The 230,686-nt window shown below is 49.9% G+C and carries 209 protein-coding genes, 1 other RNA gene and 3 pseudogenes (1 of these 213 only partly in view); 144 read left to right on the top strand and 69 right to left on the bottom strand.

The annotated features are described in order from the left end of the window. The 8 genes from IEX98_RS01895 to IEX98_RS01930 all read left to right on the top strand — a co-directional run. Positions 1–763: the 3' end of an extracellular solute-binding protein gene (locus IEX98_RS01895; protein ID WP_188887239.1), read on the top strand. The gene continues 905 nt to the left of window position 1, outside the view; the window shows 763 of its 1,668 coding nt (coding positions 906–1,668); the start codon falls outside the window, past its left edge; the stop codon is at positions 761–763. A gap of 253 nt (positions 764–1,016) precedes the next feature. Further along, positions 1,017–1,946: an ABC transporter permease gene (locus IEX98_RS01900; RefSeq protein WP_188887240.1), complete on the top strand. Its 930-nt coding sequence runs from the start codon at positions 1,017–1,019 to the stop codon at positions 1,944–1,946. Positions 1,947–1,961: 15 nt separating this feature from the next. Continuing rightward, entirely contained in the window at positions 1,962–2,858 is an 897-nt protein-coding gene (locus tag IEX98_RS01905) for a carbohydrate ABC transporter permease (RefSeq protein ID WP_188887241.1), read from the top strand. Positions 2,859–2,973: 115 nt separating this feature from the next. Then, on the top strand, positions 2,974–4,638 hold the full coding sequence (locus IEX98_RS01910; RefSeq protein WP_188887242.1) for an ABC transporter substrate-binding protein: 1,665 nt from the start codon (positions 2,974–2,976) through the stop codon (positions 4,636–4,638). An 84-nt stretch (positions 4,639–4,722) separates the two neighbouring features. Further along, on the top strand, positions 4,723–8,697 hold the full coding sequence (locus IEX98_RS01915) for a X2-like carbohydrate binding domain-containing protein (RefSeq protein WP_229691935.1): 3,975 nt from the start codon (positions 4,723–4,725) through the stop codon (positions 8,695–8,697). A 252-nt stretch (positions 8,698–8,949) separates the two neighbouring features. Continuing rightward, positions 8,950–9,396 carry a CcdC protein domain-containing protein gene (locus tag IEX98_RS01920; RefSeq protein WP_188887244.1) on the top strand — a complete coding sequence of 149 codons (447 nt, stop codon included), beginning with the start codon at positions 8,950–8,952 and terminating at the stop codon, positions 9,394–9,396. A 137-nt stretch (positions 9,397–9,533) separates the two neighbouring features. Next, positions 9,534–10,724 carry a sensor histidine kinase gene (locus IEX98_RS01925; protein WP_188887245.1) on the top strand — a complete coding sequence of 397 codons (1,191 nt, stop codon included), beginning with the start codon at positions 9,534–9,536 and terminating at the stop codon, positions 10,722–10,724. Next, positions 10,717–11,406: a response regulator transcription factor gene (locus IEX98_RS01930; RefSeq protein ID WP_188887246.1), complete on the top strand. Its 690-nt coding sequence runs from the start codon at positions 10,717–10,719 to the stop codon at positions 11,404–11,406. The genes IEX98_RS01925 and IEX98_RS01930 overlap by 8 nt, the downstream gene beginning before the upstream one ends. A gap of 524 nt (positions 11,407–11,930) precedes the next feature. Here IEX98_RS01930 and IEX98_RS01935 read toward each other — a convergent pair. Beyond that, positions 11,931–12,713, bottom strand: coding sequence for an arylamine N-acetyltransferase family protein (locus tag IEX98_RS01935; RefSeq protein ID WP_188887247.1), 783 nt, complete (start codon positions 12,711–12,713; stop codon positions 11,931–11,933). 147 nt (positions 12,714–12,860) lie between these two features. Here IEX98_RS01935 and IEX98_RS01940 point away from each other — a divergent pair, with 147 nt between their 5' ends. The 5 genes from IEX98_RS01940 (at position 12,861) to IEX98_RS01960 (ending at position 19,343) form a co-directional block, all read left to right on the top strand. After that, the gene (locus IEX98_RS01940) at positions 12,861–14,201 is read left to right on the top strand and encodes an aminotransferase-like domain-containing protein (protein WP_188887248.1); all 1,341 of its coding nucleotides are present in this window, start codon (positions 12,861–12,863) and stop codon (positions 14,199–14,201) included. Between the two features lie 48 nt (positions 14,202–14,249). Then, on the top strand, positions 14,250–14,711 hold the full coding sequence (locus tag IEX98_RS01945) for an SRPBCC domain-containing protein (protein ID WP_188887249.1): 462 nt from the start codon (positions 14,250–14,252) through the stop codon (positions 14,709–14,711). A gap of 74 nt (positions 14,712–14,785) precedes the next feature. After that, entirely contained in the window at positions 14,786–14,929 is a 144-nt protein-coding gene (locus IEX98_RS01950; RefSeq protein WP_188887250.1) for a hypothetical protein, read from the top strand. 100 nt (positions 14,930–15,029) lie between these two features. Beyond that, positions 15,030–16,979: an ABC-F family ATP-binding cassette domain-containing protein gene (locus tag IEX98_RS01955; protein WP_188887251.1), complete on the top strand. Its 1,950-nt coding sequence runs from the start codon at positions 15,030–15,032 to the stop codon at positions 16,977–16,979. 273 nt (positions 16,980–17,252) lie between these two features. After that, positions 17,253–19,343 (top strand): alpha-galactosidase, encoded by a 2,091-nt coding sequence (locus tag IEX98_RS01960; protein ID WP_188887252.1) that lies wholly within the window; start codon positions 17,253–17,255, stop codon positions 19,341–19,343. Positions 19,344–19,445: 102 nt separating this feature from the next. On the opposite strand, the gene IEX98_RS01965 is transcribed toward IEX98_RS01960, so the two are convergent. After that, positions 19,446–20,267: an SDR family oxidoreductase gene (locus IEX98_RS01965; RefSeq protein WP_188887253.1), complete on the bottom strand. Its 822-nt coding sequence runs from the start codon at positions 20,265–20,267 to the stop codon at positions 19,446–19,448. 153 nt (positions 20,268–20,420) lie between these two features. On the opposite strand from IEX98_RS01965, the gene IEX98_RS01970 reads away from it, so the two are divergent. Continuing rightward, entirely contained in the window at positions 20,421–21,029 is a 609-nt protein-coding gene (locus IEX98_RS01970) for a TetR/AcrR family transcriptional regulator (protein WP_188887254.1), read from the top strand. 43 nt (positions 21,030–21,072) lie between these two features. Here IEX98_RS01970 and IEX98_RS01975 read toward each other — a convergent pair whose 3' ends face one another. Continuing rightward, positions 21,073–21,948, bottom strand: coding sequence for an oxidoreductase (locus tag IEX98_RS01975; RefSeq protein WP_188887255.1), 876 nt, complete (start codon positions 21,946–21,948; stop codon positions 21,073–21,075). Between the two features lie 166 nt (positions 21,949–22,114). Here IEX98_RS01975 and IEX98_RS01980 point away from each other — a divergent pair, with 166 nt between their 5' ends. From IEX98_RS01980 to vanT, 6 genes are all read left to right on the top strand, one after another. Continuing rightward, positions 22,115–22,672 carry a TetR/AcrR family transcriptional regulator gene (locus IEX98_RS01980; protein ID WP_188887256.1) on the top strand — a complete coding sequence of 186 codons (558 nt, stop codon included), beginning with the start codon at positions 22,115–22,117 and terminating at the stop codon, positions 22,670–22,672. 57 nt (positions 22,673–22,729) lie between these two features. Beyond that, on the top strand, positions 22,730–23,302 hold the full coding sequence (locus IEX98_RS01985; RefSeq protein WP_188887257.1) for a DUF1697 domain-containing protein: 573 nt from the start codon (positions 22,730–22,732) through the stop codon (positions 23,300–23,302). 391 nt (positions 23,303–23,693) lie between these two features. Beyond that, positions 23,694–24,173, top strand: a complete 480-nt coding sequence (locus IEX98_RS01990; protein ID WP_188887258.1) for a hypothetical protein — start codon at positions 23,694–23,696, stop codon at positions 24,171–24,173. Positions 24,174–24,456: 283 nt separating this feature from the next. Beyond that, on the top strand, positions 24,457–25,521 hold the full coding sequence (gene vanG / locus IEX98_RS01995) for a D-alanine--D-serine ligase VanG (RefSeq protein WP_188887259.1): 1,065 nt from the start codon (positions 24,457–24,459) through the stop codon (positions 25,519–25,521). Next, positions 25,518–26,360 (top strand): D-alanyl-D-alanine carboxypeptidase family protein, encoded by an 843-nt coding sequence (locus IEX98_RS02000; RefSeq protein WP_188887260.1) that lies wholly within the window; start codon positions 25,518–25,520, stop codon positions 26,358–26,360. The genes vanG and IEX98_RS02000 overlap by 4 nt, the downstream gene beginning before the upstream one ends. Beyond that, complete coding sequence (gene vanT / locus IEX98_RS02005) at positions 26,353–28,515, top strand: serine racemase VanT catalytic subunit (protein WP_229691936.1); 2,163 nt, start codon at positions 26,353–26,355, stop codon at positions 28,513–28,515. The genes IEX98_RS02000 and vanT overlap by 8 nt, the downstream gene beginning before the upstream one ends. 539 nt (positions 28,516–29,054) lie before the next feature. Here vanT and IEX98_RS02010 read toward each other — a convergent pair. Both IEX98_RS02010 and IEX98_RS02015 read right to left on the bottom strand, forming a co-directional pair. After that, on the bottom strand, positions 29,055–29,954 hold the full coding sequence (locus IEX98_RS02010) for an SDR family oxidoreductase (protein WP_188887262.1): 900 nt from the start codon (positions 29,952–29,954) through the stop codon (positions 29,055–29,057). A 119-nt stretch (positions 29,955–30,073) separates the two neighbouring features. Continuing rightward, complete coding sequence (locus IEX98_RS02015) at positions 30,074–30,526, bottom strand: DinB family protein (protein WP_188887263.1); 453 nt, start codon at positions 30,524–30,526, stop codon at positions 30,074–30,076. A gap of 179 nt (positions 30,527–30,705) precedes the next feature. Between IEX98_RS02015 and IEX98_RS02020 the strand changes: the two genes are divergently transcribed. The 5 genes and pseudogenes from IEX98_RS02020 (at position 30,706) to IEX98_RS02035 (ending at position 32,819) form a co-directional block, all read left to right on the top strand. Then, complete coding sequence (locus tag IEX98_RS02020) at positions 30,706–31,041, top strand: zinc ribbon domain-containing protein YjdM (protein ID WP_188887264.1); 336 nt, start codon at positions 30,706–30,708, stop codon at positions 31,039–31,041. A gap of 238 nt (positions 31,042–31,279) precedes the next feature. Further along, positions 31,280–31,627 (top strand): annotated as a pseudogene (locus IEX98_RS29030) (VOC family protein); the annotation flags it as partial. 90 nt (positions 31,628–31,717) lie between these two features. Further along, positions 31,718–32,056: pseudogene (locus IEX98_RS29035) on the top strand (SRPBCC domain-containing protein); the annotation flags it as partial. Positions 32,057–32,166: 110 nt separating this feature from the next. Beyond that, positions 32,167–32,343 (top strand): YjfB family protein, encoded by a 177-nt coding sequence (locus tag IEX98_RS02030; RefSeq protein WP_188887266.1) that lies wholly within the window; start codon positions 32,167–32,169, stop codon positions 32,341–32,343. A gap of 173 nt (positions 32,344–32,516) precedes the next feature. Next, positions 32,517–32,819 carry a hypothetical protein gene (locus IEX98_RS02035; protein ID WP_188887267.1) on the top strand — a complete coding sequence of 101 codons (303 nt, stop codon included), beginning with the start codon at positions 32,517–32,519 and terminating at the stop codon, positions 32,817–32,819. A 33-nt stretch (positions 32,820–32,852) separates the two neighbouring features. On the opposite strand, the gene IEX98_RS02040 is transcribed toward IEX98_RS02035, so the two are convergent. Then, a complete protein-coding gene (locus IEX98_RS02040; RefSeq protein ID WP_188887268.1) occupies positions 32,853–33,347 on the bottom strand; it encodes a hypothetical protein in 495 nt (164 codons plus the stop codon). Positions 33,348–33,521: 174 nt separating this feature from the next. Here IEX98_RS02040 and IEX98_RS02045 point away from each other — a divergent pair, with 174 nt between their 5' ends. Together IEX98_RS02045 and IEX98_RS02050 are read left to right on the top strand one after the other, a co-directional pair. Then, on the top strand, positions 33,522–35,399 hold the full coding sequence (locus tag IEX98_RS02045; RefSeq protein ID WP_229691937.1) for a prenyltransferase/squalene oxidase repeat-containing protein: 1,878 nt from the start codon (positions 33,522–33,524) through the stop codon (positions 35,397–35,399). 84 nt (positions 35,400–35,483) lie between these two features. Beyond that, the gene (locus tag IEX98_RS02050) at positions 35,484–36,494 is read left to right on the top strand and encodes an HD domain-containing phosphohydrolase (RefSeq protein WP_188887269.1); all 1,011 of its coding nucleotides are present in this window, start codon (positions 35,484–35,486) and stop codon (positions 36,492–36,494) included. A 58-nt stretch (positions 36,495–36,552) separates the two neighbouring features. Here IEX98_RS02050 and IEX98_RS02055 read toward each other — a convergent pair whose 3' ends face one another. Beyond that, positions 36,553–37,479 (bottom strand): aldo/keto reductase, encoded by a 927-nt coding sequence (locus tag IEX98_RS02055; protein ID WP_188887270.1) that lies wholly within the window; start codon positions 37,477–37,479, stop codon positions 36,553–36,555. Between the two features lie 152 nt (positions 37,480–37,631). On the opposite strand from IEX98_RS02055, the gene IEX98_RS02060 reads away from it, so the two are divergent. Then, positions 37,632–38,051 carry a MerR family transcriptional regulator gene (locus IEX98_RS02060; protein WP_188887271.1) on the top strand — a complete coding sequence of 140 codons (420 nt, stop codon included), beginning with the start codon at positions 37,632–37,634 and terminating at the stop codon, positions 38,049–38,051. A gap of 962 nt (positions 38,052–39,013) precedes the next feature. Here IEX98_RS02060 and IEX98_RS02065 read toward each other — a convergent pair. After that, a complete protein-coding gene (locus IEX98_RS02065; protein WP_188887272.1) occupies positions 39,014–42,172 on the bottom strand; it encodes an alpha-mannosidase in 3,159 nt (1,052 codons plus the stop codon). Positions 42,173–42,414: 242 nt separating this feature from the next. Between IEX98_RS02065 and IEX98_RS02070 the strand changes: the two genes are divergently transcribed. From IEX98_RS02070 to IEX98_RS02080, 3 genes are all read left to right on the top strand, one after another. Further along, complete coding sequence (locus IEX98_RS02070) at positions 42,415–44,046, top strand: response regulator (protein ID WP_188887273.1); 1,632 nt, start codon at positions 42,415–42,417, stop codon at positions 44,044–44,046. Positions 44,047–44,051: 5 nt separating this feature from the next. Further along, complete coding sequence (locus tag IEX98_RS02075) at positions 44,052–45,971, top strand: sensor histidine kinase (protein ID WP_229691938.1); 1,920 nt, start codon at positions 44,052–44,054, stop codon at positions 45,969–45,971. 70 nt (positions 45,972–46,041) lie between these two features. Beyond that, complete coding sequence (locus IEX98_RS02080; protein WP_188887274.1) at positions 46,042–47,571, top strand: extracellular solute-binding protein; 1,530 nt, start codon at positions 46,042–46,044, stop codon at positions 47,569–47,571. Between the two features lie 668 nt (positions 47,572–48,239). Here IEX98_RS02080 and IEX98_RS02085 read toward each other — a convergent pair. Beyond that, positions 48,240–50,882 (bottom strand): glycoside hydrolase family 3 protein, encoded by a 2,643-nt coding sequence (locus tag IEX98_RS02085; RefSeq protein ID WP_188887275.1) that lies wholly within the window; start codon positions 50,880–50,882, stop codon positions 48,240–48,242. A 127-nt stretch (positions 50,883–51,009) separates the two neighbouring features. Then, positions 51,010–51,876, bottom strand: coding sequence for a helix-turn-helix transcriptional regulator (locus IEX98_RS02090; RefSeq protein ID WP_188887276.1), 867 nt, complete (start codon positions 51,874–51,876; stop codon positions 51,010–51,012). A gap of 237 nt (positions 51,877–52,113) precedes the next feature. On the opposite strand from IEX98_RS02090, the gene IEX98_RS02095 reads away from it, so the two are divergent. The 11 genes from IEX98_RS02095 to IEX98_RS02145 all read left to right on the top strand — a co-directional run bounded on the left by IEX98_RS02095 (position 52,114) and on the right by IEX98_RS02145 (position 67,702). Continuing rightward, complete coding sequence (locus IEX98_RS02095) at positions 52,114–52,971, top strand: NAD-dependent epimerase/dehydratase family protein (RefSeq protein ID WP_188887277.1); 858 nt, start codon at positions 52,114–52,116, stop codon at positions 52,969–52,971. Between the two features lie 4 nt (positions 52,972–52,975). Then, positions 52,976–53,935, top strand: coding sequence for an acetylxylan esterase (locus IEX98_RS02100; RefSeq protein ID WP_188887278.1), 960 nt, complete (start codon positions 52,976–52,978; stop codon positions 53,933–53,935). Between the two features lie 153 nt (positions 53,936–54,088). After that, on the top strand, positions 54,089–55,219 hold the full coding sequence (locus IEX98_RS02105) for an ABC transporter ATP-binding protein (RefSeq protein WP_188887279.1): 1,131 nt from the start codon (positions 54,089–54,091) through the stop codon (positions 55,217–55,219). Beyond that, a complete protein-coding gene (locus IEX98_RS02110) occupies positions 55,216–58,167 on the top strand; it encodes an extracellular solute-binding protein (RefSeq protein WP_188887280.1) in 2,952 nt (983 codons plus the stop codon). Before IEX98_RS02105 ends, IEX98_RS02110 begins: the two co-directional genes overlap by 4 nt. After that, complete coding sequence (locus IEX98_RS02115; RefSeq protein ID WP_188887281.1) at positions 58,164–59,135, top strand: carbohydrate ABC transporter permease; 972 nt, start codon at positions 58,164–58,166, stop codon at positions 59,133–59,135. The genes IEX98_RS02110 and IEX98_RS02115 overlap by 4 nt, the downstream gene beginning before the upstream one ends. A gap of 3 nt (positions 59,136–59,138) precedes the next feature. Next, positions 59,139–59,999, top strand: coding sequence for a carbohydrate ABC transporter permease (locus IEX98_RS02120; protein WP_188887282.1), 861 nt, complete (start codon positions 59,139–59,141; stop codon positions 59,997–59,999). Positions 60,000–60,025: 26 nt separating this feature from the next. Next, positions 60,026–62,041, top strand: a complete 2,016-nt coding sequence (locus tag IEX98_RS02125; RefSeq protein WP_188887283.1) for a YIP1 family protein — start codon at positions 60,026–60,028, stop codon at positions 62,039–62,041. Then, the gene (locus tag IEX98_RS02130) at positions 62,034–64,268 is read left to right on the top strand and encodes a DUF5696 domain-containing protein (protein ID WP_188887284.1); all 2,235 of its coding nucleotides are present in this window, start codon (positions 62,034–62,036) and stop codon (positions 64,266–64,268) included. The genes IEX98_RS02125 and IEX98_RS02130 overlap by 8 nt, the downstream gene beginning before the upstream one ends. Further along, entirely contained in the window at positions 64,268–65,161 is an 894-nt protein-coding gene (locus tag IEX98_RS02135) for a carbohydrate ABC transporter permease (RefSeq protein WP_188887285.1), read from the top strand. Before IEX98_RS02130 ends, IEX98_RS02135 begins: the two co-directional genes overlap by 1 nt. Further along, complete coding sequence (locus IEX98_RS02140) at positions 65,158–66,141, top strand: carbohydrate ABC transporter permease (protein WP_042163050.1); 984 nt, start codon at positions 65,158–65,160, stop codon at positions 66,139–66,141. Before IEX98_RS02135 ends, IEX98_RS02140 begins: the two co-directional genes overlap by 4 nt. A gap of 196 nt (positions 66,142–66,337) precedes the next feature. After that, positions 66,338–67,702, top strand: a complete 1,365-nt coding sequence (locus IEX98_RS02145) for an ABC transporter substrate-binding protein (protein ID WP_188887286.1) — start codon at positions 66,338–66,340, stop codon at positions 67,700–67,702. Between the two features lie 55 nt (positions 67,703–67,757). Here the strand turns inward: IEX98_RS02145 and IEX98_RS02150 are convergent, their stop codons facing one another. Continuing rightward, the gene (locus IEX98_RS02150) at positions 67,758–68,969 is read right to left on the bottom strand and encodes an oxalate decarboxylase family bicupin (protein WP_188887287.1); all 1,212 of its coding nucleotides are present in this window, start codon (positions 68,967–68,969) and stop codon (positions 67,758–67,760) included. 179 nt (positions 68,970–69,148) lie between these two features. Next, positions 69,149–69,838: a cupin domain-containing protein gene (locus IEX98_RS02155; protein WP_188887288.1), complete on the bottom strand. Its 690-nt coding sequence runs from the start codon at positions 69,836–69,838 to the stop codon at positions 69,149–69,151. A gap of 152 nt (positions 69,839–69,990) precedes the next feature. Here IEX98_RS02155 and IEX98_RS02160 point away from each other — a divergent pair, with 152 nt between their 5' ends. From IEX98_RS02160 to cysI, 4 genes are all read left to right on the top strand, one after another. Beyond that, positions 69,991–70,440, top strand: coding sequence for an Rrf2 family transcriptional regulator (locus IEX98_RS02160; protein WP_188887289.1), 450 nt, complete (start codon positions 69,991–69,993; stop codon positions 70,438–70,440). Positions 70,441–70,503: 63 nt separating this feature from the next. After that, positions 70,504–71,775: an MFS transporter gene (locus tag IEX98_RS02165; RefSeq protein ID WP_188887290.1), complete on the top strand. Its 1,272-nt coding sequence runs from the start codon at positions 70,504–70,506 to the stop codon at positions 71,773–71,775. 407 nt (positions 71,776–72,182) lie between these two features. Then, complete coding sequence (locus IEX98_RS02170) at positions 72,183–74,042, top strand: assimilatory sulfite reductase (NADPH) flavoprotein subunit (protein WP_188887291.1); 1,860 nt, start codon at positions 72,183–72,185, stop codon at positions 74,040–74,042. 68 nt (positions 74,043–74,110) lie between these two features. Continuing rightward, positions 74,111–75,847, top strand: a complete 1,737-nt coding sequence (cysI, locus tag IEX98_RS02175; RefSeq protein ID WP_188887292.1) for an assimilatory sulfite reductase (NADPH) hemoprotein subunit — start codon at positions 74,111–74,113, stop codon at positions 75,845–75,847. A gap of 98 nt (positions 75,848–75,945) precedes the next feature. Here cysI and IEX98_RS02180 read toward each other — a convergent pair whose 3' ends face one another. Continuing rightward, a complete protein-coding gene (locus tag IEX98_RS02180) occupies positions 75,946–76,269 on the bottom strand; it encodes a hypothetical protein (protein ID WP_188887293.1) in 324 nt (107 codons plus the stop codon). A gap of 182 nt (positions 76,270–76,451) precedes the next feature. Here IEX98_RS02180 and IEX98_RS02185 point away from each other — a divergent pair, with 182 nt between their 5' ends. Both IEX98_RS02185 and IEX98_RS02190 read left to right on the top strand, forming a co-directional pair. Continuing rightward, complete coding sequence (locus IEX98_RS02185; RefSeq protein WP_188887294.1) at positions 76,452–76,973, top strand: TetR/AcrR family transcriptional regulator; 522 nt, start codon at positions 76,452–76,454, stop codon at positions 76,971–76,973. Between the two features lie 411 nt (positions 76,974–77,384). Then, on the top strand, positions 77,385–78,242 hold the full coding sequence (locus tag IEX98_RS02190) for a TolB family protein (RefSeq protein WP_188887295.1): 858 nt from the start codon (positions 77,385–77,387) through the stop codon (positions 78,240–78,242). A 621-nt stretch (positions 78,243–78,863) separates the two neighbouring features. Here the strand turns inward: IEX98_RS02190 and IEX98_RS02195 are convergent. After that, complete coding sequence (locus tag IEX98_RS02195) at positions 78,864–79,823, bottom strand: LysR family transcriptional regulator (protein ID WP_308421744.1); 960 nt, start codon at positions 79,821–79,823, stop codon at positions 78,864–78,866. 97 nt (positions 79,824–79,920) lie between these two features. Between IEX98_RS02195 and IEX98_RS02200 the strand changes: the two genes are divergently transcribed. Genes IEX98_RS02200 through IEX98_RS02215 form a run of 4 tightly spaced genes read left to right on the top strand, consistent with a single transcriptional unit; the run spans position 79,921 to position 84,471 of the window. Beyond that, the gene (locus tag IEX98_RS02200) at positions 79,921–81,024 is read left to right on the top strand and encodes an ABC transporter substrate-binding protein (RefSeq protein WP_188887296.1); all 1,104 of its coding nucleotides are present in this window, start codon (positions 79,921–79,923) and stop codon (positions 81,022–81,024) included. 3 nt (positions 81,025–81,027) lie between these two features. Then, on the top strand, positions 81,028–82,728 hold the full coding sequence (locus IEX98_RS02205; protein WP_188887297.1) for an ABC transporter permease: 1,701 nt from the start codon (positions 81,028–81,030) through the stop codon (positions 82,726–82,728). Next, the gene (locus IEX98_RS02210) at positions 82,725–83,804 is read left to right on the top strand and encodes an ABC transporter ATP-binding protein (protein WP_188887298.1); all 1,080 of its coding nucleotides are present in this window, start codon (positions 82,725–82,727) and stop codon (positions 83,802–83,804) included. Before IEX98_RS02205 ends, IEX98_RS02210 begins: the two co-directional genes overlap by 4 nt. 7 nt (positions 83,805–83,811) lie before the next feature. Further along, positions 83,812–84,471, top strand: a complete 660-nt coding sequence (locus IEX98_RS02215; RefSeq protein ID WP_188887299.1) for a metallophosphoesterase — start codon at positions 83,812–83,814, stop codon at positions 84,469–84,471. 64 nt (positions 84,472–84,535) lie between these two features. Here IEX98_RS02215 and IEX98_RS02220 read toward each other — a convergent pair whose 3' ends face one another. The 4 genes from IEX98_RS02220 to IEX98_RS02235 form a co-directional block, all read right to left on the bottom strand. After that, entirely contained in the window at positions 84,536–85,177 is a 642-nt protein-coding gene (locus tag IEX98_RS02220) for a ThuA domain-containing protein (RefSeq protein WP_188887300.1), read from the bottom strand. Positions 85,178–85,223: 46 nt separating this feature from the next. After that, entirely contained in the window at positions 85,224–85,565 is a 342-nt protein-coding gene (locus IEX98_RS02225; protein ID WP_188887301.1) for an ArsR/SmtB family transcription factor, read from the bottom strand. A 50-nt stretch (positions 85,566–85,615) separates the two neighbouring features. Beyond that, the gene (locus tag IEX98_RS02230; protein ID WP_188887302.1) at positions 85,616–85,960 is read right to left on the bottom strand and encodes a DUF1801 domain-containing protein; all 345 of its coding nucleotides are present in this window, start codon (positions 85,958–85,960) and stop codon (positions 85,616–85,618) included. A gap of 234 nt (positions 85,961–86,194) precedes the next feature. Next, positions 86,195–87,085 carry a LysR family transcriptional regulator gene (locus tag IEX98_RS02235; protein ID WP_188887303.1) on the bottom strand — a complete coding sequence of 297 codons (891 nt, stop codon included), beginning with the start codon at positions 87,083–87,085 and terminating at the stop codon, positions 86,195–86,197. 180 nt (positions 87,086–87,265) lie between these two features. Here IEX98_RS02235 and IEX98_RS29040 point away from each other — a divergent pair. The 7 genes and pseudogenes from IEX98_RS29040 to IEX98_RS02270 all read left to right on the top strand — a co-directional run. Next, a pseudogene (locus tag IEX98_RS29040) lies at positions 87,266–87,544 on the top strand (tautomerase family protein); the annotation flags it as partial. 87 nt (positions 87,545–87,631) lie between these two features. Beyond that, a complete protein-coding gene (locus IEX98_RS02245) occupies positions 87,632–87,985 on the top strand; it encodes a carboxymuconolactone decarboxylase family protein (protein WP_188887938.1) in 354 nt (117 codons plus the stop codon). Between the two features lie 125 nt (positions 87,986–88,110). Then, complete coding sequence (locus IEX98_RS02250) at positions 88,111–89,550, top strand: MDR family MFS transporter (protein ID WP_374705317.1); 1,440 nt, start codon at positions 88,111–88,113, stop codon at positions 89,548–89,550. Between the two features lie 167 nt (positions 89,551–89,717). Further along, on the top strand, positions 89,718–89,957 hold the full coding sequence (locus tag IEX98_RS02255) for a spore coat associated protein CotJA (RefSeq protein WP_188887305.1): 240 nt from the start codon (positions 89,718–89,720) through the stop codon (positions 89,955–89,957). Continuing rightward, the gene (locus IEX98_RS02260) at positions 89,957–90,220 is read left to right on the top strand and encodes a spore coat protein CotJB (RefSeq protein ID WP_188887306.1); all 264 of its coding nucleotides are present in this window, start codon (positions 89,957–89,959) and stop codon (positions 90,218–90,220) included. The genes IEX98_RS02255 and IEX98_RS02260 overlap by 1 nt, the downstream gene beginning before the upstream one ends. Positions 90,221–90,269: 49 nt before the next feature. Further along, a complete protein-coding gene (locus IEX98_RS02265) occupies positions 90,270–90,839 on the top strand; it encodes a manganese catalase family protein (protein ID WP_042162984.1) in 570 nt (189 codons plus the stop codon). Between the two features lie 119 nt (positions 90,840–90,958). After that, positions 90,959–91,768 carry a hypothetical protein gene (locus IEX98_RS02270; protein ID WP_188887307.1) on the top strand — a complete coding sequence of 270 codons (810 nt, stop codon included), beginning with the start codon at positions 90,959–90,961 and terminating at the stop codon, positions 91,766–91,768. Positions 91,769–92,413: 645 nt separating this feature from the next. On the opposite strand, the gene IEX98_RS02275 is transcribed toward IEX98_RS02270, so the two are convergent. Both IEX98_RS02275 and IEX98_RS02280 read right to left on the bottom strand, forming a co-directional pair. Further along, positions 92,414–93,343, bottom strand: a complete 930-nt coding sequence (locus IEX98_RS02275; RefSeq protein WP_188887308.1) for a phosphotransferase family protein — start codon at positions 93,341–93,343, stop codon at positions 92,414–92,416. A gap of 1 nt (position 93,344) precedes the next feature. Next, complete coding sequence (locus tag IEX98_RS02280) at positions 93,345–93,923, bottom strand: NUDIX hydrolase (RefSeq protein WP_188887309.1); 579 nt, start codon at positions 93,921–93,923, stop codon at positions 93,345–93,347. Between the two features lie 178 nt (positions 93,924–94,101). Between IEX98_RS02280 and IEX98_RS02285 the strand changes: the two genes are divergently transcribed. Further along, positions 94,102–94,995: a DMT family transporter gene (locus IEX98_RS02285; protein ID WP_188887310.1), complete on the top strand. Its 894-nt coding sequence runs from the start codon at positions 94,102–94,104 to the stop codon at positions 94,993–94,995. 55 nt (positions 94,996–95,050) lie between these two features. Here IEX98_RS02285 and IEX98_RS02290 read toward each other — a convergent pair whose 3' ends face one another. After that, positions 95,051–95,938, bottom strand: coding sequence for a DUF4358 domain-containing protein (locus tag IEX98_RS02290; RefSeq protein WP_188887311.1), 888 nt, complete (start codon positions 95,936–95,938; stop codon positions 95,051–95,053). Between the two features lie 199 nt (positions 95,939–96,137). Between IEX98_RS02290 and IEX98_RS02295 the strand changes: the two genes are divergently transcribed. Further along, entirely contained in the window at positions 96,138–96,359 is a 222-nt protein-coding gene (locus IEX98_RS02295) for a hypothetical protein (protein WP_188887312.1), read from the top strand. Positions 96,360–96,407: 48 nt separating this feature from the next. Here the strand turns inward: IEX98_RS02295 and IEX98_RS02300 are convergent, their stop codons facing one another. Next, positions 96,408–97,334, bottom strand: a complete 927-nt coding sequence (locus IEX98_RS02300) for an AraC family transcriptional regulator (protein WP_188887313.1) — start codon at positions 97,332–97,334, stop codon at positions 96,408–96,410. Between the two features lie 150 nt (positions 97,335–97,484). Here IEX98_RS02300 and IEX98_RS02305 point away from each other — a divergent pair, with 150 nt between their 5' ends. Next, positions 97,485–98,216, top strand: a complete 732-nt coding sequence (locus tag IEX98_RS02305; protein WP_188887314.1) for a ThuA domain-containing protein — start codon at positions 97,485–97,487, stop codon at positions 98,214–98,216. A gap of 738 nt (positions 98,217–98,954) precedes the next feature. On the opposite strand, the gene IEX98_RS02310 is transcribed toward IEX98_RS02305, so the two are convergent. Then, on the bottom strand, positions 98,955–99,434 hold the full coding sequence (locus IEX98_RS02310; RefSeq protein ID WP_188887315.1) for a hypothetical protein: 480 nt from the start codon (positions 99,432–99,434) through the stop codon (positions 98,955–98,957). 304 nt (positions 99,435–99,738) lie between these two features. On the opposite strand from IEX98_RS02310, the gene IEX98_RS02315 reads away from it, so the two are divergent. Genes IEX98_RS02315 through IEX98_RS02330 form a run of 4 tightly spaced genes read left to right on the top strand, consistent with a single transcriptional unit; the run spans position 99,739 to position 102,956 of the window. After that, complete coding sequence (locus IEX98_RS02315; RefSeq protein WP_188887316.1) at positions 99,739–100,110, top strand: GntR family transcriptional regulator; 372 nt, start codon at positions 99,739–99,741, stop codon at positions 100,108–100,110. Between the two features lie 50 nt (positions 100,111–100,160). Continuing rightward, a complete protein-coding gene (locus IEX98_RS02320) occupies positions 100,161–100,934 on the top strand; it encodes a hypothetical protein (protein WP_188887317.1) in 774 nt (257 codons plus the stop codon). A 31-nt stretch (positions 100,935–100,965) separates the two neighbouring features. Continuing rightward, positions 100,966–102,216 carry a hypothetical protein gene (locus IEX98_RS02325; protein WP_188887318.1) on the top strand — a complete coding sequence of 417 codons (1,251 nt, stop codon included), beginning with the start codon at positions 100,966–100,968 and terminating at the stop codon, positions 102,214–102,216. A gap of 20 nt (positions 102,217–102,236) precedes the next feature. Continuing rightward, on the top strand, positions 102,237–102,956 hold the full coding sequence (locus tag IEX98_RS02330) for an ATP-binding cassette domain-containing protein (RefSeq protein WP_188887319.1): 720 nt from the start codon (positions 102,237–102,239) through the stop codon (positions 102,954–102,956). Between the two features lie 132 nt (positions 102,957–103,088). Here the strand turns inward: IEX98_RS02330 and IEX98_RS02335 are convergent, their stop codons facing one another. Further along, positions 103,089–103,559, bottom strand: coding sequence for a CBS domain-containing protein (locus IEX98_RS02335; RefSeq protein ID WP_188887320.1), 471 nt, complete (start codon positions 103,557–103,559; stop codon positions 103,089–103,091). A 240-nt stretch (positions 103,560–103,799) separates the two neighbouring features. Between IEX98_RS02335 and IEX98_RS02340 the strand changes: the two genes are divergently transcribed. Beyond that, complete coding sequence (locus tag IEX98_RS02340) at positions 103,800–105,416, top strand: MDR family MFS transporter (protein WP_188887321.1); 1,617 nt, start codon at positions 103,800–103,802, stop codon at positions 105,414–105,416. A gap of 58 nt (positions 105,417–105,474) precedes the next feature. Here IEX98_RS02340 and IEX98_RS02345 read toward each other — a convergent pair whose 3' ends face one another. From IEX98_RS02345 to IEX98_RS02355, 3 genes are all read right to left on the bottom strand, one after another. After that, entirely contained in the window at positions 105,475–105,942 is a 468-nt protein-coding gene (locus IEX98_RS02345; protein ID WP_188887322.1) for a MarR family winged helix-turn-helix transcriptional regulator, read from the bottom strand. 90 nt (positions 105,943–106,032) lie between these two features. After that, a complete protein-coding gene (locus IEX98_RS02350) occupies positions 106,033–107,688 on the bottom strand; it encodes an AraC family transcriptional regulator (RefSeq protein WP_188887323.1) in 1,656 nt (551 codons plus the stop codon). A gap of 111 nt (positions 107,689–107,799) precedes the next feature. After that, positions 107,800–108,789: an ABC transporter substrate-binding protein gene (locus tag IEX98_RS02355; RefSeq protein ID WP_229691939.1), complete on the bottom strand. Its 990-nt coding sequence runs from the start codon at positions 108,787–108,789 to the stop codon at positions 107,800–107,802. A gap of 214 nt (positions 108,790–109,003) precedes the next feature. Here IEX98_RS02355 and IEX98_RS02360 point away from each other — a divergent pair, with 214 nt between their 5' ends. The 6 genes from IEX98_RS02360 (at position 109,004) to IEX98_RS02385 (ending at position 115,614) form a co-directional block, all read left to right on the top strand. After that, positions 109,004–109,921: an aldo/keto reductase gene (locus IEX98_RS02360; RefSeq protein ID WP_188887325.1), complete on the top strand. Its 918-nt coding sequence runs from the start codon at positions 109,004–109,006 to the stop codon at positions 109,919–109,921. 139 nt (positions 109,922–110,060) lie between these two features. After that, positions 110,061–112,094 (top strand): Na+/H+ antiporter, encoded by a 2,034-nt coding sequence (locus IEX98_RS02365; RefSeq protein ID WP_188887326.1) that lies wholly within the window; start codon positions 110,061–110,063, stop codon positions 112,092–112,094. Between the two features lie 93 nt (positions 112,095–112,187). Further along, positions 112,188–112,715 (top strand): GrpB family protein, encoded by a 528-nt coding sequence (locus IEX98_RS02370; protein ID WP_188887327.1) that lies wholly within the window; start codon positions 112,188–112,190, stop codon positions 112,713–112,715. Positions 112,716–112,791: 76 nt separating this feature from the next. Further along, positions 112,792–113,250 carry a GNAT family N-acetyltransferase gene (locus tag IEX98_RS02375; protein WP_188887328.1) on the top strand — a complete coding sequence of 153 codons (459 nt, stop codon included), beginning with the start codon at positions 112,792–112,794 and terminating at the stop codon, positions 113,248–113,250. Positions 113,251–113,360: 110 nt separating this feature from the next. Next, positions 113,361–113,786: a PH domain-containing protein gene (locus IEX98_RS02380; RefSeq protein WP_188887329.1), complete on the top strand. Its 426-nt coding sequence runs from the start codon at positions 113,361–113,363 to the stop codon at positions 113,784–113,786. 448 nt (positions 113,787–114,234) lie between these two features. Beyond that, positions 114,235–115,614 (top strand): Glu/Leu/Phe/Val family dehydrogenase, encoded by a 1,380-nt coding sequence (locus IEX98_RS02385; protein ID WP_188887330.1) that lies wholly within the window; start codon positions 114,235–114,237, stop codon positions 115,612–115,614. Between the two features lie 89 nt (positions 115,615–115,703). On the opposite strand, the gene IEX98_RS02390 is transcribed toward IEX98_RS02385, so the two are convergent. Further along, positions 115,704–116,762, bottom strand: coding sequence for a hypothetical protein (locus IEX98_RS02390; RefSeq protein WP_188887331.1), 1,059 nt, complete (start codon positions 116,760–116,762; stop codon positions 115,704–115,706). Positions 116,763–116,949: 187 nt separating this feature from the next. Further along, positions 116,950–117,573 (bottom strand): TetR/AcrR family transcriptional regulator, encoded by a 624-nt coding sequence (locus IEX98_RS02395; RefSeq protein WP_188887332.1) that lies wholly within the window; start codon positions 117,571–117,573, stop codon positions 116,950–116,952. Between the two features lie 224 nt (positions 117,574–117,797). Here IEX98_RS02395 and IEX98_RS02400 point away from each other — a divergent pair, with 224 nt between their 5' ends. From IEX98_RS02400 to IEX98_RS02410, 3 genes are all read left to right on the top strand, one after another. Next, positions 117,798–118,556: an SDR family oxidoreductase gene (locus tag IEX98_RS02400; RefSeq protein ID WP_188887333.1), complete on the top strand. Its 759-nt coding sequence runs from the start codon at positions 117,798–117,800 to the stop codon at positions 118,554–118,556. 281 nt (positions 118,557–118,837) lie between these two features. Further along, complete coding sequence (locus tag IEX98_RS02405) at positions 118,838–119,953, top strand: LLM class flavin-dependent oxidoreductase (RefSeq protein ID WP_188887939.1); 1,116 nt, start codon at positions 118,838–118,840, stop codon at positions 119,951–119,953. Positions 119,954–120,100: 147 nt separating this feature from the next. Then, the gene (locus IEX98_RS02410) at positions 120,101–121,282 is read left to right on the top strand and encodes a M20 metallopeptidase family protein (RefSeq protein ID WP_188887334.1); all 1,182 of its coding nucleotides are present in this window, start codon (positions 120,101–120,103) and stop codon (positions 121,280–121,282) included. A 49-nt stretch (positions 121,283–121,331) separates the two neighbouring features. On the opposite strand, the gene IEX98_RS02415 is transcribed toward IEX98_RS02410, so the two are convergent. Further along, positions 121,332–122,222 (bottom strand): helix-turn-helix transcriptional regulator, encoded by an 891-nt coding sequence (locus IEX98_RS02415; RefSeq protein WP_188887335.1) that lies wholly within the window; start codon positions 122,220–122,222, stop codon positions 121,332–121,334. Between the two features lie 121 nt (positions 122,223–122,343). On the opposite strand from IEX98_RS02415, the gene IEX98_RS02420 reads away from it, so the two are divergent. Both IEX98_RS02420 and IEX98_RS02425 read left to right on the top strand, forming a co-directional pair. Beyond that, positions 122,344–123,234, top strand: coding sequence for a sugar phosphate isomerase/epimerase family protein (locus tag IEX98_RS02420; RefSeq protein ID WP_188887336.1), 891 nt, complete (start codon positions 122,344–122,346; stop codon positions 123,232–123,234). An 18-nt stretch (positions 123,235–123,252) separates the two neighbouring features. Continuing rightward, entirely contained in the window at positions 123,253–124,296 is a 1,044-nt protein-coding gene (locus IEX98_RS02425) for a Gfo/Idh/MocA family protein (RefSeq protein WP_188887337.1), read from the top strand. A 510-nt stretch (positions 124,297–124,806) separates the two neighbouring features. Here the strand turns inward: IEX98_RS02425 and IEX98_RS02430 are convergent. The 4 genes from IEX98_RS02430 to IEX98_RS02445 form a co-directional block, all read right to left on the bottom strand. Further along, positions 124,807–125,748 carry a ribose-phosphate diphosphokinase gene (locus IEX98_RS02430; protein ID WP_188887338.1) on the bottom strand — a complete coding sequence of 314 codons (942 nt, stop codon included), beginning with the start codon at positions 125,746–125,748 and terminating at the stop codon, positions 124,807–124,809. A 146-nt stretch (positions 125,749–125,894) separates the two neighbouring features. Continuing rightward, a complete protein-coding gene (locus IEX98_RS02435; protein WP_188887339.1) occupies positions 125,895–127,196 on the bottom strand; it encodes an ABC transporter substrate-binding protein in 1,302 nt (433 codons plus the stop codon). Between the two features lie 122 nt (positions 127,197–127,318). Further along, a complete protein-coding gene (locus tag IEX98_RS02440; protein ID WP_188887340.1) occupies positions 127,319–128,149 on the bottom strand; it encodes a carbohydrate ABC transporter permease in 831 nt (276 codons plus the stop codon). Continuing rightward, a complete protein-coding gene (locus IEX98_RS02445; RefSeq protein WP_188887341.1) occupies positions 128,149–129,036 on the bottom strand; it encodes a carbohydrate ABC transporter permease in 888 nt (295 codons plus the stop codon). The genes IEX98_RS02440 and IEX98_RS02445 overlap by 1 nt, the downstream gene beginning before the upstream one ends. A gap of 111 nt (positions 129,037–129,147) precedes the next feature. Between IEX98_RS02445 and IEX98_RS02450 the strand changes: the two genes are divergently transcribed. Further along, entirely contained in the window at positions 129,148–130,965 is a 1,818-nt protein-coding gene (locus IEX98_RS02450) for a cache domain-containing sensor histidine kinase (RefSeq protein ID WP_229691940.1), read from the top strand. Beyond that, the gene (locus tag IEX98_RS02455; protein WP_188887342.1) at positions 130,962–132,587 is read left to right on the top strand and encodes a response regulator transcription factor; all 1,626 of its coding nucleotides are present in this window, start codon (positions 130,962–130,964) and stop codon (positions 132,585–132,587) included. The genes IEX98_RS02450 and IEX98_RS02455 overlap by 4 nt, the downstream gene beginning before the upstream one ends. A 334-nt stretch (positions 132,588–132,921) precedes the next feature. Here the strand turns inward: IEX98_RS02455 and IEX98_RS02460 are convergent, their stop codons facing one another. From IEX98_RS02460 to IEX98_RS02480, 5 genes are all read right to left on the bottom strand, one after another. Then, positions 132,922–133,515 carry a hypothetical protein gene (locus IEX98_RS02460; RefSeq protein WP_188887343.1) on the bottom strand — a complete coding sequence of 198 codons (594 nt, stop codon included), beginning with the start codon at positions 133,513–133,515 and terminating at the stop codon, positions 132,922–132,924. 131 nt (positions 133,516–133,646) lie between these two features. Continuing rightward, positions 133,647–133,898, bottom strand: a complete 252-nt coding sequence (locus IEX98_RS02465) for a DUF1450 domain-containing protein (RefSeq protein ID WP_188887344.1) — start codon at positions 133,896–133,898, stop codon at positions 133,647–133,649. A 15-nt stretch (positions 133,899–133,913) separates the two neighbouring features. Continuing rightward, positions 133,914–134,852 (bottom strand): oxygen-dependent tRNA uridine(34) hydroxylase TrhO, encoded by a 939-nt coding sequence (trhO, locus tag IEX98_RS02470; protein WP_188887345.1) that lies wholly within the window; start codon positions 134,850–134,852, stop codon positions 133,914–133,916. 83 nt (positions 134,853–134,935) lie between these two features. Then, the gene (locus IEX98_RS02475; RefSeq protein WP_188887346.1) at positions 134,936–135,568 is read right to left on the bottom strand and encodes a helix-turn-helix transcriptional regulator; all 633 of its coding nucleotides are present in this window, start codon (positions 135,566–135,568) and stop codon (positions 134,936–134,938) included. Between the two features lie 137 nt (positions 135,569–135,705). Continuing rightward, positions 135,706–136,587 carry a LysR family transcriptional regulator gene (locus IEX98_RS02480; protein ID WP_188887347.1) on the bottom strand — a complete coding sequence of 294 codons (882 nt, stop codon included), beginning with the start codon at positions 136,585–136,587 and terminating at the stop codon, positions 135,706–135,708. Between the two features lie 116 nt (positions 136,588–136,703). Between IEX98_RS02480 and aroC the strand changes: the two genes are divergently transcribed. The 3 genes from aroC to IEX98_RS02495 all read left to right on the top strand — a co-directional run bounded on the left by aroC (position 136,704) and on the right by IEX98_RS02495 (position 139,290). Next, positions 136,704–137,762 carry a chorismate synthase gene (gene aroC, locus IEX98_RS02485; protein WP_188887348.1) on the top strand — a complete coding sequence of 353 codons (1,059 nt, stop codon included), beginning with the start codon at positions 136,704–136,706 and terminating at the stop codon, positions 137,760–137,762. Between the two features lie 196 nt (positions 137,763–137,958). Then, complete coding sequence (locus IEX98_RS02490) at positions 137,959–138,654, top strand: TerC family protein (RefSeq protein ID WP_188887941.1); 696 nt, start codon at positions 137,959–137,961, stop codon at positions 138,652–138,654. Positions 138,655–138,735: 81 nt separating this feature from the next. Continuing rightward, complete coding sequence (locus IEX98_RS02495; RefSeq protein WP_188887349.1) at positions 138,736–139,290, top strand: hypothetical protein; 555 nt, start codon at positions 138,736–138,738, stop codon at positions 139,288–139,290. A gap of 114 nt (positions 139,291–139,404) precedes the next feature. Here the strand turns inward: IEX98_RS02495 and acnA are convergent, their stop codons facing one another. Then, on the bottom strand, positions 139,405–142,113 hold the full coding sequence (gene acnA / locus IEX98_RS02500) for an aconitate hydratase AcnA (RefSeq protein ID WP_188887350.1): 2,709 nt from the start codon (positions 142,111–142,113) through the stop codon (positions 139,405–139,407). A gap of 154 nt (positions 142,114–142,267) precedes the next feature. Further along, positions 142,268–142,630: a globin domain-containing protein gene (locus IEX98_RS02505; protein WP_188887351.1), complete on the bottom strand. Its 363-nt coding sequence runs from the start codon at positions 142,628–142,630 to the stop codon at positions 142,268–142,270. Positions 142,631–142,854: 224 nt separating this feature from the next. On the opposite strand from IEX98_RS02505, the gene IEX98_RS02510 reads away from it, so the two are divergent. The 4 genes from IEX98_RS02510 to IEX98_RS02525 all read left to right on the top strand — a co-directional run bounded on the left by IEX98_RS02510 (position 142,855) and on the right by IEX98_RS02525 (position 148,014). Next, the gene (locus IEX98_RS02510) at positions 142,855–143,694 is read left to right on the top strand and encodes a pirin family protein (protein WP_188887352.1); all 840 of its coding nucleotides are present in this window, start codon (positions 142,855–142,857) and stop codon (positions 143,692–143,694) included. Between the two features lie 155 nt (positions 143,695–143,849). Then, entirely contained in the window at positions 143,850–145,676 is a 1,827-nt protein-coding gene (locus IEX98_RS02515; protein WP_188887353.1) for a stalk domain-containing protein, read from the top strand. Between the two features lie 877 nt (positions 145,677–146,553). Beyond that, a complete protein-coding gene (locus IEX98_RS02520; RefSeq protein ID WP_188887354.1) occupies positions 146,554–146,874 on the top strand; it encodes an ArsR/SmtB family transcription factor in 321 nt (106 codons plus the stop codon). A 129-nt stretch (positions 146,875–147,003) separates the two neighbouring features. After that, positions 147,004–148,014 (top strand): LLM class flavin-dependent oxidoreductase, encoded by a 1,011-nt coding sequence (locus tag IEX98_RS02525; protein WP_188887355.1) that lies wholly within the window; start codon positions 147,004–147,006, stop codon positions 148,012–148,014. Between the two features lie 162 nt (positions 148,015–148,176). Here the strand turns inward: IEX98_RS02525 and IEX98_RS02530 are convergent, their stop codons facing one another. Beyond that, a complete protein-coding gene (locus IEX98_RS02530; RefSeq protein ID WP_188887356.1) occupies positions 148,177–149,019 on the bottom strand; it encodes an AraC family transcriptional regulator in 843 nt (280 codons plus the stop codon). Between the two features lie 109 nt (positions 149,020–149,128). Between IEX98_RS02530 and IEX98_RS02535 the strand changes: the two genes are divergently transcribed. Together IEX98_RS02535 and IEX98_RS02540 are read left to right on the top strand one after the other, a co-directional pair. Next, on the top strand, positions 149,129–151,444 hold the full coding sequence (locus tag IEX98_RS02535; protein WP_188887357.1) for a glycoside hydrolase family 95 protein: 2,316 nt from the start codon (positions 149,129–149,131) through the stop codon (positions 151,442–151,444). 118 nt (positions 151,445–151,562) lie between these two features. Then, on the top strand, positions 151,563–152,330 hold the full coding sequence (locus tag IEX98_RS02540; protein WP_188887358.1) for a DUF3891 family protein: 768 nt from the start codon (positions 151,563–151,565) through the stop codon (positions 152,328–152,330). 69 nt (positions 152,331–152,399) lie between these two features. On the opposite strand, the gene fabV is transcribed toward IEX98_RS02540, so the two are convergent. Beyond that, positions 152,400–153,590 carry an enoyl-ACP reductase FabV gene (gene fabV / locus IEX98_RS02545; protein WP_188887359.1) on the bottom strand — a complete coding sequence of 397 codons (1,191 nt, stop codon included), beginning with the start codon at positions 153,588–153,590 and terminating at the stop codon, positions 152,400–152,402. Positions 153,591–153,781: 191 nt separating this feature from the next. Beyond that, positions 153,782–153,991 (bottom strand): alpha/beta-type small acid-soluble spore protein, encoded by a 210-nt coding sequence (locus tag IEX98_RS02550; protein WP_188887360.1) that lies wholly within the window; start codon positions 153,989–153,991, stop codon positions 153,782–153,784. A gap of 134 nt (positions 153,992–154,125) precedes the next feature. On the opposite strand from IEX98_RS02550, the gene IEX98_RS02555 reads away from it, so the two are divergent. The 4 genes from IEX98_RS02555 to IEX98_RS02570 all read left to right on the top strand — a co-directional run bounded on the left by IEX98_RS02555 (position 154,126) and on the right by IEX98_RS02570 (position 157,846). Beyond that, entirely contained in the window at positions 154,126–155,034 is a 909-nt protein-coding gene (locus tag IEX98_RS02555; RefSeq protein WP_188887361.1) for an ATP-dependent DNA ligase, read from the top strand. Between the two features lie 104 nt (positions 155,035–155,138). Next, entirely contained in the window at positions 155,139–155,435 is a 297-nt protein-coding gene (locus IEX98_RS02560) for a phasin family protein (RefSeq protein WP_188887362.1), read from the top strand. 8 nt (positions 155,436–155,443) lie between these two features. After that, the gene (locus tag IEX98_RS02565; protein ID WP_188887363.1) at positions 155,444–157,117 is read left to right on the top strand and encodes an ABC1 kinase family protein; all 1,674 of its coding nucleotides are present in this window, start codon (positions 155,444–155,446) and stop codon (positions 157,115–157,117) included. Positions 157,118–157,204: 87 nt separating this feature from the next. Then, on the top strand, positions 157,205–157,846 hold the full coding sequence (locus IEX98_RS02570; protein WP_188887364.1) for an NAD(P)-dependent oxidoreductase: 642 nt from the start codon (positions 157,205–157,207) through the stop codon (positions 157,844–157,846). A gap of 84 nt (positions 157,847–157,930) precedes the next feature. Here IEX98_RS02570 and IEX98_RS02575 read toward each other — a convergent pair whose 3' ends face one another. After that, entirely contained in the window at positions 157,931–158,623 is a 693-nt protein-coding gene (locus IEX98_RS02575; protein ID WP_188887365.1) for a metal-dependent hydrolase, read from the bottom strand. Positions 158,624–158,650: 27 nt separating this feature from the next. After that, positions 158,651–159,517 carry a VOC family protein gene (locus IEX98_RS02580; protein WP_229691941.1) on the bottom strand — a complete coding sequence of 289 codons (867 nt, stop codon included), beginning with the start codon at positions 159,515–159,517 and terminating at the stop codon, positions 158,651–158,653. Between the two features lie 76 nt (positions 159,518–159,593). Between IEX98_RS02580 and IEX98_RS02585 the strand changes: the two genes are divergently transcribed. Then, positions 159,594–160,376, top strand: a complete 783-nt coding sequence (locus tag IEX98_RS02585) for an SDR family NAD(P)-dependent oxidoreductase (protein WP_188887366.1) — start codon at positions 159,594–159,596, stop codon at positions 160,374–160,376. Between the two features lie 5 nt (positions 160,377–160,381). Here the strand turns inward: IEX98_RS02585 and IEX98_RS02590 are convergent, their stop codons facing one another. Next, entirely contained in the window at positions 160,382–161,158 is a 777-nt protein-coding gene (locus IEX98_RS02590; protein ID WP_188887367.1) for a Cof-type HAD-IIB family hydrolase, read from the bottom strand. A 249-nt stretch (positions 161,159–161,407) separates the two neighbouring features. Between IEX98_RS02590 and IEX98_RS02595 the strand changes: the two genes are divergently transcribed. Both IEX98_RS02595 and IEX98_RS02600 read left to right on the top strand, forming a co-directional pair. Further along, on the top strand, positions 161,408–162,340 hold the full coding sequence (locus IEX98_RS02595) for a manganese-dependent inorganic pyrophosphatase (protein WP_188887943.1): 933 nt from the start codon (positions 161,408–161,410) through the stop codon (positions 162,338–162,340). A gap of 84 nt (positions 162,341–162,424) precedes the next feature. Further along, positions 162,425–162,922, top strand: coding sequence for an NUDIX hydrolase (locus IEX98_RS02600; protein ID WP_188887368.1), 498 nt, complete (start codon positions 162,425–162,427; stop codon positions 162,920–162,922). Between the two features lie 73 nt (positions 162,923–162,995). On the opposite strand, the gene IEX98_RS02605 is transcribed toward IEX98_RS02600, so the two are convergent. From IEX98_RS02605 to IEX98_RS02615, 3 genes are all read right to left on the bottom strand, one after another. Further along, positions 162,996–164,240 carry an MFS transporter gene (locus tag IEX98_RS02605; RefSeq protein ID WP_188887369.1) on the bottom strand — a complete coding sequence of 415 codons (1,245 nt, stop codon included), beginning with the start codon at positions 164,238–164,240 and terminating at the stop codon, positions 162,996–162,998. Positions 164,241–164,399: 159 nt separating this feature from the next. Further along, positions 164,400–164,873, bottom strand: coding sequence for a MarR family transcriptional regulator (locus tag IEX98_RS02610; RefSeq protein WP_188887370.1), 474 nt, complete (start codon positions 164,871–164,873; stop codon positions 164,400–164,402). Positions 164,874–165,011: 138 nt separating this feature from the next. Continuing rightward, a complete protein-coding gene (locus tag IEX98_RS02615; RefSeq protein ID WP_188887371.1) occupies positions 165,012–165,503 on the bottom strand; it encodes a C40 family peptidase in 492 nt (163 codons plus the stop codon). A 299-nt stretch (positions 165,504–165,802) separates the two neighbouring features. Here IEX98_RS02615 and IEX98_RS02620 point away from each other — a divergent pair, with 299 nt between their 5' ends. The 4 genes from IEX98_RS02620 to IEX98_RS02635 all read left to right on the top strand — a co-directional run bounded on the left by IEX98_RS02620 (position 165,803) and on the right by IEX98_RS02635 (position 170,854). After that, positions 165,803–167,533 (top strand): ABC transporter ATP-binding protein, encoded by a 1,731-nt coding sequence (locus IEX98_RS02620; RefSeq protein ID WP_188887372.1) that lies wholly within the window; start codon positions 165,803–165,805, stop codon positions 167,531–167,533. Next, a complete protein-coding gene (locus IEX98_RS02625) occupies positions 167,530–169,440 on the top strand; it encodes an ABC transporter ATP-binding protein (RefSeq protein WP_188887373.1) in 1,911 nt (636 codons plus the stop codon). The genes IEX98_RS02620 and IEX98_RS02625 overlap by 4 nt, the downstream gene beginning before the upstream one ends. A gap of 442 nt (positions 169,441–169,882) precedes the next feature. Further along, on the top strand, positions 169,883–170,275 hold the full coding sequence (locus IEX98_RS02630; RefSeq protein WP_188887374.1) for a phage holin family protein: 393 nt from the start codon (positions 169,883–169,885) through the stop codon (positions 170,273–170,275). A gap of 189 nt (positions 170,276–170,464) precedes the next feature. Further along, positions 170,465–170,854 (top strand): cytochrome C oxidase subunit II, encoded by a 390-nt coding sequence (locus IEX98_RS02635; RefSeq protein WP_188887375.1) that lies wholly within the window; start codon positions 170,465–170,467, stop codon positions 170,852–170,854. Positions 170,855–170,903: 49 nt separating this feature from the next. Here the strand turns inward: IEX98_RS02635 and IEX98_RS02640 are convergent, their stop codons facing one another. After that, positions 170,904–171,167 carry a hypothetical protein gene (locus IEX98_RS02640; RefSeq protein WP_188887376.1) on the bottom strand — a complete coding sequence of 88 codons (264 nt, stop codon included), beginning with the start codon at positions 171,165–171,167 and terminating at the stop codon, positions 170,904–170,906. Between the two features lie 120 nt (positions 171,168–171,287). Here IEX98_RS02640 and IEX98_RS02645 point away from each other — a divergent pair, with 120 nt between their 5' ends. The 10 genes from IEX98_RS02645 (at position 171,288) to IEX98_RS02690 (ending at position 177,680) form a co-directional block, all read left to right on the top strand. Then, the gene (locus IEX98_RS02645; protein WP_188887377.1) at positions 171,288–171,575 is read left to right on the top strand and encodes a Dabb family protein; all 288 of its coding nucleotides are present in this window, start codon (positions 171,288–171,290) and stop codon (positions 171,573–171,575) included. A gap of 148 nt (positions 171,576–171,723) precedes the next feature. Further along, positions 171,724–172,149, top strand: a complete 426-nt coding sequence (locus IEX98_RS02650; protein WP_188887378.1) for a DUF86 domain-containing protein — start codon at positions 171,724–171,726, stop codon at positions 172,147–172,149. A gap of 168 nt (positions 172,150–172,317) precedes the next feature. Continuing rightward, positions 172,318–172,809, top strand: coding sequence for a DUF948 domain-containing protein (locus IEX98_RS02655; protein ID WP_188887379.1), 492 nt, complete (start codon positions 172,318–172,320; stop codon positions 172,807–172,809). Position 172,810: 1 nt separating this feature from the next. After that, complete coding sequence (locus IEX98_RS02660; RefSeq protein ID WP_188887380.1) at positions 172,811–173,215, top strand: YtxH domain-containing protein; 405 nt, start codon at positions 172,811–172,813, stop codon at positions 173,213–173,215. Between the two features lie 208 nt (positions 173,216–173,423). Beyond that, on the top strand, positions 173,424–174,233 hold the full coding sequence (gene racE, locus IEX98_RS02665; protein ID WP_188887381.1) for a glutamate racemase: 810 nt from the start codon (positions 173,424–173,426) through the stop codon (positions 174,231–174,233). A 100-nt stretch (positions 174,234–174,333) separates the two neighbouring features. Then, positions 174,334–175,236 (top strand): M14 family metallopeptidase, encoded by a 903-nt coding sequence (locus tag IEX98_RS02670; protein ID WP_229691942.1) that lies wholly within the window; start codon positions 174,334–174,336, stop codon positions 175,234–175,236. Between the two features lie 73 nt (positions 175,237–175,309). Next, positions 175,310–175,546 (top strand): hypothetical protein, encoded by a 237-nt coding sequence (locus IEX98_RS02675; protein WP_188887383.1) that lies wholly within the window; start codon positions 175,310–175,312, stop codon positions 175,544–175,546. A 41-nt stretch (positions 175,547–175,587) separates the two neighbouring features. After that, positions 175,588–175,890 (top strand): iron-sulfur cluster assembly accessory protein, encoded by a 303-nt coding sequence (locus IEX98_RS02680; protein ID WP_188887384.1) that lies wholly within the window; start codon positions 175,588–175,590, stop codon positions 175,888–175,890. 71 nt (positions 175,891–175,961) lie between these two features. Continuing rightward, positions 175,962–176,183: a DUF1450 domain-containing protein gene (locus IEX98_RS02685; RefSeq protein WP_042162895.1), complete on the top strand. Its 222-nt coding sequence runs from the start codon at positions 175,962–175,964 to the stop codon at positions 176,181–176,183. Positions 176,184–176,264: 81 nt separating this feature from the next. Then, positions 176,265–177,680 (top strand): PDZ domain-containing protein, encoded by a 1,416-nt coding sequence (locus IEX98_RS02690; protein ID WP_188887385.1) that lies wholly within the window; start codon positions 176,265–176,267, stop codon positions 177,678–177,680. Positions 177,681–177,759: 79 nt separating this feature from the next. Here IEX98_RS02690 and IEX98_RS02695 read toward each other — a convergent pair whose 3' ends face one another. Both IEX98_RS02695 and IEX98_RS02700 read right to left on the bottom strand, forming a co-directional pair. Then, on the bottom strand, positions 177,760–179,808 hold the full coding sequence (locus IEX98_RS02695) for an LTA synthase family protein (protein WP_188887386.1): 2,049 nt from the start codon (positions 179,806–179,808) through the stop codon (positions 177,760–177,762). A 33-nt stretch (positions 179,809–179,841) separates the two neighbouring features. After that, entirely contained in the window at positions 179,842–180,978 is a 1,137-nt protein-coding gene (locus tag IEX98_RS02700) for a THUMP domain-containing class I SAM-dependent RNA methyltransferase (protein WP_188887387.1), read from the bottom strand. Positions 180,979–181,098: 120 nt separating this feature from the next. Here IEX98_RS02700 and IEX98_RS02705 point away from each other — a divergent pair, with 120 nt between their 5' ends. Both IEX98_RS02705 and abc-f read left to right on the top strand, forming a co-directional pair. Further along, on the top strand, positions 181,099–181,731 hold the full coding sequence (locus IEX98_RS02705; RefSeq protein WP_229691996.1) for an O-methyltransferase: 633 nt from the start codon (positions 181,099–181,101) through the stop codon (positions 181,729–181,731). A 357-nt stretch (positions 181,732–182,088) separates the two neighbouring features. Further along, positions 182,089–183,822, top strand: coding sequence for a ribosomal protection-like ABC-F family protein (gene abc-f / locus IEX98_RS02710; RefSeq protein ID WP_188887388.1), 1,734 nt, complete (start codon positions 182,089–182,091; stop codon positions 183,820–183,822). A gap of 89 nt (positions 183,823–183,911) precedes the next feature. Here abc-f and IEX98_RS02715 read toward each other — a convergent pair whose 3' ends face one another. Continuing rightward, positions 183,912–185,117 carry an MFS transporter gene (locus IEX98_RS02715; protein ID WP_188887389.1) on the bottom strand — a complete coding sequence of 402 codons (1,206 nt, stop codon included), beginning with the start codon at positions 185,115–185,117 and terminating at the stop codon, positions 183,912–183,914. A 268-nt stretch (positions 185,118–185,385) separates the two neighbouring features. Between IEX98_RS02715 and IEX98_RS02720 the strand changes: the two genes are divergently transcribed. The 5 genes from IEX98_RS02720 to IEX98_RS02740 all read left to right on the top strand — a co-directional run bounded on the left by IEX98_RS02720 (position 185,386) and on the right by IEX98_RS02740 (position 191,236). Beyond that, the gene (locus tag IEX98_RS02720) at positions 185,386–187,053 is read left to right on the top strand and encodes a GspE/PulE family protein (RefSeq protein WP_188887390.1); all 1,668 of its coding nucleotides are present in this window, start codon (positions 185,386–185,388) and stop codon (positions 187,051–187,053) included. A gap of 25 nt (positions 187,054–187,078) precedes the next feature. After that, positions 187,079–188,116 (top strand): type IV pilus twitching motility protein PilT, encoded by a 1,038-nt coding sequence (locus IEX98_RS02725; RefSeq protein WP_188887391.1) that lies wholly within the window; start codon positions 187,079–187,081, stop codon positions 188,114–188,116. 18 nt (positions 188,117–188,134) lie between these two features. Further along, complete coding sequence (locus IEX98_RS02730; RefSeq protein WP_188887392.1) at positions 188,135–189,346, top strand: type II secretion system F family protein; 1,212 nt, start codon at positions 188,135–188,137, stop codon at positions 189,344–189,346. A gap of 60 nt (positions 189,347–189,406) precedes the next feature. Continuing rightward, positions 189,407–189,763, top strand: a complete 357-nt coding sequence (locus IEX98_RS29045; protein ID WP_229691943.1) for a prepilin-type N-terminal cleavage/methylation domain-containing protein — start codon at positions 189,407–189,409, stop codon at positions 189,761–189,763. A gap of 699 nt (positions 189,764–190,462) precedes the next feature. Beyond that, the gene (locus tag IEX98_RS02740) at positions 190,463–191,236 is read left to right on the top strand and encodes a prepilin peptidase (protein WP_188887393.1); all 774 of its coding nucleotides are present in this window, start codon (positions 190,463–190,465) and stop codon (positions 191,234–191,236) included. On the opposite strand, the gene IEX98_RS02745 is transcribed toward IEX98_RS02740, so the two are convergent. Together IEX98_RS02745 and IEX98_RS02750 are read right to left on the bottom strand one after the other, a co-directional pair. After that, entirely contained in the window at positions 191,233–191,721 is a 489-nt protein-coding gene (locus tag IEX98_RS02745; RefSeq protein WP_188887394.1) for a hypothetical protein, read from the bottom strand. The genes IEX98_RS02740 and IEX98_RS02745 overlap by 4 nt on opposite strands. A 23-nt stretch (positions 191,722–191,744) precedes the next feature. Further along, positions 191,745–192,110, bottom strand: a complete 366-nt coding sequence (locus tag IEX98_RS02750; protein WP_188887395.1) for a hypothetical protein — start codon at positions 192,108–192,110, stop codon at positions 191,745–191,747. Positions 192,111–192,114: 4 nt separating this feature from the next. On the opposite strand from IEX98_RS02750, the gene IEX98_RS02755 reads away from it, so the two are divergent. The 10 genes from IEX98_RS02755 (at position 192,115) to IEX98_RS02800 (ending at position 201,994) form a co-directional block, all read left to right on the top strand. After that, positions 192,115–192,579: a hypothetical protein gene (locus IEX98_RS02755; RefSeq protein ID WP_188887396.1), complete on the top strand. Its 465-nt coding sequence runs from the start codon at positions 192,115–192,117 to the stop codon at positions 192,577–192,579. A 22-nt stretch (positions 192,580–192,601) separates the two neighbouring features. Continuing rightward, complete coding sequence (gene pilM / locus IEX98_RS02760) at positions 192,602–193,696, top strand: type IV pilus biogenesis protein PilM (RefSeq protein ID WP_188887397.1); 1,095 nt, start codon at positions 192,602–192,604, stop codon at positions 193,694–193,696. After that, entirely contained in the window at positions 193,693–194,271 is a 579-nt protein-coding gene (locus tag IEX98_RS02765; RefSeq protein WP_188887398.1) for a hypothetical protein, read from the top strand. The genes pilM and IEX98_RS02765 overlap by 4 nt, the downstream gene beginning before the upstream one ends. Continuing rightward, entirely contained in the window at positions 194,271–195,059 is a 789-nt protein-coding gene (locus tag IEX98_RS02770; protein WP_188887399.1) for a hypothetical protein, read from the top strand. The genes IEX98_RS02765 and IEX98_RS02770 overlap by 1 nt, the downstream gene beginning before the upstream one ends. A gap of 203 nt (positions 195,060–195,262) precedes the next feature. Continuing rightward, on the top strand, positions 195,263–196,333 hold the full coding sequence (gene hemE, locus IEX98_RS02775) for a uroporphyrinogen decarboxylase (protein ID WP_188887400.1): 1,071 nt from the start codon (positions 195,263–195,265) through the stop codon (positions 196,331–196,333). Next, positions 196,326–197,279, top strand: coding sequence for a ferrochelatase (hemH, locus tag IEX98_RS02780; RefSeq protein ID WP_188887401.1), 954 nt, complete (start codon positions 196,326–196,328; stop codon positions 197,277–197,279). Before hemE ends, hemH begins: the two co-directional genes overlap by 8 nt. A 67-nt stretch (positions 197,280–197,346) precedes the next feature. Next, positions 197,347–198,813, top strand: coding sequence for a protoporphyrinogen oxidase (hemG, locus tag IEX98_RS02785; RefSeq protein ID WP_188887402.1), 1,467 nt, complete (start codon positions 197,347–197,349; stop codon positions 198,811–198,813). A gap of 66 nt (positions 198,814–198,879) precedes the next feature. Then, complete coding sequence (locus tag IEX98_RS02790; protein ID WP_188887403.1) at positions 198,880–200,241, top strand: CapA family protein; 1,362 nt, start codon at positions 198,880–198,882, stop codon at positions 200,239–200,241. Positions 200,242–200,268: 27 nt separating this feature from the next. Beyond that, complete coding sequence (locus IEX98_RS02795) at positions 200,269–201,021, top strand: glycerophosphodiester phosphodiesterase (RefSeq protein ID WP_188887404.1); 753 nt, start codon at positions 200,269–200,271, stop codon at positions 201,019–201,021. Between the two features lie 115 nt (positions 201,022–201,136). Further along, positions 201,137–201,994: a DUF92 domain-containing protein gene (locus IEX98_RS02800; RefSeq protein WP_188887405.1), complete on the top strand. Its 858-nt coding sequence runs from the start codon at positions 201,137–201,139 to the stop codon at positions 201,992–201,994. A 711-nt stretch (positions 201,995–202,705) separates the two neighbouring features. Here IEX98_RS02800 and pepF read toward each other — a convergent pair. The 3 genes from pepF to IEX98_RS02815 all read right to left on the bottom strand — a co-directional run bounded on the left by pepF (position 202,706) and on the right by IEX98_RS02815 (position 205,228). After that, positions 202,706–204,496 (bottom strand): oligoendopeptidase F, encoded by a 1,791-nt coding sequence (gene pepF / locus IEX98_RS02805; protein WP_188887945.1) that lies wholly within the window; start codon positions 204,494–204,496, stop codon positions 202,706–202,708. A 195-nt stretch (positions 204,497–204,691) separates the two neighbouring features. Next, positions 204,692–204,874: a hypothetical protein gene (locus tag IEX98_RS02810; RefSeq protein WP_188887406.1), complete on the bottom strand. Its 183-nt coding sequence runs from the start codon at positions 204,872–204,874 to the stop codon at positions 204,692–204,694. A gap of 120 nt (positions 204,875–204,994) precedes the next feature. Beyond that, on the bottom strand, positions 204,995–205,228 hold the full coding sequence (locus IEX98_RS02815; RefSeq protein WP_188887407.1) for a hypothetical protein: 234 nt from the start codon (positions 205,226–205,228) through the stop codon (positions 204,995–204,997). 204 nt (positions 205,229–205,432) lie between these two features. On the opposite strand from IEX98_RS02815, the gene IEX98_RS02820 reads away from it, so the two are divergent. Further along, positions 205,433–206,140 (top strand): class I SAM-dependent methyltransferase, encoded by a 708-nt coding sequence (locus IEX98_RS02820; RefSeq protein ID WP_188887408.1) that lies wholly within the window; start codon positions 205,433–205,435, stop codon positions 206,138–206,140. A 672-nt stretch (positions 206,141–206,812) separates the two neighbouring features. On the opposite strand, the gene IEX98_RS02825 is transcribed toward IEX98_RS02820, so the two are convergent. Continuing rightward, positions 206,813–208,018, bottom strand: coding sequence for an MFS transporter (locus tag IEX98_RS02825; protein ID WP_188887409.1), 1,206 nt, complete (start codon positions 208,016–208,018; stop codon positions 206,813–206,815). A gap of 117 nt (positions 208,019–208,135) precedes the next feature. On the opposite strand from IEX98_RS02825, the gene IEX98_RS02830 reads away from it, so the two are divergent. The 6 genes from IEX98_RS02830 to IEX98_RS02855 all read left to right on the top strand — a co-directional run bounded on the left by IEX98_RS02830 (position 208,136) and on the right by IEX98_RS02855 (position 214,281). Further along, positions 208,136–208,456 (top strand): hypothetical protein, encoded by a 321-nt coding sequence (locus tag IEX98_RS02830; protein WP_188887410.1) that lies wholly within the window; start codon positions 208,136–208,138, stop codon positions 208,454–208,456. A 19-nt stretch (positions 208,457–208,475) separates the two neighbouring features. Continuing rightward, positions 208,476–209,558, top strand: a complete 1,083-nt coding sequence (locus IEX98_RS02835; RefSeq protein ID WP_188887411.1) for a tetraprenyl-beta-curcumene synthase family protein — start codon at positions 208,476–208,478, stop codon at positions 209,556–209,558. Between the two features lie 32 nt (positions 209,559–209,590). Next, on the top strand, positions 209,591–210,559 hold the full coding sequence (pfkA, locus tag IEX98_RS02840) for a 6-phosphofructokinase (protein ID WP_188887412.1): 969 nt from the start codon (positions 209,591–209,593) through the stop codon (positions 210,557–210,559). A 151-nt stretch (positions 210,560–210,710) separates the two neighbouring features. Next, positions 210,711–212,477, top strand: coding sequence for an ABC transporter ATP-binding protein (locus tag IEX98_RS02845; protein WP_188887413.1), 1,767 nt, complete (start codon positions 210,711–210,713; stop codon positions 212,475–212,477). Between the two features lie 26 nt (positions 212,478–212,503). After that, positions 212,504–213,181: a response regulator transcription factor gene (locus IEX98_RS02850; protein WP_188887414.1), complete on the top strand. Its 678-nt coding sequence runs from the start codon at positions 212,504–212,506 to the stop codon at positions 213,179–213,181. After that, complete coding sequence (locus IEX98_RS02855) at positions 213,178–214,281, top strand: sensor histidine kinase (protein ID WP_188887415.1); 1,104 nt, start codon at positions 213,178–213,180, stop codon at positions 214,279–214,281. Before IEX98_RS02850 ends, IEX98_RS02855 begins: the two co-directional genes overlap by 4 nt. 54 nt (positions 214,282–214,335) lie before the next feature. Here IEX98_RS02855 and IEX98_RS02860 read toward each other — a convergent pair whose 3' ends face one another. The 3 genes from IEX98_RS02860 to IEX98_RS02870 all read right to left on the bottom strand — a co-directional run bounded on the left by IEX98_RS02860 (position 214,336) and on the right by IEX98_RS02870 (position 216,892). Then, the gene (locus tag IEX98_RS02860) at positions 214,336–215,523 is read right to left on the bottom strand and encodes a putative glycoside hydrolase (RefSeq protein WP_188887416.1); all 1,188 of its coding nucleotides are present in this window, start codon (positions 215,521–215,523) and stop codon (positions 214,336–214,338) included. A gap of 221 nt (positions 215,524–215,744) precedes the next feature. Continuing rightward, entirely contained in the window at positions 215,745–215,933 is a 189-nt protein-coding gene (locus IEX98_RS02865; RefSeq protein ID WP_188887946.1) for a hypothetical protein, read from the bottom strand. A gap of 161 nt (positions 215,934–216,094) precedes the next feature. Next, a complete protein-coding gene (locus IEX98_RS02870) occupies positions 216,095–216,892 on the bottom strand; it encodes a YitT family protein (protein ID WP_188887947.1) in 798 nt (265 codons plus the stop codon). A 238-nt stretch (positions 216,893–217,130) separates the two neighbouring features. On the opposite strand from IEX98_RS02870, the gene IEX98_RS02875 reads away from it, so the two are divergent. Continuing rightward, positions 217,131–218,762, top strand: a complete 1,632-nt coding sequence (locus IEX98_RS02875; RefSeq protein ID WP_188887417.1) for a DEAD/DEAH box helicase — start codon at positions 217,131–217,133, stop codon at positions 218,760–218,762. 105 nt (positions 218,763–218,867) lie between these two features. On the opposite strand, the gene IEX98_RS29050 is transcribed toward IEX98_RS02875, so the two are convergent. After that, entirely contained in the window at positions 218,868–218,966 is a 99-nt protein-coding gene (locus IEX98_RS29050) for a YjcZ family sporulation protein (RefSeq protein ID WP_229691944.1), read from the bottom strand. 140 nt (positions 218,967–219,106) lie between these two features. Here IEX98_RS29050 and IEX98_RS02880 point away from each other — a divergent pair, with 140 nt between their 5' ends. The 3 genes from IEX98_RS02880 (at position 219,107) to IEX98_RS02890 (ending at position 220,580) form a co-directional block, all read left to right on the top strand. Beyond that, positions 219,107–219,889: a YesL family protein gene (locus tag IEX98_RS02880; RefSeq protein ID WP_188887418.1), complete on the top strand. Its 783-nt coding sequence runs from the start codon at positions 219,107–219,109 to the stop codon at positions 219,887–219,889. A 48-nt stretch (positions 219,890–219,937) separates the two neighbouring features. After that, a non-coding RNA gene (gene ssrS, locus IEX98_RS02885) (6S RNA) lies at positions 219,938–220,120 on the top strand. Positions 220,121–220,181: 61 nt separating this feature from the next. Then, a complete protein-coding gene (locus IEX98_RS02890; protein WP_188887419.1) occupies positions 220,182–220,580 on the top strand; it encodes a DUF1499 domain-containing protein in 399 nt (132 codons plus the stop codon). 91 nt (positions 220,581–220,671) lie between these two features. Here the strand turns inward: IEX98_RS02890 and tpx are convergent, their stop codons facing one another. Continuing rightward, positions 220,672–221,190 (bottom strand): thiol peroxidase, encoded by a 519-nt coding sequence (gene tpx, locus IEX98_RS02895; RefSeq protein ID WP_188887420.1) that lies wholly within the window; start codon positions 221,188–221,190, stop codon positions 220,672–220,674. 97 nt (positions 221,191–221,287) lie between these two features. Here tpx and IEX98_RS02900 point away from each other — a divergent pair, with 97 nt between their 5' ends. Then, positions 221,288–221,926 (top strand): rhomboid family intramembrane serine protease, encoded by a 639-nt coding sequence (locus tag IEX98_RS02900; RefSeq protein ID WP_188887421.1) that lies wholly within the window; start codon positions 221,288–221,290, stop codon positions 221,924–221,926. A 40-nt stretch (positions 221,927–221,966) separates the two neighbouring features. Beyond that, positions 221,967–222,872, top strand: a complete 906-nt coding sequence (locus IEX98_RS02905; protein WP_188887422.1) for a LysR family transcriptional regulator — start codon at positions 221,967–221,969, stop codon at positions 222,870–222,872. Between the two features lie 53 nt (positions 222,873–222,925). Here the strand turns inward: IEX98_RS02905 and IEX98_RS02910 are convergent, their stop codons facing one another. Next, positions 222,926–223,609: a zinc metallopeptidase gene (locus tag IEX98_RS02910; RefSeq protein ID WP_188887423.1), complete on the bottom strand. Its 684-nt coding sequence runs from the start codon at positions 223,607–223,609 to the stop codon at positions 222,926–222,928. Positions 223,610–223,665: 56 nt separating this feature from the next. Next, complete coding sequence (locus IEX98_RS02915) at positions 223,666–224,106, bottom strand: MerR family transcriptional regulator (RefSeq protein ID WP_188887424.1); 441 nt, start codon at positions 224,104–224,106, stop codon at positions 223,666–223,668. A 453-nt stretch (positions 224,107–224,559) separates the two neighbouring features. Here IEX98_RS02915 and IEX98_RS02920 point away from each other — a divergent pair, with 453 nt between their 5' ends. From IEX98_RS02920 to IEX98_RS02930, 3 genes are read left to right on the top strand one after another with little or no spacing between them, the layout of a single operon-like run. Further along, the gene (locus IEX98_RS02920) at positions 224,560–225,918 is read left to right on the top strand and encodes an ammonium transporter (protein ID WP_188887425.1); all 1,359 of its coding nucleotides are present in this window, start codon (positions 224,560–224,562) and stop codon (positions 225,916–225,918) included. A gap of 41 nt (positions 225,919–225,959) precedes the next feature. Then, entirely contained in the window at positions 225,960–227,027 is a 1,068-nt protein-coding gene (locus tag IEX98_RS02925) for a DUF294 nucleotidyltransferase-like domain-containing protein (protein ID WP_188887426.1), read from the top strand. Between the two features lie 17 nt (positions 227,028–227,044). Further along, positions 227,045–227,779: a 3'-5' exonuclease gene (locus IEX98_RS02930; RefSeq protein WP_188887427.1), complete on the top strand. Its 735-nt coding sequence runs from the start codon at positions 227,045–227,047 to the stop codon at positions 227,777–227,779. On the opposite strand, the gene IEX98_RS02935 is transcribed toward IEX98_RS02930, so the two are convergent. Next, entirely contained in the window at positions 227,765–228,205 is a 441-nt protein-coding gene (locus tag IEX98_RS02935) for a Mov34/MPN/PAD-1 family protein (protein WP_188887428.1), read from the bottom strand. The genes IEX98_RS02930 and IEX98_RS02935 overlap by 15 nt on opposite strands. 125 nt (positions 228,206–228,330) lie before the next feature. Here IEX98_RS02935 and IEX98_RS02940 point away from each other — a divergent pair, with 125 nt between their 5' ends. Beyond that, a complete protein-coding gene (locus IEX98_RS02940) occupies positions 228,331–228,861 on the top strand; it encodes a TlpA family protein disulfide reductase (RefSeq protein WP_188887429.1) in 531 nt (176 codons plus the stop codon). Positions 228,862–228,910: 49 nt separating this feature from the next. On the opposite strand, the gene cimA is transcribed toward IEX98_RS02940, so the two are convergent. Further along, positions 228,911–230,524, bottom strand: a complete 1,614-nt coding sequence (gene cimA, locus IEX98_RS02945) for a citramalate synthase (protein ID WP_188887430.1) — start codon at positions 230,522–230,524, stop codon at positions 228,911–228,913. Positions 230,525–230,686: the final 162 nt, after the last annotated feature.

Raw genomic sequence — 230,686 nt, forward strand, 5'->3', positions numbered from 1 at the left:
ACCAGAAGAAGCTGTTCTTGGCGCGGGAGCGGCTATGCATCCCGATATATTCGTCGATACGGCATCTGATAATCCAAGGGGCAAAGCGTACAATCCGGTACCGCCGCTTATCGGCCCCTATGCTCAGAATGCCGTCTATATTCAAGGCGGCATTACGCCGGGAGCGAAATTTGTCATTACGAATCATGCCAGCCCGGAAGCGCAAATTGCGTTAATTAAGATGGTTGATTATATGTATACGCCGGAAGGTCAGGCTTTAGCCGAAGTAGGCCAGGAAGGTGTCGATTGGAGAAGACCGGCAGCCGGAGAGAAGGGGTTAGGCTCTAACGTTACGCCTCAATTCACCCGAATTCCGCAAGCAGAAGGGGAGCCGGCACGAAATACAGGCTGGTTCGGCATGGGGCATTTCTATATGCCAAGGGAATACAGGGATAGTTGGGTGCAAGGGCAGGATATTTATGCGCCTGACGGTTATGAGCGCAGGCTTTATGAAGCGACGCAGCTGTATGAAGGCAAAGAGCCGGATGAGCTGTATCCCTTATGGGAGGTATGGATCGATACGAAGGATGCGGATGAGGCCAGTACGCTGCAAGCCAACTTGAAGCATTATATCGACCAGTATGCCCTTCGGTTTATTACTGGCGATATGGATCTCGACCGGGAATGGGGCAATTATTTGGCCGGATTGAAGCAGGTCGGCTCGGAACGTTATGTGGCCATCATGCAGAAAGCGTATGATGGAAGGGAAGCAAATCGGAAATGAAGTGCTGCTGTGAATAGGAAGCAGACTGAGGAAGAAGGCGTGCCGAATCGGCACGCCTTTTCTGTATGCCTGCAAGGGCGGGCTTTCCCGGTTGTACCCCTGATAAATGGCCACTCTGGCGGACATTTGCACCGTACAAATGGGGAGAAATGTACGCCAAATTGCCCAATTGTACCTTCCTAACAGGCTGTCAGGCCACTAATATGACGATATAGAAAGCGCTGTCATTACGAGAGGCGATCAACAAGGAGGAATGGACGTGGAAGCCTCAACAAGAAGGATAGGGGCAGTAAAGAGCTTCAAGAAGCATTGGCAGCTGTATTTAATTCTGATACCGCCAATGGTGTTTTTCGCTATCTTTAAATACTATCCCATGGCGAACATGGTGCTGGCTTTTAAAGATTACAACGTAACGAAGGGAATTTGGGGGAGCGAGTGGGTTGGCTTCAAGCACTTTGAATTGTTTTTCAACAATCCGGTCTTCTGGGATCTGTTAAGCAATACGCTGATGCTCAGCTTATATTTGCTGGCTGTCGTTTTCCCGCTTCCGATCATCCTCGCGTTAATGCTCAATGAGGTGCGGAGCAGAAAGTTCAAGAAGCTTGTGCAAATGGTCACTTTCGCACCGTACTTCATCTCTACGGTCGTTATGGTATCGATTATTATGCTGTTTCTGTCGCCGCGACTGGGCTTCGCAAACATTTTATTGAATAGTCTAGGCTTCGATTCGGTTAATTTCCTTGGGGAGCCTTCGATGTTCCGCTCTATCTATGTATGGACGGATTTATGGCAAATGGCGGGCTATTCGTCGGTTATATATCTGGCTGCACTGGCAGGAGTCGATCCGTCACTCTATGAGGCTGCCAAAGTGGATGGTGCATCGCGGCTTCAAAAAATACGCAACATCGATCTGCCAAGCATCATGCCGACACTTGTCGTTATTCTCATCCTTACAGTCGGCAACGTTATGGCACTCAGCTTCGAGAAGGTGTATTTGCTGCAAAACGACCTGAACCGTGTATCGTCGGAGGTTATCGCAACTTATGTGTACAAGGTTGGTCTCTTGAATGCAAATTACAGCTTCGCAACGGCAGTCGGAATGTTCAATTCGGTCATTAACCTTATTTTGCTGGTGATGGTCAACGGCCTCGCTAAGCGGATTTCGAAAAATAGTATTTGGTAAAGAGGGAGTGTGCATATGGCTTCAGCGAGCAGAGCAATCAAGGAATCCAAAGGTGATCGAATAGTAATGGCCGTTATTTATGCCATTCTGAGCATCGTATTAATCGTTGTTCTATATCCGCTGCTGTTTGTAGTCAGCAGTTCTATCAGCAGCCCGGCTGCGGTTTCTTCCGGTCAGGTGTGGCTCTGGCCCGTCGACATTTCCTTCAAGGGTTATGAGACGCTGTTTAAGACGCCGCTCGTTCTTCGGGGATACGGCAATTCATTGCTTTACACGGCTGCTGGCACGTTCGTTAGCGTGATGCTGACAGTTATGGTTGCGTATCCATTGTCCCGCAAGACGATATTCGGACGCAACGCGATAATGATGATTATTACATTCACGATGGTATTCTCCGGCGGTTTGATCCCCACTTATATGGTCGTGAGAGAGATGGGCCTGATCGATACAAGATGGGCGCTTATTATTCCGAACGCTATCTGGGTGTGGCAAGTCATTATCGCAAGATCGTTTTTCCATAGCTCCATTCCGGAGGAGCTGATGGAAGCAGCCGAGATTGACGGCTGCAGCGATATCCGGTTCATTTGGAGCATCGTGCTGCCTCTGTCCAAGCCGGTGCTGGCCGTATTGGTACTGATGTACGCCGTAGGTCAATGGAATGCTTACTTCGATGCTTTGATCTATTTGAAGGACGCGAAGCTGTTCCCGCTCCAACTGGTGCTTAGAAGCATCATCATTCAGAATAACAGTTCCAACATTACAGATGCCCTGAAGCAAGTAGAGCGTCAGCAGCTGGCTGAGCTGTTGAAATATTCGCTGATCGTGATCGCGACTTTGCCTGTTCTCGTTATTTATCCGTTCGTGCAGCGTCACTTCGTGCAAGGGCTGCTGGTCGGCTCTGTGAAGGGATAAGGTTGAAGAAACGAAAAACGGATGGTCATTCATTGGAAGGAGTGATGCCGATAGCAGGTGATTCCGGCATGAAGGAAATCGAACAACCGAACCATTAAAAAGGGAGCGATCGACATTGAAAAAGAACATCGCAAGTCTATTGGTACTCGTCTTGTCCATCACCTTAGTTCTGGCAGCATGCTCGTCGGGCAATGACAAAAGCAATCCCGGCAATACGCCGGCGGGGGAAGGCAACTCGTCTGAAGCTGCCAAGCCGGTTCAAGTTAGCGTCTTTGCGGTTCAAGAGCCTAACATGGATTGGGCAACGAATAAATTTACGCAATTCGCGGAAGGCAAATTCAACATCAAATTCAAATGGGAAACGACTCCGCCGGATGGCGCCAAAGAAAAACGTCAAATTTCATTGGCGAGCGGCGATTATCCTGACGTGTACATGCTGACGCATTACATTGATCAATTCTCGCAAGCGGATATCGTGAAGTTTGGCCAACAAGGCGTACTGATTCCGCTTAACGACCTGATCGATGAATATGCCCCTAATATTAAGGCGGCACTGGAAGCAAAACCGGATTTGAAAGCGCTCACGACTGCGCCGGACGGCAAAATTTACGGTCTGACTGCTTATTCGCAATGTTTCCACTGTTCGTATCCGAATAAAATGTGGGTTAACACGAAATGGCTTGAAAAGCTGAACATGGAAATGCCGAAAACAACGGATGAATTCAAAGAAATGCTGAAAGCGTTCAAAACGAAAGATCCAAACGGCAATGGCAAAGCAGACGAAGTACCGCTCAGCGGTTCGATCGAAGATTTCGGCGTACGGATCATTCCGTACTTGATGAATGCGTTCGTGTATGACGACGACCGCAACCATCTGCGTCTGAACAACGGCAAAGTAGAATCCTCGGCGGTTACAGAAGAATGGAAACAAGGTCTGGCGTACATTAAATCGTTGTACGACGAAGGCTTGATCGATCCAGGCGCCTTTACACAAAACGCCGAAGCGTTCAAAAAAATCGGCGAAAACGGCGACGTTCAATTGCTTGGCGCAGGCGCAGGCATGCACCCTGCTATCTTCATCAACATCGATGGAGGCAACAAAAACTCGAAGGATTACAACCCGCTTCCTCCGCTGACAGGACCTGGCGGCGTGGCGCTTGCGACACATGACGGCGGCGGCGTAAACCCGGGCGCGAAATTCGCAATTACGAATAAAGCAAGCAAGGAAGCGCAAATTGCATTGATTAAATTGGTTGATTATATGTACACGCCTGAGGGCCAAACAAACGGCGCCAGCGGTATGGAAGGCATTGACTGGAGAAAGCCGAAAGAAGGCGAAGTCGCGCTTGGCGAAGGCGTAACGCCGATGGTTGCTCCAATTCCTGCGGTTGAAGGCGAAGCTCCGCGCAATGCGGGCTGGAGCGGCATGGGTCACTACTACATGCCGAAAGAGTACCGCGACAGCTGGGTGCAAGGAACGGATATCTATGATTCCGCAAACTACGAGCGCAGATTGTACCAAGCCACTTTGCTCTATCAAGGACATGAGCCGAAAGAGCTGTTCCCGCTCTGGGCACTTTGGGTAGATGCGGCTGATATGGATGAATCCAGCATTCTGCAAACGAACATCCGCTCTTACATCGATCAAAGCTCGCTGCAGTTCATTACCGGCAACAAGAGCCTGGACAAAGACTGGGACGCTTACATTAAAGGGCTTGAGAGCTTGAAGCTGAACCGTTACCTTGAAATTCTGCAAAAAGCATACGATGCATCCTTCTAAACGACTAACCGACTAACGCAACAGGCGCTCATTGAAAAATAGGGCGCCTGTTCTTTATTTCAAATGTCAAAGGAGATGAATGATGTGAGAGAAAGGTCGATACTTAAGGCAGGCAGAAACCGGTTGTTGGCATTAGTTTTTGTAATGATAGTTGCACAATTAGGGATATTGGTTCCAGCTCCAGCAACGGTACAAGCAGCAGACAATGGTCTGGGGGCCAAGCCGTATATGGGGTGGAGCAGCTACAGCCTGCAGGTATATACGGGCCAGAATCATTGGATAAGCGCCGCGACAATTAAGGCGCAATCCGATGCGATGCACACCACTCTGCAGCCTTACGGCTATGAATATATCAACATTGATGCAGGCTGGAACGGGGATATGGACGGCTATGGAAGACCGATTCCGAGCACGGTGCATTACCCGAACGGTTTCCAGGAAGTCATTGATTACGTACACAACAATGGGCAAAAGATTGGCATCTACGGCATCCCGGGCCTTTCTCCGAAAGCCTACGAAGATGATCTGCCGATCTACGGCGCACCGGGCTGCTCGATGAAAGACATCGCTGCCCAGCCTCTGAGATCCGGGGATTATTGGGGACTCGGCTATAAGATTGACTTCTCTAATCCTTGTGCGCAAAGCTATATCGATTCCATTGCCGATTTATACGGAGAATGGGGCATCGATTTCCTGAAGTTTGACAGCGTGACGCCAGGCTCGGGCATTTCCGATCTGTCTCAGGATGCGCGTGATGACGTAGCGGCATGGTCGCAAGCGTTGGCCGAGCATAACATTTGGCTGGAGCTTTCATGGGCGTTGGACATCAACTACGCGGACTACTGGAAAGAATATGCCAACGGATGGCGTGTAGACTGGGATATTGAATGCTATTGCGAGGAAGGGCTGACGACGTGGAGCAGTATTGCCCGGTTGTTCCAGAAGCAGGAGCAATGGTGGCGTCATGGCGGTCCGGGCGGCTGGAATGACTTCGATTCGATGAATATCGGCAACGGCGCAATGGACGGCATTACGCAGGACGAGCGCCGCTCCGCAATGACGCTGTGGGCGATGTCAGCCGCACCGCTCTATATCGGCAATGATATGACCAACTTGGACAGCTTTGGCATCGGACTGCTTACGAATGAAGAAGTAATCGCGGTTAATCAGGCGGGCCGGCCGGTACGTCCGCTATCTACGGAAACGCCGCAGCAGGTCTGGTATGCCAACAACGGCGATGGCAGCTTCACGGTCGCTTTGTTCAATCTTGGAGACAGCGCAGCGACGGTAAATGTAAACTGGAACGAGCTTGGCATCGATGGATCGGCCTCTGTCCGCGATCTGTGGAGCCACAGCGATTTGGGCGTATTCAATAGCGGCTTCAGCTCTGTCAATCTGGCTTCACATGCTTCGCGTCTGCTGAAGGTGTATCCGAAGGGCGGAACGGTTTCGTCCAATGATGATGACCATGGCTTCAAGTACACAGGAAGCTGGAGCCGAAACGGAGGCGTGGAGGAAACAGGCGGTACGCAAAACCTGGTTGTTAATGTAAGCGATTCCACTGTGCAGAACAGCTCGGTTTATCCAGCTGCAGCGGACTTCAACAAGAAAACGGCTGCGCAAGCGGACGTAACGGTTGATTTGACGCTTAACGGCAATACCTTGAGCGGAGTTGCGAACGGTACGGCATCGTTGATCAGCGGAACCGATTATACGGTATCTGGAACTCAGCTTACGATTAAGAAAGCTTATCTGGCTGGACTGCCAACAGGACAAGCCAAGCTGAAGTTTACGTTCAGCGCCGGCAATGCGCAATACGTGGATATTGACGTAAGCGATACGACAAATGGCGTGATCATTTCGTTGAATGATGACGATTCAGGCATCGTATATACAGGTGCGTGGCAGCGCAGCTGGAATCGCGGCTATGGCGACTATAAAGACGATGTTCACTACACCGAGGCAAACAACGATTATTTCCAATATGAATTTTGGGGAACCGGTATTTCGCTAGTGACCGAAAAAGATACTTCGCAGGGTGATATCGACGTCTATGTGGACGGTGTCTTCAAACAAACGGTCAGCACCCATCATACAAGCCGTTTGGCAGGACAAACCGTCTATTCAATTTCCGGACTAACCGAAGGGCTTCATACCTTAAAGGCTGTGAAGAAATCTGGTACATTCATGCTGCTTGATCAGTTGAAGGTGACTTTGCCGGACTACATCATCCCGGCGGCTGGAACGTTTAACAAAAAGACTGCAGCACAAGCCGATGTGAAGACGACACTGACGCAGGGCGGACCTGCATTAACCGGAATCAGCAACGGCAGCGCAGCGCTTTCTTCCGGTACCGACTATACCGTATCCGGCAAAACAGTGACGATTAAGAAGGAGTATTTGGCTTCTCAACCGGCAGGAAAGACACGGTTAACCTTCTCCTTCGCAGGCGGCGCCAAACAGACGCTGTCGATCGATGTAATCGGCGTAACCGCTCAAACGGTATCGGTCAATGACAATGACAGCGGCATCGTGTATACCGGCAATTGGGGCTATAGCTGGAATCGCGGGCTTGGCGACTATAATGACGATGTTCACTACACAGAAACGAATGGCGATTACTTTGAATACGCTTTCTCAGGAACGGGTATTGATCTCATAACCGAGAAGGATGTCTCACAAGGCGATATCGACATTTATCTGGACGGTGTATTTAAGCAAACGGTCAGCACGTATAATGCGACCCGTCTGGCAGGTGTTAACGTGTACAGTGCGACTGGTCTGGCAGACGGACCACATACGTTAAAGGTTGTGAAGAAATCCGGAACCTTCATGCTTCTTGACCGGTTAATTGTAACGGGAACACCGGCGGTTCAGAACAGCAGTCTGAGTCCGAGTGCGGTCAGCTTTGATAAGAATGCATCGTCACAGGCAGACATCTCAATTACTTTAACGATGAATGGAAATGACTGGAGCGGTCTATTCAACGGCACCGTTCAACTGGCGGAGGGCACTGACTATACTCGTGCGGGCAATGTGATTACGCTCAGCAAAAACTATCTGGCTTCGCTGCCGGAAGGCATGGCCAGCTTGACGTTCGCCTTTACGGGCGGAGCGGAGCAAAAGCTTACGGTTGCGGTGAGAGACACTTCAAGAGGACGTTTTGTACCGATCAACAATGACGAGCCAGGCATTGTATATATGGGAGGCTGGCAAAACAGCCGCAACAGAGGCATCGGAGATTACAAAGACGACGCTCAATATACGGAAGCTAACGGCGATTACTTCGAATATACGTTCAAAGGGATCGGCATTGAGCTCGTAACGGAGAAGGATATGTCCCAAGGCGATATCGATATTTATATCGATGGCGTATTTCAGCAAACGGTCAGCACGCAAAGCTCTAATCGGCTCGTACAGCAAGCGGTTTTCGTTGCAGCTGGGCTTACCGACGGCACGCATACATTGAAAGCGGTGAAGAAATCGGGTCAATATATGCTGCTGGATCAATTGCGGATTCAGCAATCTAATTTATTTGGTCCGGATACGGCTAGCTTCGATAAGAAGCCGGGTCAGCAAGCCGATGTGACAGTGACACTGGCTACCGATATTGATAATTTGATTGGTGTTAAAAATGGCGCTGCGGCGCTAACGGCTGGCACAGATTATACGGTTGCTGGCAATCAGCTCACGGTGAAAAAAGAGTATCTGGCTGCTCAGCCTAAAGGAGTTACAAGTCTGGCTATTTCGTTCCGGGGTGATTATTTCAAAGATGTTCATCAAACGACAGTGAACGGTGATGCTTTCGAGTACACCTTTACTGGAACAGGTGCTGAGCTGATCGGACCTAAAGGGCCTGATCAAGGCGAAATCGATATTTATGTGGACGGTGTATTTGTACAAACCGTCAACGCTTATCATGCAACCAGACAGACGGGGCAAACGCTTTATAGTATAACCGGCCTAGCGAACGGTCTGCATACGATTAAAGGCGTCAAAAAAACCGGCAGCCGCATGCTGGTGGATCAAGTACGGTATACCGTTCCAACGACACCTTAAATTTAATGGCAAAGCATCAGGAAGCGATCGGCAATTTCGAACTAGCTGCTGGAGAATTTGTCCGGCTGCTGCCCGCCTAATTGAACAATATGCACTATGAAGCCGCTAACCATGGGGTATCCTATGGCTAGCGGTTTTTTTTGCCGCATTTAGAACGAGGATATCAACCTGTAGGTGGACTCCCGAATGCAAGCTGGTCCGTTACAATCGGTTTGTGGCATTCAATCCTATACAGAAAGAGGAATCGCAAACATGAACATGACCAGCTATATTGTAATACTCATCATTGTTGTCGTATTAAGCTTAAGGGAGAGAGAAATTCGGCCATCCCGCTTATGGATAATGCCGGTTATTTTCACTTATATGGCTTTTTCTAACGTTAAGCATCTCGACTTGTCATTCGGCAGCTTGCTCTTATATCTGCTATGCCTAATTATTGGACTTGCGCTAGGGGCATGGAGAGGCATACTGCAGAAAGTTCGTGTTAATCCGACTACCGGTAAAATCACTTCGCAGGGCTCTATCGCCGGCATTATTATCTTTATTGCTGTCCTGTTAGTGCGGGTGTTTGCTGAATACTGGGGCGCCCATCATTCCTTCTTGTCCTTTAGCACCGCTTTGCTGTTTGTTCCGCTTGGCAGTGTAATCGCTCGGCGATATTTCGTGTACCAAAAGTATCGGCAGCTGGCTGCAAAGTAATTACGCGAAGCATTCCTTGCTTCATTACTAGCGGTGATATAATGGGGTCAATATCCAACAATCAGTGAAGTAAGGGGAACGGCTATGAAACGCCTATGACAATTATGTTCAAACTAATTAAACAGCATTCGCGAAAAATGATTTTAAGCATCATCCTGCTCTGTATTATGGCGGAAACCTCTATTCCCAAGCATCCGGCTGCGGGAATCATCCCGGCAGTTGCTGCCAGTCTTATTTATTTGACTGTGCTTTGGCTGCCGGATAAGCGTTTCAGGCCACGTACTCGCAGTGTCATCGTCATTGGGACTTGGCTGTTGATGGCGTTGTATTGCATTTGGTTCGATGCTTGGGGAACGGCGATTGCTTTCTCCTTCTTTATGACAGGCTATACCGCTTTCCGGTTTCCATTCGTCATGTCCGTTGGACAGACGGCTTTGTTTATTGCCGGGAACGCAATCGTCTTCTATATGCATGATGAGACCTTCAACAATATTTTGCTTTATTCGGTAATGCATGCAGGCGTTTACCTTTTATTATGGAATGCGAGAATGAGGCGGGATACCAACCTCGCTAATAAAAGGCATTATGAGGAGCTGCAAAGTGTTTATGCTGAATTGGAACAGGCACATGCCAAACTGCAGCATACCCATCAGGAGCTTGAGGATGCGACCGTCCATTTGCTGCGTTATGCTGTTGTGGAGGAAAGAAGCCGGATTTCAAGGGATTTGCATGACAGCATCGGTCATGGATTAACCTCCGTAATCGTTCAATTGCAAGCTTTGCCTTATATGATGAAAATGGATGCCGCTGAAGCGGAGCGTTCGCTGCAAACGGTACTGGAGGTAGCACGCCGCTGTCTGCAGGATGTACGTTCTGTTGTTCGTCAAATGGCTGTCGACGAGGCGGGACTGGGCTTAGTAGCATTGGAAAGTCTAGTCAAGCAGGTGCGAGAGCAAGCTTCGCTTTCTATTGAGCTGTTTGCTGCTGAGCCGGCTGCGGAGTGGCCGGTGGAAGTATCCGAGCTGCTGTACCGGGTGTTGCAGGAGGCTCTGACCAATGTTATTCGTCATGCGGAAGCTTCTCGAGTGGACATTGCAATCTCTGATGAAGCGGGGCACTTAACCATGATCGTGACAGATAACGGAACTTGGACGGAGTCGTCTTCGTTAACGTCGGGCTTCGGCATGGCCAGCATGGAAGCCCGCTGTGAGAGAGCGGGAGGAGCGCTGCGGATTGAACAGGCTGCTTCTCATGGCATGCGCCTGATTGTACAAGTGCCGCTGGCAGGTGCAGCGGGGGAAGCTGGAGGTGAACGAGTTAATGAGTGATGCGGCAATACGGGTGATCGTAGCCGATGATCAACAACTGGTCCGGCACGGGCTGCGTTATATCATCAATGCTCAAGACGATATGGAGCTTGCAGGAGAGGCGGAGAGCGGTGCGGAGGCTTTGCAGCTGGCCGCACAAGTTTGTCCCGATGTTGTACTGATGGACGTTCGGATGCCCGGCGGGAATGGCATCGAAGCGACACGGGAGATTATGCAGCTTCAACCGGATTGTAAGGTCGTAATATTAACGACCTTCGATCAGGAGGACTATGTCTATGAAGGCATTCGCGCAGGCGCAGTCGGTTACTTGCTCAAGGACACAGCGCCAGACGAGCTGGTTCAAGCGGTTCGTGCTGCTTATCGTGGCGAGGCGATTTATCGTACGGCGATTGCGGCTAAAGTGATTGGCCGCGCGATCCGGTCGAAGAGCGGAGATGAATTTGAGCTTGATGTTACAGGGAGCAGGAATGCCAGTGCCGCCGTCTTCGAACCTTTGACGGAGCGGGAAAGCGAGGTGCTGCAGCAGATGGCATACGGACTGCGAAATGAAGAGATCGCCTCTGCGCTCTATATTGGAGAAAGCACAGTCAAGACGCATGTTCATCGCATTTTGCAAAAGCTGGGCGCGGAGGATCGGACGCAAGCAGTCGTATTTGCGATTCGCAACCGGTTGGTCAAGTAGCGCAAGGGAAGGTGGGAGCTGTACACGGATTCGCTGCGCGTTTTGGTTCATGTGGCCGTTCTTGATTCCCATTTGTTTATCGCTCTCACGATGAAAAAGAGATAGAATCTGCAAAATGTCACCCTGAACTCAAAACGCTCCGCTCACCCTATGCATTCAATCTGCCGCCAACATTCTGTTGCAGTGAATAACCGGTTCAAAATGTAAAAGTGCAGGTTGTGAGCCGCTTTTTTGACGATTTTTCGCTTCAAAATGCAAATGTGCATTTTGATTGGCCTAAAAAGCCTCTTTAGGGCGATAAAGGCCCATTTCAAATGTACTTTTACATTTTGTTTCTCTGCTGACATGTGAAAAATAACATATGGAGCCGATTTCGCACCTGGACAGGTGGTACACACACAATAGAGGTTACTCTCCGGCTTTTTTTGCCCTTATAGTCCTCAATTCAAATGAGCGGTCAGCCGAGCAATACAGCGGGGTTAATTCTGAATGTCAGGCTTATAATAATCCTCCGCCTACATCGGTCAAGTCCTTCCGAAATGCTGCTTCAGCAGCTCCTTGTATCGCGCCTCCCCGATTTCTTCCTTCGTCATCGTTCCGTTCTCCCAAGTGGTAAAAGAATGGTCCGTCAGCGTCATGCTTCCTTCTTCGGTCAGCTTCATAATCAGTGGATCTTTATTGAAGACGGACAGCTCATGCTCTGCAATTAATTGCTGCAGCTCATCTAAGTCAGTCACATCGGACAGGAGCATCCGGGAATCGAATACATAGCCTAGTTTCCAATCAGCGTCTTTATGCTTAACCTTGATCTCAAAGCGATAGTCGCCATGCTCGCTGTCCGTTTTTCGGATTCGAAATTCGCCATTAGACGTTTGTACAATTTCGCCGGTTAACGGAACAGGTGTTAAGGGTAAGTTGCCTCCAAAACCCGAATCAACTAGATATGTCTGGCCCTCATAGGTGAGAAGAATGGTGGCATGCGTTCTGCCGATGGACGTGAATTCCTTGGTCTCGTTATTAAATACAACTCCGCGCGTCATAACGACGTTAAAACCATTTTCCAGCAGGAAAAGATATAGCATCGAGTTGATCTCGTAGCAAAGGCCACCTTCTCCCTTCACGACTATTTTATCCAGCAGGTTTTGTTTGGTAATGGTTTGGGTGTTTCGTTCCATGATGCGGAAGTTTTCGAACGGTATCGTCTTCGCCGCCATCTCCAAGACAAGGGACAAATCCTCGAAATTGATCTTGTGGTCTGCGGGAAACCCGATTCTGCTGCGGAACAATTCATTTAGTTGTTCATTCATCGTTGTACCTCCGGTCTCAATCTGTTGTATTGCTTGTTACCTTAAGTTTAGAGGAGTTTGTCGGCTTGAACCATAAGGAATTGATCTGACTGTATCGGTACAGTTGAAAGTTGTTTATACTAGTGATAACGGGAGAAAGGAGCGGCTATGAAAAAATATTTGGCAATTATAACGGATATGGAACAGCAAATCGCAGACGGAGCATTCAAGCAGGGACAGAAGCTGCCTTCCGTCCGCAGCGCCGCAAAGACATATGGCTGCAGCGTCAGTACGGTCATCCGAGCTTATGAAGAGCTGGAGCGTCGTCATGCGATCTATTCGATCCCGCAAAGCGGCTACTATGTCGTGGAGAAGGCAGCGGGTAAACCGGCCGATGCAGACAGTGAGATCATTGATTTTTCATCGGCGTCTCCGGATCTGAATGTGTTTCCATACTTGGACTTTCAACATTGCCTGAACAAGGCTATCGATACCTACAAATACAACCTGTTCACCTACGGTGAATCGAAGGGACTCGATAAGCTTAGGCTGACCCTCGCCTCTCATTTGGCGAATGATCAAATATTTGCAACGGCCGATCGGATTGTTGTCACTTCCGGAGTGCAGCAAGCGCTTGAAATATTGGCGAAAATGCCCTTTCCCAACGGCAACTCGGTCATCTTGGTGGAGCAGCCAAGTTACGATATCTATTTGCATTTTCTGGAGACGGAAGGGCTCCCTGTGAGCGGGATTGCCCGTTCGGCAGAAGGCATCGATTTACAGGAGCTGGAGGAGCGATTCGGTTCGGGCGGCATCAAGTTTTTCTACACGATGTCTCGCTACCATAATCCGCTCGGTACTTCCCTTCGTGTGGAGGAAAGGAAGAAAATCGCCGAATTGGCCTCCAAATACAACGTATATATTGTGGAAGACGATTATATGGCTGACCTGGGTCAGGAGCAGACATTTGATCCTATTTATGCGTATAACGAAAGCGGACATGTCATCTATTTGAAAAGTTTTTCGAAAATTATTTTTCCAGGGCTGCGGCTTGGCGCAGCGGTGATGCCGGAGAATATGCTTGCTGTTTTTCACACTTACAAAAGCTATGCAGACACCTCGCTGCTGTCCCAAGCTGCGCTGGAGGTGTATATTAAAAACGGCATGTACGAACGGCATAAGCGTAAAATATATAGCCAATATACGCCTAAAATCGCGCAATTGATTCAGTCTCTGGACCGCTACGATGAGCGCGGAATGATTCAATTAGCCCGCGAGAGTGCAGGAATCCATACGATGTTCAAGCTTCCGAGAACTGTTAATTTGGACATTCTGGCAGGCCGGCTTGCAGCTAGAAAGATTAGCGTCGTCACCAGCCGAAAGTTTTATCTGTCCGATTATTTGGAGCGGGACAAGTTTTTGCGAATCAGCATCTCTCGGGCCCGTCTTGAGCAGATTGACGAAGGCGTGAAAGCTATCGTTGAGGAAACGAGACGAGCTGATAGTTGAAAAAGCGACGGGGTTGGACTAAGATGGATAAGAAAAGGATGTGGGCAGATGGCGAATCAGGAACAGAGTAACAACAGCTTGACTTACGAGATCCAGATTAAAGCGAAGCCAGAACACGTATGGAAGGCCATCACTACTTCGGAGGGTACGCAGGCTACGCTTTTCGGATGCAGTATTGAATCTACCTTCGAGCCGGGAGCCAGAATTGAATTCCGAGGAGCGGGACCGGACGGCGATCATACCTTGCATGTGTACGGTTTTGTCCGTTCGTTCAAACCGTTTGCTGAATTTTCTTATGAACAACATCCTGCCCCCGCCTACAATGAGAATCACGAAACGGTCTATTGTGATATGACTTTTAAATTAAACGTTGCGGATGCCGGTACAACTCGTCTGGAGCTAACTTGCATTTGGACGGACGGGAATCCCGGTTATGAACATGCAAAAGCCGATTTTCCTGCTTCTGAATATATGGATGCGATTAAAAGCTTTGCTGAATCATTAACGTAGTCTACATAAAGATTTGTCATCATCGCTGTCGCTATGTTATAGTGTACCTAATTATATTGAAGGGGGTGAGGTAGGTGAATCACGAATTGGTTAACAACCGTATAAGCCAGCTTCCAGTTGCAATGTCTGGCATTACTCATACGTTTCTTGCGAACGGGATCAGTCTGTCTATAAATGACTATACGTTTGAACCATTCGCGAGAAGACGCCTACCTTAACCACAACGGATGTTTGTATCCTAAAGGGTCGCGGGCTTGTTGCCGCGGCTCTTTTTTTGTGTACCGTGGGGTCTTCCGATCTAATAGGAGGCTCTTTACTATGATAATTGTAACGATGCAACAATTGAATAAATACCATGCCGCAAACCTGGTGCTGGACGGCATTTCACTGCAAATTCAAGAAGGCGGCAAGTATGGTTTAATTGGACAAAACGGCAGCGGAAAATCTACTTTGCTCCGTCTGATTGCCGGTCATGAACAGGCGGATGGTGGAATGCTCGCCATTCGCAAGGGACTGCAAATCGGCTATTTGCCGCAAATCCCTTCGGCGTTCGATAAACTGACGGTTTATGAAACGCTCGCCTACGGCTGCCGGGACCTTCTCGCTATAAAGCGGGAAATGACGTTGCTGGAGGAGCGTTTGTCCAGTTCTGGGGAAGCAGGCGAGGGGGAAGCGCTGGAGCGGCTGCTTCGTTCTTATGCCTCTGCGCAAGAAAGGTTTGAACGCGGCGGAGGCTATGAAATGGATGTGCGCATCGACCAAGTGGCAAGCGGTCTGCAAATCGATCGCGGCAATGACCATCGTCCGTTCACAAGTTTGTCTGGAGGAGAAAAGACCCGTATCGTCCTGGCCTCCCAATTAATTACCCGCCCGGAGCTGCTGCTGCTCGATGAGCCGACAAATCATCTGGATCTGAAAGGGCTGGAATGGCTGGAGCAGTATTTGAGCCGGTACGAAGGCACTTGCATCATCGTATCGCATGACCGCTATTTTCTGGATGCAGCGACTGATCGAACGATTGAGCTGGAGGATGGGGGAGCTCAGCTATACCCGGTCAGCTACAGCGGGTATGTCATTGAAAAAGAACAGCTGCTGCTGCAGCAATTTGCACAATATCAGGAGCAGCAGAAGCTCTTGAAAAAAATGAAGGAGTCCATTCGTCAGTTAGAGGAATGGGGACGGGTTGGGGGCAATGAAAAGTTTTTCAAACGGGCGGCCTCTATACGCAGATCGCTGGAGAAGATGGAGACGGTCAAACGGCCTCAATTAAATAGAAAAACAGCCAACTTCGAGCTGTCTCCCCTTGATCGTTCGGCCCGTATCGTCATTGCCTTTGAGGATATCCGAAAAAGCTTCGGGGAACGCGCTTTATTAAAGGGAGCGGAAGGCCGTCTGTTTTACGGGGAGCGGGTTGTGCTGCTAGGAGAAAACGGAAGCGGCAAATCGACGTTGTTCAAGCTCATTCAAGGCATGGAAGTACCGGATGAGGGGAGCGTCACGCTCGGCTCTCGCGTAGAGATTGGTTATCTGGCCCAGCAAGAGTCAGTAAGCGATAGCAAGCAGACGCTGCTCGACTACTTCCGGACAGAAGGCAAATACGAAGAGGGAGAGGCTAGAAATGTACTTGCCGGATATTTATTTTATGGCAATGACGTTTTTAAGCCGCTTTCCGCGCTTTCCGGCGGTGAATGGTCCCGGCTGCGGTTAGCACTCATTGTAAGCCGCAATCCTAATCTGCTGCTGCTCGATGAGCCGACGAATCATCTGGATATCGATTCAAGAGAGGCGCTGGAGAAGGCGCTGGACGATTTTCCCGGAACGGTGCTGGCGATATCGCATGACCGCTACTTCATTAACCGCCTGGCGGAGCGGGTATGGGAGCTGAATGCCGGCCAAGTAAGTTCCTACCTTGGCAATTATGACGCGTATAGCGAGCAGAGGGGACGGGAAGCGGCTCGAATTGCAGAGAGTGTCCCTTCTTTACCTTCGTTGCCTTCGATGAATGCAACTGCTGACAAAGGGCGAAGGTCCAGTGGGATAGGCAGCACCGGAGTGAAGTCAGACAAAGGCAATGACCGGAGCCTTTCTCAGCTTGAACTTGAAATTGCCTCCTTGGAGGCAAAGCTGGCTCAGTCGGATGAAGCATTGAATGCTATGGCGGGTGAAACCGATTCGGTGCTGCTGGAAGAAGAGTGGAGAAAGCGGGAAGCGCTGGCCTCCTCGCTGGATCAGCGGATGGAGGAATGGCTGGCGCTTTCCGGCGAATAATCGGCAGGAGCAAGAGCAAGAACAAGAGCAGGCTGGCCCCGGAAAGGGGCCGGCTTTTTATACAATTAAATCGGGGTGTTGGCCGTTAAATGAACATTAGCATTTACATCGCTAGTGTTCGTTTATTTCACTGGGAAGCAACTGCGGAATGAAAGAAGGACGAACTGTTATTTTCGGCTATGAATTGGTGAATGTTAGCATATATTGCGGCGGAAGGTTTTTATATAATTTTATTTGTAAGCGCTTGCAAAATAACGAAATGGAGGCTTGATAATGAAGAAGGCGAATAAAGTGGCTTTTCGATTTGCGATTGTGACCGCTCTGCTTTGGACGACAGTTACTGGCGGATTGCCGCCGCAAAAGGCATCAGCAGCCGTCTACACCTACAACCAGACGACGGTGGATGATGTGGCCGGGACAACGACGATTACGAACGGCGCATTAAAAATCGTTTACAACAAGTCGAACGGGCTCGCGGATTACTATTGGAGCAATGCCAAAAAGGCAGGAGGGATGTATAGCGAATTCGCTACAACGGCAACGTCCAAAAGCAAAGATTATACGAGCCATACGTTCTCGACAGCCGACGTCGCTACATTCACCGACGGTTTTGGAACAGGCACGAGAATCACGTTCGTGAACACTGCGTCCGGCAAAGCGGATATCAGGCAGAACTACTACATTTATGACGGAAAGCCGTTTTTTCTCACAGATACTCAGGTCGTGTCGGGCAGCGCGATAAGCTCTAACTACATGGCTCCTTTAAAAAGCGACAGCGGTGCAACCTCCATCAACAGCAGTGCTAACAAACGGGCCCTTAACGTACCTTTTGACAATGACAAATGGGTTCGTTACGATGCGAAGTCCGCTAACAGCTCATCCGTAAGCTATGAAGCGTTCTCCACCTATGACAATGACAGCCGGAACGGGCTGGTGCTGGGATCAATTTCTCATGATGTATGGAAGACGGGGATCTGGTATTACGGGACAAGCAATAACGTGACCGAGCTGCAAGTGTACGGAGGAGTCGCAAACAGCAATACGCGCGATGTCGATGCACATGGCAAAATAACGGGAACGAGTCTGTGGTCGCCTAAAATTTTCGTCGGCTACTATGCGGACTGGCGTACCGGCATGGAGGAGTATGGACGTGCCAATGCTACCCAGAACGGTGCGATGAGCTGGAGCGGCGGCGTGCCTTTCGGCTGGAACAGCTGGGGAAGCGTACAAACGAATTTGAATTACAATAATGCAGTTGCAACCTCCAATTGGATTAAGAACAATATTCAGAACAACAACTTCTCCAATAATAACACCGTCTATATCAATCTGGATTCCTATTGGGACAATCTCAGCGACACGGAGCTGACCAATTATGTGAACACGGTGCATGCCAACGGTCAAAAGGCCGGTATCTATTGGGCGCCTTTTGTTTATTGGGGCGATGATATGAACTTGGCCGTGGAGGGCTCGAGCTATAAGTACGGAGATATCGTACTGAAAAAATTCAACGGTACGAGATGGGATAAATCGCTCGATGGCGCTTATCCGGTGGACCCTACTCATCCCGGCAGCAAGCAGCGGATCAATTATTTTATCGATAAATTCAAGGCGAAAGGCTTCGACTACATTAAATTGGATTTTCTGACGCATGGCTCATTGGAAGGCATTCATTACGATAGTGCGGTGAATACGGGGATTCAAGCATACAATCAGGGAATGACCTATGTGCGTGACCGGATTGCCGGGTCGATGTTCATTTCCTTGTCGATCGCACCGTTGTTCCCGAGTCAGTATGGGCATGCACGCCGTATTTCCTGCGATGTGTACGGTGATTTGAACGGGGATGTGTCAACGGAGTATTTGCTCAATTCATTAAGCTATGGCTGGTGGCAGAATGGAACGGTTTACAAGTATACCGACCCGGATCATATGGTGCTGAAGAGCAATATAGAGGAAGCGAGAAGCCGGGTTAATTCCGGTGTCATCGCTGGCACGGTGTTCCTTAACGGCAATGATGTGACGAACAGCTCTCAACAGGCGATCGTTTCGCAGCTGTTGACGAATAACGCTGTGAATCAGGTAGCCCGTCTGGGCAAAGCCTTCAAAGCGGTTGAAGGCAATACCGGAACGGCCGCTGCAGACGCTTTCGTTCTTCAAGATGGCAGCACCTATTATATGGCTCTGTTTAATTTCAGCACGGGAGCCAATAAAAATATGTCCGTCAACCTGTCCCGCGCCGGATTAAACGGCAGTCAGACCTATACAGTTACCGATTTGTGGACGGGTGCAACCACTACCGCACAAGGCAATTTATCCTTCACCTTACTTCCCTATCAATCCAAGCTGGTGAAGCTGAACTAATGAAGCTGGATAGAAAGTAATGTTAGAAATAAAGAAGCCTCTATTGCAAAAAAATTGCGATTGGGGCTTCTTTATTTGATTGATTGAAATACCTGTGCAAATCTAAAAGGCGACGTCATTTCCGAGGTATACGTTAGGAGCAGTAACATACAGCTCCCGGACAACAATGTTAAGCGGCTGATTCAATGCATAAAGAACGGCTTCGGCAATATCCTCGCTGCTTAAGAACGTTTGCCCCATTGCTTCATGCAGCCGTTTCAGCAGCGCCTCGGGCAGGTGATCACCCGGATTGAATTTCAGCTCCATGCCGAGCGCTTGGGCAAGCTGCTCTACTCTGGCCGGCTCCAGCGTCCGCCCAAAATTAGTAGCGACCGCACCGGGCATAATGGTTGTAATGCGGATCGGTTCGCGGGCGAGCTCTTTCGTCAGCGCTTGGCCTAGCGCATTCACCATATGTTTAGTAGCGCTATAGAAATCACTCCCTGGCTCCTTAGCATTTCCGGAAGAAATATTGACGATATGCCCGCCTTCATTATTGAGACGCATTGCTTGGACGGCTGCTTGCGTACCTGCCAGCAAAGCTATTATATTGACGTCAATCATTTCCCGCCAGCTTTCGGGTCCCGTATCTACGATGCTGCCATGAAGATGAAGCCCGGCATTGTTGACCAGCATATCCAGACGTCCGGTTTGTGTATGAGCATCTTGAATAAAATGCTGCAGCGCGGCGGTATCCCGAATGTCGAACACTTTGGCGGAAGCTCGTCCGCCCTCCGCTTCGATTTGATGCTTGAGGTGCTCCAGCGGTTCCTCGCTTCTTCCTGTGATAAAGACATGAATACCCTCGCGGGCGAGTCTCAAAGCGACGGAACGTCCGATACCGCTGGAAGCTCCTGTAATGACTGCAGTTTTGCCTTTTAGCATAGGGAAAAACTCCTTTCTTTTGGAGAGAATTTTGAATGATACCGATCGATGAGTTTATTATAGAGAGGAGCATTTTCAGTTACAATGAGCACAATTGGTGAGAGTGTACATTTTTGCAGGACAGTCAACTAGGCTAAGAATGGGCGGGGAACGATGAGCAAACATAGCGAGCAAACGAATCGGACGAAGAAGCGAATAGAGGAGGCTTTTTTCAAAATAGCGGAGGAAAAGGGACTTGATGCGGTTAATGTAAGAAGCTTATCGCTGGAGGCGGGGATTAGCCGGGGAACCTTCTACTTACACTATTTAGACGTCTATGATTTGATGGACAAGCTGGAGGAAGAAATAATTTCAGGGCTGGAAGCTCTGCCTGTGCAGCAGAAATCGGAGCAGCTGATTTATAAGGCGGAGGAAGCGGAAGGGCAGCCTTTTCCCTCAATCGTCCAGTTTTTTCGATATATCGATGAACACCACCGGTTTTTTAAGTTGTGGCTCCATCATGACCATTCAAAGTTTGGTAATAAGCTGAGCCAATGGCTGCAGACCCGCATTGATGAGAAAATGCCTCAGAGGCGTCCTGATACAGGAGCCGCCGCCGTTCCAACCGATTTTATGATGACTTATTTTCATGGCGCTTTTTTTGATGTAATCCGGCATTGGCTCGACACGAATAGAGAGCTTCCTCTCGAAGAAGCGGCACTGGTATTAACCCGCTTGATTCGAAACGGTCCATTGCAGACGGCATTAGGGAATAGGGAGTAGAATGAAAAAACACGCCCGTAATGGACGTGTTTCTTACATGGTTTTAGTTTTGTTGTTTGAAACCGTTGGCTACCCGCTCGTTGAGCTCTTTTGTTTCAAAATCAGTAGATGCGCTGAGCTTAGCCCATTGCTCCGTCTCGGCGAGACGTTCCTGATCTACCGACCGTGCAATAGCTAGAGCATCGCTGCCCAGCAGCAGCCGCAGCGGCGGGTTTTGTTCGTTTGTAATAGCAATTATGGCTTGGGCTGCCTTCGCCGGATCGCCGTTTTCTTTACCCGTATGCTCACGGACCAATTCGAGTAATTGGCCGACTGATGACTTATACGGTTCTGCTGGTTCAATATGCTGCATGGAGGAGCCTGCCCAATCGGTCCGGAAAGCGCCTGGCTCGATAAGCGTCACTTTGATGCCAAGAGGGGATACCTCTTTAGCCAAAACCTCGGAAAATCCTTCAACGCCCCATTTCGCTGACTGATAAGCTGCCAAACCTGGCGCGCTGCTTCGTCCCCCGATAGAAGAGAATTGAATAATATGGCCGGAGCCTTGTTTTCGAAGCTGGGGCAGTGCCGCTTTCGTTACATGGATAACACCCCAAAGATTAGTATCGAGCTGGGCTCGGAAATCCTCAATTGAAGTTTCCTCAATCGATGAAATATTGCCATATCCGGCATTGTTAACAACCACATCTATACGGCCGAACGCTTCGGTTGCTGCTTGAATAGCAGCTTGAGCTTGTTCGTAGTTGGTTACATCCAATGGAATGATACGGACTTGATCGCCGTAGGTTTGGACTAAGTCTGCTAGCTGCTCGGGTTTGCGGGCCGTAGCGACCAGTTGATCTCCATGAGCGAGGACTGCTTCAGCCAGACTGCGGCCAAATCCGCGAGAGCTCCCTGTAATAAACCAAACTTTAGACATATGAAGTTCAACTCCCAAACGTATTTTTTGGAATGTTCATTCCAGTGAAATCATATTAAACCCGATCCGATATCATGTCAATAGTCCAAAATAGCAGCCAGCCAGCAATTGGGATTATTGACGCGCTTCCCCGTTCATACTAAAGTGAGAGAAATGAGGTGAATGGATGAGCAAGCGCGACGATATTATGAATACGACATTGGATTTGATTGATGAGGAAGGTCTCCAGTCCGTCACTTTCGCTAAGATCATGAAAAGGGCGAATGTTGGATCGGGAACCATATTTAATTATTTCGGCGGTAAAGAAGAACTAGTCAATGAAGTATACCGCAAAGCGAGAATTCATATGGGTGCATGTATGCTAGAGGGCTATGATCCAGAGACGGAGCTGTATGAGCGATTCAAAGGCATTCAATTGAACCGGCTACGTTTTGCGATTGATTTCCCCAAAGAATACAGGTTCATTGACAGCTATTCCTATTCCCCTTATATTTCGCCGGATATCCGCAATATGGAAGATGATTCGCGCGAAGCGATGGAGTCCATTATTACCGACGGGCAAAAGCAAGGCATTATACGGGAAATGAACGTTATGTTATGCCATCAGATCATTCATGGTATTATTACCGCAGTCGTTAGAGGTTATCAAATTAATAAATATCCATTAAATGAGCTGCAGGTGCATCAATCGTTGGAGGCTTGCTGGAAAGCGATTAAAGTTTGAAGCGATGGCGAAATTTTTGGAATAAATATTCCGAATTTTACATAAGGAGCGAGAAAAATGAACATTTATGTTGCTTTGCTGCGCGGCATCAATGTAGGCGGACACAATAAAATAAAGATGGCCGATCTACGGGAGTCGCTTAAAGAGCTAGGCTTATCCAACGTTCAAACCTATATTCAAAGCGGCAACATTATATTTGCTTCATCTGAAAGCGAAGCGTCATTGCGTGAGAGAATCGAGCAGCAGATCGAGAAGACATTTGGCTTATCTATTAGAGTCATTATTAGAAGCTATGATGAGCTAAAGCGAATTGTGGAAAACTGTCCCTTTACGGAGCAGCAAATTGCGGAGGCTGTAGCGAGCTGCGAAGGCGAATGTCTTTATGTCTCCATGCTTCTCCAACAGCCAGACGCCGAACGGATCGATAAATTGAGAGCAATGGATTTGCAAAATGATCAGTTCCAAATCGTGGACAACAACATTTATCTTTTATACGGGAAAAGCGTCCGCAATTCGAAGCTGTCTGTTCAAGTGGAAAAGCTGGGTGTACCGTCTACAGTTCGGAACTGGAAAACAATGAACAAGCTGGTCACCTTATGCGATGAAATGGCGATGAATGAAGTGGAATAGAACTCCCGCCAATCGCGGCAGGAGTTCTGGCAGTTGAGGATAAAGTATCGAATTCCAGACTGCGGAGAGACCCCCTCGTTTAGTAGAGGCAGGGTTTCTTTTTGTTTGAGCATTATGATGTAAAGCATTAGACTTGAAGGCGTTTCGCAAGTAGAAGTTTTCTTCTATTATTTCCGGGGCAATGATACAAGTAGGCATCATGTCGATATACCTAATTAGCGTGAAATGGTCTAACGGGACCTATGGAATCAGGGTATAAGGTAAATAATGTTAATTAATGGTAATTGCATTGTTTAGGCATCCCGTTATTGTTATTTCACAGGTAAGAATGAGCTAGCTCAAAATAGGGAAGGCTACTGCAGAATTGCCACAATGAGCAGGAGGAATAGTGATGAAAACATACCTATTGAGATTGGTTATTTGTGCGTTTGCATTGTTGCCTTTGACCATGATGGGTAACGATCAAGCGGAGGCAGCCGTCACGGAAGCGGCACCAGTATCCAATATTCCGATGGTGACGGGTGTAAATCAAATAGCGGCAAACCAGCTGCGAGTCACATATGATCAGCCGGTAGATCAAGTAAAAGGAATCAATCCGAACAATTATTGGATTCAAAGCACGACTGAGCAGACGCCAACCAATATTGCGACACTAGGCATGAATGACAGCGTCAACGCTAACAATGCATTGACAGCTGAGAAGGTGCAAATTCAAGCCTCCGGCAATAACGGGCAGGATTTCATATTGACCTTCAATCAGAATATCGCACGGGGCATGGCGTTTAAACTCATTATTTGTTACGTTACGAAGCCTGGTGCTCCGCCATACAGCGGGGATAACGGTTCCATTTCGTTTGTCGGGCTGCAATAGTCGAGTCGAGAAGAGTTAAGGAGCTCGGCGTTGCTTTCTTGATAGAAAGTTAAGCTTTTGAGGACCTGGTCAAAGCTTTGCCCGATGCCTATAGTGTAGCGCTTGAACGCCCTGTATAGGGCGTTTTTTTATGTCTGGATATTAAGGATGTTCAATATTTTTCCTTTTATCTTTAAGATTCAGAGCTTTAATCTTTGGACTTTCTTAAGTTTGTCTTTAATTGCTTTTAAGACCTCCCCTCTAAGCTAGAGTCAGATAGATCAACGGGGAGGCTTACTGAATAATGACAAAAACAACAGTAGCAATTGTGTTTGGAGGCTGCTCGACGGAATATGAAGTATCTTTATCTTCGGCATCGGCCGTTATCGAGCATTTAAATATAGAGGTATACGATATCGTAATGATCGGTATTTCACGGGAAGGGAACTGGTACCGCTATCGCGGAGAAACAGCGTTGATCCGAGAGGACCGCTGGCTGGATCATCCTAGCTGTGTACCTGCCGTTATTTCGCCGAGCCGGCATCATAAGGGACTGCTTGAGCTTGTGGGAACGGAGCACCGCTTTACACCGCTGGACATCGTCTTTCCTGTTCTGCATGGCAAAAACGGCGAGGACGGCACGATTCAAGGGCTGCTGGAGCTGTCCGGTATTCCGTTTGTCGGCTGCGGAACGCTATCTTCCGCGCTTTGCATGGACAAGGCTTTTGCGAAAACAGTCGCCCTAGCAGCTGGAATCGATGTACCTGATTTCGTTACGGTTATTCCAGGAATGACCGTTGCTGAAGCGGTTGCCGCAGCAAGCAAGCTTGGTTATCCGCTTTACGTAAAGCCGGCTAGATCGGGTTCTTCGATTGGTATTTCGAAGGCATACACCGAGCAGGAACTGGCGGCAGGCATTGAGGAAGCGTTGCGTCATGACAGCAAACTGGTAATCGAACGGCATGTGGATGGCATTGAGCTCGGCTGCGCGATTCTTGGACATGCCGATGCCGGTCTGATAGCTGGTGAGATCGATGAGATTGCTTTGACCGGAGAGTTTTTTGATTATGTGGAAAAATACTCCTTAAGCACGGCGGCCATTCATTTGCCATCCCGTGTTGATGCAGAGATGAAGGAGCTTGTGAAGGCAACCGCATTGCGGATTTATCGGGAGCTGGATTGCAGCGGATTCGCAAGGGTCGACCTGTTTCTGGCCAATGACGGCAGACTGTTGTTCAATGAGGTCAATACGATTCCCGGCTTTACCTCCAAGAGCCGCTACCCGAATATGATGCGGCATGCGGGCATTGATTTTCCCGATTTGCTGGATCGTTTGATCGAATCGGGGTTGAAGGAGGCGCGGGTATGATAAAAAACAGGTTAGAGACCCGTAAGCCTGACCAATTGCATGATGGTTATGTGCGTTTAAAACGATCCGATATCCACAAGGGGAAGCTGTTGCTTGTGAATCGCAGCCATCCTGTACGGTCAGAGACGAATTCAATCGTATCTTTGCCTGCAGATATTTTGCGTGCTGATCATTCCGAGGAGCCGTTCATCTCGCTAGAACTGGAATGCTCCAGTCAACTGTCGCGCCTGCTGGGTGCTTGCATGGCAAAGGAGCAAATAACGGTGGTCAGCGGCTATCGCTCTGCTGAAATGCAACAACGTATTTATGAGGAATCGGTTGCCGAGCATGGCGAGGCGTTTACGAACAGCTATGTTGCAGTGCCGGGCGCGAGCGAGCATCAGACTGGTTTGGCTGTTGACGTTGGCGTTCGCGGCGGCAAGACGGATTATATACGTCCATCATTTGCAGGGAGTGCTATTAGCGATGTTTTTCGCGAGCTGGCTCCGGAATACGGTTTTATTCAGCGTTATCAGGAGGGCAAGGAGGCGGTTACGGGTATTGCCTGTGAGCCTTGGCATTACCGTTACGTTGGCTTTCCGCATTCGGCGGTTATGGTGCAATATGGCCTATGTCTTGAGGAATATATCGCTTTTCTAAAAAGATTCCCATACGGCGTTCAACATCTTTATTTCGGTGACAATTACGAAATCTATTATGTAAAAGCAGAAGCGGGAGAGCGGTTAGAGTTGCCGATTCCGCATGGGGACAGTGGCAACTCAGAATGGTCTGGCAATAATGAAGACGGTTTTATTGTTACGGTATGCGCCCGCGGCAAAGGCGGCGATGACGTTGGCTAATATCCGATACGGCGGAATCGATACCTTCAAGCTGATCGCTGCTTTTCTAGTGATTACGATACATCTGGGTCCTTTATTGTCTGTAGATCCTTATGCGGATTTTGTGCTGACGGGCATTATCGCGCGGCTTGCGGTTCCGTTCTTTTTTATCGCATCCGGGTTTTTCTTGTTTGGAAAAATGAAGGCTGACCGGAAACGTGAGCTGGCATCGATGCGGCGCTTCACGCTTCGGGTTGGCGTATTGTACGCAGCCGGAGTGATCGCCTATTTGCCGCTCAATCTGTATGACGGCTATTTCAAACAACCTATAAGTATAGGGGGAATACTGCAAGATATCGTGTTCAACGGAACGTTCTATCATCTCTGGTATTTGCCGGCGCTCATGACGGGAGCGTGGATCGTATACGGCTTGCGAGTGTTGTTTTCGGCTAAAACAGTGCTGGCAGTGTCCGCCGCTTTGTATGGACTGGCACTGCTAGGTGACAGCTATTATGGATTAACGGCGGGCAGCCCGGCATTGACGGCTTTATACGACGGGATGTTCACGATATTTGACTATACGCGAAATGGAATCGGCTTTGCCCCTTTATATATTGCACTTGGCGCATGGGCAGCGGTTCGTCCGCTTCCTTCCCGGCCAAGACAGAAATATGTTATATGGCTTATCCTGTCTATAGCGGCTCTGCTGGTTGAAGGAATGGTGCTGCATGCCGCGGGCTGGCCCCGTCACGACAGCATGTACCTTGCGTTGGTTCCTGCAGTTTATAGCCTGTTTCGTTTGCTCCAGTCGGCAGAAGGGAGGGAGCATCCATACTTGCGGGCGCTCAGTACCTGGATTTATATGCTTCATCCTTGGGCGATTGTATTGGTGCGAGGCGGGGCGAAAGCGACAGGAAGCTTTGATTTAATTGTAGAAAATAAACCGGTGTTTTATATCGCCGTTTCCTTCGTCTCGGTTATTGTGTCGGCGGTTTGCATATGGCTCTTGCAAGCTATGAAACGTGGTCGTGGCCCAAAAAAAGGAGAGAAACATTCCCGTCATCGTGCATGGGCCGAAATCGATCTGGATCATTTGGCGCATAATCTGCAGCAGTTGAAAAACATAATTCCGCGAAGCACGGCTATTATGGCGATCGTCAAAGCCGATGCTTATGGACATGGAAGCGTTGAGGTTGCCCGACGGTTGTATAAGGAAGGTGTCCGCTCCTTTGCCGTTGCGGATGTGGAGGAAGCGATCGTTTTGCGACGCAGCGGCATCGAGGGAGAAATCTTGGTACTCGGGTATACAGCGGATCATCGTCTCGGAGATATTGTCCGCTATAGGCTGACACAGACAGTTATTAGTGCGGAGGACGCCGAGCGGCTGCAAGCCTTTGGGAAACCGATGATGGTTCACGTCAAAATCGATACCGGCATGAGGCGCCTTGGCGAAAGCTTCGAGCAGATCGAGCGAATACTCTCGATCTATCGGCATAAGTTTTTGCATATTACGGGCACATTCAGCCATTTGGCGGCCGCAGACCGTCAGGACGCAGCGGGAACCGCATTAACGCTGAAGCAATTCGAAATATTCGGAAGTGTAGTTGCTCAAATAAAAGCAGCTGGTTTCCAACCCGGCCGTATTCATTTGCAGAGCAGCTACGGCATGCTGAATTACGAAGGGGTAGGTATGGATTTGGCTCGTCCCGGCATCGCATTGTATGGTTCCTTGGGGAGCGAAAAGGATGTTGTGCGGGCGGATGTTGATCTGCGTCCGGTGCTTTCTCTGAAAGCAGCCGTCAGTTTGGTAAAGTCTGTGCAGGCTGGAGATTCGATCGGATATGGGGGAGATTATATATCCCCGGGTGACGGCCGTATTGCGACGATCTCTATCGGCTATGCCGATGGCGTTGCCAGGGCGTATGCAGAACGGGGCGGATATGTACTCATTCATGGCCAGCAGGCTAAGATTGTCGGCAAAATTTGCATGGATCAATTAATGGTCGATGTAACCGATATTGAGGGAGTCCGCCAAGGCGATACGGCGACGTTGATCGGACGGGATGGTGATCAGGCCATCACCGCCGCTGCGATTGCCGACCGGCTCGGAACGTTAACGAACGAGGTGCTTGTCTCCCTCGGAAGCAGAGTCGAGCGCGTCTATGTGTCGCGATAATACTGCCTCAAGAGGGGACCAGCCTCTTATAGCGAAGCGGCTTCGCAAACAGCGAAGTGATCTTCGCTACTAATTGAGGCGGTGGAAGGGCACCAGCCCCGTGCAGCGAAGCGGCTTCGCAAAACAGCGAAGAGTAATTCGCTAATGGAGGCGGTAGGAGGGCGCCAGCCCCACGCAGCGAAGCGGCTTCGCAAAACAGCGAAGCGAATTTCGCTAATGGAGGCGGTGGGAGGGCGCCAGCCCCGTGCAGCGAAGCAGCTTCGCAAAACAGCGAAGCGAAATTCGCTAATCGAAGTAGCCGGAAGGTCAATGCACTGCGCAGCGAACCCATTTTCGCTACTGGTGAACCTAGGTTCTCGAGTAGCGAAAATGGGTTCGCTATTTGCACGGGTCCATCAATAATCCCCGTAATCGGGCACTTGCAGCGAATGTCACTTCGTTAAATAGCGAATCAGGTTCGCTCGAGCAGTTCCACGATTGAACAGTTCAATTAGTTAGCTGCTTAGGTACACACGAGTGGGCTTCACTTTTTCTCAAACCTAAGTCTCCGTCATGACGCCTCCGTTGACATGCAGCACTTGACCAGTAACGAAAGAGGAGTCGTCAGAGGCCAAATAAATATAGGTTGGAGCTAGCTCGAATGGCTGGCCTGCGCGTTTCATTGGCGTCTCCAGACCGAAGGTTTTGACGTATTCGGCTGAGTAGCTGGAGACAATCAATGGAGTCCAGATAGGGCCAGGAGCTACGGCATTGACCCGAATGCCATATTCGACTAATTGCAAGGAAAGCGAGCGGGTAAAGGAGACGATGGCTCCTTTGGTCGATGAATAATCGACGAGAAGCGGGGCTCCCGCATAGGCCGTGACAGAAGCCGTGCTAATTATCGAACTGCCGTGAGGAAGGTAGGGAAGCGCAGCCTTGGTTAAATAGAAATGAGGAAAAATATTCGTCCGGTACGTATCTTCAAGCTGCTCATTGGTAATATCGAGGATGCTTTTTTGCGGAAATTGCACGCCCTGATTGAGTACAAGCACGTCAATTTTTCCGTAGTATTTCAATGTCAGCTTCACAATCTCCGCCGAAAAATCCGGCTGGCGCAAGTCGCCTTCGATCAACAGGCAGCGGCGGCCGTATTGCTCAACCATTTGCCGGGTTGTCTCCGCATCCTTCCTCTCATACAAATAGACGATTGCGACATCTGCACCCTCTTTGGCGAAGCCGATAGCTACAGCCCGGCCAATGCCGCTGTCTCCGCCTGTTATGATCGCTATTTTGCCATTCAGCTTGCCGCTGCCCTTGTAAGCAGGGTTATCCGATATCGGAAGCGGGTTCATCAAATATTCCAAGCCAGGCTGCCGATCCTGATGCTGCGGCGGAAACGTAATCGGCACCTGTTTGCATTTCGTTTCCTGACTGTAGTAAGGGTACATCGGTATCATGGTCGTCCTCCAACATTTTTAAGTGAATTCGTGTTGCTATCGCTACAGGATATTCACCCATCCGGCTTGAGGGACCGACCAGACCTTAAGAAATACTTTTCGTATCTTTTTAGCCGTTTTCATGACAGTTTATTTCTGATTTGCTCTAAATGGTGAATATCATGTTTTGAAAATATACTTATGTAACTGTCAATTGTGAATTGTCGTTTGCCCGATCCGATAGTGAATCGTATATCGCTCTTCATAGTTTTAATAGCCTCAAATATCCGGTTACGTGTATGTACAAACTCATCCAATAAAGCAACTACATTTTTAAAGCGGCTGATATACAGAATTCCTTCATTGTTGTGGGAGTCATGATCCGGGAAGGGAATGAGGTTTGCTCCCTGTGTCATGAGAGGGATATGCTGTTCTAAAATAAATTTATCCCAATTATACAAGTGGCCAATTAATTCCTGAATGGACCATTTCCCTTCTTTGATAGGGTCGAGCAATTTATGCTCTTCAACCTTTCTTAACATTGCTATCTCTGCAGTTGTATCCTGATAATTATTGACTGCTTTCAAACTCATTTGACTCTTTCCCCCGTTCTAGTTAAATTATAAATTCTGGTATTAATTATATTTGAAAGAGATTGAATCTGTAAAGAACATATGTTCTCAATTGGGACTACCGCATCTTTACAGGGTTGTCAGCAGCGGAAAACTATGACAGTATGGAAAGCGACTATAGATCTGGAGGAAATGAAATCATGGCTGCTTTGCCCAACTGCCCCAAATGCAACTCGGAATACACATACGAAGACGGAAACTTGTTTGTTTGCCCGGAATGCGCCCATGAGTGGGATCTGGCTGCAGATACGACAGAGGACGTTAAGCTGGTGAAGGATACGAACGGAAATCTGTTAAACGACGGCGATTCCGTGACCGTTATTAAAGACTTGAAAGTAAAAGGAAGCTCGTCCGTTCTGAAGATTGGAACTAAGGTGAAGAACATCCGCCTCGTCGATGGCGATCACAATATTGATTGTAAAATCGACGGCTTCGGCGAAATGAAGCTGAAGTCCGAATTCGTTAAAAAAGCTTAGCGTAACAAATCCAATCAACAAGTTTAATGCCCCCTGTACATCGGAATTTCCGATACGGGAGGGCATTTTTATTTGGGGCAATGGTCACGACCAACGCCGCTTTCAAAGTGTTAAACATGACCCCGAACGAACTCAACAAGATGTCCCTTTCCTCCAACGAGTAGAAAAAGGGAACTTTGATAACCCGTCGAAATTAAAGGGTATGATTCCGGAACAAGTTGATGGGAGTGATGCTCAAATGAAAGTGAAACGAATTGTCGCCAATGTAGCCGCCGATAAGATCGAAGCGGCGCAACAGTTTTACGGGGTGGTGCTTGGACTTGAATTGGTGATGGATCATGGCTGGATATCCACTTATGCTTCGGATGAATCGGCTAATGTGCAAATTAGCTTTGCCTCTCAAGGCGGGAACGGCACTCCAGTACCTGATTTGTCTATAGAGGTAGACGATGTTGACGTTGCTCTTGAGCGTATGAGAGAAGCCGGCTTCCCAATTGAGTATGGGCCGGCTGATGAAGCATGGGGAGTTAGAAGGTTTTATGTTCGTGATCCGTTTGGCAAGCTTGTCAATATTCTCGCCCATATAAGCCAAGACGAAAGCAAACCGGTAGGATTGACTGCATCTGCTGGTTTTCAGGTGGGTATTCGCAGAACGCTGCCGATTTCTAGAGAGCAGGCGTGGGCATTTATCACCTCAACGGAAGGTTTGAGCTTATGGATTGGACAGCTGCCGAAGCTGGAGCTGACAGTTGGTGAAACCTTCAAATCACATGAAGGCGTAACAGGACGGTTAAAAGTCGTCAAGCCGCTGCATCAGCTTAGGTTGACTTGGCAGCCCAAGGACTGGGAGCGTCCGTCGACTTTGCAGATTCGTCTATTGTCAAATATACCGGATAAAACAACAATCAGCTTTCATCAAGAACAATTGGATCATGCGGCAAGGCGGGAACAGATGAAGCTGCATTGGGAGAATGTATTAGCCGCTATAGTGGACCACGCAGGCAAGCAACTATAAATAGACTACATAACAATTAGCAACCGGTGCCTCCGACTAGACCTCTTTCGCTTAGAAGAGTGAAAAATAGCAAACGATCAGCCGATACTAGATAAGGAGGAGGGATTACAATGGATATAGCCGCTTTATCAGTATCGTTGAATCAATCTGCATTATCACAAGCCGTCGGTATTAAAGTGCTTAGCATGGCCAATAAACAAGCCGAGCAGCAGGGTCAGGGCATCGTCCAGTTAATGAATGCAAGCCTTAATCCGAATGTAGGCCAGAACCTGGATATCCGGGTATAGCCATTCTGCAAAATGGACTAGCTAAAGAAGAGAAAACCGTATGCGATTACACGCATACGGTTTTCTTTTTGTTTTTCAAAAAAAGTATAGTAAAAAAGTAGGATAAGGATGGTATGATAATAATTATCAGGTGTTCACTCACCCACCCATTCACAAAGAGGTGCAACTTTTACATGAAACATGCAAAAGTGAATTTATTTCTTCTTCTTTTCCAGATGGCCTATACGTTGACTTTGTTGGCTTGGATTTTGGTCGCACTTACCTCGTTCATGCTGTTCGACTCTCCAGAGGCTTTAGGTGACGCGGCAACGGTTGCTTTTTTTATTTACGTCTGGATTTATCCGCTGGCTATGATAGGAACGGTCGTGTTCAGTTGGGTGCTTTATCACAAACGGAAATTTAAAGCAGCGGTGTGGGTGAATCTCATACCATTGTTATGGATTATCCCATTGGTTATATTAATTTACGCAACTTAAACAAAGGATGGACGTCCCAGGAGGACGTCTATTTTATTTACGGAAAATACCGTTAATATATTTCGAAATTAAACTGTTAATGTTTTGTCTGGCATATTCACGCGTGACCGCAAAACCGCCGTTATTGCCGCGGCAGGTGTACCGGAACAAGATGATGCCCTCCGCCTGTTCCTCTTCGTGCACGACAATACCCGCTTGCGCGAGCGTTTGCTTAATTACCGCCAGATCCTCGCGCATTTGTGTCAAAACAATCGTTGTCGCTTTAACGAATAACGGGCGAAGCGATCTAGCACGGCTCTCAATTTCCGTTAGTTTCTTCTCTACAATGCGGTAAGCCATCGGAAGCAATACCGAATCATGCATCATTTGAAGCTCGTCGTGTGTGGCCGCAGGCGCCACAGGTGGCCAACCGTTTGAAGCGGCGATTTGATATTCCGTATGCAATGCAGGCTCGCGAAGCTCTGAAGCTGTCGGCTTCGAGCATTCCCAATATCCGTTATCCATTAGTTGCTTACTGTTCACTGTCATTCGTAAGTCACCTCTCTTCTATTATATGCGAACATACGTTCTTTAGTCAAAGACAAAAATAATCCTTTCTAAGCTGCGCTGGAAAAGGAATGTCTTTGAGCAGCCGATCATAATGTCTGCCCGTATTGCCGCATATACATAAGAAAACTATAGCTGCAAAGGATGAATGCGCTTATGGATATGGGCGATTTGCGGGAGAGGATCAAGCTGCTGACCAATGAGCTGCTGCACCGTCAGTCGGCTGACGGCGCTTGGCGGTTTTGCTTTGATTCCGGCGTTATGACAGACAATTACTTAATTATATTAATGACCGCGTTAGGAATACGGGACCCTGGATTCATTCATGCGCTGGCGGTACGGATTGCGGCTGCACAATACCAGAACGGAGCGTGGAAGCTGTATCCGGATGAGCCTGAGGGCAACTTGGAGACGACAGCCGAATCTTGTTATGCGCTGCTGTGCGCCGGGTATTATCGGCCGGGTGATCCGCGCATTTTACAGGCCAAACAGTTCATTCGCTCCAAGGGCGGATTGTCTGAGGCGCGCAGCCTGCTGACGCAAGTCATTTTTGCGGCAACCGGTCAAGCTGAGTGGCCGCGGCAGCTGCGAATTCCGCTGACCGTGTTTTTTTCCGAGCTTGGTGTCGGTTTTGATTTATTTTCGCTATCGGGTCATGCCCGTGCGCACCTAGTGCCAACGCTGGTGATGTCGAATAAGCAATTTTATGTGCGAAATGACAATATGCCGGATTTATCGGATCTGTTTCTGGATGGCTCCAAGACGTTCACGAACGATAAAACTTGGATTTCCAATCTGCACGAGCTGTTCTCGGCGCTTCCGCTGGCAAGCACCCTGGCTTCCATCGGTTCCTCGGCTGCGATGGAGCAAGCTGAAGCCTACATGCTGGAGCGGCTGGAGCCCAATGATACGCTGCTCACTTACGAGACTTCAACCGTTCTAATGATATTTTCATTGCTCGCTTTGGGGTATTCTGCGGAGGATCCTTTGATCAAGCGGATGCTGGTCGGAATCCGCTCGCTGCAATGCATGGACCGGGCACATATTCAGATCGCGACTTCGGAAGTGTGGGACACGGCACTCCTTAGCCATGCGTTGCAGGAGGCAGGTGTCTCTCCCCAATCAACAGCGCTGCAGAACGCAGCTTATTATTTGGCGGTTAGACAGCAGACCCGCAAAGGCGACTGGGCGATTCGCAGTCCGCATACCGAGCCCGGAGGCTGGGGATTTTCCGATATTAATACGCTTTATCCCGATGTCGATGACAGCGTCGCCGCGCTCCGGGCGCTGCTCCCGTACAGACAAAGCTCCAGCTTTCCGAATGGCGCTGCTAGTTGGCAAAGAGGCTTGAATTGGGTGCTGGCCATGCGCAATGATGATGCGGGCTGGCCGGCTTTCGAACGGAAGGGGAAATGGATGCCGGCCAGCCTGTTCCAGTTCGAAGGTTCGACGGATGTTGCCACTGACCCTTCGACAGTCGATTTGACGAGCCGCGTCCTCAGCTTTCTTGGCAAGGATTTGGGGATGACGATTGGTCATCGCTGGATTGACGATACGGTGCAGTGGATCTTGTCGCATCAGACGAAGGAGGGAAGCTGGTACGGACGCTGGGGAATTTGTTATATCAATGGTACCGGAGCAGCGGTGCAGGGCATGTCTGATGCAGGCATGGCCAGTGATCATCCTGCCATTAAGAAGGCGGCGAACTGGCTGCTGAGCATTCAGAATGAAGACGGAGGCTGGGGAGAGTCCTGTTTGAGCGATAAGGTGAAAAAGTATGTGCCTCTAAACGCCAGCACCCCTTCGCAAACCGCATGGGCGCTGGACGCCCTTATTGCTGCCAGCGACAAACTTACGCCGGAGCTTGAGAAAGGAGCGGAAGCGCTGCTTCGTACGTTGGAGAAGAGGGACTGGACTTATTACTATCCAACTGGGGCGATGCTGCCGGGGAGCGTCTACACTCATTATCCTAGCTACAACTATATTTGGCCGCTGCTTACCTTATCTGCGATGGTGAAAAAATACGGCTCCTAATATACGGCGGCTGGAGCAATATGGTAAGATAGATTCGACCTTATATTTCCTTTTAATGGACAGAGACAAGAAAGAGAGAATGTCATGAATCAGCAACTGAACTTGTTTTTGCAATTGGCGGATGCCGTCATCATTACGGATGCCAAGCATACGATATTGCGTGTAAATGGCGCATATGAGAACATTACAGGCTATCAGCAGGAAGAGATAATCGGGAAGCGTGCCGGCATTCTGCGCACGCCTTATACGTCCCAGTCCGTCTATGACGGTATGAAAAGAGCGATCCAGGCTGGCCGCCCATGGTCAGGTGTTTTTACGAACCGGAAGCGGGATAAGGAACTATGGCATTCCTCAATTACCATCACGCCTTTTGAGATTGAAGGGGAGCTTTATTTTGTCGGCGTATTCCGCGAGCTGGAGAAGCTGAAGCAAGGCCTCTATCTGGACGAGGACCGGGCAAGCCGGATGCAGGGCTCCTTGTTGAAGGTGCTGGCCATTTCCTGTGAAATTCGCGATCCTGGAACGGAAGCGCATCTGTCGCGGGTGCAGAATTTGACGGAGCTTCTGGTAGATAGGCATAACGAGAGGATGGAGCTGGCATTGCCGAAGGCGGAGCTGGCCCGCATTGCCAATGCAAGTATTTTGCATGATATCGGCAAGTCTGGTATTCCCGAAGGCATACTGTATAAGCCGGGATCATTGGCCGATTACGAGCGAACCATTATAGAGATGCATCCCATCATTGGCATCGATATCGTGGATAAAATTTTCGCCGAGCTCGACGACGAGTTGTTCGAGAAAGAGCTTCAAACCGCGAAAAACATTATTTTATACCATCATGAGAGATGGGACGGCACCGGCTATCCGCATGGCTTGAAGGGTGAAGCTATTCCTCTGGAAGCAAGAATCGTCAGCGTCGTCGATGTGTTCGACGCGTTGTCGACGAAGCGTTCCTACAAGGAAAAGTGGAGCCTCGATTCGACGCTCCATTACTTGCGTGATCAGCGCGGCCGGCAATTCGATCCAAGCGTCGTCGATTCTTTTCTGTCGCTGGTAGAGGATGAACTGCTTGTTCCTCATTTAGCCGCGCAATGAGCATGACTCAAACCAAAAAGCACCGAGCCCATAGGGCCGGTGCTTTTTGGTTGTTGTACTAAGGCAGCATATTGCCTGCTGCTGTGTAGATTTGGTACCACTCTTGCCGGGTCAACGGAATGTCCGAGCCTTTGCAGGAGTCTTTTAACCGTTGCAGGTTTGTCGTGCCGAGCACCACTTGGATGTTCGCCGGGTGGCGTGTAATCCAGGCAACGGCAATAGCCGTGTTGGTTACGTCATATTTGGCTGCGAGGGCGTCGATCACTTCGTTAAGCTCTGGATAGTTTTCGAGATCGCCGAGGAATGGGCCGTTGAAGAAGCCTTTTTGGAACGGCGACCATGCTTGTACAGTCATTTCTTTCAAGCGGCTGTAATCCAAAATGCTGCCGTCACGGTTAACCGATTGATCGATATTCATGTTAACGGCGATTCCAGCGTCAACTAATGGCGTATGTGCGATGCTGAATTGGAGCTGGTTAACGACGAGCTTTTGCTTCACATATTTTTGCAGCAGCTCGATTTGCGCCGGATTTTGATTGGATACGCCGAAGTAGCGTACTTTACCGCTCTTGTGCAGCTCTTCGAATGCTTCTGCCACTTCTTCCGGCTCAACAAGCGCATCCGGGCGGTGCAGCAGCAAGATATCGAGATAGTCGGTGTTCAACCGCTTCAGAATGCCGTCTGTCGATTCCAAAATATGTGCTTTGGAGAAATCGAAGTATCCTTTGCGGATGCCGCATTTGCTTTGCAAAATCATTTTTTCGCGAAGGCTTGCATTCATTTGGATCGCTTCGGCAAAATAAGACTCGCATTCCCCGTACGAAGGACCGTAAATATCGGCGTGGTCAAAAAAGTTGATTCCCTCTTCCATAGCTGTGCGGATCAGCTTCTCCGCCTCAGTCAATGACAACTGTTTGATGCGCATGAGGCCCAGAACAAGATTGGACACCTTCAGGTCGGTATTGGCAATATCAATGTATTTCATTTTTTATAATCTCCCTTCAATCGGCTTTACTTTTTCAAGATATACGATAGAGTTAACTCTAGGTCAATGCTCGATTTCAAAATTAATTAAATCTATTATTAGCGTAACCGCAAAATGACGTTTTATTACCGAGCGAAGCTGGAGGGAAAGAGATGAACTACACCATTTCGCAAGTGGCCAAAAAAACAAACTTATCGATTTATACGATTCGTTATTACGATAAAGAGGGGCTTCTGCCCTTCATAGACCGGGAGAACGGCACTAGGGTTTTCCACGAGCACGACGTCGATTGGATCGATCTGATCTGCTGTCTCAAAAATTCCGGCATGCCGATCAAAGAGATCCGCACGTTTATCAACTACTGCACCGACCATGACGCCGTTGTCGAGAAGGGGCTGGAAATTCTCATTAAGCATCGGCAAAATATAGAGCAGCAGCTCAGGGATACACAGCGTAATCTGCAAACGATCAACTACAAAATCGAGCATCTGCCGCAGATGTACAAAGAAAAATTCGCCGTCGGCGACCAGCGCAAGACTGAGCTTGGGACGAAGACAACAGAAGTGAAGTGAACAACGTGAGTGACACTGACGACTCACACATCGCACACTCTCAAGCTAGCCTCCCCCCGCTACATGATGAACAAAATGCAAAAGTGCATGCTGATGAGCCTCATAGAGTATCAAAACAGCCTTCAAAATGCAAAAGTACATTTGAAATGGCTCATATCGATTCAAACAGTGACGTTTGTCCCACTCAACCTGCACATTTACATTTTGATGCGAGAATTCATTGCTGAAATGACTTCCAACCTGTAGTTTTACATTTTGCCCAGTGAGCTGCAGCCTACAGCGAATCGGCTTCGCTATAGAACGAATCAAAATTCGCTATACGACAGCTAATTGGCGGTGAGTTCGCTGTAGCGAACTAAATTTCGCTTTTCGAGAACGCAGCTTCTCCAACAGCGAAAATCTCTTCGCTAATGCCCCAGAGCAGCTCAAATCCGCATGTTTAAACTAAAATCAGCGAATCGGTCTTCGTTAAATAGCGAAGACGCTTCGTTCCTCATTAGCATCACCAAGTTTCTGGGAGAGATCGGAAAAATCAATTGAGATAACTACCTACTACCTAGCCAATGTGCGTTACTAAAACGAATCGGTGTGGAACTAAACGAAGCGAAAGGCTCTAAGTGCCTTGTGTTTGATTTTCGCTCTGCTATGAACAGTACGAGCAGGGTGAGCGGAGCGTTTTGAGTTCAGGCTGGCATTTTGCAGATTCTATCCATTATTCATCGTGAAAGCGATGGGGCTATGGAATCAAGAACGACAGCATGAACCAAAACGCGCAGCGACCCCGGGGCATGATGCATACAAATAGCAAACGACAGCATGAACCAAAACGCGCAGCGACCCCGGGGCATGGTGCATTTGAAGAGTAGAGTGAACTCGCAGCCAGCGGCACATACGAAAATAAAAGCTGTCGAGACTCTCTCGACAGCTCCCCGAGCACAATGCCCGGCTTTTTTCCGCAACGCTTAAGCGTAAACCTTCACAGTCTTAATCTCAAAAGGACGGAAATCAAGCGCAACCGAATTTCCGTTCACCGCAAGCTCTTCCTGATCCTCTTCCAGCATGTTTGCGATGACGACGCGTTTCGGCGCTTTGTCGAACGTTAGAATAGCACCTTTCACCGCCGAACGCTCCGCTTCATAGAAACGGATCACATAGGCATCATCGTCCTCAGCAGGCTTAACCGCTTCGATAATGACATTCGGAGCGTCTACAGCGAGGAAGGAATGCTCTTGTGCAGCAGCTCTTCCCCGCACCGAAAGTGCAGGCGCATTCAGCTCATAAGCCGGACGAATGACAGTTTCCGCTGCAAAGCCGCCTTCATGCGGCAGCAGCGAATAAGTAACCTCATGTATACCTGCGTCACCGCGCGGATCCGGATGGGCGCCGCCCTTGTGGAGCGTCAGCCGAATATCGGAGCCGAATACGGATACACCGTATTTGCAATCATTCAGCAGCGCTGCACCAAAGCGGTTTTCCGACAAATCCGTCCATTTATGCGCACATACCTCGAACATCGCTTGATCGTATGGCGTATTCGTATGAGTCGGACGCTCGACGTGGCCGAACTGCACCTCGTGACGGGCTTGATGAGCGAGCAAATTGACATCGAAGCCAACCTTGAGCAGCTGATGCTTCTCGCGCCATACAATAACCGTCTCGAAATCGACTTGAGCCGAATCTGAATGGAAGACCATATGCTGCGTAATCGACGACTGCCGTCCGATCTGGTATTCGCTGCGCAGGCGGAATTGCAGCGGTCCGTCGGCAACAACCTCACGAGCGACTAAGCGGGTCTGCAATTGCAGCTTGCCGAAAATATCGCGGTCGATATCCCAGTTGTCCCAAGCGCCCGGCAAGTCTTCACCCATCAGGAAAGCGTTGAGCGGATGACCGCTGCCGCGAAGCTCACGTCCGCTTGCTTTATCAACGAAGGAATCGATATAGCCGTATTTGTCAAAACGAACCACCGCATGCGGCGCATCAAGCGTGCCCGCCGTCTCGTCATAGCGGAATGGAGAAGGCCCAGCAGTCGCTTCCGTTGCTGCGTTTGTTAACTCGAATACGCGGGAACCGATAGCCGGAATGGTTGTCTCCCCGACAAGCAGCTTGTGGCTGCCGAATACGTCCGTAATCCGCTGCGAGAGAAGCGAATCGTCGGCTAGGGTTTGATCCTGGGACAGGCCATCAATAGCAATCGTGCCGTTCCGGTCCCAGCTCAGCGTATTCCAAACCGTTACTGCATTCTCATCAACGGCTCCCGATCCAGCTCCCGTAAGCAGCTCAGTTGTCGCCTTCTCAGCATCGAGGATGACTTGGCCAACCTCTGCAATCGCCCGGTCATGAACCTCTGGAATCGAGGTGCCTGGCAAAATGTCATGGAACTGGTTAATAAGCAGCAGCTCATAAAGCGAAGCCAGACGCTCCTTATCAATACGGCCGCCTCGCGTGCCGCTGATCGATTCAACAAGCTCCAAGTTGCGGAGGGCAAATTCGGCTTTCCGGTTGTTGCGCTTAATCTGATGAATTTGCGTCAGCGTTCCGCGGTGGCCTTCGAAATAAAGCTCGCCCACATGCAGAGGAGGGTTCACCGAGTTTGCCTCCAAATCTTGCATGAAGCGGCTTGCCGTCGTATGCTCGGTTTTTGGTACGCCTTCCAGATCGGCTGAGCGTCTAGCCATTTCGATCATTTCGTATTGCGGCCCGCCGCCGCCGTCCCCGAATCCGTACGATACGAGCCGGCTGTCGTTAACGCGCTTGTGGGCAATCGCATTATGCGGAGCGTAGACGCGATCGATCAGCGTTGCGGCATCCGGCCAGCAGTGGATCGTATTAAAGTGGGTGAGCACCTTCGTGCCGTCCAATCCCTGCCAGTAGAACGTGTCGTATGGGAAATGATTTGTATCATTCCAAGAAAGCTTCGTCGTCAAGAAGTAACGGACTTCCGTTCCCGCCATAATTTGCGGAATTGCGGCGCTGTAGCCAAACGTATCGGGCAGCCAGAATACATCTGCCGTATAGTTGAAATGTTTGCGGGTATAGCGCTGTCCGACGAGAAATTGACGGATCAGCGACTCGCCGGATACGAGGTTGCAGTCGCTTTCGATCCAGACGCCGCCGTTGATTTCCCAGCGTCCTTCGGCAATCCGCTGCTTCATGCCTTCGAAAATTTCCGGATAATGACGGCGCATCAGCTCGGCGTGAAAAGCTGAGCTTTGAATGAATGTATATTCCGGATACTGCTCCATCAAGCTCAGTACATTCGCATAGGTCCGCGCGCATTTGCGTATCGTTTCGTCACGCGTCCACAACCATGCGGTATCCATATGAGAGTGGCCGATGATACCGGTTTTTGGCGCCGATTCACCTGTTTTCCGTTCCAGCAGCGGTTTCATCAATTCTCTTGCTTGACGCAACGGAGCGCGCCACACCTCTTCGGGCACCTCACTCGGTGATTGCGAGAGAATCGGGAACAGCTCCAGAAGTGTATTTTCGATTTTGGCCCGGCGGAACGGATCGACTGCTCCTGAGCCCGCCACTTGCTGAAGCGTGCGCAGATCGAAGACAAAATCCTTTACGTCCTCGCGGCAGAGCATCACATCGATAGACGTGTAGACGCGATTGTAGCGCTGTTCGCCAGAGAAGTTCGCTTCGCTGACTTGATAAGGCTGCGTTCCGACGCACGGATGTCCTGCGTAAGCCTCAAAGGCCAGTTCGAAACCGGTACCCTCTTGAGCCTCTTTCGTCAGCAGCAGCGTATGGTGATTGCCGCGGTTGGCCGCTTCTTTCGGATGCGTGAAGATGCCGCTTGGTTTGCGATTCACCCAGAAGAAGGTTTCCACGCCGTCCGTCTCTGCCCGAATATATAGCTTGCGACCGTGCAGTTCCTTGGGTACGATGTAATGGCCTTTAAACCAGGCGGAGCCCCATTCTTTGCCCCATTGCAGTCCGGCTTTGGCCGGGCGCCAGCCTTCGTTGCCCTCGGGAACCTGGTAGCGATGCTCGTCCGTTTCGAAAAATACGGTTTCGACTTCGCCGGCTTTTTCGAAAATGAGCTCGGTATAGATCTCGTCGAGCTTTTTCAATTTGCCAAGCGTTTTGTTTATGTGATTGGCATGGATCATCGTTATTAACAGCTCCTTTTGATGGCATATTTCCTTATGTTCATTTTAGAGGGGAGGACGCGGCTGATCTACGGGGAAAAAGTAAACTTTCGAGGGCATATCGACCTTTTTACGGAAACCGGTTTATACCTGCCCTATAAAATTGTGAAATAACCCCGTGCAATCTAAAACAGAGTCGGTTAGTATGGAGATAGAGTGGATGATTGGTGCAATAAAAAGATGCCGGCAGGAGAGGTGAAAGCATGCTGACAGCTCTTATAGTGGATGATGAATTCGAGATTCGCGAAGGTTTACGCAAGCGCTTTCCATGGGATAAATTCGGCATTAATCAAGTGCTTGTAGCCGATGATGGCGATTCTGCGCTGCGGCTGGCGCTCGACCAGAGGCCGGACCTGATTTTGACCGATATAAAAATGAACCGAATGTCCGGGCTAGAATTTCTGCGTTCATTGGAGCCGTATGAAGATTACAAGCCAGAGACGATTGTCGTCAGCGGTTATGACGATTTTGAACTTGCCAAGCAAGCGCTCCAAATTGGAGTGCTCGACTATATTTTAAAGCCGATTAATCTCGATGAGCTGGACGGGGTGGTCAGCCGGATTACCGATCATATTTACGAACAACGGGTGGAGCGGCAGCATGAACAGCAGTTGTTCAACCAGATGCGGTTTGCCATTCCGAAAATGCGCGAGGATCTGCTCCGGGAAATGTTCGAGCTGCCGTTCGATCCGCATCGAGAGGCCCGGCAGCGCCACCGGCTGCAGTCGCTGAATCTGGAATGGATGTCCCAGCACCAGATGATGCTGCTAGTCGTAGAAGCCGATGATTTGAAGGCGATCGAAAACCGCCGATTGAAGGATAAGGAATTGGTGCTGTTCGGCATCGGCAACGTTGTGAATCAGACGCTGGAGGAAGAATATCCGTATCCGTTCGCAATCAGCACGGACCGGTGCAGCCGCTGGGTCGTTATGCTGGGGTGCATGCGGCAGGAGCATGCCAAGCTGGCGAGCGGAATTGCACAGCTGTGCATTCAGCGGATCAACGAATTCGTTAAAGTAAAGGCGAGCGCAGGCATGCGCACAACGCCGGGCGGTCTGGAGCATTTGCATGACATGTTCGTCGCTGCATCCGACGTATTGGAGCGGAAGGCGCTGTTTGGCGGCAATCGTCTCTTTACCGAGCTGTGGCAGGATCAAGAAGGAGAATGCGACAATTTGTCGCTGCGTGAGCCCGACGAGGTGCTGGACATGGTCAAATACGGCTCCGACGAGGATATCTCGGCGGCGATGGACCATTTTATTGAAATGGTGCAGGCTTGGCGCCTCTCTCAACTGAAGGATATTCAACAGGAAATCTTTCAGTGGCTGTTCGAAATATTCCGCAAAGCGGCGTCCTCAGGCGTCCCGAATAAACGGTGGGGAAGTAATCCAATTGCCGTGTGGGAGCTTCTGGAGCAATATGATACGCTGCAATCGCTAAAGGAGCAGACCGAGCGGTTTCTGCTCGATATCGCAGCCGATTTCCGCACCGTATCGGCGATGCCGAGTCAAATTGTGTGTGAAGCGGAGAGGCTGATGCACAACAACTATGCCGACAGCTTGACGCTGCATAGCGTCGCTAGCGCGGTCCATGTTACGCCGGTATGGCTCAGCAAGCTGTTTAAGAAAGAGAAACGGATGACGTTTCTCGAATATTTGACCAATATCCGGATTGAGAAAGCGAAGGAGATGCTGGGGGACATTCAATTCAAGGTGTACCAGATTTCCTATCAGGTCGGCTACAAGGATCCCGTCCACTTCTCGAAGCTGTTTAAGAAGCAGGTGGGCTGTACGCCGAAGGAATATCGCAGGCAGAAGGGAATTGCGGAGGAATAGCAGGAATGGGAGGGCCGGTCGCTCGAGGCAGCTTACACGCTGTATTTGAGGGATTCGGCCTTTCGCGTTCCATTTATCCGTATCAATTGGCCGTTTCGGCAGTCGGAGCGTGGACGATGCAGTTGTTGAAAAGAGGTTCCTTAAGGTTGGCGACATCGTTTCGGAACCGGATGATTTTTATTTTTTTTCTCATTATAATCGTACCTTTTCTATTGTTCGCCTATTATTCGCATATTAAATCCATTGAGGGTATTTCGAACACAAATACGAAAATGACGATGGGCTATTTGCTTCAAGCGAAAAAAAGCTTCGAGCTTTATTTGTACAAACTCAACGATCAGGTCAACGATCTGATCGGCAATAAGCAACTGCAGGATTTGCTTGTAAAGGAACCGGAAAATGCCGCCGCTGAGGAGACCTTTGCCGTCAGTATGCTTGCGTTGCTGTATCAGAATACGCCTACGATCGATGCGTTCCGAGTCAAGATTTACCCGATCCGGCCAGCTGCTTATCCAACCTATTTAAGTACGATCGGCGAATCGATACAAATTGAGGAACGCTATTGGTTTCAACGATCCAGAGCAACGATCAGTCCAACCTGGTATTTGTCGATGCCAAGGCAAGGCGCTTATGAGAAGCCTCTGCTTTCTTACGTAAAGCGGTTCACCGGACTGTATGACCGCAGGCCGCGGGGCATTATCGCGACAGATTTGTCGGATGATTATTTGGCCCGGTATTTTTCCCCTTCCGCGCAATTGAAGGATCAGAAGATGCTGCTGCTTAATGAAGACGGCATGATTTATTATGACTCGTCAGCCAATGAATGGACAGGCCAGAAGTTTCCTTCTCCATCCTATATCAAATTTGTCGCATCTGCGGATCAAGGATCACAAGCGGTGACGATCGACGGGCAAACTTATCTTGCTACTTTCGTTAAGCTCGACAGCCAGCCATGGGCGATGGCAAGTCTAACGCCGCTGCAAGAGCTGACGGGAACGATTGACCAAATCAACCGGATGCTCGTCATCTTTCTCATTCTTTATCTGATTAGCTGCATCGGCGTTATTTTCTACATTACCTCCCGCTATACGCAGCCGATCGCCCATCTGGTCCGGCTGATGAGAAGGCTGGAGACGGATAATATGCAGCATTTGATCCCAAATTCCTCCAGGCAGGATGAAATCGGCTGGCTGTACAGCGGGGTTGCCAACATGGTCAAGCAAATTGAGGGGCTTGTAGAGGAGGCCTCGCAAGCGGAACGTAAGAAGAAGGTGCTGGAGTTCCAAGTGCTCAGCCATCAGATCAATCCGCATTTTCTGTACAATACGTTGGAGTCTATCCGCTGGAAAGCAGAAAATCACGGCCGCAGCGATATTAGCGAAATGGTGTCGGCGCTTGGCAATTTACTCCGGCTGAGCTTGAACCAGGGGAAAGAAATTACGACGCTCAGACGCGAGATCGAGCAGGTAAAGGCCTACGTCATGATTGAACAAGCGCGTATGGGCCAACAGGTGCGTATTCTCTACTCCTTCGATGAAGAGCTGCTTGACTTGCCGTTTTTACGGCTGCTGCTGCAGCCTTTAGTTGAAAACGCGATTCAACATAGCGTACGGGATGATTTTCAGAAGGGTAAAATTATCATTTCGGCAAAAAGGGAAGACCAGGATATCATTCTCTCTATCGCTGATAACGGTAAAGGCATACCGGCAGCCGTCGTTGAGGAGCTTCAGAAGGAGCATACGCCGGGAAGCTCCGTTGCGCCGGGCGTAAGAAGAGGAGTAGGGTTGCGCAATGTGAATGAGCGGTTGAAAATTTACTTCGGAGATGCTTATAAGCTGATGATTGAGACGGCTCCCGGCGCCGGAACGACGATTACATTGATGCATCCTGTACTGCAAGACGGTGAGGAATTAAATGCGCGTTGAGACAAGCCGGGCCATAAGCCGCAACTGCCGTCGTTTTATAATCAAATTATCCACCTGGAAGGATGGTTCTATGAACCGACTTGTCGCAAAGCTGCTTTTGCTCGCGACTGCAATGCTAGTATTGTTTAGCACTGCGGCTTGTGGAAGCGGAAATCAAGATGAATCTGCCCATAACGGTAATAAAAACGGTTCAGAGCTAGAGAAGGAAATCACGCTGAAATTTTATTTTGGCGGGGAAAAGAAGGCGGCTACCGATGAGATATGGTCGGAAGTGAGCCGATATGTCAAAAAGCAAGGGCTTAACGTTAAATTTGACATCAACTTCATCCCTTTCAGCGAATATAAGGAAAAGATGCTGGCTATGGCAGCTGCCGGTGATACCTGGGATATGAACTTCGATGCCGATTGGCTGTCTTATAAGCTGATTGCAGCGAAAGGTTCCTATATGGCGCTTAATGAGCTTCTCCCGAAATACGCGCCTAACCTGCTTCGCAAGTATAAGGAGCAGGGGACGCTTTCAGCGGCAACCGTAAACGGGCAAATCGTTGGACTGCCTTGGACGATGAAAATGAATGAGCGCAAATTCGCCGGCTGGAGAGTTGATCTCGCCGAGAAGGCGGGCCTGTCCATTGAGCCCGATTCCATTCAGACGATTGAAGACGTTGACTGGCTGCTTCGGGAGCTGAAGAAAGCCTATCCGAATGAGAAGCTTAACCGGACGCCGCCTTTGTCTTTGTTTTTTTCAAGGGAAGAATGGGTCGATATTAACTTTCACGGCTTGGGCTTCTATTTAAATGACCCTGAGATTAAGGTGCGGGCTGTTGAACAGCAGCCGTTTTATCTCGAATCCGCAAAGCTGTCGAAGGTTTGGTACGACGACAGACTTATTAACCGTGATGCTATTATTGACAAAGGAGACGCGTCGCTGCAGTGGAAAAACGGCAAATCGATGTTTACGATTACGTCTCATGAATGGGCGAATGCCGATCCCGGCTTTGTCGATCCGACCTATAAGCAAGGCATGTCGCTTCTATATCCGGACAAAAAGTTTGTCAACCGGTCATCGATTGCGAATGTGGTAGCCATTAACCGAAATTCCAAAAATCCTGATCGGGTGCTGCGGTTTCTCGATATGCTGGAAACCGACCGGACGCTGTACGATCTTGTGCTGTATGGGATTGAGGGCAAGACCTACTTGCTCAACGGAGAGGCTGCCGATTATCCCGAGGGCATGCAAACCTCATCCAGCAACTATATGGAGTGGGGAGGCCAATGGGCATTCTGGAAGCCGCAATTTATGCGCCCGACATCAACCTACGGCGAAAACTTCTGGGTGAAGGAAGAGGAATTCGCCAACGAACCGATCAATGTAACCTCGCCTCTTGACGGTTTGTTCATAGCAGAAGACGGCATGGAGGATGAACTGGCGAGGCGTGACCAGCTTGGCGAAGAGTACGGCAGGTCCATTGAGTATGGAACCGTTGTAGATGTAGAGCAGTCAGTAAAGGAATATATCGAGCTGAATAAGAACAACGGACTCTCCAAAATTTTAGCCAGAACACAAGCCATTGTTGACGAGTATCTAGCATCCAAACGCTAACACATCCAAGAGAAGTCAAAGAAATGACTCATTGCTTTGGCTTCTTTTTTTTTGCATCTTTATCTGTCTGCCGGCCAACGTTTGATAGGGATAGGGATAGGGATAGGGATCGCATACCCGTCACAGGCAGCAGACTGGATTTATTGAAACTGCATCAAAATGCAAAAATACATTTTGATATACCTCAAACGTGCTCAAAATACTACTCAAAATGTAAAAGTACATTTTAAATCCTTCATATTTCCTCAATTATGCGTTTTCGGGCCAATCAAAATGCACTTTTGCATTTTGAGGTCAAATATCACCTAAATAATGGATATCAACGTGTATAAATGCATTTTGATTTGTTCCAGCTAACAGCAAACTAAACTCGTAGAATCACATGTAGGTATAACAGAGGCTAAATGTGACTGATAGCGGTAGGGTGAGCGGAGCGTTTTGAGTTCATTCTGACATTTTGAAGATTCTATCCATTGATAATCGCGATAGTGATGGAGGAATGGAAACAAGAACGGCAGCATGAACCAAAACGCGCAGCGACCCCGGGCTTTGCTATGCACTTGCAGAAATAAAAACAAAGGGTACAACCCGCCATCGTTGGATGGAAGGCTGTACCCTTTTTCACGTTGCATTCTAGTTCAGCTTTATATGATCGCCTTTTTCTTGCATCAAATAGCGATAAAATCAACCGATAATGCAATGTTGTCCGAGCTCGGCCCGACGAGCGCTTTGAACGTGCCCGGCTCGACAACCCAATTTAATTCGCGGTTCAGAACGCTTAAATCCTTCGGCGTCAGCGTGAAGGTAATGGTCGTCGTTTCCCCAGCTTTCAAATGAACTCTGCGGAAATGCTTGAGTTCCTTCTCAGGACGGGCGACGGTGCTGAACACGTCGTTGACATACAGCTGAACGACTTCGTCGCCTGCCAGAGTGCCTGTGTTCGTCAATTGAACAGTGACGATGGCATTCTCGCCGGGAGCGATCGTTGTAGATTGGATAGCGATGCTGTCATAGCAGAAGGTCGTATAGCTTAACCCGTGGCCGAATGCGTAGAGCGGACGATTGTCGCCGCCGACATAATGCTTCTGTCCGCCGCGGCGCCGGTTGTAATAGACCGGAATTTGGCCGATCGTCTTCGGAAAGGACATCGGGAGCCGGCCAGCCGGATTGTAGTCCCCGAAGAGCACTTCAGCGATTGCTTGACCGCCGCGTTCACCCGGATACCAAGCTTCGATGATAGCCGGTACATGCTCCGATTCCCAGCCCAGCGTAATTGGTCTGCCGTTCTGCAGAACGAGCACAACAGGTGTTCCTGTTTCATGAATCGCTTTGAGCAGCTTCTGTTGATCCCCAGACAGATCCAGGCTATTCCGGTCGACACCCTCCCCGCAAGTGCGTTCTGAATCGCCAAGGCATACGACGGCGACGTCAGCTTTGCGGGCAAGCTCGACGGCTTCTTGAATACTTTCCTCTGCATGACTCCAGCCTAGTACGATCTCTACACCGTTCGTATCCTTCCAATATTCGACGCGCAGATCGTATTCCTGTCCAGCGGTCAATTCGACCGGCACGCTTTGATTGGAGCTCTTGTCCTTGCCCCAGCCGTCAATGAGCAGTTCGCCGTCTAGCCACAAGCGCATACTGTCCTGGCTTATCGTTCCAATAAAGCCCGCTACATTCATATTCGGAACAAGCTTGCCTGTCCAGCGAACGGTAAAGTTCATGCTTTCAATCGCTTGGGCAGGTTTCGTAATGACCCAATTGTAGTCGATGTAAGGATCAATACGTTCTACCACCGGCGTTCCGCTCAGCTCTGCATTGTTAAAGTATTGGGCAAGCAGGCCAGGATTGCCTTTGCCGTCCGTAAAGCTGCCGATCGGAATCGCCTCTAATTCATCTTGCAGAATGCCGGTTCCTTTGGCATACAGCACCTTTGTTTTGGAGCTGACGGCAGACTTGATCCCTTTCAGTACGGTCGTCGGCTCGAAGCCTTCGATGAACGGCGTATAGTCGCCAAGACGTGCCTGATTGGCGCTTGGTCCAATGACCGCGATCGTGGACAAGGTCTTCGCAAGCGGCAGCGTCTTGTTCTCGTTCTTCAGCAGCACAATGCCTTCTCTAGCCGTCTGCAGCGCCGTTTCGCTATGCTTGGCGCAGCGCACAACCTTCTGCGGAAGCGAAGGATCAGCATAGGGGCGTTCGAACAATCCGAGCATAAATTTGACTTTCAGCACGCGTCCGGCGGCAGTGTCGATCGTATCGATGCCAATTTCGCCCTCCTGGACCATCTCGATAATGGCTTGCTGGTATACATCATGCGGGTAGTCATAATATTGCATATCCGTGCCGGCAACCAGTGCCTGGCGGATGGCGTCTTTACCGGATTCGGCCGTGTAATGAGCGTGCTCCAGACGGGCGATTGCACCCAGATCGGAGCGGACAAAGCCTGGCATATTCCATTTGTCGCGAAGCACGCCGGTCAGCAGACTGTAGTCCGCCGAACAAGGCACTCCGTCGATAGAGTTGTAGGAGCACATGGCATTGATAGCACCAGCCTCGACGAAGGCTGCTTCAAATACCGGCATATGATAGGACCAAATGTCATTGAGGCCAATGACGACCGGCGAATGGTTCAATCCCGATTCGGGAATGCCGTGAACGGCAAAATGCTTCGGTTCCGCAATAATATTTTTACCGGAGGACAGATCGTCGCCCTGCAAGCCTTGAATCATGGCAACAGCCATCCGGCTGGCCAGATGAGTGTCTTCGCCGTACGTTTCCTCGACGCGTCCCCAGCGCGGCTCGCGGGCAAGATCGAGAACAGGGCCAAACGTTTCATGGATGCCATGGCTGCGGGTTTCGGCGGCAATGCCTTCGCCGATTTGACGGGCAAGCTCCGGGTTCCAGGTCGAAGCCGTCGTAATGGCATGCGGATAGATCGTAAAGCCGGGACGAAGCAAGCCGTGCAGCGCTTCTTCGCTGAATAGAATAGGAATGCCGAGGCGCGTTTCCTCTACAGCGTATTTTTGCAAGGCGTTGTTTGTTTCCACGGTTCCGTACAAATCATGGATGCAGCCAATGCCGTCCTCACCGATAACCGATTTGACGCGATCCCACAAAATTTCTGCATCATCGGCCATAACGGTCATCATCCGGGGATGGGCCGCGCTCATGAATGAGGCGCCAAAGTATTGGTCGAGCTGGCGAACCTTTTCCTTCAACGTCATCCGTCCGAGCAAATCTCCAACCCGGGATTCGATGTCAGCCTTCGGGTCCTTATAGACTTCGTTTGTCGTTTCCGTTTGCGTCATTCCAATCGCGCCTCCCTGAAATGAATGCGTTTTCGTCCAGGACGCCGCATTCTATATGATCTGGCTTTATAGCTTCACTATAAAAGAAAAATCCCTGACTGACTTGTCAGGGATTGATGAGTGATTGTCATATTTTGCTCCGGTAGACGGTTGGCGTACAGCCGTTCAATTTTTTGAAGACGCGATTGAACGTCTCAATGCTGTTGAAGCCGACTTTAAAGGCAATATCGGTTACGGAAGCATCTCCGTCTTTCAATTGCTGCATCGCTTCGGTAATTCGAAATTCATTGACGTAATCGACGAAATTTTTATCCGTGGCTTCTTTAAAGAAGCGGGAGAAGTAATGCACGCTGTACCCGGAAACGTCGGCAGCACTTGTTAGTGTAATGTCCGATTCATAATGCTGCTCGATATATTTCAGAACATCCTCCAGCCGGCGCTGTTTTTCCAGCCGCTTGATCGTTTCCTCTGGCGAATAGGGGGACATTGGCATATGCCTCACGATGCCGGTCAGCATATCGTTCACCCTGGCCTTGATAGCAAGATCGCAGCCGTGCCGGCGATTCTCCCACTCCTCGTAAATATCGAGGGCATTGCGCTCAAATAGCGAATGAAGCGTTTGCAATCCTTCAGCCATCAATGGGTTTTCCGAGTTCAGATGAGGGGTGTCGAACCGTTTGGTGAATACCTCGTCTGCGCAATTTTCGAAGATGGATTTCTCCAGCTGTAAAATAATTTTTTTGCAGCCTTGCGGGCTGGCAAAAAACTGATGCACATCACAGGAACCTATAAACAGCAGGTCTCTGGGCTGCATGGCAATTCTCTCATGATGAAGTCCAATTTCCATGCTGCCTTCCATAATGTAGACGATTTCCATTTCCTTGTGCCAGTGTGCGCCCGTGCCGAACTCGACAGGACTGATGATGATGTTGAGCGGGGAATTTGTTTTTCGCGTAATTTTCTCATGCCAAGCATGCATATGCTGTTCTTTCATTAGAACCGGCCGCCTTCCTGTAAAGGGACGAGTATAGTCTTAGTCTATCGTATCCCGGAGCGGTCTACAAGCGCTTTCAATCAGTCAGCATGGCGAAAAGAGGATAAAAAATCGACAGAAAGTTTTGCATCGTCTCATTTGGCGGGTTTCCAGCTTCGCGTACACTTATCCTGATAAGTCTATTCCAGCCCGATATGGGGGCAAACAGCGTTTGAAATATGGAGGTGCAACCGGAAGATGAGCAAAATCGCAGTTACAGGCGGCAGCGGCAAGCTGGGAACGAGGCTGGTAAAGGAGCTATTGCGCCAAGGCACTGAAGTCGTTTCTATTGATACGGTTCGTTCCAGCCAGCTGCATTGCAAGCAGATCAAAGCCGATCTAAGCCAGTTTGGTGAAGTGGTCGCGGCATTGCAAGGTGTCGATGCCGTTATCCATTTGGCGGCTATCCCGGCACCGATCGGCTATACGAATCCTTATATTTTCACCAATAACACGATATCCGCCTATAACATACTGGAAGCTGCAGCTGTACTTGGCATTCGTAAAGTTGTGATGGGCTCAAGCGAGTCCTCGTACGGCTTCGCGTGGGCGAAAACCCGGTTCTCACCTGACTATTTGCCGGTGGACGAGGAACATCCGCAGCAGCCGCAGGAATGTTACGGCTTGTCTAAAGTGGTCAATGAGGTGACCGCCGAAATGTTTGACCGAAGCGTCGGGATGCAGGTTATTTCGCTGCGCTTCTCACTTATTGCCGCGCCGGAGGAATACCGGCATCTGGGGATTAGCAAACCGGAGCAATTAAAACATATTTTTTGGAGCTATATTGATATTCGCGATGCGGTCCATGCATGTATCGCTTCCCTTCGTGTCGAGGATCGTGGTGCGATTTGCCTCAATATAACGAGCGACGACTGTCTGAGCGACTGGGAGACGTTGAAGCTGCTGGACAGCTTTTACCCGGATGTAGCCGATAGGCGTTCGGCATTCCAAGGCTTCGAAGCGATCGTCAGTAATGAACTCGCCAAAAAGCTGCTGCCGTGGAAACCGCTTCATTCTTGGCGAGATGAGCTCGGTAAAGCGAAAAAGGAGGACTAACAACATGGCCCAGCAAACCGATATGCCGTTGCATGAGCTGAGGGCGTACAAGCCTGAGTTAACGAAGCCGGAGGATTTTGACGAATTTTGGGATGGCTCGCTGGAAGAGCTGGCACAAACACCGATCGAATATTCGCTGGCCAGAGTCGCTTATCCGAGCCGCCGGGCAGAATTGTTCAAAGTCAGCTTTGCCGGTTTTAAAGGCGCTGCTATTGAAGGGTGGCTGGCGCTTCCTATTGGAGAAAGGAAGCTGCCCGGCATCGTTACGTATCATGGCTACAACTGGTCTCCGGATGGGGACATTCATGAAACGGTTAATTTATGTCTGCAGGGGTATGCAGTGCTGCATATGTTTACCCGCGGACAGCAGGGCGGCAGCAGCGACAACGTCATTTCGCCGCACGGCTCTATTGCAGGCTGGCTGACGAAAGGAATTCAGCATCCCGAGCATTATTATTTCCGGGGCGTCTTCATGGATGCTGTCCGTGCGATAGAGGTGTTGTCTTCGATTCCAGAGGTGGATGGCGGACGGATTGCTGTTGCGGGAGCAAGCCAAGGCGGAGGCATTGCACTGGCTGCCGCTGCATTCTCTTCCATACCGGTCGCGGCCTGCGCCGACTATCCGGGATTTACAAATTTCGAGCGGATTATTGATACGGCGGACACGATGCCTTATCAGGAGCTGAATGAATATTTCCGCCGTTATTCCGACCCTGCAATCGAACAGCAGGCGCGGAAAACACTCGCCTATCATGACGTCATGAATATAGGCACCCGAATTCGCTGTCACACGTTCATGACGGTGGGACTTGTCGACAATATTACGCCTCCTTCTACGATTTTCGCCGCTTATAACCATTTAAACTGTTCGAAGGAAATTTCGGTGCACCGCTATCACGGTCATGAGTTCATTCCTGGCGCACATAGACGGAAGCTGGAGACGCTGCTTGAGCGCCTCTATTGACGGAGAAGTACGGAGTGAGGGGAATCGAAAACAAAAATACAAGCCAATATTCGACTGTAAAAGCAAACAATCACTCATTCAGCCGGAAGGTATCGGTAAGGTAACATAAATGTCAGGAGATAGTCGCAAATACTTCACGAGAGGTGAGCGAGGGTGGGAAGCATTACGTTCAGCCATGTATACAAGCATTATAAGGGCGAGTCGCGTCCGGCGGTCGACGACTTCCACCTTTCCATAGAGGAAGGGGAGTTTCTCGTATTGGTCGGGCCATCCGGCTGCGGGAAATCGACGACGCTGCGCATGCTGGCAGGTCTGGAGGAAATTACGAAAGGCGATTTGTATATCGACGGTAAGTTTGTCAATTACACTTCGCCGAAGGACCGGGACATCGCCATGGTATTTCAGAATTATGCGTTGTACCCTAATTTATCTGTGTACGAGAATATCGCCCTCGGTTTGAAGCTGAGAAAGACGGCGAAGCATGACATTGAGCTGCGGGTAAATCGCGTAGCGAAAATATTGGAGATTTCGCATTTGCTGGAGCGCAAGCCGAGTCAGCTGTCCGGCGGTCAAAAGCAGCGTGTGGCGCTGGGCCGTGCAATTGCCCGCGAACCGCAAGTGTTTCTCATGGACGAACCGTTGTCGAACTTGGACGCCAAGCTGCGTGCCCAGACACGGGCCGAGCTGATCAAGCTGCAAGGGGAGCTTAAGCGTACGATGGTGTACGTTACCCATGACCAGGTGGAAGCGATGACGATGGGCACGAGGATCGTTGTCATGAAGGATGGTGTCATACAGCAGGTTGCGCCTCCGAGAAAACTGTACGATCAACCGGCTAATATGTTCGTCGCCGGCTTCATCGGGTCGCCCCAAATGAACTTTCTGGAAGGCAATATCATTCGTCAGGAAGGACGCTATTACTTCTCCAACAGCCGGCTGAAGCTGCCTGTATCGGAGCAGCAATACGATCAGTTCGAACAATCTGCCCGCACATTGCGGAACATCATTATGGGCGTTCGTCCCGAGTATGTCCAATTGCGGGAAGATGACGGAAGCGAGCCTGATGACGGCTTCGTGCGCGGCTTCGTTGAAATGAGCGAAATGACCGGATCGGATGCTTACGTCTATGTGAAAATCGGCGAGAAGACCGTTATTGCCAGAAGTGATCCCGAAACCGTCTATACGAAGGAACAGAAGCTGCTGGTCGGTTTCAATATGAATAAGGTTCATTTCTTCGACGAGCAGACGGGCGTGTCGCTCGCAGCCGGAGGAGATGAAAGATGAGAAAGCGGAAACTGATGGGCATCGCTCTGCGGCTCTTGATTGTCGCAGCGCTTATCTTTGGAGTCGTCCGCTGGGTCGGCGGCAGCGAGCCCGTAATTCACGCTACTTCCGTTTCGCCGGAGCAATTGCTAGGCTTCGAGAGCAAAGATGCGCTAATCCCGTACGCAAAGCTGATGCTGGACAAAGACACAACGGCGCAAAGCGGACTGCAGCCAATTGTCATTGCCCCCAAGGATTACTCGAACGCATCGCCTGACGCGATGCTGCAAACTGGCGACGGCGAGGGCGGCAACGCTGCGGCGATCCGCTGGGAGAATGAGAAGGGCTCGGTGGAATGGAAGCTGAACGCTCCGCAAGCGGGCTGGTATGAGCTCCATTTCAAGTACAAGGCGATGCCGGGAAGCAATGCTTCCATCGTACGCGGTATCCAGATTGATGGAAAGTACCCGTTTGCCGAAGCAGAGCGCATCGAGCTGGAACGGCTATGGAAAGACTCGAAATTCCCGTATGAACGCAATGAAATCGGACAGCAGGTTCGTCCTTCGCAAATGGAATTAGTCGAATGGAGAGAGAAGGCGGCCGTTCATTTCGCAGCTTCCTCCGAGCCGCTGCTGTTTCATCTGGAGAAAGGCGAGCACACCTTGAAGCTGGTTGGAGTAAGAGAGCCGGTAATCATTGCCGAACTTTCGTTTCAGCCGCCGAAAGCGATTCCGTCTTATGAAGATTACAAACGCTTACATCCTGAAGCGTCCGGTTCGGAAGAATGGTTTTCCGTACTGGAAGCGGAGCATGTGAAACAGAAATCGAGCATTGCCATTCAGACCGACTTCTGGTCAGAACCGCATATTTCTCCCGATCCGAAGGGACGTATTACTTACAACGTTCTGGGCGGGCAACGGTGGCGTCTTCCAGGAGAATGGGTGGAATGGAGCATGAACGTTCCGAAGGACGGCTGGTACGAAATCGATCTGAAGGCTTTCCAAGATTACCGCAACGGATTTGAGGCTTACCGCACGTTGTCGATAGATGGCGAGGTGCCTTTCCGGGAAATGCTCCATTATGGCCTTCCAACAAAGAAAGAATTCGTTATTAAGACGCTTTCGAGCAAGGAAGGCGAAACCTACTCGTTCTACTTGACCGAAGGCGAGCACACACTGCGCCTGACCTCGGATTCCTCTCTTGTACAGCCGGTATTTCTGGCACTGAGGGATACGCTGGCCGAGCTTGCGGACTATGATCGTCACATCCGGCTTCTTACAGGCAACTACAGCAAATCCGGCTTCGACGCTAACATCGACTCCACCCGTACATGGGATATGAGAAAACTTGATCCGCAGGTCGAGCAGACGATTGCTGGTTTAATTAAACGATTGACGGATGTTAGAAGCTATATTGACGGTTTAAATGGCGTTGACTCCGACTTGTCTCAGGCGATCAAATCTTCGATAGCACTGCTGGAGAAGATGGCTATTGACGTTAATGAAATTCCAGTAAAAGTAAATGACTTCTCTACGATTCAGAACAATATCGGCACATGGCTTGCAACGTTGACGCAGCAGCCGCTTTTGCTGGATTACATCGTTGTACGGACACCGGAAACCGATACGGGATTGAAAACCGCAAGCGCTTTATCCAGAGTGCCGTATGCGGTTACCGATTTCGCCCGTTCCTTCTACATGGATTATGATACGCGCAAGCATAACAAAGAAGAAGCACTTACCGTTTGGGTACAGCGCGGCCGGGATTACGCCGAGCTGCTCCGTGAACTGGTTGATCAGGACTTTACACCGAAGACGGGCATTGAGGTCAACATTAACCTGATGCCGAATCCGAATATGCTCATCTTGGGCAACGCGGCTGGTGAAGTACCGGATGTCGCGCTGGGGGTTGGCGAATCTACCCCTGCCGATTATGCAATGCGGGACGCAGTAGCGGATCTATCGCAATTTCCGAACTTTAAGGAAGTGTTCGACCGTTTCATTCCGGGCGTGAGCCGTTCTATGGTTTACGACGAAGGTGTCTACGGATTGCCGGAAGTGCAAAACTTCCAGGTTATGTTTTACCGGACAGACATTTTCGAGAATTTGGGTCTGACTGCACCGGATACGTGGGAGGATTTGTTCAAGCTTCTGCCAACGCTTCAGGAGAACGGGATGACGATGAGTTATCCGAAAGCGGACTTTACGACGCTGTTCTTCCAGAATGGAGCTGAGGTGTATTCCCCGGACGGTCTGCACGCACAATTGACTAGCGAAGGCGGCCAGTTCGCATTCAAGCGCTGGACCGATCTGTACAAAAAATATAACCTGCCGATTGATATTCCGGCGTTCTTCCAGCATTTCCGGGATGGCGACATTCCGATCGGGATTGCCGACTTCAACACTTATGTACAGCTTCTTGTTGCAGCTCCAGAAATTACAGGCCATTGGAAAATCGCTCCGCTTCCTGGTGTGAAGCAAGAGGATGGCACGGTGGCGAGATGGTCGCCGCAAGGTGTATCAGCAGCGGTCATTATGGAGAAAAGCGACAATAAGGATCAGGCTTGGCAGTTCTTAGACTGGTGGACCTCCACAGAGGTTCAATCGCAATACGCAAGCGACATCGAATCCTTCTACGGACTTGAGTTCCGCTGGAATACGGCTAACGTCGAAGCGATGAAATCGCTGAGCTGGCCGAGCGACGATCTGACCGCATTGCGCGAACAGTCTCGCTGGGCGAAAAACATGCCGTATGTGCCTGGCTACTATTTCCTGACTCGGGAGATGGAATTCGCTTGGAACCGTACCGTAATGGAAAATATCCCGGCGCAAGACTCGCTCGAGCAGGCGCAGCTTTCGCTGCAGCGGGAGATGAACCGGAGACAAGGAAACTTCGGGATCAAGAGCACAGACAATTTGCATATTCCGCAAGCGACCGAACCTTATGAATGGGAGGAGACTGACAAATGAATACCGAGCTGACTCCCAGTCTCGCCAAACCCGGACGGAAATCTTCCGTCCGGCTGAAATTGAAACGTTTCTTGCTGGATATTAAAAGAGATAGCTTTGCTTACTTCTTTTTGGCTCCGTTTCTAATCTGCTTCCTGCTGTTTATCGTCATTCCGGTCGTCATGGCCGCGACGCTGGGCTTTACGTCCTATGACGGCTTCGGCAAGCTGCATTTCATCGGGGTGGACAATTACATCGCTTTGTTCACGCAAGACATCATCTTTCTGACAAAAGCGATCCCGAATACGTTTCTGTTCGCTTTAATCGTTGGTCCCGGCGGCTACTTGCTGTCATTCGCCTTCGCATGGCTGATTCATCAGCTTCCGATGAAGATCCGGGATTATTACACACTGGCTTTCTACGCGCCTTCCATGGCCGGCGGGGTAGCATTGACCGTCGTCTGGATCGCTGCCTTCAGCGGCGACCGGGTTGGTTACTTTAACAATTTCCTGCTCGGCATGGGCTGGATTGACAGTCCGGTCATCTGGCTGCAGGATCCGAAATATTTGCTTAAGATCATGATCGTCGTATCGCTTTGGACCAGCTTCAGCGTTGGCTTTCTAGCGATGCTCGCCGGCCTCCAGACGGTTAACCGGGAGCTATACGAAGCCGGACGAATCGACGGTATTACGAGCCGGCTGCAAGAGGTATTCTACATTACAATTCCTTCGATGAAGCCGCAGATGCTATTCAGCGCCGTGATGTCTATCGTCGGCACACTGAAGGCAGGCGGAATCTCGACGCAATTGACGGGGATGCCGATCACGCCTTCGTATTCCGGTCACTTGATTATCAATCATATCGACGACTACGCGTTCATCCGTTTCGAGCTCGGCTACGCTTCGGCCGTATCGGTCATGCTCCTTATCTTCAGCTATTTCGCGATGAGGTTCGCTACCCGATTGTTCGGTTCAAAGGAGGAGCTTTAAACGATGCTGCTTCGCAAACTACGCAAAATCACGGCGTTTCAAGCCGTTCTGACCAGCTGCCTTACCGCACTGGCGGTATTTATGTCACTGCCGATTATTTTTATCATCAACCATGCCTTTAAGCCGCAAAATGAGCTGTTCCTGTTTCCGCCGCGTTTTTTCGTGCAAAGTCCAACGTTTCGGAATTTCGAGTCGCTTATCTTGCACGCGTCCAACGCGACGGTACCGTTCACCCGGTATTTGTTCAACAGCATTATTATCGCGGTACTAACGCTTGGCTGCGTTATCCTCGTCAGTACGATGGCGGGCTATGTACTCGCGAAATACCGGTTCCATTTCAAGGGACTCATTATGTCGATGATTACGCTGTCGCTCATGTTCGCACCGGAAACGGTCGGCATTCCGCGGTACTTGATCATTAGCGGCATTGGCATCAACGATACGTATTTCGGCCATATTTTGCCGGCGCTTGCTTCTCCTGTCGCCGTATTCATGCTCGTCGGATTTATCTCTCAAATTCCGAGCGAGCTGCTGGAGGCAGCCAAAATTGACGGCGCGAGCCATCTCGGCATTTTTGCCCGAATCGTGTTGCCTTTGTCCGTACCGGCAGTGGCCACCATCTCGATCCTGACCTTTCAGGGCGTATGGGGCGACGTCGAGACATCCACGCTGTTCATGCAAGAAGAGACGATGCGAACGCTTGCCTTCTATGTCAACAGCTTGCTGAGCGGGCTTCAAAACAGCGTTGCCGGCCAAAATATGGCGGCAGCAGCCGGCTTGCTCATGTTTCTGCCGAACCTCATTATTTTCCTACTGTTTCAAAAGAGAGTGCTTGAGACGATGGTGCATTCCGGAATCAAGTAATTCAACCAGCAAAGGAAGTCGTAACGATGAAGAAATTTGTCACATTGCTGCTTCTGGCGGCGGTCTGTTTCCTTGCCTTGCCTAAAGCGACGCATGCAGAGCTTCCTTACCGGACCAGCTATTACGATGCCAACCAGGCGACCTGGCTGCGCATTCAGCCGATCTATGAGCCGGCGGAGACGACGGGGGCACGATTTACGGAGCCTGTCGATCTTCAGGTCGGTTCGAATGGCAACGTATATGTGGCCGATAAAGGAGCGGGAAAGGTTTTCGTGCTCGATAACGACGGCTCCTCCATTCAGACAATCGGTGACGAGGAAGGACCAGGGATGCTTAGCGCCCCAGAAGGTCTGTTCGTTACGCCGGAGGGGCAAGTGTACGTCGCTGACTCTGGCAATCAGCGCATTGCGGTATTCGGGACGGATGGCAAGTTCGTGCGCGAATATAAGAAACCGGTATCGACTTTTCTGGAAACGGAGCATTTCGTGCCGACCAAGCTGGTCGTCGACCGGCGGGGCGTTATGTATATCAATCTGAACTCCTCGTACCAAGGGTTGCTGCGGATCAACAAAGAGGGTGAGTTTCTCGGCTACTTTGGCGCCAACAAAGCGCAGCAAACGGTTCTGAACTGGCTCAAGAAGCTCATTCTGAACAAAGAACAGCTTGCGAAGGAACTCGCGGCGCTGCCTCGTCCGATCTCGAACGTGTCACTGGACAATGACGGCTTTATTTACACTGCGACAGCAGGCGGATTTGGCCAAGGTGCAATTCGCAAGCTGAACGCTGGCGGCGTCGACGCGCTAAAGAACAAAACGATCCAGAATGGGCACGGTATCGTTGACACAGCGATCGATGAACGCGGATTCCTCTACGATATTGATATGTTTGAAGGGCGCGTCACGATTTATGACGACAACGCAGAAGCGCTGTTCGCCTTTGGTTTTGTAGACAACGGCACGCAGCAATACGGGGTACTTGGATATCCAACGGGTATCGGTGTCGATGCTGATCACAATATTTGGATTTCGGACAGCCGCGTAGGCACCGTCCACAAGTATAAGCTCACCGAATTTGGCAGCGATGTAATGAACGCGCTTGCTCTTTATAAGGAAGGGCGCTATAAGGACAGTGAACCCTATTGGGATCGCGTATACGCCCGCAACGACATGTACAACGGTACATTCCAAGGGCTTGGCAAAGTTTATCTGCATGACAATGAGCAGCATGAAGCGCTGTCGTATCTGAAAGCGGCATTTGATACGAAAAGCTATTCCAAGGCATACTGGCAAGTTCGTCTGACCTGGCTGCAAAATCATTTCTTGCTGGCGGCTGCCATTATCGCAGTACTCATTGCATTGTTCATGTACGGCCCGCGCTTAATCCGAAGCTTCTTTAGACGGTATCCGCTGCCTGCTTCCTGGGAGAAGCCGGTACAGGATTTGCGTAATTTCTGGTACGTCATGTTCCATCCTTACCAGGGCTTTTACCGGTTGAAAGAAGCAAGGGTTCCATCCTGGATTATTCTTTTAATTCTGGTGGGAGCTATTGCCGTCAAAATCATTTCGATGTATTACACCGGATTCCTGTTCAACCCGGTGGAGCTGTCGCAAATCAATCTGTTTGGCAGTCTCGGATTGTTCGTCGTTCCATGGGTGACATGGATCATCGCGAACTATCTCGTATGCAGCATTAAGGACGGTGAAGGGAAATTCCGGGAAGTTATTCAAGGCAGTGCGTATGCGCTAGCTCCGTATATCTTCTTCTCCATCCCGACGATTCTTTTATCGAACATTGTAACGCTCGATGAGCGGGTCATCGTCGATTCGTTGAATGCTCTTACGTTTATCTGGATGGGCGTCATGCTCATCGTAATGACGCAGGTCATTCACAACTTCGATTTCTTGGAGTCAATCAAGAACATCGCTATAACGGTCTTTACGATCGGTACGATCTGGCTGTTCGCCTTTATCGTATTCGGCTTGACCTTCAATCTGTACGATTTCTTCTACCAGCTTTACAAGGAGGTGACCTTCATTGGCTAATTTCATCAAGCGTCTTTCCCTTCGCGTAAAGCTCGTATCGTCCATCGTGCTGGCTATCGTGCTTGTGATCGTCATTGTTCAGCTGGTGAAAAAAGATGAGGTAACTCCAGCACAAGCCATGATCAAAACAGGCATCGAGAAGCTGACGCCTGACCGTGCTGCCGTGCTGGCGGGGCAAGAATGGAAGCCTTCATCGGCAGGGGCGGACGGCTTCGCCGAAGCATTGTCCAACGCCGATTATACGCTTTATGTAGATCCGGTTACGACACAAGTAGCAGTGGCCGACAAACGGTCCGGCTTCCGCTGGACCAGCAATCCGCCAAAGGAGAAGCTAGCGGAGGAGAAGGTCAAAGGCACCCTGCTCACGAACCTGCAGTCGCCTTTCGTTTTGACTTATGTCCGTACGCAGGGCAAGGATCAGACGATTCGGGAAGTGACGAATGCGCTGGATCCGAAGCTCAAGAAATCAATTTCGGCGAATGAGAACCTCGTTCAAGTGACGTATTCGCTCCCCGATAAGAACCTTAGCTTCAGCATTCAATATGAGCTGACAAAAGAAGGGTTGAAGGCGCGAATTCCAACGGACGGAATTAAGGAAGAAGGCGAATACGCCGTATTCAGCATCGAGCTGCTCCCGTATTTCGGAGCGGCATCCGCCACAGAGGACGGTTACCTGTTCGTTCCTGACGGTCCGGGCGGACTGATCAAATTTGAGAAAGAACGGGCAGGCGTCTCCCGCGGCTATAGCCATCAAGTCTATGGACTTGAACTGACGAATGCCGGCAACTGGAGCCGGTCCGGCGAACGCCGGGAAAATATCGCTTATCCCGTATTTGGAGTGAAGCGAGGCAATAACGCTTTTGTAGCTGTATTGACCAAAGGCGGCGATTCAGCCAACATTTCGGCGATGCCGCCGGGGTTGAAATCAACGTTCTACAACATTTTCTCTGGTCAAATTTACCGGGAGGAATATTTATACCGGATGAGCCGGCTGGCAGCTCCGATGAAAGCGATTCAGAAGGAGCGCCTTCAGACGGATCGCGAGGTTGAATACCGGTTCTTGAACGGCAAAGATGCCGATTATGTCGGGATGGCAAAGTCATACCGCAGCTACTTGGAGCAGGCAAGCAAGCTTGGAGAAGCGATGAAGCCGGTCGAGCATGTACCGCTGACGCTCAGGCTGATGGGCGGCAACTTCACCGAAGCGTACAGCCGGATTCAGTACGTGGCGGCAACAACGTTCCCGCAAGCGACTGAAATTGCAAATACGCTGTATGACCGCGGCGTCAAAAATATGGACATTATCTATTACGGCTGGCAGAGCAAAGGCGACTATGATCTGTACAAACGGTTCCCGATTGAACCGAAGCTTGGCGGAGAGAGTGCGGCGCGCGACTTTATCTCGGAGATGCGCAAGAAGGACGTCGACGTCATGTTCGAGGATGATTTTGTCTGGATGAATCAGGACAATTCGGAACTGTCCGGCAAAAACAACGGTATCCGTGGCATTGACGGGACTGTGTATATCGATGAAGGCTGGTTCATCAACAAGCCGGAGCGTACGGTTGCTATGGCTTATGAAACAATCGACAAGCTGAAGGATATCGGCGTTTCGGGCATTTTATACAACTGGGTCGGCGAGATGGTGTTCCACGACTATGATAAATCGTTGATCGGCACGAGGGAAAATACGATCAGCGTTTATGAAGGCTTGCTGAAGTATACGCAAAAGACGCTTGGTCATGCCGGCGTATACCGAGGCAACGACTACACGGTCGCAGGCTCCAACATCATCGTTGGCATGCCAAGCGAATCAAGCTATGACTTCATGGTCGATGAGACGGTACCGTTCTATCCGATTGCTGTACATGGGCACACCGCGTATACGTTTGGAGACGGCAACCTGCGCAACGACGTAGAAGAGGAGTTTTTGAAGGCGATTGAATACGGCGCTACGCCGTCCTTCTTCCTGACCCACGACGAGTCCAGAAAGCTGAAATACACGGCGTCGGGCTATCTGTTCAGCAGTCAGTACGACAAATGGACGGATCGGATTTTGCAGGAATACGAAGCTTTCGATTCCTTGTCCGGCCTGTACGCGCAGCGTATCGATAATCACGAGAAGCTGTCCAAGGACGTCTTTGCAACAACCTATGAAGACGGCACTCGCGTCGTTGTCGATTACGGCAGGAAAACGTTTTATGTAGAGAAAGGGGTGGGCGCTTAATGAATGCGAAGGCTAGAAGACGTGTAGAGCGCCTATACCAAGGAAAAAAATACGGCGTTGGCTTATTGTTCATGCTGCCGTGGATTATCGGGTTCTGTCTGTTTGTCGCTATACCGATCGGCTGGTCGCTGTTCATGACCTTTAATAAGGTGCAGGTGAGCGTAGGCGGCTTTAAATACGAATGGATCGGGATGCGGAATTACCGCGACGCTTTCCTGAAGGATAACGTGTTCCCGATTGAGCTGATTACGTACTTTCAGGAAATGCTGCTGATGGTGCCAATCATCGTTATCTTCGCATTACTGATCTCTCTGATGCTCAATCAGAAATTTCCCGGACGATTTATTTATCGGGCACTGTTCTTTCTGCCGGTAATCTTCGCAACGGGCCAGGTGCTCTCGGAGCTATTCCTTCAAGGAGCGGGCGATATTCCATTTCTGGAGCAGTACAATCTGCTTCCGATCGTTGAGGAATATGTAGGCGCGCAATTCGCGGGAACAGTTATGGACATTCTCGGTAAGGCTGTTCTCATTCTCTGGTATTCCGGCGTACAGATTCTGATCTTCATCGCGGGCTTCCAGACGATATCGCCAACCATCTATGAAGCGGTTCGAATCGACGGCGCGTCCCCTTGGGACAGCTTCTGGAAAATTACGCTTCCGGCATGCGTGCCGTTCATCAGCTTGAACGTCTTGTACACGATCATCGATCTGTTCACGTTCCCGCTTAATCCGGTACTTGCCCATGTCAGGGACAATATGTTCAAAGTCGACACCGGCTACGGCTACGCCAGCGCGCTGGCATGGATCTACTTCGCGTTTATCTTCGTGCTGATCGCCCTTGTACTCTGGCTATTCAACCGAAGCCTTAAGACAAGGAGGGCTCATTCATGATCACCGCAGTGAAAACGGAATTCGAGCGCATAGGCCGCAGCGTCCGCTCCGTATTCTGGGGCCGCAGAGCGCAGAAGGCTAAGCTTCTCGTCATTGGCCGGAACGTATCGGACGGACTCATCGCTAAGCTCATTATTTACTTGCTTCTGTCTATCGTAGCATATCTGTATTTGCAGCCGATTTTGTACATGGTCAGCACGATGTTCAAGACGATGTCGGATTTGCTGGACCCTACGGTCAAATGGATTCCGCGTGAAGTCACCTGGGAGAACGTAACCAAGGCGATAAAAGGGCTTCAATATCCGGAAGCTTTGCGGAATACGTCGTTGATCGCCGTCACTTGCTCGCTGGTTCAGGTTGTCGTATGCGCGATGACCGGCTATGCGCTTGCGAGACTGTCCGTACCATTTAAAGGATTGATTACGGCGCTCATTATATTGACGTTTCTCATTCCGCCGCAAGTTATCATCATTCCGCTTTACGTCATTTTCAGTAAAATGGGGCTGCTCAACTCGCTATTCGTCTTCCTCATTCCCGCTATTTTCGGGCAGGGCTTGAAGGGCGCATTGTTCATTCTCATTTTCCGCCAGTTTTTCCGGTCGCAGCCGCCAAGTCTTGAAGAGGCCGCCAAGCTGGACGGCGCTTCGACAGCAAGGTTGTTCTTCGGCATCATGCTGCCGCTGGCCCGCTCGGCTTGTCTCGTCGTATTCCTCTTTTCATTCATTTGGTACTGGAATATGTACTACGAGCCATCCATGTTTCTGGCGAAGGGCTTTACACCGCTTTCGATTCGTCTCGACATGCTGGAAGAAGTGCTCAATCCTACGCTTCTTGGCAACACCCGTACCATTACGAATCCGATTACCGAAGGCACGAAGATGGCTGCAGCTTTCTTAATCATTTTACCGCCGATTCTTATCTTCATGCTGCTGCAAAGATGGTTCGTCAGCGGCATTGAGCGGACGGGTATCGTCGAGTAATCGGCAGCTTCAGAGGGCGGCAGAAAGCCGCCCCCTACATTCCGTTAGGGAGGTGATGGCCGAACCCGGCATCAGACCAAATAGAAGGCAATTCGGCAAGTATGCTTCATTGCAGCGGCGTTCAGTCATCATCCGCAATTATGTATGCGCTTTAAGGGGAACGGTTAGGGTCAATCATTCATGAGGAGGAAGTTAAATGAAAACTAAAAAGAGCTTTGCTTGGATGCTAACGCTTGTATTTGTATTAACACTTGTATTGTCCGCGTGCTCGGGCGGTAACAGCGGCAAAAATACGCCTGGCAATGGGGGCGAAGCAACGACTGCACCTACAGCAGAGGCTGAAGCGACGAAAGCTCCTGAGAACAGAGAGCCTGTTACGCTGAAACTGATCTCCTGGTCGGATTCGTATCAAGAGCTTTATGACAAATTCCATGAAAAATACCCTTGGATTACAATTGAGCAAATTCCGGTAAACAGCCAGCCGATCATGGAAATCATCGCTTCCCTGGAAGCGGCGGGTACACCTGCCGACTTGACTTGGATCGATTCCGACTTGATCACTTATGATCAAAGCGGCCTGCTGGAAGATCTGACTCCGTACATTGAGAAAGATCCAACTTTCAATGAAGTTCAATTGCCAGAAGGCTTTTTCGATACGATGACTTGGAAAAGCAAAAAGCTTGCTGTTCCTTTCGTTGACGTTCCAATGTGGATTCTGGTCAACAAAGATCTGCTTGCGAAACATGGTGTAGAATTCCCGGCTAATGACTGGACGTATGACGATTTCCGCGAAATCGCCAAAAAAATTACCGATCCAGAAGCAGGCGAGTACGGCTTGACGACGCAGCCTGAGTTCCAAATGCGCGTATTGAGCACGAAAGCAATTGCTGACGGTCACGCAGCGAACATTCATTACCTGAACGAAGATATGACGCAAAGCTTGCTTAACACGCCAGAAGTTATGAACGATGTAAGATGGCTGTCCGAATTCGTCTGGAAAGACGGTTCGATGCAAAGCTTTGCAAAAGCAACGGAAACAGGCGATGTAACAAGAGAGTTCATCAATGGTAAAACAGGCTTTGCTATCGGCGGCGACTGGGTGCTTCCGAACTTGAAAAAAGATGCTAAATTCGAGTGGGACGTTCTTCCTTTCCCTAAAGGCAAAGTAAGCCAGCCTGGTTACACGATCTACGGTCCGCTGTCCTTGCTGAGCGGTTCGAAGCATAAAGAAGAAGCGTTCTTGTGGATCGCATTCCAATTCTCCAAAGAAGCTCAAAAATGGAAGATCGACCAAGGCGCGAACGCTTCCGTCATCGATCCTGAGTTGACGGCTTACTATGACGAAACGCCAATGTGGGAAGGCAAAAACAAAGAAGCGGTTAAAATTGCCAAAGAAAACGCTAAAATTCAACCAGGCGTTACTGTTCCTGCATGGGGCGAGTACAACTGGAATGATCTCTTGAATAAAATCGTATTTGAGGGCGCAGATATCAATCAACTGATTCCAGAAACGGAAAAATGGAATAAGCGTACGCTTGAAGTGAGAGACACGTTGAAATAGTAAGCGACGGACGAAAGCCCGGGTTCTTCATGAACCCGGGCTTTTTATTGTTTTATCATTCTTTGTGGCTGAGGAACCTCGGATAATAGGAGAAACCCGGATAACGGACGACCGGCCATTTCTCCTTGCGCAATACGTTTAGCAGTTCTGGACCCACATGGAGATTGCTTGCTACCAGTTCCTGCGGCGTCAGCGCCATCCACTGGTTCAAGGATACGTCGACAAACCGGTCGCTTTTGAACATTTCCAGAAACCAGAGCGTTTCCGTTCCCGTGTTCTGAATGTAATGGCCGAAGGCAAAGGGGACATAACCGACATCTCCAGCCCGATAATCGAAGGTGCGCGCTCTTCCGTTTCCGCCAAATACAGTCATCCTCCCTTGCCCCGAAAGATAGTATTGCCATTCGTCATTGTTAGGATGCCAATGCAGCTCCCGCATTGCGCCCGGCTCGATCTCGACAAGCGCAGCTGCAATTGTCTTGGCAATCGGGAAATTGGCGGAGTCCGCGATCCGGACGCTGCCGCCAGGTGTGCGCAGCGGAGGCTGGGCAAGCAAGCGGTGCTTGAAGCTTAGCGGTATTTTACCATAGGGGGACTGCACTTCCTGACTCTCGATCGTGCCGGGTACATGATCCTGGTAAATATACACTTGATCATCCGGGATATTCTGAAAAGCTTCCATCGGCACGCCAAAATTGGCCGACAGCACATCCTTGGGGGTATGTGCGAACCAGTCGGAAATGGATAATGTATTTAAGTCTGAGAAATTACCGTCATCAAAGACGAGCAGAAATTCACAGCCCTCAGCCAGCCCTTGGATGGAGTGGGGCAGCCCGGCCGGAAAATACCACAGATCGCCGGGGCCAAGGTCGGCAATGAAGTTGCGTCCATTCTGATCGACAGAGGTAATACGTGCTGTTCCCCAAATCATATAAGCCCACTCCGCTTGCTGATGCCAGTGCAGCTCCCGTACGCCGCCGGGCGTCAAGCTCATGTTGACGCCCGCCAGCGTCGTAGCAACCGGTAAATCACGGACCGTAATTTCCCGCGACCAGCCGCCGTGATTAAGCTGCATATGCGTGTCAGAGAAAGACATTTTCAGATTGGGCATCAAGCCGGCATCTGTAGTCGGAGGAACCAGCATGTCCGGGTTTTCCAAGTCCCGCATAATATCACGGGGGCCGAAATCCGGTCCTCCCGCACCGTCACTGCGGATTGGCTGCGGAATAGGAAAAGGGGGTCCGTTCTTGGAACGTTCATCGTTCATGTCGCATTCATTGCCTCCCGTGACCGTTAATGAAATCAAATTCATAATGAGCATGAGTCCGTGCATCTATCCATAGCTATGTAATTCCGCTTGTCTTTTATGTGCGTTAACCCCGTGAAAGGGAAAAGGGCTCCTGCTTTATCCGCAGAAGCCTCTGGAAGTTTGTCTGTGACTCAGGTTTAGTACCCGTAACCGCCATATCCGTTACGAGCCGGGTAGCTCCAGCCGTTGCCGATATGGCCGTTAAAGGAAGGCTCAGCATAGTTGTTAACCTGTGGCTGTGAAGTTTGTGAAGGGCGATAGGCCGGCTGGTCCGGATCTTGATCCGCTTCTCTATGGCAGTTGCTTGGCGGTCCAATGACGACTGTATCTGTAATTGGCGCAAGCGTGTTTTTAACTTTGGCTTCATCGAGGCAGTAGGTATGGGCGAATACGCTTGCTGGCGTAAGTCGCAGCATATCGGACGCGGGGATGAATTCAGGAACTGGCGCATCGAAGATAGCTAGCAATTGGGTATTATCGACGGTAGCCATTTCATAATGCCACCAGCCTTGAGGAATATTAGCCACTTGGCCGGGTTGAATCTGATAGTTGAGCAGCTGCTTGGTGAAGGGATTAATAAGGGAAACGAGCGCAGCGCCTGAAATGCAGAATACAAGCTCCGAAGCGTTCTGATGAATGTGAGGTTCAACGACATTGCCCGTACTGAGAAAAATATCGAGCAACGATACGTTGCCCAGCGTATTTAACTGCTGAATGCCAAGTGCGTTGATGTAATTGCGCGAATCTTTTTTGAAAAACGGATTGTTACTTAAATCATAAGTAAATTGTACGGATGGTGATGTAAAGTCCATATAGGAAACAGCCATGCCATTCCTTCCTTTCAATTGCGGTTATAGGCGTTCGCATAGACCATTGTATTCGTCTGCCCAGAAAAGGTGTGGAGACAGGAAATATGGAAATTTAATATTGACAAGAAGATCTAATGTAACTATATTAGTTCTATTAAAGGAGTGATGACATGGGAGCCAACAGCCATTTTACCGTTGCATTGCATATTTTGTCCCGCATTCGCTATGAACAGGTCAAAAAAGGCGACCTCTCCGTTTATGTAACATCACAAGCCATAGCAGAGAGTGTCAATACTCATGCTGTTTTTATAAGAAGAATTCTTGGCAGCTTGCACAAAGCCGGGCTAGTTGATGTTCGGCGGGGCAATGTGAATGGCGGCTGGAAGCTGACCCGTTCCACGCAGGATATAACGCTGCTTGATGTGTACGACGCTGTTGTCGACCAGCCTTTGCAGGAGATGCACCATAGCAAGCCTAATCAACGCTGCTCTATTGGCCGTGGCATTCAACCGACGCTGCGGAAATATTACGGTGCGGCGGAACAGGCCTTTCGGGAAGAACTGTCCCGCACGAATATGGAAACGATCTACGAGGAGACGATGGTCCTCGCGGTGGAGTAAGTTTTTTTATGAATTGTAATGCAACTGTTTCGATTACATTGATAAAGCGGAGGGAGCTTTCCCGTGACTAATTTACAGAGAACTTCACGGTTTTATTATGGATGGATTATTGTAGGCATTGTATTCGCGACGCTGCTCATTTCGGCGGCAATCAGCTCGGTGCCTAGCGTTCTCATGCTTCCTCTGGAGAAGGAATTCGGATGGGGCAGGAGCGATGTTTCTGCTGCAGCTTCGATCCGTATATTATTGTATGGTTTAATGGGGCCTTTCTCAGCAGCCTTTATGGCCCGGTTCGGCATATCAAGAATTATGCTATTATCGATTCTTTTGCTAGTCGTAAGCATTGGCTTTACACCGTTTATTACGGAAATTTGGCAGTTCATCGTCATCTGGGGCATATTGGTCGGGCTCGGAACAGGCTCGCTTGCCAATGTACTTGGCGTTACCATTGCCAATCGCTGGTTCGTTAAGCATAAAGGACTAGTTATCGGCATGCTTACGGCCAGTGCGGCTACCGGCCAGCTGCTTTTCTTGCCATTGATCGCTCAGGCAACGAGCTTATGGGGATGGCGCTTTGCAATCTATGCGATCATCGGCGCACTTCTGCTGCTTGTTCCGCTTATCGCCTTCGGCATGCGCAATCATCCTTCCGATCTCGGTGTGCCCGTGCTTGGGGAGGAGACGATTGTTAAGCCAGCTCCCTTCACCGGTAATCTGTTTATGACACCAATCCGAGCTCTTGGTTCTGCGGCCAAAAGCGGCACCTTCTGGCTGCTTGCGGGAACGTTCTTCCTTTGCGGCTTCTCGACTAACGGTTTAATCGGGACGCATCTCATCCCGGCCTGCGGAGATTTTGGCATTCCGCTTGTCATCGCAGCCGGACTTCTGTCTCTAATGGGCTTGTTTGATCTGGTAGGCACAACGTTGTCAGGCTGGTTGACCGACCGTTTCGACAGCCGCAAGCTTCTCTTCTGGTATTACGGCCTTCGCGGTCTGTCGCTTATTTTCTTGCCGTATGCGCTTGGTTCCGGCTATACGCAGCTGCTCATCTTTTCCGTCTTTTACGGGCTGGACTGGATTGCGACGGTTCCGCCGACGGCGAAGCTGTCCTCGGATGCCTTCGGCAAAGAGAAGGCCGGCATGATCTTCGGCTGGATCGTCGTTGCGCACCAGGCTGGAGCATCGACTGCCGCATACGGTGCCGGCGTCTTGCGCGACGCATTAGGCAGCTATACGGTACCGTTTGCCGTCGCGGGCTTCCTCTGCTTATTCGCCTCGGTGATGGCAATGCGCATTCGCAAGTCGAAGTCGGCTGCAGTTGGTGCGGCGGCTTAAACTTTTACAAGCAGCTTATTGGGTAAATTGAAGGGCTATCTCCGCATCTGGAGGTGGCCTTTTTGTTAGTATGTTTATATTGCTTTCCATGGCTTTAGGCCAATGCTTTATGGAAGACTGATCGGACATAGAAGGCTGAGAAAATAACGGTGATGTTAAGCGCAATGGAGCTCTAAACGCAGCAGAGAATCGTTCAAAATAGAGGATATTTCGTCTGGACGAGGGCTTATTCGCGAGTGTTGTCGTTTTATAAGAAAAACTGAATGATTTCACAATATTTCTTATAGCGAAAACTATGCGTAATTCATTGACCGTAGTGCGGTGCTGAGGTAGCATTAGGTCAGAATATAAAACAAAGCGTCCAACTTGGAATTATGCGTTTCGAAAACGATACGAGGTGAATGTAGTTGCAACTCAAAGTGACGAACAGTCCATTTACGGAAGAACAAGCTGAGCTTTTCAATCGGTTATTGCCGACCCTTTCTCCCGCGCAAATTCAATGGCTTGGCGGGTATTTGGCATTTTACAGCGCGGGGGCGTCTTCAGCCGCCGGCTCGGAAACATCGGTTGCAATTGAAGCCGTCAGTGCAGTACAGGAAGCTCCAGCTGCTGCGGTGATTGAGGCTCCGAAGGATGCGACGATTCTTTTCGGCTCTCAGACAGGCAATTCGCAGCGTTTGGCAGGCAAGCTCGCCGAGAAGCTGAAAGGGCAGGGTGTTCAAGTCACCCTCTCCTCGATGAATCAGTTCAAGACGAATAACTTGAAGAAAGCGGGTCATGTATTTGTTCTCGTTAGCACGCATGGCGAGGGCGACCCGCCGGACAATGCATTGACTTTCTATGAATTTTTGCATGGCAAACGGGCGCCTAGACTGGAAGAGACTAAGTTTTCGGTACTCTCGCTGGGCGACACGTCCTATGAATTTTTCTGCAAAACAGGACAGGACTTCGACAAGCGTCTGGAGGAGCTTGGCGCACAGCGTATCGTTGATCGGGCCGATTGCGATGTCGACTTCGACGAAACGGCATCGGCATGGATTGCCAGCGTAGCCGGCGCATTAAGCTCTTCCGCCGGAGCAACAGCCGCTCCAGCTTCTGCAGCAGCGTCTGCTGCGTCCGTCTCCCTGGACGGAGAATCGGAATATTCGCGTGTTAACCCTTTCAAAGCTGAAGTGCTGGAAAACTTGAACTTGAACGGACGCGGTTCTGACCGGGAAACGCGTCATCTGGAGCTTTCGCTTGAGGGCTCGGGATTGACGTATGAGCCAGGGGACTGTGTTGGTATTTACCCGCAGAACGATCCAGCGCTGGTCGAACGTATTATTGAAGAATTGAAATGGAACCCGGAAGAGCCAGTTGCTGCTGGAAAATCGGGTGAGACCGTTTCACTGCGGAACGCGCTGGAGCATCGTTATGAGATTACAGTGCTGACGAAGCCGCTGTTGGAGAAGGCCGTTGCTTACTCCGGCAACGAAAAACTGGCAGAGCTCGTTAAACCGGACAATAAAGAGCAGTTAAAAGCATATATCAATGGCCGCGACTTGCTTGACTTGCTCCGTGATTACGCGCCATGGACCATTGCGCCTAAGGACATTGCGGATTTGCTCCGCAAGCTTCCGCCGCGCCTCTATTCCATCGCCAGCAGCTACAGCGCGCATCCAGAGGAAGTTCATCTGACGATCCGCAAAGTGCAGTACGAGGCGCATGACAGAGAACGCAACGGGGTGTGCTCCGTGCAAGCTTCAGAACGGCTTGAGCCGGGCGACAAGCTGTCGATTTTCATTCAGCAAAATCCGAATTTCAAGCCGCCGGTTAATCCGGAAACCCCGGTCATTATGATTGGTCCTGGTACAGGTGTTGCTCCGTTCCGAGCGTTCCTTGAAGAGCGTGAAGAGCTTGGCGTGACGGGGAAAAGCTGGCTGTTCTACGGTGATCGCCACTTTGTCACTGATTTTCTATATCAGACCGACTGGCAGCGCATGCTTAAAGACGGCGTCTTGACGAACCTGGACGTAGCCTTCTCCCGCGACACGAAGGAAAAGGTGTACGTACAGCATAGAATGCTTGAGAAAGCGAAGGAGCTTTACCAATGGCTCGAAGAAGGCGCGCATGTGTATGTATGCGGGGACGAGAAGCATATGGCGCATGACGTTCATGCCGCGCTTCTGACGGTCATTCAGCAGCAGGGCGGCAAAGATTCCGAAGCAGCCGCCGCATACTTGGCGGAACTGCAAGAGCAGGGCCGTTACCAACGCGATGTCTATTAAACGTTAGCACTTATAGATGAAGATAGTTGTAACTTGTACGTCATGCAAAAGCAAAGGAGTTGGCAGCAATGGCAAAGAAACATAAAGTTGAACCGATTGGCGGACCTCCGAGCGACGTGGAATTGCTGAAAGTCGAAAGCAATTACTTGCGCGGCTCTCTGGTAGGGTCTCTGTCCAACCGTATTACAGGCGGCTTGCCGGAATTGGACAATCGGCTGTTGAAGTTTCACGGCAGTTATATGCAGGATGACCGGGATTACCGCAACGAGCGGGAAAAACAAAAGCTGGAGCCGTCTTACCAATTCATGCTTCGCGTTGTAACGCCGGGCGGTGTATCGACACCGGAGCAATGGCTGGTTATGGACGAGCTGGCTGATAAATATGGCAGCGGCAGCTTGCGTATTACGACCCGTCAGGCTTTTCAACTGCATGGCGTTCTGAAATGGAATTTGAAAGAGACGATTCAGGATATTAATCATGCGTTGTTGACGACGCTTGCAGCATGCGGAGACGTTAGCCGCAACGTCATGTGCAACCCGAATCCGTATCAATCGGAGATTCATAGTGAAATCTATCATTGGGCGCAGCAACTGACGACGCATCTGGCGCCGAAGACGCCAGCGTACCATGAAATATGGCTAGATGGGGAAAAGGTCGTCGATAGTCTGGAGCAAGAGGAAGCAGCGACAAAAGAGGTCGAGCCGATCTACGGACCGGTCTACCTGCCCCGGAAGTTCAAAATCGGCATCGCTGTTCCGCCATCCAATGACGTCGATGTTTACTCGCAAGACCTTGGCTACATTGCCATCGTCGAGAAGGGTAAGCTGGTCGGCTTCAACGTTAGTGTTGGCGGCGGTATGGGTATGACACATGGCGATAATCAAACGTACCCGCAGCTTGCCCGCGTTATTGGCTTCTGTACGCCGGATCAGATTCTCGACATTGCTGAAAAAACGGTCACCATCCAGCGTGATTACGGCAATCGTTCCGTGCGGAAATATGCACGTTTCAAATACACGATTGACCGTCATGGTCTGGACTGGTTCGTTGACGAGCTTCATGATCGTCTGGGCTGGGAGCTGGAGCCTGCTCGTGAATTCAAATTCGACCATACCGGTGACCGGTACGGCTGGATAAAAGGCAAGGATGGCAAATGGAACGTCAACCTATATATCCAAAGCGGCCGGATTGCCGATACGGATACGCTGAAGCTTAAAACAGCCTTGCGTGAAATTGCCAAGATTCATACGGGTGATTTCCGGATGACGGCGAATCAGAATCTGGTCATTGCCAACATCACGGGTCAGAAAAAAGCGAAGATTAATGCACTGTTGAAAGAGTACGGTATTTCCGAAGGTTCAAATCTATCCGCTTTGCGCCGCAGCGCTTTGTCTTGCGTGGCGTTGCCAACCTGCGGCTTGGCGATGGCGGAAGCCGAGCGCTACCTGCCAACGCTTATCGACAAGCTGGAGCCGATTCTAGAAGACGCCGGCTTGCGTGAAGAGGAAATCAATATTCGGATGACCGGCTGCCCGAATGGCTGCGCTCGCCCTGCTCTGGGTGAGATCGCTTTTATCGGCAAATCGCCGGGCAAATACAATATGTACATGGGAGCAGGCTTCTCTGGGGATCGTCTCAGCAAGCTGTACCGCGAAAATATCGGCGAAGAGGAAATTATCGACACTTTGAAGCCAATCATTAACAGGTTTGCAACGGAACGCGGGCAAGGCGAGCATTTCGGTGATTTCGTTGTACGGACGGGATATGTGAAACCAGTCCTTTCCGGAACGGATTTCCACAGCTAAGACGGGCGTTGTCCTGCATTTGTCAAAAGGAAAGGACCTCTTTACCCAATCCGGGTGTAAGAGGTCCTTTTGCTTTGAAGATTTTACTTCCGCTATGATTAATCGTAGCGGATTTTATGGGACTCCACTTTCCAGTTCTCGTCGAACTGGAGAACGAGCAGACTATCGTCAACGCCTAGTCCGGCTCTGCCCAAATAATATACGTACTGGGAAGAGGGCTCATCCAGCTTTTCTTCAGGTTTGCCCATCAAAGCTATGATTTCATTCTCCGTCTTGCCTACAAGATTATTGTTCTTATTTAATAAATCACTTAACATTTCGCTTCTTTTCTCACGGTCGCTAGCCCAGCTATCCGCGGTAAATTGGCTTTGGCAGGCACATAGCAGCAATAGTCCTAATAAAGCAATTACTGTTTTTCTCAACTTGACCCTCCTGTTGGTTGCAACGATACTTCCTAATAATTTCTAGACGCAATAGAATAAAAAGAGTTGCATGAATAAATAGGTTGCAGCAGGGGAGCGGGTCGCCTATAATGATTTCAAACATTGATTGGTTAATCAATAATGCTATTACCGTATAACGAGTATAAGAAAGGAGAATAGCTATGGCAAAAGTAACTGCGGCTTCTGCGAATCGCCGTGCTGAAATTGTAGCTGCTGCAATTGAAGTTTTTGCAGAAATCGGCTATTACCGGGCGACCACGGCACAAGTGGCCGAGCTGGCTGCGATTTCGCAGCCGTATGTATATCGCTTTTTTACCAAGGAGTCATTGCTCGTCGAGGCGTTGGAAGTATCTTGGCAGCGGATTATTGGACAATTTCAAAGCGTTATAGACTCCGCATCTCCGGAACAACTGGAGGACGGTCTGACTCGCGCCTACGAGGCGGTTATGCAGTCACACCGCCATGAAATTTTGCTGCAAATGCAAGCACAGACCATTAACGAACCAGCGGTTCGGCAATCGATAAAGCAAGGAATGGGTTCGATACAGCAGATGGTCGTTGATGCTTTCCAGCAAGCGGGGATTGATCAGGCGGAGGCGCGTACTACTAACTTTCTAGCCCGCGGGATGCTGTGTAATGTTTCGATGGCGTTAGATATGCCAGAGCTGTTTGTGAAGGGCTGATTGATGTTTTTGGAGGGAGGAGTCTGGCAATTTTGTTATTGCTGATTCCTCATCAGAAACATGGTCGTGAGAAATGAAAACTGAATTGAAAGCGTAATCAATATTGCTATAATGAGGGTATGATCACTATCTGCTCCTGTATTGCTTAGGAGCGATGCAACAATGAGCGTGAGGATGACACTCAGTAATAGATTTAATAGAAATAAAGCTAATTTTCTCAAGAGGATAGTTCTCCTTTTCATCGAATAGTTTCGCAGAAATTGTTGATTATGAATTGGTATTAATATCCACATATGAAGTATAGCATTTATTCTCTATTAGCGGGATTAGCCATTTTTATTTCAGTTATTAATAGCAAAAGATTAATGAGGAATGATACATATTCTTTTAGGAATGCGGGGAGAAATTGCGATGGAGAAGACGAGCAAATTAACTAGCATTTTGGAAACGGTTAATATTACAACGGGAGAACGAACAGTTTTGGCTCAATTCCCGTATCTGATCGAAGCGCCGAACTGGACATCGGATGGAACAACGCTAATCTATAACTGTGAAGGAAAGCTGTATGCATACGAGCTGGCTACAGGCAGCAATTCGGTCATCGATTCGGGATTTGCTGTACGTTGCAATAATGATCATGTGTTGTCCCCCGACAACACGCATGTCGCAGTGAGTCATCATACCGCCGAGGATGGCAAATCTCGTATCTATACATTCCCTTTAACCGGTGGAGCTCCTGAGCTCATTACCCCGATGGCGCCAAGCTATCTTCATGGCTGGTCGCCAGACGGCAGCACGTTGTCCTATTGTGCAGAGAGGGATGGCGAATATGACATTTATACGATACCGGCAATCGGGGGGCTTGAGGCTCGGCTGACGGACAGCCCGGGTCTAAATGACGGTCCTGAATTTTCACCGGACGGCAGTCATATTTGGTTTAACTCTGTCCGCTCCGGCTTAATGCAGGTATGGCGAATGAAGGCGGATGGCAGCGAACAGACGCAAATGACCTTCGATGAGAGCAATAATTGGTTCCCGCATATTTCACCAGATGGTCAATGGACAGCTTACTTATCCTATCGCAAGGGAGATGTCGACCCAGGCGATCATCCCGCTAATAAGCAGGTTGAGATTCGTCTGATGCCAAGCGAAGGCGGAGAGTCCCGCTTGCTGGTACAACTGTTCGGAGGACAAGGTACGATAAACGTCAATTCCTGGTCGCCGGACAGCCAACGGCTCGCTTTCGTCAGCTATCGTCTGGAGGAATAGGAACAATAGAATGGGCAAAGGAGAGCTGCAGTTGCAGCTCTCTTCTTTTTTAAGCGACTCCTCACACTAGTCCCTCGTCAACGAGGAACAAAATGTAAAAGTACATTTTGAAGAGCCTCAAAGTCCCTAAATGTACCATTCAAAATGCAAAAATACATTTGAAATCGCCCATTTCACCCTATTCCATGCTTTTAAGCCCAATCAAAATGCACATTTGCATTTTGAAGCGGTAAATCGCCGAAAAACCGGCTGACAACCTGTACTTTTACATTTTGATTCTTTTCAGCTGCTATCTTCTTGACTCGAAAAATGTGAATGACGTTACAAGAGGGCAAGTGGATCTGGATCGTGGTAGCAGATTTAACGAACTAAACTTTGTTCCACGAGAACGCAGCTTCCTTCTGCAACCGTTTTTTAGAGTAACATGCTCTGACTAAATGGCTCTATCTGCACTGCTTGAGTGGGTGAGCGGAGCGATTTGAGTTCAGGCTGACATTTTGCAGGTTCTATCCATTGTTCAGCGAGAAAGCGATGAGGCAATGGAATCAAGAACGCCAGCATGAACCAAAGCGCGCAGCGACCCCGGTGTCTTGCTAGAAGCAGCGCACAGCATTTCTCTCATTACGCTTCCGCCGCCGGAAGACACGAAAGCTTCATGAATTGAATAAAAGTGCGAACCTGATACGCCATGACTTCTTCTTTCCGGTATGCGAGACAAATTTGCCGCTGTTTCACCTGACCCGGAAGGTCACGTAATGCAATTTCCCCGGCTGCGGCTTCCTTCATGACACTGCGCCACGGGAGAATGCCGATGCCGATCCCATGCTTGACCGATTCCTTAATCGTCTCGATGGCGCCTAGCTCCATGCCAATCGTCCACTGCAAGCCATTGTCTTTCGCCCAGCTGTCTGCCAGCTCGCGGGTTGTGGAGCCGTGCTCATGAAGCAGAAAAGCTTGTCCCTTCAGATCTTCGACGGAAATGGCCGCCTGACTTGCAAGTGGATGGGTCTTCGGTAATGCCAGCTTCAGCTCGTCTTCAGCCAGCGGGATCGTCTCCAAGCCTTCGACATCGGTATGGAGCAAGGATACGACGGCGACGTCGATCTGATATTCGCGGAGCAGCGTCATAACCGCTCCGGCATGTTTGACGGTTAACAGAGGTACGACATTTTCATAGCCCGATTGAAAGGATGCCAGATATGGCGGTAAAAAATAGGTTGCCGGCGTATAACTGGCGCCGATTTTTAATTGACCCCGGCCTTGTTCACGATGTTCCTTCATCAATCGGGATGATTCGTCCATTAGGGCGCAAATTCGTTTGGCATAAGGTAAAAGCGTTTGTCCGGCGTCTGTTAATTGAAACTGACGCATTTGTTTATGAAATAGATGAAGTCCCAGATCTTCCTCTAATTTTTTCAAATGAAAGCTGACGGTCGGCTGTTTTAAATCAAGCTCGGCGGCTACTTCTGTTAGCGTTGATAAACGGGCTGCCTGGACAAAAACGCGAAGCTGTTGAATGTTGATACAGCATCCCTCCTCGAAATTAATATAGATAAAATCGATACGATTATCAATATATATAGATATATTTAATTTATTCTTATCATTGTTTTAATCCTCCATTTACAATTTGTCCTTAATCTAAGTAAGGAAGAAGAACAAAGCGGGAGGTAATGAAATGTTGAAGAAAGTTAGACAAAAGGGGATTTTACTAATTGGTTTGCTTACGGTGGCGATATCGGTTACAGCATGCGGGAATAACGGAGGGACACCGAATAGCTCAGGTTCATCGAATGCGCCAAACCTGAACGCTGCGCCTGAAGCAAGTCCGGCTGTCGACACGGGGTCCAAGGATGAGCCGCTCGTTGTGTATTTGAATGACTTTGACGAAATCATTAAACCGATGTTTGAAGAAGCAACTGGCTACAAGCTGGAACTCGTAAGCGGCAACGGAGCAGAGATCGCTTCGCGGATCGAGGCTGAGAAAGGCAATCCCCACTGGGATGTCGTCTGGATGGACGCGATGCCAACGATCGATCAAATGGGCAAAAACGGACAACTGCTTGAAGGCTGGTCGCCTAACAATGTTGACCAGCTAACGGATTTTGCTAAAGCGTTTGTACCTGAGAACAAAACTTATTATCCAACAGGTGCACATGCCGCGTCCGTCATCGTTTATAACACGAAAGCATTTGATGCGAATACTGCACCAAAAACATGGGCGGATCTGGCTGATCCTAAATTTAAAGGGGTTGTAGGAATGGCTGACCCTGCGGTAGCAGCACCTGCCTTCCCGTTCGTCGCATGGTTTTTCCAAACGCAAGGTATGGATGGCGGACAGAAATTTTTTGACAGCCTGTTGAAAAACGATCTGCATGTTTATCCGAAAAATCCGAACGTTGCGAAAGCGTTGACTGGCGGCGAGATTAAAGCGGCTGCGCTGCAAGAGAGCAATGCATATACGCTGAAAAATGCCGGCGAGCCCATTGAAATCATCTGGCCGGAAGAAGGCGCTCCTGCTTCGGTACGCGTAGCGGCTATTCAGAAGAATACGAAGCATGCCGATGCAGCTAAGGCGTTTATCGAATTTATACTGGATCCAAAAACGCAGCAGGCACTGATCGACAAAGGGGAAGAAAGCTACTTTGAGGCTTCCGCCAAAGGAGTAACCGAGAAGTCTGATCGCGCTGCGAACGCGAAACTTGTTGTGGCTGAAGCGGCATGGGCTGGCGAGCATGAAGGCGAAATTAAACAATGGTTCGCTGACAAAGCGGTGAAGTAACCGATGTTTCGATTAAAAGCGCAAGGAAACCGGACCGGCTGGCTCGTGCTAGCCGTCCTGTTTCTGCTTATTCTGCTTCCGCTTGCTGCTGTTGTGATTCAAGTGCTGCTTCCAGGTGTTTTTTTCGGCAACCTTCAAATCGGCAACTTATCTTTGCTGCTTGATGTGTTTCGCAGGCCGTTATGGTACGTCTCGCTAAAAAACTCGGTTGTACTCGGTATAGGGACCACCTTGCTCGGTACGATGCTTGGCGTGGCGCTTGCGATGATTCGTTCCAAATGGACGTTTCCATCGGCTAAACTGCTGGATCTCGCCGTCTGGATCTTGATCATTACGCCTTCGTTCATATTGGCTCAAGGTTGGGTCATGTTCGCCTCGTCCGACGGACTGGCGACGAGATGGCTGGGTTGGAGCGGTCTGCATCAGCTCGTATTTCAGCCGGCTGGACTGATCGTCGTGATGACGTTAAGCAAATTTCCGATGGCTTACTTGACGGTATTTGCCGCGTTGGAGTGGAAAGTCGAACAGCTGAGCGATGCAGCCCGTTTATCCGGCGGTTCCCGCTGGACAGTATGGCGGACAATTCAGGTGCCGCTGTTGCTTCCGGCTATTTGCTCGGGCGCTATGCTCGTCTTTATGGATACGGTAGGCGATTTCGGCATGCCGGCGTCAATTGCAACGATTTTCCGGTTCCCAACCTTGCCTTATTCGATCTATTCAGCGCTCTACACGTCGCCAATCCGGTTCGATATGGCAGGAGCGTTGTCCTTTTATCTTGTATTGCTGATTGCCCTTGCGATGAGCGTGCAGCTGTATGCAATGCGCAAATCGAGATTCGATTTTCTTTCTTCACGGGCGGTTCGTTCGGTACCGAAACGGCCAGCAAAAGGCGCGTATTGGCTGATGACAGGCAACCTGCTGTTTTTGGCGGTCGTGCTAGGTATTCCATTCGGCTCTAATCTGCTGATGTCGATTTCGTCCAATGCTTCGATAGACGCGAAATCCGGACTGACGCTGAAGCACTATAAGGCACTGTTCACCACCGACGGCAATCTGCTAAGCGGTCTTGTTCATTCGCTTGAAATTGCGGCGGTAGCTGCGATTATCGGTCTTGTTGTCGGTTTCCTTGTTGCCTATGTACTGAATTATTCGGAATTTAAGCTCCGTAAAGCGATTGATGTTATCTCGCTCGTCTCGCTTGCGGTGCCGGGCATCGTGCTGGGCATCGGATACATTTTCATATGGAATCAGGCTTGGCTGGAAAAGATCGGGCTGCTGCTGTACGGCACGCCATGGATATTGGTGCTGGCAAGCGTAGCTGGTGTTATTCCGGTCATAACGAGAGTGGTCGTAGGGGCGATGGCCAAAGTGCCGAAGCAACTGCTGTCCGCTGCCCAGATGCAAGGAGCGGGTTTCTTGTCCCGGATGGGATCTGTGCTCATACCGCTAATTAAGGGAGCGCTGCTGTATGCAGGTCTGGCAGCCTTTGGAGCAAGCGTGTTTGATCTCGCGATCTCGTCAATCCTGTATCCGCCAAACTTCATGACGCTGCCTGTTGTCATTAATAAAGCGTTCGAGGATTTGAAATTCGGCTACGCTGCTGCGGCGACGTTAACCGGCGGCGGTCTTGTTATCCTCATTATTGCCGCTATGGAACTGCTATTTAAACCTGCGCGGAAGCGTCAAAGGAGATCATCGCAATGAATACGATTCTGGAAGTCAACGGGCTTGGAAAATCATTTGGCAGCCACACTGCGCTGCGCGACATTCATTTCTCGGTGCAAAAGGGCGAAATTATTAGCGTACTGGGGCCCTCAGGCTGCGGCAAGTCAACGCTGCTGCAACTAATTGCAGGCTTGCAAAATCCCGATGCCGGCGAAATAAAGCTGCGCGGCAAAGTGGCAGCGGCGGGCTCACGATCCATTCCGCCGGAGAAGCGGGGCATCAATATGGTGTTTCAGGATTATGCCTTATGGCCTCATATGAGCGTCTATGACAACATCGCCTATGGGCTGCGACGCCAGAAGGTATCGCCGGCTGCTATTCGTGAGCAAATTACAGAATTAACAGCATTGCTGCATTTGCAAGGCTTGGAGGACCGGCTTCCACCACAGCTGTCGGGCGGACAGCAGCAGCGGGTGGCGATAGCGAGGGCACTGGCGACCAAGCCCGATCTATTGCTGCTAGACGAGCCGCTCTCCAATTTGGATATGCGGCTGCGGATCGAGATGCGGACGGAGATGGCTTATTTGTTCCGTAGGCTGGGCACGACGGTATTTCACGTTACACATGATCCTGACGAGGCATTTGCAATGGCGGACCGGCTGATGATCATGCGTGCGGGGGCCGTCGATCAGATTGATCCTCCCAAAGCTTGCTATGAGCGTCCGGCAACGCTATCGGCGGCCATGCTGCTCGGAGCAGGCAACCGGTTGAAAGGACGTGCCGCAGCAATGGCCGATGGAGAAATCGGGGTTATCGTGGGAGGCCAAGAGGTTAAGGGCACTTGGAACGCTAAAACGGCTTCTTCTGGAGATGAGGCGGAGCTGCTTTTCCGGCCGGATGCAGCGGTTTTCATGACCGATCCTGCCGCAGGAGGTTTACCCGTAACGGTTCTGCACAGTGTGTATGAAGGGAAATTTATGCGCGTTCTTGCCAAGGCCGCAGACGGGCAGCAGCTGTCTTTTCTACATGAGGAGCCTCTAGAAGCAGGAGCAGAAGGTTATTTATACATCAATCATGTTTATTTATTTCCGCGGGAGCAGCATAACGAGAGGTAGAGCATATATGTCACGACAATTCGTCATTTCGGATATACACGGTCATGCGGAAGGAATGGAAAAACTGCTGCAAGCCGCGGGCTATCAGCCCGGCAAAGACAAGCTTGCGCTGCTTGGCGACTATATCGACGCAGATCCTGCGACTTGGGAGTCGTTAACATACGTAAAGAAGCTATGCGATGAGGGTGCTGTTGCGTTAGCCGGCAATATGGAGGTTGCGCTGCTTGCGCTTATTAACGAGAAGGAATCGCGTAAAACACAGGAGGTCATCGCTGAACATGAATTTATTGAATCGCTGCCTTACTTTGTGCAGTCCGGTTCTTACTTATATGTACATGCCGGCATTCGCCCGGGAATCCGGCTGGATCGTCAAAGCCGTGATGATTTGACGACGATCCGTGAACCATTCTGGGGCAGTGACTTCGAATTTCCCGCCAATATCGTTTTTGGTCATACGCCTACGCATAAAATGGGAGCAACACCAGGCGAGCTATGGCATGCACCCGGACGACTGGGAATCGATACCGGCGCAAAACACGGACATCGGCTAACGTTAGTAGAGCTGTCCGGGCAAACGGCGTATTCATACAGTACGGCATCATCCAGTCTTTACGGGGATTACCGTGAAATCAGCTGGAAGGGACAATCGCAACTTCGCTTCTCATAATAAAAAAAGGATTTAAGCAATCACTGCTTAAATCCTTTTTTCATTCTAACCTGTATAAGTGCTTCTAACTGGCACCTGCGGCCCAGCTTGCGCTGTTTCTAATTAATTGCCGGTAAGCTTCCGGTTTGAAGCTTGGCGCGCAATGACCCGGCTGCAAGTAGACGACTCTGCCAAGACCGTAGCGGTGCTCCCAAGCTGCCGGATAACGCTTGCCTTCAAATTCGTATTCGAGAAATACGTTGCGCGGGGCAAAAGAATCGAACTCGAACATGTAGGGCTCCTCATCGACCGTAAAGTCCGGCACGCCTTGCAGCAGCGGATGCCCCGGAGCCGATCCGAAGTAGTTGAGCGTCTGGTATTCAGGATGAGTCGTGAATTTGCCGCCGATAAGCTGCGCAAGCTCATAACTGTTTTGGAGCGAGATTCCGTTATGGATGACAAGCAGACCGCCGCCTCCGGCAACGTAGCGGACAAGTCCTGCTGCTTGCTCTTGCTCGATGCCGCGGCTCCAGCAGTCCGCGTAAGACACTACCGCATCAACTTTTTTGGAAGACAAATCAGTCAGAGCGTCGTAATCTTCGGTAACTGTAAGCTGGAAGGCATCACCTAGCAGTTCTGTAAGCTGCTGCCTTGCAGGCTCCAGCGGATGCCATTCGGCTTTCTCATTATCGCCAAGCAGCAATAGATTCCGTGTAATCGTACTCATCTTTTGCAACCTCCCTTTCCGTACCTGCCGAAATAGGAACGGCCCGTTAGGGGCCATCCTCTGGCGGTTTTTGTTTTTGCTGCTGCAATTTCTGCAAATAGTCATCCAGCCGATCGAATCGGTCCTCCCAAACTTTACGGAAGGAGGCCAGCCAATCATTCATTTCCTCAAAGGAATGGGAACGAAGCTTGTAAATCCGCCGATTGGCAACCGGTTGCACTTCTACGAGCCCAACATCGCTCAACACGCGCAGATGCTTAGAAACTTGAGGCTGGTTAAGGCCAAGGCGGTCGGCGATTTCTCCGACGGTTAATGGGCCGTCACGCAGAAGTTCGACGATATGCAGCCGATTAGGCTCTGAAAGAGCATTGAACGTAGTCGAATTCATAACGTGATCCTACTCCATATTGAATATTGTAAAAGGGTACCCGCACCAGCCTATAGGGTGGAGGATGCTTGCTTGAACAACTCGGCAAGCAAGCCATAGTCGACGGTGTCTTTTTCGCGAATTTTAACGGTTCGGCGTTCCGGCGGACCCTCTTCAAACAAGCCTTCGGGAGGATTGAGCTCCGAGGCGTTAAAAATAGCAAAGCTAACCCAGCCTTTAGCTGGGGCTATAACTGCGGCATATTTGCCGTTTTTCAAAAAATGAGGCTTGCGGTATTGGATACGCTCCTCAACGGCTGGTATCTGTTCGTGAATCAACTGGCGAAGCCGATTGCACACCTCAACTTGCCAAGGCTGTTCTACGGCGCTAATGAAATCAGTAACTTCTTGGTTCATCTCACCCGATGCCTCCATTCGCTATAGGTCGCTGCGATTCGTTCACTAGTTGTAATCTGTATTGAATATATGTTATTTGGAATATTCCTGTCAAGGAATATTTAGGGAAAAATGACGGTTATACCGGTTTTTGGGTGCGCTAATAAAGAAACGACACAACTCTGGCATAGGTAATTATGATTAGGAAAAAGCTAAAGGCACCAACAAACCTCTGTTGGCTCCTATATCTTTTTATCAACCACTGGCCGTCGAACGAATGCCGATTTGCTCTCTGATGAGCTCGATGACGCTGCGCTTCGTAGCGGATAAGTAATTCGGTTCCCGCTGATACAAAATGCCGATCGAAATTTCCGGCTCTGCCAATAAGACATCCAGCCTCTGGATACCGTTAGGCAAAGGTAAAGAGGCGAGAGTCGCGCCAACCCAGTTGCACCCTTGGACAAATGAAGGAAGAAGCGACAATTGAGTAACGGTATGGGTCAAGGGGCGGGATGGCAGGAAGGACAATTCCTCATCCAGCCGGATATGGTACAGACAGTTGCTTCCGCCAGCAAGCAGCGGGTAGGGCAGCAGATCGGAAAGGGAAAGCGATGTCCGGCCGGCCAGAGGATGTGCATCGTCTGCAATGAACGAGAGCTCCTCGGCATAGAGCTGCTCGAACTGAAGTCCGTTTTTTAACGGATGATCCCCGCAAATAGCAAAATCGAGCTTACCATCCTTTACGCCTTGCAGCAAAGCATCCGTATTGGCAACCGTTACACTGCAGCTGATAGCTGGCTTACTTACGGCCAGCCGTCTTAATGCGCCGGGAAGCAGTGTGGCTGCTGCCGGTTCAACGGCCCCGATGGAAACCGTACCGATTTCCTCCTTTTCCAGCGACTTGGCCAAATCTTCCGCATAGTGCCAGTGCCGAATGAGCGATTGAACTTCCTCGGCGTAGATTTTTCCGGCAGCCGTCAGTTCAGCGTCCCAACCGCGCTGAAACAGCGCGAAGCCAAGCTGCTTCTCCAAACGTTGAATTTGATTTGTGATGGTTGATTGTGCGTAGTTCAGCTTAGCCGCCGCTTTGGAGAACGTACCTTCTTCTACAATCGTCCGGAATGCGATTAATTCCTTCAAATCCATATATCCGCCTCGCTTCATCTATGTTATTGATTAAGATGTTTACTTTAATCCATTATATAGATGAAGAATGTTGCTGTAAAATAAAGCTACTATAAAGAGGAGGGATATGGCATGCCGTTTGTACGCATCGACTATGTAGAAGGACAATATAAGGAGACGGAACTAGCCGTCGTCAGCCAAATGATTTTAACTGCTCTTATCGATCAATTCCGGGTGCCTGCTGATGATTGCTTCCAAGTATTTCATAGCCATAAGGCCGCAGAGTTTATTTATCACCCGGATTATCTGGATATGAAGAGGTCGGACCGGCTGCTGTATATTCAGATCACATGCGGGCCAGGACGAACAATTGAACAGAAGCGCAGCTTATACCGGCAGCTCTCTGACTCGATTACGAATGCCTGTGGTATTTCTGCGGATGACGTATTTGCCATATTGTCAGAGACGGAGCTGGACAATTGGACATTCGGCAAGGGTGAGGCTCAGTTGATTGACTCCAAGCCCGACTGGATATCGGCACAACAGCATAATCAAGAAAAGGCAGGAATGGGTCAGAAGCAGCAACAGCCGTCCGAAAGGCATGAGGCAATCCCGACTTCCGTCAACGCAGCTTATGGTGCGATAGCGCCAGCTTTTGTCCAATATACAGAAGAGGTGCTGTTTGGTGACGTGTGGCGCAGAAGTGAGCTTTCACTGAGGGAACGAAGCTTAATTACAGTCGCTGCTCTAATGGCGGGAGGGAATGTGAGGCAGTTAGATTATCATTTGAAGCTGGCTAAAGAAAATGGTATTTCTGAGGAGGAGCTGGCGGAGGCGATCACGCATCTGGCCTTTTATACGGGATGGCCTCGCGCAGATTCGGCACTGCAGGCGATGAAAACAGCATTCGGAATCGAATGATTAGCTCTTATGAGCTTGAAATAGTTTGAAACACCAAGACGGATATACTATAATTACCCATTATATAGATAGGAGGAAATCATGTGAATTCTGCAAGTGCAACAGCAGCTCCGTCTTCTGTTGATTTGGGTAATGTGAAGAGACTGCCGATATTAATCTCACTAATTATCGGTGCTTTTTTTTCCATACTTAATGAAACACTGTTGACGATCGCTTTTCCGGAGCTGGTTAACGAGCTTAACGTAACAGCTTCTACGCTTCAATGGCTTTCAACGGGTTATATGCTCGTCGTTGGCGTTCTCGTTCCTGCTTCGGCATTACTCGTACAATGGTTTACGACTAGGCAAATGTTTTTGGGGGCAATGATTTTATTTACTTTAGGAACGCTCGTATGCAGCATCTCGCCGGGCTTTTCCTTGCTTTTGGTGGGCCGCCTGCTTCAGGCGGGAGGTACCGGACTTATGCTTCCGGTTATGATGAATACGATCCTCGTGCTCTATCCGCCGGAAAAACGCGGAGCAGCAATGGGCAGTATCGGACTTGTCATTATGTTTGCTCCAGCTATCGGACCTACGTTGTCGGGTCTTATTCTCGACTCGCTTAGCTGGCGTTGGTTGTTCTATCTCGTATTGCCTTTTGCGGTATTTTCGATCATTTTTGCTTTCGTTTATTTGAAAAATGTATCGACGCCAACGAAACCGAAAGTGGATATTCTTTCGATTATTTTGTCCACCATCGGCTTTGGCGGTATCGTCTACGGCTTCAGCAGCTCTGGTGAAGGCGGTGGCGGCGGTGGCTGGTCGAGCCCTGAAGTTTACGGCACGCTGGCCGCAGGCATCGTCGCGCTGCTCTTATTCGTATGGAGACAGCTTCGCGTTAAAGAGCCATTGATGGATCTGCGCGCTTTCCGCTTCCCGATGTTTACCTTAACAGCGATTCTTCTCATCATTATGATGATGACGTTGTTCTCAACGATGTCGCTGCTGCCTTTCCTGTTCCAAGGAGCATTGCTGCTCAGCGTATTCGCTTCCGGACTGATCATGCTGCCAGGCAGCTTGCTGAACGGTTTGATTTCGCCGCTTACAGGCAAGCTGTTCGATAAATTTGGACCGCGTGCGCTTGTCATTCCAGGAACCATCTTACTGACTATCGTCATGTTCTTCTTCACGAGAGTGACAGTAGAGACGACGAAGCCAACCTTTATTCTGCTGCACATCTGCATTATGATCGCCATTTCCATGATTATGATGCCGACGCAGACGAACGGCCTGAACCAATTGCCAAGCCGCTATTATCCGCATGGGACGGCCATTCTCAATACGCTCCAGCAGGTAGCAGGCGCGATCGGTGTCGCTCTGTTTATCGGGATTATGTCTTCCGGACAAGAGAAGTTCCTTCTCGATTCGGGTGATCCGACGAACAAAGCCTTATGGCCGGAAGCTATGGTGGCGGGCGTACACAACGCCTTCCTGGTCGGTTTTGGTTTTGCGATTATCGCGCTCGTGTTGTCCTTCTTTATTAAACGGACGACGAGCCCGGAGCAACAAGACAACACTAATAAATAGTGGACGTATTCAAACAGCTTGACTCTTGAGGAGTCAGGCTGTTTTTTTGTTGCGGTTAAGTGCAGGTGCGGTATGGCAGTCAAAGCCGGCCGCTGTGTTTGGGTTCTTTTGGTCAAGCAACGCCTCATATACTGCACGGAAGCGTATTACGAGAGGAGGCTTTGTTCGTGTCCGAGAACGAGCAAGTCCGGTACTATAAGCCTTTTGTGGGCCCGTTTGATCCGTGTCCGCCCATTTTGGTTAAAAGCTACAGTACGCCGCCCCAGCTGTTTATTCCATTTCAGCCGCCGAACTGGCCGCAGTTCAGTCCGCATGAAGCATTGAGATACGGCACACTCTGGCCCGCATTATTCAGTCCGTACGAGTCAAAGCGAACGAAGAAAGTAGAAGGTGAGGGTGAAGCCTAGTGTCAAAAACGATGGACAGCGAATTTTACAAGCTGCTGCATGAATTGCAGGCCATCGATTTCGTATTGGTGGAATTAAATTTGTATCTGGACACACACCCGAATGATGTGAATGCCATACAGCAGTACAATCATTGCGCCCAAGTAAGACAACAGATTGCTCACCACTACGAGGCGAGATACGGACCGTTGAAAAACTTTGGGCAAAGCTATTCCGGCACGCCTTTTCAATGGGTGGACACCCCTTGGCCATGGCAGGTGTAGCCTGCCGGCTCTCTGCTTGTCAGCTTGCAACAGTGAGGAGGATTTCGGAATGTGGGTTTACGAGAAGAAGCTGCAGTACCCGGTCCGCGTCAGCAAATGCGACCCTTTGATGGCGAAATTTCTATTGGAGCAGTATGGAGGAGCGGACGGTGAGCTGGCAGCGGCTTTGCGCTATTTGAACCAGCGGTATACGATCCCGGATAAAGTGATTGGATTGTTAACGGACATAGGCACGGAGGAATTCGCCCACCTCGAGATGATTGCCACCATGGTCTATAAGCTGACCAAGGATGCAACACCGGAGCAGATGAGAGCGGTAGGGCTGGGCGATACGTACGTATCCCATGACAATGCGCTGTTCTACCAGAACGCTGCAGGCGTCCCTTGGACGGCAGCCTATATTCAAGCCAAAGGCGATCCGATCGCCGATTTGTATGAGGATATTGCGGCCGAAGAGAAGGCGAGGGCGACCTATCAATGGCTGATCGATATGACGGACGACGTCGATCTGCAGGACGGCTTGAAGTATTTGCGGGAGCGGGAAATTGTTCACTCCTTGCGCTTCCGCGAAGCGGTGGAAATATTGAAGGAGAAACGGGATGAGAAAATCTACTATTAGGTGTAAACCTCTCTGCAGTGATTGGCTGCCGGGAGGTTTTTTGTTTGTCTGCATGACAAGAATGCCAAGCAACTAAACCTATAATTGTCACGTCTGTATAGAAAAGGGGGATTGGTAACGTGGGATATCGTTTGTTCCTATCGTTGATCATTTTATCACTGACATTTGCAGCCGGCTGCGGCAAAACGACAAATCATTCTAAAGAAGAGCGTTCTAATCATGCAAGCCAAACGCCATTAGCCTCTGAGATTCCACCTTTTGCTTATGAAGGAGCTAATGTTACCAAGGCGACTATTTACTTAGACGCACCAAAGCAAATTATTGCGGAGCTTACAGACTCTGATAACTTGAATAGGCTGGGCAAAATAGTAGATCATGCGCGTCCATTTTCAGGTGCAGCGCCAGCCGACTTGTTATACACCATTGTGCTTGAATCGCGAGATGGCGTTACGCGCGCTTTGGATGTGACAGGAAACGGTAGTGTGTTTATCGATCAGACGACGAAAATCTCATACGAATTAGACCAGAAAGGCTTTCAGAAATTCGTAACGGAGTTGAAAGCTATAACAGCAAGCAATTTTGAACCGAAAATTGCTTTCGATTTTCCGCCAGGAGCTGACTCTGATGAAGAAGAGGTTATCGCTTTAGTGAAAAAGACATTGGAAGCTATGGTTAACAAAAACATGGACGAGTTTCATGCCAATTTACAACATCCTGATCAGGACTATTTGGATTTTCTGATCGACACCTCCCGGCTGTATCGATTTACTAAACTGGAGAGGATCGAACCTTACGATGCGTCCAACGGCCGCAAAAACATTGAAATTCGTTTCGAGTATGAGGAAGATGGCGCAATCGGAAATTCAGGCTACATATTTACTTCGCGCAAAAATCAGGAAGGCATTTGGAAGATTGAAAATATTGATTAACAACTGTGGAGCTGCTAGGAAGTTAAATACGAAGGTGATGCTTTGAGAAAGAAATGGTGGTTTAGATTCATCATTATTACTCTGATGATGGTTGTAATTATGGTTGTCTTGGGGATTTGGTTTTTCGGTCAGTTCATTTTACCAACCCCACTTGATTGGGATTGAATGCTAGGATGGCTAGAATTCGTGGAAGCGAGCTAATAGAGCATAAGCCCCTCGTAGGTTCTTAACCCTACGAATCGTCAAGTCTGCTGTCGCGTTTGCATGCAATTCAATATGGATAAGACCCTGAAAGGGTCTTATCTAGCTCCCGTCGCGAAACTTTTCACATCTTAAGACCCTCGCAGGGTCTTATTGCTGCGAAAAGCCGGGTCTACCCTCGCATATGTACGCATTTCATTTAGCATAAGACCCTGAAAGGGTCTTATCTAGCTCCCATCGCGAAACTTTTCACATCTTAAGACCCTCGCAGGGTCTTATTGCTGCGAAAAGTCGGGTCTGCCTCGTGTATGTACCTATTTCATTTAGAATAAGACCCCGAGAGGGTCTTATCTGATCTCCCTCGATTACGCTCGTTTGATAAGGGAGCTATATCATAACCCGCCGCTGCGTTAGCTTGCTTTCAACCTTGTGTATTGACATGATTTACCCTCGCACACGATCCAACAAACTGATTAAATAACTGTCCAGCCGCTCGGCAATCAATTGAGGCGTTAATCCCTTCATGCCTAGCGCTGTCCAGCCTTCATAGACTTCGGGTGCCGTCCCATCGTCAAAATCGGTCAGCGTAACTAAGTCCCAGTAGGGATCATAGGTAAAAGAATCGCCTCGGTACGCTTGGTACGCAGATAAGAAATCATCTGCTGTCTGTACGTCATACAATTGCGCCAGATTGGCCCGGCAATGGCCGACATCAATGCCAGCAGGCCCGAGGCAGCCATTGACCCAATCCACAACACCGCTTACTTTCCCCTCAGTCCATAGAACATTGGCCGGGTGATAGTCCCGGTGAATAAACTGCATGGAAGTAACAGGCGGGGGACCTAGAATGATACGAGCAGCTTCTCGCCACTCTTCAGGGTGCTTCGACCACAATGATGTATCCAGCTTTGATGCATCGCTATAAGGGGCGAACGTCCACGGGAATTCAGCCAAGTCGCTGCTATGCAGCTTCGCCAGCGTCTCAGCGAGTCCGTCCACCCAGTGCAGCGGATTCGCCGGTTCTAAAACAACCTCGCCGTCCAATCGGGTCATCAGCAAAGCTGGCATACCGCAACTGCTGCCTGTCTTGTCGAAGGCGATGACCTCAGGCGTTGCGACACCGCTTATAAGGGATGCCCGGCGAAGGCTTTCAGCTTCACGGAACGTTAAATCCGGCTGCTCCTGCAGCCACCCCTTATTGTCGATTTGACGGAGCACGAAATGCTGCTCTTGTCCGTTTATCGACAGAGTTAGGCTATGGACAGGGGAGGATACACCGCCGTAGAGCTTTTTAACCGCAAGAACGTTTGCATGGGGATTGACGGCATTCACAACCCACCGAAGCGCCTGATCCGATAAGAGATGGGAAGACATATTAAATAGCTCCTTTTATAGTAACGGATTGGAGGCGTGCCAGCTTATAATTTTCCAAATAGACCTGTCTCCGTTCTTCTTCATATTCGATCACCGGGTCGATCTCCGTTGAAATCTGCTCTACCATATCATCATTGTCGAAAATGCTGTGATGGTTGTAGCAGCGTTCATCTTCAAGCAGTTTCAATAGACAGGTTGGCAGATTTGAGGCGACGCCTTGATTGTCCAGATGCATGATCCACGCGATTTCCTTCCAGTCCAATATGCCTTCGTCTGTCTTGCATGGCGTCTCATAACGATAATCTTCAGGCAGTTCGGCAACGTATACATACATGCCGCCAAAATCGGTACCGCGCACCGAGGTCCAGGTAATCATCCCTTTAAAATGAAAACTGAGAAAGGATTCAGCATCGATTCCGGTCTCTTCCGCCATTTCTCTCTCCATAGAGGAACGGGCAGACTCTCCTTTATCCAGCTTTCCTCCAACACCATTCCAGCGACCCATCCAGGAGGAACGCTCCCGGTTAAGCAGTAATATTCGAGAGCCTTGGCGAACCAGGCCTAAATTGTATTTGAGCATGTTTTTCTCCCTAATATCGCATTTCTTTATTTTCTATACTTCCTATTCTACAAAAATAGCATAGTTTGGCTTCGCTTCCTATATCCAAATGATAAATTGCGGACTTTGAAAAAGAAGCGTATGATGGGTACCGGAGTAAAAAGTTTCGCGCATCACGCAGCAGGAGGAAATATTCAACATGGGTACGTTATCAAAGCTTCAAACCGCAATGCTTATTACATTTTTGGTTATCGTATGGGGAATCAACTGGCCGCTTACTAAAGAAGCGCTGCAGGATATGCCTCCGATACTGTTCTCCGGTGTCCGGACGCTGATCGGCGGTCTGCTGCTTCTGTTGGTAGCCATTCCACGATATAAACGGCTGCAACTGAGACAAAATTATTGGATTTATTTAGTTTCTACGTTGTTCAACGTCATCTTGTATTATGGCTTGCAGACCATAGGCATTCATTACTTGCCAGCGGGACTTTTTTCCGCCATCGTATTTCTGCAGCCGGTGCTTGTCGGATTATTCTCATGGCTATGGCTTGGGGAAATGATGAATGGGCTGAAAATAGTTGGCCTCATCCTCGGCTTTGCCGGTGTCGGCATCATGAGTGCTGGAGGGTTGAGCGGCCATTTGTCGATTACGGGCATCGTGCTTGCGCTTAGCTCAGGGCTCAGTTGGGCGCTCGGAACTGTTTTTGTGAAAAAGGTAAGCAGCCGGGTCGATTCGATCTGGCTCGTATCGATTCAACTGATAGCTGGCGGATTGCTGATGACCGGGGCAGGCTCATTGATTGAGAGCTGGTCGGATGTGAACTGGAGACCGCCATTTATTTTCAACTTGCTGTTTATTTCCGTGTTTGTCATTGCGATTGGCTGGATCGTCTTCTATAAGCTGATGAACTCCGGCGAAGCGAGCCGGATGTCTTCCTTTACGTTTCTAATTCCTCTCGTCGCTATTCTGATCAGCACTTTGTTTTTCAGCGAGCCGTTCACGTTCTCGTTGCTTGGCGGCTTGGTATGCATCCTCGCCAGTATCTATCTGGTTAACCGGAAAGTTGCGGCAAGAAAAGCGATGCCGGGTTAACTTTATATGTTGTAAAAAGAAAGGCGCCGATTCCAGATCGGCGCCTTTCTTTTATTTATTTTGCGAAAATGCTTTGGAATGTTTCCTTGATTTTATCTTGTTCGGTCGATACGGAGAAGAGCACATAGTCGCCGCTGCGTACAACCTGATAGTTTTTCGCCAGCTCGTATTGATCCTGTAAGTAGTTCTCAAACCCCTTTTGAATCATTTCAGCCCGTTTATCGAAGCCAGCGGCAACTGCCTTATACTCGCTGTCTGATTTCAGCTTCACAACGGAGAATTCACTTGCCTGTATCATGATCATCGCCTGATAGAAGTTGCCTTCTTCAAGCTGCTCATCGGCATCGATACCATAGAATTCTTTGATCTGATCGCCTTCAATGGCAACGAGAGAACCAAATTGAACTTCTTCTTTTATTTTGGCGACGATATCAGCTACCGTAATTTGACCGGCCGGCTTCTCGGAAGGTTTAGCAGATGGTTTAGCCGACGGCTTGCTGGATGGCTTGTCCGATGGCGCCTGTGAAGGCTTTGGCGTAGCCGATGGTTTTGAGATAGGCGTAGGTGTAGGCGTAGGTGTTGGCGTAGCTGACGGCTTCTTGGAAGCTTGCGCCTCCTCAGTAGCAGCAGGTTTTTTAGTAGCTTTTGGCGTTGCTTCAGGTTGTTCCGTTGGTTGGATAGACGTTTCTGGTGTTGCCTTGGACTCAGGTGTTGGTGCGGTAGTCGCCTCAGTTCCTGCATCATCCGAAGGTTCAGACGGTTCTATAGTTTGATTGTCATCTGTTGGAGCTGGCGGTTCTGTCGTCTCAGGAGATGCCGTAATGGCCGGTGGAGTCGATTCTGCATTAGGGCTATTGTTGCCGTTTGCGCCGCCGCAGCCGGAAGCGGTTACAGCGATGGACAGAGACAGAAGCGTCACACAGAAATATTTGAATGATGCCATTTTTTTTAATTTCCCCTTTATACGTAGTTGTCTATTAGACGGTTTTGTCGAATTAAAGGTTTCATTCTATTTAAATACCGTAGCAATAGGCAGAACAAGCGTTATATTGTCATTCTACCAGATAGATGAACGGATTAGAAGGATAGGACGATCATCTACAGGGCATTATAGATTGTATTCCAGTTATGGAGGCGATCGGATGACGAATCTAGATGACAATGCGGCAGAGCTGTTGGCCGAGTTGAATGAGTTGATTCAGCACTGCGTATCTATCGAATTGCGGATTCATAAAGCGGATGTGAACCGCATCGTAGAGGTGATGGAGAAGCATGGCTTCAAATACAAGGTATCATGGGCTTCCATGGAACTGACCGATTTTATCGTAATCGATTTTTGGAAAAAAGAGCTGCTGAAAAAGTAATACCCTGGAAGAAGTGCAGACGCGATGATCCTCATGTGTTTGCATTGCTTAGGAGGACTGGAATGGCTGGCCCAGCCTTTCCTTGAATTGTCCAGGGGAGCAGTCGTTGTAACGGCGGAACATCGTGTAGAAATGTCCCATATTAGACATGCCAACGGCAACGGCTATTTCAGCTATACTTAAGTTTTTGGTCAGCAGCAGCTGTTCGGCCCGTTTAATCCGTTTATAGGCGAGAAAGTCAGTAAAGGACATGCCGACGGCTAATTTAAATTGCTTGATAAAATAGGTATAGCTCATATTGATTCGGCTGCATAGCTCGGAAATAGCGATTTTCGCGCCCAAATGCTCATCCACGTAATCGAGTATCGGCTGCATCCGCTGCAGCATCGGATTATCGTTATAATGAAGGCAAAGCTTATGGTCATGGCGAATCAGAAGCATCAAAATTTGCTTGAACATGGCGGTAACGGCAAGATCATGGCCTTCATCTCCGCGCTCCATTTCATCGTGTATTTCTTTAATGAGGGAGCCGATACGTTTGCGGACTTCGGGATTTTCCCGGCATATATAATTAAGGGAGCTAAGCGGCCGAAGGACTTCGGAAAACCGCTTCATGCTGTTCATCGTGCTCTGGTCCCAATAGTTTTGCAGATCGACTTGAAAGACATAATGGCTGAGCTGAAGATCGGTCGGCATCGTCGTGTGTGGTTCATTGGAGCCGAAAATCGCAACATCACCCGCATTGAGAATCAGCTTTTCATCCGGGCAAAATGCCGTTTGCTGGCCTTGAACGATATAGAGTAATTCAATTTCTTTATGATAATGCCATTTGACATATTTTTTCTCCTGCCAATCCGTTTCGGTCTGCCGTTGAATTTCCTCTGGCGTTCGCTCCTCCTCGTCAATTCGCCAAATGCGCAGCGCCAGCAGAGGGTTCTGATAAATGACCTTTTCATAACGCAGCTCCGGGTACATGACAGCTCCTCTCGTACAACTCTTTTGATTCATTATACAACAGAATACCGTAATAATAAGATGCAATCTGGAATTGGTCAGGCCGCCGCAATTGTTTAGAATGTTAACTATACGGAACATTTGAACATTCGTAGGAGGAATTGACGAGCAATGGCGAAACAGTTGAACGTAACGATATGGAATGAATTCCGGCATGAGAAAACGAATCCCGAAGTAACGGAAATTTACCCGAACGGCATTCATCAGGCAATTGGTAAAGGCATTACTGGCGATGTCAACATTACGTATGCAGTGTTGGACGACCCTGAGCATGGTTTGACGGAAGAAGTGCTTAACGGTACCGACGTTCTTCTATGGTGGGGACATATGGCTCATGGCGATGTACAAGACGAGATCGTAGAACGCGTGCATAACCGTGTATTGCAAGGGATGGGGCTGATCGTGCTGCATTCCGGCCATTTCTCGAAAATTTTCAAAAAGCTGATGGGCACGAGCTGCGACTTGAAATGGCGCGAAGCCGGCGAGAAGGAACGTCTGTGGGTTGTGAATCCAGGGCATCCGATTGCGGCAGGCATCGGTGAATATATCGAACTTGAGCAAGAGGAAATGTACGGCGAACATTTCGACATCCCGCAACCGGATGAGCTGGTATTCGTCAGCTGGTTTGAGGGCGGCGAAGTATTCCGCAGCGGCTGCTGCTATACACGCGGCAACGGAAAAGTTTTCTACTTCCGTCCAGGTCATGAGACGCACCCAACCTACTACAATGCGGATGTACGCAAAGTCATCTCCAACGCAGTTCAGTGGGCGGCTCCCGTCGACCGCGAGTACCCGCGCTACGGCCACGTTCCAGTATCGATCGAGCCGATTAAAGCGAAGTAATAAGTATGTGTAAACCCCAGCGAGTCGAGAGATTACTCTTGCCTCGCTGGGGTTCTTTTTTAGTTGAGGGTGGTAGGGGGAGGACCCATGAACCCACGAGCTCGGGAACCCACGGACCACGGATCACGGATCACGGACCACGGATCACGGACCACGGACCACGGACCACGGACCACGAATCCACGAGCACAATGAACTTTAGAAATCCCCAATCCCCACTAAAATTTGATTAGCGAAGCGGGTTCGTTAAACAACGAACCAATTTGCGCTAAACTGTTGTTTTCGCACAGCCTGAACTTCTACAACGAACTAATTTTCGCTATTCGCGAACCTACGTTCATGAATAGCGAAGCTAGCTTCGCTGCGGCAAAGTTGCGACCTCGCCAGCCCACGTGTAGCGAACTTGTCTTCGCAAAAAAGCGAAGCCGGTTCGCTCCAGCCAGAAATTGAGGGAGTGAACCAAGCTTTGTTTTCGAAAACAAAGAGGTAATCGACGATTAGCGAAGCCGGTTCGTTAAACAACGAACCAATCTTCGCTATAGTGGTGGAATTGAGCAGGCAGTATGGCTGCAGCGAACTTATTTTCGCTATTCGCGAACCTACGTTCATGAATAGCGAAGCTAGCTTCGCTGCGGCAAAGTTGCGACCTCGCCAGCCCACGTGTAGCGAACTTGTCTTCGCAAAAAAGCGAAGCCGGTTCGCTCCAGCCAGAAATTGAGGGAGTGAACCAAGCTTTGTTCACGAAAACAAGAGGTAATCGACGATTAGCGAAGTTGGTTCGTTAAACAACGAGCCAATCTTCGCTATAGTGGTGGAATCGAGCAGGCAGTAAGGCTGCAGCGAACTTATTTTCGCTATTCGCGAACCTACGTTCATGAATAGCGAAGCTAGCTTCGCTGCGGCAAAGTTGCGACCTCGCCAGCCCACGTGTAGCGAACTTGTCTTCGCAAAAAAGCGAAGCCGGTTCGCTCCAGCCAAATATTGAGGGAGTGAATCTTGCTTCGTTCTCGAAAACACGAGGTAATCGACGATTAGCGAAGCCGGTTCGTTAAATAACGAACCAATCTTCGCTATAGTGGTGGAATTGAGCAGGCAGTAAGGCTGCAGCGAACTTATTTTCGCTATTCGCGAACCTACGTTCATGAATAGCGAAGCTAGCTTCGCTGCGGCAAAGTTGCGACCTCGCCAGCCCTCGCTGGAGCGAACTTGTCTTCGCAAAAAAGCGAAGCCAGTTCGCTCCAGCCAACAGCCAACAACCAACAGCCAACATTCAAGCGAGTGACCGCTGTCGCTCCTTCTCTTCAGTGAACACAGCGGTCCAACTATGAGCGAAGCCGGTTCTCGTTCCAATAAAGGAAAGAGAACCGCAGCTCTCAGTGGAAACAGGAGCTACACCCGCCCGCGAGGAAAGGGGGCATCTTAGCCTTAGTTGAAACTAAGGCTAAGATAGCACCTAACCTATTGACAAATATTGTGTATGACCACCATAATACAACTATGCGATAAGGCAGGTGATTTACGGTTGTTGAATTTTTATGAGTTGAAGCTGAATGCGAAGGATCCGGTTTACCTGCAAATGATGCTTTACGTGAAGCGGCAAATTTTTGTGAAGCAAGCGGTGTCGGGCGACAAGCTGCCCTCGCGGCGCGAGATCGCGGCCCAGCTGAACATTAACCCCAATACCGTTCAGAAAGCGTTCAAGCTGATGGAGGATGAAGGATACGTACATACTTCCGGTACAGCGGGCAGTGTCATTTATGTAGATGAAACCTTGTACAGCCGTATCGAAGAGGAGCTGACGCGGGAGATGATTCAAGCTTTTATCCATTCGGCAAAGGACGTCAATCTTTCGTTCAAAAAAGTAGTGGAGCTCATCAGTGAGATGTGGGATTAGTTTTTTTATGCATTAACTGTACTACTATAGTAATACAAGGAGGTGCTGATATGAAGGGTTTCTATCGGTTGTTGAATCATGAAACGACAATGATGCTGCGAGGGGCGGTGATCATCTCGGCAGCCGTTTTGGTGATTTCGCTTATTTTGATCCAGTCTGTGACGGGGAGCGTCCATGAGAACACTGTGCACCCCAGGTTCGAGGAGCTTTATAAGCAGTCAGGCAGTACACTAGTGTTCATCTTAGGCTTGGCCGCGACATGCGCTTGGTTTGCGAAATCCTTCTACGAAAGCTATTGGGGCAGCAAAAATATTTACACGATGCTGACTTTGCCTGTTCGCCGGGAGGCGTATTATTTAGGCAAGCTGGGTGCTTTTCTCATCTGCTTGTCCTTGCTCTTTGCTGCTCAAATGGCAACTATTTGGCTGGGGTACAGCCTTATGGACGCCAAATTCGCTGCTCATGTCGACGCTTCATATACGATGACGAACGGATTGCTGCTGGCGCTTGTTCGCTCTTCATTTTTACGATTGTTTTTCCCGCTTCATTTTGGTGATTGGCTATTGCTTGGCAGTTTGTTAATTTCTTTGGCATCTGGGCTGTATTATGGACTGATATGCGAGCGCAGCAAGCGGTTCTGGGGATTGATCTTCATCGCGGCTGCGATGATTATTGGCATTCGAGCCGTTAATCAGAAGATGGCTGATACCTTTTTTTTCAGCAGCTATACCGGTCTTTATATAGGAAGCATTTTGCTCATCGCGCTTACTGCATGGTTTGTCTGGCACAGCATTCGGCTCGTCCGCAGAGGATTCATTGCTTAGGGATAAACCAAACAGGGAGGAGGAACCTTTCATGAGGAAAATAACGAAACATGCAGCCGCGCTTCTGTTCATTGCCGCATTACTCATCTATGGCAGTGTATATGTTTCCGCCATCTCGCAAAAGAAGGATTGGCTGTTTGAGTTGAAGGATCTAGAAGGAAACCGAGAAGCGATGAGCGGTGTGACGTTTCACGGGAAAATAAGCGACGGGTATCTTCAGACGAGCTTTGCCATGCAGCCAGATGGAGCGGTGAGCAGCAAAACAGAAATTTTTCCGGTTCCGCAGCAGCCCAGTCCTTATCGATATATATCTGGGGGTTCGAAGTTAATCGATGGATTTTATTACGAAATCCATGGAAGCGGTTCGTATGAAGTAATCGAGCGCAGTCTTAAAAATTCTTATCGCAAAATCGGAAATGGCTATATATTTCCTGAGATCCGTAATATCAAACCGGAGCCGAATCAGGTGACGTATTCGAATTCACTGGAATACGGTCTAGCAAAAGTTGAAGATAAATTGTACTTCATTGTACCGACTACTGACCAATACACGGGAACGAATGCGATTTATGAACTTCGCGATGGGGAGGAGCCCCGTCCGATTGTGACCATTGATTTGGAGCAAAATAAAGATAATCATGCGCCGAGTCTGCAAGTGTTAGGTTTGGAATCGGTTGGCGATAAGCTTGTTCTTATTATAGCTGAAGGGGATCGACTCCTTGCAAAAGGCTATGACAGTAGAACGGGCAAGCCGATTGGCGAAGCATCTGTCGGCCGCTTTCATATGAACGGCTGGCACACCGACGGCACACCTGAAGAGGCGGATGTTAACGGACACAGTGAACCCTATACTGTATTTCATGATCTGAAGGAAAATAAGCTTATTTTAAACTTTAGAGCAAGCACGAATGATCCGCATGCGATGAATCGAACAATGGTTACATTCGACGTATCGGAGCAAATCACGCTAGTTGATGAGGTGCGGCATGTTTTTAAGGACGGCAATGGCAGCTATTATTTTGATCCGACTACGATAGCCTATAAGAACGGCAAACTGTATGTAGCCATGATCTTCTCGGAACAGGGAGAGCTAACCTATGACATCACATTGCCCAAGCATTTATACGTCTATGTATTTCAGTCATCTTCCCTGCTGTACAAGGGGGAATTGGCCACGAATGTTAATGACGATCTAATCCGGACGATTCATATGCCTGACAAGGAGAATAATAATTATTCGATGCAGGAGAATCGTTATTATGATCAACTTGCGTTCGAGTAGTCGGGAAGGAGAAGAAAGGGATGCTTGAATTGCAGTACGTAGAATCCAAGTTTGCAGTAAATGAGACTCCCGTATTATACGTGGATAACTTGACGATCAAGAGCGGAGAAATCGTTGGCTTGCTCGGCGCTAACGGCAGTGGAAAAACGACGCTGTTGAAGGCCATTATGGGGCTTGGTGACATTCGACATGGTGAGATTAAGCTCAATGGCAGGCCGGTCAGTGAGCAATTCGAGAGCATTGCGTTCATTACGGAGGAAGGCAGCTTCCCGCCTCGTATGACGCCTGAACGGTATGCTCGATTTTTAGCGGAATTTTACCCTTCTTTCAGTTATGAGCGTTATGTAAGAATGCTGCAATGGTACGACTTAGAACTCGACAAACCGATAAAATCTATGTCCAAAGGTCAAAAATCCAAGCTGGAGATTTGCGCAGGCTTTGCCAAAGGGGCAAAAACGCTGCTGATGGATGAACCGTTTCAAGGGAAAGACTTGTTTGCAAGACAGGACTTTTTGAAGCTGATGGTGTCCAGCCTTACGGGCGAGGAAACTTTAATTATAACGACACATCTCATCGATGAAATTGAGAATGTCATTGACCGGGCCATCATTCTTAAACAGGGCAGAGTAGCTGCCGATCGTTATATCGATGATATCAGGCAGGAAGGTAAAAGTTTATCGGATTTAATGGCCGAAGCCGCCGGTTATAAAGAGAAGCGAAGTCACTCACTATTTGACTAGCGCTATTCATACGGTAAGGAGGGTTCAAACTTGAATATTCGAACAGAAAGTCCGCATGATTATATTTAATATCCCACACCGAAAAAAACGCAAATTCCGCTTCAATAGCGGCAGGAGCGTTGTTTTTTTGCGCTAACAAAGGTTGTCTTTATTTTTCTCTTTAAAAACATTTCGGATCACGTCGCCACGGCTAATGATGCCAACAAGAACGCCATGGCGTTCGACGGGCAGCTTTTTAATATGTTTTTCACCTAGCAGGGCGGCTACATTCTCGACCTCCTCGTTCCAGGCAACGGTAATGACCTTCCGCTTGGCAATGTCCATGACATTGGACTCCAGTAATTTGGAAGCGCGTTCATCGAATTTGTCGTAATCGCCTTTGAGAACAGCCATGTAGTAGAAGTTGTTGATGACCAGATCCTTATGCTTCCCGATGAAACGCATAATATCCCCGTCACTAATATAGGCGACGATTTCATTCCGGTCATTCACGATGGGCAGACCGCTGATCTGATATTTGATGAATTTTTCAACAACATCCCTGACGAGGTCGTATTCTTTCACTTTGTAGACTTGTCTGATCATGATCTCGTGAGCCTGCATCGGTTTTCCTCCCCAGTGATTGGCCTTCATTATGAATGAAGTAATTGTAGAGTAAAATAGCACAGCCCAAAGGGCTAGTCAACTTCAATTTCGCTGTTGTCAAAGTAAGGTTAATTCCAGTTGTTTTAGTAGTAAAGTTGTTTTATAATCAAAATATAGATTGGCAACCTATCTAATTTGGCTGCATTAGATTTTTGCCAAAGGTACACTAATTAATCTTAAGGAAGAGGGGAAATCATCATGGAGCATTTAACGCAGAAGAAGAAAATTACGATTATGATTGCACTGATGGCAGCCATGCTCTTTGCGGCGATCAACCAGACGATCGTCAGCACGGCGATGCCGCGTATCATCGCGATTCTGGGAGGAATGGAGCTTTACTCCTGGGTTATTACTATTTATATGTTAACGTCAACGATCGCGACTGTGCTAGTTGGCAAGCTTTCGGATATTTACGGCCGGAAGCCGTTTCTCCTATTCGGTATCGTCGTCTTTATGATCGGCGCTTTTATGTGCGGTACCGCGAATGACATTTATCAGTTGATTACGTACCGGGGCATTCAAGGCATAGGCGGCGGTATTCTCATGTCGGCTACGGTTACGGCCGTCGGCGATTTGTTCGCTCCACGCGAGAGGGCGAAGTGGACCGGCATTATGATGGCTGTGTTTGGCTTCTCCAGCGTGCTTGGACCTACACTCGGCGGATTCATGGTCGACCATATGGACTGGAAATGGATCTTCTGGATCTTCCTGCCGCTCGGTATCGTTGCGCTCGGCATGATCTGGACGATGTTCCCGAAAGCGAAAAAAGCCGAAGCCGAATCGATCGATTTCTTGGGTATGCTTTTCCTATCGTTAGCCATTATCGCTTTATTGTTGGGCTTTTCTTGGGCGGGCAGCAAGTTCGAATGGGCGTCCTTCGAAATTATCGGCTTGCTTAGCGCAGCCGTCGTCTTTATCGGCATATTGATTCTAGTGGAATGGAAGGCGAAAAGCCCGGTGCTTCCGCTCTCCATGTTCAAAAACGGAATCGTGACCGTGTCCAATTCCATTGGTTTTCTGATGAACGCTGGGATGATGGGCGCGATGATGTATTTGCCGTTTTTCGTACAGGGGGTAAAAGGCATTTCGCCTACGACATCCGGCTTCGTTAATATGCCGATGTCCATTACGATGATTGTGCTCAGTACGCTCTCTGGACGCTGGATATCAAAATCCGGCAAGTATAAACGATATGCCCTCATCGGAATGCCATTCATGGTTGCCGGGATGTTAATGATGGCATTTATGAACAGTATCGGAGTCGCGGTCGCCAGCATGATTGTATTTGGTATTGGACTTGGCATTTCAATGCCGGTGTTTACGTTAACGGTACAGAATGCCGTAGCTCCGTCAGAGCTGGGCGTTGCAACAGCCGCATCCACATTGTTCCGTAACTTGGGCGGTACGATCGGTATCGCGGTTCTTGGAACGATTATGAATTCAACGATGAGCGGAAAGCTGAAGGATGCAGTAGCATCGGGGCAAGGTCCGGACTTGTCCAAAGTTGATCCGGAGACGGCACAGCAGTTTGCAGGATTCTTAAATCCGCAATTGCTGCTTAACCAGCCGATGCTGAAGGAACTGCAGTCGACGCTGCCGGATTCCATTCTGACGATGTTTAATCAGACGATCGAATTGCTTCGCAGCGTGCTTAGCGATACGCTAACTGTCGTTTTCTTATCTGGGATGGCGCTGCTCGTCGTTGCGTTCGTGCTTGTGTTCTTCCTGAAAGAAATTCCGCTGCGTTCCTCGAACGCTCCAAAGGTAGAGACGGCGAACGCTGAGGAGAGCGTGAAGAAGCCAGCTCTTCAATAAATTTCATGCCAAACAAAAAATGCGCTATTCGCGGACTGTGTTCCGGATAGCGCATTTTTTACAAATCATCTTTGTATTCTTTTTGTGCCTGATCGGTATATTGAAACACTTGATCAAGAATTTGAATCAGATTTTCGCTTTGTTCATGGCCCAAATGTTCGATTAATCCGGCAAAAAAGGATTGATAACGTTCCTTGAGCTTTTGAGCGATCTCGTCGCCTTTTTCCGTTAGCTTTAAGTAAAAAATGCGCCGGTCGTTCTGATCGGCTTCCCGTTCAATATATCCTTGGGCAATTAAGCTGTTTGCCATTTGGGTGACAGTAGGGGAAGTAACGAGCAGCCTTTTGCTAATTTCTGATACGGTTGCACCTGTCTTGTTCTTTCTGGCGTTGTCAATGATGCATAGCAGGACGCGAACTTCGCTCGCTTTAATGCCCCACATCGATTGCTTGCGCCATTCTGCCTTCCCGAATCTTTGGAAGGCTTCCATCATACGCGTGACAAAGTCGTAGTTCTCATCCGTCATTAGAGACCTCCACAAGAGTCTTTCTAAAAGTCATTATAGTGAAGAAATGGCAAGCGAGTCAAACAAACCATTCACGCAAATGCTGCAAAACTAAGCTTGCCGGAGCAGCTCGGGCAGATAATGCAGCAGCTTCTCAGAGGTGTATCCGTCGCCGCTGTTCCATTTGGAATCAATCAGATAGACATACCCATTGCGGACGGCTGGAATAGCGTTCCAAGCCGGGCTAGCGAGCAGTTGGTCCATCGCTGCTCTGGAATCGGACCGGTCCGGTACGAGCATAAATAGCCGGTCTCCCGCGTATTGCTGAACCTTATGCTCGGCAATTTCTTTGTAAGCCCGTCCAGCGTCCAGCATATCCTGCACTTTGGCAACAGGCTTGAAGCCTTGGGGATGGTACAGACTGACGGCAAGTCCAATGCTGCCCATAACGAATAATCGTCTGCCGCGATGATAGATAAGGACAGTAGCACTCTCGCCGGGACGAATATCCCCACAGAGCTCCCGCCACATCTGGTTTAAGCCGCTTTGATAGCTCTCCAGCCATTGTACGGCTTCTCGCTCGCGATTGAGCCATTTCCCTAAAGTTGAAAGCCGCTCGCCAAGAGGCGCCCAGCTATTATAAGAGAGGGTAGGCGCAACTGCAGACATTTTAGCATAGTCCTGGTCCCCGTTAGTGCTAATAATCAAGTCGGGATCAAGGGCAGAGGCTAACTGATCGTTGAACGGCTTGCCGACATCTGGAAGCGGGAGTTCAAGTGCCGAGATCAGCTCTTGAGATGCATCATACAAGGAGCAGCCGACAGGAGCGAGGCCAAGAGCCAACATATCGCCAAGCGCTTCCCCATAAAAGATGATGCGCTCCGGGGCGGGCGGGATGCAGACTCTATGACCCTGCCAGTCCATGACGATATCGCTTCCTTTCATGGATAAGGCATATTGCCGGGGTGCAACACCGCTTATTTGACGAAATCTTCGGCTGTAGTAGTATTCGTCCTTGAAGCCCACCCGTTCGGCGATATCACGAAGCGGCTCGTCTGATTCGATCAGCCATTTCTTGGATCGTTCAATACGCAGCTCAGCCAAGTAATCAAGCGGCCGCTTACCCGTCCTTTCTTTGAACAAAGATGTATACTGCCATGGCGGCATTTCCGCCATACTGGCCAGCGCTTTCACAGTAATCTGTTCCATGTAAAACTGATCAAGGTAACGCAACGTTTTATCAACCATCGAGGCTTTTCCAAGAGATTGCTGCTGCAGGGGCTGGGCCATTAGAAATAGGAACAGCTCCTGAAAATACAGCTGCTGCTGAAGAGCTCCAAAGTTGCCCGTTTGCCGATTGGCATCCTTAAGTTCAAAGAGCAGCTCATGGAATTCCGAGATCGGCGGAGCGGGCAACTCGATCAAGTCCTTTATTAAAGATTCGAGATAGGGAGCGGCCGCCTTGCCCTCCACCCGCTTAAAGGCTTCAAAATAAATGCAGGTGTATCGAATGCTCTGGCTGTCGCCATTATCAAATTGATAGGAGGAGCTTGGCTGAAGCAAATAGCAGTTGTCTGGCTGGAAGGTATAGTAATGATGGTTCAGGTAAATCGTACCTTCACCTTGTTCGATAATAAGCAGGCAATGGGCTGCCGTTATTTGTTCTTCACTTGTTACAGCCGGGGGGATCGTGAAGGAATCGATATGGGATAAATGCAGCATGAGGCTGCGGAACGGGGCTGGGTGGGTAGCGCTGGATGGCATCATTATTCCTCTTTTCCTATAACAAATAAATGAGAATAGTTATCATTTATTATAGAGAAATAAATACGGTCTTTCAACCGGAGTTGAAGACCGCATCAGTTTCCACCGGATAAATTATTTGAGCAATTGCTTGGGCAGCTCTTGCGTCAGCCATTCCCGGGACTTCGCGTCGCTTGTCGCTTTCATAATATCGAATTCATAGACCTTGCCTGCTTGAACGGCAGGGAGCTTCTTCCAGATTGCGCTATTCACTAGTTCATTTGATTCGTTCCGCGCATCAGAGGTTACTGGAGTCAGGATGAACAAGCGGTCACCGGCAATTTCGGGAAGAACTTCGGTCGAAATCTCTACGAATCCTTGGCCTTCCTTAATCATTTCGGCTACTTGAGTAACCGGCTTAAAGCCGTTTTTCTCATAAATAAATTGCGGAAGACCGGCTCCGGCCATAACAAACAATCTTTTTCCCGGATACATCGTCAGGACGGTAGCGGTTTCGCCCTCCTTCAAACCGTTCTCGTGGAGCTTTTTCCACATTTCGTCTGTAGCGGTATGGTGAGCGGCAATCCAGTCCTCCGCTTCTTGTTTTTTGTTCAACAGATCTCCTAATGTACGCATGCGATCGTCAAGCGAAGCAAACGTGTCGAAGGTGACGGTTGGCGCTACTTTGGCTAACTGTGCGTATTGGGCTTCGTCTGCATTGGAGAAAATAATTAAATCCGGATTAAGGGACATCGCTTTTTCCGGCTCGATTGGAAAACCTACATCAACAGCATCCGGTAAAAGGTCCTCGTACACCGCACCGGTTATATCGGTCGTCCCGATTGGTATAACACCAAGCGCTAGCAGATCGCCTGTCGTTTCACCGTGATAAATGACACGCTGAGGAGTAGTAGGAACCTGCACGGTATGTCCGGTCCAGTCGGTAAAGTCGCGGGTTGCAGATTCAGTTTCAGTTTGCGGGCCTGTAGTTTCCGCCGGAGAAGCTGTAGCAGATGGCGTTGCAGTCGCATCAGTTTTCGTATTGTTTGCACTGCAGCCCAGCAGCAAGGTTCCGGTAAAAGCAAAGGCAGCAAGCAGTGTGATGATTATTTTCGTTCTTTTCAACGTAATTCCCTCCAACAAGTTGTCCTGAATTTTTAAGATAATGATAATCATTATCGATATATGTCATCATAATAGAATGCGAATCTCAGCTCAATGGATAAATTTAAATCGTCACTTTTATTTTGTACAAATCAAGGAGGGGCGGGCTCGTTCTGATCCGCCATCCTATAGTATAATTAATCCATTACATAGGATGATTGGAGTGGTAACGTCAATGAAACGCAATCGGCTTGGCTCCTCGGAGCTGTATGTTGGAGAAATCGGGCTTGGCTGCATGTCGCTTGGTACAGAGAAGCAGAAGGCGATCGCACTTATACATGAAGCATTAGAACGGGGCGTCAATTTTCTGGATACCGCCGATCTGTATGAAGATGGGCTGAATGAAGAGATCGTTGGCGAAGCGATTCGCACCAGCGGCCGTAACCGTGATGAGATCATAATTTCCACGAAGGTTGGCAATCGTCGGATTCCGGGACAGGAAGGCTGGGTATGGGACCCATCCAAAGCCTATATTCTGTCCTCGGTGAAAGGCAGTCTTAAGCGGCTCGGCGTCGAATATATCGATTTGTATCAGCTGCATGGCGGGACGCTTGAAGATCCCATTGAAGAGACAATCGAAGCCTTTGAGCAGCTCAAGCAAGAAGGGCTTGTCCGGGAATACGGCATATCCTCGATCCGTCCCAACGTCATTCGTGAATATGCGGCTCGCTCTAGTATCGTAAGCGTGATGAGCCAATACAGCTTGCTTGACCGCAGACCGGAAGAGACGGTTCTGCCGCTTTTGGAGGACAAAGGCATCGGTTTGATCGCACGCGGTCCGGTCGCCAAAGGCATTTTATCGCCCAACGGACGTGTCCGTTCGGAAAAAGGCTATTTGGATTATTCCGCAGAAGAGCTGCCTGCGCTTCATGATGAGCTTGCGCAGTTAGCGAACGAAGGGCGAAGCTTGAGCCAGCTGGCAATCCGCTATTCGCTGTCTCATCCTGCTGTAGCTGTAGCCATCCCTGGAGCCAGCTCGCTGGAACAGCTCCTTCACAATATCGAAGCCAGCGAAGGGGAACCATTGACGACGGATGAGCTTGCGCTGTTGCGCAGCTTAACGAGAGCCAATCTCTATGAGCAGCATCGGTAAAATGTTGAGATGGAAGCCGATGACGAGATGTCATCGGCTTTTGCGTCCATCCCGTTCCCGGGAATGATTGCCGATCCGTTGGTATAAAATAAGTCGGATGAACGTCAGGCAAACAATCAGAGAGAGGAGAGGGAATGACGTGGAAATGATGCTCGCTATTTTGGGAATCATTACTCTTATCGCAGTATCGCATGTTTTGAACCGCATTGTGCCGTTCATTCCCGTTCCGATCATTCAGATCGTATTAGGTATCCTACTTGCTTTTCTGCCGACAGAGATGCATATTCCGCTTGATCCGGAGCTGTTTATGGTGCTGTTCATCGCGCCATTGTTATTTAACGACGGGAAGGTAACACCGCGGGACGAGCTATGGAAGCTGCGTGCCCCCATATTGCTGCTGGCGGTAGGCTTGGTGTTCGTAACGGTTCTTATCGGAGGGTATACGATTAACGCCTGGATTCCGACTATACCGCTTGCTGCTGCGTTCGGGCTCGCCGCCATTTTGTCGCCGACCGATGCCGTTGCGGTATCCTCCATCTCAGCAAGAGTCCATCTGCCGAAACAAATTCACCGCTTGTTAGAGGGCGAAGCGCTAATGAATGATGCATCTGGACTTGTGGCCTTCAAGTTTGCTATTGCGGCGACCGTGACAGGCGCGTTCTCCATCTGGAAAGCATCCTTCAGCTTCGTCATTATTGCGGTAGGCGGACTTTTGTTCGGAGCATTTCTGGGACTCGTCATTATTTGGATTCGGGCGCTGCTTCGCCGCTTCGGTATGGAGGATGTGACGGTACATATGATGCTCGTCATCGTCACGCCGTTCCTGATCTATATTTTAGCCGAGGAGCTGGGGCTCTCCGGCATTTTGGCAGCAGTTGCAGGAGGAGTCATTCACGCCGTCGAACGGGATAAGATTCGTCATGAAGAAGTAGAGCTGCGGGTCGTATCGGACAGCACATGGTCTGTCATTTTATTTGTTTTGAACGGTTTTGTGTTCGTATTGCTTGGCCTGCAAATCCCTGACGTGATGACGGCGATCTTCCAGGATCAAGCCCACAACAATGTACAGGTCGTAGGCTATGTTTTTCTGCTTTACATACTATTAATTGTCATTCGCTGCATCTGGGTGTATTTGTCCAATGTCTTCTCCAGAGGACAGAACAATGATCAGGAGCGTACTTCGTGGCTTTCGATTCTACTGCTGTCGGTGTCAGGCGTACGCGGAACCTTAACCTTGGCCGGAGCATTTTCTATCCCGTTATTTTTGGATAACGGACAGATTTTTCCGGAGCGGGATTTAATTATCTTTCTTGCGGCGGGCGTAATCTTGCTGTCGTTAATTACGGCCAGCATCGTTTTGCCGCTGCTTACTTCGAATGCGGAGCAGCAGCTCGAAGAGGCGGGAAGCGATCCTTCCAAAGAGGCGTTGAAGAAGTCGATCAAAGCAGCGATTGCCGCTGCTCAGCATGCTCGTACCGATGAAAATGACCATGCAGCAGCAGCCGTTATTTCCGCCTACAACCAAAAGCTTGCTTCTTTGAAATATGCTTACGGTCCGGCAGAGAACCAAATGCAGATGCGTGAAGACGAGCTGGAACTGCGCCGATTAGCGATCGAAGCCGAAAGGAAGCACTTGAACAAGCTCGTTGAGGAAGGCGAGGTGAAGCCGGAGGAGTCGAAGCGGATACAGACGTTCCTCTCCGGGGTGGAGCTGGTGCTGACGAACCGCTGGCGAATGTTCTGGATGCTGTTGAAGGGTCTGCTGCGTAAGCTGGCAGGTACGGCAAATCCGGATAAAAAGTTTCGTGATCATGCCCTGACCCCTGAAGAGAGACTGCGGTTCCGTCAAATTCGGATTCGCACATCGGAAGCCGCCATCGAAGCGCTGAAACAAAGCATTATGGATGACAATAAAGCTTCGGCTTATAAAGTAATAGCTGGTTATAATCGAAGGCTCGCAGAGCTCCGCAGACAGCAATCCGTCGATGAAGGCAATGAGCAGTTTGAGGAGCAAAAGAAGGAACTGCAGCTCGCTTGTATTCAAGCAGAGCGTAATCAGCTGCAATGCTTGTATGAGCAGTCCGAGCTGTCGCGCAAGCAGTTGAATAAGCTGCAAATGATGGTCAGCTACCGTGAAGCAGACATCATTGAAGAGAACGCCGAAGAGGCATAGCGGCGGTAAGGGAATAGACCATGGCAGAGCAGCGAGTAAGGTTCGCTGCTCTGTTGTGTTGCATAAGTATTGAAAGCGATAACAGGAGGGTTTATGCGAAAAGTTGAGGTTACTCCCTATCAGAGTCAGTGGGAAGAGAGATTCAAGGAGTCAGCTGCTAGTTTGCAAGATTTATTAGGAGCAGAGATTGTGACGATTCATCATATTGGCAGCACTTCGGTACCTGGATTGGCTGCCAAGCCGGTTATCGACGTGCTGCCAGTTGTGAAGGATATTAAGCGGATTGACGCCTATGAAGCGGTTATGCGTGCAGAAGGCTATATGCCAAAAGGCGAGAATGGTATTGCTGGCCGGCGTTATTTTGCCAAGGGCGGGGATTCTCGGACGCATCATATTCATATTTACGAACAGGGGCATGTTCAGATTGCACGGCACCTAGCTTTCCGCAATTATTTGCGCAATCATGCAGAAATGGCTCATACATATGGTCAGTTGAAAATCGAGCTGGCGTCTCGGTTTCCTCTCGATATCGATGCATATATTAAAGGGAAGGAACATCTTGCGAGTGAGCTTGACCGGCTGGCGCTGCTATGGCAACGGCTTCAACCCTCTGGAGAGTGAATTTATACATTTTCCATATATGAGATAGATTGGTATACTAGAATAGTAGAGTTGAAGAATAGGAGCGAGGGGTAAAGTGGAGTTAGTTATTAAAGAATGGCAAATCGGCAGTCGGGTTCCCTACGAATTGCTGCTGCTTGCCGATCCGTCCAAGCACATCGTCGACGATTATTTGCAGCGAGGCCGTTGTTTTGTCGCGGAGTCAGATGGGGAAACGATCGGTATTTATGTGTTGTTAAAGACGAGGCCGGAGACGGTAGAGATCGTCAATGTTGCGGTAAAGGAAGAGCGGCAAGGTGAGGGGATCGGAAAAAGGCTCGTATTGCACGCGATAGAGGCATCCAAAGAAGCAGGGGCCAAAACAGTCGAAATCGGTACGGGAAATTCAAGCTTGCAGCAGTTGGCGCTGTACCAAAAATGCGGATTTCGCATCGTGGGGGTCGATCAGGATTTTTTTGTCCGACACTATGAAGAAAAAATTGTTGAAAACGGCATTTGGTGCAGAGATATGATCCGATTAAGGTTAGAGTTTTAAGGCCGTTTGTTCGTCTTCCAGGGTAAGGAAGATGTGGAATCCGTGCAGTTGTGGTTTGATGATAAGGATCTTCGAGATCGCCAATATTAAATAAAGTATGAGGTGATTGCGTGAAGTTTGTTCCACGGCGTGATTTATGGCTTAGTATCGTGATCTGGGCAAGTGCGATCTTACTTCTGGCAAGTGGTGTGACCCCTTTATTTGTGACAGGAGCAGGCATTATTGGAGGAAGCATTATATTCCTGGTCAGTTTTGCGCTCTCCTTTTTATTGCTATGGGTATGGTACAAGATCTATTATGTCTTGGATGATAGCGGATTGTTTATCCGGAACGCACCGTTCAGCAGAAAGATACCGTATGAGAATATTGTGAATGTGAAGCCGGTCAAATCATGGTTATCCAGTGCAGCAACATCGAGCCGCAGACTTGAAGTCTATTACGGGAATTATGATTCGATTCATATTTCGCCGCTGGAAGAGGAACGGTTTCTGAACGAGCTGCTGCGGAGATGTCCGCAACTGAAGAGCCTTTATTGAACTGACGAGATGGGCGTGCTTATGCATTTCTAGCGTGTAATATCGAATAATACGCAGGTAACAGCTGGTTGGCGGCAAGGTCTGGTGGCTTTAGCTGTCCAAATGAGAATTAGCGAAGCGGGTTCGTTATATAAAGAAGCTGGCTTCACTAATTGTAGAAGCGAGAGGGCGGGCTGCAGGAATAGCGAAGTAAAATTCGTTATTGGTGAATGTAGGTTCATGAACAGCGAAATTTAGTTCGCTAATGGAAAAAGATCTTCAAAGGCAGGCGAGTGCAGCGAAAGCCGGTTCGCTAAATAGCGAAGCTGCTTCGTAAAAAGCCCAATAAGACTTCTTGCTGCCCGCACTTATTTGACTATTCAGTCATTTTATGATGAACTGGTACTATCATCCAAGATGATGCGCTACTTCTTTTTCCGCCATAACGACTAACGATGAGGTGACAGACATGACCAAGCAAACATCCCATATTATTGAGAGCTCCTTGCTGGATCTGCTGGAGGAGGAGCATTTTCTGCCGGATTTGCAGGAAGAGAAACGTGTGAAAGCTTTCAACTCGTTGAAGGCGATTCTATCGACCCCTAATAAAATACAAAAATCATTTTTGAGAGTTGCGCTCGAAAATGGAGAAGTCGTACGTATTCCGGCTTACCGGACGCAGCACAACGACACGCTTGGCCCTTATAAAGGCGGCATTCGCTTTCATGAGTCGGTTAACGAGGAGGAAGTGATCAACCTCGCGGCGCTGATGACGCTTAAGAATGCACTGCATGAGGTGCCATTTGGCGGCGGCAAAGGCGGCGTTGCGATCAATCCCCGTAACTATACGACGAAAGAGCTGTATCAAATTTGCAAAAAATACGTTCAGTATTTCAGCGATATTTTAGGGCCGGACAAGGATATTGCAGCACCTGATGTCGGTACGGGGCAGAGGGAAATGGACTGGATGATGAGCGAGTACAAAAGCATTCATCCCGGCAAGCCTTATCTCGGCAGCTTTACTGGCAAAAGCGTACTGAACGGCGGCTCTCTCGGCCGTCAGGAAGCAACGGGGAAAGGCGTTTATTTCTCGCTGCGCTACTTGCTGCATGATTATATCCGGGAAAGCCATCAATTGAACGCGGAATCCCGCTATTTTAATAGAGCGCAGCAGCTGGCGGCAGCGACGCAGCCGCTTACGATTGCTATACAAGGCTTTGGCAACGTAGGCTCTATTGCCGCGCTCGAAGCTTATCAGTGCAGCTTTATGAACAACAAAATCGTTGCCGTCAGCGATCGCAACGTCACACTATATCGGGCCGACGGCTTGAATATCCCGGCACTTATTCATTTCGCCAAGGGTAATAAAGGCGACCTTCCGCGCAATCCGGAGGAGCTTGCAGCTGCTGGCGTCGACGCGATGGTAATGGAGCGGGAAGCGGTCCTTTATCTTGATCTGGACGTTCTGATTCTCGCTGCGCTGGAGGATCAGATTCGGGACGATAATGTGGGTCAGGTGAAGGCGAAGCTGGTCGTCGAAGGCGCAAATGCTCCGATTACGGGCGAAGCCGATGCTATTTTGTCACAGATGGGCACGATCGTCATCCCTGATATTTTAGCGAATGCAGGCGGGGTTATCGTCTCTTACTTCGAGTGGCTGCAAGGCCGCGAGACGTTGTTCTATGGCGAGGACGAAGTGTTCGAGCTGCTGCTGAATAAGATGAAAAAGACGATGAACGCAGTGTTTCCTGCATTTTTCCGGACACAAAAGCCGCTTCGTCAAATTTGCTACAGCCATGCTGTCATGAAGTTGTCGACGAATTTGTATATTCAAGGAAAGCTTTACTGATAGGGAAGCAAGTTCAATCTAACGAAGAGGCTGTCGTGACGATGTATTCACGGCAGCCTTTATTTATATGGCAGAATGACTGAACACACTTAGGCCCGAGCGGCCAATCTTCCTTTGAAAAACAGCTCGGAAGGCTCGGTATGATCCATTTCGCCGCCTAAAATCCGTTTAACATCTTCAAGTGTTTCATAGAGCGTCAACCATTCGCCCGGCACGTTAGTATAGGGTTCTGAGACATAAAAAGGCTGTGCGAGATAAGCTTCAAGCCTTTCTCCTTTGTTGTAGAGCAGCAAATCCGGGGCGGAAATTTTGTCAAAGCCTTGGGCGGTTACAAGTGATCTTAGCTCTTTATACCGGCGAAGCAGCTTCCGTGCACGTTGTTGTGTGGCAAGATGCACAGCGTCTAGATAGGGGCCTTCCAGGACTGTAGAGATGGATGCGAGCGGATCGATTGCCGGGTAAATGCTGCGGCCTATTAAGTCGGCGTCAAACTTCCAGAGCGTATCGAGAGGTCCATATGCGCCTTCTTCGTCAATAACCTCGCACTTCGTATCGACAAGCGCTATCGTAATCGGCCGGGCCCCAACTTCTTTAAGGCTCTCGCGCAAGGATAATAACTCACCAGACAGTACTTTGCTGCGATCAACCCCGATTACAATATCTTTCTCCTCTCGAAGTTCCACAATTTGTTTATGAATGTCTTCTTTCGACGAGCAGATAAATTCAGATTGCTCCTGAACATGGTTAATGCCCGGGGTATCCGAATGCGGATCCCAAAAAACAGTAGCAAATCCCCGTTTCTTCAAACGCAGCATCAGCTCTGCTAACAACACCAACTGTCCCATGTTTGGCCGGGCTACAAAACCAACCGTCCCCCCGCGTACAACCGGAGCAAATAAATCCAAAGCTTTAATGCCTGTCTCGATCATCCGCAATCCACTCCCTCTAATAATGAGTTCATCAAGACTACATCCTGCCAGAGAAGCAAGGGCAACTAAAGTTTTTACTTCGGCTCTGCCGATAGGTATTTTTCCTGTACATAGGTTTGAGACAGTTGCTGCTCTCAGACCGGCTTCCCGGGCGGCCGTAGTAAGATTAGGGACGCGGCGTCGCAGAAGCGGTACATTAAGCTGTAATTCTTCATCCATTATTCAGCACCTCCTTACTTCTTATAGTAATTTATTTTACTCTATAGCGCAATCATTGTTTTGGAAAAGATAAACAAAATGCTGCTGTCGTCTGCAATCGGATTAATGTTCAGAAATCCATTGCATTCGAAATAAACATAAAGAACCCTCGCCCTTTCTAATAGGCGGGGGTTTCTGTGATACGTGTCTATTTGTCGATAGCTGAACCGCGTTTCGCTACGACTGTAGTAGGGCGTGCTCTCAGAATGAGCACAAGCTGTTCGGCCATATAGGCCGGAGTTTGCTTGAAGCCTTCTTGTATCCAGTGAAAGGTCAGCCCCAGCAATGCATGCATCTGATACACGACGAGCAGCTCATGGTCGAGCATGTGATCGCCGACTACGTGCAGCTGCGGGATGAGATCCTCGATGCTCGTTTGTTTGAGCGCGTGAAACATTTTTTCCCGGAAGCCGGGCATCACCTTCTGATCAACCATCAGGGCGTAAACCTCGGCATTGGCATAGATGTGGTCGAATAATGTGACGGCCGATGCGGGAAAACGCTCCAGCTCAAAGGACGCTACTTCTTCATAGGGCTTTCGAAAGCTTTCAATGAGTCCGCTCAGCAGATCGTGGATAATATCCTCAAGCAGAGCTTCTTTATGTTCATAATGTGCGTAAAAGGTACCGCGGTTGAAATCTGCATGCTTCACAATTTCCGTCGTGGAAATGGAAGCAAAATCCTTTTGCCGCATCAATTCCAGCAAGGATTGTTTAAGAGCCGCTTTGCTGCGGAGTATTCGTTTATCCGGTTTATGGGACGCTTCCGTCATCCTTCCATCCCTTCCATCACTTTTTTTCGTACAATTTAGTCTTTATTGTTCATTAATCGTACAGTAAGCGCTTTTTTGCTGATTGTTCGGTTTTTGGGGAATCGTTATACTTAGGGTGTACAGACGATTGTACTTTAACGTACAGTTGTTGATCTACTTCAAGTATAGCACTTTAGTACATTTAACAGGAATGAAACAATAAAAGAGACCGGGAGGCTGGACAAATGAGACTGGAATCCAAAGTAGCGGTAATTACCGGCGCAGGTTCGGGCATGGGCAAGGAAATCGCTTTGTTGTTTGCAAAAGAGGGCGCTAAGATCGTCGTTTCCGATCTGAACGAGCAGTCTGCACAAGCGACAGCAGCTGAGATTACGGAGAACAAAGGGGATGCCATCGCTGTTATATCCAACGTGGCGGTTGAAGCTGACGTTCAGAAGATGATTGATACAGCGGTAGAAAAATTCGGTACTGTTGATATATTGATTAACAATGCAGGCATTATGGACAATATGGTTCCGGTTCATGAGCTGACCGACGAGCTGTGGGAGCGCGTCATTGCTGTCAATACGACTGGCCCAATGCGTGCCATTCGTAAGACACTTCCGATTTTTATGGAAAAAGGTAAAGGGACCATCGTCAATATCGCATCGGTTGGCGGCTTGTTTGGTGCCCGTGCAGGAGCGGCCTATACTTCGGCAAAACATGGCGTTGTAGGTTTGACGAAAAACGTCGGCTACCAGTATGCAAAACTAGGCATCCGATGTAATGCGATTGCTCCGGGCGGAGTTAATACGAACATTGGTATGGGCAGCGGAGTACCTAATGAGTTTGGACTGGACAAGTCCATGGCGGGTATGGGCGTTATGCCAAGAATGGGCGAGCCTTCTGAGATCGCTAAAGTGGCACTGTTTCTTGCCTCCGACGAATCGAGCTTCGTCAATGGCACGGTCGTTACTGCCGATGCGGGCTGGACATCTTATTAATCACTGTAAAATACTGAAATAGATAGGTAATAGAGGTTGGCCGGACATTCCGGTCAGCCTTTTTTAATACAATAATTCAGAGTGATCGAATGGACTGCTTATACAAGGGCTAACAAATTTATGACTAGTATGTCCCATTCATTGTGCCGCTTGTTGTCAAGATTGACATATGCCAATTACTTAATTATAATTACTTACAATAAGTAACTGATATTCATTCTCGTGAATAGATGCATATGATAAGCTGTACAACGGCAACAGGAGGAAGTCACCACGTGAACATGGAATATGAAACCGGAAAACCGGATAATGGAACATCTAAGAAAGCAGTCATTCGTGCAGAGGAGAGTGCCCCTTTCGAGTTTGGCATTTATACGCTGGGTGATTTATCGCCGAACCCGTTAACGGGTCAGTCCGCAACTGCAAAGCAGCGCATTCGCGAAGTGATTGATGCGGCTGTATTGGCTGATGAAGCAGGAATTGATGTGTTTGGCGTAGGGGAGCATCACCGGCTGGACTTTGCACTGTCATCGCCGCCCGTGCTGCTGGCAGCTATAGCGCAAGCGACGAAACAAATACGGCTGACGAGTGCTACTACTATACTGGGCACAGCAGATCCGGTAAGAGTGTTTGAAGATTTTGCGACGCTGGATTTGATTTCGGACGGTCGCGCTGAGATGATCGCAGGCCGTGGTGCCTATATCGAATCCTTTCCGCTGTTCGGGTATGAGCTGGACAGCTACGCCCAATTGTTTCTGGAGAAAATTAAATTGTTCTTGGAGCTCAATGACAAGGAGCGCATGACATGGAGCGGCCAGTTCCGCACCCCGCTGAATGATGCGGAAATTGCACCTAGACCGGTGCAGCCGAAGCTGCCCGTATGGATTGGCGTTGGCGGTACGCCGGCAAGCGCAGCGCTCGCAGGACAGCTGGGAACTGGAATGGCGCTTGCCATACTGGGCGGTAATCCGGCGGACTTCCAGCATCTTGTCGAGGTTTACCGGCAAGCGGGCTTGGATGCCGGCCATCAGCCTGGCGGTTTAAGTGTTGGCATTACTGGACATTGTTATATTGCAGAGGACTCCAAGCAGGCTAGAGATGAATTTTATCCGCACTATTCTTATTATTTCTCGCAATTTATGGGTAAACCAAAGCCAAGCAGAGAGCAATTCGAGCAGATGACAGGCCCGCAGACCGCTCTAGCCGTCGGAAGTCCGGATGAAATCGTGGAAAAAATACTGATGCAGCATGAACTGTTCGGTCATAGCCGGTTTATGGCGCAATTTGATATCGGCGGTGTGCCTTATGCGAAGATTGCAACGGCAATCGAGCTGCTTGCCGGAAAAGTTGCCCCGGCTGTTCGAAAAGCTTTGAAGACGAGCACAAATCAAGTATAAATCGTTGTCCTATGACAGCGACGCAGTAATAGTAAGCAGAAAAGAGCTTCCGTCAATGGAATGCTCTTTTCTGCTTTTTGCTTGCATATATCCAAGCGGAATACTATGCTATTTATTAAATAGATCAAATAGGAGAGGGGCGAGTCCATGCCTTTATTAGAAAAATTGCATCCTGCATTGGAGAACGGACATCCTGACGTCGTACAATGGCGCCGATATTTGCATCAGCATCCGGAGCTATCGTTCCAGGAGCAGCATACTCCCTTATTTATTGCAGAAAAGCTTCGTTCATACGGTATCGAGGTGCGGGAAGCGGTAGGCGGAAAAGGAGTGGTCGGCACGCTGAAGGGCGGACTGCCGGGCTTGACGATCGGACTGCGCGCTGATTTCGATGCATTGCCGATTCAGGATGAGAAAGATACCGAATACCGGTCTACTGTTGACGGCGTTATGCACGCTTGTGGTCATGATGGACATACGGCGGCATTGCTCGGAACGGCGCGCGTGCTAAGCGGCATTCGTGAGCAGCTGCATGGAACCGTCGTCTTTCTGTTCCAGCATGCGGAGGAGAAGCCGCCGGGAGGCGCCAAGTTTATGATCGAGGACGGCTGCCTGGATGGCGTCGATTATGTGTACGGAGCCCACTTGGCTACAGATATGCCAGTCGGCAAAGCGGGCCTGTGCGAAGGGTATATGATGGCAGCTGTTGATGCTTTCGAGATTCGAATTATCGGCAAAGGCGGTCATGGCGCGCGACCGGAGCAGACGGTTGACGCGATCGTCATCGGCAGTGAATTGGTCGGCAAGCTGCAGCAGATCGTCAGCCGGCGGATTAGCCCGATGAAGCAGGCTGTCGTGAGCGTTGGTGTTTTTCAGGCCGGGAATGCGTTTAATGTCATTGCGAGCGAAGCGAGAATCGAAGGAACAGTGCGCTCATTCGATGCAGCCATTCGTAAGCAGATTGAGGCAGAAATCCGGTTAATCGTACAAGGGCTATGCGAAGCTTCTCATTGCCAGTATGAGCTGCATTATTTGAACGGGTACCCCGCACTGTTCAATCCGAGGGAGCAAACGGCGCTCATGCGCAAGCTGATTGAGGAAACGAATGGAGACGACGCTTTCGTTGAAGCGGAGGCGGCTATGGGGGCCGAGGATTTTGCGTATTATTTGCTGGAGCGGCCAGGCGCTTATTTTCGCGTAGGGGCACACAATGATAGCGAGCATACGAAATACCCGCATCATCATCCGAAGTTCGACTTTGACGAGCAGGCGCTGTTTGAGACGCAAAAGCTGTTTCTGGCCATTATCGGACATTATTTGATCAAATAAAAGAGAAGCTGCACCTTTCATCATTCCGATGGGGTGCAGCTTTTTTTAGCTAGCTTTGCTTTCGGTATTGGCTGGGTGTAAGGCCTTTATATTGCTTGAACAGCTTTGTGAAGTAGTTCGGGTTGTCGCAGCCGACAAGGCCGGCAATTTCCGTAACGCTCAGATCGGCTTTCTGGAGCAGCCGGGCCGCTTCACTGACACGGCAGTCATTGACGTATTCAACAAACGTCCGTCCTGTCAGCTTTTTAAATGTCTTGCAAAAATGATACGGATTCAGACTTACCCGCTGTGCCGCCTGCTCGATGGACATTGATTCTGCGAAATGCTCTTCGATATGGGCAAGCAAAGGCTTGAATCGCTCCCGGTTCAATGAATGATCTTTGACTGGGGCATTGTCCGCATTTTGCTGCCAATAGTGACGGGACAGCTTCGCAAACAGCAGATAAAGCTCGGTTTTCACAATCAACTGATAGCCGGGCTCCTTGGAACTATATTCGGCAATGATTTGATCCAGCAGAGCGTCAAATCCGGCAAATGCGGGCAAATGTTGGTCCAGCTGCACGGGAAAACGAAAACGGTTCTCCAGAAAGGGGGCTACATATTTCATATGAACAGGATCCTGAGCCCAATCTTTGAACAGCAAAGCGTTGAATACGATGGCTGCATACTTGATCTCGCCCCCGCTGGAGCAATAGCCGACATGCAGTCCCCCGGCAGGAACGAGCAGCACATCGCCCGCCGACACCTCATAGGGCACGCTGTCGATGTGGAAAATCGCCTCTCCGCGCTGCATGACGATAATTTCAAAATGCTCATGCCAATGCAAATACAATATATTTTGGCCGGGGACAGCCTGCTCGCTACCGTTCAAGAAGAGCTGGAACGGCAGGTTCTTCTCTTCCAGACGAGTAATTTCATGAAGCTCCTTCGGATAGCTCATTATTCATTCACCCCACAAGATCAGACTATTATTGCACAAGATAAGAAGAGAAAAGAAGGAACTGCCGCATTATAATGAAGTTGATCTTACTACTATAAGACAATATTGGAGTGATCGACAAGTGAATCAGCATCAGCCTTTGCGAATTGGAACGTTAGTCGGGGGCGGCGACGCCGTTCGTGTTATACCACAAATTGTTAAGCATGGTTTTGAATCGTTCAGCCTGACATTCTGGCAGACGACAGGAAATACAGATTTGGTTGAGACAGCTAAGCGTGTTCGCGAGCTTGCAGATGAACACGGTTTCATTATTTCGACGGTTGGCATCTTTGGCAATCCGTTGACCGGAGCAGGCGATAACGCCGATACGTTAGCGAGCTGGGAGCGGCTGATCGACCACGCCCATTTGTTCGGAGCAGATATCGTTTCCGGTTTCACGGGAAGGGTACCGGGTTCCATTGACGAATCGCTGCCAAGGTTTGCCGAGGTGTTCGGCGAGCTGGCGCGCCGCGCGGAGGATAAAGGCTTGCGCATCGCCTTCGAGAACTGTGATATGGGCGGAAACTGGAACGGCGGCGATTGGAATATCGCGCATAACCCGACTGCATGGGAGCGGATGTTCAATGCGGTTCCGGCAGACAATATCGGACTGGAATGGGAGCCTTGCCATCAGATGGTGTCGCTGATTGATCCGATCCCGCAGCTGCGTAAATGGGTTGATAAAGTGTTTCATGTTCATGGCAAGGACGCTACAATCGCATGGGATGTCGTTAAGGAGTACGGCATTCATGGGCCGAAGGATTTCGTCTGGCACCGGACGCCGGGCTTTGGCGATACGAACTGGTCCGACGTTATTACGATTCTGAGGCAAGCAGGCTACAAGGGGACGATTGATATCGAGGGCTGGCATGATCCGGTTTATCGGGATGAGCTGGAGATGACAGGGCAAGTACATGGTTTAAACTATTTGAAACGGTGCCGGGGTGGAGATTTTATCCCAAATCCGCAATAGAAGAGGGGGAGAATCAGTATGGAGCAGAAATACAGAGTCGTCGTCGTCGGCTGCGGAGGCATGGCCAATTCATGGGTGGAGTATGCGAAAAAACGTCCCGATACGGAGATTGTCGCCCTCGTCGATATTAAAGAAGAGTTTGCCCAAGCGATGGCGGATCGGCAGGAACTCTCCTGTCCGCTCTTCACGGATGTGGAGCAGGCCGTTCAAGCGACGAACGCCAATCTCGTGTTCGACGTGACGATACCGGCTAGTCATTATGCCGTCAGCTCTGCCGCAATGAAGTTGGGCTGCGATGTGTTTGGCGAGAAGCCGCTCGCCGAAACGATGGAACAGTGCAACCAATTGGTAGCGTTAGCCGATAGCACCGGAAGCCGGCATGCCATCATGCAAAACCGCCGCTACGATCCTGGCATTCGCGCGCTTCGCGAGCTGATCGAAGCCGGCAGCATCGGCAAGCCCGGTTATATTGGCGCAGACTTTTTCCTCGCCCCGCATTTTGGCGGCTTCCGCGACGCAATGGACAGCCCGCTTTTGCTCGATATGGCGATTCATACATTCGACCAAGCGCGGCTTATTGTCGGAGCCGACCCGGTATCGGTCTATTGTCAGGAGTTTAATCCGGCCGGTTCCTGGTATGCCGGCAACGCTGCAGCGATCTGCATTTTCGAAATGTCGGACGGCTCGGTGTTCTGTTACCGCGGTTCCTGGTGTGCAGAAGGTGCGCCAACGACATGGGAAGCATCCTGGCGAATCACCGGGGAGAAGGGCACAGCAATATGGGATGGTGCAAGCGCTCCGCATGCCGAAGTCATTGCACCGGGCGATCAGACCGGCAAGTTTATGAATTCGTATGAAGCCATCTCAACTGAACTCAAAACGTACCCCAACACCTTCCACCACGGCTGCCTGGATGAAATGTTTCTCTCACTGGAGGAGGGGCGCCCCGCTGAGACGAACAGCCGGGACAACCGCCTAAGTATGGCAATGGTGCTCGCTTCTCTAGAGAGCGCCAAGCAAGGCCGTAAAATCAGCATCGCCGATTTTATCGGCGCTGAATAGATAGCAACTGCACCGATTAGAATGAGCAAAAGGCTGCCGGGATGTTCTCGGGAGCCTTTTGGTGCATCGACATACGGACGCGTGCTGTGCTCAAAATGTAAAAGTACATTTTGATGCGCCTCAAAAGTGCCCAAAACAGCTATCAAAATGCAAAAGTGCAGTTGAAATCGTCCATTTCAGCCTTTTCGAGGCTATTTTGATCAATCAACCTGTACATTTACATTTTGAAGCGCTAAATCTCCTATAAACTGGGATACAACCTGCAGTATTACATTTTGATTTAAGCAGCTTGCCCTGCAAGGTTATTTGGAGTGTTTAAGTTCGTCGCAGTTAGGGTGAGCGGAGCGATTTGAGTTCAGGCTGCCATTTCGCAAGTTTCTATCCATTTATCATCGCGATAGTGATGGGACAATGGAATCAAGAACGGCAGCATGAACCAAAACGCGCAGCGACCCCGGGGCTTAAGGTGAACATAAAAAAGCGCTGGCAGCTAGCTGCCAACGCTTTTTCCTACGTAATGTGCTTGAACAAATGGTCAATCGAGCCGCCATTGTTAATAATCCGGATCGCATTGCCAAGCAGGCATGCCATCGGCAGCACGATAAACTTATCCGGATGCTCGTCCGGAAGGGCGATCGTATCCGTAATAACAACCTCGCGAATATTCGGATGGTTCAGCTTCTCCAGCGCGTTCTGCGAGAACAGGCCGTGCGTGGCGGCAATATAAGCGTCATTCGCTCCGCGTTTCTTCAAGGCCTCGACAACGTTGACAATGGTGCCGCCGGTATCGATCAAATCTTCAATAATAATCGGCGTCATACCTTCAACCTCGCCGATAATATGCGTAATTTCCGTCTGGTTATGGGCGGGTCTGTTTTTGATCATGATCGCAAACGGACAGTCCAGATAGTCGGCCAGCTTTTCTGCCATAGAAGCTCGTCCCGCATCGGGAGATACGACCACAGGGTTCTGGATTTTTTTGTTTTTCAAATAGTCGGTAATGATATCAAGAGCCGTGAGATGATCCACCGGAATTTGGAAAAAGCCCTGAATAGCGTCAGCGTGCAAATCGACTGCAATAATCCGGTTGGCGCCAACTGTCGTAACGATGTCGGCAACCAGCTTGGCGGAAATCGGCTCGCGAGGAGCGGATTTTCTCTCTTGCCGGGCGTAGCCGTAGTAAGGCATGACGATATTGATTGTTTTGGCCGATGCCCGTTTCGCGGCGTCGATCATGACGAGCAGCTCGACTAAATTTTCATTTACCGGATGGGACAACGATTGAACGATAAAAACATGGTAATTACGAAGCGATTCCTGATAGGCGAGATGGATTTCTCCGCTCTGCAAGCGGGTGATATCAACTTGCCCCAGCGGTACGCCTAGTTCTGCACAAAGCTGCTCAGCGAGCGGTCTGTTCGAGGAACCGGAAAAAATTTTCACCTTTTGCATAACGAGCCTCCATAAGCAGCTTCATGATGAATAACACATCCCATGAGGCTGTAATCACTCTCCATTATACCCTTAGTTGACGGATAATCAAACGGCTGCTGCCGGAAGGTGTGAAACAAACCTTCCGGCAGCAGCCGCATTGAGCGTTATTTTTGCACGATATCCGTTATCGTTTTGTTGAATTTATCCAGCAGTTGATCCTTGTTGATCTGACCGCCTTGATATTCTTGCATCGCCGCGCCCCAGCCTTGCGTCACGCCATCCGGGTAACGTCCCCAATGCCAGCCGCCAGCGGAAGCCGCTTGCTCCGATACGGCCGCGCCCATTTGGCCAACATCCTCAGTTGTTGCTTTAATGGAGGTGAGGGCAGGAATGAATTTAAATTCCTTCGTAATGTACGATTTACCTGTATCGGATGTAACCATCCAGTTGAGGAACGCTTTTGCTTCCTCGGCATTTTTCGACTTGCTGTTGACGATCCAGAAGTTAGCCGGACCTGTGTAGATGCGGGCTTTGCCGCTGTCGTCGATCGGAATCGGCAGCAGGCCAATATCCAGCTTAGCGACTTTGTCGATGTCGCCTTGAATCCAGTTGCCTTGCTGAATCATCGCGGCTTTGCCGGAAGCGAAGGTTGCCACTTGCGTCGCATAGTCTGTCGTCAATTTATCCTTTTGGCTATGGTTGAACACGAGATCAACGTACTTCGTCCATTTTTGGAAAATCTCATTGTTTTTGAACAGCTCGGTTCCGGCTTTAGTGCCTTCTACGAAAGCGACCGGATCCGGTTGCTCAGCAAGCGCTACGTTAATCGTGTGATGCCCGATCGACCACCATTCATTCGTTGTAACGAATGGCGTGATATCAGCTGCCTCCAGCTTGGCAACAACAGCTTCCAGCTCTGTCAGCGTCTTAGGAAGCTCGGTAATGCCGGCTTTGGCAAACAACTCTTTATTGTAGAAAATGCCGTAGCCTTCGATGTTCATCGGCATGCCAAGCAGCTTGCCGTCTACCTTCGCAGGAGCCGCAGCGGATTCGATAACATCCTTTGCCCAAGGCTCGCCGGACAAGTCAGTTGCCCGATCGTAGTAGGCCTCGAGAGCGGCAAAGCCTTCCGCATTGAAAATCTCTGGCTCGGAGCCTGCGGCAATTTCAGCACGCAGCAGGGCGTTGTAATCCTCGCCGCCGCCATGTGTTTCGACTTGAACCTTTACGCCGGTTTCTTTCTCATACGCTTCCGCCATCCGGTTGAGCGCGTCGGCGATTTCAACCTTGAATTGAAACACCTTGATGGTGACGTCTTTTTTCGGAGTCGCCGTTTCTTCCTTTTGACCCGTTTCCGTCGTTGGGGATGTGCCTTCTTTGCCCCCATTGTTGCCGCCGTTGCCGTTACCGCAGCCTGCTGCAAGGATAAGCAGGATAGATACCAGCAGAATCGATAATTTTTTCATGTCTTGACCTCCCTAAAGGTATGAAGATAAGAATAAAGCAGCGTTTACAATTCGATTATAGTGTCTGTATAGAATGAGCAACACTGAATTCATTGTCGACAAAAGTGCAAAATATTGATTTATTACCCTTTTAAGGAACCGGAAGAAATACCTTCCACAATATGTCTTTGCAGCATGAGAAAGACGGCTAATATTGGTGCAACGCTCATGGTGAGTCCTGCGAGCGCTAAATCCCATTGCTTCGTGTATTGTCCGAAAAAGCGTGTAACGGCTAGCGGAATGGTGGTCAAATCTTTATTCGCTCCAATAACGAGCACCGGCAGCAAATAGTCGTTCCAGATCCATAATCCGTTCAGTATGATGACCGTTACCATGATCGGACGCAGCAGCGGGAAGACGATTTTCCAAAACACGCCGTATGGGGTGCAGCCGTCGACGACTGCCGCTTCCTCTATCTCTACCGGCACACTTTTCACAAAACCATGGAACAGGAAGACGGAAAGCGATAAGCCAAAGCCTAAGTAGCAGACGAATATGCCAAGCAAATTGCCGCGCAGCTCCAGCAGGCTCGTAATCCGAACGAGCTGCAGCATGATCGATTGAAACGGAATGATCATCGCCGCGATAAAGCAAGTAAACAGCAGCTTGTTGAACGTCGTGGGCCTCCGTACGAGCCGGTAACCAGCCATCGCGCTGACGAGTACAATACCGGCGACGCTTACACCCGTAATGAGGATGGAGTTGAACAGCACCTTCGGAAAGCGGATGATCTCCCATACCTCATTATAGTTCGTCCATAAATAGATTTTTGGGAGGGAAGCGGCATCTACCATAATTTCGCCAAGCGATTTGACTGAATTGACGAGGACGAAGTAGAACGGCGACAGAAACAGCAGTGCAAGCAGCAGAACCAGCGTGATGACGCTGTAATTGCGAAAGCGGGAAGCAGCCATTAAGCTTCAACCTCCTTCCGTTTGGTCAGCCAGACTTGCGTTACCGCGATGATCGATACAGCGAAGAAGAATAACATCGCCTTGGCAGTCCCAAGTCCGTAACGGTTGTTGATTAATGCTTCCGCATAGATGTTGTAAGCCAGCGATTGCGTGGAAGTGCCTGGGCCGCCTTTCGTGAGCGAGAAGTTCAGGTCGAACATTTTGAACGCGTTGGATGTCGTAAGGAACAAGCAGACAGTGATAGCTGGCATAATAAGCGGCGCCGTTATTTTGCGAATCGACTGCCAGTAGGTTGCCCCGTCAATCGTTGCAGCTTCCATTAGATCCTTCGGCACCCCGACGATAGCGGCAATGTAGATGATCATCATATAGCCCGCCGTCTGCCAGACGAAGACAATCACGAGACCCCAGAAGCCCGTATTAGGCGTTCCGAGCCAAGGAAGCTCGAAGATTGGCCATCCGGTTAATTCTCCGATCGTTTTGAATCCTTTGGTGAAAATGAACTGCCAGATGTAGCCGAGCAAAATGCCGCCCAGCACGTTCGGCAGAAAGAAAATCGTCCGCAGCGCATTTCTGCCCTTGAGCGGACGGGTAAGCAGCAGTGCGAGCAGAAAGCCCAGCACATTGGTTGCGATAATCGTGACGAAGGTGAAGCGGAGCGTAAAGCCGAAAGCGGTCCAAAACTTGTCGTCGTTCGTAAAGATCCGAGTAATATTGTTCATGCCCGTCCATTTGGCTTTATCCAGATCAAGTCCGTTCCATTCCGTGAATGAATAATAAAAGCCGAGCAGGAAAGGGATGAGTACGATGATCGAGAAAGCGATCGTCCCGGGTCCAAGGAAAACGAGCTGTTGCAGCCATTGCCTTGAATGTTTACGTGTTTGCATCGAATGCCTCCTATCGGGGGGTTATGATGTAAATATAATCCGTTATTGTTTTTTGGAACACAGATAGATATGATGGGTTTGGTGTAATATATTGACCTAGGGGGAAGCAGGTTGTTCGCGACGAGTATACGCAGAAAGCTGATGGCACTGCTGTTAGCAGTAACGGTGATTCCAATTACGATCTCGATGATCATTTCGAACTTCTATATTAAAAATCAGGTTACCGAGCAGGCGATTCACGAAAGCCAGAAGCTTCTCTCGCTTGGGAAAAACAATATTAGCGGCTACATGGACAAAATCAATGAGTCCTCATTGGACGTCTACAACAACCTGAATGCGTCCAATTCCTTGTATGCCTTAATCGAGCGAGGGCAGTCGCTCAACATGGACGCTGCAGAATTTGATTTGAAAAACAACATGCTTGTCTATACGCATATTCTGAATATTTATCAGTCTGCTAAAGGCATTCATCAAATCTATCTGGAAATCGGCAGCGATAAATTATCTTACTTGCTCTCTCGCGGTTTTTTCCGCAGCGGTATCGGCATGCCGAGCGAATGGCCAGCAGAGCGGAAGGGGAGCCCCGTGCCGTTCGTACAAGCGACGCATAACAGCGTCAATTATAATTTGGATTGGAGCAAATCGGTTAAAAAGGTAAGCGTTTTCACTCTAAAAAGGCCTATTATACGCACACCCAGCAATGATGTGATTGGCTATCTGTCCATTGATGTACAGTCCACAGAGCTGAACAAAGTATGCAAGCAGCTTACGCTCTCCGATCAGGAGAAACTTTATATTATCGACAGGGAAAAGAATGTGATCTGCTCGGAGAACAGCAGCGGTGAAAATATGGACTGGGCCGAAAAGGTGGCTGCCGGCGGAGAAAGCGGCGTCATGAAGTGGAAGGACAGCACCTTTTCCGGCATTGTCATCTATGATACGATTAGCGCCAACTACATGGACTGGATTGTCGTCAAGCAGCTGCCTTACTCCTATTTGTACGAGAGTGCGAACGCCATCCGGACGATTAATACAACGATTATTATCTTGTTTATGGCGCTTGTCGTTGTCGCGAGCATATTCGTCTCCTACCATTTCACCAATCCGATCAAGCGGCTTATCGGCCATATCAACCAGGTTCAAGCGGGCAACTTCAACATCGTCGTTCCTGTGCAGGGACGGGATGAGGTGGCGATTCTCGCAAGGCGGTTCAATACGATGCTGCAGACGATCAAAGATTTGATTAACCGGGAGTACCGGCTGGAGATTGCAAACAAGACGAATCAGTTGAAAGCGATGCAGGCACAGATCAATCCCCATTTCTTGTACAATGCGCTGCAATCAATCGGCACACTGGCGCTTCAGGCGCAAGCGCCTAAGGTGTACTCGCTGATCACAGCCATCGCCAAAATGATGCGCTACAACATGAACACAAGCGAAGCCATCGTTCCTTTCTCGCTTGAGCTTGGCCATGCTAAGGCTTATCTGGAGCTGCAAAAGCAGCGTTTTAACGATCAGTTGACGGTCGTCTACGCTATTGATCCGAATTCGCAAGCCATTCTGGTGCCGAAAATGCTGCTGCAGCCGTTGATCGAAAATTATTTCAAGCACGGCTACGAGAAGACAGATGGCAGCGGCTTCATCCGCATTTCTGCCGATACAACGGACGGTCAGTGGCTTATCATTCAGATTGAAGATAACGGCAGCGGAGTCGACGCCGATAAGCTGCTGGAGCTAAGGAGGCTGCTCCACCGCTCGACCGCTACACTGCTGGAGGAGCAGCATCATATAGGCATCAGCAACGTATGGATGCGATTGAAGCTCTACTACGACGAAGAGCCGGAAATGAGCGTCGATTCGCCGTCATCAGGAGGGTTCATCGTTACGATTCGCATACCGCTTCACTACGGATTGGAGGAACGGACATGAATGTGCTTTTAGTAGATGATGAACAGCATGTGCGCGAGGCGATCCGGCTGCTTATTGATTGGCAGGAGCTTGGGATCGACAACATTTATGAAGCAGATAACGGAGATGCGGCGGTTGACATGATTGAACGCCTGCAGCCGGAAATCGTCGTTACCGACATGCGGATGCCGCATCGGGATGGAGTTGGACTGTTGTCTTGGCTGCATGCGGAAGGGCGGAAATGCAAAACAATTGTGGTGAGCGGCTATGATGATTTCGAGCTTGTTCGCAGCTCGATGAAATACGGCGGCCAAGATTATTTGCTGAAGCCGATTGATCCTGAACAACTGACTGAAGCACTGGAGAAAGCAAAGCAATGCTGGCAGAAGGAGGAACGGGAGCGGCAAATCAAGCAGCAGCGGAATATAGAGATGAATCAAATTAAGCCGGTTTATTGGGATAAGCTGTTTTCCGGACTTATTAGCCAGTCAGGCGGCAGATCGCAGCTGCCACCGCTGCTTCAAGACGAATTTAAGCTGGGCCGGATTGAACGGTGTAGAACAGCAGTCCTCCCGATTGACTCGATTGACGCTGGTGTGGCGCAAAAGTTCGTCTATAACCGTGATTTGCTGTTTTTTATCCTGACCAACGTGTGCAATGAATTCTTGCGGCGCGATGATCGCGGCTTTGCATTCCGGTACTGGAACAGCGAGCATGAAATCGTACTCCTGCTCTGGGGCGGGCTTGCCAATTGGGAGGAGACACTGCGCCGGATCGGGGACGGCATCCGCGAGACGATACACAGCCGAATTGATTTCGGCATCGGAACGGAGCAGCCGTTTCTCGGCGGTATTGCGGAGTCGTTTCAAGCGGCACGGACGGCGCTGAAGCAGCGCAATCTGCGAGCACATAGCGATGGTTTTCACCGCTATGCGGATGTAAACGCGATATCTTCAGCAGCCAGTATTCCATCGATGGGCGACTTTGAAGAGCGGTTCCGCGTCGCTGCAAGGGGCGGAAGAGAGAAAGATATCGAGATGGCAGTTAATAGCTGGATGGACGCCATCAGCGGACTGGCATTGATCTCGCAGTGGCAGCTGGAACAGTGGCACTCGGATTACAAGGCGATGCTGGAGCGGCTGTACAAGTCCGCGCCCGGGGGCCCCAGCCGAATCGGCAATGAGGAGTTGCTGCCGGATTGGCGCAGGCTGCTCCATGCGGATGGGAGCTTGTCGCTCGAAGCGTGGCGGGAGCAGCTGACAGCTGGTTTGTCGGAGCTGGCACGGATCTATCAGGCGGGCTCCAATCGCCAACCGGATCTGAACATCATGAAGGAAATTGCGAAATATATGGAGCAGAACTATCACCTTGAAGTGACGCTGCAGGACATTTCCGAACGGTTTTACTTGAGCCGGGAATATATTTCACGCCGCTTCAAACAAGAGATGGGTGAGAATGTGTTCGACTATCTAGCGAGGATTCGCGTCGAGAAGGCTAGGCTGCTGCTGCAAAACCAGCATCTGAAAATCGCTCAAATCGCCGAAATGGTCGGCTACGATGACGAGAAATATTTTAGCAAAGTGTTCAAAAAGGTGATGAGCGTCTCGCCGAATCAATACAGGAAGCAGGAGGGAGAGGGTTAACGATTAAAGGGCGGATTCAAGTTTATATAATAACAAGTATAATCGTCATTTTGCTCCCATTCATCCTCATAATATACGATTATTGGGATAGGCATCAGCCTAAGCTGGGGGCAGTCGGCAGCGGGGTTAGAGAGGGATTTGACGCTTATACCATTATGATGCTAATCTTTCTATTTTTAATTGGTGTTTTAAATTTGATTGTGGCACTGAAACGATATAAGGATTTCAAAAATAATCAGTCATAATACGGCTGTCATGTGATAAAACAAGGGTTTGTCTCTGCCGCAGATGTTCTACGGCAGAGACAAACCCTTGTTTTATCATGGATTATGGATTAATTCAGCTTGTATTTCTCAGCAACATCGCGGTATAAGTCCCGGTATGCCTGATCATCATCCTGAATGTCCAAATTTGCGATTGTCAGATTGTCCAGCGCTTTATTCCCGTGCTGGATTGCAAACTTCCCTTGATGGTTTCCGATGATTTCATAGGTCTCCGCTGGCTGGGTCGGACCCTTATACAGAAAGAGCAAGTAGGTTCTGCCTGGAGACAGAGGCTTATAGACCTCATTGGGCATACGTTGATAGGAGCCCCACAGGTTCGTCCACTTCCCGTAATGCTCGATGACATTCAGTCGGCTGCTCGTGCCGACATGTTCCTGTCCTTTATAGATCTTCTTAATTTTAATTTGGGAGAAGGTATTTGCTTCTATTGGATATTGATCTTGCTGATCAAGGGGGACAACGGAAGCCGTCTCTCCCGCAAATTCGGCCTCAACGATAACCGTCGCCAAGCTTTCCATTTCTCCAAGCGAATAAAGGCTGTAATCGCTATCCGAACGAATAATTTGAGGGTAGGCATGCTTATAAGTGACAAAACAGGCTATACCTAAAATGATTGTTAATCCAGCGATCGTAAGTTTTCGCATTCCGCACATCCTCCTCTGTCAATCATTAGTAAAAACGAGGAAGAAGAGACAAAGGTTGCATACGAAAAAAAAGCTGCGCCGCTCACCATTGAATGGAGAGCAGCGCAGCTTATCATTTTGAAGGAATGCTTTTATTCGAAAAACAACCGGATTACCTCACGAACCGCTTCTTCCACTTGCTCCAGACATTCCTCTGGAGTTGCCGCATGGACGCGGTTTTCATTCACCATCGCATAAGGACGTGCACGGCACATATTGCACATATTCAAACAATTGGTTCGCATGACCGCAGCTTCCGGAAACTTCTCCTCGAGCTCCTCAAGCGGCAGAAGAGCCATTGCATTGCGGTCGCATACTTCGACGACGACGAGTCCCAGGCTCATTGCTGCATCACCTTCTTATCTATGCGATTGGAGCACTTTCAACTGGCGCTTAGGCGCGTCATTGGCTTCGCACTCGTCCGAGCAGTAAGCCGCATGCTCCTCTTCGCATTCCTCGCAGCAAATATGCTGACGGTGGCAGAGGTCGTCTGCGCAATTAATGTAACGGTCCTCAGGCTTGCCGCAGTGGTAGCAGGTGCCTACCACGATATCTTCGTCGGTGTTGTTTACGCGGACTGAGATCCGCTCGTCGAATACATAGCATTTGCCGTCAAAGAGACGGCCTTGTACTTCTTCATCCTTGCCGTAAGTGACGATACCGCCATCGAGTTGGGCAACGTCGTTGAAGCCTTCTTCCAGCAGTACACCCGTCAACGTCTCGCAGCGAATGCCTCCCGTGCAATAAGTCAGAATGGTCTTATCCTTAGCATCCTTTAAGTTATTGCGAATCCACTGCGGAAACTCCCGGAACGACTCTACCGTAGGACGGATTGCGCCACGGAAATGGCCGATATCGTATTCATAATCGTTGCGGCCGTCGATAATGATGACGTCGTCACGCTGCAGTTGCTCGTGAAACTCCTTAGGCGACAAATGCTTGCCAGTACGGACATTAGGGTCAAGCGGCTTCTCATAGCGAAGCGTGACGAGCTCTTTTTTCGGACGAACGAACAGCTTCTTGAATACATGCGAATCCGACTCGTCGATTTTGTAAACCATATCGGTAAACAGCGGGTTGCTGCGCATATGAGCGATGTAGGCTTCTGTTTGCTCCACCGTACCGGACAGCGTTCCGTTGATGCCTTGATGCGCCACGAGAATCCGGCCTTTTACGCCAAGCTCCTTGCAGTATTGAAGATGCTCTGCCGCAAACAGCTCGTAGTTCTCGATAGGCACATATTTATAATAGAGCAGAATGCGGTATGGTTTGTTAGTGTGATCTTGAATATCGGTCATGTCGAATCTCACTTCTCCAGTTCATTTATTAAATGTAGCTTTGCTGCTTTATTCATGCTAAACCTGCTTGTAAAGTTCGTCAACTATACCGTTTTTTTAATCCGGTATTCACATCTGCGATCGCCTTTTGCCAAACATTCAGTCCGGCTGACATCCGCGTTAAGCAGGGAGCGGAATAGCTGCAGCTCACAGTTGCAAGCATGGCCATATGCGTTGGCGACGTCGGCGATCGGGCAGTTATGCTCCTTGAGCACGAATTCATCTTCGCTTTCCTGCTCCCACTGCACCATATAGCCATTGTCATTCTGAATTTGCGCCAGTGCGGCGACTTTGTCGGCGAGCGCTTTATTCTCCATCGCAGGAGCATACTTGCTCAGCATCGATTCCTTGCGGCGGTCAAACAGCAGATTGACCATTTCGTCGCCGGATTCTTGCCCTAGTTCGCCTAGCAGATCCAGCGTTAAGGAGTTATATTTTTTCGGAAAATAATGCTCGGCATGCTCCGTCAAGCTGTAGAGCGCCGTCGGTCTGCCCATTGCTTGCTTGATCGAGCGCTGCGTAATCCATCCGCTGCTCTCAAAGCTTTCCAAGTGGCGGCGAACGGCCATGCCGGTCAGGCCAAGCTGCTCCGTCAAGTCTTTGGCGCTGAGCTCACCGTTTGTTTTCAGCAAATGCAAAATGGTTTCGCGAGTCGAGAGCCCATTGACTTGCTTCACGATATTCACCGCCTATGGTCATATTATTTTTATCTTTTGTTTCCTTATAGGAAGAATGGCACATGAAAGCTAGTTACACTATATCATTTTTCAACAAAAATGTCTCATAAGTCAGGATGGAAACGTATAACAGCCCCTTACCCCTTCATAAGCAGGTTTAGAAAGGAGGAGGAGGCGCTTGGCAGCACCTTGTTTTTACGAGTGACGACGCCAATCATACGGGGTGGAATCGGGTCGGTCAGCTGCAGCTCGCAAAGCGATCCTTCCGCAAGCTCCCGCTGTGCGAATTGCCGTGCGACAAAGGCAGCTCCATAACCCTGCTGTGCGAATTCTACAATCATCTCTGTGCTTGTCAGCTCGATATCGGGCTCCTTATAGACGCCCCGTTCCGCAAACCAGTGCTCAACGAACAGTCTCGTACTGCTCCCGGACGTCGGCAGCAGCAGAGGAATTTGCGTCAATTGACGCACCGTCAACGGCTGCTCGGCAAGCTCTTTATAGGCTTTGCCAACGACAAAGCAATCCTGTATGGCGATAAAAGGAGTAACGTCGAGCGTCTCCTCCTCCAGCGGTAAATGGACAAGACCCAGATCAATTTGCTCTTCTTGAAGCTGACGCGTGACCTCGCTAGTCTTGATCTGCATGAGGCGGATGCGGATTTGCGGATGCTCCGCATGAAATTTGCTCAAATGCGGCAGCAGCACATGTTTAATAATCGGTCCGCTAGCCCCGATCCGAAGCTCTCCGGCATCCAGTTGAACAAGCTCGCGAAGCTTCTTCTCTCCGCGGCCGAGCAGGGAAAAGGATTGCTCCACATATTCATAAAGCGCTTTTCCTTCTTCGGTAAGCCGGACACCTTTGGACAGCCGGTCAAACAGCTTGGCGCCAAAATGTTCCTCTAATTGTTTAATCGCATAGCTGACCGATGGCTGTGTGATATGGAGCGCTTGCGCGGCTTTAGTGAAATTGCCTGTCTTGGCTGTTAATAAAAAGATACGGTAACTTTCCAAATGCACCATTATGGCATAGACCCTCTCTATCGCAACGTAATGATATTGTTATTTCCATTATATCACCAACGAAATTATAATAAATAGTACAGACAAGGTTTAAAACAGGGAAGGGTGGATGACAAATGTCGGGAAGCAGCAGCTTTGGTAAATTGTTTACGATGTCAACGTTTGGCGAATCGCATGGCGAGGCCGTTGGCGTCATTATAGATGGTGTTACACCAGGAGTCGAAATTACGGAGCAAGAGATTCAATTACAAATGGACCGCCGCAAGCCGGGCCAATCTTCGGTAACGACGCCGCGCAAGGAATCGGATACGATTCGGATTTTGTCCGGCGTATTTGAAGGAAAGACGACGGGCGCTCCGCTCGCCGTCATGCTGAACAACACGGATATGCGTCCTTCTGCATATGAGAAAAATAAACTGTTGTTCCGTCCCGGCCATGCCGATTTCACCTATGTGGAGAAATACGTGCATCGCGATCACCGCGGCAGCGGCCGTGCATCGGGCAGAGAAACGGCTGGACGTGTAGCTGCAGGCGCGGTAGCGCGCAAGCTGCTGTCGCTTCGCGGCGTGTCGGTAACGGCATACACGAAAGCCGTTGGCGGTATTCAAGGTGAGACCGTCGATGAGAGCTTCATTGAAAAAAACCCGGTTCGCGCAGCAGATCCAGTTGCAGCAGTGAAGATGATCGAGAAAATCGAACATCTGGCAAGCATCGGCGACAGCTGCGGCGGTATTGTAGAATGCGTCATTCGCGGCGTGAAGCCGGGTATCGGCGAGCCGACCTTCGACAAGCTTGACGCAGAACTGGCGAAAGCGATGCTGTCAATCGGAGCGGTGAAAGGCATTGAGTTTGGCGCAGGCTTTGACGCTGCCGAAATGCTGGGCAGTGAGCATAATGACCAAATGGATAAAGACGGCTTCCTGAGCAACAATGCAGGCGGTATTATCGGCGGCATCAGCACGGGTCAGGATATTGTTTTCCGCATTGCGGTCAAACCGACCTCTTCGATCTCGAAGCCGCAGAAGACGGTAGACCAGTCCGGCGACGAGCATACGATTGAGACGATCGGCCGTCATGATCCTTGCATTTGCCCGCGCGTGATTCCTGTAGTCGAAGCGATGGTATGCATGGTGCTGGAGGATTTGTTCAAGCGCCAAGCGGCATTGCACAACTAATGACGAGAAGCACGCAGCAGCCATTCGGACTGCTGCGTGTTTTTATGTGCGTGAATTGCATCCTGTCCAAAAATATTACTATTGCGAAAAAAAGGCGGCGGAAGTACACTGTTCTCTGACGTCCTTGTGGACATACATACCAAGCACAGGCTGCTGGCCGGCATCACCGGTTGGAGAAAAGAGGGGAACGCGTGTGATTTTGACGCTTGAATTTTGGTCGACACTGCTGTCGATTATCTTTATTGATCTAATTCTGGCCGGAGATAACGCGATCGTTATCGGCATGTCTGCGCGTAAGCTGCCGAAAGAACAGCAAAAGCAAGCGATTCTTTGGGGAACGGTGGGAGCCGTTGCGATCCGAATTTGTGCAACAGTACTGGTCGTCTACATACTTAAAGTGCCTTGGTTGCTGGCCATTGGCGGTTTACTGCTGCTGTGGATTGCCTACAGGCTGCTGTCGCAGGAAGAGGAGCATAGCGATATTAAAGCCGGCAATACGATCTGGGCATCGGTCCGTACGATTATTATCGCGGATGCGGCAATGGGACTGGACAATGTCATTGCGGTCGCAGGCGCTGCTCATGGCAATATACTGCTTGTCGCTTTAGGATTAATTATTAGCATTCCGATCGTCGTATGGGGCAGCACCTTGTTTATTAAGCTGTTGAACAAGCTTCCATGGATCGTATATGTGGGTTCTGGCGTGCTGGCTTATACAGCTGCGAAAATGATTACGCACGAGCCGTCCATCGAGCATCTATTCGACGACAGCGAAGCGATTCGCTGGGCGTTCATCGCTGTTGCGGTTATTATCGTCATTGCAGCCGGCTTGTGGAATAATATGATGAAGAAAAAAGTAGAGGCCGGGCGGGAGCACGGCGCATCTCTATAGAAACCAAAGCTGTATCAACGGTCATTGAAAGTAAGATGACGGGGTTGATACAGCTTTTTTTGTATTACGAGGTCAACCAGAATGTTTTGGTTGATTTTTTGCGTGCGCATGAAGCTGCGTTTAGCAAGCAGCCACTTTTACGCTGGAAAAATCCAACGTAGAGGCGGGAAAGCAGTAGAGAAGGCCCCCTACGTTGGATTTTTCCAGCGTAGAGGCGGGAAAGCAGCAAAGAAGGCCCCCTACGTTGGAAAAATCCAACGTAGAGGCGGGAAAGCAGCAGAGAAGGCCCCCTACGTTGGAAAAATCCAACGTAGAGGCGGGAAAGCAGCAGAGAAGGCCCCCTACGTTGGAAAAATCCAACGTAGAGACGGGAAAGCAGCAGAGAAGGCCTCCTACGTTGGAAAAATCCAACGTAGAGGCGGGAAAGCAGCAGAGAAGGCCCCCTACGTTGGAAAAATCCAACGTAGAGGCGGGAAAGCAGCAGAGAAGGCCCCCTACGTTGGAAAAATCCAACGTAGAGGCGGGAAAGCAGCAGAGAAGGTCCCCTACGTTGGAAAAATCCAACGTAGAACGGGAGCAGATAGGAAGCTGCTGAGTAATATTAGGCGAATCAGTATCCGTCTAATGGTAATGTAGTGCAGGTCAGCGCATAGTCGGCTCAAATGACGCATGCAGCGTTACGTCAGCAGATTCATCGTGGAACAAACAGAAAAAGGGAGGCTCCGAGGAGCCTCCCTTTTAATTAATCGCTTAGTTCGAGATCATTTGACGGAGAACGGTTTGCAGAATGCCGCCGTTCCGGTAGTAGTCAACATCTACGAGCGAGTCGAGACGGACGATAACTTGGAATTCAGTCGTAGTTCCGTCTTCTTTCGCAGCAACAACTTTAACTTTGTCGCCAGGTTGTACTTCGTTCGAGAGTCCAACGATGTCGAACGTCTCATAGCCTGTAAGGCCAAGCTGTTTCCAGCCTTCGCCAGGCAGGAATTGAAGCGGCAGAACGCCCATGCCCACCAGGTTGGAACGGTGGATACGCTCGAAGCTTTCTGTAATAACAGCTTTTACGCCGAGCAGGAACGTACCTTTTGCCGCCCAGTCACGGGAGGAGCCAGTACCGTACTCTTTGCCGCCAAGAACGACAAGGTTCGTACCGTCTGCTTGATATTTCATCGAAGCTTCGTATACCGACGTTACTTCGCCAGTTGGCTGGTAAGTCGAGAAGCCGCCTTCTGTACCCGGAGCGATTTGGTTCTTGATCCGGATGTTGGCGAACGTACCGCGAACCATCACTTCGTGATGACCACGACGCGAGCCGTAGGAGTTGAAGTCTTTCTTCTCAACGCCGTTGGCGATCAAGTATTTGCCGCCTGGAGCGTCAGGACGAATGCTGCCTGCTGGCGAGATGTGGTCAGTTGTAACCGAATCGCCAAGCGCAAGCAACGTTTTAGCCGCTTTGATGTCTTCTACATCGCGGATGCCGTCAGCCAATTTGTCGAAGAAAGGAGGGTTGGCGATGTAAGTGGATTTCGGATCCCACTCGTACAGCTCGCCTTCCGGTACTGGAATTTGGTTCCAGCGTTCGTTTTGCGTGTACACATTTTCGTATTTCGCACGGAACATTTCCGGCGAGAGCGAAGCGTTCATCGCATCAGCGATCTCTTGGTTCGTTGGCCAGATGTCTTTCAGGAAGACCGGTTGGCCGTTTGGATCCGTACCGATTGGCTCGCTTGCGAAATCGATGTTTACTGTACCTGCAAGAGCGTAAGCGACAACGAGCGGTGGCGATGCCAGGTAGTTCGCTTTGATTTGCGCGTGAATACGGCCTTCAAAGTTACGGTTACCGGAAAGGACAGCCGCTACTGTCATATCGTTATCTGCAATTGCTTGGCTGATGTCTTCAGGAAGCGGGCCGGAGTTGCCGATACAAGTCGCGCAGCCATAGCCTGCAACGTGGAAGCCCAGCGCTTCAAGCGATTCCAGCAGGTTTGCTTTTTTCAAGTAGTCGGTAACGACCAGGGAACCTGGTGTCAGCGAGCTTTTCACATACTCAGGTTTAACGAGACCGCGAGCTACGGCTTTTTTCGCAACGAGACCAGCACCGACCATAACGCTTGGGTTCGATGTGTTCGTACACGAAGTGATTGCCGCCAGAACGACTGCGCCATCGCGCATTTTGCTTTCTTTGCCGTTGGCATGTTTCACTTCAACGACTTCATCCAGCTTGCTGTCGGACAGGCCGTAGCCGCCTTTGTCAACCGGCTGGCGAGCAATTGCGTTCCAAGCTTCTTTCATGTTCGTCAGTTCGATACGGTCTTGCGGACGTTTAGGACCTGCAAGGCTTGGTACAACTGTCGACAGATCCAGTTCAACCACTTCTGTGAAGGTTGGATCTGGTGTAGCATCTGTACGGAACATGTCTTGTGCTTTGTAGTAAGCTTCAACCAGAGCGATTTGCTCTTCCGAACGGCCTGTTTGACGCAAGAAATCAAGCGTTGTAGCATCGACAGGGAAGAAGCCGACAGTTGCGCCGTATTCAGGAGCCATGTTGGCAACTGTAGCACGGTCAGGCAAGCTGATGTTGGACAAGCCGGAACCGAAGAATTCAACGAATTTGCCGACAACGCCTTTTTTACGAAGCAATTGAGTGATCGTCAGCGCAAGGTCAGTCGCCGTAGCGCCTTCTGCCAGGCTGCCTGTCAGTTTGAAGCCGATAACTTCAGGTGTAACGAAGTACAGCGGTTGGCCAAGCATGCCGGCTTCCGCCTCGATGCCGCCAACGCCCCAGCCTACGATGCCGAGGCCGTTGATCATTGTTGTATGGGAGTCCGTACCTACAAGGGAATCCGGGAAAACGAAAGTTTCGCCGTCGATTGTTTTTGTAGCGGCAACGGATGCCAGGTACTCCAAGTTAACTTGGTGAACGATACCCGTATCTGGCGGTACAGCGCGGAAGTTATCAAACGCTGTTTGTGCCCAGCGGAAGAAACGGTAACGTTCTGCGTTACGCTCAAATTCGATGCGTTGGTTAATTTCGAGCGCGTCCGGGGAACCGAAAGCGTCGACCATAACCGAGTGGTCGATAACGAGATCGACAGGAACGAGCGGGTTGATTTTTTTAGGATCGCCGCCTGCTTTTTTTACTGTTTCACGCATTGCTGCAAGGTCAACGACTACGGGTACGCCAGTCAAATCCTGCAGAACGATACGGGAAGGAATGAAAGGAATTTCTTTGTCGTCGCGGCTTACAGCCCAGTCAGCCAGTTGTTTAACATGCTCTTTTGTAATTGCGCGGCCGTCAAATTGACGAACAGCGCCTTCGAGCAATACTTTGATTGAGAATGGAAGTTTGGAGATTTCGCCGAGTCCTTGCTCTTGAAGTGCTTGAAGGCTGTAGTAACCGTACTGTTTGCCTCCAACTTCAAGGTTGGATCTTGAAGCGTAATGGTCTTGGTTTGCCATTTCTTGAAGCTCCCCCTTTAAAGGTAAGATTGAACGATGCATGTTTCATACCGTGAAACACTATTTCAAAATCGTTATGTCTTTATTATAGCGCGAAAAGCGGCCATTCGTAAAGCATAAACCGAGGTACAAATATGGAATTTATCAAGCGCCTCTAGGCGTTTACAAAAAAATAAGCGCTCCCGCTTAATCGTTCCATTATCATTTCCCGCAGCGCTTCATCTGCTACATTTTCCGCCAACGCTTGATCCATGCAGCGAAGCCATGCATTCGCATGATCATTCGTTATTTGCACATGCATATGGCGGGCACGCATTCTAGGATGCCCATACTGCTCCGTATATAAGGGCTCGCCGCCAAAAAATTGTGTCAGGAACAACGTCTGCTTGTCCATTACGGGATCGATGTCTTCGGGAAACAGCGGTCCGATCAGCGGGTCCTTCAATACTTTCGGATAAAAGGATTCAACAATGCGGCGCACGCCTTCGACGCCTCCGAGCGTTTCAATTAAAGTCATAATGAATAATCATCCTTTCTTTCAATAAAGGTTATATGGTTCACAGCGATAAAATTTCGGTTGTGCGATCACCTTATTATGTTCGATGAATCAGAGCGGGATGTCAACTGATAGCTAATAATTATATGCTTACAAAAATAAAGTAACTATGTTATAATTATCGATATGAACGAACTTATTCATGTTAGGACAATAGAAATTAATGAAAAGGGACGGTGAGTCTAATGAATAATAGCGGTGAAATGAAACAGCGGATCGTGGAAAAACAATGGGCTGCGCTGCCGCAGAAGCGCAGTGAGGTGCATACGGCGGCTCCGATACTGGAACCGGGGAAATGGCAGCAATTTGATCCTTTTCTGCTCTGGATGGAGGATTGGTTCGGACAAGGCGCTTTCGGGGAGCATCCGCACCGGGGCATTGAGACGGTTTCTTATGTAATAGAAGGCGCCATCGAGCATTACGACGACAAAGGTCATGAAGGCAGACTGGAGGCAGGCGATGTTCAGTGGATGACAGCCGGACGGGGAGTTGTTCATAATGAAATTCCTCCTAAAGGAGTGACCACTCACCTGCTTCAATTATGGGTGAACTTGCCGGCGGCGAATAAAATGGCAGAGCCCCGCAATCAATTGCTGAAGCGCGAAGAGATCCCGGTTCGCCGGGAGGACGGCGTTCAGATCCATGTTATATCCGGCGAGTCTGGCGGCGTAAAAGCATCTACGCTTAATTATGCGCCTGTTACGATGCTTGAAATCAACCTGGACGGGGGAGCTTCGTTTACCCAGCAGTTTGCAGAGGATCACAATGCGTTCATCTATATATTAGAAGGCAGAGGCGAGTTTGGATTGGATGGGAGCGTTGGCGAAAAGGGTCAGCTGCTCGCTTTGAGCCAGGAGACGGAAGCTAGCGAGATCCAGATCCAAGCGCTGGAAGAGCCGATGAAGCTGCTGCTCATCGCAGGCAAGCCGCTGCGTGAGCCGATTGCGGCTCACGGTCCGTTTGTAATGAACACGCCTGAACAAATCGTTCAAGCGTATGAGGATTTTCAAAGCGGCAAGTTTTGATTTGTTGCTAGCCTATCTATAAGTTCTGCTACGCAAAGCAGCTGTTGCTTAGGTAATGGCTGCTTTTTCCTGCGGTCATTTTCGCAACTTTAGGGGACGGGGTACGTTTAAATGGGTAGTCAAGCTAACTAGAATATACATAAGAGGAGAAACAAATGCTAAGAAAAGCAAGTATTGCGGCGTTGTCCGTTCTGATCGCGGCAGTGCTGGCCGGGACTGTGCATGCCGAAGGTGCGGACACCATGAATGCGGATAATAGCCCCGCAGTAGTGTCGTCGGTGAATCAGTCCGGACAATGGATCATTATGCAGCAGAGCAGCAAGATGTATGCCGAAGGGAAGCTGTTTTTGGCGTCGCAGCCAACAGTGGAAGCCAAGGGAGTAACCTTTGTAGCGGCACGCTCATTGGGGACAAGTCTGGGGCTTAAAGTAACATATTATGCTGCAACGAAGGAATATGAATTTACGAGTGCGGACGGCGTTGCGATGCGCTATAAATTGAATAGTGCTTCCTATAAAATTAATGGTGCGGCAGCTTCGGCGGGCGGGGCCGTTTATGTGAAAAACGGAACGCTGATGGTACCACTGCGCTCCTTGGTCACGCCGCTTCAGATGAAGCTTGCTGTCAATAACAGCTTGAAGCAAATTGTCGTCACGCGAAGCGGTACGACTGCACCGCCAACTACGCCAACGCCGTCTCCTACACCAACACCAACACCTGTCAATGAACCGCCGGTAGCCTCCTTTACAACCGATAAGCAGCAATATAAAATCGGTGAACGGATCATCTATACCGACCAAAGCACAGATGATAAAGGCATCGTCAAAACCGAATGGACGAATAATGAGACTGCTTTTTTTGAACCGGGTTCACAGACCGTTTCTTTGAAGGTAACGGATAAAGAGGGGCTTGTTTCTGAAATATCGCAGACGATCGTCATCTCGTCTGAGGTGCTTTATACGAAAGAACAGTATGATCGGCTTTATACGCCAATCGGCGATAAATTTGCAATACCTGCAGCCAGCGTCCTGCAAATGCCCGCCATTACTTACGCAATTGAGGAGAGCGGACAGCAAACGCTCATTCGTGCGAACAGTCCGGAGACGATCGTGGAAGAGGGCGTTTATTACAGCGACACCGTGTCGGGGAATGTGCGATTCCTTATCCATAACCAGAATAACCGTACATCACCTGTCCGGATTTACGTCATTGCGACCAATGAGAACACAGATGGCCAGCCGGTTACAGTTACTACGGGTAAAATAGGGATCGGCGGTCCGTCGACTTACGTATCCGCAACGGGCAAAATGGCATTAGCACGCTATTTGGAAGCCTCCCCGCAAGGGAAGACTACCGTCATTCCCGCTGGGGAAAGCCGGATCACGCTGACATCCGTCAGCGATCAGGTGCTGACGACGGGCAAAGTCATTACGGCTCATGCCGATGTGCAGACATCCGGTTCCGTTCGACTATCCGTCGTAGTCGTTGATGCGGACAAAGACCCGTTAGCGCTGCTGCCGTTTTTGCCGGCGCTGCCATGGGACGGCAAGCATGCAAGGGGTACATTCGAGCATGGCGACCGCACGATTACGTTATCTGCTCCGCTTGGCGGATCAGCGTCACGTATTGTGCTTGGCGATCAAACCTATGATTCCTATCAGAAAGGTTATGACGTTTTATCCGGCTTCGAACAAGTGAACAGCGGCAATTATGGCGTTAACTATAAACTGGTGCTGGAGCATGTTCAGCCGAATACACTGATTGCGCTCAATGCAAGGGGCGGCCACTATGGCGGGGCATTCCTCGTTAACGGCAAGCTGACTTATATGACGAACGAAAATATTTTGACCAGCTCGGGTGAAGCGGGTGTGCTGTATCGGACGGGCAATACCGAAGAGAATGTCACAATCGTTTTCTCCCCGGCATCGGGCAGCAATCTGCCCATTCATATGATGTTTATCCCGCTGCCTGCCGCTCAATAAGCGTACAGGTTTGGACAAAAGCGTGCGTGCAGAGATGGCAATCGTCTCTGCACGTTTTTTATGTGCGGGAGTAGGGGATGGGGAATCGGCCGAGTACAGGTAGATAGCAGGTGAGTGTGTATTGGAGCTGCACGTAGTTTGGCGGGAGTAGTGGCTGACTGTGCGGCGAATATTACTTTGATTTTAGCCAGTTTGTTCTCATGTATTTATAGAGAGCGTTAATGTGAAGTCCGCTGGGCTTTCAAGCGTTACAGCGAAGCTGCTTCGCAATATAACGAAGTCGGGTTCGCTATAGTTAGCTGTAAATGAGCAGAAATAGATGGTAGCTAGTAATTAGCGAAGTTATCTTCGCTGTTCGTGAACCTAAGTTGTCCAGTAGCGAAAAAAAGTTCGCTGCAGCACATGTGCCCAACGAATTGCTGCTGACGAGCGAAAGCAGGTTCATTATTTAGCGATCCAGCTTCGCTATCCGTTTGTTTTCAATCAAATACCTTCTTAAGTTTCCAATCATGGAACGAGATTAGATAAACTCTTCTGAAGCGAATATTAGGCTACTTACGCTAATCAAAATGCAAATGTGCATTTTGATCACTCCCGGCAGGCGGCTAAAAGGTCTTCAAAATGTAAACGTACATTTTGGAGACGTGAAAATGACTACTTTTAGCCGATTTCAACGATTCAACTTGCACTTTTGCATTTCGAGCCCCGATATTGGCGAAAAAGCGGCTAACAACCTGCACATTTACATTTTGATTAACGTTACGAGCGCACCTCGTACAATGGCAAAGCCTTATTTTCTCTAGAAAGCTGACAATGACCCAAAAAGATATAGCCATATGGGTTGCATATCTATTTTTATAGATATATAATACTCGTTATGGAACCTTTACTCATTTATAAAGCGTTATCGAATGAAACGAGGCTGCAAATACTGGAGTGGTTGCGAGACCCGCAGAAGCATCTGGGCGAATTGGCGGAAAATTTCGAGCTGCCACTCAAATGCGATCCCAACAACGGGGTATGCGTCGGTTATATTCAAGAGAAATCGGGGCTTGCGCAATCGGTTATCTCCAGCTATTTGAAGACGCTGCAAAAGGCAGGCTTGCTGGAATCTCAGCGGGTAGGGCAGTGGACGTATTATCGCAGAAACGAAGAGACAATTCGGCTATTTAGCGAATACGTCAGTCGCCAGCTGTAGAGTTGGCGGACTGCTGGCTTGTCTTTGTCCACCATCAAATCCTTACAGCTTCTCATTAATCTATATTTCTGGATATTTGTATATTCACGAATTAATATCAATAGGGAAACCTAAAGGAGTGCTCATACTATGACAGCAACGAAAAAACAACTTGGTACTATTCCACTATCGATCCTCGATCTTGCGCCAGTCGTCGTGGGAGCTACGCCCGGCGACGCGCTGCGCAACAGTCTGGAACTGGCGCAGCACGCGGAGAAGTGGGGGTATAACCGTTACTGGGTAGCGGAGCATCATAACATGCCCGGCATCGCCAGCTCGGCGACATCTATTGTTATCGGCTATATCGCTGGCGGCACGTCCAGCATACGTGTAGGTTCCGGCGGCATCATGCTTCCGAACCATTCGCCGCTCGTCATTGCCGAGCAGTTCGGTACGCTCGAGTCGCTTTACCCGGGCCGTATTGATCTTGGACTGGGACGCGCACCAGGCAGCGACCGGTTGACTGCGATGGCGCTGCGCAGAGATTTGAGCCATGGAGAGAATTTCCCCGAGCAGGTGGATGAGCTGTTCGATTATTTCAGTGAATCGACGCCTGGCAAACGGGTTAGAGCGGTTCCCGGCGAAGGTTTGGACGTTCCGGTATGGCTGCTCGGCTCCAGCGATTTTAGTGCTCGTCTGGCAGGCCAGCTCGGATTGCCGTTTGCATTTGCCAGCCATTTTTCGCCGGATTACACACTGCCTGCCTTGCATGCTTACCACCGCAGCTTCGTGCCGTCGAAATATCTTGATAAGCCATATACGATGGTTGGTGTCAATGCGATCGCGGCAGATACAGATGAACGAGCAGCTTTCCTTGCGACGACGATGCAGCAGCAATTTTTGAACATTATTCGCGGTGGAGCGCCTAGCCTCATTCAACCGCCTACCGATATGGATTTACTATGGACAGAGCAAGAGAAGGCAGCCGTCCATAAACAACTGCGAGCAGGCATTACTGGCAGTCCGGAAACGTTCCGGAACAAGCTGAACCAATTCATTGCGGATACTCAGGCCGATGAGGTCATTATTAACTCGGCTATCTATGATCATCAGGAACGGCTGCGCTCCTACGAGATTATTTCTCAGGTTGCAAAAGGCTAAACCGCAAACACAAGCAAAAAAAGCTGACGCCTAGAATTATAACGGCGTCAGCTTTTTTTTGCTTGTCTCTTACTAATAATATAAACTTCGAAACATTAACTTTTTGCACCTATTCCTTAGTTTCAGCCATCGCCGCGTTACGCTGACGCTCTTATAATCGAGTTAAGGCGCTGCGGTAAAAGCGGAACGATAGTCCGTCGGCGTAAAGGACGTTTCCTTGCGGAAAAACTTCGTGAAGTGATTCGTCTCCTTGAAGCCGGTCTGATCAGCAATTTCCTTAATGCTGAGCGGCGTTGTCGTCAGCAGCAGCTTGGCGTGCTCGGTTCGTTTGCGGTTGACGTATTTCAGCGGCGACATGCCGAAATGCTTTTTGAAGTAGGTTATAAAATAGTTCGGATGCAAATGGACGGCTTCCGCCATTTGTTCAATACTGATGCCGCTGCCAAGGCGGGATTCGACGAAATGCTGAATGATGCCCAGCCGGTTCATTTCCTCGGTACGGTGCTGCAGTACGCGCATAGGAACGAGCTCCAGGAAGGTCGCGACGATATCCAGCAGAGCCTGTTTTTCGCGGATTTTTCCAACGACGCTGCCACCGCTATGATAATAAGCGACCATATCGGCGAATTGTCGTTCGGTTCGTGCGTAATCGGCTGCATCGATGCAGAGCGGAACGCCGATCCACTGAAACAGATCAAACGGGCCAGCCATTACGTTGAAATGGCAATAATACTTGCGGTAAGGCAGCTGACCTGCAACGGTGGAAAAGGAATGCTGCGTATGAGCGGGTACCAGCAGCAATTGGCCGGGTTTGGGATGATAGGTCTCGCTGCCGATTTTCAGCCAGCCGTCACCCTCGGTAATGAAGTAAAGCTTATTATAGGGCTGCACAGCATCGGTTTCTCCCCAGTGGACGGTTACCTGCGTGACATGGGCCTCATGAAGTAAAATTTGCAGCGACTGCAACAGGTCTGAGAAAGCGCTTTTATCGTGAATCGTATTCATCCGGCTTCACCTTTAATTTCATCATGTTCATCTAATCGTACTCTTAGATTTCATATCTATCATAATGGAAATAAACTTGAATAGAAAGCATAGGAGCTGTGATACGAAAATGACATTCACTACAAAGAAGAGCCAGCTATGGTACAAGCAGCCGGCTCAAATATGGGACGAAGCGCTGCCGCTTGGGAACGGGAAGCTGGGCGCGATGGTATTCGGCGACGTTTATAATGAACGGATCGCACTGAATGAAGACAGCGTCTGGTATGGCGGGCCAACCGACCGGAACAATCCGGACGCCTTGCCTAACCTTCCAGAAATCCGCCGTTTATTGGCGGAGGGGCGGCTTAATGAAGCACAGGAGCTGTCCGTTTTGGCTTTATCCGGCATTCCCGAATCGCAGCGTCACTATATGCCGCTTGGTGATTTGCATTTATCTTTTCGCTACGAGGGCGAAGGGGTGCGTGATTATGAACGAAGACTTGATCTGATTGACGGCATCGCGTCCGTTCGCTATACGGTGGGGCAAACCCGTTATGAACGCGAGCAATTCATCAGCTTCCCGGATCAAGTCATCGTGACACGACTGTTCTCGGACAAAAACGGCGGCATTTCATTCAAAGCCCGCTTAAGCCGCGGCCGTAATCGCTATTACGACGAACTAACCAGGGATGGCGATGACACCATCATTATGCGCGGCAATTGCGGCGGAACAAACGGCTCTGATTTCCGGACGGTGCTGCGAGTGGCAGCCGAAGGCGGTACAGTACGTATTATCGGGGAACACCTGATCGTCGACAAAGCCGATCAGGTGACGCTGCTGCTTAGCGCCGCAACCTCTTATCGGCATGAGAATCCGGAAAGCTATGCGTTACAGGCTGCAAAGGATGCTTCCCATCGCTCTTATGAAGAGCTGAAGAACCGGCATCTTGAAGACTTCCATCAGCTGTCGCGCAGAGTGGAGCTGACGCTCGGAGCGAAGAGCCATCAAGCTGAGAGCGAAGCACTGCCGACAGATATACGGCTGGACCAGCTAAAGGCAGGAGGAGACGATCCCGGACTGATCGCACTGTACTATCAGTTTGGCCGTTATTTGCTTATTTCCAGCAGCCGGCCGGGCTCGCTGGCTGCCAATCTTCAAGGCATCTGGAATGAGCATATGCTGCCGCCTTGGGATAGCAAATATACGATCAACATCAACATTCAGATGAATTATTGGGCGGCGGAATCCGGCAATTTGGCAGAATGCCATGAGCCGCTCTTCGATCTGATTGAGCGGATGAGAGCGCCGGGCAGACATACGGCAAGAACGATGTATGATTGCGGCGGTTTTGTCGCCCATCACAATACCGACCTTTGGGGCGACACTGCGCCTCAGGATACATATTTGCCAGCGTCCTACTGGCAAATGGGAGCGGCCTGGTTCTGTCTGCATCTGTGGGAGCATTATGAGTACGGTTTGGATCGCAGCTTCCTGGAGCGCGTCTATCCGACGATGAAGGAAGCAGCCGCCTTTTTCATCGACTTTTTGACCGAGACGGAGGATGGCCGCGTCGTGACGACACCTTCCGTTTCTCCGGAGAATACTTACATTTTGCCAAATGGGCAGTCGGGTACGCTGTGCATTGGGCCTTCTATGGACAGTCAAATCTTGCATGAGCTGTTCAGTGCTTGTATTGATGCCGCGGCTGAACTGGAGACAGATAATGAGCTGCGCCTTATCTGGCAAAGCTTGAAGGACCGTCTGCCGCAGCCGGCTATTGGCAAGCATGGTCAGATCCAGGAGTGGATGGAGGATTATGAGGAAGCGGAGCCTGGACACCGGCATATTTCCCATCTGTTCGCGCTTCATCCCGGCAGGAGGTTCACGGTAAGAGGAACGCCGGAATGGGCCGAAGCATCTAAGGTTACGCTGGATCGCAGACTGGCGAATGGCGGGGGGCATACGGGGTGGAGCCGGGCATGGATTATCAATTTCTGGGCGCGGCTGGAAGACGGGGAGCAAGCTTATCGCAACGTGCATGCGCTGCTTACCCATTCGACACTGCCTAGTTTATTGGACAATCATCCGCCGTTCCAGATCGACGGCAATTTTGGCGGTGCAGCAGGCATCACCGAGATGCTGGTTCAAAGCCATACCGGCGAAATTCATCTATTGCCGGCCTTGCCAGAGGTTTGGCAGGAAGGCAGCTTCTCTGGCGTAAGGGCTAGAGGCGGCTTTGAGGTGAGCTTGGAATGGGCGAATGGTAAACTCGCCAGAGCAACTGTACAATCGGCGGCTAGCCGGACATGTACGATACGTTCCAAGGAGGCATTGACGATTACGGGGGCTGACGGCATCCCGGTAGAATCGTTCCAGCAGCCGGACGGAGCAGTGCAATGGCAAGCGGAAGCGGGCGGACACTATACGATTACTGCGATACAATAAATGATAGATTGAGGAATTGGGAGCGGCTGCGCTCCTGATTCCTTTCTTCATTTTTAGCGGCAAAACGGTTAAAATAGAGGTATTGGGATATTTTAACGGAGAGGATGGTAGAAAACCAATGATCGTATACGAGAAAGAGAACGCTTACATTCTGATTGCCCAGCATGAGCATGCCCGTATATCGGGGGACCTGATGTCGGCATGGGCAGCTTGGCAGGATCAAGCGGGCAACATGGACCCGCGGCTTGGCGACATCATCTTCGCGGCTTACGAGCATGACCGCAGCTGGCTGGATCTGGACAGCTGGCCGCTTTGGAATGACAAAGCGAGCGGCCCGTATTCGTTTATTGATTTTCCTCCAAAAGTCAGATTTCTTTATTATAATAAAGGGCTGGATGAAGTACAGTCGACGAATGGCTACGCGGCATTATTGTGTAGTATGCTGTATACTTCGCTGGTTGAGAAGTTTCAAGACGACGATGCTGTCCAATTCGTGAATCGCGAGTATGACAGGCAGAACCGGATCAAGCAGTTGTTCAAAGTAGATGAGCACCAGCTCCGCAAACATATCAGCGCACTCATCCTATGCGATGGACTTAGTTTATTCGCCTGCATGCGGGAGCCCGGAACGCCACGATCAGAGATTAGCTGGTTTGCCAACGGCTTTCGCTATGAGCCCCAAGGGGACAAGCAGGAGCAGCAGCTGTTCGCCGATTGGCAGGGGAAGTCTGAGATTGCACTTGATCCATTCCCGTTTGTTCAGACGGTTGAGACCGTCATTATCTACAAAGAAGTGTCCAAGGCAGAGGCGGCTGCCATCGGCCTTGAGGCGGCATATCGCAAAGCAGAGCTGCGGGAGCATGCCATTCGATTCGTATCCGCATAGCAAAAAAAAAGCTGGACCAAGGCGTTGACCGCCTCGGTCCAGCTTTTTTTGAAATCGCATAAATCGCGCTTAGCGAAGGTTTGGAATGTTCACTTCCGGATTGGCTTCCGCTTCGTAATCGACGCCTTCCGTCTCGAAGCCAAACAACTGGAAGAACTCGCGGCGGTAGCCTTCGAGATCCGACAACTCGTATACATTTTCAGTAGACAGGTCGGCCCATAGCTGCGTGACTTCCGCTTGAACCTCTGGACGCATTTCCCAATCATCGACACGGATCAGTCCGCGCTCGTCAACGGCAGTCTCGCCTTTGCCATAGAGACGATCCGAGAACAGACGGTACATCTGCTCGATGCAGCCCTCGTGAATGCCTTTTTCCTTCATCACTTTGTACAAAGCGGAAATATAAAGCGGTACGACTGGAATAGCGGAGCTCGATTGAGTAACGAGAGCTTTGTTCACGGAAACGTATGCACGGCCGCCGCTAGCCGCAAGCTGCGTATTCAAGCGTTGAGCCGTTTCTTCCAGGTCGTTTTTCGCTTTGCCGATCGTGCCTTCACGGTATACGGCATGCGTAATTTCCGGTCCGATGTAGGAGTAAGCAACGGTTGTAGCATTGTCAGACAACGCGCCTGCTTTCTGCAGCTCGTCAATCCACATTTGCCAGTCTTCGCCGCCCATTACAGCAATCGTCTGACGGATTTCATCTTCTGTTGCTGGTTCAATTACTGCCGTTGAAACTTCGCCGCTATGGAAGTTGACGGTTTTGTTGGAGTAGGTTTCGCCAATCGGCTTAATGACGGAAGCGAAAGATTCCCCTGTTTTTGGATGTGTACGGCGCGGAGAAGCTACGCTGTATACGACCAAGTCGATTTTGCCCAGCTCAGTGCGGATCAAATCGATTGTTTTCGCTTTAATTTCGTCGGAGAACGCATCGCCTACAATGCTGTACGATTTAACGCCGGCTTGCTCCGCTGCTTGTTCGAACGCCGCCGAGTTATACCAGCCTGCAGATGCAGTCCGGGCACCTTCAGCTGCCTTGTCGAAGTATACGCCAATTGTGTTAGCGCCAGCTGCGAACGAGGAGACGATACGGGAAGCCAAGCCGTAGCCGGTCGATGCGCCGATAACGAGTACGTTTTGAATGCCTTCGATTGCTGGTTGCGCCTGCACATAGTCGATTTGACGCTGTACTTGCTTCGCGCAGCCTTCGGGATGAGCCGTCGTGCAAATAAATCCGCGAGTTTTCGGTTGAATGATCATATGGGATATTCCTCTCTGATTTAAAGTTTCGTATGTAGCTGCATGATGAGGACAACTTCTATCCCATTTTACCGATTTTTAACGCTAAATGGAAGTAAAGCGCAACCAACTTCCTATAAAATAAAATAGGGCTGCTCCTGACGAACGGATTGCTCCGCTTCGGGACAGCCCTGCTGGCTAGAAATAGGTGTCTAGAATCGACCAGCGAGCTGCTGTTCGGCCATCATAACGAGCCGTTTCGTAATAGTGCCGCCGATGGAGCCCATGTCGCGAGTCGTCATATTGCCGTAGTATCCGTCTGCCGGAAGCTGAATGCCCAGCTCTTGGGCAACTTCGAATTTAAGCTGCTCCAGCGCTGCACGCGCTTGCGGCACTTGCAATTGATTGTGACTTCTTGCCATTGTGTTCAACCCCCTTCTTGCCCTTATTATGCGATTGTGAAAAAAGGATTATTCGTCAATTTCACCTAAATTTACCGACGTCCGGTCAGGTATAGCCGTGCTAAAATCGGTATAAGAGAAGAGGTGAGCGGATCATGTTTATGGAGCCGATGTTAATGACGCAGCGGGATGATGCGTTTGACGATCCGGATTATCTGTTTGAACCGCTGATTGACGGCCAGCGGCTTCAGCTTTCGTTCATAGGCAGCAGAGCCCGCTTGTTTACCCGGCACGGGAATGAAGTGACGAAGCAGTATCCCGAGCTGCTTAACGTACCTTTAAAGCTGCCTGCCGATGTTGTACTGGACGGAGAAGTTGCCTACCTAGATCCTGCCAGCAGCGAGTTTCAATTTGACCGGCTAATCGACCGGTATCAGTTGAAGAAGCAGCCTCGAATCCGGGATGCCGTCAAAGAGACGCCCCTTCGTTTTTTCGTCTTCGACATCCTTTATTACGAAGGAACGGATATGCGGAGCAGACCGCTGCGGGAAAGAAAACGTCTGTTGGAGGAAGTGCTGCTGCCAAACAGCCGCTATGGCTGCCTGCCATATATTGAAGGCGAAGGGCGCAGGATGTATGAGGTTGCGCGTCAATTGAAGCTGGAGGGCATCGCTTGCAAGCGGGCGGACAGCCTTTATTCCCCGGGAAAAAGTGAAGATTGGCACAAGGTGCTGAATTATAAAACGGAGCAAGCTGCAGTTCTGGGCTGGCGCAAGCATCGGCCTGGCTTGCTGGTCGGCTTCGCGACCGGGCAGCGCGCAGTCGTGGAAGCGGGCTGGGATGAACCGCTGAGAAGGAAGCTGGAAACTTCGGATGTACAACTGGGCGAGGATCACGATTTCGTATACGTCAAGCCTGGTTCAACGGCTTCATTGAAGTTTATTAGCCGGAGAAGGGACGGACGGCTCGTAGGCGGGGAGGTCATAGAGTTGAATTTGACCGCCAGCCATACTGGCAGCAGGAAGAAGAGAAGCATAAGCGCATTGAACGGGGCATCCGTTTGATGCGCTTTTTTGCAGCCTATACGTCCAGAGGTGAAAATTAAAAAGACTGATTTTAGCTAAATTGCGCAAACTGGTAATAAAACAACAATGAGGAGCTGGCATCGATGAAGGATCGTTTGGATAAAGCCGTGTCCCTAGGACTCGGATTGGCTGCTACCGGCAAAGAACAAGTGGAGAAGCTTGTAGACGAGTTTGTGAAAAAAGGGGAGGCGAGCAAGGCTGATTCCTCGGCCTATGTCGAGAAGCTGGTGGAGAAGGGCAATGAAACGAGAAAACAGCTGGAATCGACGGTCCGGGACAAAATCCAATCGGTCGTTCATAACCAATCCGATAAGGAAAAGCTGGAGCATTTGGAACGGCGTCTGGAAGCGCTGGAGCGCCGCGAATCCACGGATAGCTGAGCAGCGCCATGAGCATAGGGAGCAAGCTTCGCCGTTTGAAGCGATATCGGGAAATCGGACTTGCCCTGCTTCGCAACGGCTTCGGTTACATCGCCAAGGATTTGGGACTGCCTGATAGGATTGTTGCACGCGGGGATCAGGATACGCATGAAATGCGCAGACGATCGGTCGGTGAGCGGCTCCGTTCGTTTCTGGAGGAGCTTGGACCAACCTTCGTCAAGCTAGGTCAGCTTGCCAGCACAAGGGCCGACCTCATCCCGGCCAGTCTAATCGGCGAGCTGGAGCGGCTGCAGGATCAAGTGCCGCCTTTTGCCTATGAGGAAGCAGTAAGCATTATTGAGCAGGAGCTTGGCGCTCCGCTTGGTGTTCTGTATGCTTCTTTTCATAAGACGCCGCTTGCTTCTGCTTCAATCGGACAAGTTTATCAGGCGGTGTTGATTGACGGAACGGCTGTGGCCGTTAAAGTACAGCGGCCTAATATTACGAAGCAAATTGAAACGGATCTTGATATTCTCATCGAGCTGGCCAAAATGGCTGAGCATCGCCTTGAGTGGGCGCGTCAATATCAAATTCGCGATATGGTGGAGGAGCTGGCTAAAGCGATCCGCACGGAGCTGGATTATGAGAAAGAGGCTCGCAATGCGGAGCGTTTCGCGTCGTATGCCAGTAAATATAACGGCCTGCGTATTCCGGCTGTCTATGGCCAGCTTTCGTCCAAAAAAGTGCTGACGATGGAGTTTCTGGAGGGGATTAAGCTTTCAGACAAAGAAAGCTTGCAAGAAGCAGGTCATCATGCACGGAGTATTGCGGAAAGGTATGCCGAGGCCATTCTTCATCAAGTGTTGTCGGACGGACTTTTTCACGGCGATCCGCATCCCGGCAACGTACTGGTAATGGCTAGCGGAGACCTTGCTTTTCTTGATTTCGGAATGGTAGGAAGACTGGGCTCACAGCGGAAACGGCAGTTTGGCGCCCTCGTTATCGCACTCCGCAACCAGAGCACAAACGGTGTCATCCGCGCGATATCCGCAATGGGGTTTATACCTGATCAAGCCGATATGGAATTGCTCCGGACCGATGTCGACGAGCTGCGCGATAAATATTATAAGGTTCCCCTCAGTCAATTAAGTCTTGGCGAGTCCGTGAATGATCTGTTTTTGCTGGCGCGCCGCCATCAGATCCGCCTTCCTGCCGAGCTAACCTTGCTTGGCAAAACGTTTCTGACGATGGAAGGCGTCGTGACGATGCTGGACCCGGATTTCAGCGTCTTCGACGTTGCGGAGCCGATCGGCCGCCAGTTGTTTCTGGAGCAGTTCAATATCCGGGTGTTGGCTGGCCAGTGGCTGGAGGAGATTCCGGAATATGCGGCGATTGCCGCCGACGTACCGGCTGGTGTCCGCAAACTGCTCACTGCGCTGCGCAGAGGCAAGTTCGGTCTGGAAATTACGGTACCAGAGCTTGGCGAGTTTTTACGGAAAATGGATCAGATCAGCAACCGGTTATCTTTAAGCATCGTATTGTTGTCGTTCAGTATTATTATGGTTGGGTTGATTATCGGATCGTCGCTCCGCCATCAGGATAATGTATTGTGGAACATTCCGGCAATCGAGATTGGCTTCGGCGTAGCTTCCTTGCTATTTGTGTGGATTATTTACTCCATTTATCGTTCAGGGCGATTTTGAACATGTAAGGATGGGGTTGACATCAGACTAACTTGTAACTATTATTGTTACAAGTAGTACATTATATTCGCACAGGAGGCTTCCATTATGAAAATAGCAGTTATCGGAGCAGGCGGCAAAGCAGGCCGCAATATAGTCAAAGAAGCGTTGGATAGAGGACATGAGGTTACAGCGATCGTGAGGGACGCATCGAAGATTGATGCAGCCGGGGCAACGGTGCTGCAGAAAGATGTATTTGCTTTGACGGCTGACGATCTGAATCCATTCGATGCAATAGTCAATGCATTTGCTGCTCCGTTTGGGGAAGAGCATCTTCATGTAGATGCAGGAAATGTGCTGATTGAAGCAATTGAGAAGGGCAGCGGTCATCCGAGACTGATCGTCGTTGGCGGTGCGGGAAGCTTGTATGTCGATCCCGAGAAAACAACCCGGGTTGTAGACACGCCAGGATTCCCGGCTATGTTTTTCCCAACGGCCTCCAACCAAGCAAAAAACTTGGACATTCTTCGCAGCAACCGTAATGTGAAATGGACGTTTGTCAGCCCGTCCGCCGAGTTTGCGTTAGGCAAACGGACAGGCAGCTACAAGAAAGGGACGGAGTTTCTGCTCGTCAATGCACAAGGCGACAGCTATGTAAGCTATGAAGATTATGCGATCGCGATCGTAGATGAAATCGAAAATCCGCAGCATATTAACGAACGGTTCACCGTCGTGTCGGAAAGAGAATAACCGCGGGAATGAAGAAACAGGCTGCAGGAACGGGCGAATGCCCCATTCTGCAGCCTGTTTTGATGTTGGGATAGAAGGGTAAATTTAAATATCAAGCGATTCGCCCGGCTGCAGCACTTTCCCAGCCAAGCCTTTGGTCTCTAACTGGCTCACATAATGCTGCGCATCCTGACGGATAACCGGGAAGGAATTGTAGTGAACCGGAATGACCAGCTTGGCGCCGTACCATTCTGCTGCTTGCAGCGCATCATCAGGACCCATAGTGAAATGGTCGCCGATTGGAATGAAAGCGACATCGATGTCATGCCGGTCACCGATCAGCTTCATATCGCCGAACAATGCGGTGTCTCCGGCGTGGAGAATGGTTTTTCCGTCGATATGAACGACATAACCGCCCGGCATGCCGCCATAAATAATCCGCTGCTCGTCCGCCAGCGTAATGCCCGAGCTGTGGAAAGCTTGTACCATCTTCGCTTTGGCGAAGCCAAGGTCGACTGTACCGCCAAGGTTCATGCCGATCGTTTGCAGCTCTTTCCAGGACAAATAGGTAGCAAGCTCGACATTGGCAACGATTGGCGCATTGTTTGCTTTAGAGATCGGCTCTGCATCGAGAATATGATCCATGTGGGCATGCGTCAGTAAGATCGCATCGACCTGAATATCTTCGGGTTTGGCAACCGCCAGCTCGTTGCCTCGGAGAAACGGATCAATGACGAGTGATTTGCCCGCCTCTGTCGTCAGTTGAACACAAGAATGACCATGATAAGTAATTTTCATTTCCATACATCTCCTTTTCGTATCGTACTATAAGTTTGAAGTAAGCCGGATTCGAATGCCGGAGGGATCGGTAGTCAAATAACCGTCGTCAGTCTCCTGTACGGGAGCGCCGTTCTCCTGCAATCGTTTAACTGCTGCAGCCAGCGTCTCGCCATTTGGATAAATAATCGTGAAATAATCGAGCCCCGTCATATCTGCGGCGGAAGGGGGCGCACCGATCCCGGCCCATATATTTAAGCCAAGATGATGGTGATAGCCTCCTGCGGCTACGAATAGAGCACGCATCGCTTGATAATCGCCGACAATCTCGAAGCCAAGCAGGTGATGGTAGAAGGCTCGGGATTCCGGCAGCCCGATCGTATGCAGATGGACATGGCCGATTATCGTGCCGGAAGGCATTCCTTGATCCGGCAAATCTCCTGCTGCAGCAAGAAGTCCTTCCCAATCGATCGGATCGGAGGCCATCACATAGTCGCCATTGGCATCCTTCTTCCACTGACTGCGGGGCCGATCGGCATAAATCTCAATGCCGTTGTTGTCGGGATCGGAAATATAAAGCGCTTCGCTAACGAGATGATCTGCCTGCCCGATTGCGATTCCAGAGGCAATAAGACGTTTGAGTGCTTGTCCAAGTGACGGACGGTTCGGAAGCAGTATAGCAAAGTGATACAGTCCCGTCGTTCTGCGGCGGGGTGGTGTAATGACTGCATTCGGGATTTGCTCCAGCAGTACGAGAGGTTCTCCGCCTTCGATGGACAGGCTGGCTGTCGTTGCTGTTCGTTCTTTTACCTGTAAACCGACGGTTTCCTCGTAAAAAGCAATAGAACGCTGGAGATCGCTAATTTTCAGCTTGACCGCTCCTAGAACGGTATCTCCAGGAATGTGATAATCCACCTTGCAAATCCCTCCTTAATTGTTAAACCTGTTTTATGTTACTATTCTACTATAAAAACAAGGAGGCGATACATAGATGGATTTGGGGCTGAAAGGAAAGACGGCGATCATTACAGGAGGCAGCAAAGGAATCGGACTGGCAACAGCACTATTGCTTGTTAAGGAAGGCGCTAACGTAACAATTGTTGCACGGGACGAATCGCAATTGAAGGAGGCTGCCCGGCAAATTGCTGAGCAATCGGGCACGGAGCCGTTCTATGTGGCAGCTGACGTATCGGAGAAGGAACAATGCGAACGAGCTATTGCCCTGACCGTGGAACGTTTCGGCGGACTGCACATTCTAGTAAACAATGCAGGCACAGCGGCGGCAAAGCCGTTCGAACAGGTTGAAACGGAGGATTGGACGTCTGACCTGGATTTAAAGCTGTTTGGCGCCGTCCATTGCGTCCGTGCGGCACTGCCTCATTTACGCACGGCCGGCGGCGGTTCGATCGTTAATGTAACGGCTGTAGGAGGCAAGACGCCATCCGCCTCTTCGTTGCCGACATCGGTCAGCCGGGCAGCAGGCCTTGCTTTAACAAAGGCAATGAGTAAAGATTTGGCGGCCGACGGCATTCGTGTCAATGCCGTATGTATCGGCCTGATCCGCAGTGCACAAATCGAACGCGGCTGGCAAGCGTCCCGGCCGGATCTGACTTGGGAGCAATTCGCGGAGCTGCCGGAGCATGGCATTCCGCTCAACAGAATAGGCCGCGCCGAGGAAGCGGCGAATGTGATCGCCTTTCTGGTCTCGGACGCGGCCTCGTATGTGACCGGTACTTCCGTCAACATTGACGGAGGGAAAGCGGCCGTATTGTAATTGTTCTACTTGATAAGACCGGCATACTGCAAGCCTTTGCGAATACCGCCTTCATCTACATGCGAAGTAATGTAGTCCGCATAAGGCTTGAGCTCTTCATGGGAATTGCCCATCGCAATGCCAAGGCCAACAGCTTGAAGCATCTCCTTGTCGTTCAACCCATCGCCGAAAGCGACCGCTTCTTCAGGAGCGATGCCGACCAGCTTGAGCAGTGCTTCGATGCCAAGCGCCTTGGAGCCGTCGCTGGTCAATACGTCCATGGCAGATTTATGCCAGCGGATCAAACGCAGATTCGGAACGGCTCCTTCATATAAATGCTCCTCTTCCGCGGCACAATGAAGGAAGGCTTGGTAGACGTCTTCCTTTTTCCAGAAATCTGGATCATAACCGGGAAGATCGACCCGCAGCGAGCGAACGGAATCCAGCATATGAGGATGGTCCTCGGTGTTCGAATAGAATGCGCTGCTTCCTTCGAAGACGAGGGAATGTCCATTCTTGTCGGCATGGCCGACGAGCGCCTCCAGATTTTCGCGCGGAATGGGGTTATGGAAAATCGGTTTGCCTTTGTAGACGACATAAGCGCCGTTTAAGCTGACGAATGAATCGATGCCCAGTTTCTCTGCGATCGGTGCGAAGAAGTAGGGGGCTCTGCCGGTTGCGATAACGGCCTCAACGCCGGTTGCCTGCAGCTCACGGATGGCATCAACCGTGTCCTGCGGAATTTCTTTCACTTCATTAACGAGAGTGCCGTCAATATCGAAAAACGCTATTTTATAGGTCATGAAATTGCTCCTGTTCTGCATGTCTAAAGATGGTGGTTGCCGTACATGCCCGTTTTGTCGTACTATACCATCCGCTCTGCGGATTAGGCAAGGAAAAGGCCTTTTTTTCAACAACAATTTACAACAAATCTCTGTAAAGGAATAGGAATAAACCTATCAATAAGCTATAATCGTAAATGGGATTTCGATACGGAGGAGCTCCGTTCCAACAGGCCTCCCCGAATATACGAAGGTTAAGGAGAATGCATGATGGAAAAAACATTGATTTTCGGACATAAAAATCCGGATACAGATACGATCTGTTCTGCGATTGCCTATGCGGATTTGAAAACGAAGCTGGGCTTTGATGTGGAGCCGGTTCGCCTTGGCGATGTAAACGGTGAAACGCAATATGCGCTTGATTACTTTAAAACGGAAGCGCCTCGTCTGGTTGAAACCGTGTCGAACGAAGTGAACAATGTTATCCTCGTCGACCACAATGAGCGTCAGCAAAGCGTATCCGATATCGATAAAGTTCGCGTAGCGGAAGTCATCGACCATCACCGCATCGCGAATTTTGAGACGGCTCAGCCGCTCTACTTCCGTGCGGAGCCTGTTGGCTGTACAGCTACGATCCTTAATAAATTGTACAAAGAAAACGGCGTAGCGATTACGAAAGAAATCGCAGGACTGATGCTCTCCGCTATCATTTCCGATTCCTTGCTGTTCAAATCGCCGACTTGCACAGAGCAGGACGTTGCGGCAGCGAAAGAGCTTGCAGCAATCGCTGGCGTTGACGCTGAAGTATACGGTCTTGAAATGCTGAAAGCGGGCGCGGATCTTCGTGACAAAACGATCGAGCAATTGATCTCGCTGGATGCAAAAGAATTTTCGATGGGCAGCTACAAGGTGGAAATTGCTCAAGTTAACGCGGTTGACACGAATGACGTACTCGTTCGCCAAGCTGAGATTGAGCAAGCGCTGAACGGCATTATCGCGGCTAAAGGCCTCGACCTGTTCGTATTTGTTGTGACGGATATTTTGAACAGCGATTCCGTTGCCTTGTCCCTTGGCAGCAAAGCGGCTGCTGTTGAGAAAGCGTACAATGTGACGCTTGTCGACAACAAAGCGGTATTGAAAGGCGTCGTATCCCGTAAATCGCAAATCGTTCCGGTATTGACCGAGACGCTGAGCAGCCTGTAATTTATAAATCCATAAGCGTATTCATGAGAAGGCCTTCCGAATGCATAAGAGGAGGGCCTTCTTTGGCATATAGGGGGTTATCTATTGATTCACTATACCGTGCAATGGGGAGAATCCATCGTCGATTTGTCTTGGAAAGAGGGGGAGACGCTGCCGCCGCAGGAGCTTGTAACGAGCGTACACGGCTTTTGTTTTGACGAGGACCGGTTTATGCTGGTCGATCTGAAGCATCGCGGCTGGGATTTCCCCGGCGGGCATCTGGAGCATGGAGAGACGCCGGAGGCTTGTTTTAGACGGGAAGCATTAGAAGAAGGGTATGTCGAAGGTGAGCTGCAGCTGCTTGGCGCTGTAACGGTAGATCACAGCGCTAACCCGGCCTGGAACGAGGAAAGTCCCTATCCGAAAGTCGGTTATCAGGTTTTTTATGTCATGCGCATCACTAAAGTGCTGCCGTTCGGCGGGGAGTTTGAGTCTGCAAGCCGAATGTTTGTCGAACCGAAGGCTGTTCCACACTATTATCCGAACTGGCATCCCGTTTATGAGGCTATTATGGACAAGGCTCTTGCTAAGCTTCAGAAATAAATGAAAAAAGGCAGTAGACAAAAAGGGTTTCAGAACTTGGGGACATGTTCTGAAACCCTTTTATTATAGATTGTTAAGATGAAGGGGAATACGTAGTGGCCTGCTTACGCTTATACAGAACTGCTATTGCCGCTGTTATAAGGATCATGCCCATAAAAGCGGGTGCGGCATGACCAATTAATACATAGATTTGACCTCCGATAATAGGTCCAATCATTCTTGCTAAAGCCTGAATCGATTGGCTGCCTCCTTGAATCCTTCCTTGTTCACTGGAGTCGACAGACTTGGAGAGCATCCCATTAAATGAAGGCCCAAAGATCGAATCGCCAAAACCGAATATAAACATGCCCGCGATAAAAAGCGGATAGAACGAAAATAAAGCAGATAGCGCGATGAGACTATAGCCTATAATCTCTGAAACCATACCGAGAATGGCGATCTGTTTATCATGAAGCTTTTTCAAAAGCTTTGGCATGATGAAGCCTTGTGACAGGATATCTTGGATACCCATAATGGAAAACATAAGTCCGATTAAGGCAGGCTTCCAACTGAAAGTATCCATTGTAAATTGTGAAAAAACAGCCTGTAAAGAGCCGTTGGGTACCCAAAGCAAGAACGCTGAGATAAGCAGCCTTTTTAAGCTTTTCATGGAAAGCAGGCTGGCAAGCTGTGTAAATGGGTTCAGTCTTACAAAGGTAATTGCTTTCAGTCTATTCTGCTTCTCAAGACTCTCCGGCATAAAGAAGTACCCGTAAACAACATTCAACAAAGTGACTATAGCCCCGAAATACATGGGTACAGAATAACCAAACTTGGCAAGTAATCCGCCTAGAGTGGGGCCAATGACGGTGCCTGCGCCTACAACCGCACTTAACCATCCAAAGTATTTGGTTCTCTGATCTGGAGGAATGATGTCTGCAAAATAGGCGAAGATTGTACCTATGCTCCCGCCGGTTACACCCTCAATGATACGACCGGCAAACAGGACCCACAGAGCGCCTCCGATACCAAAAACGATGTACCCGATTGCAGAACCCAACAGGCATACTAGGAGCAGCGGACGACGGCCGTACTTGTCGCTTAAAGCTCCGAGTGCGGGTGCTGCAAAAAAAACGCAACATGCATAAGCAGAGGTAAGCAGCGTAACAGCTGTTGCTTGCTCTCCCGGACTGCTTGTATAAGGCTGTACTAAGAATGGGATGACAGGTGCTATGATACTGAAGCCAATACCGCATAGAAACACAGAGATAAGACCGAATAGCAAAGCGTGTGTATCTATGGATTGTTTGGTGTTCTGTTCATGATGTGATCGGGACATATAAACGCTCTCCTCATATATTGATTCCTTGGAAACATAAATATCGTATCGCGACTTTGTTTCCTTGTCAACAAAATAATGACGATAAAAAAGACAGCCTGCTCTTCATAGAGCCCGGCTGCCTGTCGTTTGATTTTGTTTATTCCTATTTATTCCCAGTTATTCCGGTTTCACATGTACACCTGTTTTTTTTATTTCTGCATCCAGATGCCGGCTGTACTTTTCCAAGAAGCTAAGCATACTGTCAAACTGCTGTTCGGTTATTTCTTCGAACACGGCTTTATCCCGTTCCTGAAACTCTTTGTGCAAATCTTCATGGATTTTGAAAATGACCTTCCCTTGCTCGGTAAGTCTAAAGTAGATTTCTTTCTTATTATCCGGCTTCTGATAGCTTTCGATAAGGCCTTTCTGTAAAAGCTTCTTCGTTAATTTGCTTATGGCACCGCGAGTCATATAAAAGGACTCTGCAAGCTTTGTCACATTGGAATCTGCATTTTTTTCAATGTATTCAATGCAATGCACTTCAGACGACTTATAGCCCTTAAGACTGTCTTCCATTTTATCTTTATTAAGCCATACGATTTTATTATATAAGTCCCTGAAACCCGCTAAGACCTGATCTTCTTTATTCATGGCCTGTCCTCCCGCCCGTTAGTGCATTGACCTTATTATATTAAATTATTATGGATACACCAACCTGCAAGCAAAAAGGGCTTTGAAACGAAATCAATCGTTTCAAAACCCTTTTGCTGCATTTCTATAAGCTAGAATCTAGCTCAATACCCGGCGTGCGGTTACATAGTACTTTTTCCAATAAGCGCTGTCCATGTTGGAGATCGTTACGCCTTGGCTGCTGGAGCTGTGCAAAATTTTGCTTGAACCGGCATAGATCGCAACGTGGCTGATCGATTTGCCATTTGTTTTAAAGAAGACAAGATCTCCGACGCTCAGATCCGTCTTAGCAACTTTGTTGCCGACAGCGGCTTGGCTGCTGGCAGTGCGGGGCAGGCTAACATCAAGACCTGCAAACATGTATTGCGTGAACGACGAGCAATCGAAAGCATATGTAATGCCAACAGGCGCACCGTATTTGTAAGGGGTACCGATAAAGTTTTTACCCGTGTCAATCAAAGCAAGAGTTTCAGGCGTAGCTGCTTCCGCGCGGTCAGTCAAAGCGCCAAGTGCCAGAGCAGATACTGCGATCGTTGTGCAAAGTGTCATTTTCCATATTTTCTTTAGGCCGTGAAGTTTAAATGTTCTCATAGGTTGTAAAGTGTCCTTTCGCCTTCTTATTTATTCGAATTTGAGGTTTCATCTCGACGAAAACAACTATAACACATTCGAAACACCCCCAAATTCCACAATTAGAGAGAAAAACCATGCTTTCACGGTTGAATTCTGCTTTATGAGAAATAAATGAGAATATACTCATCAACGCAACTTAATAATCTCATTTTGCGTTGACTCGCAGATTACAGGAGATTTATAATCAGAATGCTCATTACTTTAGAAGTAAAGTATTTAAGATTTAACGATACCGAATGCGTTGGAGATGATGGTGAATGTTGAAGCTTTTTCGGTTTCTGAAGCGTTACCGGCTATTCGTTGCGCTCGTACTTGTTTTTGTGTTTTTACAGACACTCGCTGATCTGTATTTGCCGACGCTTATGGCAGACATCGTTGACAAGGGCGTAAGCCAAGGAGATAAGTCCTACATTTGGAAAATAGGCGGGTTTATGCTGCTGGTTGCGGCAGGCGGTGGCTTGTGCTCCATAGCGGCAAGTTATTTCTCAGCGAAAGCTGCATCGGGCTTCGGCAAGCTCGTCCGCAGCAGCGTGTTCAGCCAGGTCGAAAACTATTCGCTGCAGGAGTTTGACAAACTGGGTACCGCTTCGCTAATTACACGTACTACGAACGATATTACACAGGTTCAACAAGTGCTTATTATGATTCTTCGGATGATGGTGATGGCGCCAATGATGTGTATCGGCGGTATTATAATGGCGGTATCGAAGGATGCGAAGCTGTCATTGGTGCTCGTCGTTGTGCTGCCGGTATTGGCAGGCGCAATCTTTGCGGTTGTGCGTAAAGCGACGCCATTGTTTAAAGCGATGCAGAAAAAGCTCGATAAGTTGAATCTTGTACTGCGGGAAAGCTTAACCGGCATTCGTGTTATCCGTTCGTTTGACCGGATTGAACACGAGAACCACCGGTTTGATGCAGCTAACTCAGACGTTACCGAAACCGCGGTGAAAGTGAATAAGATTATGGCGTTTATGATGCCGCTTATGATGCTGGTCATGAATTTGGCTACCGTAGCTATTCTCGCTTTCGGCGGACATCGAATTGACAATGGCGATCTCGAGGTTGGTTCGCTGATGGCATTTATTCAATATGCGATGCAAATTATGTTCTCGCTGCTCATGATGTCGATGATGTTCGTCATGATTCCGCGCGCTCAAGCTTCGGCGGTGCGAATTAATGAAGTACTGGATCTGGCACCAAGTCTGACAGACCGTAAGGATGCTGTTCAGACGAATGCCTCAAGGCAAGGTTACGTCGAGTTTAAAGATGTGGCTTTCAGCTATCCAGGAGCGGAGGAGCCCGCGATTTCAAACATATCTTTCCGCGCGGGTCCGGGAGAGGTTACCGCCATTATCGGGGGTACCGGTTCCGGCAAGTCCACGCTGCTTAGCTTAATTCCGCGTTTCTATGATGTGAATGAAGGTCAGGTTCTCGTTGACGGCGTTGACGTGAAGAGCATGACGCAGCAGCATTTGCGCGAGCGGATTGGCTTTGTGCCGCAAAAAGCGGTGCTGTTTACCGGTACGGTTGCGGATAATATTAAGTATGGCAAGGAAGATGCGACTGAGGAAGAAATAAAGCATGCCGCCGCTATCGCGCAAGCCGCTGATTTTATAGGCAGCATGGAGCAAGGCTATGACTCTGTCATCGCACAGGGAGGCAGCAACGTATCCGGCGGTCAAAAGCAGCGTCTGTCGATTGCTAGAGCACTCGTTAGAAAGCCTGAAATTTACTTGTTCGACGACAGCTTCTCGGCGCTGGACTTTAAGACGGACGCGAAGCTGCGCGCAGCGCTTCGTTCAGAGACGGGAGAGGCGACGGTGTTAATCGTTGCGCAACGCGTCAGTACCGTTATGGATGCCGACCGCATCATTGTGCTTGAAGAGGGCCGGATTGCCGGTATCGGAAATCACCGCGAACTGATGGCTGATTCCGAAGTCTATCGTGAAATCGTCGCATCACAGCTGTCCGAGGAGGAGATCGCATGAGTGAGCAGCATAAAGGGCCTCAAGGCGGCGGTCGTCCCCCAGGAGGCATGCGCGGTCCCGGCATGGGGCCTCCAGGAATGGGCGGCATGGGTATGCCTGTACAGAAGGCGAAGAACTTCAGGGGCACGCTGTTTCGGCTTGTCACGTATTTAAAGCCTCATCGCTTTAAGCTTATTTTCGTACTGCTAGCCGCTGTGCTCAGTACAATATTCAGTATTTTAAGCCCGGATATTATGGGTAAAGCCGTTACAGAGCTATCGAAGGGTGTTATAGGCAGAATACAGGGAAATCCCGATGCGCATATCGATTTCGATACCGTAAATCTGATTCTATTGAAGCTGATCGTTCTCTATGTCATCAGCTCGGTGTTCAGTTACTTGCAGCAATATTTAATGGCTGGCGTCGCACAGCGAACCGTTTATGATTTGCGCAAGCAGGTTAACGAGAAGTTCGCCCGCTTGCCGCTCAAGTTTTACGATTCGCGGACGAACGGTGAAATTTTGAGCCGGGTCGTCAACGACGTGGACAATATTAGCTCGACGCTTCAGCAGAGCTTGACGCAATTTATAACTTCGCTAGTTACATTAGTCGGCGTTATCGTTATGATGCTGACTATTAGTCCGCTCATGACGCTAATCGTATTTCTGACGATACCTGTCAGTCTTGTCGCTGCAGGCATTATCGCCAAAAAATCGCAAACGTATTTCGTTCGCCAGCAAGCAGAGCTAGGCAAGCTGAACGGGCATGTTGAAGAGATGTATACGGGCCATAAAATCGTAAAGGCTTTCGGGCATGAGAATCGCTCGATTGCAGAATTCAACGAAATGAATGAAAGGCTGTATGAGTCAGGCTGGCGCGCGCAGTTCGTCTCCGGTATCATCATGCCGATTATGAGTCTTATCGGCAATATCGGTTACGTGTTCGTCAGTATCGTTGGCGGTATTCTCGTGACGAAGCGGGCAATTGAGTTCGGTGATATTCTCGCCTTCATCCAATATACGAGACAATTCACCATGCCGATTACACAGCTTGCCAACATATCGAACGTCATTCAATCGACCATCGCTTCAGCGGAAAGAGTGTTTGAGCTGTTGGACGAGCCAGAGCAGGAGCCTGAAGCTGACAACGCCAAGTCGATTGCATCTCCTAAGGGAGCGGTGCGCTTCGACAATGTGAAATTTGGCTACAGCGCAGACACCGTATTGATCGATCACATGAATATCGACGTCAAGCCTGGACAGACAGTAGCAATTGTCGGACCGACAGGTGCAGGGAAAACGACGCTCATCAATCTATTGATGCGGTTCTACGAGCTGCATGACGGCCGTATTACGATTGATGGCGTTCCGATTGACGATATGAGAAGAAGCGGACTGCGCCGGATGTTTGGCATGGTGCTTCAGGATACATGGCTGTTCAACGGTACGATCCGCGACAATATCGCATACGGACGGGAAGGTGCGACGGAGGATGAAGTTGTCAACGCCGCGCGGGCCGCACATGCTGATCATTTCATTCGTACTCTCCCAGACGGTTATGAGACGGTACTCAACGAAGAAGCGTCCAACATCTCGCAAGGCCAGAAGCAATTGCTGACGATCGCAAGGGCTATATTGGCCGACCCGTCCATTCTGATTCTGGATGAGGCGACAAGCAGCGTCGATACACGGACAGAAGTGTATATCCAGAAAGCGATGAATGATTTGATGAAGGGAAGAACAAGCTTCGTCATCGCTCACCGTTTGTCGACGATCCGCGATGCTGATCTCATTCTCGTGATGAACAAAGGCAGCATCATCGAGCAGGGTACTCACGAGGAGTTGCTCGCTGCAGAGGGTTTTTACGCCGATCTGTACAATAGCCAGTTTACGGGGAAAGCTTCGATTTCGGAGCCAAACGCCGGTTAGAAATGGATTCGATAACAGCCATCGCCGCTTGAGCACAAGCGGCGATGGCTGTTTAAATTTGCATAATTAACGCAATTCTGTAACGATTTTCATATGTTCAGGTATTATATCGCTTATAAGAATGAACGGATTGGAAAGCCCATGGATAAGGAAGAAGCCCTTCAGAAATATGCCGAGCTGAGAGGAACTTTCAAGGATTTATGTCTATTAATCTATGATGAGAATGATAGATTACGCGGTAGAATTCCGAAACAGAGCCGGCGTTAAGAGATGTATCTATCGTCTCTTCCCTGGCGGATAATGATGACTTCATGGATGGTATACGGATTCACCGTCACCTCGTCCAATTCTAGCATGATGTGTTAGCGCATAGGACAGCCTGCACCGCTCACGCATAGAATATGGAGAACGATTAAACTTCAAGAGAGCGGGGTGGCGGGTATTGCTGTGGGTTAAGGTCTGTTCCGTAAGCGCCGTATTCGGCTCCATCATTACTTTTGCATTTGGAGGTTGGGTGGAGTCACTGACGGTATTAGTTGTGGCAATGGGAATTGATTATATTTCCGGAATATTGGCATCGATCAAAGAAGGAAGAGGATTAAATAGTTTATTCGGCGCGTGGGGATTGGCGAAAAAAGGACTGATGCTGCTCGTTATCTTGCTGGCGCATCGCGTTGATATATTGCTTGATCTGCATAATGCAACGATGGGGGCGGCGACCTATTTCTATATCGCCAACGAACTGATATCCATTACCGAAAATTATGGACGTCTGGGTTTGCCATTGCCGGATCGGATCCGAAAAATCATTGAAGTGCTTAAGGACAAAAACTAACGGCGATATTGCAGCCAAAGGAGTAAGGGGGTTGCGCCAATATTTACAAGCATCATTCCGTAATGTTCATTTTATTGTCATATTCATGAAAAAAACTTTTCCCCTTGCGTAGTTTAAGGTTGAGAACTTCGGACGATCTTATGTAATATAAGAAGTAAACACTACGTTCGAAAAGGGGAGCACGGAGTAATGCATAAGTGGATCATGTTCGTACTATTATCAGCAGCTTCTTTATTGGCAGTTTATTTGCTGACATTCGGCCTGCCCGAGAAGCCTAAGGATGAGTCGGCAGAACTTCCAGAGGGTACCGTACTCGTAAAAGTGCAAGCTAACAGCGACTTCACGTTCGACCAAGAAGAGTACAAAGTTAAAGTCGGCGACAAGGTCATTCTTAAGCTTCAAAACAAAAGCGGTATTCACGGTTTGAAAATCGATGAGCTGAACGTTGATCTCGAAGGCCAAGAGCTGGAGACGAATCTTGAATTCGACAAACCAGGCGAGTACATCATGCACTGCTCGGTTCCTTGCGGTACAGGCCACTTGGAAATGAAAACGAAGCTAATCGTCGAAGCAGCTTAATGACAGTCAAAAAAGAGGAGCCGTACAGGGCTCCTCTTTTGCGCATTATTTAGACCTTGCTTCGTCTTTCGCTTCTTCCGCGGCCGCGGGCAATGAGTGTATCGGCGATAAAGCCGAGCAGTGCCCAAGTGATTACGGTCAGGACGTACATCAGCAACACGCTTACATCATGTACATCAACAAAGAGATCGACGAACCATGCAGGGATGCTGAACATGAAGAAGACGAAATTATGCGGGTCATAGCCGGTTGAATTATATAAGCAAAGGGCAAGTCCGACCACCGTGGCGGCAATCGTAACGGGATAGCGCATAACGAACCGTCCTCTCTAAGCTTGTCTGATTGGATTGTTGCTTGAATATGGCTGCTTGGGTTATTATGTGACAAAAGGATGCATGTCATTCGACTACATACGCGAGGGGAGAAAGAACGAATGTTGACACATATCGTATTTTTCAAATTAAAGGACGGAAGCCCGGAGAGCGTGGAAAAAACGGCTGCTGTTCTGCGCAATATGGAAGGGAAGATCGAAGAGCTTAAATCCATCGAGGTCGGCATCGACGTCGTACACTCGGAACGCTCTTATGATATCGCCCTCATTACGAAATTCGAATCTTTGGACGGTTTGAACGCGTACCAGGTACATCCTGTGCATCAAAAAGTAATTGAACATATGACGCAAGTTCGTGAAGCATCCGTCAGCGTCGACTTTGTGAGCTAAGGAAAGGTTGGCGGTTACGAATGGGTGAAGATACCTATCAATTAATGACGTATCTGTTTGTCATCATTATTAGCGCCATCATCATGGTGGCTTGGCTTAAACGAAAAGCGAAATCCAAAAAGCAAGACTGAAAGCGGGAGAAGCCTCTATGTACTATGTGAATCGTGAACAAATCGGAGTCCGGCTGCAGGCAATTCCGGCAATTTCGGAAGCGCTTCGTTCACTGGCGGAACAGTGGAGCGGCACACTCATCGAGGGACTTGCACAGGAGCGCGCGCTTCATCTGGCGATCGAGACGATTACTGATGTCGGAAGCTATTTGATCGATGGCTTTATTATGCGCGATGCAAGCAGCTATGAGGATATTATTGAGATTATCGGCGAAGAGGGCGCCTTTCCGAAGGAGCTACAGGAGCCGTTTATCGCATTGGTGAAATTGCGGAAGCCGCTCGTTCAAGACTACTATGACTGGCAGCGCGCCGAGCTGCATCCGCAATCGCGGGAGCTTGCGGAGCAACTGCTCGTTTTCAAAACATCGGTCGAGCAATATATAGAACGGGAATTAATTGGATAATGGAAGTGAAGAGCCGATTGGAGAGCTGCAGGTACAGCTTTCATGCAATCGGCTCTTTTTTTTGTGTCAAGACGAGCCCATGCTGCTTATACTGTCATTACGATATGGGCATTCGCCCGATTCGGATTGCCGGAGGCAACCTGCCGGGAGCGGAGGAGGAGCAGGCATATGGACGTAATGGAATGGAGTGCTGCGATTGCGGCAGCCGCTTTTGTCGTATTGGCGGCGGGAATGCTGCTTGGCATTAAAGCGGCGCTGGATCGGCTCAAAGCTGTTCAAGCATCCGCCGAAACAATGATGGCCCATATGCAGGTGACAGCAGCGAGGTTAACCGCGCTTGCGGATCCTGCGGAGCAGACGATTCTCACCGCACAGCAGCAGTTGCAATCGGTGAACCGTCTATTCGAAGCCGCCGGACAAATCGGGGAGTCGATCGAGCATACGACAACCGCAGTAAACCGGGTATCTTCCGTACTGTCGCAGTCGGCTATTACGCATGCGGAACGGGCAGCTGAGCAGCGTCAAATCGGGGAGGCGTTCGAATGGGCGGAACTTGGTATGGCAGCTTGGCAGCTATGGCAAACTAACCGCAAGCGCCATAACGGAACCGAGTCCGATCATCCGGGTGAAGAGCGTCATAAGAATGAAGGGAGCGAATAATATGTCAACTCGTAATCAAACGAAAGGTTTTCTTCTTGGAGCATTGGCAGGCGGCGTTGTAGGTTCGATTACGGCACTGCTGCTTGCGCCGAAAGCAGGCAAGGAGCTGCGCCAGGATATTTCCGCTGGAGCGCATAAAGTACAGGAGGCAACTGTGCGGGCAGCAGGTCAAGTGGGCGATACGACCGGACGCATTGCGCGTCAATTGGGCGATCAAGCGGTACAGCTGGCAGACAGAGCGAAGCAAGCCGCAGCTGTGGCGACGGGCACAGCGAAACGCCGCGTGGAAGAAGCAATTGAGCCAGAAGCGATTCTCTCTGCTATTGATGCCGGCGACGCTGAAGTGATTGATGAAAATGAGCAGGATGCTGCTGCTGAGGATAAGCAGCTGCTTACTGTTAATTAAGCTCCAATCTCCATAGATATAGAAGGCTGATTCCGCTCAGGAGTCAGCCTTCTTTGCTTACTGCCGGCCTTTCGACCGCTGCATAAGCCGTTCCAAATGGGTGCCAATAATAAGGTACATTTTCATCCCTGTATTCATATGCTATTGGAGTCGTCGCAGGTCATAAGGCCACTATAAACAGATCATGTAGAAGGAAAGCGGTGGGTTTGTGCAGCAACCGATTGCGATACTTGACTCAGGGGTAGGCGGCTTAACTGTCGCTAAAGAGGTTATGCGCCAGCTGCCGCACGAGAAAATCGTCTATTTCGGGGATACCGCGAGGGCACCATACGGGCCTCGTTCTCCCGAAGAGGTAACGCGCTTCACGCGTGAGATCGTGGACTATTTGATTCAGTTCCGTCCGAAAATGATTATAATAGCATGCAACACAAGTACAGCTTTTGCACTGGAAGATATACGCCGCAGTGTCGCCGTTCCGGTCGTAGGGGTTATCAAGCCGGGAGCGAGGGCAGCGATAGGGCGAACGGCATCCGGCTGTGTAGGCGTCATCGGAACCGAAGGGACGATTCGCAGCGGAGCTTATGAGCAGGCGCTCAAGGAATTGTCGCCGCAAATTCATGTGATCAGCAAAGCTTGCCCGTTATTTGTTCCTCTTGTGGAAAAGGGACAATTCCGCTCCTCCGAAACGTACAAAACGATACGGAATTCCATCGGGCATTTGCGTAATACGGCAATGGACAGTTTAATACTCGGCTGTACGCATTATCCCTTCCTCTCGGAAATGATTGAAGAGGTAATGGGCCCTGACATTAGCTTGATCAGCTCTGCAGATGAGACGGCCCGCGAGGCACGGGTTATTCTGGAGAAAAGCGGAGAGCTGGCAAGCGGCCACCGAATACCGATGCATCAGTTTCTGTGCAGCGGTGAACCGGCTTTGTTCAGAGAGATTGCCCAGCAGTGGCTGGGGCAGCAGTTGGAGCTCACTCCAATCGTTTGGCTGGAGCTGCAAATCGGCTGATCCCATGGAGGTCATAATTTGTCATCAGACGGTGGTATGGCAGCCATCTCCCTCGAATAGCATGTAGAGATACCAGCTATGACGAATGAGAGGTGACGGCTTGAGCGAAATCCATCGGAACCCATCAAATTACGGCTATGACGAATTAGTCGAGGATTGCTTGCAGGTTATACGGAAGTATCCTTTTGTTGAAGGCTATGTGATTGGACATACGGTGCTGGGACGTCCGATTCTCGCGTTAAAATGCGGAAACGGCGAGCGCCGCGTCCATATGAACGGCGGCTGTCATGCCAATGAATGGATGACGTCGGCGCTTCTTATGCGTTATGTCGAAGATTGGGCATCCGCCTGCGAAGGGGATGATTGGCTCAATGGCGAGGGCGCCTGCCGGCTGTATAAAGAGGTCACGCTGTGGGCCGTGCCTATGCTCAATCCGGACGGGGTAGAGCTGGCTGTTAGGGGAGTTCGTCCGGATCATCCGTTCTACCGCCAGTTAGTGGAGTGGAATAACGGCTCGGAGCAATTCGACCAATGGAAAGCCAACGCCCGAGGCGTAGACCTCAACGATCAGTTCCCGGCCCACTGGGACGAAGAGTGCAGGCGCAGAGGCAGGTCCGGCCCTGGTCCGCGCGATTATCCAGGTCCTTATCCATTAAGCGAGCCGGAGGCTTTGGCACTGGCCAACATGACCAATGCGCTGGAGTTCGATACGGTCATTGCGCTTCATACACAAGGCGAAGAAATTTATTGGAATTACCGCAATTACGAACCGGAACAAGCGGAGAAGCTAGCCAAGCGATTGGGCCGTGCGAGCGGTTATAAGCCGGTTAAGTTGAGCGGAAGCGATGCAGGGTATAAGGATTGGTTCATTCAGCGATACCGGCGCCCAGGCTTCACGGTGGAAGCGGGACTGGGAGCCAATCCGCTGCCTGCTTCCCAGTTTGATTCGATTTACCGTACGCTGCAGCCGCTTCTTACCGAGGCGCTGCGGCTGCACCGGTAAGACGTTTGCGAAATTAGGGCATGCTTATGCTATAATGACGAAAAGTATTTCGTTAGAAAAAGGGGTGTGCCCTATGCGCAAATTGTTCTCTCTCCGGTATTGGCGGAATACGTTTGTCCGCGTGTACCGGCTGCTTCGCTCTAAGGACGTTGCGTTGCGGGACAAGCTGCTTTTCCTCATTCCCGTCATTCTTTATTGGGTATTGCCGGACGTGATGCCGTTTATGCCGATTGACGATATTGCCGTCACGATGCTGGTTGCACAATGGTTTGCTCGATTTATGGAGAACAAGTATAATAGTAAAATATAAAGTTTGCCATGGGCATCTTTTCATACAAAGGAGCGAGAGACATGAACTGCAAAATTACGCGCAATGCCGCAAAGATATTGAAACTTGAACTGGACAAGCCTGAAAACGAAGGCAAAAAGCTTCGCGTTTACGTGACTCACGCGCACGGCGATCATGCGCACTACGGTCTTGCTGTCGATGAGCCGACTGATAAAGATGTCGTCGTATCGACAGACAAAGACATCGACGTTATTTTGGAAAAGGACAATGATTTCCTCGACGGCGTTCGCATCGACTATTTCTATGTGCCAGAAGAAGGCTTCGCTGTAACAAATCCGTCCAAAGGGAATAACGGCGAACATTAATCATTTAAATAAATAAAAGCGGTGCGCCGGTTGCCCCGGCCATTCCCGCTTGCCGGATTGGAAGATTATTGATGGCAAACGACATACGCGTATGCGATAAATGCAAGCATGTCCGGGTCAAGTCGATTGTGCCGAAGCTCCAGGAGCTGGCACCCGACGCCGAAATCCGGGTAGGCTGCAAATCCTATTGCGGGCCGTGCGCCCGCTATGCATTCATATTTATTAATGGACGTTATGTGAAAGCGGCAGACGAAGATGAAGCAATCCAAAAGATTCGGCCCTATGTGAAGTAAGCCGGAGGCAGGAGACTCAACAGCGATGTTGGGTCTCTTTTTGAATATGTTTGCAGCTATCCCCGATCTGGAGGTTTATTGATGAATAATCGGCATTTCCGGTATTACTACGCTGGCATGATCTTTATGTTTGTCGTGATTGTATTCGTGGAGCTGATCTGGCTGCCGGCGCCGGTGCATACCGCTTCCGGCCGTCTATGGATCGAGATGATCGACAGCCTGCTCTACGGTTTGGCTATTATCCCGCTTCTATGGGGAGCAGGGGCGGTGAGGGGCGTTATCAGCCTCTTGAAGACCCACTGGGGCGGGAAAAAGCTGCTGCTGGCGTTGCGAAGCTTGACTGGGGCGGTGAATGCTGCCGCTATTTGCTACATAGCTGTGAATCCTGCAAAGCTCATAATCGTTATCGGACTGATTGCCGCTGGACTGCTGCTGGTATTTGCCGATTTGTTCGGGGGCGAAATTGCAGCGAAAGGCGCTCGAGGGTGGAGGCGCTTGCTGCCGGTGAAAGGCTTGGTCACTTTGGCTGCTGCCATTCTGCTGCTCGCAGCACTGGCCTATCCGACTAATTATCGCGTCACTTATCCGGCCATGACGATCGCGATGAACCGGTACGCTCATGTCGAAGGCGGAACGCCGAATGGCAGCGTAAGCGGGGTGCTCGTCTTCGAGCGGCCCGCCGTGCTTGCTGACTGGTTGTATGCCAAGCTGCTGCCGGAGTATACCTTTGAGCGCAAGAGCGAGAACGAGCCGCCGTTGACGGAGGCCTATACGCAGGTTGTGGAAATGAAGACCGATGCGAACAGCGTGGCAAGCGCGATTGCGATGCAGAAGGTCGGCCTTGGCAAAGGAATGACGAGCGAGGGTATTCTTGTAATGGCATTGGCTAAAGATAGCGTCGTCCAAAACATTGTTCAGCCGGGTGACATCATTATCCGGTTGAATGGCAAATCAGTGGCAACGATTGAGGAAATGACGGCAATCATGGCCCAGCAGGTGAAGCCTGGTGATGCAGTAACAGTCGGGCTGCGCCGAAATGGAGAGGAGCTCGAGCTCGAGGTTCCGACGCGCCGCGCAGAGGCAAGCGATACACTGCCGGAGCGGGCCGTATTCGGCGTTTCCGTCAGCAACGACTTGCATGCGGATATTCCGCGGTCCGTCCATTACAACAGCTATATCGCCCATCTGGGCGGCCCATCGCATGGCGCGATGCTGACGCTCGCGTTAATCGATCAGTTGACGCCAGGCGGCGTAACGAACGGCTGGCGCGTGGCGGGCACAGGCACAATCGAGGCCGATGGCTCTATCGGCCTCGTCGGCGGCGTCCCGCAGAAGGCTTACGCCGTCAGCCGAACGGATGCCGACGTCTTTTTCGTTCCGGCTGAGCTCGAAGCAGAGGCGAGATCGGGAGCACCGAAGCTGCGAATCGTTCCGGTGCAGAAGATTGACGATGTGCTGGACTGGCTCAAGCAGCATCCGCGGTCAAATACGCCATAACGGACAAACGGACAAAAGCCCCGCCTTTCGGCCATCCCAATGGGATCGCGCGAAAGGCGGGGCTTTATCGTTGGTTGCATTATTCTTTTCCTCCGGCTGCAGCGGCAACGTTGGCTTGGGCGGCCTCAGTCTCCTTGAACACCGGAATTAGATCATGGGTGATAATCTGATCCGACATCGTCAGTTCTGAGGTTGCCTCTTCCGCATGAGCCAGACATGGCGCTATAGGTCCAAGTTTGCTCTCTGCGATATTCCAGCACTTTCCGTTTGCCGCAATGCCATCTGAGGATGGCATATAATAGATGGTGCCGTCAGTGAAAGCGCCATTGCGCTGGACGACAAGCTTGCCGCCATTGCCGCTTAATGCTCGCTCCGTGAGCAGAGGTGTTCCAAGCAGCGTATCGCTGGCGGTAGATATGCCTAGCAGATGAAGCAAAGTCGGCGTAATGTCGAGCTGGCCTCCGACGTTGGTATGCGTTCCGGCATAGGCGCCATCCGGCAGATGAACGAGGAACGGAACCTGCTTCAAGATCATCTGCCTCTCCAGGTCATTTAACGGCTTGCCAAGAAACGTCTCGAACAGCTCCCAATCCTTAATGGAATTATCATGATCGCCATAGAGGGCGAATATCGTATTTTTCCATAGCCCTTCAGCTTTGAGCTTCTCTACCAGCTCGCCAAGCGCAGTATCTACATAATGAACGGACTGCAAGTAGTCGCCCATTAACGTGCCTTCGAGGTCACCCAGCTTCAGCACTTGATGCTCTTTGGGCATCGTAAAAGGATGATGGCTCGACAGCGTAATTAAGAAGGAGTAGAAAGGTTTCTTCTGCTCTGCGATGACATCGACAGACTGACTGAAGAAGGAAGAGTCGCCCAGCGACCAGCCGATCGGCTCGTCCAATGCAAAATGCTTTTTACTGTAAAAAGTGTCGTAGCCCATACGGGGATACATCGTATTGCGGTTCCAGAACCCGCCGTCATAAGCGTGGAACACTGTAGCCGCATAGCCGTTGTCGCTTAAAGTCTGCGGCATGCAGTTGAACGTATGGCCTGCATATTGGATGAAGACAGAGCCGCTCACGAGAGGCTGCAGCGAGCAATTAGCCAAGAAATCGGCATCCGAGGTCCGGCCTTGCGACGTCTGATGATAAAATTGGCTGAAATAGGCACTTTCCTTCATGAGCTTGTTCAAATTAGGCGTAATTTCTTCGCCGCCGACCGATTTGCCGATCATAAAGTTTTGCAGCGCTTCAACCTGAACCAGCAGTACATTGCTGCCTTTATAAGCGCCAAAGGTAGCGTCATTCTCCAGCATTTTACGGCTGTTGCCCCGGTCCGAGGTCCATTGCTGGATACCGGCTGCGGCTTCGGCGGATACCTGTTCGGTATTCAGCCGTTCCTTCGCATAGCGGTATACATCATAGCCATGGAAGCCGACAACGCCCGTTACGTTATAGAGGGAGAGACTCCACCAATTGTTGACGAACAAGCCTTGCGCCCATGTTTTTTTGGCGATATTAATGTTGCCGATGGACATGGAAGCGCCCATGAAGAAGATGGCGAAGCCGAGTACGATTTGAATAGCGACATGGGGCCACCCTCTTCGTCTTCTGTCTTTTTCGTAGGAATCTCTGAAACGATCCTTCAGGTCTGTCCGGCCATGGCGAAGCGTATAGTAGGCAAAGGGTACAAGGACCAGCCAATCTGCCAGCAGCCAAAAATCACGGGCTTGCAGAAGCGTCCAGATGCTTTCGCCTAGCGAATCGACCTGGCTTGCCTGCATTAGGACGGGAACCGAGATCAGATCCTGAAAGTAACGGTAATAAATAATATCGGCATACATGATGAAGGAAAGCAGCATGCTGATTGTGATCAAGGCAATAATCCGGCCGCGTGTCGGCAGCCATACTGTCCAGAAGCAAACCAGCGCCAGCGTTCCAATTGCGACCACTGTGTCAAAGCCGTTCATCGCCATATTGGGCACGGCAATGATGGTATCAAACAAATAAACTTTGGCCATCATGCCGATGAAGAACAGCAGCAAGTCCAGCGCCTTCAGGCGCTTGAATGACTCCAGCATCAGTCGCATTCCGCGCCTGACGACGTTCTGTTTCGTATAAAGCATAACGTGTTTAGATCCTTTCCCGTACAGCTTCCGCTACCTGCGGGGAGGAAGCGGCCCGAAAAACTGATAGAAATCCGTCTGAATACGGCCGTTAAACAGCTTGCGTTTCTTATCGGCAGGGCGGGTGAAGTAATGCTCGATTTCTTTAGTTGGCGTAATTGCGAAAAACGACCAGGTTGGCAAATGAAGCGACGAAAGGCCGAATTGACGGATTGCCTTCTCGGCTTCTTTATCGTCGCCAAGCCGCTCGCCGTATGGCGGATTTGTAATGATGACGCCGTAGTCGCCTTTCGGCTTCATTTTTGCAACGGGCAGTACTTCCAGCTTAATTTCTTTGCCAAAGCCGGCTTTCTTTACAGCAGCTTCTGCAATTTCAATTGCGTGCGGATCAATGTCAGAGCCCGCAATTTGCAGCGGCACATTATCTTTAACCGCATCGAAAGCTTCGTCTCTCGCTTCGTCCCACAGCTCGTCTGGCACAAGCGGCCAGCCTTCGCTGTTGAAGCTGCGGCGGAGTCCCGGTGCAATATTCCAGCCGATCATCGCCGCCTCGATCAGAATCGTGCCGGAACCGCAGAACGGATCATAAAGCGGACGTTCGGGCTGCCAGCGGCTCAGTTGAACAAGTGAGGCAGCCATCGTCTCGCGCAGCGGAGCTTCGGTCGATACTTTCCGGTAGCCGCGCTGATGTAGGCCAGCACCCGTCGTGTCGAGCGTCAGCATGGCCTGATCATTCATCAGCGTCACTTCGATGACGTATTTGCCGCCATCTTCATGAAACCATTCTGTTCCATAGCGCATTTTCATTTTTTCGACGACCGCTTTTTTTACGATGCTTTGACAGGCTGGAACGCTTGTCAGCTGGGATTTCTGCGAACGGCCGTTTACCGGAAATTCGCCGTCCTCCGGTATCCATTCCGGCCAGTCAAGCGCTTTGGTGCCCTCGAACAGCTCCTCGAAGGTAGTCGCCCGGAACTCGCCCATATTGACGAGAATCCGTCCGGCAGAGCGGAGCCAGAGATTCGTTCGGCAAATATCGATCGGCTCCCCGGTGAAACGGACGCGGCCGTTCTCCACCTGCAGGTCATTGTAGCCGAGCTCCTTCAGCTCGCGCGCGACGACGGACTCCAGTCCCATCGGTGCGGTCGCAATCAGGTTAATCGTAGTCATAAAAGTTCATTCTCCCCTTATTCTTTGAAAACAAAGTTGTTTCCTCACGGACAAAATCATACAATCAAGTATAGGGCAAAGCAGGATGCTTTTACAAATTGTAAAATTGGAAAGAGGTGCATAAAAGTGACAGATGAACAATATGTGGACGGATTATACGGCGAAGATGCTGATCTGGCGCGGACGAAAAAGGGGATTGCGGAGAAGGGAATGCCGGATATTTCGATTTCTGACGGTTACGGGCGGCTGTTGACGATGCTCGTACAATTGGCTGGCGCGAAAAATGTGCTGGAGATCGGCGCGCTTGGCGGCTATAGCGGCATATGTCTGGCTAGAGGGCTTGGAGAAGGCGGGCAGCTCACCTCGCTGGAGCTGAAATCCGAATATGCCGATGTTGCACTTGCACATATGAAGGAAGCGGGCTTTGGTGAAGCAGTTGAATACGTCATCGGCGATGCGAAGGAAAGCTTGGCACAATTGAAAGAAGAAGGACGGCGGTTTGATTTCTTTTTCATCGATGCTGACAAGGATGGCTATCCAGTCTATTTGGATTATGCCATTCAGCTTGCCAATCCCGGCGCGGTTATCGTTGGAGACAACGTCCTGTTGCGCGGACGGACGATTAACCCGGAGAAGGGCGGGCCGGCGGTACTGTCGGTACGGGCATTCAATGAACGGATCGCATCGGACGAGCGTCTGACCAGCACGGTGCTTCCCGGGTACGACGGCCTCGCGATCGCCATCGTTAAATAGAAATCTAATCTCATTCCGGTCCGGTTGCGGATAATTAGCGTTTGACGATTGTGGCGATCGTACATATAATGGAAAAGCAACGACTAACCGATAGCGAGAGAGGAACAGGTGTCCGAGGACGATGGAGAACTAATCTTATGTATTCAGAGAGCAAATATCGAAACATAGCAGTTGTTTCTTTTTCTGAAGATAGGATTATTGCGCCCATTTTTCCGGATAGGTTTCCCTATATCGAAGGCTCGTTGTACGAAGCGGCCAGCGTCTGTTTGCTGTTTGCAATTCGTTAACGCAGTTCTTAATGGCGCCCATAATCCTCTTCAGAGCGAATGTACTTAATTCGGCTGAGGAGGTTTTTTTATGACTTTAATGACAATGGAGCAAGTGAAAATAACGATTGGTGACCGGGTTCTAGGAGTGCTGGCAGGCAGTTGGCAGCTGGAACGGCGTGAAAGGGTCGGTATCGTTGGCCGGAACGGGGCAGGCAAGTCGACGCTGCTTGCCGTGCTGGCGGGACGGCTGGAGCCGGACGCAGGCACGGTGAGGCGCTTTGGAACGATTGCGGAGTTGAGGCAAGCGGCTGGGGCGAAAGGCGATGTAGCGGATAGCAATTGTATCGATGAATATGATGCACTGGACGAAGGCAAGACGACCTTAGGAGACGAAGCATCCGCGAAGCGCTGGAAAACGATAGGCAGGGACGAAGCGGAAAGCCATGGCAGCGGAGGAGAACGCACCCGGCAGCAAATCGCGCAGCTGTTCGCAAGCGGCGCTGAGGTGCTGATTGCGGACGAACCGACAAGCCATCTCGATGAGGAGGGCGTGCGACAGCTGGGCGAAGCATTTGCTTCCTATGACGGTGGCGTGCTCTTTGTGTCCCATGACCGGCAGCTGATGGATGAAGTTTGTACGCATATTATGGAGCTGGATGAAGAGATGATCACCGTCTATTCCGGCAATTATTCCGACTACCGCAGGGAAAAGGAAGCGGCCAGACAGCGCATGCATTTCGAATACGAGCAATATGCGAGGGAAAAGGGACGGCTGGAGCGGGCTATTATTGCAGTCAGACAGCAATCCAAATCGATGAAGAACAAGCCTTCCCGTATGAGCTACAAAGAAGCGAACCTGGGCAAGGAAGGGGCTAGAACGAGTAACTCCAAGGTAGATTCGAAAGCGAAAGCGCTCGAGAGCCGTCTGGAGAGGCTGGATGTGAAGCACAAGCCGCGTGAGACGGAGCTGCCGCTGTTCGACACGGCTGTTCATGAGTTATGCCGCAGCAAGCATGTGCTCAGGGTGGAGCGGTTGAGCGTACAGCTATCGGACCGTTCCCTATTCGATGAGCTCTCTGTTGCCATCCGTCCAGGGATGCGAATTGCTTTAACCGGACCAAACGGAGCGGGTAAGACGACGCTGCTCCGTCTTATTTATGGGCAAGGGGAACGTATTGTAAAAGCTCCCGGCTGCCGAATTGGCTATTTCCGACAGGATTTGTCCTTGCTGGACGAATCGAAGAGCGTACTGGATAACGTACTGTCGACTGCCATCTATCCCGATACGCATGTGCGGACTGTCCTTGCCCGTACTTTGTTCAAGGGACATGACGTTTTTAAGGAGGCAGGCCAGCTAAGCGGTGGCGAGCGGGTCAAGGCGGCGCTGGCTAAGCTGTTTCTTGGTCCTTACAATACGCTGCTGATCGACGAGCCGACGAATTATTTGGATGTTTTTGCACGGGAGCAGTTGGAAGCGGCACTGCAGCAATATCCCGGGACAATTTTGTTTGCCGCGCATGACCGAAGGCTCGTTCAGGCGGTTGCTACGCACCGGCTGACGTTGTACGGCGGCGGGGAATGGAGCTTTGAAGAATGCGGTGCGGAGGACAGAGGTATGCCGGGAGCGAGAGATGCAAGGCAAGCAACGTCGTCGCACGAAGAAGCTGAGCGGATAGAACGGCTGATGAGAGTTGAGCGTGAGCTTGCAGAGACAATTGGCCGTCTATCGATGCCTATCCGGTCGGAAGCGGAGGCGGCTGAACTGGATCGGAGATTTCATGAGCTCGTAGAAGAGAAGCGCAAATGGACCAAGGTGCAATAACAAACGGTAAGCAAGTATGGAAAGAGACCAGCATTTTCGCAGCAGCCTTAAGGTGCCGCGGAGATGCTGGTCTTTTTATTGTGCACGTTTCAGGCTTTGGCTTTTCTTCTGTGAAGAAGCGATTTCCTGACCCATAAGGAATTGGCGATCATAAGCGAAGCGGACATGAAGAAGATGCCTTTAATGCCAATAAAGCCGGACAGCGCTCCTCCAACAATAGGGCCAACCATATTGCCAAGGCCGAGCATGCTGCTGTTGAAGCTGTAGGCTCGTGATTCCATGCCGTCGGGTGTATATTTCCGGATCAGTACATTGACCGTAGGTGCAAGTCCGCCCAGGAAGACGCCAAGCGCAAATCTGGATAACAGCAGATGCCAGACCGATCCAGCCAGTGCCATCGGAATGAACGTAACGGCCGCCCCTATTAATGAGACGGCGAGAATACGCTCGGAGCCGATCCGATCGCTCAATCTGCCAAGAAGCGGCGATGCGATCATGTTCGACATTCCGGTTACCGAGCCGACAAATCCGGCCCAGAACGCGAGATTGGCCGTCGTCCCATGCAGCTCCTGTACATAAAGAGGCATAAGCGTCATCGGGCTGAGCATCGCAAACTGGATCATGAAGGTAACGGCATAAAGCGACGTGATCTGCGGTATTTTTCGCAGCTTGCGCAGTCCTTCCGCTACGGACACCATTGTGCGTGAAGCAGCAAGCGATTTATCGAACGGCTCCTTGACGACGATCCAAGCCAGCATGGAGGCGGCGAACAACAGGCTGCCCGTGATGTAGAAGATAGGACGGAAGCCGACCGCGTCCGCCATCAGTCCCCCGATAAACGGCCCCATAATCGTGCCGGCGATGCCTCCGGATTGCAGTGTGCCCATCGCGAAGCCTGTCCGTTCCTTGGGCGTTGTTGCGGATACGAGCGCGACAGATGCTGGATTGAAGCCCGAGATCGTGCCGTTAAGCATACGAAGCAGCAGCAAATGCAGCGGTGTCGTTGCGAAGCCCATTAACGTCATGACGATCGCCATGCCAAAGCCAGAGCGGAGCAGCATCATTTTGCGGCCATACTTATCCGCGAGCTTGCCCCATATGGGCTGAAATATAAATGAGGTAACGAAATTGCCTGCGAAAATGAACCCGGCCCACAATGCGATTTCATGCGGATCGGTTAAACCGAGATCAAATTGCAGGTATAGCGACAAGAATGGAATGATCATCGTCATTCCGGCGTTGACGAGAAATTGACCGAACCAAAGGACGATAAGATTTTTTTTCCACTGTTCCATGAGGGATAGTATATCATATTGCAGCTTTTATCATGAATGCCGGGAAATTGTGGAAGAAGCTCAGAGTAAATGGGTGCGACTTTTGGGTGAAAGAGATTTAATCCTTTAGAACTATATAAATTATAAATATTTGTAAATATAAATAGAAAAATGAATTTTTAATAGGACAAAAGTCATTGACGAAACGCTATTAAATTGATTTAATAGAATCAGTTTCGTAGTTGGTTAAATCTAGCAATATGACATTAAAAAGATAGGGTGGGGCGCGATGTCCGGCACACGCAAGCGAATCGGAGATTTGCTATTGGAATCCGGCGTCATAACCGAGCAGCAATTGCAAGAGGCGCTGGAGCAGCAAAGAGATACGAAGTCCCGGCTTGGTGACGTATTGATCAGCAAGGGCATCATTACACAGCAGCAATTCATTGAAGCTCTGGAGTTTCAGTTAGGCATCCCCCATGTACAGTTATACCGGCAGAAGATCGATCCTAAAATCATTCAACTTATGACGCAAAAGCTGGCCGATCAGCACTGCGTCCTTCCTCTCCGCATGGACGGCAACAGACTTGTTATCGCTATGGCGGATCCTCTTGATTACTTCGCGATCGATGAGATACGGATCGCAACCGGACTAAGGGTGGAACCGGTTATCGCTGCGCGAGAAGAACTGGTTCGGGCCATTAGCCGTTATTACGGCCTTTCCGAAACGATCGAACAGATCAGTCAAAACCTGCAATTGAAAGATTTAGACGATGAGCGGGCTATTCAGGACGAGAATTCACCCGTAGTCAAAACGGTAAATCAAATTATCGTCCAAGCCGTCCATCTGGGGGCAAGCGATATTCACTTAGATCCGCAGGACGGCAATTTCCGCATCCGGTACCGGGTGGACGGCGTCATGCGGACGGAACGCAACCTCCCGACCAATATGCACGGCGTCATTATTGCCCGGATAAAAATCATGGCCAATCTGAACGTAGCCGAACGACGGCTGCCGCAGGACGGACGGGTAGAGCTGGATATCGATTTCCGCAAGGTCGATATGCGGGTGTCAACGCTGCCGACCGTACATGGCGAGAAAGTTGTCATTCGTGTCCTGGATTTGAGCGCTTCGCAGGCTGATATCTCCAAGCTGTCGCTATCGGAGCACAACTATCGCTTATTCAAGGGAGCAATCGAATCCTCCAATGGCGTTGTACTTATCACTGGACCTACCGGCAGCGGCAAGTCGACCGCGCTTTATTCCGCCCTGGGGCATTTGAACCGCGAGGATGTCAACATCATTACGATTGAAGACCCCGTGGAGTACCAATTGGAGGGTGTCAATCAGGTTCAGGTCAATCCGGTAACGGGTCTAACGTTCGCTCGTGGTCTCCGCGCAATACTGCGGCAGGACCCCAACATCGTCATGATCGGAGAAATCCGCGATTCCGAGACAGCGGAAATTTCCGTGCGGGCCGCCATGACCGGCCATCTCGTACTCAGTACATTACATACGAATAATGCGGTTAATGCGATAACGCGGCTGGTAGACATGGGAGTGGAGCCGTTTCTCGTCTCATCCTCTCTTACATGCATTGTTGCCCAGCGTCTTGTCCGGCGTATATGCCCGCATTGCTCCCGAAGCTATGAGCCCTCTGCAGAGGAACGTGCCATATTAACGAAAGCGCGCTTTGAAGTGACGAAGCTGTTCAAAGGAGAAGGATGCGGAGAATGCGGGTTAAGCGGATATAAGGGCCGTATGGCCATTCAAGAGGTACTGCCTGTTGACGACCGGCTTCGTACGATGATTCTGGCAAAGCGCTCTGATCATGAGTATTACGACCATGCTTTGAGCAATGGGATGGTTCCCATTATGGCGGATGGCTTGCGCAAGGCGTCGGAGGGGCATACGACGCTGACGGAAATTTTTCGCGTGTTAGGCAAGGTTGACTAAGTGACGGGCAGGAAGGATTTTGCGTATGACGGTCATTGAAATTCTTCGTTCCGCACAGGAACGGCAAGCGTCGGATATTCACATTACGGTCAACTCGCCAGTCGTATTAAGGATTCACGGCCGGCTGCTTCCTTACAATGAACAGGTGCTGAAGCCTTCGGATACGAAAGGGCTAGCGAAGCAGCTTCTGACAGAAGAGCAATATGAAGCTTTTGTTAAGCAGGGTGATCTTGATTTCTCTTATGGTATTCCTGGTGTTGCGAGATTCCGGATCAATGCCTATAAGCAGCGCGGCAGTGTCGGGCTGGCGATTCGAATCGTACCCAGCCGGATTCCTTCGATGGAAGAGCTTTGCTTGCCCGAGATTATTGGGCAGTTTGCTGTTAAGCCGCAAGGGCTGCTGCTGGTGACGGGGCCGACGGGCAGCGGGAAATCGACGACGCTGGCCTCGATTATCGACTTTTTGAACCGCAAGCAGAGCGCCCATATCATTACGCTGGAGGACCCTATTGAGTTCATTCATGATCATAAACGGTCGATGGTCAATCAGCGCGAGATCGGGCTGGACACGCCGTCCTTTTCCAACGGATTGCGGGCGGCGCTGCGGCAGGATCCTGACATCGTGCTCGTAGGAGAAATGCGTGATCTGGAGACGATCAGTACAGCCATCAGTGCGGCGGAAACCGGGCATCTCGTTTTTGCAACGCTGCATACAGCCGACGGGCCGCAAACGATTGACCGCATTATCGATGTATTCCCGCCCGGCATGCAGGCGCAAATCCGCATTCAGCTGGCATCAGTGCTTATCGGGGTCGTCTCCCAGCGACTGCTGCCTCGCAGGGATGGCAGCGGCTTGACCGGAGCCTTTGAGGTGCTCGTCAATACGCCCGCTGTCGCCAACTTAATCCGGTCGGAGAAGGTCTATCAAATTCGTTCGGTCATGCAAACGTCCAGGCAGCAAGGCATGCAGACGCTGGAGCTTGCTTTGCGAGAGCTGGTTCAACGGGGCACTGTAGCCCTTCAGGATGCGAAGGAAGCGGTTATTGGCTTTGGAGAGTTATAAGGCTGGAGGGGATGAAGCATGCCGAAATTCCGCTATAAGGCAGTAACTGCCCAAGGCAAACGGTCAAACGGGATGCTCGAAGCAGTAACGATACAACGGGCAAGAGAAGCGTTAAGCGAGAAGGGGCTTTGGGTAACAGATCTGATCGATACAAACGACAGTGTGCTGTATCGCGATATTTCGCTCGGCGGGCCGCGCGTCGGAACGGAGCATTTCACCGTCTTTTGCCGTCAGCTTGCGACGATGTACCGAGCAGGGGTTAGTTTGGTGGAAGCGATTCAAATATTGAGCGAGCAAACCTCCAGCAAACCCTTCGCCAAGCTATTGAGCGAAATTGCCGAAGATATGCGGGGCGGTGCGCAGTTGTCGGATTCGACGGCCAAGCATCCGACCGTCTTTTCCCCGATATTCATTCACATGGTGCATGCAGGAGAAGTAGCCGGCAATCTGGATGTGATGCTGGAGCGGCTCGCCATATTTTTCGAAAAGGAACGCAATACGAAGGAAAAGGTCAAATCGGCGATGGTGTATCCAGCTATTATGCTGGTGCTGATGATTGTCGTCGTTATTTTCCTGATGCTGTTCGTCATTCCGCAATATGCCGTCAGTTTCGAGGGGATGGGCATTGAGCTGCCGCTCCCTACACGGATCGTCATGGCGGTCAGCGAGTTTATGCAGGGCTTCTGGTATGTCGTATTGGCTGCTATGATTCTTCCTTTTGTACTGGTGAAAATCATCCGGCGATCGCAGCAGGGCCGCGAACGGCTCGATCTGCTAAAGCTGAAGCTTCCGGTATTCGGCAAGCTGTGGCATAAGCAGGCGCTGGCCCGCTTCGCCCGGACATTCAGCTCCTTAGTGACGGCGGCGGTTCCGCTCATGCAGGGACTGACAATTGTCTCGCATGTTGTTGGGAATGAAGCGATCGGCAAAGTGATCGGCGAGATTCGCGAGAAGGTGCTAGGCGGCGAAGCGATGTCGGAGCCGCTCAAGCAATCGAAGCTGTTCCCGCCGATGGTGACGCAAATGCTTACAATCGGCGAGCGCTCCGGCGCCGTCGACGACATGCTGGAGAAGGTAGCAGACTTCTACGAGGCTGATGTCGACCAGATGGCGGAGCGGCTTAAGTCTTTGCTGGAGCCGATCATGATCATCATATTGACGGCAATCGTTGGTGTTATCGTGCTGGCGGTTATGACGCCGTCATTCAAAATGATGCAAAGCTATTTATAACTGCGGTTTTATTGCTCTACCAAATATAAAAATTAGGGTCAAAACGGGAGGAGATTTAATATGTTGATGGCATTGAAAAGAAATGAAAAAGGTTTGACGCTGATCGAGCTTTTGGCGGTACTGGTTATTGTGGGGATTATCGCGGCTATTGCGATTCCGGCGATTGGAAGCACAATAGCAAAGTCAAGGGATAAGGCAGATAGTGCATCTATTAGTCTAATTGAAGAATCGGCATTGCGCTATGTGACTGATAAAGAATATACGACTAGCCAAACTATTAGTATAGATGATTTGGTCTCGGCAGGTTATTTGGCTAAAGCACCAACTTTGAACAAAAAAAATGTCACTAATGTCAAAGCTGATTTATCCGCAAACGATGCTTGGAGTATTACGGTTACTACAACTCCAAAGACTTAAATTATTAATAAAAAACTAGAAAGGCAACCCCAGGTTGCCTTTTCAGAGCTTCGAAAGGCTACCTGATTTCACAATGTTCCTTCATTTTGATAGTTCTTCTATAGCTCTTGCTTTGATTACGAAATGCTACCAAGTTGCTAGATCAAACTCTCATAGACTAGCCTCGATGTGAAGAAACAAGAAACAAAATGCAAAAGTGCAGTTTAATGAACGTCAAAAGGCCGAAAAACGTGTTCAAAATGTAAAAGTACATTTGAAATCGTTCTATCCTCCTCTTTGGCGCTGTATTAGGCCAATCAAAATGCACATTTGCATTTTGAGGCGATAAAACGGCGGAAATGCGGCTTACAAACTGCAGATTTACATTTTGATTCGTTCATCGGTGGTGCAGGCATAGCAAACTTGACTCATAAGCAGAAAAGTGATGCAAGAAGAGTATCCAGAAGAGCTAGATGATACTCTCCAAAGCTATTCCAACTAGCTTTTAGCGAGATAAACGTTACTTTGAGTTCATGGTGTGAATATGGACGGCGAGCGGAGTGCCAGGCGATCAGAGGAAGGTTTGCATTTTCGATCAATAGGCAAAGCCGAGTGTATCCGAGGTGCTGAATCATTAATGAGAGCTGTCGAGACTTTCCCGACAGCCTGAAAGGCAACCCCAGGTTGCCTTTCTTATCCTTTTTCAAGGGCGGGGTGGGAATGACAGCTTGGGCGATTGTTATCGTATCGTTAGCGGGATTATTGCTAGGCGGTCTGTTCAATGCAGTAGCCATTCACTGGGATAAGCGGCTGCCATCCGTTTATCCGCCGTCGTATTGCGCGCATAGCAGACATCGGCCGCCGACCTATGCTGTCATCCAGTTGCTGCCCTTCCTTACTTCAGGAGGCAAGTGCCGACAGTGTGGTCAACGGCTGGAATGGCGTTACGCAGCTGGGGAAGCCGCCACGGCACTTCTATTCGGCTTAGCCGCTTTTAGAATGGATTCACAGCCTGAACTGATTGCAGCGCTATGGCTCATTGCCATTCTCTCTATCATTACGCAAACGGATTTAACCGATAAGATTATTCCAAATAAAGTGGTGGCGGCAGGAGTGATTGGAGCGATTGTTATCCGCTTGTTCATTCATCCGCTCCCGATATGGAATTACGGGATAGCAGCTGTTGCTGGTAGCGGGGCTTTATTAGCGATAGCTTTGTTAGGCAGTTGGGTGTTAAAGAAAGAGACGATGGGCGGAGGCGACATTAAGCTTTATGTATTTATCGGTCTTATGCTTGGTGTAAAGCTTACGCTGCTGAGTCTATTTCTCGCCAGCTTATTTGGATTAATCGGAGGTTTGCTGCTAATCGCAGCAGGCGGTCATGCCCGGGGAAAAACACTGCCGTTTGGACCTTATATCGCGCTTGGCGCCATTACGGCGTACTTGTGGGGAGACGGTATGGTGGAGTGGTATTTAGGCTTGCTGTCGTTTTAGCCGTTTTTGACAAGATTGACAATAGAAGAGGTGCGATGAATTTGGTTGTTTGGCAGCGACATTGCCAGCTCTACCTCGACAGAGGGGCCGTCCAATTTCATCGTAAAGCTTTGCACATGTTCGGAGAGTGTAACCGAAGTTGGGTTGGCTGCCAGTACACCATTGTCGTTTTTCAGCCTGTAGGTTACGGATAAGGCGCTCGTGGAAGGCTCGAATCGATAAAATACATATTGGCCCCCGGAGCCGCTGAACTGAAGCGATTGCTCATCCGGCTTAGTTGCGACAAAACCGCCGCGCCGCGCTGAAGCGGCCAAGTTATTCATGATGGTACGGGATTCTTTCATTACCGACTCCCGCTTCTGAATTTGCGAAACGCCCAGGTTTGTCTGGTTCAGCAGAAAAATCAAACCGCTAAGAACGACAACAGTAAGGACTAGTGTAGCTGTTACTTCAACAAGCGTTAAGCCCTTTTCATTTCGCACCATGGGGACCGCCTCCATCTATCGATTTAAGAATAAGGTACATAAGCATCAAGGCTGAATGTCCGGAGTGTTGACAGATCGGTGCAGGTAACGCGCACATGACGGATGAAGTCGCCGGTATTATACATTGCAGTATGGGATACACCGTCACTATTCGTGCCATTTTTGATTTCGATTTGACCAAGTGAATGGCCGACACTTTGAATTTGAATCTTATATTTCCGATCCTGTTCGCTTCCGCTTGGATAGTAGATGATAGGCAAAGTCGCAGCGGCATTGCTTCGCAGCGTCGAGAGCGAGACAGGTTGTCCATACAGCACAATACTGGAATGACTATTCAGCTTGCCCTTAATCTCCTCAATCGTTCTAGGTGATCTTATCGTTGGAGGCAAGCTCGTGGCCGCGAATACCGTATCCGATTCTTGGACGGTCAAAGGCTCCATGCTGGTCAAAGGCAATATTTCCTTCGGAAGCTCGCTGTCCAAATTCGAGGTTATGCAAAACTTTATTGCAAAAGGCAATGTGGATTTCACGAATAAAGTAGAGGAATTGATCGTTGGCGGTTCGATTGCGATCCAAGGAAGCTTTATCAACCAATCCGGACTTAGCTCCGTAACGGTCGGCAAAGATTTCATCGTTCGAGGGGATTTCGTCATGAAGAACAATATTAAGCCGGGCGGAATGAGCATGAGCGGTTATTTTATCGTATTTGGCAACGCGACCTTCAAGGAAATATCGAATTCGAAAGGGTCAGGCGACGTTCCAGTCAGTAAAATGAAAGGCTTTATGGTCGGAGGAAATACCGTATTCGAGGATTATATGAAATGGCAGAATTTCGACAATGTGATTTGCATTCTGTAAGTAGGGTTAGGAGGGTAACCGGTTGATAGCATCGCTGCTGCGAAACTTAAATAAAGGTCATCATTCTTTGGGCATTGAAGTGACCGATGAGGCGATCAAGCTTTGCGAGATCAGGGAGAAAAGAGACCGCAGCGTGCGTATTGTCAATTATGCTGCAGCTCCGCTGCCGGCAGGCGCTGTCAAGGATGGCCGTATCATCGAGCTTGAGACGATGCAAAGCACGTTGAAAGAACTGCTTGCCGTTAACAAAATTGGGGCCAGACATGTTCATTTCGCCATTCCGAGCCCAACGACTATGGTTCGGCTGCTTCAACTGCCGGATATTCCCCACCATGAACTCAAAAAGCTGGTCCAGTATGAGATGAAGCATAATGTGCATGTTGCCTTCGAGCAGCCGCATTACGATTTTGTGAAACTGGCGACAAGCCGGAATGCAGCGGAAAAGGCGGTTAATCCCGTTTCTTCGGCTGAGCTGGAGACCGCAGCGGCTTTGGGCGAGCCGGTAAGCAGTCAGCCGCTGGCAGATGTGCTTGTGGCGGCGGCTCCGCTTCAAGTGCTTGAAGCGTATAATGAGTTATTCATGAAATTAAAGCTAATTCCGGACAGCTTTGAGATTAAAGCTTTTTCGATGATCCGGCTGCTTGAGAAAACGAAGACGAATGTGAACGGCCTTCATCTAATCGTCGATGTAAACCGGACAAGCTCTGAGCTTACGATTATCGAAGATGGCGTATTCAGAATGACCCGAACGGCCGAAATTTCGTTCAAATCGATGACAGAAGGAGCGGTAGGGGAAAGCAGGGAGTGGCTGTCCGCTTTCGCCTCGCCGGAGCAAACCTTTGCCAATGCGGTGCAGGATCTCGCCTCGGAGCTGGAGCGGCTCATGAATTTTTATTTCTATACATTGACGACAAGTGAGCGGCATTTCCAATCGATTATTGTAACAGGAGATGTCGAGGAGATGGATAAGCTTCAAGAAGGTCTGCGTTCGAATTTGAGACAGCCGGTCGTTGTACCCAATTGGAGCGGATTGAATGTTACAGACACGGCGGATGACTGGAGCTATTCTGATTATGCAGTGCCGCTAGGACTGGCTTTAAGGGGGAAAGAAGGATGAGATCGATCAACCTGCTGCCGCCCAAGCCGCCCCGGTTCAAGGGAAGTCCGCTCATTTTATCGCTGCTTGTTCTACTGGCCGTCGTTAGTGTAACCGGTCAATGGTATTATCGCATGACATGGGTGAATGAAGCGGGTCGTTACACGGCCATCGTCAAGGAAAGCCGCAGCGAAATTGCCAGACTGCAAAGTGCAGGCATGTCCAGAACAAAAGCAGAGCAGTTCCAGCAAGCATCCGCCGCTATAGCCAAGTTGGAGGATGAACGGCCGGAATGGCTTCCGTATCTGTCTCCTGTGGTCGGCTATTTGCCCGATAAAGCAAAAGCGAATTATATCGGCATTTCCGAGGACGGTAAAATGATTCAAGCGGAGCTCGTTTTCACCGTGTACCAGGAAAGCATTAATTACATTGAAAAGCTGGAAGAAGCGCCTGCTTTGCGTGCAACGAAAATTAGCGCTTATCGGAAGGAAAGCGAAAAGTCGAGCGGTGATTCGGCCATCGGGCCGAACCAATTCCCTTACAAATTGGTTGTCGAGGTTCAATTGAATCCGGCTGTGAAGGAGGCTGGACGATAATGGAGCTGCAAATGAAGACAGCCCCTGCAGGCAAAAGAGGTCTTGATGCAACATTGATCCTTGTCATTGCTATCGTGGCAATCAATATCGTTGCAGGCTTGCTCTTTCTGCTGCCGGCATGGCTGGAGCTGCGTAATGGGAAGGCTGAAGCTGATTTAGAGCAGCAAAACGTATTGACGGCGCAAGCGCAATTCACGACGGATATCATATCCGAGGAAGATATTCGAAAGCTGGCGAACAAAGCTCCCTTTTATCCGAAAGACTCCGGCATATTGCTGACTGCTGTAAAATTAGCTGAGGCATCAAAAGCGCCGCTCGTCGATTTTTCACAAGACTTGGCATTGAGCGATAAGCAGCAGTCAGACAATTTGTCAGTGGATGCTGCAGCTTCAACCGGTGCGGAAACAGGTGCTAATGCTGTTGGTGGAAGTGCAGGGAGTCAGGTAGTCAGCCAGCCGGTTCACATTACGGTCGCGGGCCATATGGAAAACGTGCTGCAATATATTCGCAACGTCCAGCGCGATGAGCGGCTTATCGCTGTGGAGCAATGGAACATCAAACTATTAAAAGAAGCTGATTTAACTGACGATTTGAAAAACAATGCTTATATCGATCCGTCCTTACCGGTATACGCACTGGATATGAAGCTGGCATTCTATTCCCTTCCGGCATATGCCAAGGAGCTAGGCGGGGCGGCTGCCTCAGCTTCCACTGCGGGAATGGATGAATTGGATGCATTGAAATCTAAATATGGAAAGTTGTCTTGGGACACAGCTGCTAAGCAGTAGAAGTACAGAAACGGCTCGCTTCTCCGAATAGGAGAGCGGGCTCTTTTTCATGAAACGAAATGAATCATTCATCTATTCTTCATGATAAGATAGAGCTGATTGTCATACTATTGTCATAGGAAAGCGAACGCTAACGGTTGTTAGGGCAAACGAAAACGGGCATAATGGAACATAACGAATAATTAAAGAAATGAGGAACGGGAATGAGCTATAATGACCGTTTCATTCGGGCATGCCGGAAGGAAACTTTGGACCGTGTGCCGGTCTGGTACATGCGTCAAGCAGGACGTTACGATCCTGAATACCGTAAAATCAAAGAGAAGTATTCACTGCTAGAAATATGCAAGCAGCCGGAGCTTGCGGCGGAAGTCACGATGATGCCGGTACGCAAGCTGGGTGTCGACGCGGCTATTTTATATTCAGATATTATGAATCCGGTCGCATCGATTGGCATTGATTTCGATATCGTGGCGAATATCGGCCCTGTTATCGCGAATCCGATTCGTAATGCTGCCGACGTCGAGAGGTTGAAGCCGATCGATGTGGAAGGCGATCTCGGCCATGTGCTGGAGACGATCCGCATTCTCGACCGCGAGCTGGAAGTGCCTCTTATTACGTTTGCAGGAGCACCATTCACAATCGCAAGCTACTTGATTGAAGGCCGTCCTTCTAAAAACTATTTACGCACCAAGGCGCTAATGTACAGCGAGCCGAAAGTATGGCATCAACTGATGGACAAACTGGGCGACATGGTTATCGCTTATTTGCGCGCCCATATGGCGGCCGGAGGCAAGGCATTCCAACTGTTCGACAGCTGGGTAGGGGCATTGACGCCAGCCGATTTCCGGACGTATGTACTGCCGACGATCGAGCGGATATTTGCAGAGCTGTCTGATTTGCCGCAGCCGAAAATCTATTTCCCGGGAGTAAGCTCCGGGGAGCTGTTGCCGGAATTAAACGCAGTGAAGGCCGATGTGATCGGGCTGGATTGGCGCGTGTCGATTCCAGAGGGACGCCGCAGACTGAACGGCAATTTTGCCGTACAGGGCAATCTTGATCCGACGGTGCTGACTGCGCCGATGTCGACGATTGAGGCTCATGCTGCCGCAATCATTGATCAAGGACTTGAGCAGCCGGGCTTTATTTTCAATTTGGGCCACGGACTGTTCCCGGAAGCGTCGCTTGAGAAGCTGGCGGAGCTGACGAGCTTTATTCATACGTATTCGGAACAAAAAATCGCAGCACGAAATGGAAAGGAAACGAGCCATGTCTGAGATGACTGCAAATCACGGTAAGATCGGCGTACTTGTTATGTCCTATGGAACGCCGCAAAGCTTGGAAGACGTCGAGGCTTATTACACGCATATCCGCCGCGGCCATCCTCCTACCGAGGAGCAGCTGGCTGATCTGAAAGGCCGTTACGAGGCGATTGTTGGCGGCGTATTCCCGTTGCGTGAGAACACCAACGGCCAGGTAGCCGGACTGCAGGATAAACTGGAGCAGCTTGCTCCGGGACGCTACGTCTGCTATCAAGGGCTGAAGCACGCAAGCCCTTATATCGAAGACGGTGTCAAGCAGATGGCAGAGGACGGGGTGAAGCAGGCAGTCGGCATCGTGCTTGCGCCTCATTTTTCAACGATGAGTGTTGGTTCTTACATAAAAAGAGCGCAAGAGCAAGCCGAGGCAAGCGGAATTGCGATGTCATTCGTCGAATCGTACCATCTGCATCCCAAGCTGCTGCAAGCGCTGACGGAGCGGGTCGCGGACGGACTGAACCGGCTTGAGACAAGTTCGGGCGGGGTAAAACCGGTAAAAGTGCTTTTCAGTGCGCACAGCTTGCCGGAGCGCATTCGTGAGATTGGCGATCCCTATGAAAAACAATTGCTGGAAACTTCAGCAGCGGTAGCGTCAAAAGTTGGCATCGCCGATGGCGATTGGCAGTTCACATGGCAAAGCGCCGGCCGGACAAGAGAGCCGTGGCTGGGGCCGGACATTTTGGAAACATTAGACGGACTAGCTAAAGAAGACGGTATCAAAGCGGTACTGGTTGCGCCGGTTGGCTTTGTATCCGATCATTTGGAGGTATTGTTCGACCTTGATATCGAAGCGAAAGCGGCTGCAGGCGAGCTTGGCGTAGCGCTGGAGCGGATTGCGATGCTGAACAGAGATCCGTTATATATGGAGACGCTTGCTGAATCGGTAATAGAAGCCGGAGCTTAGGCTGCGAGCTGTTAACATTTGGCTGACGGACAACATACAAGAACGAGTATAGAGAGGAAGTACAGCGATGCGGAGAATCGGAGAGGCTGAGCACATTGTCATTATTGGCGGGGGCATCAGCGGACTGAGCTCCGCTTTTTATTTGCAGCGGGAAGCGGAGCGGCAAGGGAAACAACTGCGTCTGACAATTGTCGATGGCGCGGATTCTCTTGGCGGTAAAATCAATACGCTGCAGCGCGACGGTTTTGTCATTGAGAGAGGACCTGATTCCTTCCTGTCGCGGAAGCTGCCAACGATTGAGCTGGCGATGGAACTTGGCATCGAGGATGAATTAACAGCACAGAACCAAAGCGGGAAAACCGCTTTTATAATGAAAGAAGGCAAGCTTCACCCGATGCCGAAAGGGCTTGTGCTGGGCATTCCAACCGATATGGAGGCTTTTATGGCAAGCGGCTTGGTGTCGGAGGCAGGCAAAAGCCGCGCTTTGCAGGATTTGGAGATGCCAGGTGATGCTCCAGAAGGAGATGAGTCGCTGGGCGGGTTTCTGTCGCGGCGGCTTGGCCCGGAAATCGTTCAGCATGTGACTGAGCCGCTGCTTGCCGGCATTTATGCTGGTAATCTGAGCAAACTCAGCATTCAAGCGACCTTCCCGCAATTTGCTGAAGCAGAGCGTCAGCATGGCAGCTTGATTCGCGGCACGCAGCACCAGCAGCGGAACAAAGGCCAAGGCGCACAGCCGGCTTGGCCTGAGGGGCTGCCAGAGGAGCTGAAGGGGAGTGCCTTTTTAAGTTTTAAGAAGGGTTTATCCTCCTTGGTCGACGCCTTGGATAAGGCACTTGCCGGAGCTGAACGCAGACTAGGCGAGACGGTGACGGCCCTCGTGAAGAATGATAAGCAAGACGAGAAGTCAGAGGAAGCCCGCTATGAAATCGTGCTGGCATCGGGTGAACGGATCGCTGCAGACGGTGTCATCATTACGGCGCAAGGATTTAATGCCGCTTCTCTGTTGGAGCCGCACGTTAATGTATCTGCTTTGCGTGCTGTCGATTACGTGACAGTTGCGAACGTCGTTATGGCTTTTGATAAAGCGACCTTTGGCGTTGATTTTGCCGGGTCAGGATTTCTCGTGCCGCGCTCCGAAGGGCTGCGTATTACAGCTTGCACATGGACCTCTACCAAATGGCTGCATACGAGCCCTGATGATAAGGTGCTGCTTCGCTGCTATGTCGGCCGCTCCGGCGATGAGGAGGCAGCCAAGCTGCCGGATGACGAGCTAAAGCAAGCGGTGCTTGAAGATATAGCGAAGTCGATGGGTATTACCGCTCAGCCGATTTTTACCGAGATTACTCGTTTGCCTCGTTCGATGCCGCAATATCCGGTGGGTCATTTGGACAACATTGCCGGGCTGCGGGAGTCGATGGCGAAGGAATTGCCGGGCGTATATGTGACGGGAGCCGCCTTCGGAGGAGTAGGTTTGCCCGACTGTATCCGTCAGGGGAAAGAAGCTGCTTTGTCCGCACTGTCCGAGCTATGATTGTTTAGCAATCCAACAGGAACCTTGTTATAATGGAAAAGACTTTCTTTAAAAAGGAGCCATTCCATGTACATATCACGTTCCGAATCCCATCAGCATGAAAAGCGCAAACGCAAGAAAAAGCGCCGGAGGCTGCTTGCGGTTAATTTAATGCTCCTTGGAGCGATTATCGTGTTAGTCGGCGTCGGGCTTTCGGTGAAAAATGCCGGTTCTATCGGCGATTTGCTGAGCTTTGGCGGAAAAGGCACGGAAATTAAATCTTCCGATGGCGGAGCAGCTGTTGTCGATAAAGGCGGCAAAGGCGAAGAAGATGGCGGTTCCGTACAAGAGGAAAAACCCGCATCCGGTAAGGATGGGGAGACTGCCGAAGGGAAACCGCAGGATGAAGGCTCGGCAGACGGTGAAGCTGAAGGAGAAGCTCCCGTTAAAAATGAGCCGGGATCGACTGAAAACGGCAGTAATGGTGGCAGCGGCAGCGGCAGCGGCGAAAAAGTCAGATTGGCTTTCGTTGGCGACATTTTGCTGGCATCCTCGGTAGAAGATCAATTGAAGCGATACGGCGATGACTTTCCTTACGCTAAATCGCTGCTCTATTTGAGTGAGCCGGACATCACTGCGGGCAATCTGGAGTATCCGGTTACCGAGGGGGGCACTCCTGCGGACGATAAGTCGTTTGTATTCAAGGGCTCACCACGCGCGCTTCCAGCGCTGCGGGATGCAGGCTTTGATGTCGTTAGTCTGGCGAACAACCACACACTTGACCAAGGCGTGAAGGGACTTTTTGATACGATGTCCCATCTGGACGAAGCGGGTATCTCCCATATTGGTGCAGGCAAAGATGACACTGAGGCGTTTACACCCGTTATTAAAGAATCACGCGGCATCAAAATTGCATATATTGGGCTGAGCCGTGTCGTACCGAAGACGTCCTGGAAGGCGGATAAAAATACACCAGGCGTTGCGGAAACCTATGATACAACAAGGGCAAAGGCCGCAATTGCAAAAGCGAAGGAGCAGGCCGATCTGGTGGTCGTGATGGTCCACTGGGGTAAAGAACGTGAGGATACGCCGCAACAATACCAGCGGGATTTCGCTCGCGAATACATTGACTCCGGTGCGGATCTTGTAATCGGCAGCCATCCTCATGTACTGCAAGGATTTGAAAAATATAAAGGCAAATGGATTGCGTATAGCTTAGGCAATTTTATTTTTAGCGTGTATCCAAAAGGAAATTCCGGAGAAACAGGCGTGCTTGACGCGACGTGTACGGCGAAAGGGGATTGCGACCTGCAATTCCATCCGATGTATGCAGACCAGGCGCAGCCAAAGCCGATGGAAGAGAAGCAGGCGCAAACGCTTATTGACCGATTGACTTCGATTTCATTCAAGGTGAAGCTGCGCAAAGACGGTACGCTCGTCTCCGAGTAACCGGTGCCGAAAGGGTGATCGAGGAGCATGAACAACCCGTGCGCAGCGCACAGGGGCTGGTCGGGCCGAGCGCCTGAGAATACAATGGCCTCCATACAGATGGCGCTGAGCGAACCGGATATCGAATGGATTGAAATTGATGTGCAGTTGTCCAAGGATCATATCCCCGTCGTCATTCACGACTATAAGCTTAGACGGACGACGAACGGGAAAGGGCAGGTGCGAGATAAGACGGCTGCGGAATTAGCGGAACTGGATGCAGGAAGCTGGTTCTCGCCGTTATACCGCAACGAACGCATACCTACGCTGGAAGCGGTGCTGCAAGCCGTGTCGGGCAAATGCCGGTTGAATATCGAGCTGAAAACGGACGGCATTCGTTATCCTTACATTGAAGAACAGGTTTTGAAGCTTGTCAGGGATTACCGGATGGAGGATAGCGTCGTTATCACATCCTTCCATATTGGCTCTTTGCACCGGATGCACCAGCTGTCAGAAGGTGACCTGCGCACCGGCTTTATTTTGGACGGATGGCGGGATTCACTGCCGGAGGAGCTGAAGCAAATCGGATCGGATTTTTTATCGATTGATTATGGCCGGCTCACGAAAGACAGGATCAACCGTTTGCATGCTGCAGGCATACAAATTATGGCATGGACGATTAATGATGAGCGCAGCATTCGGAAGATCGCTGTGCTGGATTCAAATATTATTATTTGCACGAATCATCCGGATCGCTGGCGGAGTGCGATGCTAACGATTGAAGCTAATGTGAAACGTTAGCGGGGCGCAAAAGTAAGAGCAAATTAATAGCAAACGTTAAGTATGCACTTATAAGCAGCACTTATAGGTATGACGAGTTATCGATTCGGATAATGAAGCAAAAGGGGCGGGAAAGATGGTTGGATGGATCGACGAGTGGTGGCTTCGGGCGCTGGCGGGTTTGATCGGCAGCGGCATAATCGCCATCGCAGCCTATCGATTCCGCTCATTGTCGGGCTCGGGCGCCTGGTCGGCAGTTGCGATGGGGACGGGCTTCGTTACGTTGGGCGAGCCGGTATGGTTCGGCTGCCTGATCGCTTTCTTCGTCACTTCGACGCTCTGGTCGAAGTGGAAAAAGCGGCATCGCGCCAAAGCGAAGGCGGAAGCCAATTATGAGAAGACAGGCCGCCGCGATGCAGGCCAGGTGTGGGCAAATGGAGGCGTAGGCTTGCTGCTCTGCGCAGCAGACGCATGGCTGCCGTCGCCAGGCTGGCTTTACGCCTATATCGGCGTGATGGCCGCCGTTAATGCGGATACATGGGCGACCGAGATCGGCGCCCTGAGCAAGTCCGCGCCGCGCTCAATCATGAGCGGCAAGGTAGTGCCAGCGGGCACGAGCGGCGCGGTAACGCTGCTCGGCTCCGCAGCAGCGTTCGCAGGCGCCGCCCTCATCGGCGGCGTCGCGGCAGCGCTGCTTGCGCTCCAGCAGCACGTTGGCGCTGCTGCGGGCGCTTGGGGCGGCGCGGCGGCGCTAGTCGCAGCCGCCGCTGCCGCCGGCCTGGCCGGCTGCTTCGCGGATTCGCTGCTGGGCGCGACCGGCCAGGCCATGTACCGCTGCCGGGTATGCGGCAGCGGTACCGAGCGCGGCGTCCATTGCGGCGCCGCTGCCGAGCGAGTGCGCGGCTTCGCATGGCTGAACAACGACAGGGTGAACCTTCTGTCGTCGCTGCTCGCCGGTGTAATCGGTTGGGCGCTGGGCACGCTGCTGCTCTAAAGCTCATAAGGCCCTGCCAGGATCAGTCAAGATCCTGGCAGGGCCTTATTGCGTCGTTGTCACCTGTTATTGCGATCGCGATGATCCCCAGCAGGGTTTTTCCATCCATAAAGGCTTATAAAAGCCCTGGAAAGTCGGCGGATTTCGCTGTATAAGACCCTGCGAGGGTCTTAACAAGCCAGAGTATGCCGTTTACTCATAAGTTAAGGCCCTCGTAGGGCCTTAACCATCCAGAATAGCAAGGAAGAGCCCCGGAAAATGGGTTGATTTCGCTGTATAAGACCCTGCAAGGGTCTTAACAAGCCAGATTATGCCCTTATCTCATAGTTTAAGGCCCTCGTAGGGCCTTAACCATCCACGATGGCAAGGGAGAGCCCCGGAAAATGGGCTGATTTCGCTGTATAAGACCCTGCGAGGGTCTTAACGAGCCAAATAATGCCGTTATCTCATAGGTTAAGACCCTCGTAGGGTCTTAACCCACCCACAATTGCCCGACGGACGGAAAGTTAGCTGATATTCGAGCAAGTTTGGCAAGTCATATTTTGTCCAGCTAACGTTTGCCGCTGCATCCACGTTTAGCAACCAACTATATACCGTCATACACGGTAGCTTCCAATGCCACACCTGAAGCAGCCCCAACCGTACATTTCCACCTCCCACCAAAAAAGCGTCGGCGCAGAATTTCCTGCGCCGACGCTTGTCAACCATACATTATTTCGTCAATTGCTCCATTTGCGTAATCAAGTTTTCGAACACGCTCATCGCTTGCTCGATTGGCTCAGGCGAAGACATATCTACGCCGGCCTTCTTGAGAATGTTGATCGAGAAATCGCTGCCGCCGCTTTTCAGGAAGCCGAGGTAACGATCGACTGCTGGAGCGCCTTCTTCCAAAATTTGTTTGGAGAAGCTTGTTGCTGCAGAGAAGCCAGTCGCGTATTTGTACACATAGAAGCTGGTGTAGAAATGCGGAATACGCGCCCATTCCATCTCGATATCTTTGTCTACGACCATATCTTTGCCGTAATACAGCACGTTCAGATCGTAGTAGATTTTGCTGAGCTCTTGCGGCGTAAGCGATTCGCCTTGCTCCGTCCGCTCATGCACGATTTTTTCAAACTCGCCGAACATCGTTTGACGGAATACCGTCGTCCGGAATTGATCGGCATAGTAGGTCAACAGGTACATTTTCTCTTTCGGATCGGTCGACTTGTTCAGCAGATAATCCATAAGCAGCGCTTCGTTCAGTGTAGAAGCAACCTCTGCCAAGAAAATCGTATACTGTGCATCGCGGTAATTCTGATTCGTATCGGAGTAGTGCGAGTGGAGGGCGTGCCCCATCTCATGCGTCAACGTAAACATGCTGTTTAAGTTGTCCTTGTGGTTCAGCAGAACGTAAGGGTGCGTGCCGAAAGCTCCCCAGCTGTAAGCGCCGCTGCGTTTGCCTTCGTTTTCATACACGTCGATCCAGCCGTTGTCGAAGCCATCTTGCAGAACAGCCAAATAATCTTCGCCAAGCGGCTTCAAGCTTTCTTTGACAGTCGCTTTCGCCTCATCGAACGTAATGTCCATATCGAATTCGTCCACGAGCGGGGCGAACAGGTCATACATATGGAGTTCGTCGACGCCGAGCAGTTTTTTGCGAAGATTCATATACCGGTGCATCAGTGGCAAGTGCTTATGAATCGTATCGATCAAATTCGTATAAACCGTTTGCGGGATGTTGTCACCATACAGCGACATATCCAGAGCCGACGGGTATTTGCGCGCACGAGCATAAAAAATATTTTTCGTAATGTTGGCGTTCAGCGTCGTTGCGAGCGTATTTTTAAGCTTGCCGTATGTATCGTACATCGTTGTGAACGCGTTTTGGCGTACCTCGCGGTTTTTACTTTCCAAAAATTGAATGTAACGGCCTTGCGTCAGCTCAATTTCCTCGCCGTTTTCGTTTTTCACCTTCGGAAACTTCAAGTCCGCATTGTTAAGAATGCTGAAAATCGTCCCAGGAGCCGAACTCACGTTGCCGACCTGAGCCATTAACGCTTCCTCGCTTTTGGATAGTACATGCGCTTTCTGACGGCGCATTTCTTCCAGCGTATGACGGTATAGCGCAAGCTCCGGATCAGCGATGAATGCATCGAGCTGCTCGTCGGACAACGACAACACTTCCGGTGTTACAAAAGAAAGTGCCTCGCCTGTCTCCACGCTAATTTTTTTGGATTTGTCGGAGAGCGCCTGATAGACGGGCTCCGCCGTGTCTTCATGATGCTTCATATTGGCATATACATAAAGCCGTTCCACATGAAGGGACAGTTGATCTTCAAGCTCAAAGCAGGCTTTAAGCTGCTTAGCATCGGCAAGCTTGCCTTCAAAAGCGCCGGCTTTTTTGATCAAGCTTTTAGCATCGGCATACTCTTTGTCCCATGCGGCTTGATTTTTAAACAAATCCTCCAGCTTCCAACGGTTTTCCACTGCGGTTTCGGAACGTTTCGGTACGTGATTCATCGAACTCCTCCTCGGAACGGTTATCGTAGATCGGTATTCATGCCCTTCATTTGCAGCATTCGTTTTGGGCTGAGCGGCAAGTTCTGCCGCTGCGGAACCCGGTGTCAAGCTTAACGCCAACAGGACGGGAAGCCATTTCATCATGCGGTCACCTCTAGAACACAGTTTGTCCTAGTATGTCCGGCACGCTCCCTATTACTCCTGTCCCATCGTAAATAAGCTATAGACGACTAGAAAGAATGAAAATGCGATAAATGCGATCGATATAAGCGCCAGACTGCGTCTAAACTGAGGTGCGATCGATTCGCGCTTCGCAAAGACAACGGCGCCCAACACGAAAGATGCGATGACAAAAATGATGGTAGCTGTAAAATCCATCGGCGGCGTATACCTCCTGTATTGTCGTATGCGTACCGTTGTATCGTTATGTTCGCCGCAAACCCTATTATTTCCTCCCGCTTTAGCGTTTAGAGAGGGCTTCAGCGTAACTTGGACTGCCTATACCGATTTAAAAGCGGCAATAATCGCATCGCGCTCTTCTTCGCGGCCTTCATAGCTAGCCAGCTTGAAGCGATTTTCTGCCCAGTGGAGCATTTCCGGACGGCTTACGAAGGTATGGCATTCCTCGCCCCATTGATCGGAAATTTCCCGTACGATCAGCGTCTTGCCTTGAACCTCGACCGTCAGCATATTGTATTTATCGATTTTGTATATTTCGTGCTTTTTGAACATCTGTATGTCCACCTTTCTATCCATCTCTTGCTTGCAAAAACGGATTGTTCTCATCATAGCCAAAAAGGAGGGTGGAAATCAATAAGCATCGGTAGTATTATAGGTATAATCTGCTAAAATGCAGTGAAATTTCCGGCAAGGAGAGCCTTGCCAGGAAAAGATGAGTGGAGAAGAGTAGAGCTGAGATGAGGAGAGTGTTCGTTAATGAAGCAGCATTATGAGCAAATTGGCGTGGCGATGACTTGCCGCGGGTATGACGAGTATGTCCGTATGTTTGATCTGAAGGAAGACGACCTTCAAGCAGGCAAAGTGCTGGATGTGGCATCGGGAGGTTCATCTTTTACGGCAGAGGCTCGGAGAAGAGGGATCGAAGCATTTGCAGTTGATCCGCGATACCAGCAGCCAAGCACAGAGCAATGGATCGCAGAAGCTTTGGAAGAGATCAGTGTTTCTACAGCCAAACTTGCCAAACTGGAGTCGTCGTTCGATTGGAGCTACTATGGAAGTCTTGAACGCCATCGTGCGGGAAGAGAGGCTTCGCTTGAGCTGTTCGCCAGTCATTTGAGGACCGAAGAGGGTAAAAGCTGCTATTTCGCTGGAGCGTTGCCGGAATTGCCATTCGCTAGCGGATCATTCTCGCTCGTTACTTGCAGTCATTTTCTATTTCTATATGCCGAGCAATTCGGCTTTGAATTTCATAAACAATCGATATTGGAGTTAATGCGAGTGTGCAGACCGGGCGGTCAGGTGCGGATCTATCCGTTGTTGTCGCTCAAGTGGGATCGGTTTGACGCATTGAACGAGTTAATGGCAGCCATCGAAGGTGCTGGCGGCAAGGCAGACCGGCTGCCTTCCCAACTGCCGTTCATGCCGGGCTCTACTGAGTACTTGCGCATTACGATAACGGGGTAGAGAATAGTCTTATCACACAAAGAGCTTCCGAAAGTTGGAAGCTCTTTGCTGTATAATATAGTATCGTGGAGGATTCTTTCAGTCCCAAGTGTCCAAGGCTATTATCCGCGCCCCAGTTTGTGAAGTCATCTCAAGCAGTTGCGCGTTCACTGTTCACTGGTCAATCACTAATAAGCAAGGTACCATCCAATAGTCTAATGACCTCAGTCATGGATCAAAATGTAAAAGTACATGTTGTTCGGTTGAAACTGGTCATTTTTCCGCTTCAAAATGCAAAAGTGCATTTTGTTTAGCCGAATTAGCCGGATTTGGGCCATTTGGGTCCATTCGACATGCACTTTTGCATGTTGAGCCGCTTTTTAGATGTGAAAAGCAGAATTAAAATGTACATTTGCATTTTGTTCCATACGGATGTAAATCTGTGATCAGCAGATGAGCTCGGAAGGAGCCGTTTAGGTGCCAAATGTCGTGAATGAAGAAAGTGTACTAACAACTCCAGTTGCTTCAAGGCTCGTATCAGTTTTATTTACAAAAAGTCAACCAGTACGGCGTGCAGCGTTGTATGATGGCCGCCGATTCCCCTGCAGCCCAGCCCAAACAAAACAAAAGCCACTGACCCCTGCCTTATAAAGGCAGCGATCAGTGGCTTATTCATTCTATTTCTTCACAGCGCTAAACAGTCGAGTTCCGCGTGTAATAGTACTGTGCCAGAAACCCGATTGCGGCCAAGATGGCAAGCGCGGAGGCAGTGTGAAAGAAAGAGCTGCGTCCGAATTGTTCGAAAATGTAACCGCCCGCCGTACCGCTAATAAACCCGGCCAACCCGGTCCAGACGACGGCGTACACCGCTTGCCCCGAAGAGCGGAACTCGTCGGGAATGAGCTGGGATATGTATCGCAGCGCGGTGGAGAAGTAGATGCCGAATGTAATGCTGTGCATTAATTGGGTAGCGATAACCCAGCGCGGATCGTCCAGCTCGCCAAGCATCCACATTCGGACGGCGTACATGATGCTGGCGATGGCAAGCAGCGGAAGCTCCTTGAAACGGTGTCCGTATTTGCCGAGCAGGAACAGAATCGGTATTTCACTGACAGCCGACATCAGCCAAGCAAGTCCAATGAGCGAATCGCTAGCTCCAAGCTGGCGAAGCGTAATGGCGAGAAAACCTTCATACATCCGATGCGAGATGGATACCAGGAGCAGGACGAAGAAGAAGATGACGACCTGCGGCTTGCGCATTAATTGGAAGAAGCCGGAAAACTCGATTTTTCGCGAGCTAGTGCGATAGTCTCGAATAAAAAACGATAATATGATCGTAATCGTAATGGTAGCCAGACCGATCGGCAGCGTCCATTCGGAGCCGACCGCTTTCAGCAGCAGTCCAAAGGCGTATGCAGAAGAGGCGAAGCCAAGCGAGCCGAAAATCCGAATCAATGCATAAGGCGTTCCCGTATATTGGCTCGAGAGCAAGACCAGACTGTCGCTAAGCGGGTTGATCGGCGTCTGAAAAAAATAAAAGGCCGTCATGACCAGGCAAATGACAGCGAAATGCTCGACCGGGAACAGCAGAGCAAGCATGGCAAGCTGTCCGAACAAGAGCAAGGTGAGCAGCTTTTTAATCGTTTGAAATTTGTCGCTGGCCCAGCCCAGCAGCACGTTGGCGAATATCGAGATAAACGGCCCTGTTGCGTAAATAATACCAATTTGATGCTCGGAGAAACCCCGATCCATAAAATATAAAGGGATATAGGAGACCAGCAGCGCTTGCGTTGAATAAGCGGCAAAGCTGAAGCCGCGGAGCGCAGTCGTTTCCCTTCTTGCAGAGGAGCTTCGCTTGGAATTTAAATTGCTCGTATCGCTAGATTCTGCTTGGTCCATTGGTACCTTTCACTCCATATCTGTCTCGTAATTCCGTGTTATGATTTTATTTAGTATAGCATGAACTGCTGGATTATTGTTTGGTGAAATGGTACATTTATGTTTGGAGGTTTTACAGTGGGGAAGTATCGGTTTCAGTGGAATGAACGGCTGCGCATCTCGCTCCCTGTAATGGAACAGGATTGGGAGCTATATGATGGCGCCGAACAGGCTGATATGGTTGAGCGATGGGAGCTTATACGCGGAACGATTCCAGATCGGATTATGGAGCTGGAGAGGGTCATCCGCGTCAAGCAAAACGAATTGTTCGAAGAGGACAGCTTTCCGGAGTCCTGCCGAATCAATTCGGAAATCGCCGAATTGGCCAGCCGGATCAATGATCTGCAGATCTGGTACCGGGTCAGTCAGGAACTGGAGACGCCTTTGTCTCCGTCATGATCAACGAGGAGGGCACATCATGCTTATTACGACACTATCAGGCAGCCAGGTGCCTCAAAGCCCTTTGAAGCTGATGTATCGCGTCTATAAGTACATACTGCCTGAGGTCGAGTCCGAGCTGAGCAAGCTGCGGGCCATGGCGGAACGAATACCCGATGGAGAGCTTCGTACGCAGGCACTCGACAGCTTATCGAACAAAAAGTTTCATTGCCAAGGCGGAGCGGTGTACGCCTGCGCCAATCTGGAGCAGCGTCACATCCTGATCCCGCTTATCGTGGCACTGCAGACGATCAGCGATTATCTGGACAATCTATGCGATCGCAGTACATCGCTCGATCCGGATGATTTTCGCCTGCTGCACCAATCGATGCTGGATGCTGTGGATCCTGAGGCCGAACCGAAGGATTACTACGCTATGCGCCGGGAGAAAGACGACGGCGGCTACTTGCGGCATCTTGTCCTTGTCTGTCAGCGGAACGTTGCGAAGCTGCCTTCCTACGGAAGTGTGCAGCGTGTCGTGAGCGAACTAGTCGGTCTTTACGGCGACTTGCAGGTGTACAAGCATATTCGCAAAGAGCTGAGGGAAACGGAATTAATGGCTTGGTGGCATGAACATGAAAGCCGTTATCCGCATTTGCGGTGGAATGAATTTGCCGCTGCAACGGGCTCGACGTTAGGTATGTTCATGCTGTTCCTGGCGGCGAGCGGAGACGGACTTTCCGCAGCCGACGCGAATTCTATCAAGCGTATCTATTTCCCGCATGTTTGCAGTCTTCATATTTTGCTCGATTATTTGATCGATCAAGAGGAGGACAAGGCCGGAGGCGACTTGAATTTCTGCAATTACTACGAGAGCAGCAGCTTGCTGGTCGATCGCATCGGGTGGATCGCAAGCAAGGCTCGTGAGGACGTGCAGCAGCTTCCGGCCCCGAGATTTCATCGTCTCATCATCGAAGGCTTGCTGGCGCTATATTTGTCGGACCCTAAAGTAAAATCGCAGTCCGATGTGATGCGCGTAACCCGCAAGCTGATGAAGAACAGCCCGCTTACCCGCTTGTTTTTTTTGATCAACAGCATTTGGATTCGAAAACAACAAGCTTAGATATAATTATTATCGTTTTGGAGGAATGTATCATGTCAGCAGTAAAATCGATTGCAGTATTAACGAGCGGTGGCGATTCCCAAGGAATGAACGCCGCAGTCCGTGCGGTTGTGCGGAGCGCTCTTTTCCACGGAATTGAAGTTTACGGTGTTCAACGCGGCTACCAAGGCCTCATCAACGACGACCTGCGTCCAATGGATCTCCGCAGTGTAGGCGACATCATTCAACGCGGCGGCACGATTTTGCAAACTGCCCGCTGCAAGGAGTTTACGACGGCAGAAGGTCAACAACGTGGTGCAGAAGTGCTTCGCAACCGCGGAATCGATGGTCTGGTCGTTATCGGCGGCGACGGCTCCTATCAAGGTGCGAACAAGCTCAGCAAGCTTGGCATTAAGACGATGGGTTTGCCGGGCACGATCGATAATGACATTCCATTTACAGATTTCACAATCGGCTTCGATACGGCTGTAAGTATCGTAGTAGATGCGATTAACAAGATCCGTGATACGATGTCTTCGCATGAGCGCTCATCGGTCGTAGAGGTTATGGGACGCCATTGCGGCGATATCGCTCTGTACGCAGGTCTTGCAAGCGGTGCGGAGACGATTATCGTTCCTGAAGTTCCTTACGATTCGAAAGAAGTGTCGGAGAGAATGAAAGCAAACTTTGACAAAGGCAAACGCCACAGCATCGTTGTCGTTGCAGAAGGCGCTGGCAAAGGCGAGACCGTTGCGAGCGAGATTCTTGACGGCTGCGGCTTGGAGCCGCGTGTTACTGTACTTGGTCATATCCAGCGCGGCGGCGCGCCGACAGCGGCAGACCGTATTCTTGCAAGCCGGCTGGGCGATTTCGCCGTTCATCAATTGATGGCGGGTGATTCCGGCAAAGCTTGCGGCATCGTACGCGGCGAGCTGATTACGACGGACATCGATACGGTTGTTAATTCGAAAAAGCCTTTCAACATGGAAATGTATGAACTGGCGCTTCGTCTCTCCCAATAATAACGATAAATGCACAGATTGAACGCCGGAGCGGCATGCTCCGGCGTCTTTTTTGCTTTCATTTTTTGTCGAATTAAGGTTTTGTTTAAATCCAGTTTATAATAGAGAGGTACTCTTCTTTCAGAGACAGAGATAAGGAGTGAAGAAACTTATGAAATCTGAAATGAAAGCAGATAAGAAGGGAAAGATGGGAAGCTGGAAACCATTTCTTCGAATGATATGGGAGACGAAGCCTTCGAAATGGATGCTGGGCGTTGCACTTGGACTTAGCATCGTGTCCACTTTGGTAGGACTGGTTGTCCCTCTTTTTACGAAAAATGTGGTCGACAGCTTCACGTTAACGAGCATAAGCTCAGGTCAGATTGTTATTCTAGCTGTAGCGTTTCTGGGCCAGGCGGCCGCTGCTGGTGTTTCTATTTATTTGCTAAGCCGGATAGGACAGACGGTAGTCGCGAAGCTGCGGGACCGGCTTTGGAAGAAGCTGCTGGCATTAGCGATTCCTTATTATGACAAGCATCGCACAGGCGATACGATCAGCCGCGTTACGAATGATACAGCGATTGTCAAAGGACTTATAACGGAGCATATGACCGGATTTTTCAATGGCATTATTTCCATTATCGGTGCGATCGTCATTATGGTGCTGCTGGATTGGAAAATGACGCTGATCATGCTGTTAGCTGTACCGCTGGTACTAGCAGTCATGCTGCCAATCGGCCGCATGATCATGAAGCTTTCCAAATCACTTCAGGATGAGACGGCAACCTTTACCTCTAATTTGAACCAGGCGCTGTCGGAAATCCGGCTCGTTAAAGCGTCCAATGCGGAGCCGCTGGAGTATGAGAGAGGAAAAGGCTCCATTATGAAGCTGCTTCAAATGGGTATTCGGGAAGGCAAGCTGATGGCCTTTATTTCGCCGCTTATCGGATTAGTTATGATGGGGATGCTCGTTCTAATCATTGGCTACGGCGGTATGCGGGTATCGTCAGGGGAATTGACTGCCGGCGATCTCGTAGCATTCATTCTCTATTTGATTCAAATTGTAATGCCGATCAATCAAATCTCTTCCTTCGTAACGCAGATGAACAAAGCGGTAGGTGCAACAGAGCGAATCATCGAGACGCTGGATTCTGCAGAAGAGCCTACTCATAGCGGAGATCCGCTTGTGAACGCCCGGCAGCCGATTGCGATCGAGAAGGTGTCGTTTGCTTACGGGGATAATGATGCGGTATTGAAAGATATTAATTTTACGCTGCAGCCGGGCAAGGTGACTGCAATCGTTGGCCCAAGCGGCGGCGGCAAGACGACGATGTTCTCGCTGCTGGAGCGGTTCTACGAGCCGCAGTCGGGCTCCATTAAGATTGGCGGCAAAAGCATTTATGACCTGTCGCTTGATTCCTGGAGGAGCCATATCGGCTATGTATCGCAGGAGAGCCCGTTAATCGCCGGTACAATACGGGATAATCTCACTTATGGGGCGAACCGGGAAATCTCAGATGCCGAAATTACTTATGCAGCGCGGATGGCTTATGCTGATATCTTTATTGAAGAGCTGCCGGATAAGTACGAGACCGAGGTTGGCGAACGGGGGATTAAGCTGTCAGGCGGACAGCGCCAGCGGATTGCGATTGCCCGGGCGTTGCTGCGTGATCCTAGCATTCTAATGCTCGACGAAGCGACCTCCAGCTTGGACAGCAAGTCCGAGGTTGTCGTTCAGCAGGCGCTGGACAATTTAATGGATGGACGCACGACGCTTGTTATCGCCCACCGTCTGTCAACGGTCGTCGATGCCGACCAGATCCTGTTTGTAGAAAAGGGAACCATTACAGGAAGAGGCACACATGAGGACCTGCTGCGCTCCCATGAGCTGTACAGAGAATTCGCGAATCAACAGCTGCGTATTCTGGAACAGGTATAACTGGAGGAAAGGGAGAGTGGGGAGCGATGGTCAGAATCGCGGTTGTGGACGACGACGATCATATTCGTCAGTTAGTGTCGCATTTTTTGCAAGCGGAGGGCTTCGACGTATCGGAAGCCGCTAACGGAGTAGAAGCGCTGGAGCTGCTGGAGTCGGTCAATGCGGATCTGATCATTATCGACGTGATGATGCCCGAGATGGACGGCTGGGAGCTGTGCAGACAGCTCAGCAGCCATTATAGCGATATGCCTAGACTGATGCTGACGGCCAAGGGGGAGACGGCCCAGAAGCTGAAGGGCTTTGAACTGGGAGCGGACGATTATTTGGTGAAGCCTTTCGAGCCGCTGGAACTCATCGCTCGCGTTAAGGCGCTGCTTAAACGTTACCGGATTGCTTCGTCGCAGTCGGTCCAAGCGGGTGCGCTGACGTTGAATCGCGCTTCTCATATGGTGACTGTGAACGGAGAGTCGTTCACGCTGCCAATGAAGGAATTTGAGTTATTGTTCAAGCTCGCGAGCTACGCCGGGCAATCCTTCTCGCGAGGCCAGTTAATCGAATCGATATGGGGCTATGACTTCGAAGGAAATGAACGGACGCTGGATGTCCATATCAACAGACTGCGTGAGCGGTTTCAGGAAACCGAGCATGGCTTTCGGATCGTCACCATACGGGGGTTAGGCTACCGGCTGGAGGCGACGGAATGAGCTTTAGGCAGCTGAGGGACAAATTAAGGGACAAACGCTGGTGGCAGGTTTTAAAAGCGGTTATGGCCGTGCTGACGATGTTTAGCGCGATCGTGGGCAGCTGGACCCTCGTCTATTTCGGCAGCCACTTTATATATGAATGGACCAATTGGCGCCCGTCTCAATATGTGGCACAAATGATCAATTTGCTGCTGGGTCTCATTTTATTGTTTGGCTTGACCCAAATTATCGCGATTTTCGTACGATCCCGGCATGTGGAGATTAGCCAGTCGCTGACGGAAGCTATGCGGAGGATTGCCAAAGGCGATTTCAAGGTGAGACTCGAGATCGGCACTCAGGATCGAGGACCGTTTCAAAATATTATGCGGGAAATTAATCATATGGCCGTCGAGCTTGACGAGATGGAACAAATGCGGCAAGGATTTATTTCCGATGTCTCGCATGAAATTCAATCGCCGCTCACCTCAATCGGCGGGTTTGCCCGCGCCCTGCAGAGCGGGGGACTGACGCAGGAGACGCGGAATGATTATTTGCGTATCATCGAGAGCGAAAGCGACCGATTGTCGAAGCTGAGCGATAATTTGTTAAAGCTGACGTCGCTGGAGTCGGATAAGCATCCTTTCGAACCAAAGCGTTATCGGTTGGATCGGCAATTAGGCGCGCTGATTCTGGCATGCGAGCCGCAATGGCTGCAGAAATCGATTGAAATGAATGTCGATCTGGACGAAACGTTCGTTACGGCGGACGAGGATTTGCTCAGCCAGGTTTGGATCAATTTAATTAGCAACAGCATTAAGTTTACGCCGGAAGGCGGAACCATCGACATCCGGCTCCGTCAGTCACAGGGCGAAGTAGCCCTATTCGAGATTCGTGACACGGGCATCGGTATCGAATCCGATAATTTGGAGCTGATCTTCCAGCGTTTCTATAAGGCCGATAAGTCGCGGAACTATAAGGCGGGAGGGAGCGGGCTGGGGTTGTCGCTTGTGAAAAAAATCGTCGATCTGCACGGCGGCGGCATCCAGGTGGAGAGCGCAGTCGGCAGCGGAACAAGGTTTACAGTAACGCTCCCTCCGGTGAAGGCGCAGGGGGGCATATAAGGGAACAAACAAAGAAACCACCGGCGCATATACGCAGCCGGCGGTTTCTTTGTTTTATTTGTAATCAACGCCAGCTGTATATTTATTGCCGGCATTCCAGAGCAAATACTCGGTTACTCCGGAGTCCTCCAGCGCTTTAATTTGCGCTTCAACTTCCGCTTTCCCGTATTTCACATAATGGCCTTTGCCTAGCCAGCTTGCGGTGAAATCTTGAATCCAAGGCCGGATAATCGGCTTGGACTTGCCGATTGGATCCAATTTTTTATGCGTATCAACCATTGCACCTTTAATTGTCGCATAAGGGCTTTTGTCAGGGTCCTTTTGTTTGAACCAGCCGGTGCTGTAATGGCTTGGATAAATCATTGGCGAGATGACGTGAACGTCATTCGAGATTTTTACAAAGTCCTGACCGATACCTTCAGCAGCGGGAACGGATGCCGCATAGCCGAATATATCGACCGATACACGTACACCAAGCGGCTCGAGCTGCTCGCGCGCATATTTGACGAATCCGGCGACGACGTTTACGCGGCTGTCATCCGACTTGTCGAATTGGAGAGACTCGGCTCTTTTCTCGAAACCCTCCGGGAACCGGACATAATCGAACTGGATTTCCTTGAAGCCCAGCCTTGCCGCTTCTTTGGCAATATCGACATTATATTTCCATACTTCCTCGCGGTACGGATTGACGAAGCTTTCACCGCGCCCGTTTTTCCATATCGTGCCGTCGCTATGGAGGAAGCTCAGCTCCGGCTGCTTGCGTGCCAGCGCTGTATCCTTGAACACTACGATCCGGGCGATGGGATAAATATGATGCTGCTTTAGCGAAGTCATTAAGACGCCGATGTCCTTAATATATTTTTGAGGCGTTCCCTTTTCCAGCAGCTCTGGCGTTTGTGTAGGATAAGTTATGTACCCGTTGTCGTCTTTGATATCGATAACCATACTGTTTAAGTCCGTGTCGTCAACCAGCTTGAGCAGAGACTCCATTCTGGCGCCCCCTGCGCTGTGAGCGGTGACGTAGATGCCCTTGACCACCGGCGCATCCGGCTGAGGATCCTGTTTTTTGTCGTCTGACGGCAGAACTGGCGTTATGTTCCCGGCAAAGGCGGTCTCGACGATAGTCTGTCCGGCTGCGGCGTTGAGCATGGAAGCTGCAACATGGTTCGCGGCGGCATTTTCTTCCCCGGTACCTGTCATCAGACTATACATTAACATCATTGTAGAAAAGAAGATGTCCATTAAACTCTCTCCCCGCTAGCTATTCTTCCCAGATTATAAAGCAGAAACGGTCCTCATGACACTTATTTTTTTAAAACGGCTCCATTTTTAAGCTCACCAATTGTTTCTAATTCGTCGATGTCCTGTTGTGCCGCGGTTAGTTAGGAAGGCAGTGAATAAAAAAGCCTGCTGATATTAATCAGCAGGCTCACTTTTATGCAAAATCGCGATTACCCGTACTGTCATTGAAGCCAAGCTTCTCTTTGATGCTCGCAAATGCTGTGCTGCACGATCTCCATCGCATCCGCCGGCTCCAGAACAGCAAGTCCGTCCCTCAGCACGATGTTGATTGCCAATTCGCGCTTTGTCAGGAAGGAGCTGAGCTCGGGCGCAAGTTTTTCCACAATCTGCGACAATGTGACGGTTTCCATATCCACCTGAGCATCACCCTTTCATGGTAGTTTAAGGGCAAATCATATGGCAAGAAACTTAAACGAACGGGATAACCACATTATAACAGCATCGCATATAAAAACATAGGGATATGTATATGATTCCATATCTGTCCATATGCGCTCCGCTCTAATGACCGCTATTCCTTCGGTTTGGAGAAATCTCCGACTACGCCTACGGTTTCCACGATGTTAACGAAAGCCTTCGGGTCAATTGAGACAATCGTCTTCCGCAACTCCTCTAACTCATAGCGTGTCCTGACGGTCATCAGCATATCCCGTTCGATATCGGAATAAGCGCCGCGTGTCTTAATGATCGTAATCCCTCTGGGATGCGCGAGGAGCCTGCGAATCAGCTCTTCGGTTTTATTCGTAACGATGAACGCCGTCACCTTGATGTGGCGGACATGGATAATATCGACTAGTTTTCCTGCGGTATAGATGGCGAGCAGCGAGTACAGGGCGGAATTCCAATCTTTGGTGAAGACAACGAGAGCGGCAATTACGATCCCATTAAGCGTGAAGATGATCATGCCGATAGGCAAATCACGTCTTCGCGTGACGATGGAGGCGATAATGTCAAAGCCCCCGGAAGAGCCGCCGTACCGAAGCGTCATGCCGGTGCCGAAGCCCACGATGATGCCGCCGAACACGGCGCCCAGCACAACGTCGTCGGCGACAGCCTCAGTAGGGATAATCTGCATGAACAACGTGGAAATAATAACGGTAATAAGACTCCATATTATAAATCTGCGGCCAACGATGAACCACCCCCATACGAGTACGGGGATGTTGAGCAGCAAATAAAGCCAGCCGATATTGCCTCCTGTTATATAACCGATCATCATGGCGACGCCGGATAATCCGCCGCTTAGAAGCTGATGGGGGATAAGGAATAAATTAAAACCTGAAGCGATGAGCAGCGACCCGACAACCATCGCGGCGGCAGCGAAAATATTAGTTCGAACATTTTTTTTCACAGTGTCCTTCTCCTTGGAAATGGCTTATGCGGCAGATTCCAAGCCGAAAATAAGCTTAAATACCGCTTGATAAAGATGAACCAGATACTCGGTTAGTATGGCTTTTTTCAGTTAACTGGTATTCGTATCGATATTTATGCTATAATGATTCAGATATTTTTAAGTAGGCTGCAGATAAAAAGGAGTATGAGAAAGTTTGAAAACATTTGCTGAATTTGGCCTGGAACCGAAAGTGTTGCAGGCAATTACAGAGCTTGGGTTTGAGGAATCCACTCCAATCCAAGACAAGTCCATTCCAATCGCAATGACAGGTAGCGATATGATCGGTCAAGCACAGACCGGTACAGGTAAAACAGCTGCATTCGGAATTCCGTTGATTAACAAAATTCCAACTAGCGAAGAGCGAATCGTCGCATTAATTATGACGCCGACCCGTGAGCTCGCTATCCAAGTAGCTGAGGAAATCGGGAAGCTGACTCGATACAAAGGTCTTCGTTCTTTGCCAATTTATGGAGGTCAAGAAATCGGCCGCCAAATCCGCGCATTGAAAAAGAAACCGCAAATCATTATCGGAACGCCAGGACGTTTGCTGGATCATATCAACCGCAAAACGATTCGTCTTGAAGATGTAAGAACAGTCGTGCTTGATGAAGCGGACGAAATGCTGGACATGGGCTTCATGGAAGATATTCAATCGATCCTGAAGCTTGTACCGGACGATCGCCAAACGATGCTGTTCTCGGCTACTATGCCTCCGAACATTCAAAAGCTGGCTCAGCAGTTCCTGAAAAATCCGGAACATGTATCGGTCATCCCGAAACAAGTAACGGCTCCATTGATCGACCAAGCGTACATCGAAGTGCATGAGCGCCAGAAATTCGAAGCACTTAGCCGTTTGCTCGATATGGAATCCCCTGAGCTTGCGATCATCTTCGGACGTACGAAGCGCCGGGTAGATGAGCTGAGCGAAGGCTTGCAAAAACGCGGATATTCCGCTGACGGCTTGCACGGCGACTTGTCGCAGAACCAGCGCGACAACGTGATGCGCAAATTCCGTGACGGCAGCATCGATGTTCTCGTAGCAACGGACGTTGCAGCGCGCGGTCTCGACGTATCGGGCGTAACGCATGTTATTAACTTCGATTTGCCGCAAGATCCAGAGAGCTACGTTCACCGGATCGGCCGTACTGGCCGCGCAGGCAAAGAAGGTACAGCATGGTCGTTCGTAACGCCTCGCGAAACCGATCACCTGCACTTTATCGAGAAAGTAACGCGCCAGCGCATTAGCCGCAAACCGCTTCCAAGCCTTGCAGAAGCGATTGAAGGCAAACAACGCGTTACGGCTGAACGTATCCTTGAGACGGTAAGCAACGAGGAAAGCTCGGAATATAAAGGCATCGCGATTCAACTGCTTGATCAATACGATTCCGTTCATCTGCTTGCGGCGGCAATTAAGCTGCTGACAGGCGAGAAAAAGGATATCAACGTTGAGCTGACACCTGAAGAACCGCTTCGCGCGAAAAAACGCAAGCCGGACATTCGTTCGAACGGACGCCGTTATTCTGGCGGCAGCTCGTTCAACAACGGCGGCAGCGGCAGTGGCAATCGCAGCAGCAATGGCGGCGGCTACCGCGGACGCGACGATCGTCGTTCTGGCGGCGGTGGCGGCTATCGCGGCAACAGCAGCAATACAGGCGGCAGCGGCGGCTACGGCAACCGTGACAACGGCAACCGGAACCGCAGCAGCGAAGGTCGCAGCAGCAGTGAAGGACGCAGCGGCGAATCCCGTCGTCCAAAAAGCTCTTCCGAAGACTATGTAAATAACTGAGACAGGCCTTGCTCCAATAAACCAGGGAAGTCCGTTATGCCTTGCGGGCATCCCGACTTCCCTGGTTTTTTCTTTGTTAGAATGAGGAACTATGGCAGTCGGCTGTTAGAACAGTACCGATCTTGTGATGATGACCAGAAGAATGAAGAGTACAAGAATGACTCCCGTCGAAGTCCAAAGACCGCCGTAACCAACGTTGCTCATATAGCAACCTCCTTTAATGAACGATGTATGGGTGATTACTCTATATCGTATGCCGGTGGGTCATAGCCGTTTAGACAATGGCCTACAGTTCGAAAAAATGGGCGTTAGAAAGTCATTCTACAATCGTGGAGGCAGATTAAATGGAACCAAGAGGCTTGATGGGCGGGTTTTACAAAATTTCCGAGTGGATTATGCGATTGGCTGTAATTAATGTCTTGTGGATTATTTGCTCGATTCCTTTCGTTTTTTTTGCATGGGGCGGATTAATGATGGGGCCGGCTAATGCAGACGATCAAGCGATCATGAACCAGTTGTATACGGCTTTGGTATTTATGGGGATCGTAGCTCCGTTTACGTTGTTTCCCGCAACCGCTGCCATGTTCTCTGTCGCAAGGAAATGGGTGATGGGCGAGACGGATGTACCGCTTTTCAAAACGTATTTCCGCAGCTACAAAGAAAACTATTTCCAAAGTATGATTGGCGGCATTGCGTACACGCTGCTGTTCGGCATCATGATCGTCGATTTTATCGTGTATCAGAAGCAATTGAATTTGATGTCTTATATATTTATTGCGCTGCTGCTGCTTCTCGTAGTATCGCTGTTCAACTTTTTCTCAATGCTCGCCCATTATCATATGAAAACGTTTCAATTGCTTAAAAATGCCGTTTTGATTACGATCGGCAAACCGATTCGGTCGTTCTCCACGGCTATTATGGCAGGCGTCGTTTTTTACATGAGTACGCGCTTTACTTTCCTGATTCCGTTCTTCATGGGCAGCATAATCGCTTATCTATCGTTCTGGAACTTTCACTTGATCTATCAAAAGCTTCAGGAACAAGCTGAGAAAGCGAAGCAATTGCAAGAGGAAGAAGACGAGTTTGTAGAGCTTGCAGACGAGGGGCAAAACCCCACCAATAAATAGCATGCTCAGAAAGTTTACAATTAGGGCCGTAACGACTATAATAAGTAGTACATCCTGCGATGTTCGTTTCGGCTTTTCATTGTTTTGAACCAATGGCTGTTTTACGGGATTCCTAGATTGAAGCGCAGCTGATATGCCCTCAAAAGGGGAAATCAAAACCGTTTCTGCGGAGACCCACCTGCGAGAGCGGGTTCAGAAACATGTAAGTCGGACGGCATAGGCGGGTTTTTTTCTGCTTATTCAGGCGTTTATATATAGGGTGCTACATAGATGCTGGAAGGGGAGATTGTTGTTGTTGAAGCGGACCTTAATCGGGTTGCTGCGGAGTCATGAGCAGACCGGCGACAAAGCTAAAGATCCGCTGCTGAAGTCGCATTTCTACAAACTTTCCAAGGATAAGGCTTGGGAAGAAGTTGTATCAACGTTGAAGAAGATGCAAGGCTACAAGGTTTTGCATGAGGTTCAGTCGGTCGGAGAGATCGTCGTTGAGAAAAAAACGGCATTCGGCAGAACGATGGATATTACAGTATCCGTAATTAGTGTCAATCCAGTCAATTCCGCTGTAGACGTATATTCTGCGTCACGCGGCTCAATGGGCGACTTGGGCTCCAACTATCGCGTCATTCTTGATATTTTCCGTGTGCTGGACAAGAAGCTGGCTGCTTTCAAAGTTAGTGGCGGCAGCAAATAAATAGATTAAAAAAGCGAGGAAGGGTTCCCTTCACTCGCTTTGTTTGTGCGTATAGCCGTTTTGGGCTATATGTACGGCTTGTCCGAATCGTTTAAACGAGCGCTTTTACAGCGTTGATCGCTTCTTCGTAATTAGGGTGCTCGGTCATTTCGCCGAGATACTCTACGTAAGCGATCGTATCGTTAGCCTCGATAACGAAGATGGAGCGCTGATCCAGGCCAAGCTCTTGGATATAAACGCCATAAGCTTCGCCGAAGCTGCGGTGCTTGTAATCGGACAGCAGAGTTACTTTATCAACACCTGCTGCGCCGCACCAGCGGGATTGCGCGAATGGAAGGTCAACACTAACTGTAAGAATGACTACATTGTCGCCGAGGCTAGCTGCCTCTTCGTTGAAACGACGAGTCTGAGCGTCGCATACACCGGTGTCGATGGATGGTACTACGCTTACGAGTTTCACTTTGCCCGCGAAGTCCTTCAAGGAAACCTCTTCAACCAATGATTTGTTCAGTACGAAATCCGGAGCCTTGTCTCCCGCTTTCAGTGCCGGGCCGATTAATGTAATTGGGTTGCCCTTGAATGTGGCAGCGCCAGTACGAGTTTGTGACATAAAACAACATCCTCCTCATTTTTGAATGGTCGATACCAAATTTATTATAATCGTAATGAATCTGCATTGTCCAATAATTGAGAGGTGATCTGACAACATGATCTTTATACGGTATGAAAGTTTTCGAGTATATTTGCGGATGTATCCGGTAACGTCCGGTATCATTGCCCTGAACATCGCGTATTTTATTATCGTCGCATTGAGCGGAAGTACGACGGATGGATATCATGTGTATGAATTTGGTTCCTTTTACACAGATGCCGACGATCCCTTTAGTTTAGATCAGCCTTGGCGGTACGTAACCTCCATGTTCATGCATGCAGGGCTTATGCATTTGCTGTTTAATATGTTTTCTCTTCTCGTATTTGCGCCACCTTTGGAGCATCTGTTGCGTAAAGTAAGGTATGGCGTTTTCTATCTGCTTTGCGGCATACTGGCGAACGCGTTTAGTGCCTTGCTGGCGTTAATTCTAGGAGAGCCTGGTGTTCATGCCGTAGGCGCCTCAGGCGCCATCTACGGCGTTTACGGAGCGTTTCTGTATATTGCGCTGTTTCGCAAGCCTTGGCTCGATGAGGGCTCCAGGAAGACGGTATATTCCATTCTAATCTTCGGGTTGATCTATTCGGTCATTACACCGCAGATCAGCTTATGGGGACATGTGGGAGGCGGATTGGCCGGCTTCTTGCTGTACAGCAGCTTCGACCGGGCGATGGTGCGAAGAAAGAGGATTCGATAACAAAGCTAGAAAATGGAAGAGCGAAAGATAAGGAGAAGATATGGAACTTCGTCAGCTTTACTACTTTGTCAAAGTAGCGAAAAAAGAACATGTGACCCAAGCTGCTGAGGAGCTGCATGTGGCACAGTCGGCGGTCAGCCGGCAAATTCACCAGCTAGAGGAGGAGCTTGGCGTCAAGCTGTTCCTTCAAAAAGGCCGGAATTTGCAGCTGACACCGGTGGGCCAGCTCTTTCTAAAGCGGGCGGAAGTCATTCTGACCGATTTGGAGAGGGCGGTTGTTGAAATCCACGAATTTCTTGACCCGGAAAAGGGGGAGATTCGGCTGGGGTTTCCCCACAGCCTTGGCGTCTCGCTCATTCCGCAGGTTGTTGCGGCGTTTCGTAAGCTTCACCCGAATGTAAAGTTCAGGTTCAAGCAAGGGATGTATCCGTCCCTCATTCGCGATATGGTGAAAGGCGAGATCGATCTTGCTTTCATATCTCCCTTTCCGGATGAGCATGAGCATGTTTGCGGCGAGGTGCTGCTGACGGAGGAGCTTTATGCCATTCTTCCTCCTAATCATCGATTTGCGAAGGAAGAATCGATTGAGCTTAGTCAATTAAAGGAGGATACCTTCGTTTTGTTCAGTGAAGGCTACTCTCTCCGTCCGATTGTATGGGAGGCGTGCCAGGAGGCAGGATTCGTGCCTAAAATCGGTTTTGAAGGCGAAGAGACCGAAACGATCCGGGGGCTTGTAGCAGCCGGCATGGGCGTCAGTCTGCTGCCGGAGATGGCACTTCATCATACGGGGCTGCTGGAACCGGCCAAAGTCCGCATCCGCCATCCGCTCGTTACACGCAATATTGGCATTATCCATCGTTCCGGAGAGAAGCTTCCGCTTGTTGCAAAGGTTTTCCATGGCTTCTTGATACGCTATTTTCATGATCTGCTGAAAAAGCAGCAATAAAAAAGGTATCCCGTTAATAGCGGGATACCTTTTTTTATTGCTTTGTTTCCAAATTATTCGTCTCGGGAAGTGAAAATCATAACGTACTTGATCAGCTCAAGCAGCGAGATTAATGCGGCTGCTACATAAGTTAAAGCTGCTGCGTTCAATACTTTAGCGACTCCGCGCTCTTCCTCGTTGGCAATGAAGCCTTCGGAGACCATCAGGTCACGAGCCCGGCTGCTGGCGTTGAACTCAACTGGCAGCGTGATGAGTTGAAAGGCTACGGCTACGGAGAAGAAGATGATGCCGAGGCCGATCAAGCCCGTAAGGCTTAACAAGAAGCCGGCGATCAGCAGGAACGGCGCTGCACCGGAAGCAATATTGACGATAGGGAAGATGCGGTGACGAAGCACGAGCATCGGATAATGTTCTTTGTGCTGGATTGCATGTCCAACCTCGTGACAGGCAACAGACAATGCAGAGATCGAGTTCTCATAGTAGACTGGCTCCGACAGACGGACAACCCGGTTGATAGGATCATAGTGGTCGGTTAAGCGGCCGCGTACCGGTTCGATCGGAATGTCATGCAGGCCATTGTTGTCGAGCATCCTTCTGGCGGCCTGATAGCCCGTTAGGCCGCTCATAGCGGGAACCTGGGCCCATTTGTTGAATGTACCCTTAACGCGGAACTGAGCCCATATGGAGACCGCAAAGGCGATTAGAATGAGAAAGTCCATGGGATGAAAAAATAACATGGTGTAAGTCACCCTCCGTTTCATAATATCTGGTTTTTAATACAACTTCGCTTCCTCTACATAAAGTTCCCTTTATTAATCAGAAGCATCAGCGCTTCGATGCATGCAGCCGTCTGCGGCATCAGGCGCGTGTACAGCTTGTTTGCCTGTCTGGGCTTCATTTGCTTGAGCACAGGCTCAAGCTCCTTCACTTCCCGCTCCAGCTGGCTCAAATGCTGCTGCAAATCCATCAGCTTCTGAGATACCTGCTCCTCAGCGGTTACGTTGCCCCAAGCCTCTAAGCTGGCTTTGATTTCATCAAGCGTGTATTTTTCTTTCTTCATTTTTTCAATACGTTCGAGACGAAGCAAAGTTTCATCATTATATAGGCGATAGTTTTTTGCTGATCTTTCGGACGGTTCGATTAGGCCCATGGACGTATAGAAATCAATTGTACGAGCGCTAATGTTCGCCAGTTTAGCCAGCTCTCCTATACGGTAAAGCTTCGTATCCTCCATGATACCACCTTCCTTCCTTTTTCATTTCTTTTAATATAAGTATGTATAAGTTCCTTTTATATACAAGCACTTATATTTCGAAGCGGTAAGCTTCGCTGCTTAGAGTGACGTTGGGGCGTTCTGCCTATGCTCTAATGATAATCGTAAAGCAACCATACAGTCAAACGTGTTACATTGCGATGTAATTTAGTGGAATTGATTCGTCTAGTCCCAGGTCTATAGTAGGCCAATACGATTCAATAGAAACAAAATGCGAAGAATAGGGGGATTGCAGGAGCTAAAATACTGCCATATTGTTAAAAAACTTAACATTAAGACCTTTTGGAGACACGAACGTTAGATTTTTTTTGATAAATTGAATAAAGTGTATTGTCAAACTGAGCACTTCTGACTATAATGACATTAAGTCTTTCCTAGAATGTAAGGAAACATAACACTAAGGGAGTGGTCGTCATGGTCAAGAAGTTATTAGTAACATTAGGTGCACTCAGTTTGGTATTCCCGGCAATGGCATTTGCCGATGATCCGTCTGGCAAGTCGTTGGACATTGGTATCAACTCGCTTTGGGTCATGATCGCATTCGTACTCGTCCTGCTCATGCAAGGCGGATTTATTCTTCTTGAAACGGGCTCCACTCGAATGAAAAACGCTGGACACGTTGCTGGCAAAACTATTTTCACCGCAGGTCTTGCAGCACTTATTTATTGGGCAATCGGATACGGTATCGCATTCGGCGGTGACGGCAACGGCTTTATCGGCTGGGGCAATTTCTTCTTCAATCCCGGTTATGCCGGCGATGGCGAAGGTGTACCGCAATCGGTATTCTTCCTTTTCCAACTGGCATTTGCAGCTGTATCGCTTTCCATCGCATGGGGCGGTTTCGCAGAACGCGCTAAATTGTCTTCCTACTTAATCTTTACGGTCGTATTTATCGCTGTTATTTATCCGGTAGTTGCTCACTGGATTTGGGGCGGCGGCTGGCTTGCTGAAGACGGCGCGCAAGACTTCGCAGGTTCGACAGTCGTTCACTTATCCGGTGCACTTGCAGCTTTCGCAGCAACGGTATTGCTGAAGCCGCGTATCGGCAAATTCAACAAAGACGGTTCTGCTAATGAAATTTCCGGTCACAACCAAGTATTTACGGCATTGTCTGTATTGCTTCTGTGGGTTGGCTGGTTCGGCTTCAACGCAGGCAGCACACTTGCTATCGGCGACGGCTTCTTCGGTTATGTAGGCTTTACGACGATGCTCGGCGCAGGCGCTGGCGCATTCGCAGCTCTTCTTATCTCTTGGGCAGTGCTTGGCAAAGCGGATATTACGACGACTTTGAATGGTACGCTTGCAGGTCTGGTAGCCATTACGGCATCTTGCGCATTCGTTGAGCCTTGGGCTGCTGTAGTCATCGGTTTGGTTGCCGGCGTCCTGATTTTCTTCAGCGCTAAGTTTTTCGAAAAAATCAAAGTTGATGATCCAATCTTCGCCTTGTCTGTACACGGTGTTGCAGGTATCTGGGGTACACTGGCTAACGGCATCTTCGCTACACAAGAATTGGCTGAGAAAGTGGGCGTTGGCCAAGGCGGTCTGATCGATACGGGAAGCTGGAAGCAATTGTGGGTACAATTCGAATCCGTTGTTGTAGCTGGCGCATTCGTACTGGCAGCTTCGTTCCTGGTACTTGGCGTAATGAAACTGATCATGGGCTTCCGTGTTACAGAAGAGCAAGAAATTATCGGTCTTGACCTGAGTGAGCATGGCGCTTATGGTTATCCTGAGCAATTGAAAAAAGCAGGTCAAAACAACATTCAAGGTTAATCAAATAAACGACGGGCTGACCGAGAGGAGAGGACGAGGGAATGGCTGATCCGGTTCGAATACAGCTGCTGAAGCAAATCGGCAATGCCGATCATGTGGAGATGCTGCGCGAGCTGCGGGATCAAGTACACGAGCAGATGGAAGCTCTTCTCTGGGCGAGTCCAGTCGAACAATTTAATGAGCAATTAAACGAAGTGCATGACGCCGTTATCCGGCGCACCATCGTTATTGCAGAAGCGGAAATGGCACGGTTGGGGAAGGGTTCTCCCCCCGTGCCTTACGCATATCTATTGTTCGGCAGCGGCGGACGGGAAGAGCAGACATTGTCCAGTGATCAAGACAGCGGAATTGTCTATCAAGATCCAGTGTCAGATTCGGCAGCCACTCAGCATTATTTTCAGCAATTATCCGAATTGATCGTGAACATGCTTCAAACGAACGGCTACCCGCCATGCGAAGGCAATGTACTTAGCAACAATCCAGAGTGGTGCATGTCTATCACCCAATGGAAGCAGCAGTTAAACGGCTGGTTTCAAGAACCGGCATGGGAATCGGTTCGTCATCTGCTGATTATGGCAGACGGACGTTCCGTACACGGCAGCACCCGGCTGCTTGATGAACTGAAAGAGCATTTCTTCATTGATTTGCTTAATCATCCGATTATCGTAAAACGGATGTTGGACAATACGATGAGACATAAAGTACTTCTCGGCATTTTCGGCCATCTGCTGAAAGAGCAATATGGGGAGGACGCGGGCAGTCTGGACATTAAATACGGTGCTTATATTCCGATGGTGAATGCTATCCGGCTGCTGGCCATACAAGCGGGCATCCGAGATACTTCAACCCTGCTTCGCATTCGAAGGCTTGTCGAGCTGGAGGAACTGCCTTCACCGGAAGCGGCGGCGTATGAACAGGCATTCCGCCTCGTAATGAGGCTGCGTCTGATGACGACGGAGCATTACGAGAATGGACTCTATGGCAATAATGGCAAGCTGCCGAGCCGGAAGCTAACGAAGGAAATGACCGAAGAGTTAAAGAGTGCGCTTCGTTTGGGGAAGAAGCTTCAGCGCAAAGTATACAAGCAAACCATGGGAAGGCTTACGTAAGGCGGTGGTAGAAGATTATGAAGGAACCTAAAGGTGTCGGCAGAATGTGGAACTTATATAAAATGGGCGGTTTCACGCCCGCAATCGCTTCGATGCTGGGCTCGCAAAATGCGCAGCAGATGGCGTTTATTCGTTCCGTCAACAGGGAGCAGCGCAAGCAGTCGATACTGAACACGCCGCTTAGAGAGCTTGAAGTGGTTATATTCGATTTGGAGACGACAGGCTTCTACCCGTCAAACGGCGATGAGATCATTTCCTTTGGCGCTGTGGTGATGCGCGGAGTTGAGGTCTATGAGCAGGAATCGTTCTACAGCCTCGTCAATCCGAAAAGGCGGATTCCGCGAGCTATCGTTGAGCTGACCGGCATCACGAATGAAATGGTGCAAGACGCTCCTGATCTGATGCAGGTGCTCCATGATTTTATGGAGTTTATCGGCAAACGGCTGCTGATTGCCCATGCTTCGGGCCATGACAAACAATTTTTGAATGCGGCGCTTTGGCGCACGTCCAAGATTAATCTGAATCATCGGGTTCTCGATACGATGCTGGTGGCCAAGTGGCTCGATCCCAAGCGGGCATCTTATGCGTTGGACGATTTGCTTGATGATGCATGTATTCCAATTACCGAACGGCATCATGCTCTCGAGGATTCCATTATGACGGCAAAGTTGTGGCAGCATTATTTGAACCGCATTTTGGAACGGAACATTACGACGCTTGGCGATCTCTATGCTTATCTAAGCAAACATTAAGGGATCCGGCATAAACTGTCCATGCAGACGGATGTAGGGCTGTACGGCCGGAGCAGCAGCGTTTTGCAGGGAAACGATCCAATAACAGAGACCCTCATCGGCAAGCGGCAGTCCAATCTCATCTTCATGTGAAGGGATAGCGGCGGATGAAGGATGGGAGTGAAAGAAACCGGCAATCCGTTGCCGGTTTTTTCGCGCTTCGAAGAACGCACTCGTCCAGGACGCAGGTTCGAACTGAAACGCTCGCTGCGGCACTTCATGCGCATTATTGATCTCTTGAACGGCATCGATGATTTGGTTTTCACCGCTAATATCACTTGTTAACAGCAATCCGCAAGCTTCGTTCGGCGAGGAGCGCTTGCAAATGGCAATAAGCTCGTCATAAGCTTCTCTTGTTATAGGTATAAAAGGTTTCGTTTGAGCCATAGTGATAGCATGCACCTCTTTCGATGGCGTATTGGTTTTCACGGAATTGCCATGGGCCTTGCTTGAGCTTGCATGTCTGACATGGTAACATGTAGGCAATGAATGGTACGGAAAGAAGGGACAGCATGAAACGCGCCTCGGCGTTATTTATTGTCGCATTTGTGTTGGCAGGATTAGCGGTATATCAATATGTTTCCAAGGACGGCACTTCCACAGCTGCGGCCGTGGATTTCAAGCCGAAAGCAGGCTCTGTAGCCGCCGAATTTCAACTGCCTGGCCTTGATGAGAAAGCTTATGAGGTAGGAGGCAAGCAGGATAAGCTGAGCTTTGTCAACTTCTGGGCCTCCTGGTGCGGGCCTTGCGAATTGGAAGCGCCTGACCTGCAGACGCTTCAAGAAAAGTATGGCGATGAAATTAATCTATATGGCGTTAATGCAACCAAGTTCGATAAGGAAAGATCGGCTCGCGAATTCGTGCAGGAGCATGAATTTACGTTTCCAATCTTAATGGACAGATCGGGAGATGTGACGAAGCAATATAAAGTCAATACGTTTCCGACGACCTTCCTCATCGACTCAGAGGGCGTCATCCGGGAAAGAATCAATGGCGTCATCACGATCGCTGAATGGGAACGTCTCATCGCGAAATACAAGTAAAAGACAACGCCCGGCGGAGCAATGGCTCCTGCCGGGCGTTGTTTTATATTTAATGATTGACAAGTCCAATTCGCTCCAAGCTGTCAGCAGGTGTCGTAGACGACTTTGGCATGCTGAGCAGGGCGTAACGGAGGCTGTCAACGAGTGCTTCCCAGCTGGCTTCGATCACGTTGCTTGATACACCTACGGTGCTCCAAGTTGTTACCGAATTCGTCGATTCGATCAGCACGCGAACTTTGGCTGCCGTTGCATCCTTTTCGTCAAAGACGCGAACCTTATAGTCGGAGAGGTGGATTTCCTCCAGCTTCGGATAATAAGGAATCAGCGCTTTGCGAAGTGCGTTATCCAGGGCGTTGACCGGTCCATTGCCTTCGGCAGCCGTATACACGGGATGACCGTCGACATTGAGCTTGACGATTGCCTCAGACATCATATTGCCTTTGGAGCTCTCAACGAGCATTTTGAACGAATCGACCTTAATCGTTTCCTTCGTCTCGCCAAATGCTTCTCGAAGCAGCAGCTCCAGGGACGCGTCAGCGCCTTCGAACTGATAGCCCTTATGTTCCAGATCCTTGATGTGATCCATAATTGTTTTCGTTTTCTCGTTGTTGGCATTGATATCAAGGCCAAGCTCTTGCGCTTTGGAGATGATATTGCTTTGTCCCGCCAGCTCGGAAACGAGAATACGCTGTTTGTTGCCGACGAGCTCCGGTTTAATATGCTCATAAGTCTTGGAATCCTTCATAATTGCAGATACGTGGATACCGCCTTTATGGGCAAAAGCCGCGTTGCCGACGTAGGCTTGACCGACCGGCATGCTTACATTGGCGATTTCGCTCACATATCTCGCCGTTCCAGTCAATGCGCGAAGCTTGTCATCCGCAAGGCAGTCGTAGTTCATTTTGAGCTGCAGGTTCGGAATGATGGAGCAGAGGTTGGCGTTGCCGCAACGCTCTCCGTAGCCGTTAATGGTGCCTTGCACTTGACGGGCTCCTGCTTGTACGGCTGCCAAAGTATTGGCAACAGCCAGCTCACAGTCATTATGGGTATGAATGCCGATTGGGGCAGAGATCTCCTGGCGTACCCGGCTAACGATTTCATGAATTTCTCCCGGCAGCGTTCCGCCGTTCGTATCGCACAGAACGAGCCAATCGGCGCCCGCTTCTTGCGCTTTGCGCAGCACGGCCAGCGCATAGTCTGGATTGTTCTTATAGCCGTCGAAGAAATGCTCGGAATCAAACATCGCTTCCATACCTCTTTGCTTCAAGAACGCGATGGAGTCATAGACCATAGCAAGATTTTCTTCCAGTGTCGTTTGCAGCGCAGTATGGACATGGAAGTCCCATGACTTGCCGACAAGCGTTGCAGCAGGCACGCCTGATTCAGCAATCCGCAGCAGGCTGGCGTCTTGCTCGGCCAAGCTGAACTTCCGGCGAGTGCTGCCGAAAGCTGTAATCTTCGCTTGCAAATTCAATCCTTTTACCCGTTGGAAAAACTCGATATCTTTGTTGTTGCTTCCTGGGTTGCCGCCTTCAATATAATGAACGCCCAATGCGTCGAGTTTTTGCGCAATTTTCAATTTATCATCCGCTGATAGGCTGATCCCTTCGCCTTGTGTACCGTCACGCAGCGTCGTGTCAAATATCGATATGGATGTTGTCATTGCCGGGACGCCTCCTTCACTGTTAGCCTTTACAAATCATAATGTATCATTATAACACTTGTTGCACGGAATGTAGAGTGTATGATGCAATTTATTTTCCCTAATAGCTTGGTTATAAGGGATGTTGCATTGACGCGAACATGTGCTCGGCTGTATGCTGAG

The organism is Paenibacillus radicis (ex Gao et al. 2016), from assembly GCF_014641555.1.
In the GTDB taxonomy this organism is placed as follows: domain Bacteria; phylum Bacillota; class Bacilli; order Paenibacillales; family Paenibacillaceae; genus Pristimantibacillus; species Pristimantibacillus radicis.

Excerpts from the sequence above, each read along its gene's own strand:
- IEX98_RS02275 (WP_188887308.1), bottom strand. The coding sequence starts at position 93,343 with ATGTCTTCCCATCTCTTATCGGATCAGGCGCTTCGGTGGGTTGTGAAT.
- IEX98_RS02605 (WP_188887369.1), bottom strand. The coding sequence starts at position 164,240 with ATGTCCCGATCACATCATGAACAGAACACCAAACAATCCATAGATACA.
- IEX98_RS01925 (WP_188887245.1), top strand. The coding sequence starts at position 9,534 with ATGATTTTAAGCATCATCCTGCTCTGTATTATGGCGGAAACCTCTATT.
- IEX98_RS02445 (WP_188887341.1), bottom strand. The coding sequence starts at position 129,036 with ATGCAAACACGTAAACATTCAAGGCAATGGCTGCAACAGCTCGTTTTC.
- IEX98_RS02465 (WP_188887344.1), bottom strand. The coding sequence starts at position 133,898 with ATGAGCCTGGGACTCGTCGTCGTCGAAGTATGCGACCGCAATGCAATG.
- IEX98_RS02595 (WP_188887943.1), top strand. The coding sequence starts at position 161,408 with ATGGAAAAAACATTGATTTTCGGACATAAAAATCCGGATACAGATACG.
- IEX98_RS02430 (WP_188887338.1), bottom strand. The coding sequence starts at position 125,748 with ATGCAAAAGGTGAAAATTTTTTCCGGTTCCTCGAACAGACCGCTCGCT.
- IEX98_RS02385 (WP_188887330.1), top strand. The coding sequence starts at position 114,235 with ATGACCAAGCAAACATCCCATATTATTGAGAGCTCCTTGCTGGATCTG.
- IEX98_RS02285 (WP_188887310.1), top strand. The coding sequence starts at position 94,102 with ATGGGTACGTTATCAAAGCTTCAAACCGCAATGCTTATTACATTTTTG.
- IEX98_RS02065 (WP_188887272.1), bottom strand. The coding sequence starts at position 42,172 with ATGATCCATGCCAATCACATAAACAAAACGCTTGGCAAATTGAAAAAG.
- IEX98_RS01975 (WP_188887255.1), bottom strand. The coding sequence starts at position 21,948 with ATGTCTAAAGTTTGGTTTATTACAGGGAGCTCTCGCGGATTTGGCCGC.
- IEX98_RS02685 (WP_042162895.1), top strand. The coding sequence starts at position 175,962 with ATGGCAAACGACATACGCGTATGCGATAAATGCAAGCATGTCCGGGTC.
- IEX98_RS02540 (WP_188887358.1), top strand. The coding sequence starts at position 151,563 with ATGATCGTATACGAGAAAGAGAACGCTTACATTCTGATTGCCCAGCAT.
- IEX98_RS02495 (WP_188887349.1), top strand. The coding sequence starts at position 138,736 with ATGTTTTGGTTGATTTTTTGCGTGCGCATGAAGCTGCGTTTAGCAAGC.
- IEX98_RS01930 (WP_188887246.1), top strand. The coding sequence starts at position 10,717 with ATGAGTGATGCGGCAATACGGGTGATCGTAGCCGATGATCAACAACTG.
- IEX98_RS02350 (WP_188887323.1), bottom strand. The coding sequence starts at position 107,688 with ATGATGCCATCCAGCGCTACCCACCCAGCCCCGTTCCGCAGCCTCATG.
- IEX98_RS02550 (WP_188887360.1), bottom strand. The coding sequence starts at position 153,991 with ATGGCAAGAAGTCACAATCAATTGCAAGTGCCGCAAGCGCGTGCAGCG.
- IEX98_RS02745 (WP_188887394.1), bottom strand. The coding sequence starts at position 191,721 with ATGGTGCGAAATGAAAAGGGCTTAACGCTTGTTGAAGTAACAGCTACA.
- abc-f (WP_188887388.1), top strand. The coding sequence starts at position 182,089 with ATGACTTTAATGACAATGGAGCAAGTGAAAATAACGATTGGTGACCGG.
- IEX98_RS02325 (WP_188887318.1), top strand. The coding sequence starts at position 100,966 with ATGAGGAAAATAACGAAACATGCAGCCGCGCTTCTGTTCATTGCCGCA.
- IEX98_RS02435 (WP_188887339.1), bottom strand. The coding sequence starts at position 127,196 with ATGAAAAAATTATCGATTCTGCTGGTATCTATCCTGCTTATCCTTGCA.
- IEX98_RS02525 (WP_188887355.1), top strand. The coding sequence starts at position 147,004 with ATGACAGCAACGAAAAAACAACTTGGTACTATTCCACTATCGATCCTC.
- IEX98_RS02360 (WP_188887325.1), top strand. The coding sequence starts at position 109,004 with ATGAAACGCAATCGGCTTGGCTCCTCGGAGCTGTATGTTGGAGAAATC.
- IEX98_RS02265 (WP_042162984.1), top strand. The coding sequence starts at position 90,270 with ATGTGGGTTTACGAGAAGAAGCTGCAGTACCCGGTCCGCGTCAGCAAA.
- IEX98_RS02145 (WP_188887286.1), top strand. The coding sequence starts at position 66,338 with ATGAAAACTAAAAAGAGCTTTGCTTGGATGCTAACGCTTGTATTTGTA.
- IEX98_RS02290 (WP_188887311.1), bottom strand. The coding sequence starts at position 95,938 with ATGGCATCATTCAAATATTTCTGTGTGACGCTTCTGTCTCTGTCCATC.
- acnA (WP_188887350.1), bottom strand. The coding sequence starts at position 142,113 with ATGGCAAACCAAGACCATTACGCTTCAAGATCCAACCTTGAAGTTGGA.
- IEX98_RS02730 (WP_188887392.1), top strand. The coding sequence starts at position 188,135 with ATGCCGAAATTCCGCTATAAGGCAGTAACTGCCCAAGGCAAACGGTCA.
- IEX98_RS02010 (WP_188887262.1), bottom strand. The coding sequence starts at position 29,954 with ATGATACCGATGTACCCTTACTACAGTCAGGAAACGAAATGCAAACAG.
- IEX98_RS02915 (WP_188887424.1), bottom strand. The coding sequence starts at position 224,106 with ATGGAGGATACGAAGCTTTACCGTATAGGAGAGCTGGCTAAACTGGCG.
- fabV (WP_188887359.1), bottom strand. The coding sequence starts at position 153,590 with ATGATCATTCAACCGAAAACTCGCGGATTTATTTGCACGACGGCTCAT.
- IEX98_RS02085 (WP_188887275.1), bottom strand. The coding sequence starts at position 50,882 with ATGACGCAAACGGAAACGACAAACGAAGTCTATAAGGACCCGAAGGCT.
- IEX98_RS02110 (WP_188887280.1), top strand. The coding sequence starts at position 55,216 with ATGAGAAAGCGGAAACTGATGGGCATCGCTCTGCGGCTCTTGATTGTC.
- IEX98_RS01945 (WP_188887249.1), top strand. The coding sequence starts at position 14,250 with ATGGCGAATCAGGAACAGAGTAACAACAGCTTGACTTACGAGATCCAG.
- IEX98_RS02425 (WP_188887337.1), top strand. The coding sequence starts at position 123,253 with ATGGAGCAGAAATACAGAGTCGTCGTCGTCGGCTGCGGAGGCATGGCC.
- IEX98_RS02095 (WP_188887277.1), top strand. The coding sequence starts at position 52,114 with ATGAGCAAAATCGCAGTTACAGGCGGCAGCGGCAAGCTGGGAACGAGG.
- IEX98_RS02390 (WP_188887331.1), bottom strand. The coding sequence starts at position 116,762 with ATGGATGAAGAATTACAGCTTAATGTACCGCTTCTGCGACGCCGCGTC.
- IEX98_RS02625 (WP_188887373.1), top strand. The coding sequence starts at position 167,530 with ATGAGTGAGCAGCATAAAGGGCCTCAAGGCGGCGGTCGTCCCCCAGGA.
- IEX98_RS01900 (WP_188887240.1), top strand. The coding sequence starts at position 1,017 with ATGGACGTGGAAGCCTCAACAAGAAGGATAGGGGCAGTAAAGAGCTTC.
- IEX98_RS01965 (WP_188887253.1), bottom strand. The coding sequence starts at position 20,267 with ATGCTAAAAGGCAAAACTGCAGTCATTACAGGAGCTTCCAGCGGTATC.
- IEX98_RS02185 (WP_188887294.1), top strand. The coding sequence starts at position 76,452 with ATGGCAAAAGTAACTGCGGCTTCTGCGAATCGCCGTGCTGAAATTGTA.
- IEX98_RS02655 (WP_188887379.1), top strand. The coding sequence starts at position 172,318 with ATGGACGTAATGGAATGGAGTGCTGCGATTGCGGCAGCCGCTTTTGTC.
- IEX98_RS02330 (WP_188887319.1), top strand. The coding sequence starts at position 102,237 with ATGCTTGAATTGCAGTACGTAGAATCCAAGTTTGCAGTAAATGAGACT.
- IEX98_RS02235 (WP_188887303.1), bottom strand. The coding sequence starts at position 87,085 with ATGGATTTGAAGGAATTAATCGCATTCCGGACGATTGTAGAAGAAGGT.
- IEX98_RS02935 (WP_188887428.1), bottom strand. The coding sequence starts at position 228,205 with ATGGCTCAAACGAAACCTTTTATACCTATAACAAGAGAAGCTTATGAC.
- IEX98_RS02320 (WP_188887317.1), top strand. The coding sequence starts at position 100,161 with ATGAAGGGTTTCTATCGGTTGTTGAATCATGAAACGACAATGATGCTG.
- IEX98_RS02675 (WP_188887383.1), top strand. The coding sequence starts at position 175,310 with ATGCGCAAATTGTTCTCTCTCCGGTATTGGCGGAATACGTTTGTCCGC.
- IEX98_RS02860 (WP_188887416.1), bottom strand. The coding sequence starts at position 215,523 with ATGGACATCTTCTTTTCTACAATGATGTTAATGTATAGTCTGATGACA.
- IEX98_RS02015 (WP_188887263.1), bottom strand. The coding sequence starts at position 30,526 with ATGAGTTTGAAAGCAGTCAATAATTATCAGGATACAACTGCAGAGATA.
- IEX98_RS02455 (WP_188887342.1), top strand. The coding sequence starts at position 130,962 with ATGAATGTGCTTTTAGTAGATGATGAACAGCATGTGCGCGAGGCGATC.
- IEX98_RS02030 (WP_188887266.1), top strand. The coding sequence starts at position 32,167 with ATGGATATAGCCGCTTTATCAGTATCGTTGAATCAATCTGCATTATCA.
- IEX98_RS01955 (WP_188887251.1), top strand. The coding sequence starts at position 15,030 with ATGATAATTGTAACGATGCAACAATTGAATAAATACCATGCCGCAAAC.
- IEX98_RS02555 (WP_188887361.1), top strand. The coding sequence starts at position 154,126 with ATGTTTATGGAGCCGATGTTAATGACGCAGCGGGATGATGCGTTTGAC.
- IEX98_RS02880 (WP_188887418.1), top strand. The coding sequence starts at position 219,107 with ATGGAACCAAGAGGCTTGATGGGCGGGTTTTACAAAATTTCCGAGTGG.
- trhO (WP_188887345.1), bottom strand. The coding sequence starts at position 134,852 with ATGACCGATATTCAAGATCACACTAACAAACCATACCGCATTCTGCTC.
- IEX98_RS02190 (WP_188887295.1), top strand. The coding sequence starts at position 77,385 with ATGGAGAAGACGAGCAAATTAACTAGCATTTTGGAAACGGTTAATATT.
- IEX98_RS02040 (WP_188887268.1), bottom strand. The coding sequence starts at position 33,347 with ATGACAGTGAACAGTAAGCAACTAATGGATAACGGATATTGGGAATGC.
- IEX98_RS01920 (WP_188887244.1), top strand. The coding sequence starts at position 8,950 with ATGAACATGACCAGCTATATTGTAATACTCATCATTGTTGTCGTATTA.
- cimA (WP_188887430.1), bottom strand. The coding sequence starts at position 230,524 with ATGACAACATCCATATCGATATTTGACACGACGCTGCGTGACGGTACA.
- IEX98_RS02080 (WP_188887274.1), top strand. The coding sequence starts at position 46,042 with ATGAACCGACTTGTCGCAAAGCTGCTTTTGCTCGCGACTGCAATGCTA.
- IEX98_RS02480 (WP_188887347.1), bottom strand. The coding sequence starts at position 136,587 with ATGGTGCATTTGGAAAGTTACCGTATCTTTTTATTAACAGCCAAGACA.
- pfkA (WP_188887412.1), top strand. The coding sequence starts at position 209,591 with ATGTCAGCAGTAAAATCGATTGCAGTATTAACGAGCGGTGGCGATTCC.
- IEX98_RS02770 (WP_188887399.1), top strand. The coding sequence starts at position 194,271 with ATGGAGCTGCAAATGAAGACAGCCCCTGCAGGCAAAAGAGGTCTTGAT.
- IEX98_RS02690 (WP_188887385.1), top strand. The coding sequence starts at position 176,265 with ATGAATAATCGGCATTTCCGGTATTACTACGCTGGCATGATCTTTATG.
- IEX98_RS02135 (WP_188887285.1), top strand. The coding sequence starts at position 64,268 with ATGAATGCGAAGGCTAGAAGACGTGTAGAGCGCCTATACCAAGGAAAA.
- IEX98_RS02820 (WP_188887408.1), top strand. The coding sequence starts at position 205,433 with ATGAAGCAGCATTATGAGCAAATTGGCGTGGCGATGACTTGCCGCGGG.
- IEX98_RS02850 (WP_188887414.1), top strand. The coding sequence starts at position 212,504 with ATGGTCAGAATCGCGGTTGTGGACGACGACGATCATATTCGTCAGTTA.
- IEX98_RS02405 (WP_188887939.1), top strand. The coding sequence starts at position 118,838 with ATGGAATATGAAACCGGAAAACCGGATAATGGAACATCTAAGAAAGCA.
- IEX98_RS02795 (WP_188887404.1), top strand. The coding sequence starts at position 200,269 with ATGAACAACCCGTGCGCAGCGCACAGGGGCTGGTCGGGCCGAGCGCCT.
- IEX98_RS02810 (WP_188887406.1), bottom strand. The coding sequence starts at position 204,874 with ATGGATTTTACAGCTACCATCATTTTTGTCATCGCATCTTTCGTGTTG.
- IEX98_RS02920 (WP_188887425.1), top strand. The coding sequence starts at position 224,560 with ATGGTCAAGAAGTTATTAGTAACATTAGGTGCACTCAGTTTGGTATTC.
- IEX98_RS02925 (WP_188887426.1), top strand. The coding sequence starts at position 225,960 with ATGGCTGATCCGGTTCGAATACAGCTGCTGAAGCAAATCGGCAATGCC.
- IEX98_RS02640 (WP_188887376.1), bottom strand. The coding sequence starts at position 171,167 with ATGCGCTATCCCGTTACGATTGCCGCCACGGTGGTCGGACTTGCCCTT.
- IEX98_RS02415 (WP_188887335.1), bottom strand. The coding sequence starts at position 122,222 with ATGAGCTATCCGAAGGAGCTTCATGAAATTACTCGTCTGGAAGAGAAG.
- IEX98_RS01970 (WP_188887254.1), top strand. The coding sequence starts at position 20,421 with ATGAGCAAACATAGCGAGCAAACGAATCGGACGAAGAAGCGAATAGAG.
- IEX98_RS02585 (WP_188887366.1), top strand. The coding sequence starts at position 159,594 with ATGGATTTGGGGCTGAAAGGAAAGACGGCGATCATTACAGGAGGCAGC.
- IEX98_RS02520 (WP_188887354.1), top strand. The coding sequence starts at position 146,554 with ATGGAACCTTTACTCATTTATAAAGCGTTATCGAATGAAACGAGGCTG.
- IEX98_RS02620 (WP_188887372.1), top strand. The coding sequence starts at position 165,803 with ATGTTGAAGCTTTTTCGGTTTCTGAAGCGTTACCGGCTATTCGTTGCG.
- IEX98_RS02335 (WP_188887320.1), bottom strand. The coding sequence starts at position 103,559 with ATGCAGGCTCACGAGATCATGATCAGACAAGTCTACAAAGTGAAAGAA.
- IEX98_RS02930 (WP_188887427.1), top strand. The coding sequence starts at position 227,045 with ATGAAGGAACCTAAAGGTGTCGGCAGAATGTGGAACTTATATAAAATG.
- IEX98_RS02460 (WP_188887343.1), bottom strand. The coding sequence starts at position 133,515 with ATGCGAAAACTTACGATCGCTGGATTAACAATCATTTTAGGTATAGCC.
- IEX98_RS01940 (WP_188887248.1), top strand. The coding sequence starts at position 12,861 with ATGAAAAAATATTTGGCAATTATAACGGATATGGAACAGCAAATCGCA.
- IEX98_RS02845 (WP_188887413.1), top strand. The coding sequence starts at position 210,711 with ATGAAATCTGAAATGAAAGCAGATAAGAAGGGAAAGATGGGAAGCTGG.
- IEX98_RS02725 (WP_188887391.1), top strand. The coding sequence starts at position 187,079 with ATGACGGTCATTGAAATTCTTCGTTCCGCACAGGAACGGCAAGCGTCG.
- IEX98_RS02055 (WP_188887270.1), bottom strand. The coding sequence starts at position 37,479 with ATGAAATACATTGATATTGCCAATACCGACCTGAAGGTGTCCAATCTT.
- hemE (WP_188887400.1), top strand. The coding sequence starts at position 195,263 with ATGAGCTATAATGACCGTTTCATTCGGGCATGCCGGAAGGAAACTTTG.
- IEX98_RS02570 (WP_188887364.1), top strand. The coding sequence starts at position 157,205 with ATGAAAATAGCAGTTATCGGAGCAGGCGGCAAAGCAGGCCGCAATATA.
- IEX98_RS02440 (WP_188887340.1), bottom strand. The coding sequence starts at position 128,149 with ATGGCTGCTTCCCGCTTTCGCAATTACAGCGTCATCACGCTGGTTCTG.
- IEX98_RS02115 (WP_188887281.1), top strand. The coding sequence starts at position 58,164 with ATGAATACCGAGCTGACTCCCAGTCTCGCCAAACCCGGACGGAAATCT.
- IEX98_RS02090 (WP_188887276.1), bottom strand. The coding sequence starts at position 51,876 with ATGAAAGAACAGCATATGCATGCTTGGCATGAGAAAATTACGCGAAAA.
- IEX98_RS02870 (WP_188887947.1), bottom strand. The coding sequence starts at position 216,892 with ATGGTTGTCGGGTCGCTGCTCATCGCTTCAGGTTTTAATTTATTCCTT.
- IEX98_RS02530 (WP_188887356.1), bottom strand. The coding sequence starts at position 149,019 with ATGAATACGATTCACGATAAAAGCGCTTTCTCAGACCTGTTGCAGTCG.
- IEX98_RS02280 (WP_188887309.1), bottom strand. The coding sequence starts at position 93,923 with ATGCTCAAATACAATTTAGGCCTGGTTCGCCAAGGCTCTCGAATATTA.
- IEX98_RS02910 (WP_188887423.1), bottom strand. The coding sequence starts at position 223,609 with ATGTTATTTTTTCATCCCATGGACTTTCTCATTCTAATCGCCTTTGCG.
- IEX98_RS02645 (WP_188887377.1), top strand. The coding sequence starts at position 171,288 with ATGTTGACACATATCGTATTTTTCAAATTAAAGGACGGAAGCCCGGAG.
- IEX98_RS01960 (WP_188887252.1), top strand. The coding sequence starts at position 17,253 with ATGAAGAAGGCGAATAAAGTGGCTTTTCGATTTGCGATTGTGACCGCT.
- IEX98_RS02615 (WP_188887371.1), bottom strand. The coding sequence starts at position 165,503 with ATGAGAACATTTAAACTTCACGGCCTAAAGAAAATATGGAAAATGACA.
- IEX98_RS02940 (WP_188887429.1), top strand. The coding sequence starts at position 228,331 with ATGAAACGCGCCTCGGCGTTATTTATTGTCGCATTTGTGTTGGCAGGA.
- IEX98_RS02395 (WP_188887332.1), bottom strand. The coding sequence starts at position 117,573 with ATGACGGAAGCGTCCCATAAACCGGATAAACGAATACTCCGCAGCAAA.
- IEX98_RS29045 (WP_229691943.1), top strand. The coding sequence starts at position 189,407 with ATGTTGATGGCATTGAAAAGAAATGAAAAAGGTTTGACGCTGATCGAG.
- IEX98_RS02720 (WP_188887390.1), top strand. The coding sequence starts at position 185,386 with ATGTCCGGCACACGCAAGCGAATCGGAGATTTGCTATTGGAATCCGGC.
- IEX98_RS02905 (WP_188887422.1), top strand. The coding sequence starts at position 221,967 with ATGGAACTTCGTCAGCTTTACTACTTTGTCAAAGTAGCGAAAAAAGAA.
- IEX98_RS02230 (WP_188887302.1), bottom strand. The coding sequence starts at position 85,960 with ATGAACCAAGAAGTTACTGATTTCATTAGCGCCGTAGAACAGCCTTGG.
- IEX98_RS02590 (WP_188887367.1), bottom strand. The coding sequence starts at position 161,158 with ATGACCTATAAAATAGCGTTTTTCGATATTGACGGCACTCTCGTTAAT.
- IEX98_RS01980 (WP_188887256.1), top strand. The coding sequence starts at position 22,115 with ATGAGCAAGCGCGACGATATTATGAATACGACATTGGATTTGATTGAT.
- IEX98_RS02345 (WP_188887322.1), bottom strand. The coding sequence starts at position 105,942 with ATGACGGATGAGAACTACGACTTTGTCACGCGTATGATGGAAGCCTTC.
- pepF (WP_188887945.1), bottom strand. The coding sequence starts at position 204,496 with ATGAATCACGTACCGAAACGTTCCGAAACCGCAGTGGAAAACCGTTGG.
- IEX98_RS02575 (WP_188887365.1), bottom strand. The coding sequence starts at position 158,623 with ATGAAAATTACTTATCATGGTCATTCTTGTGTTCAACTGACGACAGAG.
- hemH (WP_188887401.1), top strand. The coding sequence starts at position 196,326 with ATGTCTGAGATGACTGCAAATCACGGTAAGATCGGCGTACTTGTTATG.
- IEX98_RS02075 (WP_229691938.1), top strand. The coding sequence starts at position 44,052 with ATGGGAGGGCCGGTCGCTCGAGGCAGCTTACACGCTGTATTTGAGGGA.
- IEX98_RS02825 (WP_188887409.1), bottom strand. The coding sequence starts at position 208,018 with ATGGACCAAGCAGAATCTAGCGATACGAGCAATTTAAATTCCAAGCGA.
- IEX98_RS02565 (WP_188887363.1), top strand. The coding sequence starts at position 155,444 with ATGAGCATAGGGAGCAAGCTTCGCCGTTTGAAGCGATATCGGGAAATC.
- IEX98_RS29050 (WP_229691944.1), bottom strand. The coding sequence starts at position 218,966 with ATGAGCAACGTTGGTTACGGCGGTCTTTGGACTTCGACGGGAGTCATT.
- IEX98_RS02610 (WP_188887370.1), bottom strand. The coding sequence starts at position 164,873 with ATGAATAAAGAAGATCAGGTCTTAGCGGGTTTCAGGGACTTATATAAT.
- IEX98_RS02295 (WP_188887312.1), top strand. The coding sequence starts at position 96,138 with ATGACGAATCTAGATGACAATGCGGCAGAGCTGTTGGCCGAGTTGAAT.
- IEX98_RS02715 (WP_188887389.1), bottom strand. The coding sequence starts at position 185,117 with ATGGAACAGTGGAAAAAAAATCTTATCGTCCTTTGGTTCGGTCAATTT.
- IEX98_RS02865 (WP_188887946.1), bottom strand. The coding sequence starts at position 215,933 with ATGGAAACCGTCACATTGTCGCAGATTGTGGAAAAACTTGCGCCCGAG.
- IEX98_RS02220 (WP_188887300.1), bottom strand. The coding sequence starts at position 85,177 with ATGAGTACGATTACACGGAATCTATTGCTGCTTGGCGATAATGAGAAA.
- IEX98_RS01985 (WP_188887257.1), top strand. The coding sequence starts at position 22,730 with ATGAACATTTATGTTGCTTTGCTGCGCGGCATCAATGTAGGCGGACAC.
- IEX98_RS01990 (WP_188887258.1), top strand. The coding sequence starts at position 23,694 with ATGAAAACATACCTATTGAGATTGGTTATTTGTGCGTTTGCATTGTTG.
- IEX98_RS02660 (WP_188887380.1), top strand. The coding sequence starts at position 172,811 with ATGTCAACTCGTAATCAAACGAAAGGTTTTCTTCTTGGAGCATTGGCA.
- IEX98_RS02650 (WP_188887378.1), top strand. The coding sequence starts at position 171,724 with ATGTACTATGTGAATCGTGAACAAATCGGAGTCCGGCTGCAGGCAATT.
- IEX98_RS01905 (WP_188887241.1), top strand. The coding sequence starts at position 1,962 with ATGGCTTCAGCGAGCAGAGCAATCAAGGAATCCAAAGGTGATCGAATA.
- aroC (WP_188887348.1), top strand. The coding sequence starts at position 136,704 with ATGTCGGGAAGCAGCAGCTTTGGTAAATTGTTTACGATGTCAACGTTT.
- IEX98_RS02050 (WP_188887269.1), top strand. The coding sequence starts at position 35,484 with ATGAATCAGCAACTGAACTTGTTTTTGCAATTGGCGGATGCCGTCATC.
- IEX98_RS02790 (WP_188887403.1), top strand. The coding sequence starts at position 198,880 with ATGTACATATCACGTTCCGAATCCCATCAGCATGAAAAGCGCAAACGC.
- IEX98_RS02160 (WP_188887289.1), top strand. The coding sequence starts at position 69,991 with ATGGGAGCCAACAGCCATTTTACCGTTGCATTGCATATTTTGTCCCGC.
- IEX98_RS02125 (WP_188887283.1), top strand. The coding sequence starts at position 60,026 with ATGAAGAAATTTGTCACATTGCTGCTTCTGGCGGCGGTCTGTTTCCTT.
- IEX98_RS02680 (WP_188887384.1), top strand. The coding sequence starts at position 175,588 with ATGAACTGCAAAATTACGCGCAATGCCGCAAAGATATTGAAACTTGAA.
- IEX98_RS02815 (WP_188887407.1), bottom strand. The coding sequence starts at position 205,228 with ATGTTCAAAAAGCACGAAATATACAAAATCGATAAATACAATATGCTG.
- IEX98_RS02225 (WP_188887301.1), bottom strand. The coding sequence starts at position 85,565 with ATGAATTCGACTACGTTCAATGCTCTTTCAGAGCCTAATCGGCTGCAT.
- hemG (WP_188887402.1), top strand. The coding sequence starts at position 197,347 with ATGCGGAGAATCGGAGAGGCTGAGCACATTGTCATTATTGGCGGGGGC.
- IEX98_RS02060 (WP_188887271.1), top strand. The coding sequence starts at position 37,632 with ATGAACTACACCATTTCGCAAGTGGCCAAAAAAACAAACTTATCGATT.
- IEX98_RS02900 (WP_188887421.1), top strand. The coding sequence starts at position 221,288 with ATGATCTTTATACGGTATGAAAGTTTTCGAGTATATTTGCGGATGTAT.
- IEX98_RS02835 (WP_188887411.1), top strand. The coding sequence starts at position 208,476 with ATGCTTATTACGACACTATCAGGCAGCCAGGTGCCTCAAAGCCCTTTG.
- IEX98_RS02765 (WP_188887398.1), top strand. The coding sequence starts at position 193,693 with ATGAGATCGATCAACCTGCTGCCGCCCAAGCCGCCCCGGTTCAAGGGA.
- IEX98_RS02740 (WP_188887393.1), top strand. The coding sequence starts at position 190,463 with ATGACAGCTTGGGCGATTGTTATCGTATCGTTAGCGGGATTATTGCTA.
- IEX98_RS02300 (WP_188887313.1), bottom strand. The coding sequence starts at position 97,334 with ATGTACCCGGAGCTGCGTTATGAAAAGGTCATTTATCAGAACCCTCTG.
- IEX98_RS02140 (WP_042163050.1), top strand. The coding sequence starts at position 65,158 with ATGATCACCGCAGTGAAAACGGAATTCGAGCGCATAGGCCGCAGCGTC.
- IEX98_RS01935 (WP_188887247.1), bottom strand. The coding sequence starts at position 12,713 with ATGAATGAACAACTAAATGAATTGTTCCGCAGCAGAATCGGGTTTCCC.
- IEX98_RS02020 (WP_188887264.1), top strand. The coding sequence starts at position 30,706 with ATGGCTGCTTTGCCCAACTGCCCCAAATGCAACTCGGAATACACATAC.
- IEX98_RS02695 (WP_188887386.1), bottom strand. The coding sequence starts at position 179,808 with ATGCTTTATACGAAACAGAACGTCGTCAGGCGCGGAATGCGACTGATG.
- IEX98_RS02510 (WP_188887352.1), top strand. The coding sequence starts at position 142,855 with ATGAATAATAGCGGTGAAATGAAACAGCGGATCGTGGAAAAACAATGG.
- tpx (WP_188887420.1), bottom strand. The coding sequence starts at position 221,190 with ATGTCACAAACTCGTACTGGCGCTGCCACATTCAAGGGCAACCCAATT.
- IEX98_RS02535 (WP_188887357.1), top strand. The coding sequence starts at position 149,129 with ATGACATTCACTACAAAGAAGAGCCAGCTATGGTACAAGCAGCCGGCT.
- IEX98_RS02505 (WP_188887351.1), bottom strand. The coding sequence starts at position 142,630 with ATGACTTTAATTGAAACGCTCGGAGGCGTCGAAGGCGTGCGCCGCATT.
- IEX98_RS02305 (WP_188887314.1), top strand. The coding sequence starts at position 97,485 with ATGGCGAAACAGTTGAACGTAACGATATGGAATGAATTCCGGCATGAG.
- IEX98_RS02070 (WP_188887273.1), top strand. The coding sequence starts at position 42,415 with ATGCTGACAGCTCTTATAGTGGATGATGAATTCGAGATTCGCGAAGGT.
- IEX98_RS02515 (WP_188887353.1), top strand. The coding sequence starts at position 143,850 with ATGCTAAGAAAAGCAAGTATTGCGGCGTTGTCCGTTCTGATCGCGGCA.
- IEX98_RS02560 (WP_188887362.1), top strand. The coding sequence starts at position 155,139 with ATGAAGGATCGTTTGGATAAAGCCGTGTCCCTAGGACTCGGATTGGCT.
- IEX98_RS02035 (WP_188887267.1), top strand. The coding sequence starts at position 32,517 with ATGAAACATGCAAAAGTGAATTTATTTCTTCTTCTTTTCCAGATGGCC.
- IEX98_RS02150 (WP_188887287.1), bottom strand. The coding sequence starts at position 68,969 with ATGAACGATGAACGTTCCAAGAACGGACCCCCTTTTCCTATTCCGCAG.
- IEX98_RS02215 (WP_188887299.1), top strand. The coding sequence starts at position 83,812 with ATGTCACGACAATTCGTCATTTCGGATATACACGGTCATGCGGAAGGA.
- IEX98_RS02155 (WP_188887288.1), bottom strand. The coding sequence starts at position 69,838 with ATGGCTGTTTCCTATATGGACTTTACATCACCATCCGTACAATTTACT.
- IEX98_RS02855 (WP_188887415.1), top strand. The coding sequence starts at position 213,178 with ATGAGCTTTAGGCAGCTGAGGGACAAATTAAGGGACAAACGCTGGTGG.
- cysI (WP_188887292.1), top strand. The coding sequence starts at position 74,111 with ATGGCAAAGAAACATAAAGTTGAACCGATTGGCGGACCTCCGAGCGAC.
- IEX98_RS02000 (WP_188887260.1), top strand. The coding sequence starts at position 25,518 with ATGATAAAAAACAGGTTAGAGACCCGTAAGCCTGACCAATTGCATGAT.
- IEX98_RS02100 (WP_188887278.1), top strand. The coding sequence starts at position 52,976 with ATGGCCCAGCAAACCGATATGCCGTTGCATGAGCTGAGGGCGTACAAG.
- vanG (WP_188887259.1), top strand. The coding sequence starts at position 24,457 with ATGACAAAAACAACAGTAGCAATTGTGTTTGGAGGCTGCTCGACGGAA.
- IEX98_RS02400 (WP_188887333.1), top strand. The coding sequence starts at position 117,798 with ATGAGACTGGAATCCAAAGTAGCGGTAATTACCGGCGCAGGTTCGGGC.
- IEX98_RS02120 (WP_188887282.1), top strand. The coding sequence starts at position 59,139 with ATGCTGCTTCGCAAACTACGCAAAATCACGGCGTTTCAAGCCGTTCTG.
- IEX98_RS02245 (WP_188887938.1), top strand. The coding sequence starts at position 87,632 with ATGGGTCAGAAGCAGCAACAGCCGTCCGAAAGGCATGAGGCAATCCCG.
- IEX98_RS02340 (WP_188887321.1), top strand. The coding sequence starts at position 103,800 with ATGGAGCATTTAACGCAGAAGAAGAAAATTACGATTATGATTGCACTG.
- IEX98_RS02200 (WP_188887296.1), top strand. The coding sequence starts at position 79,921 with ATGTTGAAGAAAGTTAGACAAAAGGGGATTTTACTAATTGGTTTGCTT.
- IEX98_RS02210 (WP_188887298.1), top strand. The coding sequence starts at position 82,725 with ATGAATACGATTCTGGAAGTCAACGGGCTTGGAAAATCATTTGGCAGC.
- IEX98_RS02370 (WP_188887327.1), top strand. The coding sequence starts at position 112,188 with ATGCGAAAAGTTGAGGTTACTCCCTATCAGAGTCAGTGGGAAGAGAGA.
- IEX98_RS02045 (WP_229691937.1), top strand. The coding sequence starts at position 33,522 with ATGGATATGGGCGATTTGCGGGAGAGGATCAAGCTGCTGACCAATGAG.
- IEX98_RS02410 (WP_188887334.1), top strand. The coding sequence starts at position 120,101 with ATGCCTTTATTAGAAAAATTGCATCCTGCATTGGAGAACGGACATCCT.
- IEX98_RS02800 (WP_188887405.1), top strand. The coding sequence starts at position 201,137 with ATGGTTGGATGGATCGACGAGTGGTGGCTTCGGGCGCTGGCGGGTTTG.
- IEX98_RS02635 (WP_188887375.1), top strand. The coding sequence starts at position 170,465 with ATGCATAAGTGGATCATGTTCGTACTATTATCAGCAGCTTCTTTATTG.
- IEX98_RS02700 (WP_188887387.1), bottom strand. The coding sequence starts at position 180,978 with ATGACTACGATTAACCTGATTGCGACCGCACCGATGGGACTGGAGTCC.
- IEX98_RS02205 (WP_188887297.1), top strand. The coding sequence starts at position 81,028 with ATGTTTCGATTAAAAGCGCAAGGAAACCGGACCGGCTGGCTCGTGCTA.